The organism is Telluria sp. ZB4P34 (genome assembly GCF_059686055.1).
Genome location: NZ_JCASIF010000002.1, coordinates 112,058 through 340,520, shown reverse-complemented (window position 1 = coordinate 340,520; position 228,463 = coordinate 112,058). Strand labels below are relative to the sequence as shown.

Genomic DNA, 228,463 nt, shown 5'->3' with positions numbered 1-228,463 from the left:
AGAAATCGCGTCGCTTGCGCAAGTACATACTGGGTCGCTGCGTCGGTCGGTCAGTCAGACAACTCGCGCGTGCCGACATAGCCATTCGTATTCGCCGTAGGAGTGGCCCTTGACGTAGAGGGGCAGGGCGGCGGCCAGGCGGTCGCCGTCGTACAGCACGATGTACTGCGGCTGCCAGCCGGTGTCGGGCGCCGCGCTGCCGGATTCGTGCAGCGCGTGCAGGAAGGCGTAGGAGAGGAAGGGATTCGCGCCCATCTGTGATGCGCCTTGCGCGGCGACCAGCGCGTCCCATTCGGCCTGGGGGATCTCGGACAAGGATGAAACGATATGCGTGCGATAATTCAAGATGAAATCCCTAACGAATTGATGAGCGACGACTTCGCGAAAGTCTCACCAATGAACAAGCAATTCTTCAATCTCTATACGCACCACTTTGCCCGGGTCGCGGTCGCCATCCCGCGCTGCCGCATCGCCGACCCGGCCTTCAACGTCGGGCAGACCCTTGGCCTGGCGCGCCAGGCGGCAAGCAGCGGCGCCGTGCTGGTGGCCTTTCCCGAGCTCGGCCTGTCCGCCTACAGCTGCGACGACCTGTTCCACCAGCGCGCGCTGCTGGACGGTTGCCTGGACGGCCTGGCGCAGATCGTCGAGGCCTCGCGGGCGCTGCCGGTCGCGCTGGTCGTCGGCCTGCCGCTCAAGGTCAACCACCAGCTCTTCAATTGCGCCGCGGTCGTGGCGGGCGGCCGCGTACTGGGCGTGGTGCCCAAGAGCTTCCTGCCTAATTATGGCGAGTTTTACGAATCCCGGCAGTTCAGTGCGGCAGATTGCGCGGCGGTCGACCAGATCGATCTGTTCGGCGCCACCGTGCCTTTTGGTGCGAACCTGCTGTTCGAGATCGAGAACCTGCCGCTGTTTCGCTTCCACGTCGAGATCTGCGAAGACGTCTGGGTGCCGATCCCGCCGTCCTCGTTCGCGGCGATGGCCGGCGCCACCGTACTGGTCAACCTGTCGGCCTCGAACGTCGTGGTGGGCAAGAGCGGCTACCGCCACCAGCTGGTGAGCCAGCAGTCGGCGCGCTGCCTCGCGGCCTACCTGTACACCTCGGCCGGCCGCGGCGAGTCGACCAACGACATGGCCTGGGACGGCCAGTCGCTCATCTACGAGAAGGGCGAATTGCTGGCCGAGTCGGAGCGCTTCAGCGACGATTCGCACCTGATCTTCGCCGACGTCGACCTCGACCGCCTGTCGAACGAGCGCATGCATGCGACCACCTTCGCGCAGTCGGTGCGCCGCCATGCGGAGGAAGTCGCGAAGTTCCGCCTGGTGCAGTTCGGGCTCGAACTGCCCCTGGAGCGCGAGCTGCCGCTGGCGCGCACCGTGGAGCGCTTCCCCTATGTGCCGGCGGACGCGGCGCGGCGCGACGAGCGCTGCACCGAGGTCTACAACATCCAGGTGCAGGCGCTGGTCCAGCGCCTGTCGAGCACGGGCATCAAGAAGGTCGTGATCGGCGTCTCCGGAGGGCTCGACTCGACCCATGCGCTGCTGGTCTGCGCCAGGGTGATGGACCGCCTCGGCCTGCCGCGCACCAACATCCTGGCCTACACGATGCCGGGTTTCGCCACCAGCGAACGCACACTCCGGCAGGCCAACGCGCTGATGGCGGCGGTGGGCTGCAGCGCCCAGCTGATCGACATCCGCCCGAGCTGCATCCAGATGCTCAAGGACATTGGCCACCCCTACGTGGAGGGCAAGGCGGAATACGACATCACGTTTGAAAACGTACAGGCCGGCGAGCGCACCAGCCACCTGTTCCGCCTGGCGAACTTCCACGACGCGATCGTGATCGGGACCGGCGACCTGTCCGAGCTGGCGCTGGGCTGGTGCACCTACGGCGTGGGCGACCACATGTCGCACTACAACGTCAACGCCAGCGTGCCGAAGACCCTGATTTCCTACCTGGTGCGCTGGGTGGCCGAGACGGGCGCGGTGGTGCCGAACGGCGCCGAGGTGCTGCTCAGGATCCTCGACACCGAGATCAGCCCCGAGCTCGTACCCGGCGGCACTCAGGCAGACCCGGACGGCAAGCCGGCCCAGAAGACCGAGGACACCATCGGCCCGTACGAGCTGCAGGACTTCAACCTGTACTACACGCTCCGCTACGGCTTCAAGCCGAGCAAGGTGGCCTATCTATCCTGGTGCGCCTGGCACGACCGCGAGGGGGGGCGGTGGCCGAGCGCGGCCAACGTGCGCAACCAGTACGAGCTCGCTGCGATCAAGAAGAACCTCGGCATCTTCCTGTGGCGCTTCTTCAAGACCAGCCAGTTCAAGCGCACCTGCGTGCCGAACGGGCCGAAGGTCGGCAACGGCGGCTCGCTGTCCCCGCGCGGCGACTGGCGCGCACCGTCCGATTCGGAAGCCACCGTGTGGCTGGACGACCTCAAGAATATTCCTGATTGATTCTTGTTTTTTAGAGAGAGAAAAAAATGAAACAGATTACCTGCGTGATCAAACCGTTCAAGCTCGACGAAGTGCGCGAGGCGCTGGCCGACGTGAACGTCACCGGCCTGACGGTGACGGAAGTGAAGGGCTTCGGCCGCCAGAAGGGCCACACGGAACTGTACCGCGGCGCCGAATACGTAGTGGATTTCCTGCCGAAGGTAAAGATCGAGGTGGTGGTGGACGACGCCATGGCGGACGGGGTGGTCGACGCCATCATCAAGGCGGCGCGCACCGGCAAGATCGGCGACGGCAAGATTTTTGTCCAGAACGTGGAGCAGGTGATCCGCATCCGTACCGGCGAGACCGGCGCGGACGCGGTCTGAGCTTTTCGTAGGGGCGGCATCAACGGAGCGGGATGCGCTCTACCGTCCCATGCGCAAATCGAACTTCCAGGTAACCAGGCGCAGCCCGCTGATGAACAGCGCGCTCGACCACAGCGCGAAGTCGGGTTCCACGCCGTAGTGCCGCATCAGGAGGAACAGCCAGTTCCCCAGGAACGCGCAGATCGCGTAGGGCTTCCCGTCGCGGAACACCATCGGCACCTCGTTGCAGACGATGTCGCGCAGCACGCCGCCGAAGATCCCCGTGATCACCCCCATCATCGAGGCGATGAAGATCGGCATATCGGCCGCCAGCGCGGCCGAGACGCCCGCCACCGAGAACAGTCCCAGGCCGACGGCGTCGGCGATCACGATCAGGCGTTCCGAGACGATCTGGCGCAGGGTGCGGATCAGGGGCGAGGCCACCAGGGCCAGCACGAAGATCAGGATCGCGTATTCCTGGTGGATCACCCAGAACAGCGGGCGGCGGTCGAGCAGGATGTCGCGCAGGGTGCCGCCGCCGAACGCGGTGATGAAGGCCACCGTGAACACGCCCACCAGGTCCATGCGTTTGCGGCGCGCTTCGATGAAGCCGGAGAAGGCGCCGACCAGGATCGCCATGATTTCGATGAACTTGATGAGGGTCATGCGGTAAGGAAGAGCGGGTGGTGTTGCTAGACTACCATGCCGCGCGGCATTTACGGAACGGGTCCATATTGGCGCTGCTTTGTTCATTCGTAGGGTGGTCGGCTCTGCCGACCGCGCGTTCAGCTCCGGCATGATCTGCCACGGCGCATCCGGAAGTTGAACGCGCGCACGGCGAAGCGTGATCTGGTCCACTGGACCAGATCACCCCTACGGAGTTCGGCGCTGATCGAGCAGCGGCAGCCGCACCGAGAAGATCACCTCGTTCCCATCATGGCGATACGCGATCTCGCCATGGTGCTCGCGCACGATCTGCTGGGCGATGTACAGGCCGAGGCCCATGCCCGTGCGGTTGCGCGGGTTATTCAGTGAAGCGCGCTTGAACGGATTGAACAGCGTCGCCACCAGCTCAGGCGGGATCGGCTCACCGGCATTGCTGACGTCCACGACCGCCTCGCGGCCCTGGACGGAAACGCACACCCGCACCGGCTTGCCGGCTTCGCCGTGTTGGCGCGCATTGCTCAGCAGGTTGGACAACACCTGGGCCAGGCGCCCGCCGTCGGCATTCACCATGGCCGGCTCGTCGCAGGCCAGCTGGAAGTGAATGGTCGGGTAGGCCAGGTGCGCCTCGTCCATCAGGTCTTCCACCAGCGCGGTCAGGTCGACCGGCTCGAGCGTCACGCCCAGGCCCAGGCCGCCGTCGATGCGGCTCATGTCCAGCACCTGCGTGATCATGCGCTGCATGCGGCTGGTGGAGGACTGGATGCGCTTGCCCAGGGTCGGCTGGCTGTTCCCCTTCTCGAGCACCATGCCGGCCATGTTGATCGAATGGAGCGGGTCGCGCAGGTCATGCCCGAGCATGGCCAGCAACTGGGCGCGCGTGGCTTCGGTCTGGGCGCGGCGCGCGGTCATCACGCGCACCAGTTCGGCGAGCGTCAGGCGGGAGTTGGCGAGAATGGTGGCTTCCCACGGATGCGCATGACCGCGCACCGTCTCGTACCAGGCATCGAAGGAGCCGCGCGGCGTCAGGCGCTCGCCCAGCGGGCCGAAGGTGCTTGTCTTCTCCGGGCGGCCGCCCCAGGCGACCTGTTCGATCTGTTCAACGCGCAGCAGCAGGTTCCAGCCGTTCGCTTGCAGATCGAAGGGCAGGGCCAGCAGGCCGACCCACTTGCCGAGCCGGTCGCGGACCGGTTCCGGCCAGTCGTCCAGCTTCTGGCGCACCACCAGGCCGCGTGCGTCGTCGGGGAGGGAAGCGACGATCGCTTCGGCCAGGTCCTGCGGGAGCTCGCCGTGCACGCGCACCTTGCCGTAGTAGCAGGTGACCTGGGCCTGGGCCTGGGTGGCGGCCAGGACCGCATCGGCGAAGCGGGCGAAGGTCTCGAGCGGATCGTCCTCGATCAGCAGGTCCTCGACCAGCTTCGTGCGCATCGAGGCCGAGCGCTCGATCATCTGGGTGTCCAGCTGCGACTCGATGCTGTGGATGGTCGAGGCCATCACCTGGGCCAGCACGTCGGCCGCCATCCGGATCGAGTAGGGCACCAGCTTGCGCGACATGTGGTGGCAGGCGATCAGGCCCCACAGCCTGCCGTTGATGACGATCGACACGCTCATCGAGGCGCCGACGCCCATATTCTTGAGGTATTCGATGTGGACCGGCGACACGCTGCGCAGCACGGCGTGGCTCATGTCGAGCGGCAGCGCGCCGGCAGGGCCGAGCAGCGGCACCATGGTGTCATTGACATCGACGATCGAGCGCAGCGTGTTCAGCACGTACAGGCGGCGCGCCTGGGCCGGGATGTCCGAGGCCGGGTAGCGCTGGCCGAGGTAGGGCGTGAGACCATCGCGCCGGGCTTCGGCAATGACGTCGCCGCTGTCGTCGGGGCGGAAACGGTAGGCCATCACGCGGTCGAAGCCGGTAAAGGCGCGGATCTGGTCGACGGCGATGGACAGCAGGCCTTCGATGGTCTTCTGGCGGCGCAGGCGGTCGATCGAGGCGTGCGCCTTCAGCGCGAACTGCGCCACCTCGTCGGCGCTCGCTTCGCGCCGTTCGAATTCGACGACCACCCGGCCGAAGGCGGCATGCACGACGCAATCGAAGTCCGTTCCGCCGATGGAGACCGGCACCATGGAGGGCGTCACTTCGGGCTCGCCCGGGCCGACGTAGTCGATCAGGAGCTCGAGCGTGGCCGGCGGCAGCGCCAGGGAGGCATACGGTATGCCGAGTTCGGGCGCGATGCCGAGCAGTGCCGGGACGTTGGCACTCCAGCCTTCGAGCGCGCCTTCAGCAGTGAAAAAGAGGAGAGCGCCGTGCGGCTGGATCGAGCCGGGGACGTGGATCGGCTCGTCGGCGCAATTGAGCAGGTCGACCTGGTGGCCATGCGCCATGGGGATCACGGAAGTACCCTTCAATTCGCCACCAATCCCTTCTCGTCAAATCCGGTAAATACCGGGCGAGCACATTTTACAGGTAATACATATTTAGACACACTTTACCCTTGTGTCAATGATGTATTCCGTGCGTGTGTTCACTCAGACAAGGCGGGGCGAAGCAGGACGATCAGGGCGCCATGGCCGCCATCTTTCTTGCCGGCGACGCAAAACGCGACCACATCGCCCATCTGCACCAGCCAGCTGTGCACGATGCCGCGCAATACCGGCTCACCCTTGGGCGAGCCGTAGCCGATGCCGTGCACGATGCGCACGCAGCGCACGCCGCGGCGGTTGGCGCGGTGGAGGAAGTCGGTGACGGCGTCGCGCGCCCCGTCGCGGGTCAAGCCGTGCAGGTCGAGCTCATCCTGGACGGGCCAGTGGCGCTTGCGCAGTTTCTTGACGACGTCCGGGCCGACGCCGGGCTGGGCATAACTCAGGGAGGGGTCTTCGTCGAGCAGGCCCTCGACATCGAACAGGTCGGACAGCGACTCGCGCAGCACGGCCTGGATTTCCTCTTCCTCGGTCAGGGGCATGCCCGGCTTGCGGTCCTGGAAGCTGCGCTCGGAGGCCACGTACACCGGGCGGTAGACGTAGCGGTCGGATTCAGGCAATTTTTTCACGTCCTGCATCGCGCCGCGGAACTCGACGGCGCGTTCCTTCGCGATGCGCTCGCGCTTCTCGCGCTCGGCCTGCTCGATGGCGCGCAGGCGCTCGTCTTCCTTGAGCTTGTCACGCAGGCCCTTCAGTTCAGCGAAATCTTTCATGCCCGCCATCGTACTGCGGCTCCTTATTTCGGGTCGTCCTCCAGCGCTTCCAGGTAGCGCTGGGCGTCGAGCGCAGCCATGCAGCCGGTGCCCGAGCTGGTGATCGCCTGGCGGTACACGTGGTCCTGCACGTCGCCGGCCGCGAACACGCCGGGAATATTGGTGGCGGTGGCCATGCCTTCCAGGCCCGAACGGGTGCGGATGTAGCCGTTCTGCATCTCAAGCTGGCCTTCAAAGATACCGGTATTCGGCTTGTGGCCGATTGCCACGAACAGGCCGTGCACGGCCAGGTCGCGGGTTTCGCCGGTAGCGGTGGACTTGATGCGCAGGCCGGTCACGCCGCTGTTGTCGCCCAGCACCTCGTCCAGGGTGTGGTTCAGTTCCAACACAATCTTGCCTTCCTGGACCTTGTGCATCAGGCGGTCGACCAGGATCGGTTCGGCGCGGAACTTGTCGCGGCGGTGGATCACGGTGACCTTGGAGGCGATGCCGGCCAGGTACAGGGCTTCCTCGACCGCGGTGTTGCCGCCGCCGATGACCGCGACTTCCTGGTTGCGGTAGAAGAAACCGTCGCAGGTGGCGCAGGCCGACACGCCCTTGCCCATGAAGGCCTGTTCCGAGGGCAGGCCAAGGTACTGGGCCGAGGCGCCGGTGGCGATGATCAGGGCGTCGCAGGTGAATTCGTGCGAGTCGCCCACCAGGCGGATCGGTTTCTCGTTCAGGTAGGTCGTGTGGATATGGTCGAACACGATCTCGGTGTTGAAGCGCTCCGCATGCTGCAGCAGGCGCTGCATCAGTTCCGGACCCTGCACGCCCAGCGGGTCGCCCGGCCAGTTCTCGACATCGGTCGTGGTCATCAGCTGGCCGCCCTGCTCGACGCCGGTCACCAGCATCGGCTTGAGGTTGGCGCGCGCGGCATAGACGGCCGCGCTGTAGCCGGCAGGACCGGAACCGAGAATCAGGACTTTGGCGTGTTTGGAAGTAGTCATGGAAGGCTTCGTATAGATATGAACAAGCGGAAACTGGGGGCGGCCTGCACGAGAATCAAGGGCGCGAATGAGACTGCGCGCGGAGACGGCGTGCGACATGCGTGCAACACGCGATTATAGTCGATGATGCAGGCGAGCATGAATCACGGGCCAGCTCAGCTGCATTTAGCTTAAAATGATCGCTTCCAGTTGGCGGCTCCCCGATAGCGCCCACTCATCGGACTCATTTATCGGCCGAACATTTCAGCAGTACCATGAGCAAGAATAGCCAAGCCAGCACCTCAGGATATACCCGCACCGCGAATACCGCCCGCCGGCCCTTGCCGGGGCGGCTGTCGCGCCTTCTGTCGGAAGCGCGCTGGATGGCCATGGCCGTCGCCTTCCTGTATTTCGTGCTGATCCTGCTCAGTTATAACAAGGGCGACCCGGGCTGGTCGCACGCCAATGCCGTCCCCAGGATCGCCAACCTGGGCGGCCAGGCCGGCGCCTGGCTATCCGACCTGCTGCTGTTCATCTTCGGTTTCTCCGCCTGGTGGTGGAGCGTGATCTTCCTGCGCGGCGTCTGGAAGGGCTGGCGCCGCCTCACCGACAAGCTGGCCGAGCCCGAGGAGCCGCCGCATTCCGGCGAGATGCTGGTGCGCTGGGCCGGCTTTGCCATCATGCTGGCCGGCAGCCTGGGCCTGGAATACCTGCGCATGTGGTCGTGGAACCTGGAGCTGCCGCGCGCCGCCGGCGGCGTGCTGGGCCAGCTGATCGGGCACTCGGCCCACGTCGCCTTCGGCTTTACCGGCGCGACCCTGCTGCTCCTGCTGCTGTTCGGCCTGGGCTTTTCGCTGTTCTTCCAGGTGTCCTGGCTGGCCGTGGCCGAGCGCATCGGCGAATCGGTCGAGAACACGATGGACTGGTTCCGCATGCGCATGGAAGACATCGAGGACCGCAGGCAGGGTGAAGCCGCAGCCGTCAAGCGCGACGAAGTGGTGGTGAACGAACGCCAGAAATACACCGAGAAGCACCCGACCCCGCCGCCGATCGTGAAGGCCGAGCCGGTGTTCGAGCTGGCGCATCCGCAAGCCGAACCGAGCGTGCTGCCGCCGTCGACGCCGGCCTCGCTGGCCATGCCCGCCGTGCCGACGTCGAACGCTGCCGCGCCGCCATCGGCGCAGGCCCCGGTACCGTCGATCAAGATCGAGCCGCAGATGGTCAGCGTGCCGAAGTCGGAACGCGCACAGAAGGAAATGCAGACCCCGTTGTTCCACGAGCTGGCCGGCGAATCCGGCCTTCCGCCGCTGGCGCTGCTGGACGAGGCGCCGCCGGCCCAGGAAACGGTGGCCGTGGAAACCCTGGAATTCACCAGCCGCCTGATCGAGAAGAAGCTGTCCGACTTCGGCGTCGAAGCCAAGGTCGTGGCCGCCTATCCGGGCCCGGTCGTCACCCGCTACGAGATCGAGCCGGCCACCGGCGTCAAGGGCAGCCAGATCGTCAACCTGGCGCGCGACCTGGCGCGTTCGCTGTCGCTCACCTCGATCCGCGTGGTCGAGACCATCCCGGGCAAGAACTACATGGCGCTCGAGCTGCCGAACCCGAAGCGCCAGATCGTGCGCCTGTCGGAGATCGTCGGTTCCAAGGTGTATGGCGACAGCGCCTCCGCGCTGACCGTCGCGCTGGGCAAGGACATTGCCGGCAAGCCGGTCTGCGCCGACCTGGCCAAGATGCCGCACCTGCTGGTGGCGGGTACCACCGGCTCGGGTAAATCGGTGGGCATCAACGCCACCATCCTGTCGCTGCTGTACAAATCCGACCCGGCGGACGTGCGCCTGATCCTGATCGACCCGAAGATGCTGGAGATGTCGGTGTACGAGGGCATTCCGCACCTGCTGGCGCCGGTGGTGACGGACATGCGCCAGGCCGGCCACGCCCTGAACTGGGCGGTGAACGAGATGGAGCGCCGCTACAAATTGATGTCCAAGCTGGGCGTGCGTAATCTGGCGGGCTACAACGGCAAGATCATGGAGGCGGCCAAGCGCGAGGAGCATATCCCGAACCCGTTCTCGATCATGCCGGACAATCCCGAGCCGCTGGAAAAGCTGCCGACCATCGTCATCATCATCGACGAACTGGCCGACCTGATGATGGTCGTGGGTAAAAAGGTGGAAGAGCTGATCGCCCGCATCGCCCAGAAGGCGCGTGCGGCCGGCATCCACCTGATCCTGGCGACCCAGCGCCCGTCGGTGGACGTGATCACCGGCCTGATCAAGGCGAACATCCCGACCCGCATCGCCTTCCAGGTCTCGTCCAAGATCGACTCGCGCACGATTCTCGACCAGATGGGCGCGGAAACCCTGCTGGGCATGGGCGACATGCTGTACATGCCCCCGGGGACCGGCCTGCCGATCCGCGTGCACGGCGCCTTCGTCTCGGACGACGAAGTGCATCGAGTTGTAAAACATCTGCAGTCGCTGGGTGAACCGAACTATATTGAAGGCATCCTGGAAGGCGGCACGCTGGAAGAGGGCAATGCCGAGGGCGTCCCGGCGGGCGAGGGCGGCGGCGAATCCGACGCGCTCTACGACCAGGCCGTGGCCGTGGTGCTCAAGAACCGCAAGGCCTCGATCTCGCTGGTGCAGCGCCACCTGCGCATCGGCTACAACCGGGCGGCGCGCCTGATCGAGCAGATGGAGCAGAGCGGCCTGGTGTCGCCGATGCAGTCGAACGGCAACCGCGACATCCTCGTGCCCGCCACGACCGCCGAATAACCCGTCGCCCACCCGCTGCGTAGCGCTTTTCGTAGGGTGGGCGGGTCTCCCGCCCACGCGTTCAACGCACGGTGGCGGACCACAACAAGAGGAATTCACATGAAATTCACGACTTACCGATTTGCTGCACTCATCGCAACCGCCGCGCTGGCCGCTTCCGGCGCCGCGAGCGCCGCCGCCCTCGACCAGTTCAAGACTTTTGTGGCCACCACCAAGTCCGCCAAGGGCGAATTCACCCAGCAGCAGCTTGGCAAGTCGAAGAACGGCAAGGTGGCCCCGGTCTCGAGCGGCAGCTTCGTGTTCGCCCGTCCGGGCAAGTTCATCTGGACCTACCAGAAACCCTACGAGCAGCTGCTGCAGGCCGACGGCGAGACCCTGTACATCTACGACAAGGACCTGAACCAGGTCACCACCCGCAAGCTGGGCAACGCGCTGGGCTCCTCGCCGGCCGCCATCCTGTTCGGCAGCAACGAGCTGGAAAAGAACTTCACCCTCACGGAGGCGGGCGAGCGCGACGGCGCCGAATGGCTGACCGCCGTGCCCAAGACCAAGGACACCAGCTTCGCGCAGATCGGCATCGGCCTGAAGGGCGGGGTGCCGGTGGCGATGGAACTGAAGGACGGGTTCGGCCAGGTATCGGTCCTGAAATTCACCAACTTCCAGCGCAATCCGGCCCTCGGCGCCCAGCAGTTCAAGTTCGACGTGCCGAAGGGCGCCGACGTGGTCAGCCAGTAAGCCGTCGGCTGCGGGGCGCGCGTTTGCGCGCAGCCCTGCAGCGCCTCCCGCCGGCGCGCCCATCGTTTACACTTGGCGCATGGACGACCTTTTCAAAACCGAACCTTCGCCACCGCTGGCCGAAGCGCTGCGCCCGCGCACCATCGACGATGTCATCGGCCAGAGCCACCTGCTGGGGCCCGGCAAGCCGCTGAACCTGGTGTTCAAGTCGGGCAAGCCGCACTCGATGATCCTGTGGGGGCCGCCCGGCGTGGGCAAGACCACGCTGGCGCGCCTGACCGCCTATGCCTTCGACTGCGAGTTCATCGCGCTGTCGGCGGTGCTCTCGGGCGTGAAGGACATCCGCGCCGCCGTCGAACAGGCCGAGCACTACCTGCAGCAGGGCAAGCACACGATCCTGTTCATCGACGAGATCCACCGCTTCAACAAGTCGCAGCAGGATGCCTTGCTGCCCTTCGTGGAGTCGGGCCTGGTGACCCTGATCGGCGCCACCACCGAGAATCCTTCCTTCGAGGTCAACTCGGCGCTCCTGTCGCGCTCGCAGGTCTACGTACTCAAGGCGCTCTCCGACGACGAGATGCGCCAGTTGTTGAAACGCGCGCAGGAGCGGGTGCTGCAGCAGCTGACGTTTGACGAGGTCGCGGTCGACACCCTGGTGGGCTATGCGGACGGCGATGCGCGCCGCTTCCTCAACCTGCTGGAGCAGACCAAGACGTCCGCCGAGACCTCGGGCGTCACGACCATCACCAAGGAATTTGTCGAGAACGCGCTGACCCTCAACGCGCGCCGTTTCGACAAGGGCGGCGATAATTTCTACGACCAGATCTCGGCCCTGCACAAGTCGGTGCGCGGCTCGCATCCGGACGCCGCGCTGTACTGGCTGTGCCGCATGCTGGACGGCGGCGCCGACGCCAAGTACCTGTCGCGCCGGATCGTGCGCATGGCCTGGGAAGACATCGGCCTGGCCGACCCGCGCGCGCTGCAGATCGCCAACGACGCCGCGACCACCTATGAACGCCTCGGTTCGCCCGAAGGCGAGCTGGCGCTGGGCCAGGCGGTCGTCTACCTGGCGATCGCGGCCAAGAGCAATGCCGGCTACAACGCCTTCAACGCAGCGATGGCTTTTGTCAAGAAGGACAAGTCGCGCGAGGTCCCGGTCCACCTGCGCAATGCGCCGACCAGGCTGATGAAGGAACTCGGCTACGGCCACGCCTATCGCTATGCCCACGACGAGCCGCATGCGTATGCGGCGGGCGAAACCTATCTGCCGGACGGGATGCCTGAGCCGGGCTGGTACCAGCCGGTGCCGCGCGGGGTGGAATCGAAGATTGCGGAAAAGCTGGCCTTCCTGCGCGGCCTCGACATTGATGCCAACGGGAACGAGGCCTAGAGCGTCCGAGAAAACCTCCATGGCAAGGAGTGCCGTCGAAGACAGTACGCCTGTACGGCGAGACGGTACGACGCAGCCATGGAGGTTTTATTGGGCGTTCTCAGCCTTCCTTTGCGGCCTTGAGCATCAGGCCGGACAGCTCATCGAAATAGGCGAGCGCCGCCGGCGTCAGGTCGACCTGCTTGCGGCGGTTGTCCTCGGTATCTGCCAGCACCAGCCAGCCCTTGCTGCGCATCGACTTGATGCGGGTGTGGATGGTTGCAGGCGCGCCCAGCTTCTCCTGGGACATCAGGTCGCGCACGGACAGGCGCTCCTCCGACTGCCGGGCGCGGCCCACCACGGCCAGGATCCGTTCCTCGAGCGGGTCGAGCGGCGGCAGTGCAGGCAGGGCGCGCAACGCATCCACCAGGTTCAGGAAGCGCAGGTAGAGGTCCGCGGGGCGGGTCGGTTTACCCATGTGCGGCCTCCAAAGAGGCGGGCAGGGACCTAAGTTGTTCGAGGTATAACATACGCTGATATAATATTTCGCTACAGAAGCAAAGCTTAACCTACCTCGCGCCTCAGGTCATGTCCGATAAGCAGTTAAAGTTCGCCATGGGCGCAGGGACCGCGGTCCTGTTTCTCGCCGCGATTGGTCTCAACGAACTCCTGTTCGCCCGTTTCGAGTTCGCCCGGGGCATCAGCTGGGTCTACCTGCCGGCCGGCGTGCGCCTGCTGTGCACGCTGTTGTTCGCCGAAGCGGGCGCGCTGGGCATCCTGTTCGCGTCCTGGCTGATCAGCTTCTGCTACTTCTTCCCCGACGACCCGATCCGTGCCTTCGCCGGCGGCATCGTCGCGGCGCTTGCGCCCTACCTGACCTACCGCATCCTGGTCGCCGGACGCATCGGCAGTTCGCTGGCCGGACTCGGCCCGTGGCGCCTGCTCGGCTGCGCCCTTGCGTTCTCGATCGCCAGCCCGGCGCTGCACCACATCTGGTTCGCGCTGCAGGGCCAGCGCGAGGGCCTGCTGGAAGGCTTCCTGGTGATGGCCAGCGGGGATTTCGTCGGCACCTGCATCGTGCTGTACAGCGCGAAGCTGGCGCTGTCGCTGCGCCGGCGCTGAGGCTGCTGCTTCCTTCGTCGCCCAATCCCCGGCCAACTGCCGGCTTCGTGCGGCCGGTCCGCACTTTGCGCATTCTGTCCCGTGTTTCGTGCGCTTCATCGCAAGTCGATGGCGATGGCGCGGTGCGATCGGTAAAGTTCAATCATACCGAATCACATCGAACCCCAAGGAGCACACCATGAACATCCGTAAAAACTTCGAAGCCGTCTTCCTCGCCGCCGCCGCACTGGGCCTGATCGCGAGCTATTCCACCGCCGGCGCCCGTCCGGTCGAGGTGGCGCAGCAGGAGACCGCCACCCTGATCGATTCGACCGTCCACGTCGTGGTCGTCAAGGCCCCGCGCCTGAGCGTTGCCGAAAAAGCCGGCCTGAAGTAATGCAGGGAAGAGCCGGCGAGACGCCCCGGTGGACGGTGATTGATCCCGTTGCCGAAACTCGCTGAGAATGTCCTTCGGCTTGGTACAATTGTGTTTTCGACACACGCAAGCCCAACCCGACATGATTGACATCCAATTTCTCCGCAAAGACATCGACACCGTCGCCGCGCGCCTGGCGACCCGCAAGTTCCAGCTCGACGTGGCCGGCTTCAACGCCCTCGAAGCGGAGCGCAAGGCGATCCAGACGCGCACCGAGGAACTGCAGGGCAAGCGCAATTCGCTGTCCAAACAGATCGGCATGATGAAGGGCAAGGGTGAAGACACCTCCAGCGTGATGGCGGAAGTGGCCGGCCTGGGCGACGAGCTGAAAGCCAACGAAGGGCTTCTCGCCGACGTGCAGGCGAAGATGGCGCGCTTCATGGAAGCGGTGCCGAACCTGCCGCACGACAGCACCCCGCAAGGCGCCGACGAATCGGGCAACGTCGAAGTGCGCAAGGTGGGGGCGCCGCGCAGCTTCGAATTCGCCGTGAAGGATCACGTCGACATCGGCGAACAGCTGGGCCTGGACTTCGACACCGCCACCAAGCTGACCGGTTCGCGCTTCTCGATGATGAAGGGCGGCATGGCGCGCCTGCACCGTGCGCTGGCCCAGTACATGCTCGACACCCACACGGCAAAGCACGGCTATACCGAGTGCTACACCCCGTACATGGTCAACGCCGACTCGCTGCGCGGCACCGGCCAGCTGCCGAAGTTCGAAGCCGACCTGTTCTCGGTGAAGAAGGGCGGCGCGGAAGGCGAGGGCGAGCACTTCTACCTGATCCCGACCTCGGAAGTCTCGCTCACCAACGTGGTGCGCGACGAGATCGTGGCGCTGGACCAGCTGCCGCTCAAGATGACCGCGCACACCCCGTGCTTCCGCTCGGAAGCCGGCAGCTACGGCCGCGACACCCGCGGCATGATCCGCCAGCACCAGTTCGACAAGGTAGAGCTGGTCCAGGTGGTGCACCCGGAACAGTCGTATGCGGCGCTGGAAGAGATGGTCGGCCAGGCCGAATTCATCCTGACCTCGCTGGGCCTGCCGTACCGCGTCATGTCCCTGTGTACCGGCGACATGGGTTTCTCGGCCGCCAAGACCTACGACCTGGAGGTGTGGCTGCCGGCGCAGAACACCTACCGCGAGATCTCGTCGCTGTCGAACTGCGAAGCCTTCCAGGCCCGCCGCATGGGCGCCCGCTTCCGCAACGCCGCCGGCAAGCCGGAACTGCTGCACACCCTGAACGGCTCCGGCCTGGCCGTGGGCCGCACCCTGGTGGCCGTGCTGGAGAACTACCAGCAGGCGGACGGCAGCGTGATCATTCCGGAAGTGCTGCGCCCCTACATGGGTGGGCTGGAGCGCCTGGTTCCGGCTGCCTGAAGACGGCCCGGGCAAGTTTTTCGTTTCAGCTGAATTTGCTCTTCCGTTTTTGCAAGAGCGTGGCTATAATGCGTGCTCTCGCTTACGAGCGACCGCAGCACCGATTCAGGAGAGGTGGCAGAGTGGTCGAATGTACCTGACTCGAAATCAGGCGTACGGGTGACCGTACCGTGGGTTCGAATCCCACCCTCTCCGCCAAGAAATTGAAAAGGGCCCCACTGGGGCCCTTTTCAATTTCTTGGCGGAGAGGAGCAAGGCCCCTGCGGGCCTTGCGCGTGGGATTCGAAGCCTCGCGCGTACTCGCGCGAGGGCGGCCCGCCGCAGGTGGGCGAATCCCACCCGCGAACAGGGCCCCTCGAAGGGGCCCTGTTCGCAACTGCATGCGCTAACACTGCTCTTGCAGCACCCACCGCACGACTCTTGCAATACTCCACCGCACTGCTCCTGCAATACCCACGAGCGCAGCTGTCAAAAAAATATTTTGCCAAACCTGCATCCAAACCCCTGCGTCCTGCGTAGAGCCTGTATCCGCTTCGTTTCAGCAACCCAAGCCGGAACCCTGCAACCCGGATGCAATCTCCATTCACCACTCGAAAGGACGCGACCATGAACGACCGTACCCCCACCAGGCTCCTCCTCACCCTCGCCCTCGGCGCCGCCCTTGCCGCCTGCGGCAGCAGCGGCGACAATACGACACTGCCCCCGCCGAGCACCACCCCGCCACCTACCCCCGTGAGCGCCGGCGACCTGGTCGTCCTCACCTCCGCCAACCGCCTCGTATCCTTCAACCGCGCCACGCCCGGAAGCGCCCGCACCTCGGTGGCCGTCACCGGCCTGCAGGCAAACGAGCAGCTGGTCGGCATCGATTACCGCCCCGCCGACGGCCAGCTGTACGGCGTCGGCAGCAGCGGCCGCATCTACACCCTGAATCCGGAAACCGGCGCCGCCACGCTCAAGGCGACCCTCGCCGCCGACGCCACCGACACCACCATGCCTTACACCGCCCTGAGCGGCGCCGACTTCGGCGTCGACTTCAACCCGGCGGCCGACCGCCTGCGCGTGGTGAGCAATACCGGCCAGAGCCTGCGTATCAACGTCGACACCGGCGCCACCACCACCGACGGCGCCATCAACGGCGGCGCCGCCAATACGGCGGTCACCGGGTCGGCCTACACCAATTCCTTCACCGGCACGGGCAGCACCACCCTGTATGCGCTGGACAGTGCCACCGACACCCTGTACGTGCAGAACCCGCCCAACAACGGCACCCTGGCCACGCCGGTGGCGCTGGGCGTCGACGTCGGTGCGGTGAACGGTTTCGACATCGACGCCAACACCAACCTGGGCTACGCCGTCGCCAGCGCGGGCGGCGTGCGCACCCTGTACACGATCAGCCTGTCCGCCACCGCGAGCGCGGCCACCTCGGCCGGAGCGCTGGCGCTGAGCGAGGACGTGCGCGGCCTGGCGGTGCGCACGTCGCCGACGCCGGTGGTGTTCGGCCTGACCGACGCCAACCGCATCGTGGCCTTCCGTCCCACTACCCCGAACGTGCTGACCGCCGACGTGGCGCTGGTCGGACTGAACGCCAACGAGACCCTGGTGGGCATCGACCTGCGTCCACGCGACGGCATGCTGTACGGCCTGAGCTCGACCGGGCGCATCCTGACCATCGACGCCGTCAGCGGCATCGTCACGCCCAAGGCCACCCTGGCCGCGGATCCGGCAGACACCACCCAGCCCTACGCCGGCATGGCGGGCACCATGTTCGCGGTGGACTTCAACCCGCTGGCGGACCGCCTGCGCGTGATCAGCAACACCGGCCAGAGCCTGCGGATCAACGTCGATACCGGCGCCACCACAACCGACGGCAGCATCAACCGCGCCGGCGCCATGCCGATGGTCACGGCGGCCGCCTACACCAACAGCATCCCGAACGCGGCCAGCACCCAGCTGTTCGACATCGATGTCGAGAGCGACAGCCTGGCGCTGCAGAATCCGCCGAACGACGGCGTGCTGGCCAATGTGGGACCGTTGGGCGTGGCCGCGGCGGGCGACGTCGGCTTCGACATCGGCGGCGGGGCCAACGGCATCGCCATGGCCGCGCTGCGCACCACGGCTGGCGGTCCGTCCTCGCTGTACCGGGTCGACCTGGCGACCGGCGCGGCGACCCTGGCCGGCGGCACCGCCAACCCGGCGCTGTCGGTGGCCGGCAGCGGACTCGGCCTGCGCGACATCGCGATCTCGCTGCGCTAAGGGGGGAAGGCCGTTCCGGCGCGGGCCGGAACGGCGTCAGATGCGGACGGCCCGTCCGATGAAGAGGATCGGGCCGGTCGGACGGCCGATCGGCGAGCCGGCCGGCGGCTCGAGGGTGATCTCGAACAGCTGGTTCGGCTGCAGCGGCGGCAGGCCGCGCAGCGGCACGTCGACCGCCTTGCCCGGCTCGACCAGGCCGAGCGAGACCGGGCCGGTCCAGCCGTCGGCCTTGGTCCACAGTTGCAGCGCGCGCGCCGGGGGCAGCTCGGTGGCGCGCAGGGGCACCAGGCGCAGCCTGCCGTCCTGTTCCGACTGCAGCACCCAGCCGGGCGACATGGTCTGCGGCGCCGCCAGCACGACCGTGTAGCGCGGCGCCGGCGCCTGCGGTTGCAGCGTGATGACGGCCATCGCGAAGGCGGACGCGAAGCCGGCCGCGGCCAGGCCGCGCCACAGGCCGAGCCGGTCCCACCAGCCCGGCTGCGCAGGGGCAGGGCGGACGCGGGCCGCCAGCGAGGCTTCGATCCGGGGCCACAACCGCGGCGAAGGGGCTTCCGGTTCGACCAGTGCCGTGAGCGGCAGCAAGCGCGCTTCCCATGCGGCGACGGCGTCGCGCAGGGCCGGGTCATCGGCCAGGGCGCCTTCCAGCGCGCGGCGCTCGGCATACGGCAGCGTACCGAGCACGTATTCGCCGGCCAGTTCGTGCGGATCGCGGGGTGATGGCGCCGTCATCCCATGCACTCCCGCAAGGCGCTCAGGCCGCGCTTGATCCAGGCCTTCACGGTGCCGAGGGGGGATTGCAGGCGCTGCGCGATCTCGCTGTGCGAGCAGCCGTCGATGTAGGCGTACAGGATGCTGGTGCGCTTGGCGGCGTCGAGTCCAACCAGGCAGTCGTGCAGGCGGCCGATGTCCTGGCGCAGGGCAAAGGCGTCGTCGGCGCCCGCGAGCTGCGCATTGCCGTCGGCTAGTTCATCCAGCAGATCGCCGTCGACGGCGAGTTCGCGCTCCCCGCTGCGCACCAGGCTGAGCGCCTGGTTGCGCACCACGCTGTAGATCCACCCGCGTCCTGCGCCGCGCGCCGGATCGAAGCTGGCGGCGCGGGTCCAGATGTTCAGGAAGGCGTCGTGCAGCACGTCTTCCGCCAGCTGGCGATGGCGCACGATGCGCAGCGCCAGGCCCAGCAGCCGGCTGCCGTCCAGGTCATAGATACGGCGCAGCGCCGCCTGCTCGCCGCGTGCGCAGGCGGCCAATGCCGCTTCGTAGTCGAATTCGCTGGCCGCAGTCATGCGGGATGCCATGTGGTCATCGCTTAGTCTGTTTGTATTGTTGCTTCAATAATAAGGCATAAGCGGCGTGATCGAGCGCGCGTTCTTGAATGGCGGCGGGCCGATGCGTTGCAGAGGCGGGTCGCGCTGGCAGCATCACACCGTGTCCTGGGGCAGGGTGCGTGAAATATTATTCCCTTTTGACTGCTATTGTGAAATTTAATTTCACTGCAATAAGTGTCGGTGGGGTGCGGATCGGTAACTGGACAGTTTGAGCTTCCACAAGTGCCACACAGCCGCTATAATGCGGCCTCGCTTACGCGACCACGCAGCACCGATTCAGGAGAGGTGGCAGAGTGGTCGAATGTACCTGACTCGAAATCAGGCGTACGGGTGACCGTACCGTGGGTTCGAATCCCACCCTCTCCGCCAAGAAATTGAAAAGGGCCCCACCGGGGCCCTTTTCAATTTCTTGGGGGAGAGGAGCAAGGCCCTGAGGGCCTTGCGCGTGGGATTCGAAGCCTCGCGCGTACTCGCGCGAGGGCGGCCCGCCGCAGGTGGGCGAATCCCACCGCGAACAGGGCCCCTCGAAGGGGCCCTGTTCGCAACTACCCGCGTCACCACTGCTCCTGCCGAAGCTCCCGTCCGGGATGCGAATCCTCGCGCGTACTCGCGCGAGGGGTGGGCGCACCGCGCCCACGCCGGAGGTGGGCGAATCCCACCGCGAACAGGGCCCTCGACCGGGCCTTGCTCGTAGCTGCCCACGTCTCCACTCCAGCCGCCACCCCTCCGTCATCCTTTGACACCCCCAAAACCCCGATGTTATATTGCCCAACTACCATTGGTAACGTTTCCAACCCGATTTCCACGGAGAACACATGAGAACGAGACGACAAGCCCTCCAGTTGCTGTGCGCCGCCGGCCTGGCGCCGGCCCTGATGGGACACGGCGCACGGGCCGCCGGCGGATGGCAGGTCGTGACCACCGCCAAGGGAGGGACCACGCCTTTCGCCGCGCAGGCGCTGCCGGAACCGGCCCCATCCGGCCAGCCGCTGGAGACCGAGACCGCCGTGTTCGTCGACAGCCGGCAGCGCTACCAGGAGGTGTTCGGGTTCGGAGGCGCCATCACCGACGCCGTGGCCGAGGTCTACGTGAAGCTGAAGCCGGCTGCGCAAAAGGAATTCCTGTCCGCCTATTTCGACCCGCGCCAGGGCCTGGGCTACACCGTGGTCCGCACCACGATCCACAGCTCCGACTTCAGCAGCGGCAGCTATACCTACGTGCGGGACGGCGACCGCACACTGGACTCGTTCAGCATCGAACACGACATGCAATACCGCGTGCCTCTGCTGCGCCAGGCGCTGGCGGCGAGCAAGGCCGGCGGCGCCCGGTTGCGCGTGTTCGCCAGTCCCTGGAGTGCCCCGGCCTGGATGAAGACCAACAACAACATGCTACGCGGCGGCAGCCTGAATCCGGGCGACCGTGCGCTGTGGGCGCAGTACTACGTGAAATTCGTGCAGGCGTATGAAAAGGCGGGTATCCCGATCTGGGGCCTGTCGGTGCAGAACGAACCGATGGCGACCCAGCGCTGGGAATCGATGATCTACAGCGCCGAGGAAGAAACCCGCTTCCTGGGGGACTTCCTCGGCCCCGCCTTGAAGAAGGCCGGCCTGGGCGACAAGAAGATCGTGGTCTGGGACCACAACCGCGATCTGCTGCCCCAGCGGGCGGCCCATATCCTGTCGGACCCGAAGGCACGTCCCTACGTCTGGGGCGTGGGCTTCCACTGGTACGAGACCTGGACCAAGGGCGCACCGATGCACGCCAACGTGGCGGCCGTCCACCAGGCCTTTCCGGACGTGAACCTGCTCCTCACCGAGGCCACGGTCGAAAAATTCGACCCGGCCCGGCTGCAGCACTGGGCCAACGGGGAACGCTACGGCGGCGAGATCATCGCCGACCTGAACGCCGGTGCGGTCGGCTGGATCGACTGGAACATGCTGCTCGACAGCCGCGGTGGCCCGAACCACGTGGGCAACTTCTGCTTCGCGCCGCTGCACGCGAGCGACGAGGGCGAGCTGGTTTACACGCCGAGCTTCGCCTACCTGGGCCACTTCACGCGCTACATCAGGCCGGGCGCACGTCGCATCAGCGCGGCGAGCAGCCGCAGCAGTCTCGCAACGACCGCCTTCCGCAATACCGATGGCAGCCTGGCGATCGTGGTGATGAACCAGACCGGCCAGGCGCAGAAGTACCGCCTGATCGTGGACCGCAAGGAAGTCACGGTCGACATCCCGGCGCATGCGATCCAGACCGTTTTGTGCTAGCAGGCCTGCCGGTCGCGCTGCGAAAAAAAAGGAATGAGCCCCGGCGGCAATGCTGTTCAGTTAGCGTAAAAATGTAGGGTGGTCGGCTCTGCCGACCGCGCGTTCAGCTTACAGATGCTCTGTGGCGGAGCATATTTGAGTTGAACGCGCGGCCGGGAAACCCGGCCACCCTACCTTTATCTGAACGGCATGAGAGCCCCGGCGGGGCTCTTTTGTTTTCGATGCCGCGGCCGCGCCGGCGGTGTCGCCTTGCGTGGGGGCGAAGACTAGAAGGCTTCCCACTCCTGCGCCGCATCCGCCTCGGCAGGCTGCTTTGCCGGCGGCGTTTTCCGTTTCGCGGAGCCGGCTGCGGGCTGCGGACGTACGGGCGCGGCGACCGCAAGGCGTACGCCGCCTGCAGCCTGCCTGGCCGGAACGCGGGCAGGCGTTTCCGTCAGCCGGAACACGCTGACCACCTGCGCCAGGTGCGCCGACTGCTCCTGCATCGATTGCGAGGCCGCCGCGGCTTCCTCGACCAGCGCCGCATTCTGCTGGGTCACCTGGTCCATCTGGCTGACCGCTTCGTTGATCTGCTCGATACCTGCGGTCTGCTCCTGCGCCGCAGACATGATCTCGGCCATGATGTCGGTCACGCGCTGGACGCTGTCGACGATCTCGTTCATCGTGGCGCCTGCCTGGCCGACCAGCTTGCCGCCGGCCTCCACCTTCCCGACCGAATCGCCGATCAGCACCTTGATCTCTTTCGCTGCCGCCGCCGAGCGCTGCGCCAGGTTGCGCACTTCGGATGCGACCACCGCGAAGCCGCGTCCCTGTTCGCCCGCACGCGCCGCTTCCACGGCGGCGTTGAGCGCAAGGATGTTGGTCTGGAAGGCGATGCCGTCGATGACGCCGATGATGTCGGCAATCTTCTTCGACGAATCGTTGATCGCCCCCATCGTGTCCACCACCTGCGCGACCACCGCGCCGCCGCGGCTGGCCACTTCGGAGGCCGACACGGCCAGCGAGTTGGCCTGGCGCGCATTGTCCGCGCTTTGCTTGACGGTCGAGGTCAGTTCTTCCATCGACGACGCCGTCTCTTCGAGCGCGCTGGCCTGCTCTTCGGTACGCTGGGACAGGTCGAGATTGCCGCTTGCGATCTGGCTGGACGCCGTCGCGATCGTGTCGGTGCCGGTACGCACTTCGGCGACGATCTGGGCCAGGCTGTCGCGCATGCGCCTGATCGCAGCCATCATGCTGGTCTCATCGCCGGCGCGCAGCGCGATATCGACGCTCAGGTCGCCGGCGGCAATGCGCCCGGCGACCGCCATGGCGACATCCGGTTCGCCGCCCAACTGCCTGACCAGGGAGCGGGCGATGTATACCGCCAGGGCCAGCCCGAGTGCGACCGCTGCCAGCATCAGGCCGATGATCGCCGTGCGCGCGCTGTCGAAGAGTGCGTCCCCGTTCTTGCTGGCGGCGACGCCGCCAGCCTCGTTCAGGTCGCTCAGCTTGACCAGGTCGGCGCTCGCTTCATTGAACAGCTTCTGGGCTTCGCCACGCACCAGGGCTTTCGCTTCATCGTTCTGGCTGGCGCGCGACAGGGCGACCACTTTCTTGTGCTCGGCAAGGTAGGCCGTCCAGTGCGACTTGAAGCGGTCGAAGGCCTGCTGCTCCTCCGGCGACGCGACCAGCCTGGCGTAAACCGCGACGCCTTGGTCGATCGCGCTGCCGAGCTTGGCAAGTTCCTTTTCGTATTTCACCATCTCGGCTTCGTCGACCGACAGCACGTGCTGCAGCTCGGCCCCGCGGTAGTCGGAGGTCGCCGTGTTCAGGTCGCCGGCGGCGCGGGTGCTCGGCAACCAGTTGGTTTCCAGCTCGGTAGAGATCCCGTTGACCCGGTCGAGCTGCACGACCGAAAAGATGCCGAGTGCGCCCATGAGCGCCAGCACCATGCCGAATGCGACGACCAGCCTGGTCGCCACCTTGAGCTTGTTAATCCATTGCATGTTTGCTCCTGTATTCCCGTTGAGTATGCCCGCGTAAGCCTTGCAAGGCGTCAAATGTCGTCGCTTACAGGCCCTGTTTCCAGGGCCGGATGTCGCTCTATGCCCAGCATACTGCAGAGTAGGATTGCTCCTACAGAAAGTTAATTTCCTCACCACAATTTATTCACAACTGTTGTCTTCGCCCTACATTGGGTTCCAGCGCAGCTGGCATGACTGCTTTCAGCTGATGCTTTTTGCGTTTCGACGCCTGTGCTTGGTGGCCAATCCGTTGAGTTCCTTCCCCAAATTTGACCGCCCGCAAACCAGCTGCGCTTCGTTGGTTTTTCCTTTCCAGCCAAACTCATCTGTCAGTCATTCGTCAGATGCGCGGCCGAGGATCGATCTGTCATCCACGCACCGTCTCGGTGAATTTTGGCAATCCATCCAGGAGGAAACATGAGTACCCGCTCCCTGCGCAGTCCGCGCCTCCCTTGCCCCCCTCACTGCAGCGCTCTGGCACTGGCCATCGGCGCCGCCCTGCTGTCCGCATGCCAGTGGGCGGGCGGCGGCCGTGTCGACGAGCTCAACAACTTGCGCGGCCCGACCCGCGACCTCACGGTCGAACTGCGCGAAGGCACCAACATGGCGGCGGCGCCGTCGCCCGACGGCAGGCAGGTCGTGTTTTCCGCCCAGGGCGCCCTGTGGATCATCCCGCGCGAGGGCGGGGAGGCCCGGCGCATCACCGACTGGCGGGTCGAGCCGACCCATCCCGTGTGGTCACCCGACGGCAGGCGCATCGCCTTCCAGAACTACGCACCGGAAGGGAACTTCCATATCTGGACGATCCGGCCGGACGGGCGCGACCTGCGCGAGCACACCACCGGCCCCTACGACGACCGCGAACCGGCCTGGCTGCCCGACGGCAGCGGCCTGGTGTTCTCGTCCGACCGCAGCAACGACGGCCAGTACAAGATCTGGCGCGTGGCGCTCGGCGGCGGCGCACCGGTGCAGCTCACCACCGGCCCGGGGGCCGAGAGCCACCCGGTGGTATCGCCGGACGGGGCCCGCCTGGCCTATGTCGATGGCGCCAACGTGGTGACCGCGCCGCTCGCGGGCGGCGCGCCGACGGTGGTGGCGTCCGGCGCCGCCCCGGCCTGGCTGCCTGACGGCAGCGCGCTGGTGTACCAGAACGCGGCGCGCCAGCTGGTCGTGGGGGGAACGGTGGTCACCAGCAACGAAGACATCTTCCCGTTCCCCGTCCGTTTCCTTCCGGACGGGCGCTTCCTGTACACCGCCGACGGCCGCATCCGCGTGCGCGACGCGGCCGGCGCGAACCCGGCCGACATCGGGTTCCGCGCCCAGCTCGGATTGCGCCGGCCGGCGATCCGCGAAGGGAAAGACCGCGAGTTCGACAACGTCAAGCCGCGCCGGGTGCTGGGCATCAGCGCCCCGGCCCTGTCGCCGGACGGGCGCAGCATCGCCTTCGTGGCCCTGAACGACGTCTGGACCATGCGCATCGGCGACGATCCCGTGCGCCTGACGAACGATCCCGACCGCGACCTCAACCCGCAGTGGACCGCGGACGGGCGCGCGGTGTACTTCTCGTCCGAGCGCAACAACGCCGGGCAGCTGGCGGTGGACCAGGTCGAGCTTGGGACCGGCGCCCGCACCCGGCTGGCCGCCATTCCCGGCCGCTCGATGGCCACGCCCAGGCTGTCGCCGGACGGCGGCCGCATCGCCTACACCACGCTGTCGGGCCAGCTCGAGATCTGGAACCGGGCCGCCGGCAGCTTCGAGCTGATCCTGCCTTCGCTCAGCACCCAGGTCAGCACGCCGCAATGGACGCCGGACGGCCAGCGCATCCTGCTGGTCGATAACGAGCGGATCAACAACCGCTTCCGCGAGGGCTACAACAAGCTGCGCGTGATCGACCTGGCCACGCGCACCGGCGCCTTCCATGCCGTGGCCCCGGCGCCGCGCCAGATCTCCGAGCGCGACGAAGGCGCCGCCGTGCTTTCTCCGGACGGCACGAAAGTGGCGTTCATCATGGACTCGCGCCTGCACGTGATTCCCGTCGACGCCGCCGGCGCGCCTACCGGCCCGGCGCGCCAGGTGAACGAGGACGTCGCCGACCTGCCGTCCTGGGGCGGCGACTCGCAGACCATCCTGTACAAATCGGCCGAGCGGGTGCGCACCGTGCGCGTGGACGGCGGCGCCAGGCGCGACATTCCCATCAGGCTGCACTGGCGCCAGGCGGTGCCCGAGGGCCGCACCGTGATCCACGCCGGCAGGCTGTGGGACGGCGTCGGCGCCAGCCTGCGCCACGACGTCGACATCGTCGTCGAGGGCAACCGGATCGTGTCGGTGGCGCCGCACACCGGGCATGCCGCCGGCGCGCGCGTGGTCGACGCCAGCGGGCTGACCGTGATGCCTGGGCTGATCGAAACCCACCTGCACCCGCTGACGCTGTACCAGGGCGGCCAGTTCGGCCAGATCGCCCAGCTGATGCTGTCCTACGGGATCACCACGGCGCAGTCGGTGGGCGGACCGCTGCACCAGAGCGTCGAGCTGCGCGAGGCGCTCGAGGCCGGCAAGCTGCTCGGGCCGCGCCTGTTCGTGTCGCCCCCGCTATGGGAGGGCAACCGCCAGTTCTACAGCTTCGCGCGCAGCCTGCGCACCCCGGGCATCGCCGAGCTCGAGATCGCCAAGGCCAAGCGTTTCGACGTCGACTTCCTGAAGAGCTACGTGCGGGCGCCGATCCCGGTCATGGCGCGCATCGCACAGGGAGCGCTCGACCTGCGCATCCCGAGCGGCACCCACATGGTGCAGCCGGGCGCGGCGACCGGCCTGGGTGGGACCACCCACCTGTCCGCCACCCAGCGCATGGGCTACGGCTGGTCGAAGTCCTTCGTGCGCGCGATCACCTACCAGGACGCGGCCGACGTGTACGGCAAGGGCGACTTCCACCTGATCGACACCCTGTTCTCGGCCGGCGCGCTGGCCGGGCTGGACCCGGACATCGTGAGCGACCCGCGTTTCGTGCTGGTGCCGCCCAACTTCGTGCCGGGACTGCAGAACGCGCAGCCGCCTACCGCCACCCAGTTGGCCTCGATCATCAACGACGCCACCCAGCAGGCCAAGGTGCGCGCGGCCGGCGCGCTGGTGGCCAACGGCACCGATTCGCCCCTGGTGGTGCCCGGCATCTCGCTGCACCTGAACATGCGCGGCGCGGCGCTGGTGCAGGGCAATCTGGCGGCGCTGTATTCCGTCACGCGCGACGCGGCGCGCGTCGCCCTGGTCGGCAAGGACCTGGGCACGGTCGAGCAGGGCAAGCTGGCCGACCTGATCGCCGTGGGCGGCGACCCGCTGCTCGACCTGCGCGCCGCGGCCGATGTGCGCTTCGTGGTCAGGAACGGCCGGGTGATCACGCAGGACGAGATCCTGGCGCCGGCGCGCACGCCGCGACAACTGGCGGCGCGGGAGGAGGCGCTGGCGGCCTGGAAGGCGCAGTGCCGCGCGCAGCCGCACGCATGCGAAGGGGGCGGCGGTCACGCGCACTGAGCCATCGGGCTCAGCCGGCCTCAGCCGGCCTTGTTGCGGTGTTCGCGGCGAGGCCGGCAGGACTCCCGTTCGGCCGGGTCAGCTCGGCGGCGCCGCATTTTTTGTGCATGCTAAGATGCAATACCATGGCCAACCCACGAATGGAATGAAACACCGCCTGTTCCTCTTCGACCTGGACGACACCCTGCTCGACTTCAAGGCCTCCGAACGGCTGTCCTTCGTGCGCACCATGCGCGCACTCGGCCTGCAGGGCGACCTGGATGCGCTGTTCCTGCACTACCAGGCGATCAACCTGGCGCTCTGGCGCAGCTTCGAAGCAGGGGAGGTGGCGAAGGAAGTGCTGAAGGTCGAGCGCTTCCGGCGCACTTTCCGGAACCATGGCCTCGTCCTCGATGCGGAGGCGGCCAGCAGCCTGTATCTCGATTCGCTGTCCGAGACGGTGGTGCTGGTCGCCGGCGCGCGGCAGCTGTGCCAGACCCTGGCCGGCATCGGCGAGGTCGGCATCATCACCAACGGCGTGCACCACATCCAGCACCGGCGCATCGCCAGCTCGGGGCTGGGCGGCTTCATCTCGTTCGTTGCGACCTCGGAAGCCTGCGGCCATGCCAAGCCGGACAGCCGTTTCTTCGACTACGCCGCCGCCATGGCGCGCCGCTTTGCCAAACCCGAGACCGTCATCGTCGGCGACCGCCTGGATGCCGACATCCTCGGCGCCAACCGCTTCGGCATCGACAGCTGCTGGTTCAATCCGGGCCGCCTGCCGAACGACACGGCGGCCCTGCCGAGTTGCGAAGCGGCCAGCCTGGACGAGGTCGTCCCCGCGCTGGCTGCGCTCGCGCCCGCCCCTGCGGCTGCCAGCTAGGCGTCGCCGCGTCCTAGCGCTTGATCGCGTGCAGCCACACGGCTGCGATCCGCTCCACGTCCTCGTAGCCCGGTTCGCCCAGCTGGCCGCCGAAGATATCCGGGTCGAGCTCCTCGTAGCTCCAGTGGTCGCACTGGGCGTCGAGCTCGGGGCGTACGCTTTCCAGGAAGTCGTCAGTCGGGCCGGCGATCGCCACGCCCGTGTACAGCATCAGGTTGCCGCCCTTGCGCAGCCGTCCCAGGCTCTCCCGGACGATCCGCACCGACAGCTCGGCGCCGCGCATGCCGCCGCCGTGGCGATAGGGCAGTTCGCTCGGGTCGAGCACGTAGGGCGGGTTCGACACGATCAGGTCGAAGTCGCCCTCGAGGCTGTCGAACAGGTTGCTGTGGCAGGCGGCCAGGTTGTCCAGCCCGGCCAGGCGGGCGTTCACCATGGTGAGCGCCAGCGCACGCGTGTTGATGTCGGCGCCGATCACCTCCGCATGCGGAAAGTGGCGGGCGATCGCCAGTGCGCCGGCGCCGCCGCCGCAGCCGATGTCGAGCGCCCGGGTCGGGCCCGCGCCCAGCCAGGAGAAGGCGCGCCCCATCGTGCCGACGAAGCGGTAGGTGTCGGGTCCGAAGAACACCGAATCGTCATCAATGGTCGGGTAGGCCGAGTGGAACACCAGCGATTCGCCCAGCGTCGAGACGCGCAGCGTCGACCGCAGCAGGCCGCCGTCCTGCTCGACGATGCCGGCCTCGCGCATCAGGGCCAGCAGTTCCGGCGCCACGTCGTCGGGCGCGAAGGGCCGGCTCCAGCCGAAGATGCCGCGCAGGTCGCCGGCGCGCTCGTTGCCCGGGCGGCGGTTGATGCGGCGATGGGTGGACGGGGTCACCGTGATGAAGCGGTAGGCCTGGTCGCGGAGGTAGCGGCCGACGGCGAGCAGGGCATTGGCATGGGGGCTTGTCATGCTGTAAGCGTCGCACGCCGCGGACGGCGATGCTGTGCGCCACCTAACGCAGATCCACAGCTTGGCTACTGGAAACTGCCATCGCTATGTGAATACCCGAACAGTCCGGTGCGCACGGGACCGCCATACTCGGTCGCAGGCAAATGAACGACGGTGCTGGTTCAATTGGGGGAACGCAATGGCAGACAGGGGCAAGGAGGGGCCGGCCGGCCGGCTGGAACGCGAAATCGCACGCGAGCGCCACGAGCGCGCGCAGCATGACGAGGCGCGCGCCGGCCTCGGCGCGCTGGACGAGGAATTCCGCCTGAAGGACGCGCGCGAGCGTGTCGATGCCGGCACGCCCAGGCGCCCGCCCGGGCGCTGAGCCGCCGCAACGTATAAGGAGACGCACGATGAAATGGGAAGGTGAACGCCAGAGTACGAATGTGGAAGACCGCCGCGGCGGCGGTGGCAGGGGCTTCGGGCTGGGCGGCAAGACCGTGGGTATCGGGACCCTGGTCATCGCCCTGATCGGCAGCGCGCTGTTCGGCATCGATCCGAGCGTGTTCCTCGGCGGCGGACCGGTGGCGGTGCAGCAGGGGCCGCAGGCGCCCCAGGGCGCGCCCGCGAACGACCGCGAAACCCAGTTCGTGCGTGCGACCCTGGGCTCGACCGAGGATGCCTGGGCCAAGCTGTTCGCGGCCCAGGGGTCCCAATACCAGCCGGCGCGGCTGGTCCTGTTCGAGAACGCCACCCCCACCGCCTGCGGCACCGGGAGCAGCGCCACCGGCCCCTTCTATTGCCCGGCCGACCGCCAGGTCTACATCGACCTGGGATTCTTCCGTCTGATGGAGCAGCGCTTCCAGGTGGCCGGCGAGTTCGCGCAGGCCTATGTCATCGCGCACGAGGTCGGCCACCACGTGCAGACCCTGCTCGGCATCTCGGAACAGGTTCGCAACGCACAGCGCGGCATGTCCGAAACCGAGGGCAACCGCCTGTCGGTGCGGCTCGAGCTGCAGGCCGACTGTTTTGCCGGCGTGTGGGCCAACCAGCGCAAGCAGGTGATCGAGGCGGGCGACGTCGAGGCGGCCCTGGCCGCGGCTGCCGCCATCGGCGACGACGCGCTGCAACGCAAGTCGCAGGGCACGGTGGTGCCCGATTCGTTTACCCACGGAACCTCGGCGCAACGGGCGCGCTGGTTCACGCGCGGTCTCGACACCGGCAGCGTCGAGCAGTGCAATACCTTCGAGGCGCGCCAGCTGTAAAGGTCCGTTGTAGGACAATTCCCCGCGGGCAGGCTGCAAGGCCGCCCGGCGGGGAAATAGGGACCGTTCGTTTCCGTGCGCGTATCGCAATCCTTAGCGTTTTGACATAACGTGTTCCACATTGCCCGTCCAGCGGACGGGCGTCGTGAACACTGTCGTGACCTTTACCGAGGAGGAGTTATGCTGGCAATGAACTACCGCGGACCCTACCGCGTCCGCGCCGACCACAAGCCCGACCCCGTCATCGAACACCCGGGCGACGCCATCGTGCGCGTCACCCGTTCCTGCATCTGCGGTTCGGACCTGCACCTGTACCATGGCCTGGTGCCCGACACCCGCGTCGGCCACACCTTCGGCCACGAGTTCATCGGCGTGGTGGAAGAGGTCGGCTCCGGGGTCCAGAACCTGAAGGTCGGCGACAAGGTGCTGGTGCCGTTCAACGTGTTCTGCGGGTCCTGCTTCTTCTGCGACCGCGAACTGTACGGCAATTGCCACAACATGAATGCGGAGTCCACCGCCGTCGGGTCCATCTATGGCTACTCGCATACCGCGGGCGGCTACGACGGCGGCCAGGCCGAGCTGGTGCGCGTGCCGATGGCCGATGTCGGCCCGATGATCATCCCCGACGACATCCACGACGACGACGCCGTGCTGCTCACCGACGCGGTGCCGACCGGCTACCAGGCGGCGGAAATGGGGGACATCGCGGAAGGCGACACGGTGGTCGTGTTCGGCGCCGGCCCGGTCGGCATCTTCGCGGCCAAGTCGGCCTGGCTGATGGGGGCGGGGCGCGTGATCGTGGTCGACCACGTCGAATACCGTCTCGAATTCGTCAAGCGCTATGCCCAGTGCGAGGTGGTCAACTTCAAGGAAGTGCGCGACATGGCCGAGCACATCAAGAAGATGACCGACTGGATGGGCGCCGACGTCTGCATCGACGCGGTCGGGTGCGAGGCCTCCGGCAATGCCATGCAGTCGCTGACCGGCCGCTACCTGATGGTGCAGGCGGGCTCGGCCACGGCGCTGCACTGGTGCATCAACTCGGTGCGCAAGGGCGGCAACGTGTCGATCGTCGGCGTGTATGGCCCGACCTTCAACGCGGTCCCGATCGGCAATGCGCTGAACAAGGGCCTGACCATGCGCATGAACCAGGCCAGCGTGCGGCGCCACCTGCCGCGCCTGATCGAGCACATCCGCGAAGGGCGGCTGAATCCGAAGGAGATCATCACCCACCGCGTGCCCCTGGAAGAAGTGTCGGATGCGTATCACATCTTCTCGGGCAAGCTCGACAACTGCATCAAGACCATCCTGATCCCGCCGAACGCCAACCAGGTCAAGGCGGTGTCGGCCAGCGCACTGCATTGAGGAGCCACCATGGAATCACGTAGCGACATCAAACAACACGAGCACCACGGTCACGGCCACGACCACGGACATGGCCACCTGCAGCAGCACCCGAGCCAGGGCCACATTGCGCCGCGCCGTCCTTCGCGCCAGGAACTGCAGCACATCCAGGGCTGGGGCGCCGACCTCGACCACAAGAACCGTCCCGGCGTGCCGATGGAACGCACGCCGCCGCGCTTCATCCACCGGCCCGACGGCGATCCGCAGCAACAGGAGGAAAAGGTGGAGGTGCTGGTGTCGAGCGAACGGCCGGGCATCACGCAGGTCTTCGGCACCGTGCAGCCGCCCTCGGGCCTGTCCGGCATGATCCGGCGAATGGCCTTCAAGGCCAGCGAGAACGACCTGCGCCACTGGCTGCTCCTGCTGCTGGCAGACCGCGTCAACATGGTCGAAGGCATTGCCGACGACCTGGCCCATGGGCGCGTCCCGAACGTGCTGGGCGAGATGGGCATCAAGGCCGAGCTGAAGCACAACCCGGCGGGACTGGCGAAGAAGGCCCTGATCACGACGGCTGTCGTCGGGGCCGCCTGGTACCTGCTCAAGAACCGCGACCGCGACGAGGGTCGCGATGCGGGCGGCCGCTACGACAGCGACCGCTACGGCAAGCGCCATTACCGCTGAGCCGCTACGCGGCGCCCTTCAAGCGCTACGCGGCGGCGATCAAGCGCTACGCGGCGGTGATCAACCGTAGCGTGATTCGTTCAGGACCGGGGCTGCGCCGGTCTCCGCCAGGCCCGGTCCGGGGCGAGCCGTCGCCGGACCGGCCGGCGCCTTGCGCCTGGCCGGCTTGCGGCGGAACTTGATCCACACCACCAGGCCGGTGATGAAGAACAGCAGGGGCGTCAGGCCCACGACGCTGACGAGGATGCGACCGGCCGTGCCGAAGGCTTCGCCGGTATGCAGCGGATACAGGGTGCTGACGAACCAGTCGCCGCCCCGCGCCGCCAGCGGATCGATGACGCGCAGCACCGCGCCGCTGCCGGCATCGACGCTGATCCGCGTGGCGCCCGGACCATGGCGCAGCTCGCCCGGCTGGCGCACCCGTACCTCGAAAGGCTGTTCCGGCTTGGCCGGGATGCCGATGCGCGATACCCGGCCTTCGGGGAAGCGCGCCTGCGCGGCAAGCATTGCCGCGCCCGCGTCGATACGCGGCGCCGCCGATGGGCTGGCGTTCACCGCTTTCTCGTTCTTGGCCAGAGGCGCGACGGCGCGGATGCCTGGTGTCACCCAGTCCGGCGCATTGAAATAGATCCCCGAAAAGGCCAGCACCAGCAACACGGGCGCCGTGTAGAAGCCGGCCGCGCGGTGCAGCTGGAAGTTGAACTTCGGCCAGTTGCTGCCGCGCCGCACCGAGATCGCATGCCAGAAGGCGGACAGGGTCATGGTCGGCCACCACACCACGATGCCGGTCAGGCACAGCAGCAGCAGCGCCACGCCCTGCACGGCAATCACGGTCTTGCCCGCATCCCCCGCCATCAGGTAGCGGTGCAGGTGGAACAGGGTGGGCATCAGGAGCGGCCGCGACAGGCCCGCTTCGCCCCAGTTGCGCTCGCCCAGCACGGCCAGGTTGGCCGGGTCCACCATGACCTGGCGCGTCACCCCCTGCGTCCAGCTCGATGCCGGCTTCTCCGGCCGGTACCAGGCGACATACACGTCCCCGTGCACTTCCGGCAGGAACAGGGTGTCGGGACGCCCGTAGGCCGGGTCCTTCGCCAGCCTGGCCGCCACTTCCGCTACCTGGGCCGGGGAAGGACGCGCCGCGGCGCCGGGGAGCGCGCCAGCGGGCGGCGCCACCTGCAGCAGGCCCGGATTGAGCCAGGCGTCGAGTTCGTGGCGCCAGCCGATGACGGTGCCGGTGAGGCCCTGCAAGACCAGGATCGTGCCGAAGACCAGGCCGGCCCAGAGGTGAACGGTGCGGATGAACGGTTTCATGCCCGGAATGATAACCGAAATGAGAATGATTCTCGATCTTGCGTGATCATATGATAACGATTATCATTTCGGTTATTCCTGCTGAGTAAGCGTATTTTATTTCTATGAATAACAATAATCTGATCAAGTCTCTGAAACCCCTCTCCGCCGCGGTCGCCGGCGCCTGCCTCCTGATGACGATGCCCCATGCCGCCGCCCAGGATGAAGCGCAGCAGAAAGAGGAGGAACTGGCATCGGTGGTCGTGACCGCCACCCGTACCGCCAAGGCCGTGGACAAGATTCCCGGCGCCGTCTCCGTGATCACCCAGCAGGAGCTCGCGACCCAGTACCTGATCGCCGACGACCCCTCGCAGGCCCTCGCGACCTATGTGCCGGGCTATGCGCCGAGCCGCCAGAAGATGACCTCCACCGGCGAATCGCTGCGCGGCCGCCAGCCGCTGATCCTGTTCGACGGCATTCCGCAATCGAACCCGCTGCGCGCCGGCATGCGCGAAGGCTACTTTGCCGACAGCGCCATCATCGAACGCATCGAGGTCATCAACGGCGCCTCGGCCATGCAGGGCATGGGCGCCACCGGCGGCATCATCAACTACATCACCAAGACCCCGCGCAAGGAAGGCACGGGCTACAGCATCAACACGCGCCTGGCAAGCCAGTTCGAGTCTGACAGCCTGGACTGGAAGACCGGCCTGACGGTCAGCCACAAGGCGGGCGGCTTCGACCTGCTGGCCTATGCCAGCGTGCAGCGCCGCGGCATGGCCTACGACGGCAGCGGCCGCCGCCTGGGCATCGACGCAGTGCAGGGCGATACCATGGATTCGCACGGCAACGACCTGTTCCTCAAGATGGGCAAGAGCTTCGGCGACCAGCGCCTGCAGCTGAGCCTGAACCGCTTCGACCTGGCCGGCGACGGCGACTACCGCAGCGTGCCGGGCAATGTAGCGCAGCGCATCCCGACCAGCTCGGAACCCGGCACCCCGATCGGCATGCCGCCGCGTAACAAGGTGCGCAGCGCCAGCCTCGACTACCGCCACATGGACCTGGCGGGCGGCAGCCTGGCCGTGCAGCTGTTCGGCCACGAGTTCTCCGCGCTGTACGGCGCCACCAACACCGCCACCTTCCAGGACGTGGCGATCGCCCCCAGGGGCACCCTGTGGGACCAGTCGCAGGTCGTCACCGACAAGCGCGGCGCGCGCATCACCTGGGTGCGCCCGGACCTGCTGGTAGCGGGCCTGGAGCTGACGGCCGGCCTCGACTGGCTGAAGGACAATCCCCAGCAGCGCCTGGCCGGCACGGGCCGCACCTGGGTGCCGGAGCTGAAATTCCGCTCGCTGGCGCCTTTCGCCCAGCTCGAGTACGAACTCGGCCCGGTGACCCTGCGCGGCGGCGTGCGCTACGAGGACGCCAAACTCGACGTCGACACCTACACCACCCTGGCCGCCTATGGCAGCCGCCGGGTGGAAGGCGGCTCCGCCGAATTCTCGAAAGCGGTCAGGAACGTCGGCGCGGTCTGGCGTTTCGCGCCGGGATGGTCGGCGTTCGCCGGCAGCTCGGAGGGCTTCGGCCTGCCCGACGCCGGCCTGGTGCTGCGCGCCGTGGCGGTGCCGAACCAGTCGGTCTCCAGCCTGATCAGCCTGCAGCCCATCGTCACCCGCAACAACGAGGTCGGCATCAACTGGCGCGGCGCCAGCGGCCAGTTCGGCCTGTCGCGCTACGACTCGCGCTCGAAGCTCGGCAGCGTGATCCGCATCACCGCCGCCGGCATCGGCATCGTCGAGCGCGTGCCGACCACGGTCAAGGGTTGGGAAGCGAATGCCGAATGGCGCCCCAGCAAGGTTTGGACCGTGTTCGGCACCTGGGCCACCCTCGATGGCAAGACCGCGGCCACGCAAGGCGCCCCGATGGACCTCGACCTGGGCGCACGCTCGCAGGGACCGGACAAGGCCGTGCTGGGCGCGAACTGGGGTTTCCGCCCGCAGGCGCAGCTGCGGCTGCAGGCCACCCACCTGCGCGACCGCGATATCAACATCGGCCGCCGCGTCGGCACCAGCAACTTGGAAGAACATTTCAAGGGCTACACCCTGGTCGACGGCGCCGTCACCTGGGACAGCGCATACGGGCGCTTTGGCCTGAGCGTCGAAAACCTGTTCGACAAGCAGTACGTCGGTTACTACTCGCAGTCGGCGTCCAGCGTGGACCCGACCGCCACCTACGCCGGCCGCGGCCGTACCTTCGCGCTGAGCTGGAACCGCAGTTTCTAGCAAGGCATGCGCAGGCAGGCCCGCCGGCCTCCTGCGCAACTATTGCGCTCAAGCAAAACCTTCCTGCTGAGCTCGTCCACACTGCTTGATGCGCGGTCGACCCGAGAGCCGCGTTTCCACGGATGGAGACGAGATGAACCCGCATACCACCTTCCCGGCAGCGCTGCTCGGCGCTGTCCTGCTGCTCGCGCAGCTGTCGCAGCCGCTGCATGCGGCGCCGATGATGAGCCCGCCCGTGACGCTGAGCGCGAAGGCGAAGGCCGACGTGCTGGCCCAGCTGGCGGCCCAGCGCCAGGCCAAGGGCCTCGATGCGGACCACCATGTCCGTTTCACGGCCCAGCATCCGGGGGCGGGCGGCACCCAGATCCTGCGCGCCGCCCATACCTGGAAAGGCCTGCGGGTGTTCGGCTCGGATTCGGTGGTGGTGCTCGACAGGTCGGCCAAGGTGTTGTCGGAATCGGCCTCGGAGCGCCGCCTGCATCTGGGCGTGGGCAGCGCCAACCGCCTGGGCGCGCTGACCGCCAGCTTCAGCGTCCAGCCCCGGCTCAACGCGAAGGCGGCGCTCGCGGCCGCGCTGGCCTCGCTTTCGCCCAGCGTGGGACCCACCGCCGTGCATGTCGTCAAGCCGACTACCGAGCTGCTGATCTACCCGATCATGCGCATGCAGCGCGTGGTCGGCGCCGGCGCCAGGGAAGAAGCCGAGCTGAACGCCCTCGAGGTACAGGACGTGGTCGAGCGCTACGAGCTGGCGTATCTGGTGCGCACCCGCATGCGCCAGGGCGACCAGCCGATCTATTACGACACGATCGTCAGCGCGGTTGATGCGGCCGTGCTGGACCAATGGAGCATGCTGCAGACGGTGGCCGGCGTGGGAAAAAGCCAGTACAACGGCGAGGTCCCGCTCAGCACCACGCTTGCCAATGGCCTCTACCAGATGCGCGACCCCGAGCGCGGCAAGGGCGGCGCGTTCGGCGCGATGGCGATCACCAACGCCAACAACGGCAGCAGCGCCGGCAAGGTCTACACCAATGGGACCAACGTCTGGGGCGACGGCAAGCAGTTCGTGGAAGGCGGCAGCACCACGGGACCGAACGGCCAGACGGCGGCGGTCAACGCCATGTGGGGCCTGATGAACACCTACGACGCGCACAAGAACGTGCTGGGCTGGCTGTCGCTGGACGGGCGCGACACCGCGACCACCATCGCCGTGCATGTGAATCGGGGCTACGACAACGCCTACTACAGCGATACCTGCAAGTGCATGTTCATCGGCGACGGCAGCTATTTCACCAGCCTGGGCGCGATCGACGTGGTGGGCCACGAGATGGGGCACGGCATCACCGCCGCCACCTCGGACCTGATCTACAGCGGTGAGTCGGGTGGGCTGAACGAGTCGAGCTCGGACATTGCCGGCGAAGCGGTCGAAGCCTATGCGCGCGCCGGCGGCAAGGGCGACAGGTTCCCGGAAGAGGGAAACGACTGGCAGCTGGGCACGGAGATCAGCCGCAACGGCACCCCGCTGCGCTGGATGTTCCGGCCCAGCAAGGACGGCAATAGCCCGGATGCCTGGAGCACCTCGCTGCGCCGCCTCGACGTGCATTACAGCAGCGGGCCGAACAACCGCATGTTCTACTTCCTGTCGCGCGGCTCGCGCGCAGAGAGTGCGGGCGACTACTCCAGCAAGTACCTGGTGAAGCAGCCGCGCGCGATGACCGGCATCGGCCTCCATAAGGCCTTCCGCATCTGGTTCCACGCGAACACGACCAAGTTCACCTCGAGCACCAACTATGCCGACGCGCGCTCGAAGATGATCGAGGCCGCCGAAGGGTTGTACGGCAAGGAGAGCCGCGAGTCGGTGGCCGTGCAGCGCGCCTATGCCGCCATCAACGTGGGGCCGGACGTGGACGAACCGGGCGCCGTCGCGACGCCCTGAGCCTGATGTGCCTACGGCGCGCCCTGGGCAGTCCTGGCGCCGCCCTGTGCATTGTCGGTCAACAACGGGTACGGATTCAGGGGCGTCCCTTTCCACCACTGCTTCTCGGGGGTGAGCTCGAACACGGCGAAGTGCAGGTGCGGCGCGTTCGGGTCGGAATTACCGGTCACGCCCACATAGCCGATCACATCGCCGCGCTTGACCTCCATGCCTTCCTTGACGCCGTTGGCATAGCGGTCCAGGTGCGCGTAGTAATACGCGTACTTCTCGTTCGGGTCGAACTGGTACAGGGTAGTGCCGCCCGGCTTGCTGGTGAACAGCTTGGCCACCTTGCCGTCGGTCGCCGCCAGCACCGGTGTGCCTTTCGGGGCCATGATGTCCAGCGCCTCATGCTGGCGCTGGTTGCCGCGCGGCTGGTCGTAAGTGTTGCTGAGCTTGGCAACCTGCACGCCTTGTACCGGAACGACCAGCTTGCCATGCACGGCGGCGACGACCGCGTCCGCCGGAGCTTGCGGCGTCGTTGCGTCGCCCGATGAAGGCCGCACCGGCAGGTCGATGTCGCTGAGGTCGGCCTGCACGGTCGGTGGGCCCGGCAACTGCGGCTCGATGTGCGAGGCCGGCACGCCGGCGGGCTGCGGCGGGGCCGCGGCCACGGCCGGAGCCGCAGTTGAAGACGATTCGTCCGGCATGGCGCGCAACAGAACGAACAGGCCACCGGCGCCGACCAGCACGCCGAGCAGGAAGGTCATCAGCCATCTCATGTCATCCTCCGTCGGGAAACGCTCCAGTTCAGTTTTCCAGCACGACTTCCAGGCCTGCGCCCACGGCGCCCGCCACCTCGGCGGCGCTCCAGTTGGTCAGGCGGATGCAGCCGTGCGATTCGGTCTTGCCCACGTTGCCCGGCACCGGGGTGCCGTGGATGCCGTAGTGCTCCTTGGACAGGTCGATCCAGACCACGCCGACCGGGTTGTTCGGCCCTGGCGCGACCTTGGCTTTCTTGTCGCCCGGTTCGGCGTCCCAGAACAGCTTCGGGTTGTAGTGATACGTCGGGTTGGCATGCACGCCGTTGATCTTCCAGGTGCCGATCGGCAGCGGGTCGTTGGCGCTGCCGGTCGATACCGGGTACTGGGCGAGCAGGGCGCCGGCGCCGTCGAACAGCTGCAGGACCTTCGAGCTGTCCTTGACCACGACCTTGGTCGCCTTCGGCAGCGGGGTCTTGCCATGGACGTTCGGCACCATGATCTGCTCGCCTGCACGATTCAAGTTCTTGCCCGGGTTCAGGCGCTCGATCAGGGCCGGGCTGGCGTGGAACTTCTCGCCCAGGCCTTCGGTCACGCTGGCGTAGCCGAGCTCGGGCAGCTTGGCCTTTTCCATCATGTCGTCCGGTACCGGGCGGAAGGGGCCGCCCACGTCGGCTTCCACCAGCGTGTAGCTGACCAGGTGGGGGGTGTTATCGGCGTTCAGGGCGTTCCAGGTGGCGTCGTCGAGCTTGCCGGTGACCGGCAGCTTGCGCATGGCCTGGAAGGCGCTCAGCGCCTGGCGCGTGTTGGAACCATCGGCGCCGTCGATCTCGCCCGGCGACAGGTTGGCGCGGTCCAGCAGGACCTGGGCGCGCAGGGTGCGTTGGAATTGGGCTTGTTTGGCGGACACCGGATCGGCTGCCGCGCCGGCCTGGGACGCAACTGGTGCTGCGGCCGCGGGAGCCTGCAGTTGCTGCGCCGGGGCCAGGGTGGATTGCTGCGCCTGGGCCGCGGGAAGCGCGCCCAGCAGGGCAGCGGCAAGGAAGGAGAGTGCGTGCGATTTGCTCATGGTGGTTTCCTGCAATGCTTGCTTTTGGAAACCTCAGGGTAGGCCGGCGTGCAGGCCGGGTCTGTGCGTGAACGAACTCAAGCAGGCCGCGCTACAATCGGGTCCATGACCCGTCATACGATCCTGCTGCAACCCTCCGGCATCGTCTTCCAGGCGGACCCGGCAACCAGCCTGCTGGCCGCCGCCGAAGCGGCCGGCATCGCGCTGCCCAGCTCCTGCCGCAACGGCACCTGCCGCACCTGCATCTGCCGCGTGCGCAGCGGCGCGGCGGCCCACGTGATCGAGTGGCCGGGCCTGTCCTTCGACGAGAAGCGCGAAGGCTGGATCCTGCCCTGCGTGGCGGTGGCGCGCGGCGAGCTCGAGATCGAGGCGCCGCTGGCGCGCCGCGTCGCCTGGGGCGAATAGGACTACTGGCGGCCCAGGGCCCGTTCGATCACCTGCAACACCAGCGGCCAGGAACGGGAAGTGGCCGCCACTTCGTCATAGTGGCTGGCGCCAGGCAGGATCACCACCTCGGCGGCGTCGCCCGCCTTGCGCGCCCGCGCCGCGTAGTCGCGCGCCACGCGCGGCGGCGAGATCGTGTCCAGCTCGCCGGTGACGAGCCAGGTGCGCACCCCCGTGGGCAGCAGTTCGGCCGCATTCGTATCCGCGAACACGTCCGGCCGGCCGGGACCCGGCACGCCCGCCAGTTCGGCCGTATCGCGTCCGCAGCTGGCCTTGATCAGGGCCGCCTCGTTGCGCAGGTCGGCCAGGCCGCCCAGGCTGACGACCGCGGGCACGGGGACGGGTTTGGCGCGGAACAAAGGGCTGCTCGCCGGGATGCGGGCGCGTCCGGCCATCCACTGCACCAGCTGGCCGCCGGCCGAGTGGCCCACCGCCACCAGCCGCCCCAGGTCGAGCGGATAGCGCCCGGCCTGGGCCGCCAGCAGATCGAGCGCAGCGTGCATGTCCTGGTAGGTGCCGGGGTAGCCGCCGCCCGCTTCGTCGGTGCGCCGGTACTCCACGTTCCACACCGCGATCCCGCGCCCGGCCAGCGCGCCGGCCATGTTGCGCAACTGGGTGATGCCGCCGAACTTGCTGGTCCAGCAACCGCCGTGCACCAGCACGGCCACCGGGAAGGGGCCGCTGCCGGCCGGCAGGAACAGCTCGGCATACTGCGATGGGGCGCTGCCGTAGGGCAGGCGCGCGGTCGGCTCGGGGCCGTTCAGGGCGAGGTAGTCGGCAAGCTTCATGGGCGTGGCGGCGTGGGCGGCGTGGATGCCGCCCACGAACAAGGCTGCGAGCAGGAGAGGGCGGAGGATCATGGTCTGCGATGATTTGGTTGAACGCTCACTATAGCCGAGGACGCCGATGTCCGGCCAGCCCCGCCGGGTGTGGGCGCACGCACGATTGAAAACCCGGCATTGGCATCCATGCTAGGCTCCATCCAACGCCAACCATGTCAACAGGAGGAGTGTCATGAGCCAATCGAAATCAGGCGGCAGCCAGACCAACAAGCAGTCGGACAACCTGTCCGAGGAAGACCTGGCCAAGCAGCGCGCCGGCCAGAATACGGAGAAGAGCAGCCACGATCACATGTCGAACGTGAAGGCAGGCAAGGGCGAGGGCGCCGGCGGCGGGGCGAAGCAGAAACACCACCGTTGATACAAGCCGCGGCGGATTCCGTCCGCCGCATTCGCGATGATACCCATGGGTATCATCGCCCCAACCGAGAGGTGACCATGACCATGCTTGCACAAGAAAACAAGCTGCACGGATCATCCCCCGTGCATGCCCACAGTACGCCCGAGCCCGACGTACCGGACCCGAGACCGACGCCGGACCCGCGGCCGCCGGTGCCGGACGACGTCCCGGATCCCGTCAATGCGCCGGTCGAAGAGCCGCGCTTTCCCGAGCCGCCGATCCTGGCGGCGATGTAGCGGGCGGGCGGCGCGGCCGCTGCCAGCGCGGCAAGAACACCTGCGCGCCGCTCATCCACCCGGCGCCTCGTCGCCGCCGTCTTCATGCCCGTCGACCGTCGACCGCCGCCCTCTGCTCATCGGTGAGCTGGAGCTGGCGGCCGGCCCCGCGCCGAGTTTCGTCACGCTAAGTTTGAGGGTCCTCGTCATCGAAGCGCGCCACTGCGTGCGGCATGCGCAGTGGCGCGGTCTGGGGAATCAGGAAGGGTTGCTGAAGGTGGGGAAGTCAGCTTCCGGATTTATCCGGGGCCGCGGGCGCGCCCTGGCCGGACTGGCCGCCCGACGGCAGCGGAGGAATCTCGCGGATCATTTCTTCGGTTTCCAGCTCGCCAGGCGATTTCTCGCCGCTGCCGATATCTGCTTCGTGATACACGTTCGGGCCTTTCGAGGCCGGATCGACAGTGCGGGTCGGGTCATTCATGGTGCGCTCCGGTGGATTGATCGATAGGCCGATCCTAACAGGGCCACCCGGGCCTCGGCGCGCGGCAGCGCCCTGGGCCGCACATCCCGGCGCCCCGATCCAGGTCATGGCCCGCTTGCTCGCACCGGGCCTGCTGGCGTGGCGGGCCCTGCGTTGACGCTTGCCCTCGGCCGGCGCGCCGGGTACCATGACCGCCCTGAACGAGATAAAGCAGAATGAAGAACGAACAACTGACGACGGACGAATACGATGCGCTGGAACTGGTACGCCGCGGCGTCAAGCGCGACACGGCGGGCGCCTGCGTGGGGCGCAATGCCAAGCGCCTGTCCGGGCTGAAAATGATGGAGACCACCCGCGACGGGCGTATCGTGCTGACGGAAAAAGGGCAGCAGGTGCTGTTCCTGCGCCGCTGTGTGCAGTCCCTGGCCGGGTTGGCGGATGATCCGCAGGCGCCGGTGGACGCCGACGTGGTCCGTTTCCTCAGCCTCAAGTCGCACATCGCGCCGCGCGAGGGCGGCGGCTACGCCCTGACCGACAAGGGCCGCGAATCGCTGGACGACATCACGCGCCAGCAACAGCAAGTACGCCGCTAGGCGCCGCGCCCCGCGACCGGCCGCTTCGACCTAATTGGCGCGGCGGCGGTTCGGATACACCAGCACCCGCACGGCCACTTCCGCAGGCACATTCATCGTCGCCAGGAATTCGGCTGCGCGCTGCAATCCGAGGGTGGGGACCGAGGCCACGGCCTGGTTGACCAGGTCGCGGGTGCGGATGTCGGTGCGCTGGCGGCGCACGTCCCGCCTGTCGGCGACCGGAGTCGCTTCAACGGTGTCGTTGATCATCATGATATCCGTATGTCTGGGCTGCACGAGGCTGGGTTGCTAAAGAGACATTTCTATTTTATATGTAACAACATTTAATGGCTACAAATAAATAGAACAGCCGCCCTAAGGCGGCTGCGGAAGCGACTGGAACTGCCGTTTGGCCTAAACCAACGCCGGGTCCGCCACGATGTCCGGCTTGCCCGCGCGTTCCTGCCCCGGCTCCGGCTCCGGCTCCGGCTCCGGCTCGGCCATGCATGGCGGCGGCAATGCGCGGCCCTGCACCAGCAACTGCTCGAACTCGTCGGCCGCCAGCGGCTTGCTGAAGAAATAGCCCTGCATCTCGTCGCAGCCGTGGCTGCGCAGGTAGTCGAGCTGCTCCAGGGTCTCGACACCTTCCGCGATCACGTTCAGCTTCAGGTTGTGGGCCAGCGCGATGATCGAGGTGACGATGGCCGCATCGTTGGCGTCGTGGGTGATGTCGGCAACGAAGGAGCGGTCGATCTTCAGCACGTCGATCGGGAAGCGCGACAGGTAGGACAGGCTCGAGTAACCGGTGCCGAAATCGTCGATCGACAGGCTCACGCCCAGCGACTTCATGCGGTGCAGCAGTTCCACCGCCGGTGTCACGTCGCTCATGAACAGGCTCTCGGTCAGCTCGATCTCGAGGCAGTCCGGTTCCAGCATGGTGTCCGCCAGCACCGATTCCAGGCTGGCGATCAGGTCGGCCGCGCCGAACTGGCGCGGCGACAGGTTCACCGCCACCCGCAGGCGTCCCAGGCCGGCATCCTGCCAGGCCTTGTTCTGGGCGCAGGCGGTGCGCATCACCCAGGCGCCGATCTGGACGATCAGCCCGGTCTCCTCGGCAATGCCGATGAAGCGGCCGGGCGGCACCATGCCCAGTTCCGGATGCTTCCAGCGGATCAGGGCCTCCATGCCGACGATCTTGCCCGACTTCAGATCGACCTGCGGCTGGTAGTGCAGCACGAATTCATTGCGGTCGAGGGCGTTGCGCAGTGCGCTCTCGATGCGCACGCGTTCCAGCGACTCCTCGTTCATGGCCGGGGTATAGAACTGGAAGTTGTTGCGCCCCATTTTCTTGGCGCTGTACATCGCGATGTCCGCATGCTCGATCAGGCTGTCCGCCGGCGTGCCCTCGCTCGGATAGACGGCCACGCCGATCGAGCAGGTGACGAAGAATTCCTTGGTGCCGAGGATGACCGGCTGGGCCACCGAATCCATCACGCGCTGCACGATGTCCCGGCTCAGGGGCTCGTCCTGTTCCGACAGGATCACGACGAACTCGTCGCCCGACAGGCGCGCCACGGTGTCGGTGTCGCGCAGCGAGCCCGTCAGGCGCGCCGCCACCGTCATCAGGAGCACGTCGCCGGCCTTGTGGCCCATCGAGTCGTTGACGAACTTGAAGCGGTCGAGGTCGATCAGCATCACCCACATCGGCCGGCCGCTGCGGTTGGCGTAGGCGATCGCCTGGCCGAGGCGGTCCTGCAGCAGCGAGCGGTTCGGCAGGCCGGTCAGCACGTCGTGCTGGGCCACGTGGTGCACGCGCTGCTCGGTGAGCTTGCGCTCGGTGATGTCGCTGCCGGTGCCGCGGTAGCCCAGCAGCGCACCATCCTCGTCGAACACCGGCTGGCCGTTGACGCAGAACCAGCGGGTGTCGCCGTGCGCGTCGACCACCTGGTACTCCAGGTTGGCGAAGGGTTCGTGGGCCTTGACCTGGGCGATGTGGGCGCGTCCGGCCTCGGTCTCGAGCAGCGCCGGTGCGTGTTCCCAGCGCGTCTTGCCCAGCACGGCCTCGATCGAGACGCCGGCCTTTTCGGCGAAGCCGCCGGTGACCATGGTGAAGCGCAGCTCGCTGTCCTGTTCCCAGTACCAGTCCGAGGACATCGACACCAGCTGGCGGAAGCGTTGCTCGCTCTGCTGCAGGGCGCGCTCGGCGCGCTCGCGCGCGGCCATGTCCTCGAGCAGGCGGCGGTTGATGCGGCGCAAGTCCGCGGTGCGCTGGCGCACCAGTTGCTGGACCTTGCGCGCGCGCTGGCCGGAGGCCTGCACGAAGGCCGTGCCCAGCAATGTCATCAGGACGCCGCCGACCAGCAGGGCGGTCGAAGCCATGTGGTCGTGCAGGAAGGGGCGCGGCGCGCTGGCGACTTCGACGCGCCAGGGCTTGCCGGCGATCTGGAGGGTCCTGCCGCTGTGGCCGGACTGGTCAGGAGACAGCAAACCGCCCAGCCAAGGATTGGCGGGCCGCCCGGTGTCGCCGTTGGAGAACAGCAGTTTGGCCGGGGTCGGGCGTCCGCCCGCATACACCGACACGAAGATGTCGCGCGAGTCGAGCAGGCCGGGGCCCGCCAGCGAGGCGCGCACCAGTTCGGGGCCGCGGATCACCACCGCGGTGTCGCCGATCATCGCGCCCTGGCGGTCCAGTACCGGCATGATCAGCTCGAAGGCCGGCTGTTGCAGCTCGTCCTGCGCCAGCTGGAACAGGTCGGTGGCGGCGGCGCGGCCTTCGGCGCGCGCGATCGCGAGCGCACTCATGACCTGCATGTTCTCGGTGATGTTCAGGCCGAAGGCGCGCTCGTTGCCGGCCATCGGCTCGATGTAGTCGACGATGTGGTAGCCCGAGCGCTGGGGCGCCGTCACCAGGCCCTTGGCCTGCAGTTCGGTGAACACGGTGCCCGGACGGACCTGCTGCAGCGCGCGTTCCACCTCGGCGCGGTCTTCGCCCGCCACCGCGCGGTGGAAATTGAAGGCCTGGATGTAGCGGTGGCGCTCCAGCAGGGCCGCCGTGAAGTGGTGGAAGTGTTCGCGGCTGACGGATTCGCCGCGTGCGAACAGCTGGTTGGTCACGGTCAGCACTTCGACCGCCTGCTCGATTCCCTGGCGCACTGCCGCTACGCGCTCGTCCGCGCGCTGGGCGAACTCGAGCGCCTTGTTGTCATACTCGAGGTGGCTCACGCCCAGGAACAGGGCGCCGGATGCGGCAAGGCCGCCCCCGAGCGTGAGGGCTGCCGCAAGAGTCAGCGACAGGGGAAGGCGACGCGGCATGAAGGTTCTAGGTTTCTATAAAGAAGGCTTGCCAGCAGGCATCAATACATGAAGTGTGTCACATCCGGGCCGTGTTCGGCAAACGAAATGTCTCGCGTTCGCACGCTCGTGTGTCCGCTCAGCGCTGCCGTCGTGACAGCCAGGCAAGTACCAGATGCGCCAGCAGGCGGTTCGGCAGGGCGCCTCCCAATCCCCGGTTGCGCAGCGTGTCGCGCAGCAGGCCCATGACCCGCCCGGGTGTGGCGTCGGGGCGCCGGGGGCGCTGGGCAAACAGGATCTGGTTGTTGCCGGCAATACCGGAGAGCCAACAGAGCTGGCCATCGAAGGCTGTGCGGAGGCGTTGCAGCGCGGCAACGAAATCCGGATCGTAGTTGAAGATGTTTGCCACCAGCACGCCGCCTGGACGCAGGGCGCGCCGGCAGTCAGCATAGAACGACGCGCTGCTCAGCGCAGGGGGCAGGCCGGCGGCGTCAAAGCCGTCCACCATCAGCACGTCGGCGCGGGCGGCGTGTCCCGCCTGCGCCAGCCAGGCGGCCGCATCGCAGTGCAGCACGCGCAGCCGGGCGTCATCGGGCGGGACCTGGAACTGCTGGCGCAGTGCAATGACGTCGAGGCGCACTTCCAGCACCGTCAGGCGCGTATGCGGGAAATAGCGGTGGCAAAACTTCACCAGGGAGCCCCCGCCCAGCCCGACCATCACGATGTGGCGTGGGCGCGGCAGCAGCAGGGTGAAGCACATCATCGCGCGTGCATACGACAGCACCAGGGCGCAGGGGCGCGACAGCCGCATCTCGCTCTGGATCTCGCCGGGCGTGAATTCGAGCGTGCGGCGGTCGCCCCGGGTGGACACGATCGGGGCGGACGACAAGGGGGCAGGCGTGGACGGGTCGGGCGGCGCGCGCATGGCGCCAGTATAAAGTAGCCGCCCTGGAGGCGCACCGTAGCGTCCGGGTCTATTGGAAGAGGCAGCGGCGGCTTGTTGTAAGGCATCCCTTTCTGATAAGCTGCCCATTCGAATAACCGGAAATGCCCCCATGTTCCTCGATCATCCTTCCATCACCGCGACCAACGCACAGACTGAGCCCGACCGCCTCGAGCGCCTGCAGCGCGTCTACGGCTACGCGATGGCCCTGGCCGACAGCGCAGGCAATCCCGGCTTCGTCGACAAGCTGACCCAGCTGCATGACCACAAGGGCACGCTGATCGTGTTCTGGCATACGCCGCCGTCTCCCGAAGAACGCGACTATTTCAGCCGCGCCTGGGCCAGCAGGGTCGGCGACGGCACCACCCTGGTCGAACACGAGTTCTGAGCGCCCGGCAGCGGACCCTGAAATGAGCAGCGAGTAGCGAGAGATGACGAACCTGGACGCGACCACGATGGTGCTGGTGCTGGCCCTGGGCAACCTGGCCCTGTGCGCACTGCTGACCTTCTTCGACCATGGCCCGGTGCGCCCGGCGGCGCTGGGCGCCTGGGCGCTGTCGAAACAGGTGCAGGCCGGCGCCTGGACCCTGCTGGCGCTGGGCGCCGCCGGAGTCGTGCCGGAGTCGCTGGCGCTGCCGGGCGGTTATGCGCTGCTGTTCGCCGGCGTCGCCATCGAAGGGGGCGCCGCCTGGGAAGAGGCCGGCCGCGACGGCTGGCGCCGTCCCACGCTGCTGGCGGGCGGGCTGGCGATCCTGGTCTTCCTGGTTTGCTACACGATCGACGAGCAGGGGCTGCGCAGCGTCGCCGCCTCGCTGCTGCTGGGCGCCCTGTACCTGAACGTGGCCGCCGCGCTGGGCGCCTCCTGGAGCCGGGCCAGCCTGCTGCAGCGCTTCCTGGCCCTGGTCGTCGCTGTGCTGGCGCTGGTGGTGGCGGCGCGCGGCCTGTCGGTGCTGCTGCTGCCGGGCGGCTGGCGCTGGCTCTCGAGCGAGCTGCTGCGCCAGCTCTCCAGCGCCGCCCTCTACCTCCTGATGCTGGCCAACGGCTTCGGTGTGCTGCTGCTGGCGCGCGAGCGCGGTGCGCGCGAACTGGCGCGCCTCGAGGTAGTCGACCCGCTCACCGACGTGCCGAACCGGCGCGGCTTCTTCAATGTGCTGGCGCCGTGGATGGCGCTGGCGCGCCGCCCGGGCTTGCCGACCGCCCTGGTGGTGCTCGACCTCGACCAGTTCAAGCGCGTCAACGACGCCTACGGCCATCCGGCCGGCGACACCGTGCTGCGCCACGTGGTGGAGCTGTGCAAGCGCCAGTTGCGTGACTCCGACCTGGTGGGGCGCATGGTGGGCGTCGAGTTCGCGATCCTGCTGCCGCGCACCAGCCTGGACGAGGCCCTTCTCGTGGCCGAGCGCATCCGCGCCGCCATCGCCGGCTCGCCGGTCAAGAGCGAGCGCGCGATGATCGCCATGACGGCCAGCTTCGGGGTCACCGTCATCCGCCCGGAAGACAGCACCGTCACCCTGTTCCAGCGCGCCGACGATGCGCTGCGCGCGGCCAAGGACGCGGGGCGCAACCGCGTCAGCCAGGCCGTCGTCGCCGCGGTCGAGGCCTGAATCGCGGGGCGGCGCGCGCCGCTGCCTTCCGATAGCGTCGTCACATCGCGGTCACATCGCTGTCACATCGCGGGCCTATCCTGCGGCATTGCCGCCGCCGGACCGCCCACGATGCATTCGCTACCCGACTCCCCCCGCTATGCCGCCGTCGAACTCGGCTCCGAGAGCTTCCGCCTGCACATCGGCCGCATCCAGCATGGCGAACTGGTGCTGGAGGAGACGCTGTGCGAGCGGGTGGCGCTGGCCTCCTCGTTCGAGGAGGACGGCAGTCCCTGCGCGGCCGCCATGCGGCGCGCACTGGCCTGCCTGCGCGCCTTCGCCGACACCCTCGACGCCTGGCGCCCGCAGGCGGTGCGGGTGGTGGCCACCGCGGCGCTCGGACTGGCCCGCCCGACGGCGCCGGGCGCCGCCGTGTTCCTGCAGGCCGCCGAAGCGGCGCTGCGCCGCCCGATCGAAGCGATCGCCGGCGACGAGGCCGGGCGCCTGGTTTACCTGGGCGTGGCCAGTACGCTGGGCGCGCAGAGCGCAAGCGGGCCGCGCCTGGTGCTCGACGTCGGCGCCGCTTCGACCGAGCTGGTGCTGGGCCGCGGCGCCGCCATCGAGCGCATCGATACCTTCGCCGTGGGCGCAGTGCGCCAGAGCCTGAGCTTCTTCGCCGGCGGCCTGATCGACGCCGTTGGCTTCGATGCCGCCGTTCGCTCGGGGCGCAGCCGCTTCGCCGAGAGCGCGCCCGCGGGGCGCGGCTGGGAAGTCGCCTACGGCGCCTGCGGCACGGTGCGCGCGCTGGCCGAGATCGCGCGCGAGGATGGCCTGGCGGACGGCCGCCTGACACCTGCCTGCCTGGAGGCTTTGCGCGAGCGCTTCCTGCGCGCCGGGCACGTCGCGCGGGTGCGCCTGGCCTGGCCGGCGGCCGCGCGCGCGCCGCACCTGGCCGGCGGGCTGGCCTTGCTGCTGGCGCTGGTGGAGGAGTGCGGCATCGCCGAGGTGCTGCCGGTGCATGCCGGCCTGCGCGTGGGGGCGCTGTGGGACCTGCACCGCCGCGCCGCGCCGCCGGCGGACACGGCGCGGCTGCCACCCGCGGCGTCGGCCGCCGGCGGCCGGCCCTGACTGTCGTATTCCGCGCCAATCCCCCGTTTTTCCTGTTGTTTGGAAACGTCTGGTGGCATACTTCCGTTGTTTGAACAACCATGTCCGCCACCCGTTTTCCATGCGCCGCTTCCTCTTCTTCGCGTTGGCCGCAACATGCGCGCTGGCCCAGGCCGCTCCGGGTGAGCGCATCACCCTGTGCTTCGAACGCCAGGAAGTGCGTCCCTGGCGCACGCTGGACGGCGGCGGCCTGAATTTCGAGCTGCTCGCCGAAGTCGCCCGGCGCAGCGGCGTCACCTTCGATTACCAGAGCATGCCGTGGAAGCGCTGCCTCGAGCAGCTCAAGGCGAACCAGGTCGGCGGCGCCTTCGCGGTCAGCTTCAACCGCGACCGCATGGCGCTGGGCGCCTATCCGGGCGTGGTCCCGGGCGCGCCGGACCCCCATGCCGACCCGGACAAGCGCATGCATGTCGACACCTACATGCTGGTGCGCCGCCGCGGCAGCCGCCTCGACTGGGACGGCAAATCCTTCCGCAACCTCGACGGGCGCATCGGTTTCCAGCTCGGCTACTCGGTGGGCGACTTCCTGCGCGGCCAGGGCGTGGCGGTCGACGAGGGCAGCCAGCGCTCGGACGAACTGGCCCAGAAGCTGGTGGCCGGCCGCCTGGCCGGCGCCGCGCTGGGCGGCGGCGACGCGGCGCGCCTGATGCGCGGTCCGTTCGGCGCGCGGCTGGAGATGCTGCCGCTGCCGCTGGTTGAAAAGCCGTATTACCTGGTCCTGTCGAACGCCCTGTACGCAAGCCGGCCGGAGCTGGCGCAGCGCCTGTGGAGTGCGGTCGAGCAGGTGCGCAACAGTCCCGCCTATCGCCAGCGCGAGCAGCAGGCGCTTGGTGGACGCCCTGGTGGACGCCCTGGAGGACGCCGTGGAGGAAACCATTAAGCGCCGCCGGTCGAGGATGGGCGGGGTGCCGCGCCGCCTGGTCGACAACTGGCGCCAGAACATCGTGTTCCGCCTCGGGGCCGGGATCGTGCTCGCCGTCGCCCTGTCGACCGGCGTGTTCACCACTTATACGCTGCATACGCTGCGCCAGGACGCCGACACGCGCCTGCAGGAGCGCATCGAGCGCCAGGCCAAGGTGCTGCAGCAGGCGCTGGCGCGTCCGCTGTTCGACATCAACAGCGCCGCCGTGGACTCGGTGGTCGACGCGCTCGGCGCCACGCCGGAGGTCCAGACCCTGCGCGTGCTGTCGCCGGACGGTCTCCTGATCGCGGCGCTCGGGAATTCCGCCGACGACGGCAAGGCGGCCCTGCGCGTGCGCCGCCGCATCACCTACAACGACGGCACCCGAACCTACTCGGTCGGCGCCATCGAACTGGCCTTCTCGCGCGAGCAGCTCGACCAGGACCTGCGCAGCCAGATCGTGCACACGGCCGCCGCCAACGTCCTGCTCACCCTGGCCATCGTCGGCTGCGTGTTCGTGGTGGGCCGGCGCATGTCGCAGCCCTTCGCCGACATCCAGGACGCGCTCGAGAAGCTGGCGCGCGGCGAGACCGACATCCGCCTGTCCGGCATCGGCCGGCGCGACCAGGTCGGTCGGCTGTCCTCGGCGGTACGCAGTTTCCGCGACACGTTGAACCGGCTGCGCCAGGCCGAACAGGTCACCAACGGTCTGCTGCGCGAAAAAAGCCGCATTGAGCAGCAGCTGCGCGAGCTGAACGAAGACCTGGAGCAGAAGATCGCCGCCCGCACCGAGGAACTGACGCAGTCGAACCTGCGTGCGGAAGCGGCCAACGTGGCCAAGTCGGAATTCCTGGCCAACATGAGCCACGAGATCCGCACCCCGATGAGCGCGATCATCGGCATGGCCTACCTGGCCCTGCGCACCGATCTCAATCCCAAGCAGCAGGACTACGTCGGCAAGATCCACCGCGCGGCGCTGTCGCTGCTCGGGATCATCAACGACATCCTCGACTTCTCCAAGATCGAGGCCGGCAAGCTCGACGTCGAGCAGGTGCCGTTCTGCCTGGACGAGGTGCTCGGCAACGTGGCCAGCGTGACCAGCCAGCGCGCCGCCGACAAGCGCCTGGAATACCTGTTCCACGTGCCGCACGCGGTGCCGCGCAAGCTCGTGGGCGACCCGCTGCGCCTCGGCCAGGTCCTGATCAACCTGGTCAACAACGCGGTCAAGTTCACCCCCGCGGGCGAGCTGCAGCTGTCCTGCATCCCGCTCAACGGAGCCGAGCCGGGGCGGGTCAAGCTGCGCTTCGCCGTGCGCGACACCGGTATCGGCATCGGCGAGGAGCAGCAGGCCAAGCTGTTCCGCGCCTTCAGCCAGGCCAACGGCTCGACCACGCGCGAGTACGGCGGCACCGGCCTGGGCCTGTCGATCTCGCAGCAGCTGGTGGGCCTGATGGGCGGGCGCATCGCGGTCGACAGCGCACCCGGGGCCGGATCGACCTTCCACTTCGACCTCGACTTCGCGCTCTCGGGCGAGCCCGAATCGACGCTGGTGGCGCCGGCCGAACTCATCGGCGCACGGGTGCTGGTGGTGGACGACAGCGCGCTGGCGCGCGCGATCCTGCGCGAGGCGCTGTCGGCGCTGCCGCTGCGGGTGGAGTGCGCCTCCGATGCGCGCCATGCCGAAGGCGCGATCATCGCGGCGGACGCCGCCGGCATGCCCTACCGCCTGGTGCTGACCGATTGCACCATGCCGCGCATCGACGGCATCGAGCTGGTGCGCCGCGTCACCTCCAACGCGGAGCTGGGCGCGCCGCCGCTCACCGTACTGGTCACGGCCTTCGGGCGCGAGGACGTGCAGGCCAGCGCCGAGGAAGCGGGCGTCAACGGTTTCCTGTTCAAGCCCTTCGTGCAGTCGGCGCTGTCGGACACCCTGGCCGGCCTGTTCACGGCCGCCCCGGCGGGCGCCGTCCGTCCGGGTGTCGTCCGCGCCAACCAGCATGGCGCGCGCGTGCTGGTGGTGGAAGACAACCTGGTCAACCAGCAGATCGCGCGCGAGCTGCTCGAGGCCCAAGGCATCGACGTCGACGTCGCCTCTACCGGCAACCAGGCCCTCGACAAGCTGCGCCAGGCTGGCCCGAGCGGCTATCGCCTGGTGCTGATGGACCTCGAGATGCCCCAGCTCGACGGCCATGCCGCGACCGTGGAACTGCGCAAGGACCCGCGCTTCGACGACCTGCCGGTGATCGCCATGACCGCGCACGCGCTGGCGGAGATCCGCGAGCGCTGCCTGCGCGAAGGCATGCAGGACTACATCACCAAGCCGGTCGACCCGGAAAAGCTGTACGCCACGCTGGCGCGCTGGATGGGCAAGGCGATGCCGGCGCGCGCCGCGCTGGCGGCCCAGGAATTCGCCCACGAGCTGGCGCCGCTGCCGGGCCTGGCCGGCATCGATTCGAGCTTCGGCCTGCGCAACGTGGGGGGCAACAGCGCCCTCTACGTGGAGCTGCTGGACCGCTTCCGCGCCTCGCACCGCGACGCCGGCTGCAACATCCGCAGCGACCTCGATGCCGGACGCCTGCGCGAGATGGCCAGCCGCGCGCACTCGCTGCGCGGCGTGGCCGGCAACATCGGGGCGCGCGAGCTGCAGTCGCTGTCGCAGGAGATCGAGGAGCAGGCCGACAGGCCCGCGCCGGACGTCCCGGCGCTGCACCGCAGCGTTGCCGCGCTGGAGCGCGCCATGGCCGACCTCATGGATTCGCTCGACTGTTATTTTGCCAACGCGCAGGAAGTGCCGGCGGCGGGGCCGGCCGCGGACGCCCCCGACGACGGGCATGACGCGGCCGAGGCCGCGGCCCAGCTGGAGAAGCTGCTGGCCGAATTCTCGGGCGAAGCCACCGATTACTTCGACGTCATGCGCGCGCCGCTGGCCCGCCTGCTCGGTCCGGGCGCGCTGGCCCGTCTCGAGGCGCACCTGTCGCGTTACGAATTCGAGGAGGCGCGCCTGGTGCTGGCCCAGGCCAACGGCGCCTCTCCCTCCATCGCGGAACACATATGAACCCAGCACCGAAGGACCAGCAGGTGATGGACAAGCAGTACCGGCCGACGATCCTGATCGTCGACGACACGCCGGACAACATCATGCTGCTGTCGCGCCTGCTGAAAGACAAGTACCACACCAAGGTGGCCACCAACGGCAGCACCGCGCTGCAGGTCGCCGCCGCCACGCCGGACCTCGACCTGATCCTGCTCGACGTCATGATGCCGGGGATGGACGGCTACGAAACATGCCGTGCGCTCAAGGCCAATCCGGCCACCGCGGACATCCCGGTGATCTTCCTGACCTCCAAGAACCAGATCGAGGACGAGGCGATGGGCCTGTCGGTGGGCGCGGTGGACTACCTCGGCAAGCCGATCAGCCCACCGATCCTGTTCGCGCGCGTGTCGACCCACCTGACCCTGCGGGCGGCGCGCAAGCTGCTGCAGGAGCACAACCAGAACCTGGAACGCATGGTCCAGCAGCGTACCGCCCAGCTCCTCCTGATGCAGGAAGCGCTGATCCTGGCGATGGCCTCGATGGCCGAGTACCGCAGCGGCGCGCCGGACAAGCATATCCGCCGCACCCAGCACTACGTGCGTGCGCTGGCGTTCAAGCTGCGCAGCCATCCGCGCTTCGCCGCCAGCCTGAGCGACGAGAACATCGAGCTGATGGTCAAGTCGGCGCCGCTGCACGACATCGGTAAGGTCGCGATTCCCGACCGCATCCTGCAAAAGCGCGGCAAGCTCGATGCCGAGGAATTCGAAGTGATGAAACTGCACGCGGCCTACGGGCGCGACACCATCATGCTGGCCGAGAAGCACGTGGGGGGCAGCAACAGCTTCCTGATGTTCGCACGCCAGATCGCCCACTCGCACCAGGAGAAGTGGGACGGCAGCGGCTATCCGGAAAACCTGAGCGGCGAGGAGATCCCGGTGTCGGCGCGCCTGATGGCGGTGGCCGACGTGTACGACGCGCTGATGTCGCGCCGCGTGTACAAGCCGCCGTTCACCCACGCACAGTCGCTCGAGATCATGCGCCATGGACGCGGTTCCCATTTCGACCCGGACGTGCTGGACGCCTTCTTTTCGCTGGAAGCCGAATTCCTGCGCATCGCCCAGGAGTTCGCCGATGCCGATGATGAATCGGAAGGGCAGGAAGGCGCGGACTGAAGCCACCTCGACGAGATTGATACCTGTAGGGTGGTCGGCTCTGCCGACCGCGCGTCCAACATCCGGACGCGCAGTGGTAGCTCATCAGAAATTTGGACGCGCGGTCGGCGAAGCCGACCACCCTACGAAGCAACACGTTTCATGCCGCCCGTTCGTTTGACGCACGCCTTGGCAGTTCTCAGCTAAATCGACTATATTGTTTGGCTTGTTGAATGATGGAGTCGGTAATGCCCAGCAAGTCAGCTGCCGTCACGGCGGCAGCAAAGGGTGGTGCACGCACCAAGGCCGTGCCTGCGAAGAGCGCAAAGCCGGCGGCCAAGGCCGCGGCGCCGGCCCGGTTCACAGTGGCGAAAGCCGCCAAGGCGAAGCCTGCCCAGTCCAAGTCTGTACAACCCAAGTCTGTACAACCCGGAACTGCCCGGTCCAGGTCTTCCGGCGCCAGCGTCAAGACGGCCGTGAAGGCGGCGGCGAAGTCACTGGCGGCGCCGGCCGTGAAGGGCGCTGCGCGCAAGCCCGCCGCGGCGCCGCGCGGGAGCGCGCCGGCGGCGCCGGACGCGCGCCCCGTGCTGGTGCGCGACAGCTTCACCATGCCCGAGCATGAATACGCGGTGCTTGCCGAGGTCAAGCAGGCCTGCCTGCGCGCCGGCATCGAGGTCAAGAAGAGCGAACTGTTGCGCATCGGCGTGGCCCTGCTGGGGCAGGTCGACATCGCCACCCTCAAGTCCGTGCTGGCGGCACTGCCCCAGCTCAAGACAGGACGGCCTCCGGCTGCCCCGTAACGCGTCGTGCGCTGCCGGTCCGCCGGGCCGCCTGGTCCTGGCAGGAGCCGGTCTAATGGACCGAGGCGCTGGTGAGTTCCTTCAGCTCGCGGATCGGGATATTCGATTTTTCATGCATGCGCAGCAGGATCGTGGCGCCGACGTTCAGCTTGCGGTGGCGGATCTTGCTGATGATCGGCGGCTGCACTTCGAGCACGCGGCACAGTTCCGCGTCGTTCTTCAGCTGCATGCGCTCGATCAGGGTGTCGAGCAGCTTGTTGGGCACGAAACTCGAGGGCTCCAGGGCGCGGGCCCGCTGCATCGCTTCGAGCATTTCCTGTTTTTTCTGTCGTACGCTCATGTTGCTTCTCCGAATATAAGCACGATTATTCGGGACAGATCGACTTGTTCTGGAAATAGCCCTGCCTGTTGTGATCAGGTATTGGTGGCGGGTCGTTGTGATATTACTACGATTGCGTCATGCGCGATTCACGAACTGAACGTAACAGACGGTAACTGAATTCTTTCTTCGTGGAATTTACGCTAATTTCAATCCGGAACGTGTTAGAAGCAGCACCTGGTCGGCCATGGCGGCCGCGGCGTGCGAGTGGGTGACCATGATGGCGCCGGCGCCGCTGGCGCGGATCTCGCGGCGCAGCAGGTCGAGGATGCCGGCCGCCGTCTCGGGGTCGAGGTTGCCGGTCGGTTCGTCGGCCAGCAGCAGGGCGGGGCGGTGCACCAGTGCGCGGGCGATCGCCACCCGCTGCAGTTCGCCGCCGGAGAGCTGGCGCGGGAAGTCCTCGCCGCGCCCGGCCAGGCCGACCGCCGCCAGCATCTCGTCGGCGCGGCCGGCAGCCAGCCGGTTGAGCAGCAGCGGCAGCGCCACGTTCTGGCGCAGCGTCAGGTGCGGCAGCACGTGGAAGGCCTGGAACACGAAGCCCATGCGGGTGCGGCGCAGGCGGGTGGCGGCCGTGTCGTCGAGCGCCGACATCGGCGTGCCGTCCACGATCACCTGGCCGGCGCTTGGTGTATCGAGGCCGGCGACGAGGTTCAGCAGGGTCGACTTGCCGACCCCTGATTCGCCCATGATGGCCACAAAATGGCCGGCGCGAAACACATGCGACAAATCGGACAGCACGGTGCGCCCGCCATAGGATTTGGTCAGCTTGTCGAGCACGAGCATGGCGTTCCGATCTGTCGGTGTTAGCGGGTCAGGATGCGGCGCAGCGCGAAGCTGAGGGCGTCCACGCCGGCCACCAGCAGCAGCATCGCGATCACCACCGTGGCCGCGCTCTGCATCTGGAACAGCGACAGGTGGTACTTCAGCATCTGGCCCAGGCCGCCGGCGCCGACCACGCCCAGCACCGCGGCAGCGCGGATGATGTTCTCCCAGCGGTACAGCGTGTAAGACAGCATCTGCGGCAGGGCCTGCGGCAGTGTAGCGTACAGGAAGGCGGCCAGGGGTGCGGCGCCGTTGGTGCGCAGGCTCGCTTCCGGCAGCGGCTCGACGTTCTCGAGGGCGTCGGCGAACAGGCGCCCCAGCACGCCGCTGGTGTGCGCCGCCAGCGCCAGCGTGCCGGCGAAGGGGCCGAGGCCGGCCGCGACCAGCAGCAGCGCCGCCCAGACCAGTTCCGGGATCGAGCGCAGGATGTTCAGCAGCACCCGGGTAAGGCCGCGCAGGGCCTGGCCGAGGCGGCCGGCCGCGGGCAGGGCCAGCAGCATGCCGCCGATCAGCGCCAGCAGGGTGCCCACCAGGGACATGGCCAGCGTTTCCCAGAGCGCCGCTGCGGTCTTCACGAGGAAGGCCCGGCTGGTCTCCGGCGGCGTGAAGCCGGCCAGGAATTCCGCGCCCGATGCGATCGCCTCCGGCGTGAAGAAGGCGGACCATTGCAGCGGCAGCGAGGCGAAGCTGGCCGCGACCAGGGCGGCCAGCGCCAGCAGCAGCAAGGGCGTGCCGTAGCTGCGCGGCGGCGGCGGCGGCAACTGCGGCGTCAACCCAGCCTCCGGCGCAGCATTTTAGACACCAGGTCGGCCAGCGCCACCAGCAGCACGAACATGATCAGCATGGTGGACACTTCGCCGCCGGCCATCATCTTGGTCGACTCTTCCATGCGCTGGCCCAGGCCGCCCGCGCCGACGAAGCCCATCACCGCCGAGCCGCGGATCGCGCATTCCCAGCGGTAGACGGTGTAGGAAACCAGTTCCGCGCTCGATTCCGGCAGTGCGCCGTACAGCAGGGCCGGCAGCCGCCCGCTGCCGTTGGCCAGCAGGATGTCGGTCGCGTGGGCGCTCGATGATTCGAGGATCTCGGCATACACCTTGGCCAGCATGCCGGAATAGGTGAGGGCGATGGCCAGCACCCCTGCGGTGGGGCCGAGGCCGACGATGCGCACGAACAGCAGGGCCCAGACCAGCTCCGGCACGCTGCGCAGCAGCACCAGCACCCAGCGCAGCAGCTGGCGCAGCAGGGCGGCGGCCGGATGCATGCGCCCGGTGCCGAGGCGGGAAATCGACAGGCGCTCGCTGATCACCAGGGTGGCGGGGATTGCGCCCAGCAGGGCCAGGCTCAGGCCGGCGGTAGCGATGGCGATCGTCTGCCAGGTCTCGCGCAGCACCAGCGCCAGGAACTCGCCATTCGTTTCCGGGCGCAGGAAGTCGGAGAGGAAGTGCCAGGCCGCGGCCAGGCTCTGCGGGTCGAACAGCAGCCAGGGCTTGAACTCGCTGGCCGCCAGCATCGGCCACAGCAGCAGCAGGCAGGCAAGCGTGACGGTGACGCGGCCGCGCCAGGCGGGGTCGGGGTGGACCACCTTCATCAGAAGCAGGCGCCGACGGCGATCCGGTCGGGCGACTCGTGCGGGTGCGGCGGCTGCGGCGCGACGGCGTCGTTGTCGTACAGGGCGGCGATCATGGCGTCGCTCACCGCATCGGCGCGGGCGTCGAACACGATGCGGCCGGCGCGCAGGCCGACCAGGCGCGGAAAGTGGGCGCGCGCCATGTCGACCTGGTGCAGGCTGCAGACCAGCGTGGCCTTGCGCGTCGAGGCTTCCTGCTGCAGCGTGGCCAGCGTGTGGCGGGCCAGCGCCGGATCGAGCGCGGAAATCGGCTCGTCGACCAGCAAGGTTTCGGCGCTGGAGAGCAGCAGGCGCGCCAGGCCGCAGCGCTGGCGCTCGCCGCCGGACAGGCGGTCGACGCGCGCGTACAGCTTGTCGCCCAGGCCGAAACGCGCCAGCGCGGCATGGGCGGCGTCCGGGTCGCCCGGACGCGCCAGGGAGACGAATGCCTGCCACAGGCTCATGTGGGGCAGGCGCGCCGCCAGCACCGCGGTCACCACGCGCTGGCGCGGCGGCAGCGGCGGCGTCTGCGGCGCCAGGAACAGGCGCGCGCGCAGCCGGTGGCGCGCGGAGTGCGACAGGGCCCATGGGTCCTGTCCGAATAGCGAGAAAGCACCTTGGGCCGGCCGGTGCGCGCAGGCGAGGGTGGCGAGCAGGGTGGTCTTGCCGGCGCCGGAAGGGCCGATCAGCGCCAGCTGCTCGCCGGGTGCGATATCCAGGTCGAGCTCATGGAGGGCCGCCGGCGCCGTGGCCGCTCCCGCCAGGTGGCGTACCGTGAGTTTCTCGAGCCGGAAAGTCATCGTGGCCTTGGTGCCTCGGTTGGCGCCCTGATTACTTCAGCAGGCCGGCGTTGCGGGCAGCCGCTTCGATCGCGCCGTAGTTCGAGGCCCTGGTCGGGATGAACCTGGTGGCGCGCTGCAGTTCCAGGATCTGCTTGCCTTCCGGGGTCGAGGCGTCGAGGGCCAGGAAGGCGTCCGTGATCTTCTTCTGCAGAGCCGGGCTCATGTCGCTGCGCACGGTCCAGTTGTAGTCGTAGTAGCCCGGGGTGGTGTAGAACACGCGCACGGCCTTCGGGTCGACCTTGCCGGTTTCGACCAGCTTGTCCCACACCGAGATGTTCAGGGCGCCGGCGTCGACCTTGCCGCCCGCGACCGCGGCCACGGTGGCGTCGTGCGCACCGGAGAATGCGACGCGCTTCAGGTCGGTGTCCGGGTTGACTTTCGCGCCCAGGAGGAAGGAGCGCGGCATCAGGTGGCCCGAGGTCGAGGATTCCGAACCGAAGGCCAGGGTCTTGCCCTTCAGGTCTTCCAGCTTGTTGATGTCCGCCTTGGTGGTGACGAAGACCGAGCGGAACTTTTCATCTTCGACGCGCTGCACCAGCGGAACCACCTGTCCCTTGCTGCGCACATTGGCCTGCACGAAGGTGAAGCCGCCAAACCAGACCATGTCGATCTTGCGGTTGATCAGGCCCTCGACCGACGCGGCATAGTCGGTCACCGGGGTGAACTCGACCTTCAGGCCGGTCGCCTTGGCCAGGTAGTCGCCCAGCGGCTTGAACTTGCGCTGCAGTTCGGTCGGCGCTTCGTCGGGAATCGCCGAGACGCGCAGCACGCCTGGGGTGTTCTGGGCGGAGGCGCCGCCGGCGGCCAGCAGCAGGCCAGCCGTGGCTGTTGCGGTGAACATGGTTTTCAGGACACGCAAGGGCGAAAAGGACGTCATCGTTGGCTTTCTTTTTGGATGTTGGTATCGAGTCTGGAAACGCGTGAACCGGGTCTGTCATGCCTGCACGGCAATGGGGTGCGGCCAAACGCCGGATTCCGCTATCATGGCCAAAACGGCAACGCCGGTTCGGCAATCCCTATGCCATGACGCATGGTGCGGTGTGGCGGCACGAATGATAACGCTTATGCACATCTCCTGCACGGAAGACCGCCCGCGCGCCGCCAACGCCCACGTGGCCGACGAGCTCCACGCCGGACTCGCGGCCCCGAAGGCCTGGATCGCGCCCAAGTTCCTCTACGACGCACTCGGTTCGAAGCTGTTCGAAGCCATCTGCGAACTGCCCGAGTACTACCCGACGCGCACGGAAGCGGCGATCCTGTCCCGCCACGGCGCCGAGATCGCGCGCGTGGCCGGCAGCGGCGCCACCCTGGTCGACCTTGGGGCCGGCAACTGTGCCAAGGCAGCGTCGCTGTTTCCGCTGCTGGCGCCGGCGCAGTATGCCGCCGTCGACATCTCGGCCGAATTCCTGTGCGACGCCCTGGCGCGCCTGCGCCAGCGCTTCCCGCACATCGACATGCACGGCATCGGCATGGATTTCTCGAGCCGGTTCGAGCTGCCGCCGCAGGTCGCGCAAGAACGCCGCCTGTTCTTCTATCCCGGTTCGTCGATCGGCAATTTTACCCCTGCCGAAGCACATGCCTTCCTGCGCCGCCTGCGCCTGCAGTGCGGCAGCGACGGCGGGGTGCTGCTGGGCGTCGACCTGGCCAAGGACAAGCCGACGCTCGATGCGGCCTACGATGATGCGCTCGGCGTCACCGCCGCATTCAACCTGAACCTGCTGCGCCACGTGAACCGGCTGATCGAGGCCGATTTCGACATCCGCGCCTGGCGCCACCGCGGCTTCTACAATCCGGCCGAGGGCCGCGTCGAGATGCATCTCGAGGCGCTGCGCCGCCAGGAGGTACGCTGGCGCGGCGGGGCACGCAGCTTCGAAGCGGGCGACACCATCCACACCGAGAACAGCTACAAGTACCAGCAGGCCGATGCGATCGCCCTGCTGGAGCGCTCCGGCTTCGAGGCCACCCGCGTGTGGACCGATCCGCAGCGCTGGTTCGCGGTCATCCACGCGCAGGCGGTCCACTGATGGGCATCGGGCAGGGCGAAGACATCCGGCACGCATTCGCGCGGGTGCGCGCGCGTTCGCTCGAGATTGCCGCGCCGCTCTCCGGCGAGGATTGCTGCGCCCAGTCGATGCCGGACGCCAGCCCGGCCAAGTGGCACCTGGCGCATACCACCTGGTTCTTCGAGACCTTCATCCTGGAAGCGCACGAAGCGGGCTTCGCCCCTTTCCACCCGGCCTTCCGGATGCTGTTCAATTCCTATTACAACGGCATCGGCGCCAGGCATCCGCGCGCCCGCCGCGGCCTGCTCACGCGCCCCTCGCTGGACGAAGTGTGCGCCTACCGCGAGGATGTCGACGCACGCATCGCCAGGCTGCTCGCCGGGACGTCGAATACCCGGCTCGCGAGCCTGGTCGAACTGGGCCTGCAGCACGAGCAGCAGCACCAGGAGCTGATGCTGACCGACCTCAAGCACCTGCTGGCCCAGAACCCGCTGTACCCGGGCTATACGGCGCAGCGGATGGAGGCCGGGGCGCCGCCGGCGCCGATCGCCTGGATCGGCTTCGACGGCGGCATGGCCGAGATCGGCCATGGCTCAAGCGGCTTCTGCTTCGACAACGAGCTGCCGCGCCACCGGACCTACGTCGCTCCCTTCGCACTGGCCTCGCGGCTGGTCACCAATGGCGAGTACCTGGCTTTCATCGAGGCCGGCGGCTACCGCGACCCGGCCCTGTGGCTGGCGGAGGGCTGGGACCGCGTCTGCAGCGGCGAGATGACCCATCCGCTGTACTGGATTCCGGGCGAGGACGGCGCATGGTGCGAGTTCACGCTGCATGGCCTCCAGCCGCTCGACCCGGCGCGCCCGGTCACCCATGTTTCGCTGTACGAAGCCGACGCCTACGCCCGCTGGCGCGCGATGCACGAGCCCGGCCTGCGCCTGCCGACCGAGGCGGAATGGGAATTCGCGGCGCGCCAGGCCTCGCTCGGCGGCGGCGCCCTGCACCCGGAGGCGGCGCAGGGCGCCGGCCTGGTGCAGATGTTCGGCGCCTGCTGGCAGTGGACCAGCAGCAGCTATGCGCCGTATCCCGGCTATGCCCCGGCGCCGGGCGCCATCGGCGAGTACAACGGCAAATTCATGGTCAACCAGTATGTGCTGCGCGGCTCGTCCTGCGCCACGCCCGACGGCCATGCGCGCGCCAGCTACCGCAACTTCTTCCCGGCCGGGGCGCGCTGGCAGTTCAGCGGGATCAGGCTGGCGCGATGAGCCGTCGCAGGAGCTGGCGCGAACGCCTGCTGGACCAGCGCGCCAATGCCTGGATCCTGTCCCACCCCTTCAACTTCGCCCGGCAGGTCATCCGGGGTTTCCGCGCCAACCAGGGCCTGCTGCTGGCCGGCGCGGTTGCCTATTACGCGCTGCTGTCGATCGTGCCCTTCCTGATGCTGGCGGTGGTGGCGCTGTCGCACTTCATCGACCAGGCCGAGCTGCTCGATACCCTGCAGCGCTACCTGGGCATGCTGGTGCCGGGGCAGTCGCAGCCGATCGTGGACGAAGTGGCGCACTTCCTCCAGAACCGCGACCTGATCACCTGGGTGCTGGCGGTCACCATGCTGTTCTTCAGTTCGCTCGCCTTCACGGTGCTCGAGAACGCGATGAGCGTGATCTTCATCCACCGGGTGGCGTCCAGGCGGCGCCATTTCATGGTGTCCGCCGTACTCCCTTACTGCTACATCCTGGCGCTCGGCTTCGGCGTCATGATCGTCACGCTGGTCGCCGGCGCACTGGAAGTGATGGGCAAGGAGAGGGTCTGGCTGTTCGGCGTCGAGTGGTCGCTGGACGGCGTATCCGGCGCGCTCCTCTACCTGCTCGGGCTGTTCGGCGAAATCCTGGTGCTGACCTCGATCTACCTGGTGATGCCGGTCGGGCGCCTGTCGGTCTGGCACGCGCTGGTCGGCGGCATCACCGCGACCCTGCTGTGGGAAGTCGCGCGCCGCATCCTGGTCTGGTATTTCTCCACGCTGTCGCAGGTGAACGTCGTGTACGGATCGATGACGACGGCGATCGTCGTCATGTTCAGCCTCGAGATCGCGGCCACGCTCCTGCTGCTCGGCGCGCAGGTGATCGCCGAATACGAACGCGTCGGACACGGCCTGGTCGACCGGCCGCCGGAGCCCATGCGCACGGAACCGCCGGCCTGAGCCTTTCGAGCGATGGCCCCGGGGCTGCACTGTGATCCAGGCGCTGCCGAAGCACATTGCGCTGGACCGCGCCAGCGTCGAGGTCGAGCGGGATACCGGCAATCCTGACCGCGATCCGGGCCTGTTCCAGCCGGCCTGACGCTATTCCCGGCCACGCTGGGCTACACTGCCGGGCATGGCTCATTTCATTCTTTGCTGGGAACTCGGCGGCGGCCTGGGGCATGCCGGGCGCCTCAAGTCGATCGCCCTGCCGCTGCGCGCCCGCGGCCACGAGCTCAGCTTCGTGCTGCGCGACCTGGTGCTGACGCGCCGCATGCTGGCGGACGCCAGGCTGGGCCAGGGCATCGCCAGCTTCCAGGCGCCGGTCTGGCTGCACCGTACGGCTGGCCTGCCGCCCGAGCAGGCCAGCCTGGCCGAAATCCTGCTTGCCTGCGGCTACCTCGATGCGGACGCGCTGGCCGGCCTGTGCGAAGGCTGGCGCGCACTGTTCCGGCAGGGGCGTCCCAGCCTCGTCATCGCCGACTATGCACCCACCGCCATCCTGGCCGCGCGCAGCCTTGGATTGCCCAGCGCGGCGCTCGGGCCGGGTTTCACGATGCCGCCGGCAGGCCGGCCGCTGCCCCCGCTGCGCGACTGGGAGGCGCCCCAGCCGTCCCGCTTGCGTACCACCGAGGCGCCTGCTGGACAGCGCCAACCGGGTGCTGGCGCTGCACGGCGCCGCGCCACTGGCGCACGGCGCCGACCTGCTGCTGGGCGACCATGCGCTGCTGTGCACCTGGCCGGAGCTCGACCATCTCGGACGGCACGGCGGCGGACCCTGGCTGGGACCGAACCTGCCGCCGCCGGCCGCCGGCAGCGCCATATGGCCGGACGGCGCGGGGCCGCGCGTGTTCGCCTACCTGCGCCGCGGCGTGCCGGAATCAGGCGAGGTGCTGGCGGCGCTGGTGCGGCAGGGTTGCCGCGTGCTGTGCTACATGCCGGACGTCGCGGGCGGGGCGCCGCCGCCGGTGGACAGCCCGCTGCTCGCCTATGCCCCGGCGCCGGTGGCGCTGCCCCCGGCGCTGGCGCAATGCGAACTGGTGGTGAGCCACGCAGGCGAAGCGCTGGTGGCGCAGGCCCTGCTGGCCGGACGGCCGCTCCTGATGCTGCCGCATGCGACGGAAAGCTTCCTGATGGCGCGCCGGGTGGCGCAACTGGGAGCGGGGATCAATGCGATGCAGGAGCCGCGCCCGCGCGACTGGGACGCGATGCTGCGGGCGCTGCTGGAGAAGGCAGCCTACGGCGAGGCCGCGGCTGCCTTTGCGCAGCGTTACGCGCACTTCGATCCGGCGCAGCAGGCCGAGGACCTGGCAGACCGTTTCGAGGCGATGGCGGCGCGGCGCTGACGGTCGCGCGGGCAGGCGTCAAAGCGCCTCAGGCGACCGTGACGCGCGCGGCGCCGTCGCCCATGCGGCCGATCACGACGGCGTCGCCGAAGCCTTCGCGGGCGAACAGGGCCAGCACCTCGTCCACGCTGCCCGGGTCACAGGACACCAGCAGGCCGCCCGAGGTTTGCGGGTCGGTCAGCAGCGCGCGCTGGGCCGGCGTGACGGTATCGGCCAGCTCCACGTCCTTGCCGTAGGCGTCCCAGTTGCGCCCGGAGGCCCCGGTGAAGAAACCGTCCTGCGCCAGCTGCAGCACGCCCGGCAGCAGCGGCACCTTGTCCATCTCGAGCGTGGCCGACAATCTGGCCCCGCGCGCCAGTTCCAGCAGGTGGCCCAAGAGGCCAAAGCCGGTGACGTCGGTCATTGCGTGCACGCCGGGCATGTCGGCCAGCAGGCGGCCTGGCTTGTTCAGCTTGGTGGTGTTGGCGATCATCGCCGCATAGCCATCGGGGCCCAGCGCATCCTTCTTCAGCGCCGCCGACAGCACGCCCACGCCTAGCGGCTTGCCGAGCACCAGCACGTCGCCGGCCCTGGCGTCGGCATTGCGCTTGACCTTGGACGGGTGCACCAGGCCCAGCACAACCAGGCCGTAGATCGGTTCGACCGAGTCGATGGTGTGGCCGCCCGCGATCGGGATGCCGGCATCGGCGCACACGGACTCGCCGCCGCGGATGATCTGGCCGATGGTGTCGAGCGGCAGCTTGTTGACCGGCATGCCGACCAGGGCCAGCGCCATGATCGGCGTGCCGCCCATCGCGTACACGTCCGAGATCGCGTTGGTGGCGGCGATGCGGCCGAAGTCGAAGGGATCGTCGACGATCGGCATGAAGAAGTCGGTGGTGGCGATCAGGGCCTGCTCGTTATTGAGCTTGTAGACGGCGGCGTCGTCGGCGGTCTCGATGCCGACCATCAGCTCCTTCGGCACCGGGAAGCCGGCCGATCTGCTCAGGATCTCGGACAGCACGCCGGGCGCGATCTTGCAGCCGCAGCCGCCGCCGTGCGAGAAGGAGGTGAGTTTGATGGGTTGCTCGGTGGTCGTGCTCATCGTTATTCCATATCCAGGGTTGCGCTTGGGGCGCGAAGTAAAAGATTATCCACCAAGTCGCGCAGCGCCGCTTGCTCGGCGGCGGGGGCGAACAGGGTGGCGCGGGCTGCGCACTGGCGGCGCAACAGGGCGTCGAAGGCAGGATCGCCCAGGAGACGGTCGATCAGCCGCGCCAGTGCGGCCGCGTCGCCGGGCGCGAAATAGCCGGCGTAATCTTCGCCCAGCATGCCGCGGTTGCCGTTGATGTCGGAAGCCAGCACCGGCACGCCGCTGGTGACGGCCTCGATGATGACGTTCGCCCCGCCCTCCATCCGCGAAGCGATCACCATGGCCCGGCAGCGCTTGATGCGCCGGCGCGCCATGGCATGGGGCAGGGCGCCGAGCCAGCGATAGCGTGGATGGGCCGCCTGCGCCGCTTCGGCCGCGCGGCGCAGCACCGGGTCGAGCGCGCCGCCGATGTGCAGCAGGCGCGCCGCCGGATGCCCTACCAGGCCGGCGGCGCGCATGAAGGTCAAGGGATCCTTTTCCTCGCGCAGATGACCCACCATGCAGACATCGGCATGGCGTGGCGCCGTCGCGGGGACATGGGGGCGCAGGGTCGGGGCCGACTGGTAGATGACGCGTGCCCTGGCGTGCAGGTGCGGCGGCAGCAGGACAAGGCCTGCCGGCTGCAGCAGCACGAGGGAGGTGGCGCGTTCGAGCGAAGCGCGGGCGCGGGAATCGGTGGCGATGTCGCGGTAGAGATCGGTTCCCGTCAGGACCAGCACCGAGGGGCGGCCCGGGAAGGCCGCACCGAACGCGGCCAGCGCGCTTGCCGATCGGCGCGCATGGAGGGCGATCATCAGGTGCGGCGCCGGGTCTCCTGCTGCCCACCCGCCCGCAATGCCGACCTCGTGCGCGCCGCGCAGGAAGCGCGCCCAGCGGCTGGCAGTCTGCCAGTTGCCGTTGTTCTCGCGGGCGCTTGCGGGACTGACGATGAGGATGCGCTTGCGCACTGCCGGATTCTCCAAAGGCGAGATCGCGATTATACGCCGCGCCTGCCGGGCAAATGGATCGTCGGGTAGTATATTGCTCACTGTGACATAGTGGAGCATTCATGAACGCCAGAGACGTGGTAGGGCTGCTGCTCATCGTCACCGGACTGTCGCTGGAGATCGTGGCTTGGAGCCTGCGCGAAATGTGGTGGGGTCTCACTGGAGCGATGCTGTTCGCAGGCGGCTTTTGGCTCATCTGCACGCGGGGACGCGGGAACAGGGTTTCCAAAGCCATGGCAAATGCGCACCAGGAAACACCACCTGCCTGGCGCCTCGGTAGAAGGCGGAATGACGGTGAGGACGATACTAGCGGCGACGGCGGATTGTTTGACGCTGACGGAGACTGAGCAAGCGCGTTGCGCCGTCGAGGTGAAAAAAATGGCTGCCCCAAGGCAGCCATTTTTCATGAAGCATTCAGCGATCAGTATTCGCCGAAAGTACGGCGGGCGCCGTCGCCCGAGCGCGGGTGCGCCGGCTTGGCAAAGCCTTCACGGCGTGCGCCTTCCGGACGGTTGCCACGGTAGCCGCCTTCGCGCGGCGCCGTGCTAGGCGCGCCTTCGCGCGGGGCCGCGTCACGGCGGTAACCGCCTTCGCGTTGCGGACGGTCGCCGAAGCCGGCGGTGCGCGGTGCACCGAAGCCTTCACGCGGACCGCGGTCGGCGTAACGGCTGTCGGCAGGACGGCTGTCCGCCGGACGGGCAAAACCGCCTTCACGTGGAGCGCGATCACCATAGCCCGGCTTGGCGAAGCTGCGCTGGCCCGGCTTGGCGGCATTGCGGCCGTCGCCCGGCTTCCAGCCCGGACGCGAACCCGAGCGGGCCGGCGCCGAACGCTTCGGCTCGAAGCCTTCCACGACATCGACCGGGATCAGCTGCTTGGTGAAGCGTTCGATGCGCTTCACGTTCATGCCTTCGGCATGGTTCACCAGCGAGATCGCCAGGCCGTTGCGGCCGGCACGGCCGGTACGGCCGATGCGGTGCACGTAGTCCTCGGGGAATTTCGGCAGGTCGTAGTTCACCACGTGCGTGATGGTCGGCACGTCGATGCCGCGGGCGGCGACGTCGGTCGCCACCAGCACGCGCACCTGGCCGCGGCGCATGCTGTCCAGGGTGCGGTTGCGCGCGCCCTGGTGCATGTCGCCGTGCAGTGCGGCGGCCGCGAAACCAGCGATGTTCAGGCGGTCGGCGATCATGTCGGCGTCGCGCTTGGTGGCGGTGAACACCACCGCCTGGTCCATCGATTCGTCACGCAGCAGGTGGTCGAGCAGGCGGTTCTTGTGCGACAGGTCGTCGACGAAGTGCACTTTCTGCGAGATGTTCTCGTGGCGGTTGGCCGCGCTCATGATCTGGATCGTCTGCGGATCCTTGGTGATGCGGCGCGCCATGTTGCCCACCACGCCGTCCAGCGTGGCCGAGAACAGCATCGTCTGGCGGCTGGCCGGGGTTGCGGCGACGATCTTTTCGATGTCGTCGATGAAACCCATGTCCAGCATGCGGTCGGCTTCGTCCAGCACGAGGATCTCGAGCTGCGAGAAATCGATCTTGCCCGATTCCATGTGGTCGATCAGGCGGCCCGGGGTCGCCACCAGGATTTCCGGGTTCTTCGACAGCAGCTGCATCTGCTTCGGATACGGCATGCCGCCCAGGATCGACACGGCGCGGATGCGGCGCATGTCAGTCGTATATTGTTCGGTCGCGGTGGTCACCTGCAGTGCCAGTTCGCGGGTAGGGGTCAGGACCAGCATCTTCGGCTGGGCTGGGGTGAAACGGACGCGTTCGCCGCGGGCGCGCGCCGACTGCGCGTTCTGCGCAGGGGTACGGCTGGCTGCGGTCGGCTCGGCGTTAGCCAGCTTGTTCAGCGCCGGCAGCATGAATGCTGCGGTCTTGCCTGAACCGGTCTGCGACGAGACCAGCAGGTCGCGGCCGGCGATGGCGGCCGGGATGGCCTGCTCCTGCACCGGGGTCGGCTTGGTGTAGCCGGCTTCAGCAACTGCTTTGACGAGCGACGCGTGTAAACCTAGGGCTTCAAAACTCATGTGTACTTTTACTTTCGGAATAAATCATGATCGCGCGTGTCGAAATGACGAGCGCAAAATAGCAACGCGAACCAACACTACGAAATGACTCAGAAATGAAAGCAATTTCGGCACAAAAGCTTTGCGCCGGGACGGTGTCTGGGATGCTGACACACAGGGCGGGAGGGCTTTTAAGAAGGGCGAACGTTTGTCGCCAAGGCTTGCGATGCTGCTTATGTACTACTGTGCCTATCTGCTGCGTCCTGTCTGTTTGAACATGTTATTGCAGCGCACAAACGACACTATACAGGACTTTGGAAAAGTCTGCACGCGGCCGCCTGGCGTGCGGCCGAGGGAAGTGGGGCTTTAAGGCCGATTTAAGGTCGGCCTTGATTTGAATCAACGCTTCTTGCGCTTGGACGAGGTGTTGCGCGCAATACGTTTCTTCGACGGGGCGCCGGCTTTGGCCTTGTAGCGGGAAGCCTTGCTTGAAGCCTTCATGCGCGGACTGCGTTCGGCTTCGAACGCCACCACGGCATTGTCGATGATGTTCTCGGCGATGTCGCCGGCCTGCGAAGCCGACACCTTCGGCACCAGGATGGTCGAGCCGGCCTTGACGGTCGACTTGGCCGGGATGTTGTTGGCCTGGCGGATGACTTCCGGGGTGGTGCCGAACTTCGATGCCAGCGCGGCGATGCTGGTGCGGGCGTTGGTGATCTTGTGCGTGGTCCAGCTCGACAGCTCGCGGCCCCACTGGGCCAGGTTCAGGTTGAACTTCTCGGCGTTTTCCTTCGGCAGCAGGATCTTGGTCTTGTCGCCGCCGGTGATGACCGGCTTCTTGAACTGCGGATTGAGTGCGCGGAACTCGTCGAGCGACATCTCGGCCAGCTGGGCCGCGACGGCGACGTCGATGTCGCTGGTCTTGTCGATGGCGGTGAAATAGGGCTGGTTGTCGATCGCCGGCAGGGCGACGTTGTATTGCAGCGGGTTGCCGACGATGTTCTTGACTGCCTGCAGCTTCGGCACGTAGTTGCGGGTTTCAAGCGGCATCAGCTCGGCCAGGCTCTCGAAGTCGGTGCCCTTGCCGAGCGCCTGGTTCTTCTTGATGGCGCGCTGGACGTTGCCTTCGCCCCAGTTATAAGCGGCGAGCGCCAGGTGCCAGTCGCCGAACATCGTGTACAGGCGCTGCAGGTAGCTCAGGGCCGCATCGGTCGAGGCCAGCACGCCGCGGCGCTCGTCCTTGAACATGTTCTGCTGCAGGTTGTAGTCCTTGCCGGTGCCCGGCACGAACTGCCACAGGCCGGCAGCGGCGGCAGTGGACAGGGCCTGCGGATTGAAAGCCGATTCGATCACGGGCAGCAGGGCCAGTTCGGTCGGCATGCCGCGCTTTTCCAGTTCCTGGACGATGTGATAGAGGTAGGGCGAGGCGCGGCCCGAGATGCGCTTGAGGCTGTCCGGACGGGCGCTGTAGGCCTGGGTATGGCGGGCCACCAGGCTGTTGTCGAGGTCGGGGATCGCGTAGCCGCTGCGGATGCGGCCCCACACGTCGGTTTCCTTGTACTCGTCGACCTTCAGTAGGCCGGGCGCAAGCGGCAGGGCGGGGCGGACGGCGGCGTTGCCGGCCGACGGCGCGTTGTCCATCGCGTGGGCGACTTGCGAGCAAATCGGGGAGGTGGCCAACAGTGCCAGCGCGGCAGTCGCTACAGTCTTGCGGATCATGTCGTGCATCGCTTTCCAATGTTGCGTCCAGGAACGGACGTACTGGTCAAGAGGGCAGTGTACGTAGTCGAGCTTGGATCAGTCAAGAATTATGTCCAGCTCGTTACAATTTTGTCTGCGCGATGAATTCGTGCGAATTGACATCATGAAAACCGCAGTTGCCGTGAAATGGCTTCCTGATCGCAGCAGGAGGCTGCGGCTGCCCGGGGCGGGAAAGCATCCGTTTCCTCATTCGTTACCCCTTAGCCTAGCCCCGCGCAGCTGTCGATCTATGAGCACACGCAAAGAGTGCGTACAATCCAGCTTTCGCCTCCCTAGCATTGATACCTTGCCATCCATGAGTACCGCACACCCGCATGCCGACGACGACGCGATCGTCGCGGCCACCCGCCGCTGGCTGGAACGGGCCGTCATCGGCCTGAACCTGTGCCCCTTCGCCAAATCGGTCTATGTGAAGGAGCAGGTGCGCTATGTCGTCTCCGGTGCGACCTCGCCGGAAGCGCTGCTCGAGCAGCTCATGGACGAGCTGCAGCACCTGTCGGATACACCGGCCGAGGAGGTCGACACGACCCTGCTGATCCACCCCTTCGTGCTGGACGATTTCGAGGACTACAACGAATTCCTGGACGTGGCCGACGCGGCGGTCGAGGACATGGCGCTCGACGGCGAGCTGCAGGTGGCCAGTTTTCATCCGCAATACCAGTTCGCGGATACCGACGCGAACGACATCTCGAACTACACCAACCGGGCCCCCTACCCGATCCTGCACCTGCTGCGCGAGGACAGCATCGACCGCGCGGTCGAGGCCTTCCCGGAGGCCGCGGAGATCTTCGAGAAGAACATCGACACCATGGAACAGCTCGGCCACGAAGGCTGGGATAAGCTCGACGTCGGGCCCGCACGCGATGCCGGACAATAAGGCCGACGCGGCGGCCAGCGGGCCGGTGCGGGCGGACACCCCCTGTGTCGCCGTATGCTCGACCACCTTCGACGACGTGTGCCGCGGTTGCGGGCGCACGGTGGCCGAGGTGGCGAACTGGGTGTCGATGAACGCCGAGGAAAAGGAGCGCGTCTGGGTGCGCATCCTGGCGCAGGGCTACCCGCGCCGCAACACCTGAGGCTTACAGGCCCAGGAAGTCGCGCTTCCCGATCGGCACCCCGTTGTGGCGCAGGATCGCGTAGGCGGTGCTCGCGTGGAAGTAGAAGTTCGGGAGCACGAAACCGAGCAGGTAGTCGTCGCCGCGCTCGAAGTGGCGCGCGCGCTCGCCCGCGCCATGCGTGACCGGGCGTTCGCCGGCGCCCTCGAACGCCGCCTGCGGCAGGCTGTCGAGGTAGCCGAGCGTCCTGGTGATACGCTGCTGCAGTTCGGCGAAGCTCTGTTCACTGTCCTCGTAGCGCGGCACCTCCGCGCCGGCGAGGCGCGCGCTCGCACCCTTGGCGAAGTCGGTCGCGACCTGCACCTGGCGCAGCAGCGGGAACATGTCGGGGAACAGGCGCGCCTGGAGCAGCGCGGCCGGCTCGATCTTGTGCTGCTGGGCGTGGGCTTCGGCTTTCTCCAGCAGCGCGGCAAGGGCGCCCAGCATGTTCCTGAACACGGGAACCGAGGCGGAATACATCGACAGGCTCATCTGTTTCTCCTCTGAAAGATTCAATCATAACAAGTCTTGTCGCATCCTGCCGACACCTGGGCCGCCAGCCCCAGTGTACATAGTGCAATTTACTGACGTATGGCAACGTCCGATGCATAATGGGATCGATCTCATACCATTTCGATAATCCCTGCCGGGCGGCGGGGCACAGGCCACTACCCGATGTCCCTGCCACGCTTTCAACTGCGCGACGCCGTCGCCGGATTCTTCGCCAGGCTGCGCAAGCTGTATGGCCGCTCGCTGTATGGCGCGCTGCTGCTGGTGGTGTTCGGCGGAATGGCCGTACCGGCCGTGGTCGGGGGCTACTTCCTGATCGGCGTGCAGGAGCGCGAATCGACCGCCCGCACGCTCAACGACGCACTGCAGCGCAATGCCGACCTGCTGGCGCTGGCCATCCAGCAGCCATTATGGGACATGAACCCGGAAGCGGCGCGCGCCCTGGTCGATTCCTTCATGCGCGACCCCGCCGTGGTGCACGTCGAAGTGCGCGACCCGTCCCGGGCCGAATTCATCAACCGGCGCGCGGCGCTGGCGCCGGGCGCGCGCGCCTATCGCGCGGAACGCAGGATCGTGATGCGCGGCCAGACCATCGGCCACGTCGCGATCGAGATGGGCGACCATGATTTCCACCAGGAGCTGCGGGCCAAGCAGCGCAACTATGCACTGGTGCTGGCGGTCCAGCTGGCGGTGTCGCTGCTCCTGATCGCGCTGCTGCTCAAGCGCCGCCTGCTGTCGCCCCTGCGCCTCCTGACCGGGTTCTCCGACCGGCTCGCGCGCGGCGACTTCGATACCCCGCTGGCCCTGCAGGCGCAGGATGAACTGGGCCGCCTGGGCAGCCAGATGGAGCGCATGCGCGTGGCGATCGGCGAGCTGTTCGCCGACATCGGCCGGCGCGAGGAACAGTTCCGCACCATCGTCACCCAGGTGCCCGGCGCCGTGTTCCGCGCCCGCCCGGGCGGGCACATCGACTTCGTCAGCGACGCCATCGAGGACATCTCGGGCTATCCCGCCGAGCGCTTCATGCTGGCCACCACCGACGACTGGGCCAGCATCATCCACCCCGAGGACCGGCGCATGCACCGCCGCGTCGCCGGCGACGCGCTGGCGTCCGGCGGCCCCTACGAAGTCGAGTACCGCATCATCGACGCCGGCGGCATCGAGCGCTGGGTGCTGGAAAGCGGCGCGCCGCAGGGCGGGTGGGGCAGCGAGGATTTCCGCATCGACGGCATCATCTACGACATCAGCGAACGCAAGCACGACGAAATGCGCATCGAGGCCCTGCTCACCGAGCAGGGGGCGATCCTGGACAACGTCATGTTCGGGGTGGTGTTCGTGCGCGAGCGCCGCATCGTCTCGGCCAACCGCCGCGCCGAAACCCTGTTCGGCTATGCCGAAGGCGGCATGGACGGCTGCTCGACCGCGATCCTGTTCCCCGGCCGCGCCGAGTTCGAGCGCAAGTGGCAGGAGAAGGCGCCGACCATCGCGGGCGGCCTCGACGCCGGCGAGGAACTGCAGTTCCGCCGCCGCGACGGCAGCGTGTTCTGGCTCCTGGTCAGCGGCTGTGCGCTCGACGCGGCGCGCCCGGACGAGGGCAGCATCTGGGTGTTTGCCGACATCACCGAACGCAAGCTGGCCGAAGAGAAGCTGCGCCTGGCCGCCACCGTGCTCGAACACATCGCCGACGGCGTGATGGTGCTCGACGCGGGCGGGCGCGTGGCCGCCACCAATCCGGCCTTCACCCAGATCACCGGGTATACCGAACGCGAGGCGCTCGGCCAGCAGTCGAACCTGGCGCTGTCCACGCGCCACGACGAAGCCTTCTACCAGGGCTTGTGGCGCGACCTCGACGACACCGGCTTCTGGCGCGGCGAACTGTGGGAGACGCGCAAGAACGGCGACGCCTACCTCGAGTCGCTCACCGTCTCGGCGGTGCGCAACGACGCCGACGTGCTCACCCACTATGTCTGCGTGTTCAGCGACATCACCAGGGCCAAGGAGTCGCAGGACAAGCTCGACCACCTGGCCCATCACGATCCGTTGACGGCCTTGCCGAACCGCTTGCTGTTCCACGACCGCCTGCAGCACGCGATGGCGCGCGCCGCGCGCGAGGGCGAGCAGCTGGCCGTGCTGTTCATCGACCTGGACCGCTTCAAGAACGTCAACGACACGCTTGGCCACCACGTGGGCGACGAGCTGCTCAAGCAGGTGGCCATCGCGCTCACCCGCTGCCTGCGCGATGGCGACACGCTGGCGCGCCTGGGCGGCGACGAATTCATCGTGCTGCTCGAAGACGTGGACGGCGCTTTTGCCGCGGGCCACGTGGCCGAGAAGCTGATGTCGCTGTTCGAGCAGCCCTTCACCGTGTCGGGCCACGAGCTGTTCGTCACCGGCAGCGTCGGCATCAGCCTGTTCCCACAGGACGGCGCCGACCTGAATATCCTGGTGCGCAACGCCGACGTGGCGATGTACCAGGCCAAGGCGCGCGGCCGCAATGGCTACCAGTTCTATGCGGCCTCGATGAGCGGCGAGGGCGCCCTGCGGCTGCGCCTGGAGTCGCTGCTGCGCCGTGCGATCGACAAGGGGGAGATCTTCCTCCATTACCAGCCGCAGGTCGAGATCGATACCGGCCGCCTGGTCGGGGTCGAGGCCCTGGTGCGCTGGGAAAACCCGGAACTGGGCTCCGTGCCCCCGGTGCGCTTCATCCCCGTCGCCGAGGACACCGGCTTCATCAACCAGCTGGGACAGTGGGTGCTGGCCGAGTCCTGCCGCCAGATGGTCGCCTGGGACCGGGCCGGCCTGCGGGTGCCGAAGATCGCCGTCAACGTGTCGGTGCGCCAGTTCGAGCGCGGCGGCATCGCCCCGACGGTGGCGGCGGTCCTGCGCGACACCGGGCTGGAGGCCGAACGCCTGCAGCTGGAGGTGACGGAATCCGTCATCATGCAGTCCGGCGACGCGCTGGAATGCATCAGGGACCTGCGTGCGGTCGGCGTGGGGCTGGCCATCGACGACTTCGGCACCGGCTATTCGTCGCTGGCCTACCTGAGGCAGCTGCCGGTCCAGACCCTCAAGATCGACCGCAGCTTCATCCAGGACATCTCGACCGATCCCAACGACGAGGCGATCGCGGTTGCCGTGATCCAGCTCGGCAAGAGCCTGAACCTGTCGGTGGTGGCGGAGGGCGTGGAGAACGAGGCGCAGGCGGCATTCCTGCTGCGCCACGGCTGCCGCCATGCGCAGGGCTACCTCTACAGCCGGCCGGTCGCCCCCGGCGATATACTGGCGCGCTGGGCGCATGGACAAGAACAACAACACGGACAGGAACACGGTGACGACGAATCGGACGAGGCAGGTGCATCCGCCGCAAGCAGCACCTGAGGGCGCGCCGGGCGGGCATCGCACACGGGGCGCGGCGCGGCGCCGCTTCCTGCTGGGCGGCCTGCTGGCCGGCGGTGCGCTGCTGGTGGGCTGGGGCGTGCAGCCGCCGCGCCAGCGCCTGCATACGGCGAATCCGCTGCCGGTGGATGGTGATGCCGTGGCGCTGAACGGCTGGATCGCCATCGCCCGGGACGGCACGGTCTCGGTGGTGGTGCCGCGTAGCGAGATGGGGCAGGGCGTGCATACCGCGCTGCCGATGCTGGTGGCCGAGGAGCTGGACCTGCCGATGTCCGCCGTGCGCATCGCTCCCGCTCCCATCGACAAGATCTTCGCCAACCTCACGGTGCTGCGCGAAAACCTGCCCTTCCACCCGGACGACGCGGGCCGCACGCGCCAGGGCGCGCAGTGGCTGATGGCCAAGCTGGGCCGCGAACTGGGCATCATGTTTACCGGCGGTTCCACCAGCGTGAAGGACGCCTGGACGCCGATGCGCGAGGCCGGCGCGGTGGCGCGCGCCATGCTGCTCGAGGCCGCGGCCGAACAGTGGAAGCTTCCGGCGGCGCGCCTGCGCACGGAAGACGGTTTCGTGCTGCATCCCGACGGCCGCCGCGCCGGTTATGGCGCGTTGGCCGCGCATGCGGCCCGGGCCGGGGCTGGCATCCAGGCCGGCGACGTGCGCCTGAAGGAAGCGCGCGACTTTCGCCTGATCGGCAAGCCGCTGGCGCGACTGGACAGCCGCGCCAAGGTCAACGGGACCGCGCGCTTCGGCATCGACGCGCGCGTGCCCGGCATGGTGTACGCGGCGGTGAAGATGTCGCCGGTGGTGGGCGGCACATTGGCCGCCTTCGAGCGCGCGGCGGTGGCGTCGATGCCGGGCGTGCTGGCGGTGGTGCCGGTGCCCGGCGCTCCCGGCGAGCGCAACGGCGCCGGCGCCGGCGTGGCGGTGGTTGCCGCCGGCTGGTGGCAGGCGCGCCAGGCCGCGCAGGCGCTGCCGGTCACCTGGAACGAGGGAGAATCGGCGCGTCTCGACAGCGCGGCGCTGTTCGCCGGGTTCGCGCGCGCCCTCGACGAGGAGGGCGGCTACGTGTACCACGAAACCGGCGTCCAGGACGTGAAAGGCGCGGCACTGACGGTGTCGGCCGAATACCGCGCGCCCTATCTTGCGCATGCGGCGATGGAGCCGATCAACTGCACCGCCCAGGTGGCGGACGGCCGTGTGCGCCTGTGGGCCTCGACCCAGGTGCCGAGCGTGGCGGTGGACGTGGCCGCCCGTGTGGCCGGCGTCGACCGCGCGGCGGTATCGATCGAGGTGATGCTGCTGGGTGGCGGTTTCGGCCGCCGGCTGGAAGCCGACATGGTGGCGCAGGCGGTGACGGTGGCGCTGGCGACCGGCGGCAAGCCGGTGCAGCTGATCTGGTCGCGCGAGGACGACACCACTCACGACGTATACCGTCCGGCCGCGCTGGCGCGCCTGCGCGCCCACCTCGATGCGGAGGGCAACATCCTGGCCTGGGACAGCAAATCGGCCGGCGGCGCCATCGGCCACCAGTATTTTCCGCGCAACCTCGGCCTGCCGGGCGTGGGGCCGGACAAGACCACGGCCGAAGGCGCCTACGACATGCAGTACGCGATCGCCAACCAGCGCATCGCCCACGTGACCGTGGACAGCCCGGTGCCGATCGGCTACTGGCGCTCGGTGGGCCATTCGCACAATGCATTCTTCAAGGAGGCCTTCCTCGACGAGGTGGCGCATGCGGCCAGGCGCGACGCCGTGGCGCTGCGGCGCACGCTGCTGCGCGGCCATCCGCGCGCGCTGGCCGTGCTGGACGCGGCGGTGGCCAGGGCCGGGCGGCCGGCGCAAGGACGCGCCCATGGCGTCGCCCTGCACCGCTCGTTCGGCAGCACGGTGGCCCAGGTGGCCGAAGTATCGGTGGACGGCAGGCAGATTCGCGTGCACCGGGTGGTGTGCGCGATCGACTGCGGCCTGGCGGTCAATCCCAACATCGTGGCGCAGCAGGTGGAGTCGGGGGTGCTGTTCGGACTGTCGGCCGCGCTCTACGGCGAGATCAGCCTGAAGGACGGACGGGTACAGCAGTCGAACTTCGGCGACTACCCGGTGCTGCGCCTGAATGAGGCGCCGCTGGTGGAAACCATCGTGATGCCCAGCAGCGCGCACCCGGAAGGCGTGGGCGAGCCGGCCGTGCCGCCGGTGGCGCCGGCGGTGGCGTCGGCCGTATTCCGGCTCACCGGGCAGCGGCTGCGCAGCCTGCCGCTGCGCCTGGACTGAAGCGTATCGACTGACGCTTCCGGCCGGGCCTTTAGCCGGCCAGCAGCATCCGCAGGTTGCAGTCGCGCTGCCAGCCGCGCCGCTCTTCGCTGGAGGCGGCCAGGCGCGCCAGCTCGTCCGGCGTGGCGTCGAACTGGGCCTGCACCAGGCGCTCGGCCACCGCGCCGTCGGGCACGACGGTGCCGAAAAAGGCAACCGTGTCGCCGCGCTGCACCAGCAGGGTCGGGAAGTTTTCCACGTCGAGCTCGCCTACCACGTCGGCCTGGTCTTCGATGTCGATCCAGACGAAGGTCTTGTCGGGGTGGCGCTGCGCCAGTTCTTCGAAGGTGGCGCGGTAGGTCGAACAGGTGCCGCACCACGCGGCGCACAGGCAGGCGACCGTCAGGGCGTCGCCGCGCATCGCGGCCGCGACGGCCGCGCGGTTGTCGGAATCCAGGGTCAGGCTTTGCATGAGGCGGATTGTACCGCGTGCCGCGGCCCTGTGTTGCATCAGGGAAGTCCGCCGTGGCCAGCGGAGCCGGCGAGCGGGTAAAATACCGGCATGCCCACGATTCTCGCCATCGAAACCTCGTCCGAGCTCGCCTCTTGCGCGCTGCTGGCCGGGGACCACGTCCATGCCCGCGCCACCAGCGGCGTGCGCACCCATTCGCAATCCGTCCTGCCGATGGTGCAGGAACTGCTGCGCGAGGCCGGCCTGCGGCTGGCCGATTGCGACGCCGTCGCGTTCGGGGCCGGTCCCGGCTCCTTCACCGGCGTGCGCACCGCCTGCGGCGTGGCCCAGGGCCTGGCCTTCGGCGCCGGCCTGCCGGTGCTGCCCCTGGTGACGCTGGAGGCGATGGCCGAGAGCTGCCGCGCCCGTAGCGGCGCGACCGAGGTGCTGGCCGTGCTGGACGCGCGCATGGGCGAGGTGTACTGGGCGCAGTACCGCCACGACGCCGCCCGCGGCGCCTGGATCGAGGTGGCCGCGCCGGCCCTGTGCGCGCCGCACGACCTGGAACCCGTGCCGGCCGCAAACCTGGCCGCCTGCGGCAACGGCTTTTCCGCCTATCCGGACGCCTTTGCGGGCAAGCCGTTCGCAGCCGGGGCGCTGGACGACATCTTGCCGCATGCGCGCGAGATGGCGCGGCTGGCGGCCGTGAAGCTTGCCGACGGGCTGGCGCTGCCTGCCGCCCAGGCCCAGCCGCTCTACCTGCGCAACAAGGTGGCCTTCACCAGCGCCGAGCGCCAGGCCATCAATGCGGCAAAGGCCGGGGCATGACGGCCGTGCACGAGCATCCGGCCGTCGTGAACCCTGCAGGCCTGGTATTTGCCCCGATGACGGCGGCCGACGTGGACGAGGTGCACGCCCTTGAATGCAGCGTGTTCCCGCATCCGTGGAGCCGCGCCAATTTTACCGATTCGCTGGCCAGCGGCTACGATGCCTGGACCGCGCGCGACGCGGGCGGCGGGCTGGCCGGCTATTACCTCCTGATGTATGCGGTCGACGAAGCGCACCTGCTCGACGTGGCGCTGGCCGCCGGCTTGCAGGGCCGGGGCCTGGGGCGCCGCCTGCTCGACCGCATTGGTGCGCGCGCCAGGGAGCAGGGCATGGCCTCGGTGCTGCTGGAAGTGCGCCCGTCCAACGAGCGCGCGCTGACGGTGTATCGCCGCTATGGCTACCGCGAGATCGGCCGCCGCAAGGGCTACTACCCGGCGCACGGCGGGCAGCGTGAGGACGCCATCGTGATGAGGATCGACCTGTGAGGATGAACCGGTGAACCGCCTGAGCGAACGCGACGCGGCCTTCCTGGCCGAGATGGGCATCGGCCCGCTGTGGAGCCTGCGCAGCGCGCCGGGCGACGCTGCGGCTGCCGAACCCGAAGCCGTGGCGCAGGCCGTGCCGCTTGCGGCAGCCGCCGCGCCCGTGCAGGCGGCGCCGGCCCAGGCACCGGCCCGGCCTCAGCCGCTGGCTCCGCCACCGATGCCGCGCCAGGTTGCCGAAGCGCCTGTGCGGCCGGCCTGGACCCCGCCCGCGGCCGCCGACAGCGCCTGGGGCGAGGCGGCCGAGCCGGCACGGCCGGACCTGTCCGGCATGGACTGGCCCTCCCTGCGCCAGGCCATCGCGGGCTGCCGCCATTGCAGCGCCTGCAGCGAAGGCCGCAAGCCCGTCTCCGGCAGCGGCGCGCGCCAGGCGCGCTGGCTGGTCGCCGCCGGCACCGCCAGCGCGGCCGACGAAAAGGCCGGGCAGCCGCTCACCGGCGAGGCCGGCAAGCTGCTCGACAACATGCTGCTCGCGGTCGGCATGTCGCGCGCCGAGGATGTCTACGTCACCACCCTGGTCAAGTGCCGCCCCGCCAACGCCAGTGGCGGCGACCGTGCGCCCAGCGCCGAGGAAGTGGCGGCCTGCCGCCCCTTCCTGGAGCGCGAACGGGAACTCTGCGGCGCGGCCACCGTGCTGACGCTGGGCCAGGTAGCCGCCAACGGCCTGCTCGGCAAGCCGCTGTCGGAGCCGCTGGCCGGTTCGCGCGGCGCCGTCCACCGCCTGGGCGAGGCTGCGCTGGTGGCCACCCTGCATCCTGGCGAGCTGCTGCGCCGGGGCGCCGACAAGGCGCTGGCCTGGGCCGACCTGTGCCAGGCCAGGCATGCGGGCGAACGCGCCGATGGACGCGCCGGCTGACACCTACCAGCAGGGTTTCCACCGCCGCTGGGGCCACCTGCGGCACGCGCGGGTGCGGGCGCTGGCCTGGCTGCTCGACGCGCCCGACCTGCTCGACGCCGACGATCCGCTGTGGGCCGGCCGCATCGCCACCCTGGACGAGCCGGGTCCGGCGCTGGCCGACTGGCTGGCGCGGCTCGACCGCGATCCTTCCCCGCTCGACGACGCCCTCGGCGCCAGGGTCTACACACGCCTCGGCCTGTACGCAGAAAAGCTGATGGCCTTCTATTTCGAACAGCAGGGCCGCCTGGTCGCGCACGGCCTGCAGGTGCGTGCCAGCCGCAACGACACGGTGGGCGAATTCGACTTCCTGCTGGACGACGGCCCGGAGGCGGTCGAGCACATCGAGTTCGCCACCAAGTTCTATTTGCTGGACGGGGAGGGCGGGCAGGAACAGGGGTGGCAACTGAGTGCCCTCGTCGGCCCCAACCTGGCCGACAGCCTCGGCCACAAGATGCGCAAGGTGTTCGAGCGCCAGCTCAGCCTGGGCGCGCATCCGGCCGCGCAGGCCTTGCTGCCGCGCCCCGTGGCCAGGGCGCGGGCGCTGGTCAAGGGCTGGCTGTTCTACCCCGCAGGCAGCTGGCCGCGAATGCGCGGCATCGCCGCCGGCCACTGCCGCGGCTTCTGGTGCGCCGTCGGCGAGATCGAGGGCCTGGACGGCGACGCGTTCGTGATCCTGCCGCGCCTGCAGTGGCTGGCGCCCCTGCGCGCCGCCGCGGACACCCCGACCCTGAACCGCGCCCAGCTGCACGCCGAACTGTCGGCGCAGTTCGAGACATCGTCCACGCCGGTGCTGGTGGCGCGGGTGCGGCATGTGCCCGGCCTGGTGGCCGCCAGCGTGGAGGAGGTCGAGCGCGGCTTCATCGTCCCGGACGACTGGCGCGAGCGCGCTGCGGCCAGAAGAATGGTGAAAGCAGTGTAGGGTGGTCGGCGCTGCCGACCGCGCGTCCAGCTCGGGCATGGGCAGCGACACGGCTTCCGCTAGTTGAGCGCGCGGTCGGCGAAGCGTGATACGCCAAACATTCGGATTTAGCCTCTGTGATACGTCTGGCGTATCAGTGTTTTCCTTCGCCGATCAGCGCCAGCGAATCGTGCTCGCGCTGGTTGGCGGCGTGGCGGCGCCCGATCAGGTACATGATGCCGGCCACCGACATCCCGAACATCAGGATGATGATGTCCAGGTCAAGGTTCAGCGTGATCATGATGGCGTACAGGGCCAGCATGGTCAGGATCGACAGGTTCTCGTTGAAATTCTGGACCGCGATCGAGTGGCCCGCGCTCATGAGCACGTGGCCGCGGTGCTGCAGCAGTGCGTTCATCGGCACCACGAAGAAGCCCGACAGGAAGCCGATCAGGGCCAGCAGCGGGTAGGCCAGGCTGACCGTGGTCACGAAGACCATGCTGCACACGACCAGGCCCATGATGATCCCGAGCGGGATCACGGTGAGCGACTTGCGCAGCGGGATCATGCGCGCCGCCATCGCCGCGCCCAGGGCCACGCCGATCGCGACCACGCCGATCAGGTTGGTGGCTTTCTCGAGCGGCATGTGCAGCGAGCGCTCGGCCCACTTCAGCACGATGAACTGCAAGGTTGCGCCCGCGCCCCAGAACAGGGTGGTGACGGCCAGCGAGATCTGGCCCAGCTTGTCGCGCCACAGGGTGGCCGAGCAGTTGGCGAAGTCGGCGATCAGCTTGGCCGGGTTGCGCTCCTGGTGCTCGTAGCGGGCGCCGGTATCGGGGATGCGCAGGTTGAACAGGGCAGCCAGTATATAGATGCCCACCACCACCGCCATCGCCGCTTCGGCCGCGGTGTCGATGCCGGTGTTCATGCCGGGGAAGTCAAAGCCGAGCAGCCAGGCGCTGGCGCGCTCGCCCACCAGGGCGCCGCCCATCACGGTGCCCAGGATGATCGACATCACCGTCAGGCCCTCGATCCAGCCGTTGGCGGGCACCAGCTTCTCGGGCGGCAGCAGCTCGGTCAGGATGCCGTACTTGGCGGGGGAGTAGACGGCCGCGCCGAAGCCGACGACGGCATAGGCCAGCAGCGGGTGCACCGCGAAATACATCAGCGCGCAGCCGGAAATCTTGATGAGGTTCGCGATGAACATCACGCGGCCCTTGGGCAGCGAATCGGCGAAGGCGCCCACGAAGGCGGCCAGCAGCACGTAGAAGAGGACGAATGACAGCTTCAGCAGCGGGGTCAGCGAAGCCGGGGCGTTCATCGACGTCAGCAGACTGATCGCAACAAAGAGAAGCGCATTGTCTGCCAGCGACGAGAAGAACTGCGCCGCCATGATGGTATAAAAACCACGGTTCATTCGAAAAGAGTAAAAACTGGTCCGAGTTGCTTTATACCATGAATGGTCTCCGCACTTAAAGAAAACGCGCCTTGTCAGCAGCAGGCTTTTGCCCGGTCCGGTAAAATGGAGGGCTCCCCAGACGATCGCCGCGATGCCGGTCCTTGACGATGCCCCGCCCGCTCTCCGCCACCATCCACCTCGATTCGATGCAGCACAACCTGTCGCGGGTGCGCTCGTGCGCGCCGCTGGCCCGGGTGTGGGCCGTCGTCAAGGCCAACGCCTACGGCCATGGCCTGGAACGCGGCATGCGCGGCTTTGCCCAGGCCGACGGCCTGGCCCTGGTCGAGACCGAAGGCGCGCTGCAGTTGCGCGAGGCGGGCTGGGTCAAGCCGATCCTGCTGCTCGAGGGGATTTTCGACGCCGCCGACCTGCCCCTGCTGGCCGAGCACAATATCAACAGCACAGTGCACAATATCGAGCAGGTCAAGATGCTGGAATATACCCGGCACTTCCGCCCGATCGACGTGCACCTGAAGATGAACACGGGGATGAACCGCCTGGGTTTCCGCCCGGACGAGTACGCGGCCGCCTACAAGCGCCTGCGCGCCATTCCCGACGTGCGCCACATCACCCACATGACCCATTTCGCCAATGCGGACGAACTGGAGCATCCGCGCCTGACCATGGCCGAGCAGGTGCGCCGCTTCCAGTTCGGCGCGGACGGGCTGCCGGGCGAGCGCAGCCTGTCGAACTCCGGCGGGGTGCTGCACGGGGCCGAGCTGGGCGGGCTGCTGTCGAACGACTGGGTGCGCCCGGGCATCATGCTGTACGGCGGCACGCCGGGCGGGCGCAGCGCGCTCGACCATGACTTGCGCCCGACCATGACGCTGCGCTCCGAGATCATCGGCATCCAGCACATCGGGCCGGGAGACACGGTGGGCTACGGCAGCCGCTTCGAGGCGGCCGGGCCGATGACGGTGGGCGTGGTGGCCTGCGGCTATGCCGACGGCTACCCGCGCCACGCGCCGCACGGCACGCCAGTGATCGTCGAAGGCAGGCGGACCACCCTGGTGGGCCGTGTGTCGATGGACATGATGACCGTGGACCTGACCCCGATCGCCAATGCGCGCGTGGGCAGCAAGGTCACGCTGTGGGGCGACGGCCTGCCGATCGACGAGGTGGCCCAGGCCGCCGGCACCATCGGCTATGAACTGATGTGCGCACTCGCCCCGCGGGTGCGCGTGAACGAAGGAAGAATGGGAAGCGATGGCTAAGTCACGTACCTCTTTTGTGTGCAGCGAGTGCGGCGCGAGCGCCGCCCGCTGGTCCGGCCAGTGCCCGGACTGCAAGGCCTGGAACACGATGGTCGAAACCGTGGCGGACGCCCCCGGCGTCAACCGCATGTCCCAAAGCCAGCACAAGGCGCTGGCGCAGACGGCGCCGGTCTTGTCCCTGAAGGATATCGACGCGCTCGACGTGCCGCGCTTCGGCACCGGCATCGAGGAATTCGACCGCGTGCTGGGCGGCGGCCTGGTGGCCGGCGGCGTGGTGCTGATCGGCGGCGACCCGGGCATCGGCAAGTCGACCCTGCTGCTGCAGGCGCTGGCCAACCTGGCCGCTACCCGCAACACCTTGTATGTCAGCGGCGAGGAGTCGGGCGCCCAGATCGCGCTGCGCGCGCGCCGCCTGTCGGTGGATTCGTCCGAGCTCAACTTCCAAGCCGAGATTCAGCTGGAAAAGATCCTCGGCACCCTGGCGGACCTGAAGCCCGAAGTGGCCGTGATCGATTCGATCCAGACCCTGTACTCGGACGCGCTCACCTCGGCCCCGGGCTCGGTGGCCCAGGTGCGCGAATGCGCGGCCCAGCTCACCCGGGTGGCCAAGCAGACCGGCGTGACCATCATCCTGGTCGGCCACGTGACGAAAGAGGGCGCGCTGGCCGGCCCGCGCGTGCTCGAGCACATCGTCGACACCGTGCTGTACTTCGAGGGCGACACCCAGAGCAGCTTCCGCCTGGTGCGCGCCATCAAGAACCGCTTCGGCGCCGTCAACGAGCTGGGCGTGTTCGCCATGACCGAGAAAGGGCTGAAGGGCGTGTCGAACCCCTCGGCGCTGTTCCTGTCGCAGCACGACAGCCAGGTGCCGGGTTCCTGCGTGATGGTGACCCAGGAGGGCACGCGTCCGCTGCTGGTCGAGATCCAGGCGCTGGTCGACGCCAGCCACCTGCCGAATGCGCGCCGCCTGTCGGTCGGCCTGGAGCAGAACCGGCTGGCCATGCTGCTGGCGGTGCTGCACCGCCACGCCGGCATCGCGGCCTTCGACCAGGACGTGTTCATCAACGCGGTCGGCGGCGTGAAGATCACCGAACCGGCGGCCGACCTGGCCGTGCTGCTGGCGATTAACTCGTCGATGCGCAACAAGCCGCTGCCGCGCGGCCTGGTGGTGTTCGGCGAAGTCGGCCTGGCCGGCGAGATCCGTCCCGCGCCGCGCGGCCAGGAACGCCTGCGGGAGGCGGCCAAGCTGGGATTCTCGATTGCCGTGATCCCGAAAGCCAATGTGCCCAAGCAAAAAATCGAGGGCATGACTATCATCGCCGTCGAGCGGATCGACGAAGCCTTCACCAAGCTGCGCGAATTGGACTGAGCGCTCGCCAGATCCTATAATGCCGTCTGGCTCATCAGTCCACGAAGTGGTGTAACGTGTTTGCAGAACAGAGGAAATCCGAACGCAAGGTGTTGCGCACGCGTGCGCGCGTGCTCATGGAAGGCGCCCCGCCCACCAGCGGGCGTACCAGCGATCTCGGCGCCAACGGGGTCAGCATCAACCTGCCGGACCCGGTGCTCGTCGGGCAGACCGGCCAGCTCAACTTCGACCTGCTGGTCGACGGCAAGATCGTTCCGATCAGCGCCCGCGCCAAGACACTGTATTGCATTTTCAGCAATGGCGAATTCAAGGTCGGCTTCCAGTTCCTGAACCCGGACCTGGCGGTGACGACGACAGTGGCGCGCTTCCTGCGCTAACCGGGCCGTCGACGGCAGAGCGCCGGCGTCACAATACGAAGCGGCGAGCGCCCATCGGGCCTCGCCGCTTGTTCGTTCCATGACATGACCCGGCGATCCGGGTCGGCACTATTCGTGATAGTGATCGTGCAACTTTTCCGAGCTCCCACGGACCTCTTGCCAGATCTCGAAGGCTACCAGCCCGGCCAGGCCGCTGAGTATTCCATATATCATCATACTGAACATACACGCTAACGCCTTTCAGCATCCCCTCCCTATGAAAAACACGCTTTCAGCTTAGCAGAAGCTTCGGTATTTACAAGGGCGGCGGGCCCGCGGCGTGACTATATTTGTATCGTCCGGGTCCGTCTCGCTGCATGGCACGCCCAGGGGCAGGGAGTATGTGACAGGCCGGCGAAAACCGGGCACACTACGCGCGCCCGACGGATTATTACATCTGTCATGAACTTGTCATATTCGGCCAGTAGACTTCGCAGCGTCAATGAACGGGGTCTTCCCCGAGTCTTTCTAAAAGGATCCATCATGCGCATGAAGCACCTGTTTGTCTCCATCGCCCTCGCTGCCTCGACCATCGCTGCCAGCGCCCAGGCCGCCAACATCACCGGCGCCGGCGCCACCTTCCCTTATCCGATCTATGCGAAATGGGCCGAGCTGTACCAGAAGGCATCGGGCAACGGCCTGAACTACCAATCGGTCGGTTCGGGGGCGGGCATCAAGCAGATCAAGGCCAAGACCGTCGACTTCGGCGCGTCGGACATGCCGCTGCCGGCCGCCGAGCTGAACGCATCGGGCCTGTTCCAGTTCCCCGCCATCATGGGCGGCGTGGTGCCGGTCGTGAACCTGCCGGGCGCCGCCCCGGGCCAGTTGAAGCTGACTGGCGCCGTGCTGGCCGACATCTACCTGGGCAAGATCACCAAGTGGAATGCGCCGCAGATCGCCGCCCTGAACCCGGGCGTCAAGCTCCCTGGCGACGACATCACCGTGGTGCGCCGCGCCGACAGCTCGGGCACCTCCTTCCTGTTCACCGACTACCTGGCCCAGACCAGCCCGGAATGGAAAGCGAAGATCGGCTCCGGCACCGCGGTGAAGTGGGCGGTGGGCGTGGGCGGCAAGGGCAACGAAGGCGTGGCCGCCAACGTGCAGCGCATCAAGGGCGCGATCGGCTACGTCGAATGGGCCTACGCCAAGAAGAACCGCATGCAGCACACCCAGCTCCAGAACAAGGACGGCGTATTCCTGCAGCCGGACGATGAAGCCTTCAAGGCGGCCGCAGCCGGCGCCAACTGGACCGGCACCCCGGGCTTCGCCGTCGTGCTGACCAACCAGCCGGGCAAGCAGAGCTGGCCGATCACCGGCGTGTCCTACATCCTGGTGCACAAGAACCAGCCTGACGCCAACCGCGCCAAGGAAGTGCTGAAGTTCTTCGACTGGGCCTACAAGAACGGCGACGCATCTGCGGTCGAGCTGGATTACGTACCAATGCCGGACAGCGTTGCCAAGCTGGTGCGGGATGCCTGGCGCGCCAACCTGAAGGATGCTTCGGGCAAGGCAGTCTGGTAAACACCCCATTCGTGACGTGCCGGGGAAGGGCTGGTCGAACCAGCCCTTCCGCTTGCCAGAAAGATTGACAAAATAGCTATGAGCGTACAACCATCCGTCGCGCTGAAGGACTTGGCTGATCCGGCAGCGGTCGATGCAGCCCACCAATCCACCGCCCTGCGCAAGACCATGCGCAAGCAGCGGATGCAGGACTTCTTCTTCCACAAGATCACGCTGCTGTTCGCCGCGTCGGTCCTGTTGGTGCTGGTCGGCATCATCGTCTCGCTCGCGATCGGCGCGGCGCCGGCCTTCCGCGAATTCGGCCCCGGCTTCATCACGCGCGTCGAATGGGATCCGGTCGGCGACCAGTACGGCGCGCTGATCGCGATCTGGGGCACGCTTGCCACCTCGATCATCGCGCTGGCGGTGGCCTTCCCGATCAGCTTCGGCATCGCGCTCTTCCTCACCGAGATCTGCCCGGTGTGGCTGCGCCGCCCGCTCGGCACCGCGGTCGAACTGCTGGCCGGCGTGCCGTCGATTATCTACGGCATGTGGGGCTTCTTCGTGTTCGCGCCGCTGTTCGCCGACCACGTCCAGCCGCTGCTGAAATCCACCATCGGCCAGCTGCCGGTGATCGGCCTGCTGTTCCAGGGCCCGATCATGGGCATCGGCATCCTGACCGCCGGCCTGATCCTGGCCATCATGATCATTCCCTTCATCGCCTCGGTGATGCGCGACGTGTTCGAGATCGTGCCGACCGTGCTCAAGGAGTCCGCATACGGCCTCGGCTGCACCAAATGGGAAGTCGTGCGCAAGATCGTGCTGCCTTATACCCGCAACGGCGTGGTCGGCGGCGTGATGCTGGGCCTGGGCCGCGCCCTGGGCGAGACCATGGCGGTGACCTTCCTGATCGGTAACGCCCACGACCTGTCCTGGTCGCTGTTCTCGGCGGGCAATTCGATTTCCTCGACCCTGGCCAACGAATTCAACGAAGCCACGACGCCGCTGCACCAGTCCTCGCTGTTCGCGCTGGGCCTGATCCTGTTCGCCATCACCTTCATCGTGCTGTCGGCAGCCAAACTGATGCTGGTCGGGATGTCGCGCAAGGAAGGTACGAAATAATGAACACGACCGCAAAAAACCCCGTCTACCGCAAGCGCCTGCTGGCGCACCGCATCGGCATCATGCTGTCCGTGCTCGCCATGGGCATCGGGCTGGCCTTCCTGGCCTGGATCCTGGCGACGCTCCTGATCAACGGCTTTGGCGGGCTGTCGCTCAGCCTGTTCACGGCCGACACGCCGGCGCCCGGCAGCCCCGGCGGCCTGCGCAATGCCATCGTGGGCAGCCTGATGATGGTCGGCCTGTCTACCCTGGTCAGCACACCGATCGGCATCCTGGCCGGCATCTACCTGGCCGAGTACGGCGAGAACAACCGGTTCGCCCAGGTGACGCGTTTTGTTACCGACATCATGCTGTCGGCGCCGTCGATCGTGATCGGCGTGTTCGTCTACGCCCTGTATGTGGCCAAGGTCGGCAATTTCGCCGGCTATGCAGGCTCCATCGCGCTGTCCCTGATCGCGGTGCCGGTGGTGGTGCGCACCACCGACAATATGCTGCGCCTGGTGCCGACCAGCCTGCTCGAAGCGGCCTACGCCCTGGGCGCGCCGCACTGGAAGGTCGCGATGACGGTGCGCCTGCGCGCGGTCAAGGCCGGCGTGATCACCGGCGTGCTGCTGGCGGTGGCGCGCGTCGCCGGCGAAACCGCGCCGCTGCTGTTCACCGCCCTGAACAACCAGTTCTTCAGCACCGACATGAGCCAGCCGATGGCCAACCTGCCTGTGGTGATCTACACCTATGCGATGAGCCCCTATGACGACTGGCGCTCGCTGGCCTGGGGTGGGGCGCTGCTGGTGACCTTTACCGTGTTGATGCTGAACATCCTGTCGCGGACCATGTTCAGCCAAAAAACTCCGCGTTAATCTACCTACTGACCCGTGATGAACCAAGCTATGCAAAACCAGGCGCCGGCCGCTGCCAGAGCCAAGACGATCGAAATCCAGGGCCTGAACTTCTTCTACGGTAAAACGCAGAGCCTGAAGAACGTTTCGCTCGACATCCACGACAGGCAGGTAACAGCCTTCATCGGCCCGTCGGGCTGCGGCAAGTCGACCTTGCTGCGCACCCTGAACCGCATGTACGACCTGTATCCGGGGCAGCGCGCCGAGGGCTCGATCATGTACCGCGGCCGCAACATCCTGGAACCGGGCGTCGACGTCAACATGCTGCGCGCGAAAGTGGGCATGGTGTTCCAGAAGCCGACGCCGTTCCCGATGTCGATCTACGACAACATCGCCTTCGGCGTGCGCCTGTACGAGAACCTGTCGAAAGGCGAGATGGACGAGCGGGTCGAATGGGCGCTCAAGAAGGCCGCCCTGTGGGAAGAGGCGAAGGACAAGCTGAACAAGAGCGGCCTGTCCCTGTCCGGCGGCCAGCAGCAGCGCCTGTGCATCGCGCGCGGCGTGGCGGTCAAGCCCGACGTCCTGCTGCTGGACGAACCGACCTCGGCGCTGGACCCGATCTCGACCGCCAAGATCGAGGAACTGATCAGCGAGCTGAAGCAGGATTACACGATCACCATCGTGACCCACAACATGCAGCAGGCGGCGCGCTGTTCCGATTACACCGCCTACATGTATCTTGGCGAGCTGGTCGAATTCGGTGAAACCGACCAGATCTTCATGAACCCGGCGCGTAAAGAAACCCAGGATTACATCACGGGTCGTTTCGGCTGATGGGCCAGAGCCCTGTGACGATAACAATATAATCGTATTAGGAGATTTACATGACGGGCGAGCATTCATCCAAACAGTACGATCAGGAACTGGAAGCGATTCGTTCCAAGGTCCTGCTGATGGGCGGCATGGTGGAAACCGCGTTCGACGAAGCGCTGGAGTGCTTCCGCGTGGGCGATGCGGCCCGCGCCGAGCGCGTGATTGCCGAGGACCAGGCCGTCAACCAGCTCGAAGTGCAGCTGGACGACGCCTGCAGCCACCTGATCGTACGCCGCCAGCCGACCGCGAACGACCTGCGCACCGTGATGGCGACCATCAAGGTCATCACCGATCTCGAACGCATCGGCGACGAAGCCTCGAAGATCGCGCGCACGGCCAGGAGCCTGCACGAGCGCGGCGGCACCCCGTTCGCCCATTACGACATGGTGCGCACCATCGCCAAGGCCACTTCGAGCCTGCTGCACGACTCGCTGGACGCCTTTGCCCGCCTGGACGGCAGGCAGGCGCTGGAGCTGATCGCGGCCGATGAAGTGGTCGACCACGAGTTCCGCACCATCCTGCGCAACCTGATCACCTTCATGATGGAAGACCCGCGCACGATCTCGTCGGCGCTGGATACCCTGTGGGTGGCCAAGGCCATCGAGCGCATCGGCGATCATGCCAAGAACATCGCCGAATACGTGATCTACGTGGTCGAGGGCCGCGACATCCGCCACAGCAAGCCGGTGGTGATCGAACAACCTGCAGGCTGACGGCATGGCGGACAACACGCGCGTGCTGGTGGTCGAAGACGAACCCGCGATCGTCGAACTGGTGAAGTATTCGCTGCGCGAGGCAGGCTGGGACATCGGCACTGCCGACACCGTCGGCAGTGCATGGGACAGCATCAAGGGGCGCAGGCCGGACCTGGTGCTGCTCGACTGGATGCTGCCCGACCAGAGCGGCCTGCGCCTGCTGTCGCGCCTGCGTGGCGACCGTGACTTCCAGGACATCCCGGTCATCATGCTGACCGCGAAAAGCATGGAAGAAGACAAGATCGCCGGCCTCAACACGGGCGCGGACGACTATGTCACCAAGCCGTTCTCGCCGCGCGAGCTGCTGGCGCGCTCGCGCGCCCTGTTGCGGCGCAAGAGCCCGCACCTGGCCGAGGCGCCGCTGCGCGCAGGCAGCGTGGTGCTCGACCCGAACAGCTGCACCGTGACGGTCGAGAACGGGCAGATCGAGATCGGCAATGCCGAGTACAAGCTGCTCAAGTTCCTGATGGCGCACCGCGAGCGCGTTTTCTCGCGCGCCCAGCTGCTCGACAAGGTGTGGGGCGACCACGCCGTGATCGAGGAACGCACCGTCGACGTGCATGTGCTGCGGCTGCGCAAGGCCCTCAAGAGCGCCGACGGCCTGATCCGCACCGTGCGCAGCGTCGGCTACATGTTGTCCGAGAAGTGAGCGACGCATTGGCCAGGGAGCCCGCCGTGCGCTCGATGAATCCCAAGCTGCTGTTCTGGGTGCCGGCCGTCCTGCGCCTGGGCCTGGTGTTCGCCGCCGCCGGCATCGTCTGGTGGATGTCGGGGGTGGTCGAAGCACTGGCCTTTGCATTGACGGCGGTCGTCATCGCCCTGTTCGTCCAGTTGCGCTACCTGCACGAGCTGGGCGAATGGCTGAACAACCCGCACTCGAGCCGCCTGCCGGACGGCTGGGGCGCCTGGACCGACGTGTTCGCGCGCCTGTACCGCCTGCGGCGCGAGGACGAACGCCACCAGGCCGAGATGGCCGAATGGCTGGCGCGCTTCCGCCAGGCGATGCAGCTGCTGCCGGAAGGCGTGGCGATCATGGACGACGTGCTGTTCCTCGAATGGTGCAACGAGGCGGCCGAGCGCCACCTGGGTCTCACCATGGCGCGCGACAAGGGCCTGCGCGTGACCAACCTGGTGCGCCATCCCGAATTCATCGACTACGTGATCCTGGGCCGCTACGAGCAGCCCCTGACACTGTCCTTCCGCGGCCGCAAGCTCGAATGCCGCATCATCCCGTTCGAGAACCGGCGCCAGATCCTGGTGACGCACGACGCCACCGATACCGAGCGGATCGAGGCGATGCGGCGCGACTTCATCGCCAATGCCTCGCATGAACTGCGCACGCCGCTCACCGTGATCGTCGGCTTCCTCGAGATCGCCATGTCCGATCCGGGCCTGGACGTGGCGACCCGCACCGCCCACCTGAACCTGATGACGGAACAGGCCCACCGCATGCAGCGCCTGATCGGCGACATGCTGACCCTGTCGCGCCTGGAATCGGACGAATTCCCGCTCAGGCGCGAACGGGTCGACATGAAGGCCATGGTGGAGTCGGTGGCGCTGGAGGCGCGCGCCCTGTCGGGCGGGCGGCACCAGGTCGCCGTCGACATGGACGGGCCGGACGTGATGGGCAGCCTGGAAGAGCTACGCAGCGCCTTCGCCAACCTGGCCTCGAACGCGGTGCGGTATTCGCCGGACGGCGGCACCATCCGCCTGGCCTGGACGCGCGGCTCCGACGATTTGCGCTTCTCCGTGACGGACTGCGGCATCGGCATCGAGCCGATCCATATTTCCCGGCTCACCGAGCGCTTCTACCGGGTAGACAAGAGCCGCTCGCGCGAGACCCAGGGTACGGGCCTCGGACTGGCGATCGTCAAGCACGTCCTGATCCGCCACGGAGGGCGTCTCCTGATCAGCTCGGTGCCGGGGCAGGGGAGCACGTTTACGGCGGTGCTGCCGAATACCTCGCTGCCGGGCTAGGTGCGGGGCGGGCCGGCCCTCCGGGGTCAGGGCCCTCTGGGGTCAGAGTCAGATAATTCGGAAAGATTGTAAATTTTGCGGGTAATTGGACTCGACCGTCGGACCTGCTTACGTGCTGAAATTGCCCAACAATTAGGGTCAGAGTTGAATTGTTGAGAAACTTTGCAAAGTTGCTCGGTAATTCGACTCTGACCCTAATTGTTTTGTCGCGGTACAATCGTGCCTCGTTCTTTCCGGCACCGCATATGTATCCTCGTCGTCGTTCCTTCATCGCCTGCGCCGCGCTGCTGCTCTCCGCATGCGGCAGCACCCCGACTCAGCCTCCCGCAACGCCCGTCGCCCAGCAGGTCACCCCGCCCGCGCCGCCGCGTAAAGTGAAAATCGGCCTTGCCCTCGGCGGCGGCGCCGCCCGCGGTTTCGCCCACATCGGTGTCATCAAGGCACTGGAAGCCCAGGGCATCGTGCCCGAGATCGTGGTCGGCACCAGCGCCGGCTCGGTGGTCGGCTCGCTGTACGCCTCCGGCATGAACGGTTTCACCTTGCAAAAGACCGCGCTGGCCATGGACGAGGCCACGATTTCGGACTGGGCGCTGCCTTTGTTCGGCAAGTCCACCGGTGTATTGAAAGGCGAAGCACTGCAGAATTACGTAAACAAGGCAATCGGCGGCGTGCCGATGGAACGCCTGAAGATCCGTTTCGGCGCCGTCGCCACCGACCTCAAGACCGGCAAGCCGATCCTGTTCAACAAGGGCAATACCGGCATGGCCGTGCGCGCATCCTCGGCCGTGCCGAGCGTGTTCCAGCCGGTGAAGATCGGCGCCAATACCTATGTCGACGGCGGCCTGGTGGCGCCGGTGCCGGTGAAGTTCGTCAAGGACATGGGCGCCGACTTCATTATCGCGGTGAACATCTCGAGCGCCACGGACGGGGCGGCCACGGCCAGCTCGCTCGACGTCCTGATGCAAACCTTCAGCATCATGGGCCAGCGCCTGAACCACTTCGAGTTGAAGGAGGCCGACATCGTCATCACGCCGAACCTCGGCAACATGGGCAGCGCCGACTTCAGCAACCGCAACCTGGCGATCCTCGCCGGCGAGCAGGCGGCCGCAGCCGTCATGCCCCAGATCAAGGCCAAGCTCAAGGCCAAGCAGCAAGCACAATAAAAGGATCTCATATGAAAACCAAGCCCTATCTCACCCTCGAAGACGTCAAGAAGATCGCTGGAGGAGCCGAAGCCGAGGCGCTGCGCAACAACTGGGCGGTGGCGTTTGCAATCGTCGACGACGGCGGTCACCTGCTGTGGTTCCAGCGTCTCGACGGTGTACCGCCGGTATCCTCGCATCTTGCGCCGGCGAAGGCGCGGACGGCAGCGCTCGGCCGCCGCGAGTCGAGGATCTACGAAGAGATCATCAACAATGGCCGCGTGTCCTTCCTGTCCGCCCCGGAACTCGAAGGCATGCTCGAAGGCGGCGTGCCGGTGGTCGTCGACGGCCATGTGGTTGGCGCAGTCGGGGTGTCGGGCGTGAAGTCGACCGAAGATGCGCAGATCGCCAAGGCCGGCATTGCCGCGCTTACGGGTGAATAAGGGCTGAGCCTGTCTCTGCGAGCTCATGGAGGCACCTGCGGGTGCCTTTTGTTTTATTTCGCAAAAGCAGCAAAATGAGCGTTTGCGCGCCACTTTCGCGCGGGTTTAGGCAAAATCAGCGCCACTTTTGTAGAATTGCTGCATTGCCGAATAGGCCTGTTCCGCGCTATAATTCGGAAGTTTAACCATTCACACCTTTGCCGTAGCGACTACCCACCATCCCTCATTCAACTAGATATCCAGCTACCGGCACAGGCACCTCCGCCCGGGTTTGTTGGATGTCGGTCTGACGTGGCGCAGCTACGGTAACTTTATTGGGAGTTACCCTTGCCGCCATTTTTTTCTGGCCCAGCCGTCCCGGCCATCCTGGCCCTCGCAGACGGAACGATCTTCAAAGGCTATTCCATTGGTGCCGCCGGCCACACGACCGGTGAAGTGGTGTTCAACACCGCAATGACCGGCTACCAGGAAATCCTCACCGACCCCAGCTATTCGCGTCAGATCGTCACCCTGACCTACCCGCACATCGGCAACTACGGCGTCAACGCGGCCGACGTCGAGGCTTCCCGCGTCCACGCCGCCGGCCTGATCATCCGCGACCTGCCGCTGCTGGCATCGAATTTCCGTTCCACCCAGTCGTTGTCCGACTACCTGAAGCAGGAAAACGTGGTCGCCATTGCCGGCATCGACACCCGCAAGCTGACCCGTATCCTGCGCGAGAAGGGCGCGCAGGCCGGCGGCATTCTCACTGGAATCCAGGGCAAGGAGCCGCTGGAAGCGCAAGCGCTGGAACTGGCGCGTTCCTTCCCGGGCCTGGCGGGCATGGACCTGGCCAAGGTCGTCTCCAGCAAGGAGCCCTACGTCTTTACCGAAACCGAGTGGAAGCTCGGCGAAGGCTTCGGCAAGCAGGACAACCCGCAGTACCATGTGGTCGCTTTTGACTACGGCGTCAAGCGCAACATCCTGCGCATGCTGGCCGAGCGCGGCTGCAAGGTAACCGTGCTGCCGGCACAGGCGACCGCCGCCGACGCGCTGGCCCTGAACCCGGACGGCATCTTCCTGGCCAACGGCCCGGGCGACCCGGAACCCTGCGACTACGCCATCAAGGCAAGCGCTGAGTTGATCGAGAAGGGCATCCCGACCTTTGGCATCTGCCTCGGTCACCAGATCATGGCGCTGGCCTCCGGCGCCAAGACCATGAAGATGAAGTTCGGCCACCACGGCGCGAATCACCCGGTGCAGGACCTCGATTCGAAGAAGGTCCTGATCACCTCGCAGAACCACGGTTTCGCCGTCGACCCGGAGACCCTCCCGGCCAACTGCCGCGTTACCCACGTGTCGCTGTTCGACGGCTCCCTGCAGGGCTTCGAGCGTCTGGATAAGCCAGCCTTCTGCTTCCAGGGCCACCCGGAAGCCTCGCCCGGTCCGACCGACGTCGCCTACCTGTTCGACCGCTTCATCGGCCTGATGCAAAAGAGCGGAGAAAAAATACATGCAGAAGGAAAAGTAAATGCCTAAGCGTAGTGATATCAAAAGCATCCTGATCATCGGCGCGGGCCCGATCGTCATCGGCCAGGCGGTCGAGTTCGACTATTCGGGCGCCCAGGCCTGCAAGGCCCTGCGCGAAGAAGGCTACAAGGTCATCCTGGTCAATTCGAACCCGGCGACCATCATGACCGACCCGGAAACGGCGGACGTCACCTACATCGAGCCGATCACCTGGAAGGTCGTCGAGACCATCATCGCCAAGGAGCGCCCGGACGCGATCCTGCCGACCATGGGCGGCCAGACCGCGTTGAACTGCGCGCTCGACCTGCACCACAACGGTGTACTGGAAAAGTACAAGGTCGAGCTGATCGGCGCGACCCCGGAAGCCATCGACAAGGCCGAGGACCGTTCCAAGTTCAAGGATGCGATGACCAAGATCGGCCTCGGTTCGGCGCGCTCGGGCGTGGCGCACTCGATGGACGAAGCGCGCGAGGTGCAGCGCGAACTCGGCTTCCCGACCATCATCCGTCCGTCGTTCACGATGGGCGGCAGCGGCGGCGGCATTGCCTACAACGAGGAAGAGTTCGAGCAGATCTGCAAGCGCGGCCTCGAGGCTTCGCCGACCAACGAACTATTGATTGAAGAGTCCCTCCTCGGCTGGAAAGAGTACGAGATGGAAGTCGTCCGCGACAAGAAGGACAACTGCATCATCATCTGCTCGATCGAAAACCTGGATCCGATGGGCGTGCACACCGGCGACTCGATCACCGTCGCACCGGCGCAGACGCTGACCGACAAGGAATACCAGATCATGCGCAACGCGTCGATCAACGTGCTGCGCGAGATCGGCGTCGACACCGGCGGCTCGAACGTGCAGTTCGCGATCAACCCGAAGGACGGCCGCATGATCGTCATCGAGATGAATCCGCGCGTGTCGCGTTCGTCGGCGCTGGCATCGAAAGCCACCGGCTTCCCGATCGCCAAGGTCGCTGCCAAGCTGGCGGTTGGTTTTACCCTTGATGAGCTGCGTAACGAGATCACCGGCGGCGCCACCCCGGCATCCTTCGAGCCGTCGATCGACTACGTCGTCACCAAGATCCCGCGCTTCACGTTTGAAAAATTCCCGACCGCGGACAAGCACCTGACCACCCAGATGAAATCGGTGGGCGAGGTGATGGCCATGGGCCGCACCTTCCAGGAGTCCTTCCAGAAGGCCCTGCGCGGCCTGGAAGTGGGCGTGGACGGCCTGAACGAGAAGACCCGCGACCGCGAGAAGATCGAAGAGGAACTCGGCGAGCCGGGCCCGGAGCGCATCTGGTACGTGGGCGACGCCTTTGCCCAGGGCTTCACCCTGGACGAAGTGCACAACCTGACCAAGATCGATCCGTGGTTCCTGGTGCAGATCAAGGAGATCGTCGACATCGAACTGTGGCTGGATCACCAGAAGCTCGAGAACCTCGACAAGCCGCTTCTCTACAAGCTCAAGCAGAAGGGCTTCTCTGACCGCCGCCTGGCCTTCCTGATGCAGACCACGCCGCAGGCCGTGCGCGAGCGCCGCCACGCGCTGGGCATCCGCCCGGTGTACAAGCGCGTCGACACCTGCGCCGCCGAGTTCGCGACGAATACCGCCTACATGTACTCGACCTACGACGAGGAGTGCGAGTCCAACCCGACCGACAGGAAGAAGATCATGGTGCTGGGCGGTGGCCCGAACCGCATCGGCCAGGGCATCGAGTTCGACTACTGCTGCGTGCACGCGGCCCTCGCGATGCGCGAGGACGGCTACGAGACCATCATGGTCAACTGCAACCCCGAGACCGTGTCGACCGACTACGATACCTCGGACCGCCTGTACTTCGAGTCGCTGACCCTGGAAGACGTGCTGGAAATCGTCGACCTGGAGAAGCCGGAAGGCGTGATCGTGCAGTACGGCGGCCAAACTCCACTAAAACTCGCGCTCGATTTGGAAGCCAACGGCGTGCCGATCATCGGCACCTCGCCCGACATGATCGACGCGGCCGAAGACCGCGAGCGCTTCCAGCAGCTGCTGCAAAAGCTCGGCCTGCGCCAGCCGCCGAACCGCACCGCGCGCACCGAAGCGGACGCACTCGAACTGGCCCAGGAGATCGGCTACCCGCTGGTGGTGCGCCCGTCCTACGTGCTCGGTGGCCGCGCGATGGAGATCGTCCACGAGCAGCGCGACCTGGAGCGCTACATGCGCGAAGCGGTCAAGGTCTCGCACGATTCCCCGGTGCTGCTGGACCGCTTCCTGAACGACGCCATCGAAGTCGACGTCGACTGCATCTCGGACGGCGAAGCCACCTTCATCGGCGGCGTGATGGAACACATCGAACAGGCCGGCGTGCACTCGGGCGACTCGGCCTGCTCGCTGCCGCCGTACTCGCTGTCCCAAGAGACCATCGCTGAGCTGAAGCACCAGACCTCGCTGATGGCCAAGGCCCTGAACGTGGTCGGCCTGATGAACGTGCAGTTCGCCATCCAGCAGTCGGAAGTCGACGGCAAGACGGTCGATACCGTGTTCGTGCTGGAAGTGAATCCGCGTGCCTCGCGCACCGTGCCCTTCGTCTCGAAAGCGACCGGGCTGCAGCTGGCCAAGATCGCCGCGCGCTGCATGGTGGGCCAGAGCCTGGCCCGGCAGGGCATCACGCACGAGGTGACGCCGCCGTTCTACAGCGTCAAGGAAGTCGTGTTCCCGTTCGTGAAGTTCCCGGGCGTCGACACCATTCTCGGACCGGAGATGAAGTCGACCGGCGAGGTGATGGGCGTGGGCATGACCTTCGGCGAAGCCTTCGTGAAGTCGCAGCTGGCGGCCGGCATCATCCTGCCGACCAAGGGCACGGTGTTCCTGTCGGTGAAGGGCACGGACAAGCCGCGCACCGTCGCCGTGGCGCGCGAACTGGTGGCGCTGGGCTTCTCGCTGGTGGCCACCAAGGGCACCGCCGCCGTCATCGAAGCGGCCGGCATCCCGGTGCGCCAGGTGAACAAGGTGCTGGAAGGCCGTCCGCACGTGGTCGACATGATCAAGAACCGCGAGATCGTCATGGTGGTCAACACCGTCGAGGAAAAGCGTTCGGCGATCAACGACTCGCGTACGATCCGCACCTCGGCCCTGCAGTCGCGCGTGGTCACCTACACGACCATTGCCGGCGCGGAAGCCGCGATCGAGGGTATGCGCCACCTGGACGACCTGCGTGTCTACGATTTACAAGGTCTGCATAAAACCTTAAACTAAGCGTCAGTGTAAGAACTGAGTAGTACCTCTGAACCACAGAGCTCGCGTGGCCTGCGCCGCGCGCCTCTGTGGTTTTCACTTGGTGCGTCTAATCACGAACAGATCAAAAGCGACATGAACACTACCGTACCACTGACCAAATACGGCGCCGAACTCCTGAAGGAAGAGCTGCACCAGCTCAAGACCAAGGAGCGCCGTATCGTGATCGACGCGATCGCCGAAGCGCGCTCGCACGGCGACCTGTCCGAAAATGCCGAATACGATGCCGCGAAAGAGCGCCAGGCCTTCGTCGAAGGCCGCATCGCTGAGCTGGAAAGCAAGCTGAGCGCCGCGCAGATCATCGATCCTGCCACGCTGGATGCGGAGGGCCGCGTCGTGTTCGCCTCGACCGTCGACCTGGAAGACCTGGAAAGCGGCCAGAAGGTCAGCTACCAGATCGTCGGCATCGACGAAGCCGACATCAAATTGAACAAGGTATCGGTGACCTCGCCGATCGCCCGCGCCCTGATCGGCAAGTATGCCGGCGACGTGGTGGAAGTGCAGGCCCCGTCCGGTCCGCGCGAATACGAAATCCTCGAAGTCCGCTACGTCTGATGCCGGACACCCGGGCCGCCGGCCTTCCGCCTTCCGCGCCCCCAGCCGGGAAGCGCTTGGCAGCCGCCCGGCTGCTGGTGGCGGTGCTGTGGGCGGGCGCGCTGTGGGCGCTCGGCTATATTGCGGCGCCGGCCGTGTTTGCGGCGGTGCCGAGCACGGTGGCGGGCGATGTCGTGGCCGTGCTCCTGCACCGCCTGGGCTGGGTCTCGATTGGGTGCGCGGCGCTGGTGCTGGTGCTGGTGCGGCTGTCAGTCGATCTCGATGCGCGGCGCCGGCGCTCCCTGAACCTGCTGGTGCTGGCGATGCTGGCCTGTGCGCTGGTGATGTGGGCCGGGCTGCAGCCGGCCATGGCGCAGATGCGCGAGCTGGCCGGGCCAGGCGGGGTGAGGGCGTCGCCGTACTGGACGCAGTTCGCCGTGATGCACGGGGTGTCGCAGCTGTTCCACGTGATCGAGAGCGTGCTGGCGGCGCTGCTGGTCCTCAAGAGCCGCTGATCGTTTGTCGTAGGGTGGTCGGCCATGCCGACCGCGCGTCCAGGCGGTCTATGCGTATCCGGATCCGTTTTCCTCGATGCACATCAGAGTCGAACGCGCGGTCGGGGACCCGACCACCCTACGTAAACGCGGAACCCCGGCGCAGGCGAAAAAAAACCGGGTCACCCCGGTTTCGTCTTGCGCGGCCCGGATCACTTGTTCAGTGCATGCTTCTTGGTACTGGCCTGGCGCGGCTTGGCCCGCTTGATGTTGCCGCCCGCGGTGACACGTTCGTTCCCCTTCAGCATGACCTTGGTGACGCTCGGCTTCTTGGTGCCGCTGGCGCTGGCCTTGACGATGGTAACTTCGCGCATGCCCTTGCCGGTCTTGCTGCTGCGTTCCTTGACGGCTTCCTTCTTCGGGCGGTAGAGCACCAGCAGCTTGCCGATGTGCTGGACCGGCGCCGCGTCGAGCTCCTGGCAGATCTGCTCGTACATGGCGATGCGGGCTTCACGGTCGTCGCCGAACACGCGCACCTTGATCAGGCCGTGCGCATCGAGGCTGGCTGCGACTTCCTTCATGACCGATTCGGTCAGGCCGGATTCGCCGATCATGACGACAGGGTTGAGTCCGTGGGCTTCGGCGCGCAGTGCGCTGCGCTCGGCCGGAGTGAGTTTAAGCATAATAATTTTTTGAGATACCTTTAAAAGCAGTATTCTACGCGAATGGCCAAGAACAAATTAAACAAAAACTGGTTGCACGACCATATTAACGACCCCTACGTCAAACTGGCCCAGAAAGAGGGCTATCGCGCCCGCGCAGCCTACAAGCTCAAGGAAATCGACGAAAGCGAGAAGTTGATCAAGCCGGGCCAGGTCATCGTCGACCTCGGCTGCACCCCCGGCAGCTGGGCACAATATACCCGGCGCAAGCTGGCCGGCGTGGATGGCGGCGGCATCCACGGCACCATTATCGGGCTCGACATGCTGCCGATGGAGCCGATCGCTGATGTTCAGTATATCCAGGGCGACTTCCGTGAAGAGGAAGTGCTGGGCCAGCTCAACGGATTGCTGCAGGGCCGCAAGGCCGACCTGGTGCTGTCGGACATGGCGCCCAATTTATCGGGCATTCCCACCGCCGATGCGGCGCGAATGGAACACCTGATAGACCTGGCAATTGAGTTTTCGCAAATTCATATGAAACCGGGTGGCGCCTTGCTAGTAAAGTGCTTTAAAGATATGGGATTTACCCAGATACTGGAAAAGTTTCGTACCGAATTCAAGACGGTCAAGCAGGTCAAACCCAAGGCCAGCCGGGACAAGTCGTCCGAAATCTTCCTGCTCGGCCGCGGTCTGAAGAATCCGACGGCTTGAAACCGCGATCAAATCCGGCGTTGGCGGCAATTTGCCCTTGATATTCGGCGAGGCAGCCGCACATCAGCCGCGTGAGACAGGTTGCGCACACGCTGTTGTAGCCAGTTTGGCATGAAAAAATGGCATTTAAGCACTATTGGCTTAGCTTGCGTGGCAGCGTCGGCTTATTGCGGTTAAAATCGACATACTGAAATCGGTAGAGATGCAATCCGCATCGGAGGAGTTTTCGTGAATAATATGTTTTCCAAATCCGCCATCTGGGTGGTCGTTGCGCTGCTGTTGTTCATGCTGTTCAAGCAGTTCGACAACCACAGCGTCGCCGGCGGCAGCAAGACCATCGCTTATTCCGTGCTTCTCGATGAGGTAAAGGCGCGTCAGATCAAGGACGTCGTGATCGAGGGTTCCAATATCACCGCGACCCGCCAGGACGACACCAAGGTGCGCGCCACCGCCACCATCCTCGACCGCGGCCTGATCGGCGACCTGCGCGAAAACGGCGTGCGCTTCGACGTGAAGCCGCCGGAGGAGCCGTCGTTCCTGCAACAGGTGTTCATCTCGTGGTTCCCGATGCTCTTGCTGATCGGCGTGTGGGTATTCTTCATGCGCCAGATGCAGGGCGGCGGCAAGGGCGGTGCGTTCTCCTTCGGCAAGTCGAAGGCGCGCATGCTCGATGAAACCAACAATACCGTCACCTTCGCCGACGTCGCCGGTTGCGACGAAGCGAAGGAAGAAGTCTCGGAAATCGTCGACTTCCTGAAAGACCCGACCAAGTTCCAGAAGCTGGGCGGCCGCATCCCGCGCGGCGTGCTGATGGTGGGTCCTCCGGGTACGGGTAAAACCCTGCTGGCGCGCGCCATCGCCGGCGAAGCCAAGGTCCCGTTCTTCTCGATCTCCGGTTCGGACTTCGTCGAGATGTTCGTCGGTGTCGGCGCATCGCGCGTCCGCGACATGTTCGAGAACGCCAAGAAGCATTCGCCTTGCATCATCTTCATCGACGAGATCGACGCGGTCGGCCGTCACCGCGGCGCCGGCATGGGCGGCGGTAACGACGAGCGCGAACAGACCCTGAACCAGCTGCTGGTCGAGATGGACGGCTTCGAAGCCTCGTCGGGCGTGATCGTCATCGCCGCGACCAACCGCGCCGACGTGCTCGACAAGGCGCTGCTGCGTCCGGGCCGTTTCGACCGCCAGGTGATGGTGGGCCTGCCGGACATCCGCGGCCGCGAACAGATCCTGAACGTCCACATGCGCAAGGTGCCGATCGGTACCGACGTCAAGGCCGACATCCTGGCACGCGGCACCCCGGGCTTTTCGGGCGCCGACCTGGCCAACCTGGTCAACGAGGCGGCGCTGTTCGCGGCGCGCCGCAGCAAGCGCCTGGTCGAGATGATCGACTTCGAAGACGCCAAGGACAAGATCTACATGGGCCCGGAGCGCAAGTCGATGGTCATGCGCGAGGAAGAGCGCCGCAACACGGCTTACCACGAGTCGGGCCATGCGGTCATCGCCAAGCTGCTGCCGAAGGCGGACCCCGTGCACAAGGTCACGATCATGCCGCGCGGCTATGCGCTCGGCCTGACCTGGCAGTTGCCGGAGCATGATGCGCTGTCCGGCTACAAGGACAAGATGCTCGAAGAAATCTCGATCCTGTTCGGCGGCCGTATCGCCGAAGAGATCTTCGTAGGCCAGATGTCCACCGGCGCCTCGAACGACTTCGCCCGCGCAACCAAGCTGGCGCGTTCGATGGTGACCCGCTTCGGCATGTCCGAGAGCATGGGCGTGATGGTCTACGAAGACAGCGAAAACGAAGGCTTCTTCGGCGGCGCCACCAAGACCATTTCGGAGGCGACGCAGCAAAAGGTCGACGCCGAGATCCGTAACATTCTCGACACGCAGTACGCCCTGGCGCGCCGCCTGCTGGAGGAAAACCGCGAAAAGGTCGAGATGATGACGAAGGCGCTGCTCGAATGGGAAACCATCGACGCCGACCAGATCAACGACATCATGGCCGGCCGTGAGCCGCGCCAGTCGAAGACCAGCATCCTGACCAAGCGTAATCCGCCGGGCGACAGCGGCGGCGTGGCGCCGAACGCCACCGCACCGGCGTAAGTCGCGACTTGAATCGCGCCTCACTTCGCTGCTTGATCGCCTGTCACAGCTAGGCAAAAGGCATCCATCCGGATGCCTTTTGCGCGTTAACACCTCCCCATAGCCATGCCCAAGAATTTGCAATGCGGCCAGTACAGCTTCGCGCTGGAAGGCCCGGCCTCCAGCATTCCCGTCGTGATGGGCATCCTGAACGTCACCCCCGATTCCTTCTCGGACGGGGGGCGCTACCAGGGCCTCGAATTCGCGATGTCGCACGCGGAAGAAATGATCCGTGACGGCGCCACCATGATCGACATCGGCGGCGAGTCGACCCGCCCGGGTTCGCCGGGCGTCCCGCTGGCCGAAGAACTGGCGCGCGTGATGCCTGCCCTGTATGCGCTGCGTACCCTCGATTGCGCACTGTCGGTCGACACCTGCAAGCCGGAAGTCATGCGCGAGGCCATCATCGCCGGCGCCGACATGATCAACGACATCCAGGGCTTCCGTGCGCCCGGCGCCATCGAGGCCGTCCGCGACAGCGACTGCGGGCTGTGCGTGATGCACATGCAGGCCACGCCGCAGACCATGCAGCAGGCGCCCGCCTACGTCGACGTGGTGCAGGAGGTGATCGGCTTCCTCACGGCACGGGTCGAGGACATGGTGCGCGCCGGGATCGCGCGCGAGCGTATCTGCATCGACCCGGGCTTTGGCTTCGGAAAGACGGTCGAGCATAATTACGCGCTATTGCGCGCGCTGGGCCGGATCGGGAGGGAAACCGGCCTGCCGGTGCTGGCCGGGTTGTCGCGCAAGTCAATGGTCGGCGCCGTCACCGGCAAGCCGGTCGAGGGCCGTGTGGCCGGCAGTATCGGCGGGGCATTGGCTGCGGTAGCGCATGGCGCTAGAATCCTGCGTGTGCATGATGTAGCAGAAACGGTCGATGCGCTAAAGGTATGGCGCGCAGGCACTCAAGATGACAGTCACGATTAATTCGGGAAAGAGAACAAGAATGGCACGGAAATATTTCGGTACGGATGGTATTCGCGGCCTGGTAGGCGAAGCGCCGATTACCCCGGACTTCGTCATGCGCCTCGGCTATGCGGCCGGCAGGGTATTGGCCAAGGGCGGCAAGTCGAGCAGCGGCCGTCCGGTCGTCCTGATCGGCAAGGACACCCGCATTTCGGGTTACATGCTGGAAGCCGCGCTGGAAGCGGGCTTTTCGGCCGCCGGCGTCGACGTGATGCTGGCCGGCCCGATGCCGACCCCGGCCATCGCCTACCTGACCCGCGCCCTGCGCCTGCAGGCCGGCGTCGTGATCTCGGCCTCGCACAATCCTTTCCAGGACAACGGCATCAAGTTCTTCTCGGAGCACGGCACCAAGCTGCCGGATGCCGTGGAGAAGGAAATCGAAGACGCGATCGACCAGCCGATGGGCTGCGTGCCTTCGGACAAGCTGGGCCGCGCGAGCCGCCTGCGCGACGCCCAGGGCCGCTATATCGAATTCTGCAAGAGCACCTTCCCGAACGAACTCGACCTGCGCGGCCTGAAGATTGTCGTCGACAGCGCCAACGGCGCGGCCTACAACATCGCGCCGCACGTGTTCCATGAACTCGGCGCCGAGGTCGTCTCGATCGGCGCCCACCCTGACGGTTTCAACATCAACGCCGGCGTGGGTGCGACCGCGCCAAAGGCCCTGTCGGAAGCCGTGGTGGCCAACAAGGCCGACCTCGGTATCGCACTGGATGGCGACGCCGACCGCCTGATCATGGTCGACGCCAGCGGTCGCGTCTACAACGGCGACGAACTGCTGTACCTGATGGTGCGCGACCGCATGTCGACCGGCCCGGTGGCCGGCGCCGTCGGCACCCTGATGACCAATATGGCGCTGGAAGTGGCATTCAAGCAAATGGGCGTCGGTTTTGCACGCGCCAAGGTCGGTGACCGCTACGTGCTGGAAGTGATGCAGGAACGCGGCTGGCTGTTCGGCGGCGAGAGCTCGGGCCACCTGCTGGCCCTGGACAAGCACAGCACCGGCGACGGCATCGTATCGGCACTGCAGGTGCTGTCGGCGCTCAAGCGCAGCGGCAAGTCGCTTGCCGAGTGCTGCAGCGAACTCAAGCTGTATCCGCAGACCCTGATCAACAAGCGTGTGGCCCCGGGCTTCGATTGGACCACAGACCAGGCCCTGGTGGCCGAGAAGGAAGCGGTCGAGCGCGAACTGGGCGATGCGGGCCGCGTCTTGATCCGCGCCTCGGGCACCGAACCCTTGATCCGCGTCATGGTCGAGGCGAAGGAAGCCGCCTTGGCCGAAAGCATGGCACGCCGTATCGCGGACAAGCTGGCTGCCTGACAGGGCGCGCCACGGGGGCGCGATTTGACGCGCCTTCGCTGCGGGAGTATCATCGGCCCCACATCGGAGTGTAGCGCAGCCCGGTAGCGCACCTGGTTTGGGACCAGGGGGTCCAAGGTTCGAATCCTTGTACTCCGACCAAAGCTTCCTCCGCGGGCTGTCGTTCGACAGCCCGTTTCATTTCCGGCGCGCCGATTGGCGCGCTGTCCGATCTGCCCATAGCTCAGTTGGATAGAGCATCAGCCTTCTAAGCTGAGGGTCGCTGGTTCGAACCCAGCTGGGCAGGCCAAATTCTTCAGAATGGCGTTGTAGTTCGCGGTTGCTTCTTGTCTCTAGATACGCAAGCAAACGATAGACAGCACGACTGCGTTATGCAGCACCTTGCAGGTGATTGAGACCTCAGATCACACTGGTACTTACGTATTGCTTAGCCTGATAAGTGCGTTCCGGCCAGCTTCGGTAACCCACATTAGTACTCTGTTATTGCTGCAGAACACGTATTCATGCTTTTCAGCCTGATCGAGAGCGAAATCGAAGAACAATTTCGACTTTTGCATTTCCTCTCGTACCCATGCGACCCGAAGCCCACCGGTCTCGTCTGACCGATCGTAGATTTTAGCTAGAGCTTCCATGAACTGTGTTACAGGGGTCGGTGTGGACGGCTGAGCAGTTCCTGTTACCACTTTAAATGGATCTGTTCCCAGCGGCGGTTTGATGAAAAGTGGAGCACTGAGGAGTTCTCTCAGCAGTTGATCAATGCCCGACTCGAACAACTCTTTGGTTGAGAGATCAATATACATTTTCGTGCCAAGAAATGTTGGCAGCCGGACTGACCCTGTCTGACGAACGATAGGGATGATACGGTTAGAACCAATCCTGCCGAGCAGATCGGCAGTGACAATCATCTTCTCATACCCAACCCCACCAACCCCTCCATTCGCTTTTTCTACATACCGTTCAGTACAGATCATCAGAACGCGGCCAGCGCGAGCAAGGTTCTGCTCCATAAACTGAGGTAGATCGCTTCCTGGCCCTAGTTCCCATTGGTCGAGTATTGCATCGATACCGCTCGACCGCAGGCGGGTTGCAAGGTCGAGAACCCATTGCTTATGTTCTTGCGAGTCGTGTGAATAAGAAATAAATACAACGGGTGGGGTCACGTTTCCTCCGAGGGCTGGCGATCCTATATGATAATGGATCTCATGCTTAAGGCAGCAGACAGTCTCGGCAGTCTCCGCATTTCGCGATTTTGGTCTGGTGCAGTAAGATCACGGTCCCAGATTGGCGCTGCTCGCCATCCCTTCCCAATAGACGTCGATCCCATGCTTTTGCTGAATGTTCCCTATGCCGAGAAGGACGAAGCCAAGGCGCTCGGCGCCCGCTGGAACCCCACCAAGCGCCGCTGGTACGTTCCCGACGGGGTCGCCACCGAGGCCTTTGCCAAATGGGCCGGGCAGGGCGGTGACGCCGCCGCCCCCGTGTCAGGCGGACGCGTCGACAGCTACCAGGGCAAGACCGTGGTCGGAACAAATTACGTCGCGCTGGAACACGACTGCAATCCCTTCGAAGCCTGCACCCAATGTACGGACCAGCTCGCCGGTAGCGCATGGCAGAAGGCGCGCCAGCACCTGGCCGGTCTCGTTTACGGACGCTAGTTCCCTGCGCGCCTGACGTACCCCGTCCGGGCAAGCGAACGGCGCCCCCGGCGCGGCCGTGTTAGCGTTTCGGCATCGCGCACCGCTCCGGGTGCGCGCACTGCCGGAGACCGCCCATGTCCGTCGCACGCCTGTTCCAGACCTGTATCCAGCTCTCCGTCCTGCTCGCCGCATTGTGCGGCACGGCCGGCAGCGCCCGGTCAGCAGATGCACCCGCCTCGCCGGCCCGGGGCGAGACCTTCACGCTGCAGCTGGCGGCGGACGGCGCCCCGGCCCAGGATGCGAACACGGGCACGGTACAGTTCATCGGCACGGCCACGGTGATCATCCGCTTCCAGGGTTTCACCATCCTTACCGACCCCAACTTCCTGCACAAGGGCGAGCACGTGCACCTGGGCTATGGCCTGACGTCCGAGCGCATGACCAACCCGGCCATCAGGTTCGAAGAGCTGCCGCCGATCGACCTGGTCGTGCTGTCGCACTACCATGGCGACCACTTCGACCAGAAGGTGCAGGAGCGGCTCAACCGCGCCACGCCGATCGTCACCACCAAGGAGGGCAGCGAGCGGCTCAAGCGCCTCGGATTCACCCGTACCATCGGCCTGAGCACCTGGGACCGGCTCGACGTGAGCAAGGGCGGGGCGCGCCTGGGCATCACCGCGGCGCCGGGCCGCCATGGTCCGGCGGGCGTGGCCGTGCTGCTGCCCAAGGTGATGGGCACGGTGCTCGACTTCGGCGCCAATGCCGCCGCACCCGACTACCGCATGTACATCAGCGGCGATACCCTGGTGGTCGACGACATCCGCGCCATTCCGCAGCGCTTTCCGAATATCGACCTGGCCCTGCTGCACCTGGGCGGCACGCGTATCCTCGGCGTGGTGAAGGTCACCATGGACGGCAAGGATGGCGTGCGCATGATGCAGGTAGTGCGTCCGAAGAAAACCGTGCCCATCCACTACAACGACTACGACGTGTTCAAGTCGCCGCTGGAGGACTTCGCGCGCGAGGTCAAGGCGGCCGGCCTGGATAAGGACGTTGTCTACCTCGCACACGGCGAAACCTATACTTTCACCCGAACGCAGCGCTAGCAGGGAGGAATAACCGGCCGCAAGGGCGGTCAATCGTGTGCGCCTCGCCATATTGCAGAGTAAACGCTAAGATGCCAGCTTGACAATAATAGTTTCCAGCCGAAGGCATGCCGCGAGCGTACGAAACCAGCCCGAACGATTCCCTGGCCCGGCGCGACCGACGGCTCATCGCCGGCGTGGCAGTGTCGGCCCTGCTGCACGGCCTGTTGCTGTCGCTGCAGTTCGGCGTGCCCGGATTCGATGCCGGCCCGGGCGGGCCGATCCAGGTCACGCTGGCGCCGACACCGACACCGACACCGACGCCGACGCCGACACCGACGCTGCCGGCGCCCATGGCTTTGCCGGCGCCTGTCATCACTCCACCGCTCCAGCCTCCGGCAACGCCCCCGGCGCTCCCTGCGCCGCCATCGCCGATTCCGCCCACGCCACCCCTGGCTGCCGCCAGCCCCACCGAAGGACTACGCCTGGTCGATCCGCGCCCACTGGCGCAGCCGGTGCTGCTTGCACTAGCGACAGCGCCGAAGCCTGCGCTCAAGCGGGCCGGCAAGCCTGCCCGGCGCAAGCTGCCGCGGCTGCGTGCGCGGCAGGCGCCGCTGATCGCCTCTACCCGGGAAGACGCCGCCTTCGCGCTTGCGTCACCGCTGGCCGAGATCGAACCGGACGTATTGCCGGGCGCGGAGAGCGGCGAACCCGACGCGAAACCCCAGCCCGACGACATGGCGATCGCAGCGCGCGCGGACGAGGAGGCAGCGGAACAAGCCGGGCGCGAGGCCGAGGCGGAGGCTGCCCGTCTTGCGGCCGCCGACGAGCGGCAGCGCCTGGAGGCGGAGGCCGAACGCCTGCTGCGGGAAGAGCAGGAGCGGCTCGCGGCCCAGCGCGAAGCCATGCAGGCGGAGGAAGAGCGGCAAGCGGAACACCGGCTGGCGGAACAGCAGCTGGCCGACCGCAGGCTGGTGGACCAGCTGGCGGCCCGGCAACGCGAGGCGGAACAGCTGGCCGCTGAACAGCGCCAGGCGGAACAACTGGCGGCCGAACAAGTGCATACTGCCCAGCAACAGCAGGAAGAACGCCGGCGTGCGGAGGCCGAACAGCAGCGCCTGGCGGACCAGCAGCGAGCGGCCGAACAGCAGCGGATTGCAGAACAGCAGCGGATGGCCGAGCGCCTGGCCGCCGAGCGCCTGGCGGCCGAGCGCCGCGCCGCCGAGGAGCTTGAACGCCTGCAGGTCCAGGCGCGCGAGCGCCAGCGTGCCGAAGAAATCGCGCAGCGCCAGGCAGCCGAAGACGAGGCGCGCCGCCTCGCGGAAGGGTTGGCCCGCGAACGGGCGGAAGAGGCCGGAGGCCGCGTCGCCGCGGAGCCGCTGCCGGCCGGAACGCTGCCCGGCAGCGGCAGCCCCGGGCCCGGCGGGCCGGGGCGCGGCAGCGCCGGTGGCGAGGGAGCCCGCGCCGGCGGCGGCGTCCCGGCCGGCGCCATGGCAAGCCGGGCGCGCGAGCTGCTGCGCGGCCTGACGATTCCGAACGTGGCGCCTCCGCCCGCCCGGCCGCCAGGCGACGCCGCCGGATCGCGCCGCGCGCTGGCGGACGGCGCCGAACGCGACGTGCCGCTGCGCCTGTATGTCGACAGCGTGCGCCAGAAACTGGAACGCACCGCCGTCCTCGGCGGCTCGCGCTTCGCGCTGCGCGACGTGCGGATCGATCCGCTTGTCAGCCTGTCGCTGCGCAGCGACGGCAGCGTCGACGACGTGACCATCGTGCGCTCGAGCGGCCGCGCCGACATGGACGACGCGGTGCGGCGCTTCGTCCAGCTCAACGCCCGCTATGCGGCATTCCCTCCGAACGTGGCCGCACGCTTCGATGTCATCGAGATCCGCCGCATCTGGCGCGTTGCCGACGGACTCAAATTGCTGGAGGAAATGCGCTGAGCAGTTCCATGGCAGCTGTTTGATCGGCTGCAAAGCCAAGCCTGATGGACGCCGTACGCTGGACTGAACCGTTCCAATAACACGTCTATTTTTGATAGGCAACAATCATGGCTTGGATTTGTTCAGTCGCAATACCGGGTGGCCGGCTGCTCCTGCTGGCCGTGGCCCTCTCCACCGTGCTCGGGGGCTGCTCGACCGGCATGCAATTCGCCGGCAGCGGCAAGGAGGGCGGCGATGCGCCACCCACCGAGATCATCACCGAGCAGCTGATCGAAAGCGAGCGGCGGGCGCTGGCCGAGCAGTCCCGGCAAGACCTGTCGCCGCTCATCGTACCCAACCCCGCCCCGTACACGATCGGCCAGGGCGACGTCCTGTCGATCGTGGTGTGGGACCACCCCGAGCTGGCCGGCGGCGGCATGACCGCCGCCACCGCCGCCGCCGACAGCGGCACGGCGCCGCCGAACGCGCTGCCGCCGGGCTTCGCGGTCGACCACCAGGGGCGCATCCAGTTTCCGCTCATCGGCCTGCTGCACGTCGAGGGCCAGACCGAGGAACAGGCCAGGAGCCTGCTGACCAGGAAGCTGGCGCGCTACATCGCCCAGCCGAGCGTCACGCTGCGCGTGCAGTCCTATCGCAGCAAGCGGGTCTACATCGACGGCGAGGTCAAGGCGCCCGGCCTGCAGGCGATCAACGACATTCCCATGACCCTGGTCGAGGCGCTCAACCGCGCAGGCGGCATGCTGCCCAGCGCCGACCAGAGCCGCATCGTGGTCGAACGTGGGCCGGGCCGCTACATGATCAACCTGCGCGACCTGGTGCAGAAGGGCGTGAACCCGGGCACCGTGCTGCTCAGGCATGGCGACGTGGTGCGCGTACACTCGCGCGACGAAAGCAAGGTGTTCGTGTCCGGCGAAGTGGTCACGCCGAAGGCCCTCACCATGCACAACGGCCGCCTGACGCTGAACGAGGCCCTGGGCGAGAGCGGCGGCGTCAGTCCCCTGAGCGGCGACGCGCGCCAGATCTACGTGGTGCGCAAGACACCCGAGCGCACGCGCGTGTTCCAGCTCGACGCGCGCGTGAGCGGCGCGCTGGCGATGGCCGAATCCTTCGAGCTGCGCCCGAAGGACGTGGTGTACGTCGCCGCATCGCCGCTGGCCAACTGGAACCGCCACTTGAGCTTGCTGTTCCCTGGCGCGTTGACCTCCGCGGTCGGCGTGACCACCCGTCCTTGAGCACCGTCCTGAGCGCCGTCCCGAGCGAGGTCCGCCACCATGAGCAATCCTGCCGACGCCCACCCGCTGACCCACATCTCGCACAGCCCGCCCGTGCTGTCGGTGCCCTTCGACCCACTTCCTCCGGAGCCGCTGCCCGAAGAGCCGACGGTCGACCTGAAAGGCTATTTCAACACCCTTTAGCCGAGGCCGACAATGCCGATGACGGCGGTGCGGTCCTGCAGCCTTGCCAGCAGCTGCTCCAGGTGAGGGGAGGTATTCTCGTCGCGCATGTGTTTCCTCGTCGGTGGGTGACAGTGGGGTAAAGGTTCAGATCCGGAACGGCACGAATTTCTTGATCAGGCTCGCGCCCTGGGTGTCGGCGACCAGCGGCGGCGGCGCCACCGGCGTGGTCGGCACGTACTCGGCGACGATGGCCTTGACCATCGATTCGATCGTGCCGCGCTCATGGGTCTCGCAGGCCATCATCAGGCAGGTGATGCAGGTTTCCAGCACGCTGGGGCGCAGCGCGCTTTCTTTCATCCGCATGATGCGCGGGTGCTCGCTGGGAAAGACGGTGCCGTCGGTCAGCAATTCCTCGTGCAGCTTTTCGCCGGGGAACAGGCCGACGAACTGGATCTCGATGTCGCCGCGTGGGTTCTGCGGCGTGCGCTCGGTGAGCCCGGACATGGCGATCATGGTGCGGGCCAGGTCGACGATCTTGACCGGCTCGCCCATGTCGAGCACGAACACGTCGCCGCCCTTGGCCATGGCGCCGGCCTGGATGACGAGCTGGGCCGCCTCGGCGATCAGCATGAAGTAGCGCGACACCTCCGGATGGGTAATGGTGAGGGGGCCGCCGCGGGCGATCTGGCGCTGGAACAGCGGGATCACCGAGCCGGACGAGCCCAGCACGTTGCCGAAGCGGACCATGCAGAAGGTGGTATGGGCGCCGTGGCGCACCGCGGCGGCCTGGAAGATCAGCTCGGCGATGCGCTTGCTGGCGCCCATGATGTTGGTCGGCCGCACCGCCTTGTCGCTCGAGATCAGCACGCAGGTCTCGACCTGGTGCCGGGCGGCGGCGCTGGCGACGACCTGGGCGCCGAGGACGTTGTTGCGCAGCCCCTCGACGATGTTGGCCTCGACCAGCGGCACGTGCTTGTAGGCGGCGGCGTGGTAGATCGTGTGGACCTTGCCGTCGCCCAGGATGCGTTCGACCAGGTCGTGGTTGCAGACCGAACCCAGGTGGGCATGGATGCTCAGGCGGGGGAAGCGTGCGGTCAGCTCCTGGCGCACGGTGTAGAGCGCGTATTCGGAGTGGTCGAGCAGGTGCAGCTCGTGCGGCGTGAGGGTCACGATCTGGCGACACAGTTCGCTGCCGATCGACCCGCCGGCGCCCGTGACTAGCACGCTCTTGCCGCGCACGCAGCGGGCGAACAGGTCGAGCCGTGGCGGCACCGGCGGGCGGCCCAACAGGTCTTCGAACTTGAGTTCGCGGATCGAATCGCGTGCCGGCGGGCGGTCGTCGGCCAGGTCGACCAGGCGGCTCAGGATCTTGACGGGCAGCCCGGCCTGGCCCAGCCGCTGCATGATGTCGCGCAGGCGCTCCGGCGACACCGAGGGCAGGGCGATGACGATGGTGCGGATGCCCTGGGCCGCCGCCAGTTCGACCAGCCGCGTGGTATTGAACACCCGTAGGCCGGCGATGGTGCGCTCGTTCAGGGCGCGTTTGTCATCGAAGAAGCACACCGGACGGTATTCGTCGCTGTGCCGCATCGCCTGCACCAGGCGCGCACCTGCCTCGCCGGCGCCGTAGACGGCGACCGCATCCGAACTGGGCGCGCGCCGTCCGTAATGGGCGCGCAACAGGTTGCGCAGGCCGATCCGGGAAGTGACGACATAGGAGAAAACGACGAACCAGTAAATGGCCAGCGCACTGCGCGGAAAGCGCGGTTCATTCATGATGATTAATACGACATATACGCACAATATGGCGAATGCGAGGGCCGCTCCGGTAAAACTCAATAAGCGCTGGTCGATAAAGCGGATGACCGCCCGGTATAAATCGGAAACGGAAAAAGCGGCAATGGTGACTACCGCAACCAATGCATAGGAAGCGGGGCCGAAATTCTTCGCGAGCTGTAAATCGCCGCCACGCAAAATCATCGCGATCAGGAAACAGGCCGGCAATGCCAGCAGATCGGCCCCCACCATCAGGGCGATCTTGCTGGTGCGGCTCATCGACACCATTCGTGCGCAAAGCTGGCTGAAACGATCGGGGCTGAAATTGGGCATGGCAATCCGCTGCTGGTTAGGAATGAATGAGAAAGCCTTAATGGCAGATTCGAGCGCGGTAATGCATAAGAAGAGAAGCTGGCGGTTATATGGAAATGGCGGAAGAAGTTTTGTAAATTTATTATCTGGCGACCACTGCTAATGGTGTTTGACTTGACTCAACGGCGGCCAGTGAATTAATTGGAAAATGCCGAAAAATGAGATTGGGAAATGGTATTAGGAAATAAATCGCATATTTATTTCCATAGATTATTGTGTGATGAGCGAGGCCGGCCTGCCGCGCCAGTACCGAAGCGCCATGCCGGAAAAGAAAACGCGCCGTCGAAGCGGCGCGTTGCGGTAGGGTGACAGCCGCCGGCGACCCGGCAGCTGGAGAGGGGATACGGCGCGGGTCAGGCGTTCGGACGGCCCGGGCGTGGCTGCGGCGCCATCGGCGGCACCGCGATCGTCTCGTTCAGGCGCAGGAACTTGAAGCCGGCCAGCACCTGGCCCGGTTTCCCGGACGCGGCGTTGCCCGCTTCGCGCTCGGCGGCGCGAGCGATGAAGGAGTCGAAGCTCTCTTCGCGCACCTGGGGCGCCTGAGAATGCAGGAAGCGCCGCTCTCCGTTCGGGCCCAGCACCACCAGGCCGACGTGCGAGGCCCAGTATTCGCCGTTGCGGGTCGAGATCACGTTCACGAAGTCGCCTTCCTGCAGCTGGCCGGCCACGGCCGCGACCTGCTCCTTGGGCACATAGGCCTGGCGGCTGCTTTCGACCGGGATGTCGCGGACGGTCTGGTGGCGGGTGCGCAGGAAGCGCGCGCGGTCCACCGTCATCGCATAGGAGGGACCGCCAGGTCCGGCCAGATCGGCGCTGACGTCGGTGACGAGCCAGCGGTTGGCCACGTTCCAGTCCATCTCCGTGTAATGGTTGCGGGTGGCGACGCCGATCACGCCGTCGCGGTAGCGGATCCGCTGCAGCATCCAGAAGAACTCTTCCCATGACTGCGACAGCGCCATCGCATAGGTGTGCTCCGCGAACACGACGCAGTCGCTTTCCTTCAGGCTGAACAGTGGCAGCTCATCGTGTATTTCGTACGGAAACTCGCCGAGCAGGTGCAAGGAATACGGCTGGCCCAGGTTCTTGCGTCCGATCGCGGCGATGCGCTTGCGCAGGTCGGGTTCGGCCGTGTGGACGTGCGCGATGTAGCGGCCCGCTTCCTGCGGCGTCATCTGGTAGATCTGCTTCTGCAGCACGGTGGCGAGCGGCGCGTCGGCCGCGGGCAGGGCGGACGTGCCGCGTGGCGCGCCGGCGCAGCCGGCGAGGGTCGCGCTGGCGAGCAGCAGGCAGCAGAGGCGAGTGACGGTGGTCATGATCGAAACGGGCAGTGATGGTAGCTGCACGCTACTCCCGCGCGGGCAGTTCTGGTAATGAAATTTTGTTCGCTGCGTATAACTTTTGCAATGCCAGTATATGCACATTCCAGGAAGTTATATAGACGCGAAAACAAGTGATTTTCAATCAGAGTTCAATTCGTCAATACTTCGAAAATGGCAAGGATGCGCCAGCCATTGCCGACTCAAGCAGCTCATTCAAGCAGCTCACTAAAGCTACAACACCAGGAGAGACACCATGTTCAAACAGAAGCCGCTCGCAGCGGCCGTATCGATGGCCGTATGGAGCCTGGCCGCCCTGCCGGCCATGGCGCAGGATGCGCCTGCGGGCCAGATCCAGACCGTCGAAGTCACCGGTATCCGCGCCTCGATGGCCAAGTCGCTGGCGGTCAAGCGCGATGCGGGCGCCAACGTGGAAGTAATTACCGCCGAAGACGTCGGCAAGATGCCTGACAAGAACCTGGCCGATTCGCTGCAGCGCCTGTCCGGCGTGGCCGTCCGCACCGACTACGACGAAGCCGAGAAGGTCGCGATGCGCGGCTCCAACCCGGATCACACCCTGGTCCTGTTCAATGGCCACACCGTCTCCGGCGGCGACTGGTATGTCGCGGACCAGCTTTCCAGCAGTCGCTCGACCAGTCTGAACCTGCTGCCGTCCTCGGTGCTGAACCAGGCCATCGTTTACAAGACCTCGCAAGCCAACATCGTCGATGGCGGCATGGCCGGCACCATCAACGTCAGCACCCGCAAGCCCCTGGCCCAGAAGGAGCGCCTGACGGGCGTCGTCAACCTCGGCGCCGTGTATTCGGAACTTCCGGGCAAGGCCGCGCACGACACCAACGCCTCGATAAACTGGAAGAACGAGTCGAATACCTTCGGCTTCATCCTGCAAGGCTTCGCCGAGAAGCGCCATGTGCGCCGCGATTCGGCCTCGCGTTTCGCGTATTCGGGCGGTAGCGGCTGGGACGTGATCAATACCACCACCATGCAGGGCATTACCGACGCTTCGCTGGCCGGTACCGGCTACAAGGCGTCCGACCTGAACGGCGTGCGCATCCCGGGTTCGATGAGTACGGAATTCGTCGAGAGCGTGCGCGACCGCAAAGGCGGCATGTTCTCGGCCCAGTTCAAGCCGAACGCCGACCTGGACATGACCATGACAGGCTTCCATTCGGAGATGAAGGCCAACAATTTCGGCCGCCTCAATGCCGGCGCCATGTTCAGCATGCTGCGCGGCCTCGGCGGCGTGCAAGGCGGCGCCGCGCCGACCAATTCGAACGGCCAGCGTGTCTACGCGCAGATCAAGAACCCGGTCATCGTTACCGAGCGCACCATCTACGGCCACGAGCTGAAGGTACTGAAATCGGCCGACATCGTCTACCCGACCGGTACCACCCCGCAGTACATCGGCGAAACCGAGGGCGCCTACCGTGACGGCGCCAAGGCGACCAGCGCCTTCCTCGACCTCGACGCCAAGTACCGCGTCAGCCCGGACCTGATCGTCAAGGGTCTGTTTTCCACCACCAGGGGCCTCGGCCAGACCGGCCTCGACCAGGGCCTGACCTACACCCGTTACGGCACCGGCGTGCGCTATGCGCTGGGCGACCTGCATGACGCGCCGTTCGTCCAGTACATTGGCACCGGCCCGAATGTCCCTGGCCGCAATGCCGACGGCAGCGGTTACGTCCTGAGCGGCCGCGCCGCTTCGGGCGTGAAGACCACCGACAAGGAAACCAGCCTCAACCTCGACGCCGAGTACCTGCTCGACCATTCGCTGGTGAAGCAGCTCAGCTTCGGCGCGCGCCATGCCGACCACCGCCGCAAGAGCGCACGCCGCTTCCCCCAGTTGCGCACCGGCGCCCTGTCGGCGAACGAGCCGGTCGCGGGATCGAACTTCATTCCGTATCCGAAGGATTTCGGCGCCGACCTGGACGGACCGGCGGGCTGGGATAACACTAGCTGGACCCTGACTCCGGAAGCGTTGAAGGCCTATTTCGCCGCCAATTACAAGCCGACCAACGCCGAGTGGGAACGCCGCGTCTCGAGCGAACTGGACATGCGTGAGCGCCAAAGCGCAGCCTATGTCATGGCGAACCTGGAAGGCGAGCGCTGGTCCGGCGACGTTGGCCTGCGCTATGTCCGCACCAAGATCAATGCCCAGGTGCCGTCGCCGATTCCGGCGGGCCTGTGCCCACGCACGGAACCAGGCAAGCCGGTGACGACCTGCGCCGCCGTACCGGGCGCGATCACTACCGCCAGCGATGGCGTGCAGTACTACGATGGCGTGCCTTTCGTGATCAATTCGGGCGTGATGTACTTCAAGGAGGCGAAGGAAAGTACCTTCAACAACCTGCTGCCCAGCATGAATGTACGTTACGAGCTGACCAAGGACCAGATCCTGCGCTTCGGCGCCAGCAAGACGATCGCGCGCCAGAACTACAACCTGCTCGGCGCCGGCTACGGCACGCCCGCCTGTACCGACGGTATCTGCCAGGTTACCGGGCCAAACCCGAACCTGGAGCCGCTGTTCTCGAAGAACATCGACCTGTCCTATTCGTGGTACTTCGCGCCGCGCTCGATGTTCGGCTTCAACCTGTTCGCATCGAACATCACCGGGTATCCGAAGACCGGCATCGCCGGCCAGGACACGGTGCAGCTGCTCGATCCGCGTGATTCGCAGATCAAGAACTTCGCGGTCAATTCGGCATCGCAGCAGGGCGCCCGCATTCGCGGCATCGAAGTCATGTACGAGCAGCCGTTCGGCAGTACCGGCTTCGGCTTCACCTCGAACGCCAGCAAGTCGCGCACCCGCGTCGACGACGGTCGTCCGATGGTGGGCGCGTCGGAATACACGGCCAACCTCGGTGTGTATTTCGAGAACGACAAGCTGTCGGCCCGCCTGGTCGCCAACTACCGCAGCGAGTACATCAACACCTCGACCGCGCCGGCGCCGAACGCCAACAGCCAGGGCCTCTCGACCATCAACGGCATCCTGATGCCGGTGGCGCCGACCATGGCCGCGCCGGTGACCACGCTGGCCTTCAACGCCAGCTACAACCTGACGTCGAACCTGCAGCTGTTGTTCCAGGCGACCAACCTGACCAACGTGAAGCGCGCCTATTATCGCTACAGCGAGGAAGAGCAGCAGAAACTGGATGTCACCGGCCGCATCTACTATGCGTACCTGAAGTACCGCTTCTGATTCGGGGCGTGTTCGATCGTAAGGGGAGCTCCGGCTCCCCTTTTTTCTTCCGGCGCCCTGCGCTTCCCTGCGCGCCCGCGGCTCTGTAGGAGACCGCCTATCGAGCAATGTGCGGCACCTAACGGTGGCCTGCAGAGCCGATTGTTAAGATGGATACGTCTGAGTGAGGAAGCTGTGCGACAAACGCGCGGCGCCGACAGCTCAACAGGTTAGCCGGTCGCCTCGAGGACCGGCACCAATTCGGGCCGGCGCGGCATGCGGCGGCCCCCAACGGAAGCGGAGGTCGCCATGTCCGAGATCAAGCATCCACCCAAGCACCTGGTACGCGAATACCTCGAGCGCCGCGCGCGCGACACCGCACCGCCGCCGACGCCAGAGGAGATCCGCCGCCAGCTCGGCTGGGGCATGCTGATGCCGTCCGATCTCAAGATGGGCACCAACCGCTCCTAAGCACCCGCGCCAGGACGGCGCGGCCTCACCGCGAGAGCGGTGCCAACCAGGAGACGTTCATGACCAAGAGTATCGGCAACAAACACGAGGCACAACACCGCGGCAAGAAGGAGCGCCTCGAGATCCGCCGCACCAACATCGCGCGCGAAGCCGTCAAGATGGCCGAGGCCCGCGCCAAGTACCGCAACCAGCCCAAAGGCCGTCCGCAGATGGACCTGTCCGAATCGGCCTGAGTACCGCTTGCCGGTAACGCTGCCCACTGGCCCGCCTCCATGGCGGGTTTTTTTCGTCCATCCTTCGCCGGCTCGGCGCCGTCCGCCGAATTCTTCTCCATTCACCGCTCCCGCGCGGCCATTCGCCGATCGGCGCTTTCCCCCAGCCTTGCCGTTCCGGTATCGTGTGTCCATACATTCACACACGAGAGGCAGGCACCATGCATACCGAAGAAGCGTACCACTGGCGCAAGCAGGCAGTCTGGGGACTGCTCATGATCCTGGTCGGCAGTGTCATCCTGCTCGACCGCCTTGGCCACGTCGACGCGGGCGACTACTGGCGTTATGCACCGCTGCTGCTGGTGGTGGTTGGCATCAACCAGGCCATCGGCTATCCGAGCCCGCGCGAATTCGGCAACGGCTTGTGGACGGCCTTTATCGGCCTGTGGCTGTTCGCCTGCTTCGAACACCTGTTCGGCCTGAGCTTCCGCAACAGCTGGCCGCTGTTCATCCTGGCCTGGGGCGTCAAGCTCGTGTTCCAGCCGCTGTTCAACCGCCGCTTCGCCCAGCAGACTGCCAACAAGCAAATGGAGAACAAATATGAAGGATAATTTCCAGTCAAAGGGCGTGACCAGCCAGATCGTGCTCGGCCTGCTCGTGATCTTCATGGGCCTGATGTTCCTGCTCGATAACCTGGACATCGTCGACTTCCACCGCGCCATCTCGTTCTGGCCAATGGTGTTCATCATCGCCGGCACCGTCAAGCTGCGCGACACCCAGACCCGTGGCGGCCAGTTGATGGGCGCCGGCCTGGCTGGCCTGGGCGTCCTGATGATCCTGGACCGCATGGACATCATCGATTTCAACGTCCGCACCCTGTGGCCGCTGTTCCTGATCGGCGCCGGCGGCTTCCTGCTGTACAGGGCGCTGACCGGGCGGCGCATGATGCAGGCAGATTCGCTCAAGGACGACCTCGGCTCGGGCAGCGACGTGGTGGACATCGCCGCCATCCTGGGCGGTTTCGAACGACGCGTGGGCACCCAGGACTTCCGCGGCGGCGAGGTCACGGCCGTGATGGGCGGCTGCTCGCTCGACATGCGCACGGCTTCGATCCAGGGCGAAGCGGTGCTCAACGTGTTCGCGTTCTGGGGCGGCGTGACGATCAAGTGCCCGCCCGACTGGACCGTCGTCCTGCAGGGTACGCCGATCATGGGCGGCTTCGAGGAAAAGACCGCGACGCCCCCGGACAACAGCAAGCGCCTGGTCATCCGCGGCTATGCGATCATGGGCGGCGTCGAGGTGAGGAACTGATGCCTCGTCACGCGCAGCAGCCGGCGGTGCGCGCTTGAGCGGCGGTTTCTCGACGCGCCGCGGCGTCGCTCTCTACCTGCTGGCCTGGCTGATGCTGGGCGTGCTGCTGGCCGGGCTGATCGCGGCGACCCTTGGTGCCGGCCCGGCCGCCAGCCTGCTGTTCGCGCTGCCGCTGACGCTGTGCTATGCCTGCGCATGCGGCTTTTCCGCCTATTACCTGTGCCGCGCGTATCCGCTGGCGCAGCGCAGTCTCGCTGCGGTGCTATCGGTGTTCCTGTTCAGCGGCCTGAGCGCGGCCGTGCTGTGGTGCGCCGCCGGCAGCGCCTGGGCCGCCTTGTGCGGCCTGGTCCTTGGCGAGGGCGACACGGTGGCCGTGACCCGCCCCTTCGTCGCGGTGATGCTGGGGATCGGGGTGCTGCTGTACTGGATGACGGCGGTGGCGCACTACCTGGCCCTGGAGTTCGGCCGGGCGCGCCGCGCCGAGACGCGCGAGCTGGAGTCGCGCCTGCTGGCGCAGGACGCGGAGCTGCGCATGCTGCGCACACAGATCGACCCGCACTTCCTGTTCAACAGCCTGAATTCGATCAGCGCCCTGACCGCGATCGACGGGACGCGCGCACGCGAGATGACCTTGCTGCTGGCCGGGTTCTTTCGCCAGACGCTGGGAATGGAAGCGCACCGCAAAGTGGCATTGCGCGAAGAGATCAGCCTGGTCGAGCGCTTCCTGGCGATCGAGGAGGTGCGCTTCGGTCCTCGCCTGGCCTTCGAGCAGCGGGTCGGTGAGGACGCGAGCGGCTGCTTGTTGCCGCCGATGATCCTCCAGCCGCTGGTGGAGAATGCGGTCAAGCACGGCATCGGCGGTTTGCTGGAGGGCGGTAGCATACGGCTGGCCGCGCAGCGGTGCGGTTCGCTGCTGCGTATCTCTGTGGAGAACGACGCCGATCCGGACGAGGCGGGCACGCCGAAGGCCGGCAACGGAATTGGCCTGGTGAACGTACGCCAGCGCCTGGCAGCAGCCTATGGCAGGGAAGGCAGCGTGCACTGGACACGCGACAAAGAGACATTCCGTGTGGAGCTGCTGCTGCCCGCGGAGACAAAGGAGAAATAGGCGATGCGAGTACTGGTCGTGGACGACGAACACCTGGCGCGCGCGCTGCTGCGCGAGCTCCTGGCGCAGCACCCCGACATGGAGATCGTGGGCGAGTGCGCGAACGGCTTCGAGGCCGTGAAGGCGATCGGCGAGCTGGATCCGGAGCTGGTCTTCCTCGACATCCAGATGCCCAAGCTGGACGGTTTCGAAGTGGTGGAACTGGCCGGCAGCAAGCCCCACTACATTTTCGCCACCGCCTACGACCAGTACGCACTGAAGGCCTTCGAGGTGCATGCGATCGACTACCTGCTCAAGCCTTTCGGGCGCGAGCGGCTGGCGCAGGCGCTGGACCATGCGCGCAGCCGCCGGCCGCAGCCTGACGGGGCGGCGCAGCTGGACGCCGTGGTGCGCGATGCCGCCCAGCGGCGCGGCTACCTCGAACGCGTCCTGATCAAGGACGGCGCGCGGGTGCATGTGGTCCCAAGCGGCAGTATCGACTACATCGAGGCGCAGGACGACTACGTGCAGGTGACGGCGGCCGGCAAGGCCTGGCTGAAGAACCAGCGCATGTCCGAGCTCGAAGCCCAGCTCGACCCGCAGGTGTTCATCCGCATCCACCGTTCCTACATCGCCAACGTGGGGTCGATCGCGCGCATCGAGCCGGCCAGCAAGGACAATTACTGTGCGGTGCTGAAGGACGGGACCAGGCTGCCGATCAGCCGCAGCGGCTACCAGAAGGTGCGCGAGCTGATGCGCTAGGAGCGGCTGTCCACGTCCCACCAGCGGGGCAGCAGGGCGCGCACCTCGGAGCGTGCGAAGCGATCGTCGATCAGCCATACCACGCCCCGGTCCTGCTCGGTGCGGATCACCCGCCCGGCTGCCTGCACCACCTTCTGCATGCCGGGATACAGGTAGGTGTAGTCATAGCCGGCGCCGAACATGGCCCCCATCCGCTCGCGCAGCTGTTCGTTCACCGGATTCACCTGCGGCAGGCCGAGCGTCGCAACGAACGCGCCGATCAGGCGCTCGCCCGGCAGGTCGATGCCTTCCCCGAACGAGCCGCCCAGCACCGCGAAGCCGATGCCGCGCCCGCCCGGTGCGAAGCGCGCCAGGAAAGCCGCCCGTTCCGGCTCGCTCATGCGCCGCTCCTGGCGCCAGGCGGGCACTTCCGGATGATGCTGTTCCAGCCGCGCCAGCACCTGTTCCAGGTAGTCGAAGCTGCTGAAGAAGGCCAGGTAGTTGCCGGGGCGCGCCGCGTACTGGCGTGCGATCAGGTCGGCGATCGGCCCCAGCGACGCGGCGCGCTGCTGGTAGCGTGTCGAGATGCCGTGGGCGACGTGGACCTCGAGCTGGCTGGCGCTGAAGGGTGAGGCGACGTCGGCCCAGGCGGTGCCGGGGGGCATGCCGAGCAGATCGCAGAAATAATGCCAGGGACTCAGAGTAGCCGAGAACAGCGTCACCGAACGGGCCAGCGCGAAGCGTGGGGCAAGGAAGGGCGCCGGCACCACATTGCGGATGCTGATGGTCGAGTCCTTGACGCCTGCGCGGGTCAGGTCGCACAGCGAATGCTCGCCGAAGGTGTCGGCCAGGCGCAGGAAACCCAGGGCGTCGAAATGGAAGCGCTGCAGCTCCGGGTCGAGCGGGCCGGGGAATTCCACCAGGAAGTCGTTGACGGTACTGGTGGCGTGCTGCAGCGCGTCCAGCAGCTTGCCCGGCAGCTCCGGCAAGACCTGGTAGGGAGCAGCCGGCAGCGGCGCCTCCCTGTCGGCGCCGCTCCAGGCGCGTCCGACCCGCTCCAGGGCTTTCTTGACGGGCGCAGGCGCATTGGCGCGGGCGGCGCGCAGCTGGCCGCGTTCCAGCTCCGCGCTGTACATCGAACGCGCGCGCGAGACCATGTTGTGGGCCTCGTCGACCAGCACGCTGGTCTTCCAGCCCCGTTCCAGCGCCAGCGCATACAGCATGGCGCTGCCGTCGAAATAGTAGTTGTAGTCGCCGACCACCATGTCGGCCCAGCGCGCCATTTCGCTGCCGAGGTAGTAGGGGCAGACATCGTGGGCGAGTCCGACGTCGCGCAGGGCGTCGCGATCCAGCAGGGCCACCTGGCTGGCTGCGGCGCGGGCGGCCGGCAGGCGGTCATAGAAGCCCTTTGCAAGCGGGCAGGCGTCGCCCTGGCAGGCCTTGTCAGGATGTTCGCAGACCTTGTCGCGCGCGGTCAGCTCGAGCACGCGCAGCGGGACCGTGCGGCCGGCGCCGAGGCTGGCGGCGGCATCCAGCGCGAGCCGGCGGCCCGGCGTCTTGGCGGCCAGGAAGAAGACCTTGTCGAGGCCTTCGCCCGGCATCGCCCTCAGGACGGGGAACAGGCTGCCGACGGACTTGCCGATGCCGGTCGGCGCCTGCGCCAGCAGGCAGCGTCCGCTGCTATTGGCGCGATAGATGTTTTCCGCGAGTTCGCGCTGGCCCGGACGGAAATGCGCGTGCGGAAAGCGCAGTGTGCCCAGGGCGAGGTCGCGCGCGGCGCGGTGCGCTGCTTCCTGCGCCGCCCAGCTGGAAAAGCGCTCGCACAATTCGGCGAACAGGGCCGCAAGCGCCGCGGCATCCCGGGTTTCGCGCAGCACGGTTTCCTCGCCGCTGCCGATGTTGTAATAGACCAGGGCCAGGTTCACCTGCTCCAGTCCGAGCTGGCTGCACAGCAGGTGGCCATAGACCCGCACCTGGGCCCAGTGCAGGTGCCGGTGGTTGTCGGGGATCGATGAAAACATGCCGCGGTGGGTCTTGATCTCTTCGATCAGGTTCTGGTCCGGGTCGTAGCCGTCGGCGCGCCCGCGCACCTGCAGCTCGCCCCAGCTGCCGTCCAGCGACACCTCGGTGCGGTAATTGGGACCGCGCCGGCCGGTCACCACCGCGTGACCGGCAATGCCTTCCTGGGCGGTGGGCGAGGGCGTGAATCGCATGTCGAGGTCGCCCTCTTTGGCGGTGAACTCGCACAGTGCGCGCACCGCGACCGTGTAGGCCGGAGCCACGGTCAAGCAGCCTGCTCCCACTGCAGGTAGCACACCGACACCGGCATCCCATGCGCCGCGCAGTACTCGATCCAGCGCAGCTGGTTGTCTTGCAGGCGGTCGCCCGGTCCCTTCACCTCGATCATGGTATAGCGCCCCTCGGCCGGCCAGAACTGGATCAGGTCGGGAAAGCCCGTGTGGTTGGCCTGCACGTCCGCCATGATCCGTTCGCACCACTTGCGCAGGTGTTGCGGCGGGATGCAGGCCAGCGCCAGCTCCAGCAGCTCCTCGCTCAGGGCGCCCCAGTAGACGAAGGGAGAGGAGATGCCCGCTTTCTCGCGGTAGTGGGTACGGATGGTGTCGCGGTAGCTGCCGTCGTCGAGCTGCGCCAGGCAGGCATCGAACTCGGCCTTGCGGCGCAGGTGGAAGTCCGGGCTGTGCAGGTCGGCCGGGCCGCGGTGGAAGGGGTGGAAGAAGGCGCCGGGAATCGCCGCGAAGACGGCGCGCCAGCACAGCAGGCCGAACAGGGAATTCGCCAGCGCGTTCTCGACGTAGAACACGGGCGCGTCTTCGCTGGCCAGGTGGTCGCGCACCACGCCCTCGACCCAGCGGTCCGTGCCCGACATCGGCATCGGGAGCGCCAGGTCGAGGCGCGCCACCTGCGGCTTGCGGGCCGCCAGCCTGGCGTGGCCGAGACGGCGCGCCAGGCGCGGCCCGATGCGCGTCAAATGCTGGCGCTCGGCCTCGCTCTCGGGCGCGGCCTGGGCTTCCAGAAACAGGGCGTACGCTTGATCGAAGCGTTCATGCTTCTCCATCACCCTGATGGCGCGCCCGCGCGCGCCGGGATAGCGGCAGCGCGCATAGACGGCATGGGCATTGTCCCAGTCCTTCAGCTTCTCGAAGCCCTGGCCGATCCGGAACAGCAGCTTCTCGCGCCGGCCGGCCAGCCAGTCGTTGTCGAAGACGTGGGCGGGCAGGTCGCGCAGCACTTCGTCGAGCGGCTCGCCGGCGTAGAAGCGTTCCTTGCAGCCGTGCAGGAGGATGTAGTGCTCGACATCGGCGCGCGAACGAAAACCGCGCGAGGCCTGCGAGATCTCGACCTGCTCGAAGCGGAACATGCCGAGGTCGGACAGCACGAATTCGGTCCAGTCCTGGGCCAGGTTGCCGAAGAAGATCAGGCGCAGGCGGTCGCACAGCGGCTTGACGCCGATGCGCAGGGCCAGGTCGCCGCAATCGCGGTACCAGTGTGAGAAGGGGCGGCTGTCGGCGAACCCTGCGCGCAGCGCTTCCAGCTGCTCGGCCTTGCGCGCGTTCTTTTGCTGTAGCAGGTGCGGGCCGAAGGCCGCGGCGATCTCGGGCTTGGACAGCAGGTCGAACAGCTCGTCGAGGCAGATCACCGGGTCGGTTTCGATCCAGCCGGTAGCGAGCAGGTGGCGCGAGGCCTCGCGCGGACAGCCGATTTCCCCGTACACCAGCTTGCTGGCGCGGAACAGCTTCCCCTTGCGCATGACCATGCGGACGAACAGCGCGCGTGCATTCTGCGGCAGCGTGGGGAAGGTGGCCAGGAAAGCCAGCTCCTCATCGACGAGCAGGTCGCGATAGCGTTCGCCGATCCAATCGAGGACACGCTGAAAGTTGTCCAGATAATAAAACTCGTTTTCCAGAACCCTGATCATGTGCTGAGGCCTTACTGTGCTTATGTACAGTATAGCCGCACGACCGATCAATGGCCCAGCAGTATCCCGAATTTTCGCGGGCCTGCGGACTTTTCGCCACGCTACTTGCGGTCCGGACGCGCCCGGCACGAATCGTTCGGACACAGCAGCTCGGTCATCTGCGAGCCTTCCGGCGCGTGGCCGTTGGCATGCACGATGACGGCAGAGATGAGGGCCACGTCGGCGTCGACCGGCGCTTCGGCGCCCCTGGCCGGGGTGACCCCGCGCTGGGCCTTCGGCTGGAGCGGCCGGACGGCGCTCTTCGCGGCCAGCGCCGGCTTCGGCCGGGCCGGCGTGATGGCCTGGCGGGGGGCGGGCTTCACCGGAACGGCCGCCGCCCGCGTTGGCGGCTCGGCCCTGGCCGGCGACCGCGCCGGGGCCTGGGCCGCAGGCACGGGGACCCGCACCGGGGGCAGCGGCTTCGCCGCGGCCTGGGCCGGCTTGCGCGCCGGCTCCAGCATGCGCAGCGGCGGCACGCCCTCGCTTGCGGACGGCTGGTCGACGATGACGGCGGCGCTGGCGTGCCCGGGCTCCAGCGTTTCGGGCGAGGCGGCCAGCGCGACCTGCCACAGCGGGGCTTGCGCGCCGGATGCGGCCAGCGCGGGCTGGGCGGAGGCCTGCTGCTGCGCCGGCTTGCCGGCCTGCGCCAGCACCATGTCCTGCCCGTCGGTGCGCCGGCCGTCGTTGTTGGCCGCCAGCCAGGCCAGCGCGCCGGTGAGCGCCAGTGCGACCACGCCGCCCGCGCCGTACCAGGCCCGCCTGGCGCTTGATGCGCCGCCCTTGCGCTTGCGGGTGGGCTCGCGCTCGAGCATCGCCAGGATGCTGTCCTCGCCGCTGGTCGTGGGCCGGCGCGGCGACATCAGGTTCGGACGCATGGACGTGGATTGATTTTCATCTGTAGGCCGCACGGCATACCTCCTAAGATTGGTTCTCCTGCTTCTGATTAGAAACAATCTTGGAGGAAGCGATGCTGATTTTCCAGGTGTTCGACAAGGGCGTGCTGGACGACGCGGAAGGGCGCCAGATCGACTTCCGCAACACGATCATCATCCTGACCTCGAACGTCGGCTCGAGCCAGATGATGGGCGCCTGCCTGAACAAGCCGCTGGGCGAGGTGCCGACGCCGGACCAGCTGGCCGAGCTGATCCGCCCGCAGCTCATGAAGCACTTCAAGCCGGCCTTCCTCGGGCGCCTGGCGGTGGTGCCGTTCTACCCGATCCGCGACGAGGTGCTCGTCAATATCATCCGGCTCAAGCTGGATCGCATCAAGGCGCGCGTGATGGACAACCACCGCGCCCGCTTCGAGTACGACGACGCGCTGGTGTCGGCGGTGCTGAGCCGCTGCACCGAAGTCGATTCCGGTGCGCGCAACGTCGACAACATCCTGAACGGCACGCTGCTGCCCGAGATCGCCGACAGCATACTGGCGCGGATGGCCGAGGGCGGGGCGATTCAACGGGTGAAGGTCGGCGCCACCAAGGCCGGCAAGTTCAAGTATGCGATCGAGTAAGGAGGCTTCGATGCTGGATCTCGATAAACTGCTCGCGCCGGTGAATAGCGCGCAGCCCTGCGGCGAGGATCTCGCGTTCTCGCCAGACGTCGACGCCATCAACCGCGCGCGCCAGGCCGACGACCCGTCGATCGAGCAGGGCGCCTGGGTGACGACGCTGAAGGAAGCGGACTGGAAGTTCGTCACCAGGCGCTGCGCCGAGCTGATGGAAACGCGCAGCAAGGACCTGCAGCTGGCCGTCTGGCTGGTCGAAAGCGCGACCAGGACCGGCGGCCTGGCCGGGCTGGCCGACAGCCTGCGCCTGCTGGCCGGGCTGTGCGAGCGCTATTGGATCGAGGTGCATCCGCTGCCGGACGAGGATGGCCACGACCGCCGCATCGGCAACCTCGCCTGGATCGCCGCGCGCATCGCGCCGCTGGTCAAGGACGTGCCGATCGCCGAAGGCGTGAGCTTGATGGCGTGGGAAGCGGCGCGCATGCGCGGCCCCGAGGCGATGGCCGAACTGGAAGCGGCGCGCGCCAGATCGACGCCGGCGGCGCGCGAGGCATTGGCGACGGGCGCCGAAGACTGCCTGGCCGCGCTGGCGGAGCTGGAGTGCGTCGTGGACGAGCGGCTCGGCGCCGACGGGCCCAGCTTCGGCGCCGCACGCGCGGCGTTGCGCGACCTTGCCGACATGGTCGCGCCGCCGGGGTCGACGTCGATGACTGCCACCGCGGCGGGTGCAGGGATGGCGGTCGCGCCGGCATCCGGCCAGGTGAGCACGGTGGCGATGGCGTTCGGGGGCCCGCTGCACAGCCGCGAGCAGGCCCTGGCCCAGCTGCGCAGCGTGGCCGAGTTCTTCCGGCGTACCGAGCCGCACAGCCCGGTCGCCTACCTGGCCGAGAAGGCGGCGCGCTGGGGCGAGCAGCCGCTGCACGCTTGGCTGCGCTCGGTGATCAAGGACGACGTCTCGCTGGCGCGGCTGGAAGATCTGCTGGGAATCGAAGCGGGAGGAGGATAGAGGGAAGGGTGAAAGAAAATTTCATGTGCAGCCTGCAATGAAATTTTCTTTCGTGGACCGGCTGGCTGACCCAGCCGGTCGAACCGGTCCAGCCTTTATTCGGCCGGCTTCTGCATGCCCGGCTGTACCATCGAGCTGGCTTTCGCGATCTGCGCTTCCACCGTCTGCACGGCCTGGCGGGTGGCCTGGGTCACCTGCTCATAGCCCTTGAAGGCATTGTCGATCGCGGTCTTGATGATCTCGACGGCGTTCTCGGAACCCGGCTTGACGTTCTGCGTCACGTCGTAGATCAGGGCCGACAGCGTGCTCTTGGCTTCGGCCACGTGGGTGTCGGCGGCCTGGCGGAACTCCTGGTGCATCTCGTCGATGATCGACTTGAGCTGCTCGCGGTATTCCGCGGCGCCAGCGGCGCCGGGCTGCATGCGTGCATGCAGGGCGGCGATGGCTGCCTTGGGGTCGCCTCCACCGCCCATGCCCCTGGCCATTTCCTGGCCGGCGGCGATCGTGCCCTCCATCGAGCTCTTCGCTGCGCTCATGTTCAGCGCCATCACCTGTTCCACGCCTTTCACGGTTTTGTCCGCAAGCGTGTTGAAGGTCTGCATCTGCAGGTCGAACAGGGTCTTGGTGGCGTTGGCAAACTGCTCCGGACTCGTAAACATCGGTGTCTCCTCAGTATTGGAATAGATCGGATGGGCTGCGCCTACCACCCCATTATTTAGCAACAATGAGTTTTTCGCAACGCGCGTCCCGGTAGGGGCCGGCGAATTGTTCCCAGCCCGGTCCGAGCGGGGTCTGCGAACAGGCGAGGGCGCCGTTGAGTTTGCTGCGCCATTGGTACCAGGGCGCCGGCCCGCCGAGGGCCGCCTGCGCGGTCAGGACGAGCGTGAAGAGGAGAAGGATCGGTTTCATGGCCAGCCGAGCTTAGCGCGATGCGCCGCGAAGTCAAGCGCCGCCTTGAGTTGGCCTCAGTGGGAAGGTGTATGCTGCACCGGGAAACAACAGGAGACCGCACTGGAGACCAAGATGCAGCTCAACATCGGCGACGCCGCCAGGGCGTCTGGCGTTTCGGCCAAGATGATCCGCCATTACGAATCGATCGGCCTGCTCAGGCAAGCGCAGCGCAGCGAAGCAGGCTACCGTGTGTACGGCGAAGACGACGTGCGCGTGCTGCAGTTCGTGCACCGGGGACGGGCCCTCGGGTTTTCGCTCGAGCAGATCGGCCAGCTCCTGAACCTGTGGCAGGACCAGGGCCGCGCCAGCGCCGACGTACGCGCGCTGGCGCGCGCCCATATCGAGGAACTCGACCGCAAGATCGCCGGGATGGAAGCGATGCGCCGCACCCTGCAGTCGCTGGCCGCGTCCTGCCATGGAGACGCCCGTTCGGATTGCCCGATCCTCGACGACCTGGCCGCGCACTAGGGAGGCTGAAACGCAAAACGCCGTAAGCCTTTTTCAAAGCTTACGGCGTTTTGCGGGACAGGGATCATGAAACTGTCCTGGTAGAGTTTGGTGCCCACGGAGGGACTCGAACCCCCACACCTCGCGGCACATGGACCTGAACCATGCGCGTCTACCAATTCCGCCACGTGGGCACTGATACTGCTACAACATCAAAACATGTACGACAATCTGCGGATTCACATCCGGTAGATGGTGCCCACGGAGGGACTCGAACCCCCACACCTCGCGGCACATGGACCTGAACCATGCGCGTCTACCAATTCCGCCACGTGGGCATTAAAACTGCTATTGCTATGCTGCCTTCCGCACCGGCGGCAAAGCCACCGGGCCTACGATACTGCATCCTGCTGCGGAGTACTACCAGTAGAGTGGTGCCCACGGAGGGACTCGAACCCCCACACCTCGCGGCACATGGACCTGAACCATGCGCGTCTACCAATTCCGCCACGTGGGCACTGAACTGCTAACTCTGCTACAATAGCAGGCTTTGTCATTTTTCGCTAGATCAACTTTCGTTCGATCGCTGCGCCAAAGGCTCTTCCCGCTACTGCTTTCTCTCCTGCTGCAACGTGCTGCCTTGCTGAAGAGACCGAGATTATAGCGGAAGGATCTCAAAAGTCAAAGACCTCGCGCGGCGCTTCCCCTGGGAAGCGCGCGGAGCACGCTTCAGCGCGCACGTTAGGCGAATCGCTCGCCTCTCCGTTACACTACGCCTGTCAAGGTGTCAATAAATCCCGGCTGCGTTGGCAGCTTCCAACCATCAAGAGAAACAAGAACGCGATTTGAAGCAACCTACTCATACCATTCCAAGCCGCGAGGAAATCCTCGCCATGTTCCGTAATGCCAAGGGTCCGCTCGATGCGGCCGAACTGGCGCGCGCGCTGAAGGTGAAGCCCGCCGCGCAGGAAGTGCTCGGACGCCGATTGAACGCGATGGAGCGCGACGGCCAGATCCGCGCCGATGTCGCCGGCGCCTATATGCTGGCCGACCAGTCCGGGTTCGTCACCGGCCGCGTCAGCGCACACCGCGACGGTTACGGCTTCGTCGTTTCGGACGAGGGCCTCGGCGACCTGTTCCTGAACGACAAGGAAATGAACAAGGTGCTGCACGGCGACCGCGTGCGTGCACGCGTCACCGGCACCGACCGCCGCGGCCGCCAGGAAGGCACGATCGTCGAAGTGGTCGAACGCGCCAACACCCACGTCATCGGCCGCCTGATGAACGAGGGCGGCGTCTGGATCGTCGCGCCGGAAGACAACCGCATGAGCCAGGACATCCTGGTGGCGGGCGGACCGGGCAAGGCCAAGGCCGGTCAGGTGGTCAGCGTCGAACTGATCGAGCAGCCCTCGCGCTTCCAGCAGCCCACCGGCCGGGTGGCCGAGGTGCTGGGCGAGCTGGACGACCCCGGCATGGAAATCGAAATCGCCGTGCGCAAGTTCGGCGTGCCGCACGTGTTCTCCGCCGCCGCGCTCAAGCAGGCCAACCGCCTGCCGAACGAAGTGGTCGATGCCGACCTGCGCGACCGTGTCGACCTGCGCGACGTGCCGCTGGTGACCATCGACGGCGCCGACGCGCGCGACTTCGACGACGCGGTCTACTGCGAACCGGTCAAGATCGGCCGTACCAGGGGCTACCGCCTGCTGGTGGCGATCGCCGACGTCAGCCACTATGTGAAACCGAACGACGCACTCGATGCGGACGCCATCGAGCGCAGCACCTCGGTGTACTTCCCGCGCCGCGTGATCCCGATGCTGCCCGAGAAGCTGTCCAACGGCCTGTGTTCGCTGAACCCGGCGGTGGACCGCTGCACCCTGGTGTGCGACATGGTCGTCACCGAAGACGGCGAAGTCACGGCCTACCAGTTCTACCCGGCCGTGATGCACTCGGCCGCGCGCCTGACCTACGACGAGGTGGCCACCATTCTCGGCAACACGGGCGGCCCGGAAGCCCAGCGCCGTCCCGGCATCGTGCCGCACCTGCTGCACCTGAATGAGGTGTTCCGCGCGCTGCTCAAGGCGCGCCAGGAACGGGGCGCGATCGACTTCGAGACCACCGAGACCTACATCGTCTGCAACGCCGTCGGCAAGATCGAGAAGATCATCCCGCGCACCCGCAACGATGCGCACCGCCTCATCGAAGAGTGCATGCTGGCCGCGAACGTGTGCGCGGCCGACCTCCTGATCCGCCACAAGCACCCGGGCACCTTCCGCATCCACGGTACCCCGACCGAGGAAAAGCTGCTGCAGCTGCGCACCTTCCTGAAGCTGGTCGGCCTGAACCTGGGCGGCGGCGCCAAGCCGACCGCACGCGACTACGCCGAGGTAATGCAGAAGATCAAGGAGCGTCCGGATGCCGCGCTGCTGCAGACCATGCTGCTGCGCTCGATGCAGCAAGCCGTCTACAGCCCCGACAACGTCGGCCACTTCGGCCTGGCCTACGAGGCCTACGCCCACTTCACCAGCCCGATCCGCCGCTATCCGGACCTGCTGACCCACCGCGCGATCAAGGCCATCCTGCAAGGGAAGAAGTACGAGCCGAAGGACATCGAGTTGGGCAAGCTGAACACGACCATCTCCAATTCGGCGCGCAAGCAGGCCGCCAAGGACAAGGCCGCAGGCACCCAGAAGAAAGAGCAGGACCTGACCGTCTGGGACGCGCTGGGCGTGCACTGCTCGGCCAACGAACGCCGCGCCGACGAAGCCTCGCGCGACGTCGAGAACTGGCTCAAGTGCTACTTCATGCAGGACAAGCTGGGCGAGGACTTCACCGGCACCGTGTCCGGCGTCACGCCGTTCGGCATCTTCGTCACGCTCGACCAGCTCTACGTCGAGGGCCTGGTGCACATCAGCGGCCTCGGCACCGACTACTTCCAGTACGATGAAGCGCGCCACGAACTGCGCGGCGAACGCGGCGGCCAGACCTTCAAGCTGACCGACAAGGTCAACGTCAAGGTGGCGCGCGTCGACCTGGAGTCGCGCAAGATCGACCTGGTGCTGGCTGAAAGCCAGGAAAGCATCCCGGCGCCGCTCGAACGTGCGCGCCAGGCGGCCGTCGAGGCGCTCGAACCCAAGCCGCCGCGCGAGCGCAAGGGCAAGGCCGCGCCGGCCGCTGCGGAGCCCGCGCGCTTCGCCGGCGCCGACGCCGATGAGGAAGAAGACGACGAAGACGTGGTCTTCGTCCCGCCGCCTGCTCCACGTGCTCCGCGCAAGCCGTCCGGGAAGACGGCGGCCAGCAAGACCGCGTCCAAGACGCCCACGAAGCGCACCGCAACGTCCGGTGCGCCAAAAACCAATGCGGTGGCCAAGACCTCCGCTGCCAAAACTAGCAGGAAGAAAAAGTAATACATGAAAAACAAAATGCTTTTCGGTTTCCACGCGGTGACCTCGCGGCTGCGCCACGAGGCCCAATCGGTGGAAGAGATCTTCGTCGACGCGTCGCGCCAGGACCGCCGCATGCAGGACCTGATCGCCAATGCCAAGGCGGCCGGCGTGCGCGTGATGCCGGTCGACGCTGCCCGTCTCGACAAGATCACCGGCACCCGCCGCCACCAGGGCGTGATCGCCTTCGCCAGTCAGCTGGCGCTGGCGCGCAACCTCGATGAGCTGCTCGACGCGGTCGAGGGCCCGCCGCTGCTGCTCATCCTCGACGGCATCACCGACCCGCACAACCTGGGCGCCTGCCTGCGCGTGGCCGACGGCGCCGGCGCGCACGCCGTCATCGTGCCGAAGGACCGTGCAGTGGGCCTGAACGCGACCGCCGCCAAGGTGGCCAGCGGCGCGGCCGAAAGCGTCCCCTACATCACGGTGACGAACCTGGCGCGCACCATGCGCGACCTGAAAGACCGCGGCATCTGGCTGATCGGCACCTCCGACGACGCCGGCAAGGGCCTGTACGAAGCCGACTTCAGCGGCCCGGCCGCGCTGGTGATGGGCTCGGAAGGCGAGGGCATGCGCCGCCTGACGCGCGAGACCTGCGACCTGCTGGTCAGCATTCCGATGTTCGGCTCGGTCGAGAGCCTGAACGTGTCGGTGGCCTCGGGCGTGTGCCTGTATGAGGCGCGCCGGCAGCGGGTCGTGCGCGAAGGCTAGACAGCTTCCTGCGAGATTGGGCGGGACAGTGCCGGCGGCATTGTCCCGCCCATTTTTATTGGGCGGCGAACGGCGCAGGCATTCCCGCACCACCCAAGCAAACCTGATGAACATACGCTACCATCATCCCTGGTTTGCAATCATCCTTATTATGCTTTCCCACTTACGCGACGATATCCGGAACATCATCCAGCGCGACCCCGCCGCCCGCAACGGCTGGGAAGTCCTGACCTGCTATCCCGGCCTGCACGCCGTGATCATGCACCGTTGGGCGCACGCCTGCTGGAAGCTGAACCTCAAGTGGATCGGCCGCTTCATCTCCTACCTCGCCCGCATCATCACCGGCATCGAGATCCACCCGGGCGCGACCATCGGCCGCCGGGTCTTCATCGACCACGGCTTCGGCGTGGTCATCGGTGAAACCGCCGTGGTCGGCGACGACTGCACCATCTACCAGGGCGTGACGCTGGGTGGCACGACGCTGGTGGCCGGCACCAAGCGCCACCCGACCCTCGAGCGCGGCGTCATCGTCGGCGCCGGCGCCCAGGTGCTGGGCGCCTTTACGGTCGGCGAGTACGCCAAGGTCGGCTCCAACGCCGTGGTCATCAAGCCGGTCCCGAGCGGCGCCACCGCGGTCGGCAACCCTGCCCATATCATCCGCAAGGAAGACCAATCGCGCAGCGCCCACCTGTTCGCGGCCTATGGCGTCACGGCCAGCGGCGACGATCCGCTCTCGAAGGCCCTGCGCGCCCTGGTCGACCACGTGGCGCGCCAGGACGAGCAGATCGAACGCCTCACCAATACCATGCGCGAGGCGGGGCTATGCTGTCCGAAGGTGCCCGAGGGTGATAAACTCGACCAGGAACAACTGAACCGACTGGTCGACTGAGGATCCGCATGACGAACGAAGTGACGGGCGCGCCCGACGCATCTGCAAGCCCGGCTGCCAACGCAGCAGTACTAGACCCCATGGAAATCCGCGTGCTCGCGGTACTGGCCGAAAAAGAGGCGCTCACGCCCGACAACTACCCGATGTCGGTGAACGCGATCGTCAACGGCTGCAACCAGCTGTCGAGCCGCGACCCGATCATGCAGCTGACCGACGAAACGGTGCAGGACATCCTGCAGCGCCTGATCGACAAAAAGCTCGTCAGCGCCATCTCGCAGGCCGGGGCCCGGGTGGTGAAGTACGAGCACCGCATGCGCATCAAGTGGACGCTGGAGCAGGACAAGGTGGCCGTGCTCAGCATCCTGATGCTGCGCGGCCTGCAGACCGCCGGCGAGATCCGCACCCGTACCGGCCGCCTGTTCGAGTTCAAGAGCGTGCCGGACGTCGAAGCCGTGCTGCAGTTCCTGATCGATAAATATCCGCCGCTGGTGGCCAAGCTGGACCGCGCGCCGGGCACCAAGGAGGCGCGCTACGGCCACCTGCTGGGCGGCGAGCTGGCGGCATATGAGCCGCCCGCTGCCGGCGCCGGCCTCGGTGGAGGCGCAGGTGGAGCCAACTCAAGCCGCGTCGGCCAGCTGGAACAGGAAGTCGCCGCACTGCGCGGCGAACTCGAGGAACTCAAGGCGCAGTTCGAGGCGTTCCGCCAGCAGTTCCAGTAAGCTTGGCCGCCGGCCCCGCCGGGTTGGCATAGCTCAGCTCGACCACGGCATCGTCGCTCCAGCTGGCGTCCCCGATCGGCACGTTAAAACTCGCGCCCTTGACCTCCAGTTTCGCCGACCGGCTCCCCTCGACCAACACTGCCCCCGCAAGTGGCTGCTCGCTCCGGTAGGGGAAATGCGCTTCCTTGCTCACGCCTTCCCACCGGAAGTCCTCGCGGTCGCCGAAGAAGCCGCACCAGTCGGTCCGCAACATGATCGTATTAATGGTCATGACCCAGAAGGCCGGAATCTCTTCCTTGGCCATTGCCACCGTCACCTTGCATTCGAGCCGCAGGTCACCCAGGCGTCGCTGGCTGGCGCTCAAGCCCGGCGTGCGGACATCGGGGGCGATGCGGTAGGCGTTCTTCCTGCGGTTCAGTTCCAGCTCGCTCTGCGCGTCCGCCGCCGCCTCGCTGCGCGGCACCACGATGCGGCCGCCGGCATCGACCGCGAGCGGCAGCTTGAAGCCGCTATCGCCGGCCAGGCGCACGGCCAGCGGCTGCGTGTGCTCGTCCTTCGTGCGCGCCGTCAGCAGGAAGTGCAGCCGCTCGGCCGCCGGAGCCAGTTGCCGGTGCCGGTCGAAGGCGTCCAGACCCGCCAGGATGACCTTGTACTTGCGGACTTCCGGATTGCGCATGGCGTTCACATGCACGGGATCCAGTTCGCGGACCGGCTTGTCCTCTGCGGCGGCAGCGCCGCCGCAGAGGAGCAGGGTCCCGAGCGCGATTGCGGTCAGGGCGCGCATCGGGGCATCAACCTTCATCGCGCCAGCGGCGCAGGCGCATCGCGGCGTAGATCATCGCGGCGCCGATGGCGGCGGCGATCCAGGTGCTCGGGTGAGCCAGGGTCGAGTACGACAGGCTGAGCAGGGTGGCCGGGTTCAGGCCGTACTGCTGGTTGATGATCTCGATGTGCCCCTGCGACAGCCACATGCCAGGTACCAGGCCGGTGAGGGCGCGCGCCACGACTTCACCCAGGAACCAGTCGACGTCGAACACATTGTTCGATACTTGGCCGACAATGAAATTGAACCACTTCATGACCAGGGCCACGACCAGCGGGATGCCGACCGCCCACAGGAAGACCTTTGAACGCGCCCAGCTCGACACCATCAGCAGCCAGCCGACAGTCGGCAGCGCCCAGATCGCGTACAGCGGCAGGAACGCCAGCAGGTACAGCGGGCCCAGATACAGGTTCGGCTCCGTCAGCACCGGGGCGAACAGGTTCACGCCCTTGCCGGCGGCGCTGATCAGGCCCAGCGCCAGCAGCGCAAGACCGGTCAGCACGCCGATTGCGATCGTGATGAGGGGCAGCACGAACAGTGCGGTAAGGACCTTCGACAGCACGGTGTCGCGGTCCGACAGGGGCAGCGACTTCCAGAACAGGATGCTGCGGTCGCGGCGGTCGTCGTGGAGCGCGGACAGGCAGTAGAAGAAGGCCACCACGGCCAGCACGATGAACAGCGGCGCCGCCAGGCCCAGGTAGCCGGAAGCGGCCGCATACGCCAGCTTGGAGCGCAGCGCCGGCGGTATGCCCTGGATCTGGATCACGCTGTGGCCGTTGAAACTGATGGTGTCGTGGCTGCCGGAAGCCATGGCGTACATGAAGCCGCCGCCCATCAACAGGACCATGGCGGCGGCGACCGCCACCGGCGTCCAGAAAAATGCTCCCTTGTGCTCCCAGAATTCGCGTCGGAGCAACCATTTCATCGTCTTCATGCGTAGGTTCCTTTCATGGTTGCCACGAACAGGTCGGCAACGCTGGGATTGCGGGTCTCGCCGAGCTGGGCGAGCTGGGCGCGCGATGCGCCGCCCGGTGCGCTTGAGTCGAACAGCATCACCGACTTGCCGAACACGGTGCGCTTGTCGATCGGCGCCAGGGCGCTGGCAGCGCTGAGCTTGTCGGCCGGGACCATCACCTCGGTATAGCGTTCGCCGATCTCTTCCATCGACGCGGCCAGCACGATCTTGCCTTCGCGGATGAACATCAGGTCGGTCAGGATGTGCTCGACCTCTTCCACCTGGTGGGTGGTGATGACGATGGTCTTCTGCTCGTCAAAATAGTCTTCCAGCAGGTTCTGGTAGAACTGCTTGCGGTACATGATGTCGAGGCCCAAGGTCGGCTCGTCGAGCACCAGTAGCTTGGCGTCGATGGCCATCACCAGCGCCAGGTGCAGCTGGACGATCATGCCCTTCGACATTTCCTTGACCTTCATGGCCGGCTTCAGCTTGGTGTTGGCGATATAGCGCTCGGCCTTCTCGCGGTTGAAGCGCGGGTGCACGCCGGCCACGAAATCGATCGCATCCTGGACGCGCAGCCAGCGCGGCAGGATCGCCACGTCGGCGATGAAGCACACTTCCTTCATCAGGTCGTCGCGCTGGGTGCGCGGGTCGTAGCCCAGCACGCTCAGCTGGCCCTCGAAGGGAATCAGGCCGAGGGCGGCCTTGAGCGTGGTGGTCTTGCCCGAGCCGTTGGGGCCGATCAGGCCGACGATGCGGCCGGCGGAGATGTCGAAATCGATGCCGTCGACGGCGGTACGCTTGCCGTAACGCTTGGTCAGGCCGCGCGCTTCGATGACGGCACTCATGCTGAACCTCCCGGAGCGAGGTTGGGGCCCTGAGCAGCGGCAGCCTGCAGCAGCTGCTCGACGTTCAGGCCGAGACGGCGGATGCGCTCGACCATGGCAGGCCATTCCTCGCGAATGAAACGCTCGCGCTCGGTGGCCAGGAGTTTTTCGCTTGCGCCTTCGGTTACGTACATGCCAATTCCCCTTCGTTTTTCCACGAGGTTCTCGTCGACCAGTTCCTGGTAGGCTTTCGAGACCGTAATCGGATTCAGTTGATACTCGGCCGCGATCTGGCGAACCGAGGGCAGGGCGTCGCCGGCTTTCAATACGCCGTCGAGCATCATGCCGACCACCCGCTCCTTGAGCTGGCGGTAAATGGGTGTGTTGTCATTCCAGCCGACTGTCATGTCCCGTTCTCCTGTGTGGTGCTGCGTTGTTCATCGTGGTCTCCCTGTTTGCTGTCTTGGTGATGCGTTGAGGTGGTGTTGTAGTGAAGTACAACAGCGGATTACCGAATGTAAACAACTTTGTCGAACAAATCGTCCGGGCGCGCCCCTGGATCGCGCTTTGGTAGGATGGGGGACGGTCATCGAAGGAGGATGCAATGCTGAAGTGCCCGAACTGTGGCGTCTCGCCACTCGCGCATGCGATCAGGGAAATGCATGTCACCTACAAGGGGCAAAGCACGACGATTCCCGACGTCGTCGTCGAGCACTGTGCGGGGTGCAAGGAAGTGCTGTTCGCGCAGGGCGAGCACGACCATTATGGGGAGTTGGTCACGGCCTTCCGCCGGCAGGTGGATATGGATGAACGCAAGACGATCGGCGCCATGCGCAAGGCATTGGGATTAACCCGGCACAGGGCGGATGAGTTGTTCGGAGACGGGGCAGGGGACTTCGCGCGCTACGAGTCGGGCGAAGCGCACGCGCCGGTAGCGCTGCTCAAGCTGTTGCGCTTGCTGGGCAAGCACCCTGAGCTGCTGGAAACGGTGCGGTAGGGGGCGGTCGGCTCTGCCGACCGCGCGTCCGACCAGCCTATGAACATGCACTACGTCTGCGCATCCTGTGTTTGAACGCGCGGTCGGCGTAGCCGACCACCCTACAATACATCGTGGCGCGTCAGCGTCCCGTCCTGGGCCAGCTCGATCCAGCCGCCGCGCCGCGGCTCGGCATCGAGTTCCCAGTCCGGCAGCACATAGCGCAGCCTGCCGTTGGTCTCATGCAGCGCCGGCCGGTGCGTATGCCCGTGGATGATCACCGTGGCATCCGCCGCGTCGAACAGCGCTTCCACGCTGGAGGGCGCCACATCCATGATCTCGTAGGACTTGCCCGCCTGGGCCTCGCGGCTGCCTTCGCGCAGGCCGGCGATGATCGCCTTGCGCTGCGCCAGCGGCATGCCGAGGAATTGCTGCTGCCAGGCGCGATCGCGCACCTGGGCGCGGAATGCCATGTACTTGAGGTCGGCCGTGCATTGGGCGTCGCCATGGACCAGCGCGATACGCTTGCCGCCCATGTCGATCACATGGGGCTCTTCCAGCAGGCTCAGGCCCGCCGCTTCGGCAAAGCCCGGTCCGACGAGGAAGTCGCGGTTGCCGGCAAGCCAATACACGGCCGTGCCGGCATCGCTGACGGCGCGGATGGCGGCAATCACTTGCTGGTGGAAAGGCTCGGCAAGGTCGTCGTCGCCGGCCCAGTATTCGAAGATGTCGCCGAGCAGGTAAAGCCGCTCGGCATGAACCGCGCGCTCGGCCAGGAAGCGGAAGAAGGCTTCGGCCGTGCGCGGATGCGCGGCCTGCAGGTGCAGGTCCGAAATGAACAGGGCGTGCGTGCGCCCGGGCGTGGTCATTGCATTGACGGGTAGTGCATGCCCCGGCGCACGTGCTTCATCAGATGACTTCGACCTTCTCGATGATGACCGGGTCGACCGGCACGTCCGAGTGCATGCCGCTGCGGCTGGTCTGCACGCCGTTGATCCCGTCGACCACGTCCTGGCCTTCGGTGACCTTGCCGAACACGGCATAGCCCCAGCCGTCCTGGCCTGGATAGTTCAGGAAGGCGTTGTCCTTGGTATTGATGAAGAACTGGGCCGAGGCCGAGTGCGGCGCCGAGGTGCGGGCCATGGCGATGGTGTACTTGTCGTTCTTCAGGCCGTTCTTGCCTTCGTTCTCGACGGTCGCGTCGGTCGCCTTTTGCTTCATGCCCGGTTCGAAGCCGCCACCCTGGATCATGAAGTCCTTGATCACGCGGTGGAAGATGGTGTTGGTGAAATGACCCTTGTTAACGTAGTCAATGAAGTTGGCAACGGTCTTCGGCGCCTTCTCGGCGTCCAGTTCGACGGTGATGTTGCCCTTGTTGGTGGTCATGCGAACGCTGGTCATCTGATGTCCTCTTCGTTGGTATTGTTGGAAATGCGTTTGAACAATTCGAGATTGCACATCCGCTATTTTACAAGCTTGTCGCCCTTGAGGACGGTCACGGACCGAATGAAGATCGGCGTCACCGGCACATTCTGCATGCCGCGCACGTCGTCCACCAACACGCCCTTGATCTTGTCGACCACTTCCTGGCCCTTCACCACATGGCCGAATACGGTATAGCCCGAGCCCTTGTAGAACGGGTAGTCGATGCCCGAATTGTCGGCGACGTTGATGAAGAACTGGGAGGTGGCCGAGTCCGGGTGGTCTTCGCGCGCCATGGCAATGGTGTACGGCTTGTTCGACAGGCCGTTGTTCGATTCGTTCTTGACCGGCTTGTTGGTCTTGCGGCCCTCGAACTTCTCGTTCATGCCGCCGGCCTGGATCATGAAGCCGTCGATCACGCGGTGGAAAATCGTACCCTTGTAGAAGCCCTGTTTCACGTACTGCATGAAGTTGGCGACCGTCTTCGGCGCCCGTTCCTCGTCGAGCTGGACGACGATCTCGCCCTGGGTGGTCTTGATCGACACCTGCGGGCCCTTCGTGAGCGGCGCGGCCGGGGCGGCATCGGCGGGCGTGGCGGCGGCGGTTTCTTGCGGCGCGCCCAGTGCGGCGCCGGACAGGAGCAGGGCGCCGGCGCCCAGGGCGAGGCCCTTGAGCAGGGTGCGGCGGAAGGCGGTGGTCATTGTCGTGGCTCTCCTCTGGTGGACCTCGCGCAAAGTGCTGTCAAGTCTTTTCCCGAAAAATAAAGCTGAACCATATGCGGCCAGACGGGATTTTAACAATGCTATACTTTGCGCAGAACGTCCCATTCTATCAAAGAAGAATAACACCCGAGGGTACAGACGATCTCGACGCATTCCCGCCGTGCCTGCAGTGCCAGCGCCGCCGTTTCCGTCCCGATCCTCCCCTCACCAGACCACACCCATGAGCCAACTGAAGATTTACAACACGCTCGCGCGTGACAAGCAGGTATTTGTCCCGATGGAAGCCGGCAAGGTCGGCATGTACGTGTGCGGCATGACCGTCTACGACTTCTGCCACATCGGGCACGCGCGGATGATGATGGCCTTCGACCTCATCTACCGTTGGCTCATGGCCTCGGGCTACGAAGTCAAGTACGTCCGCAACATCACCGACATCGACGACAAGATCATCCGGCGTGCGGTCGAGAACGGCGAGACGATTGGCCAGCTGGTGGAGCGCAACCTGCGCTACCAGATCGAAGACATCTCCGCACTCAACATCCTGCCGCCGACCGACGAGCCGCGCGCCACCGGCTACGTGCCGCAGATGCTGTCGATCATCGAGCAGCTCGAATCGAAAGGCCTGGCATACCGGAGCGAGGATGGGGACGTGAACTACGCCGTGCGCGGCTTCGACGGCTACGGCAAGCTGTCCGGCAAGTCGCTCGACGACCTGCGCGCCGGCGAGCGCGTCGACGTCAACAGCGGCAAGCGCGATCCGCTCGATTTCGTGCTGTGGAAGGCCGCCAAGGAATCCGAGCCGCTCGAGGCCAAGTGGGACTCGAAATGGGGCAAGGGCCGTCCCGGCTGGCACATCGAGTGTTCGGCCATGTCCTGCGCCACCCTGGGCCAGCATTTCGACATCCACGGCGGCGGCATGGACCTGCAGTTCCCGCACCACGAGAACGAGATCGCGCAATCGGAAGGCGCGTTCGGCGGCAAGATGGTCAACTACTGGATCCATAACGGCTTCGTGCGCGTGGACAACGAGAAGATGTCCAAGTCGCTGGGTAATTTCTTCACCATTCGCGACGTGCTCAAGAAGTACGATGCCGAAGTCATCCGCTTCTTCATCCTGCGCGCCCATTACCGCAGCCCGCTGAACTATTCGGACGCCCACATCGACGACGCCAAGGGCGCCCTGAGCCGCCTGTACACCGCGCTGTCGACCGTCGACATCGATAATGAAACCCCTGCGGTGGACTGGGAAGAAGCCCACGCCCTGCGCTTCCGCGAAGCGATGGACGACGATTTCAATACGCCGCTCGCCGTGGCCGAGCTGTTCGACCTGGCCAGTGAAGTGAACCGCAGCAAGTCGGTCGCTGCTGCGCGCCAGCTGAAAGCCCTGGCCGGCCTGCTGGGCCTGCTGGAGCGTGCCCCGCAGGCTTACCTGCAAGGTGGCGATGCCGGTGGCGACGCCGGCATCGAGGACGCGATCGCCCGCCGCGCGGCCGCCAAGAAGGCCCGCAATTTTGCCGAAGCGGATGCCATCCGCGCCGAACTGACTGCCGCCGGGATCATCCTGGAAGACAAGCCGGACGGAACGACGACCTGGCGCCGCGCATAATGGCCGCCGACAAGGACAAGTCCGTGGCGGCGCCGGAGCCGCAGGGTGAGCTGTCTGTGCCCGCCTACTGGGCCGAAGCCAAGGCCGCGCTGATGGGGCGCGACCGCATCATGGCCAAGCTGATCCCGCAATTCGGCGACCTGCACCTGCGCGGCCACCCCGACCCGTTTACGACGCTGGCGCGCTCGATCGTGGGCCAGCAGGTGACCCCAAAAGCCGCCGATGCGGCCTGGGCGAAGCTGTTGGCGATCTGCCCGAAGCTGGCGCCCAGCCAGGTGATCAAGGCCGGCGCCCTCGAGCTGGCCGGCTGCGGACTGTCCAAGCGCAAGACCGAATACATCCTCGACCTGGCCGACCATTTCAAGGCCAAGCGGGTGCATGCCGACCTGTGGTCGGAAATGGATGACGAAGCCGTGATCGCGGAGCTGGTCCAGATCCGCGGCATCAGCCGCTGGACAGCTGAGATGTTTTTGATATTTAATCTGCTCCGGCCGAACGTGCTGCCGCTCGACGATCCCGGCCTGATCCAGGGAATCAGCCAGAATTACTTTTCCGGCGAACCTGTGTCGCGCAGCGATGCGCGCGAGGTGGCCGCCAACTGGGAGCCATGGCGGACGGTGGCGACCTGGTACGTATGGCGCAGCCTCGATCCACAAAACTGAGCACGCAATGGCGCTATCCCGGGCGGCGGTTTTGAGCCGATACCCGCTCCGGGTACGTTAGAATAGCGGCCAACAGGCCAGAGCGGTCGCGCATTGGTATATAAAGTTAAACAGAATCAGCGCTGCGGCCACGAAATAATCCGGAGGTAAAATGACTAAAACAACTTTCCTCAATTTTGAGCAGCCGGTCGCCGAGCTGGAGTCCAAGATTGAAGAGCTGCGCTTCGTGCAGGACGACTCGGCCGTGGACATCTCCGAGGAGATCGACCGCCTTGCCAAGAAGAGCCAGCAGCTCACCAAGGACATCTATGCCAAGCTGACCCCGTGGCAGGTCTCGCAGATCGCGCGCCATCCGCAGCGTCCGTACACGATGGACTACGTGAACGCGATCTTCACCGACTTCCACGAACTGCACGGCGATCGTACATTTGCCGACGACCAGTCGATCATGGGCGGGCTGGCCCGCTTCAACGGCCAGGCCTGCATGGTCATCGGCCACCAGAAGGGCCGCGACACGAAGGAACGCGCCATGCGCAACTTCGGCATGCCGCGTCCGGAAGGCTACCGCAAGGCCATGCGCCTGATGAAGCTGGCGGAAAAATTCGGTCTGCCGATCTTCACCTTCGTGGACACCCCGGGCGCCTTCCCGGGCATCGACGCCGAAGAGCGCGGCCAGTCGGAAGCGATCGGCCACAACCTGTACGTCATGGCCGAACTGAAAGTGCCCCTGATCGCCACCATCATCGGCGAAGGCGGCTCGGGCGGCGCGCTGGCGATCGCCGTGGGCGACGCGGTGCTGATGCTGCAGTACTCGACCTATTCGGTGATCTCGCCCGAAGGCTGCGCCTCGATCCTGTGGAAGACCTCGGAGCGTGCCAGCGACGCCGCCGATGCACTCGGCCTGACCGCGCACCGCCTGAAGGCAATGGGCCTGATCGACAAGATCGTCAACGAGCCGCTGGGCGGCGCCCATCGCGATCCGAAGCAGATGGCGCAACTGCTCAAGCGCGCGCTGGCCGACACCCTGCGCCAGTTCCAGGGCATGAAGACCAAGGACCTGCTCGAAGCCCGTCACGCGAAACTGATGAGCTACGGCAAGTTCAAGGAAACGCTGCCGTCCGACGAGTGAGTGCTTCCCGTGCCGGAGCGGCCGCCAGGCCGGACCCTTCGGCAATCTTCGAGCAGGCCATGCGCGGCCTGCTCGAAGCGTATTCCCCGGCCTCGATCGCCCTTGCCTGCAGCGGCGGCCTCGACTCCATGGCGCTGCTGCGCCTCGCCCACCGCTGGGCGCAGGAGCAGGGCCTGGCCCTGCATGCCTTCCACGTCCACCACGGCCTGAGCCCGAACGCCGACGCCTGGCTGGCGCATTGCGAACAGGCCTGCGCGGCGCTCGGCATCCCGTTCGACCACCGCCGCGTGGACGTGGTGAAGGGCAAGGACGGCATCGAATCCGCCGCGCGCAAGCTGCGCTACCGCGCGCTGGGCGAACTGTGCGTGCAGCATGGCGTGCCCTTGCTGCTCACCGCCCACCACCTCGACGACCAGGCCGAAACCGTGCTGTTGCAGCTGCTGCGCGGCGCCGGCCCGGCCGGCCTGTCCGGCATGGACGCCGCCAACCGCGCGCCCGGCCTGCTGGGCGACGAGCATCTGGTCATGGCGCGTCCGCTGTTGGCGCTGTCGCGCGCGCAGCTCGAGGCCTTTGCGCTCGAACAAGGCCTGGCCTGGGTCGAGGACGAATCCAACAGCGACCCACGCCATGCGCGCAATGCGCTGCGGCACGGCGTGATGCCGGCGCTGGCGGACAGCTTCCCCGGTTACCAGCAGCGCCTGGCGCGCGGCGCCGCCCACGTGCAGGCGGCCCAGCGCATCCTCGACGAAGTGGCGGGGCAGGACCTGGCCGCCTGCCTGGACGGCGAGGCGGTCGACCTGGCGCGCATGCAGACGCTCAGCCGCGACCGGATCGACAACATGCTGCGCCACCTGTTTTCCGTGCGCGGCCTGGCGATGCCGAGCACCGCCTGGCTGGGCGAGATGGTGGCGCAGCTGTTCTCGGCGCGCGAAGACGCCCAGCTCAAGGTCACGCACCCGGCCTGCCATATCCGGCGCCACCGGGGCAAGCTGCACATCACCGCGAAACTGCCGGATTTGGCCGGCATGCGCGATCCCGACGACGACGGCGTGCTGGTCAAGGAGGGCCAGGCCTTCCGCTGGAACGGAGAAGCCGCGCTGGCTTTCCCGGCCTATGGCGGGGTGCTCCATTTCGAGCGCGCCGAGCGCGGTTTCCCTGCCGCCTGGCTGCGCGCCGAGCCGCTCACGATCGACTTCCGCAAGGGCGGCGAGCGCCTCAAGCCAGCCGCCAACCGCCCGACCCGTGGCCTGAAGGCGCATTACCAGGCACTCGGCGTGCCCGCCTGGGAACGCGAACGGGCGCCGCTGGTGTGGGCCGGGCGCGCGCTGCTGTTCGCCGCCGGCATCGGCATGGATTGCCATCACCTGGGAGAAGGGCAGGGCGAGCACATTGCGCTGCGCTGGGAGTCGACGGCAGGCTGATCCCGGATGGAGTTTCTATACGAAAAAGGTATTACTTTATTTTCTTTTCGTATAGCTTTTTCCTTTGGCTAGCTTGTGATAGTGCGCTGCAGCATGCTAGAGTAAAGGTCCCCTTTTGATCTTTCAACAAGCTGGAACCCTCCTGATATGGCTTTAATTGTCCACAAATATGGCGGGACGTCGATGGGCTCGACGGACCGTATCAAGAATGTCGCGGCCCGTGTGGCGAAGTGGCATGATGCCGGCCACCAGATCGTGGTGGTGCCGTCGGCGATGTCCGGCGAAACCAACCGCCTGATCGGCCTGGCCAAGGAAATCATGCAGCAGCCGGACCCGCGCGAACTGGACATGATCGCCTCGACCGGCGAGCAGGTATCGGTGGGCCTGCTGGCGATGGCGCTGCTGGCGACTGGCAAGGACGCGGTCTCATACACTGGCTGGCAGGCGGGCATCCGCACCGACTCCTCGTTCACCAAGGCGCGCATCCAGTCGATCGACGACACCCGCGTGCGCGGCGACCTGGAAGCGGGCAAGATCGTGATCATCACAGGGTTCCAGGGCATGGACGAAGATGGCAACATCTCGACCTTGGGCCGCGGCGGTTCCGACACCTCGGCGGTGGCGATCGCGGCCGCGCTGAAAGCCGACGAATGCCTGATCTATACCGATGTGGACGGCGTCTACACGACCGACCCGCGCGTGGTGCACGAAGCGCGCCGCCTGAGCAAGATCACCTTCGAGGAAATGCTCGAACTCGCCTCTTTGGGCTCGAAGGTGCTGCAGACCCGTTCGGTCGAGTTTGCAGGCAACTACCAGGTCCCGACGCGCGTGTTGTCGTCGCTGACCGATCCCCTGATGCCGCTGGACGAAGAAGCGAAGTCCGGCACCCTGATTTCGTTTGAGGAAGAAAGCAACATGGAACAAGCCGTCATCTCCGGTATCGCCTTTCATCGCGATGAAGCCAAGATCACCGTACTGGGCGTGCCGGACAAGCCGGGCGTCGCCTACCACATCCTGGGCCCGGTGGCCGACGCCAACATCGAAGTGGACATGATCATACAGAACCAGTCGGTGGAAGGTAAAACCGACTTCACCTTCACCGTGTCGCGCAACGACTACGTGAAAGCGATGGCCGTGCTGGAATCGCAGCGCGAGGCGCTGGGCGCGGCCAGGGTGCTGGGTGACGCCAAGGTGTCGAAGGTGTCGGCGGTGGGCGTGGGCATGCGCAGCCACGTCGGCGTGGCCTCGCAGATGTTCCGCACCCTGTCGGAAGAGGGCATCAACATCATGATGATCTCGACCTCGGAGATCAAGATTTCCGTGCTGATCGACGAGAAATACATGGAGCTGGCAGTGCGCGCGCTGCACAAGGCTTTTAACCTGGAACAAGGTTAATAAATTTCAAAATTTTTGGGCGTGCGTCCTTGACGCAACAAGCACCAGCCCTTAAGATGCCTGCACTCAGCGCTGACTGACAAGTCGGTCCTGATGGGAGACGTGGCCGAGTGGCCGAAGGCACTTCCCTGCTAAGGAAGCATACGGCTTATACCCGTATCGTGGGTTCGAATCCCACCGTCTCCGCCAAGTTTCAAAGAAGAAGCCACCGCAAGGTGGCTTTTTTCTTTTCGTTCCTCTGTAAGCTCGCTTGATCATTGTTCAGTTAAGTCCGCTAACTTCTACTACCTTCCAAGATCTGAAGGTTAATAGGATTCACTGCTGGAAACCGCATTGCCCAGGCTTGTCAAGATCCTTTCTGCACTCAAGGTCGTCAATGCCAAGCCCGGCTGGCATTGCGACGGCGACGGGTTTTGGCAAGCGGTTGGTCCGAGGCAGGCTCTGGATAAACTTGGGAATGTCGGCCGCCTCGAACGCAGGTCGATCAGTCTGCAAAGCGCGGATCTTCCAGAATGGCTTCAAGACGGTCCGGTGCGCCCAGCACCATCCGGTCAGCTACGAGGCAGTCGGCGGGCGCTCGCTCGAGCCGTAGTCAAAGAGCGGCCCAGAATAGACACTGGTCACCGAGTTCCTGATGAGCCGTCCGTAGCCGTGGCAGCTTCCCGCGACAGGGCGGCCGTCACACCGCTCGACGGGACGGCGTCCCTGCATTGCCTTTTTTGTATTAGCACATGGACTTTTGCCTGGTGCTAGCAAGGACATGCTGGCGGAAGCATGCCCGGTTTATACCCAAAAGACTCGACTGGCACAATGGTTGTCGCTCGATGAAGCGGAACACGCAGGTCGATAAGCGGCAGCAACATTTGCGCCGTCACCGCATTGCATGTCGACGTGTCCGCAGTGTCGCAGACCTGTACCTGGACGAAGCGGATGCAATTTGCAGCACGGGAATTCATCATGCAGACCCGCCTGTTTTCGCTGGCGTCGGCTGGCCAGGAAGCTTGCGGGACAACGGACAGGTCAAACGTAAGATAGCTGAGGCGGATATGTTGGTCGGTAATCGGCGGGGCAAGCATGAGTTCGCCCGGAGAGTTCCTGAATATTGCATGCTGCCTCACCGCAGCAGTCGCAGTGTCGGTCGGATAGACTTTGACCGCGGCCGCAGCGCCACGCCGGGTTACCTCCTGCAGAGTGTTATAGACAAATAGCAGGCGTGCCGTTTCGATGATGCCGAACACGAAGCTAAAAAAAATCACGGCCAGCACGGCAAACTCTACCGCAGTAGTGCCGGCCTGTTTGATCGGGGGGCGCGGGAGCCTGCGCGTGGATAGCTTAGTTGCCGGCATAGGGCATCGTATGGTTAGCAGTGATCTGAAGACCGTACCACCCGAAGTCGATCAGGCCGAGTGGATCGGACATCGAAAACAGTATCTTGACGCGGACAGTCCTGGGCAATACGCCTTGGGCTAAGTCGCCGCAAACGTCGGTGTCGCAGTAGGCTCTAGGCCCAGTGATTTCCGAGGTCGGTGCAAGTTCGGCGATCTCCCTTCGTGCAATCTCCATCGCCAAGTCCCCTGCCTCTTGGGCAAGCTGTGGCGACATCATTTCCGCCCGCGGCACGGTTGAAAGGTAGCGGGCAGCATCCTGGGCGGCTTTTTGCGCAACCGTGTAATGCCAGAGGCACTTCGAGAGGAAGATCGGGAAAAGGAGGAACACGACCAGGATCGGTAGCAGCAATGCCAGCTCGATTGCAGCAGCTCCGGTTTCACGCCTTCTCGTCAACTTGGCAAGAGTCAAAGTACACGTATTCATGGGAAAAGCTCCACTTGACCTGAAAGAGATTGTTCGGAGGCTAGTCCGGCGAATTCAGCGATGAGCTTTTCGTCCGTGGCCTGGACGGTCATGAAAAACTTTCCAATGCCGACGACCGCTGCCTGTGTGTTAGTGCCTGACGGCGCGGTCGGCAAGCATTCGAGGAGAGGGATGTTGAGGACGCGGCGGCGCGGCACTGCGAGAGACCTATTGGTGGCACTTGGCGCCAGGTAGTTGCCGGTCGAAACAGCGCTGGATTGATACGGGGTTGGCGGATTGGTGGGATAGCTCGGTGCGGTTGGCCCCAATTTGTACAGATCCAGCCAGTTGCCCGTCCCGAACGGTGCGTAGCCGTTGGCTGGCTCGGGAGCGGTCAGCGGCGAGGGCGCCTGGACTGCTTTTGCGAATGCCCAGAGCGGACCGTAATGGCCCGGAGATCCAGGCGGATTCGTTACGTCGGCGACAGTCTCGATCTTGCTGCGGCTATCCGTCCGTTCCGCAGACCGGCTCCCGGTCAACGGGCTCATCCATCTGACTGCGCCAGGGACGTCATAGCCATAGGACTTGATGTTAATGTCCGGGGGAGCGCCTCTCGCCGTGCATGTAGTGCCGCTATATTGGTCGAAACGTGTGTTAAGTGCAGCGCGCAATGATGCGAGCGGCGCTGAAGCCGCCAATTCCGAGACACGAATTTTCCTCCCTATGACCCGCGGCACCCACATCGAACCGTGGCAGACGAAAGGCTCCAGTTCTGAGACACTCAATGAACCGCCGGCTGCTCCCGACGCAGCATCCGGCTTGACTGCGAACCTGAGCGGCGCAGTGCTGCCAGGGACAGGGTTGAGATTCATGAGGTCATAGCTTACCCCTCGGCGAAAACCATGCTGCACCAGTTCTGATAGCGTGGTACCTGTCCCGGTGGTAACAGTGCGCGCCGCGGCGGCGTCGGAGGACATCGCGCAAATTCCGATCGGGGTGACGTCCACGGACGTGCGCCCCGCAACCGCGCTGTCGCTGACTTGAATTGACGAAAACTGGCCGGCCAAGACTCTCATGAAGAATGTCTTCACTTCGCCGATTTCCGGGTCGAGGCGGGTTGTATCAACCCGTGCGAAGTAGAGCCCGCTGAGTGTCGCACGTGGCGACCCTCCTGCGGATGTCGCCGGGGTCCATGTCCCATCACGGTCGGCAGAATCGCTGAAACTCAGCGCATCGTCGCTCCAGGAAACGGGGGTGCCGGTACTATAGTGCTGGTACCGAAGGGCTTCGACCGTCTCCCTTGCTGCCGTTCTAGCTGCTGCGATACCTGCCGGCGTGCCGTTGAGCTCACGGGCAGCTGCGAGTGCAGCCGCTTTCGCGATACCGTAGACGTCGACTTTGCGGTTATAGATGAGCCCAGCATCAATCGCAAGGCCACAAAAGCCAACGATCACGATCAGCAATGGGACAAACATGACCGCAAAGGCGCCGTCCTGGCGGCTGGGTCTCGCAATACGCGGCCTTCGCGTCGCCTGGGTTGTACAGGCGCCTGAAACCTCGCGCGCTGCGTATCGCCATCGTTCCATATGTTGCCTCGCTATTTCTTCGGTTGCATTCACTGCATTGTCAAAGTGACTTGGAGCGGGAGCCTTCGCGAGGCTTGCATGAATTAACGGGCTAGGTTCCCGGTGACCGAAAGTGGAGTCGACCTAGCTTTCTAACGCGGCTGGACGGCCATCAGTGTCAATACGCTTGAGCTTGGCCGCTGCCTCGCGATTGGCACGGCGTGAGTTTTCGGCCCGGAGGATCAGTCCAAGACAAGCGCATACCCAGAGTACCCAGGCAGCGAGCGGAAGAAACATCATGTCGATCGACTGGTATGCCGCGAGGATCGCACCGGCAAATCCGCAGCAGGTGGCAACGCATGGCACGGCAGGAAGGCTCTGGCTGAGTGGCAGCTTCGCCCAGGGTAAAAAGTTGAGGGCCATGCCTACTACCCCTAGCAGGAAGAAACTCCCTTTAGCGCTCAAGCTCCCAAGCGCTGCACCCATGCACAGCAAGAGCAGGGCGCCCGGTATCGCGGCCAAGCGGGATTCGCTACAGTGACTCTCTTTTCTCTCGGCGGTAATTTGCCGGCCACCTGAAAATGGAAAAGCTGACCAGAGCGTAAGGATGAGGCCTAGTATCGCAATAAAAATGCGTGCTCGAAAATTTGCGCCAATTTGTTGAATCCATAAATGGAGTAATGCCCATCCAGCAAGCGAGAAGAACAGTGGCAAGAACGGCCGGTATGGACGAGGCTTTAGTGGCTGCAAAGTGTCCGAGTCCATGAATTCGCCCTTTCGTTACATAAGCGTGCAGCTCGACGGGCCGCACAGCCGTGACTGATTGCTTAACAAGTTTGGGCTTCAGAACACCTTGCTGCAAGTAAAGTGCTTGCGAACATTGACGGGCGTCAGCGAAACAAGTCGTTGTCTGTTGTGCGAAAAATCAAAAGGCTTGAGCGTACTTCGTATAGCTAGACCGGCAAATTACTGCGATTGGCCAGCTGGAACGAGCGGCAGCAAGCTCTGATTTCCATAGCCGGACATTGCGGCCACCTTCGCCACACCGGGTCTGTCTCTATTCGAGCGCGACGGGTGGACGCGAACACGTCGGCGCGTAAATCATCCCTGGTCCGGTAGCTTTGCTCAGGCGCTCAGTCTTGAGCGTCGCGAAGAAACGCTCCATTGCAGCGTTGTCCCAGCAGTTGCCACGGCGGCTCATGCTGCAAACAGTGCCGCGGGATTCGAGCAGGCGCTGGATGTCTTCGCTCGTGCTTCGTGAGCCTTGGTCGGAATGATCCAACACAGCGCGAGGTCGGCCACGGCGGAAGCTGGCCACCAGCAAGCGTCCATGACTAGCCGTGCTGTCATTGTCGGCTGCATTGACCAGTCCATCGCGGCGGGAGTGGAGGTCCAGGACAACAGCGATAAACAGCCAGCCTTCGCCGGTCCACACGTACGTGAAGTCGGCCGCCGATTTCTGGTTCGGACCTGTCGTTATGAACTGCCTGTCCAACGGGTTGCGTTATGAATAGGTAAATTCCTTCTGGAAAATAATAGACACGGGGAGCGCTTGGCTAAGGACCTCGTTCAAGCGCTGACCGAAGCGGCCAAAATGAAGAGCGGCGCTTGCGCGCGCTCCGCGTGTCGCCAAGGAAGTAGATCCGAAGCCTTCCGCGTACGCCGCGCAAGCGCAGCTCGCGTTCGTTTCCCACTTCAGAATGCCTCCCTCGGCGGCTTGAACCAGGCGACACCGGCACCGCCAGGCATCCCCAGCGCAGCAAATTTGCGGGCCTAAGCGCACCAGGACGAGCGCAGCACATCTCACCGATCGCACCTACCGCGCAGTCAAGCCAAATTGCTTAGGACTCCTTGACATAATCGCGCACTGTGTTATCCTGCCGTTCATGGACATCCAACCCGAAACCCCGTGGGACAGCACGCCGGACATCTCGGCGCGCATCGTGACCGCCATCGGCCGCATCGCCACCGTGCTGCGCTCGGGGATGTGGGAGGTGTCGACCGCGGAAGGGCTGAACCCCGCGCAGGCAGAGATCCTGCAGCTGCTGGTGCACCGTACCCGCGGCGTGCGCCTGGGCTGGCTGGCCAGGCAGTTGTCGATCTCCGCCGCCAGCGCCAGCGATTCGGTGGCGGCGCTCGTGGCGAAAGGACTGATACGCAAGGCCCGTGCAGAGGATGACGGCCGCGCCACGGCGCTGCACCTGACGCCGCAGGGCGGGCAGGTCGCGCAGCGGCTCGCGCATGCCCTGTCGTTTGCCGATGCAGCCGCTTCCAGGCTGGTGCCGGCGCAACAGCTGCAGATGCTGACGGGTTTGTTCAAGTTGATCGCCGAACTGCAGAAGACCGACCGCTTTCCGGAATTGCGGGCCTGCCTGTCCTGCCGCCACTTCGAGCCGAACAAGTACCCGGCCCAGGAAGTGCCGCATCACTGTGCCTTGGTAAATGCGCCGCTACCGATTTCCTTCCTGCGCATCGATTGCGCCGAGCACGAGCCCACCGATCCCGTCAGCCAGCGCCGCAATTGGGAAGCATTTGCATGAGCATTTTTTTTGGCAGTAATAGTTAGGACTCCTAGTTTATGGGTGAGGCGGCCGCACCTTTTCTCGGCCGCAAACTGAAGGAGAACAGCATGTCCCGTATCGAACTCGTCAACCCGTCCAACACCCAGGGCGAAGCCGGCAAGCTGCTGGAGCAGATCCACGGCGCCTTCGGCGTCGTGCCGAACATGTTCCGCGCCGTCGCCAACTCGCCCGCCGCGCTGCAGAGCATGTGGGGCGCCTTCGGCGCCCTCGGCGGCGGCACGCTCGGTGCGCGCCTGGGCGAACAGATCGCCGTGGCGATCGCCGACCGCAACGATTGCGAGTACTGCCTCGCTGCCCATACGGCGCTGGGCCGCAAGGCCGGGGCCAGCGCGCAGGAAATGGCGGCCGCACAGGCCGGCGAGTCGGACGATCCCAGGACCGCCGCCGCGCTGAAGTTCGCGCTTGCAGTGGTGGAAAAGCGCGCCCACGTGGGCGACGCGGACGTGGCGGCCCTGCGCGCGGCCGGCTTCGCGGACGGCGAGATCGTCGAGATCATGGCGCACGTGGCCCTGAACCTGTTCACCAACTACGTGAACGTGGCCTTCGCGGTGCCGCTCGATTTCCCGGGCGTGAAGCTGCGCGCGAAATGAACGCTCCAGCCTCTCGTTCCGCTCCGGAATTCGAGGTCTCGGGATGGCTGAACGCAGCCGGCCCGGTGACCCTGGCTTCGCTGCGCGGCAGGGTCGTCGCCGTCTACGCTTTCCAGATGCTGTGCCCGGGCTGCGTCGCGCACGCGCTGCCCCAGGCCGGACAGCTGGGCCAGCAGGCCGGGGGCGACGAACTGGCGGTGCTCGGCCTGCATACCGTGTTCGAGCACCACGAGGCCATGAACGAAGGCGCACTGGCGGCTTTCCTGCACGAGTACCGGATCGCGTTCCCGGTCGGGATAGACCGTCCCGGCGAGGACGGTCCGATCCCGCGCACGATGGAGCGCTACCGGATGCGCGGTACGCCCACGCTGCTGCTGTTCGACCGCCAGGGTGTCCTGCGCCATAGCCTGTTTGGACATCTGCCCGACCTGCAGGTGGGCGTCCTGGTCGGCCGTCTGCTGGCCGAAGCGGCGCCGGACGAAGGATGCGACGACGGCGCTTGCCGCCTGCCTGCAAGGTCCTGAAAAACACAGCTCCCGTCGCCTGCGGCGCCGCGCCGGCGGGGGCAATACAGCACCGCTGCTTGATTGAATTGTCACGGTTTCCCCGGAAAACGACACATTGTTGTAAGCAGGATACTAAAATTCTTTATTGGCAATTGGGTATCTGTTACAGTTCTGGCTTGGCGGCGCCGATGCCGTCCTCCCTGACCGTTACGGACCCGTATGCCCGCTGCTCCATTGCCACCAGATGAACTTGACCGGCTGTCGATGCTGGACGCCCTCGACCTGCTCGACACCCCGCCCGAACCCGTCTTCGACCGCGTCACCCGCCTGGCCAGCCGCCTGCTGGACGTGCCGGTGGCACTGTTCTCGCTGGTCGACGCCGACCGCCAGTGGTTCAAGTCGCGCGTCGGTCTCGAGATGAGCGAGACGCCGCGCGAGCACGCCTTCTGCGCCCACGCGATCGGCATGAGCACGCCGCTGGTGATCAACGATGCGCAAGCGGATGCGCGCTTCAACGACAATCCGCTGGTCAACGGCCCTCCCAACATCCGTTTCTACGCCGGCGTGCCGATCCGCACCACGGCCGGGCTGGCGATCGGCACCTTGTGCGCGCTCGACACCCGGCCGCGCACCCTGGGCGAGGAAGAGGCGCAGGTACTGACCGACCTGGCAGCGATCCTGGCCAAGGAAGTGCAGTACCGCGAACGCCTTGCGCTGGCGCGCGACGGGCTCGCGGCATCCAGCCAGGTGCTGGGCGCGAGCGAAGCGCGCTTTCGCAGCATCTTCGAGATCGCCAGTGTCGGCATCGCACTGGTGGCGCCGGACGGCGGCTGGATCAGCGTCAACAAGACCCTGTGCGACATCGTCGGCTATGCCGAGGAAGAGCTGTGGGGCCTGAGTTTCCAGCAGATCACCCACCCGGACGATCTCGCCGCCGACACCGACCTGCTGCGCGCCATGGAGCGCGGCGAGATCGACCAGTTCCAGCTCGAGAAGCGCTACATCCGCAAGGACGGCGCCACGGTCTGGGTCAACCTGGACGTCTCGCCCAAGCGCAATGCCCAGGGTGCGGTCGAGTACTACGTATCGGTGATCAAGGACATCGGGGTGCAGAAGGCGGCGCAGCAGGAGATCGTCGGGCTCAACGTCGACCTCGAGCGCCGGGTGCAGGAACGTACCGCCGAACTGGTGAAGGCCGAAGCCGCGTTGCGCGCGCGCGAAGCGGAACTGAGCAGCGTGATCGAGAACGCCAACGACGCCTACATCGGCCTCGACGAGGAGGGCGTCGTCACTGCCTGGAACCGCCAGGCCGAGGACACTTTCGGCTGGCGCCGCGACGAAGCGCTGGGCTGCAAGCTCGAACAGCTCATCGTTCCGGAAGAACGCCGCAAGGGTAACGCCAGCGCCATGCAGCCCTTCCTGGCGACCTACATCGCGGGCGCCGTGGACCAGCGCCTGGACCTGCAGGCCATGCGGCGCGACGGCAGCAGCCTGACGGTGGAGGTGCGCGTGCGCGCGCTCGAGGTCAACGGCCGCAGCATGTACAGCGCCTTCCTGCATGACATCAGCGCGCGCAAGGCGGAGCAGGCCCAGCGCGAATACGAAAGCCGCCACGACCAGCTCACCGGCCTGTTGAACCGGCGCGCACTGGTCGAGTCGATCCCGATGGCCCAGGCGCGGGCGCGCCGCAACGGCAAGACGGTCGGGATGCTGTTCATTGACCTGGACGGCTTCAAGGCCGTCAACGACTCGCAGGGCCACGAGGCGGGCGACATGCTGCTCGGCGTCATTGCCGAACGCCTGCGCGCCGGCGTGCGCAAGACCGACAGCGTGTACCGCCTGGCGGGCGACGAATTCACCGTGCTGCTCGAAGACATGGCCGACACCTTCGACGACGCCCATACGGTGGCCGAGAAGCTGATCAACAGTATCGCCGAGCCGGTGCTCTTGCCGGGCCGGGCGGTGCGCGTGCGGGCCAGTATCGGCATTGCCCTCGACACCGGCAGCCAGGAGCGTTCGCCCGACGAACTGCTCAAGGAGGCCGACCACTACATGTACCAGGCCAAGAAGGCCGGGCGCGGGCAGGTGTGCTCGGCCCGCCGGCCCTGCTAGCCGTTCTCCCAAGGCGCCGCCCGGAGCGTTCCGGCGCGGCGCATCCCCGCTTCCCCTCAGCCCCGCTCGTTCCGGCATCGCCCAGCCACATCGGCGCACGCGACGCTTGACCTTCCCATCGTGGGAAGAAACATCCTTCGTGTATGCATAAAGGAAGCATCAGGGACACGAGAGACGCGGTGGCGGTCTCGCAGCGCACCGATGCCAGGATACGCCAGAACCTCGGCTGGGCCTTCGTCTACAACGTGGCCGGGACTCCGCTGGCGGCCTTCGGCCTGCTCGATCCCGCGCTGGCCGGCGCCGCGATGGCCTTCGGTTCCGCGTTACCAAGGCGGCGCAGGGCGTCGACGCGGCGGCGAAGCTCAGCGTGGACCTGCCGACCAAGGGGGGAGCATCGACACTAGTGCCGAGCTGGACCGGATTGTCGCGGCGATCGACGCCTCCGGCTATCCGATGAGCGCGCGCGGCTACCCGGCAGCGAAATAAGCTGCTCGACAGTCACCTTTTGAGCTATATTTTTATGTATATTAAGTAAAGGCTGGGCAACGGATAGGGCAGGTTTCTTAGAACAGCATTCCAATGGGATGACCCATGCGCTACGGTGTTTTGGCAGAACCTGCAGACCTCGCGAAACACCCACCTTCTGCTGTGCAGTTGCGCAGCGTCTTCCTTGTCCTGATGGTGCTGGCCGTACTGTTCGCGCTGCTGGCGCCGCTGGCCCGGACCCACCTGCCGGTGGCCCCCGAGTTCGTGCCGATGCACCAGTCGTTGCTGATCGGGAGTAATTTGCTCACCGGCATCCTCCTGCTGGGCCACGTGCATACGAACCGGTCCTGGTCGCTCGGCCTGTTAACAATGGGCTACCTGCTCACGGCGCTGATCGCGCTGGCGCACATGATGACCTTTCCGGGCCTGTTCCTGCCTGACGGCGTGCTGGGCGGGAACGACCAGACCAGTCCCTGGCTCTACATGTTCTGGCATGCGCTGTTCCCGCTGTTCGTGATCGGCTATGCGCGACATTACCGGCGTCCCTTGCCCCCTCACTTCCTGCGCGTGGGCGCGCTGCTGATCGCGCTGTTCGCCACGCTGCTGGTGCTGCTCTGCACGCGCGGCGCTCCCTACCTGCCCGAGCTGATGGACGGCTACCGCTTGCGCCCGGCCTACCGCTGGATGGGCGCCCTGGTGCTGGTCCTGTCGCTGGCCGCGCTGTGGCAGGTCGCGCGCAAGCGTCCGCGCGCCGTGCTCGACGTGTGGCTGACGATCGCGCTGTCGGCCTGGGTGTTCGAGGTGCTGCTGTCCTGCCTGCTCAGTGGCGAACGCTACGACCTCGGCTTCTACGCCGGGCGACTGTACGGCCTGTCCGCCTCGCTGTTCGTGCTCGGCGCGGTCGCCATCGACAACATCGCGCTGCACGGGCGGCTGCGCGACACCTTCGAAGAGATGATCGAGACGCGCGCCCGCGCCCAGTGGCAAAGCCTGCTGGGTTCGGTGCTGCGCCAGCTGCCGGACGGTGTCTTGATCGTCGACCGGGCGGGCCGCTGCGTAATGGCCAACGACCTGGCCGAGCAGATGGCGGCGCGCTTCGAACACGAGGCCGGGGCCGGGCCGGCCGCAGGACAGGGCATGCGCGGCGCGGCGGCAATGCTGGCGCTGATCGGGGACCCGGTGCGGCGGGCGCTTGCCGGCGAATCCTTCCGCGACGCGGTGCTCGAGAACCTGGGCCCGGACGGGCGCCGCGTGTACGCCGTCAGCGGGGCGCCGCTGCGCGACGGCCCGGCCGACCTGGCCGCGGCCGTGATCGTGCTGGACGACATCACGGAACGCACCGAAGCGAGCGCCGCGCTGACGCGCGCGCTGGACCAGACCCGCTACCTGATCGAGAACACCCCGCTGGCCGTGATCGAGCTCGACCGCGACTTCGTGATCCGCCTGTGGAACCTGCGCGCCGAGGAGCTGTTCGGCTGGAGCGCGCAGGAAACCATCGGCCGGCGCATCGACACGCTGCCCCTCATCCACGAAGACGATACCGGCAAGGTGGCGCAAACGATCACGCGCCTGCTCGATTCGGCCACCCGCTATGTCAAGTCGGAAAACCGCAACCGCACGCGCGACGGCCGCACGCTCAACTGCGAGTGGTACAACTCGGTGCTGCACGACGAGGAAGGCCGCATCGACCGGGTGTTCTCGCTGGTGCTCGATGTGAGCGAACGCGAGGCGGCGATGGAGGGCCTGAAAGAGGCCGACCGGCGCAAGGACGTCTACATCGCTACCCTGGCGCACGAGCTGCGCAACCCGCTGGCGCCGATCGCCAACGCCGCCTCGCTCCTGCGCGGCAAGTGCCTGCCCCAGGACCGGATCGAGTGGATCGCAGCCATGGTCGGGCGCCAGACCGCGCAGATGGCGCGCCTGCTGGACGACCTGCTCGACGTCACCCGCATCAGCCGCGGCAAGATCGCACTGCACCGCGCGCCGCTGGAACTTGGGCGCCTGCTGCGCGACACCCTGCAGACCAGCATGCCGCTCATCGAAGCGGGACGGCACGGGGTGGCGCTCGACCTGTGCGACGAGCCGGTCTGGGTCGAGGGCGACGCGCTGCGCCTGACCCAGGTGCTGGCCAACCTGATCAACAACGCCGCCAAGTACACGCCGCCGGGAGGACGGATCGCGATCCGGCTGGCCGAAGCGGACGGCTGGGCGCGGGTGGAGGTGCGCGACAACGGCATCGGCATCGAGCCCGACATGCTGGCGCGCGTGTTCGACCCCTTCGTGCAGGTGTCGAGCGCCAGCCACCTGGCCCAGGGCGGGCTGGGAATCGGCCTGTCGCTGGCCAGGGGCCTGGTGGAGCTGCACGGCGGACGGATCGAGGCCGAAAGCAGGGGTCCCGGCCAGGGTTCGCGCTTCAGCGTGGAGCTGCCCGCCATCGCCGCCGGGCCTACCGGCGAGGCGGCCGCGCAGAAGGCGCGCGCCGGCCCGCAGCTGGGCAAGCACGTGCTGGTGGCCGACGACAACGTCGACGCGGCCGAGTCGCTGGCCTGGCTGCTGCGTTCGGAGGGCGCTACGGTGGAGGTGGCGCACGACGGCGCCGCAGCGCTGCGGCTGTTCGACGCACGGCCTGCCGACGCCGCCATCCTCGACCTTGGTATGCCCGGGATGGACGGACTGGAGGTGGCGGCTGTACTGTCGCGCCGCACGCCGCGGCCCTTCCTCGTCGCGGTGACGGGACGCGGCCGCCAGGAAGACCGCGCGGCCTCGCTGGCGGCCGGCTTCGACGAGCACCTGACCAAGCCGGTGGCGCCGCAGCAGCTGATCGCGTTGCTCCAGAGCCTGTAGGGCGGTCGGCATAGCGTGGTTCAGTCCACCGGAACCCCTATGTCTATGCTTGTGGCCGGCCCGGCTTGCGCGCCTTGAGCACGGACCTCGTTTGCTTGACGCTGGATTGAATACGGGAGGGCCCGCGTGTGTGTGTATGACGGGCCGGACGGATCAGGCGAGGGTCGTACCGGGCCGGCAGCACGAACCGGAGCAGCAGGGTACGGACGAGCGTGTTTACAACGCCACTCCAGTATGGCCGGCGCGGCACGCTTGTTGATATTGCATGTATGAAAGTTGACTGTTAGTATGCATGTCACACAAGGGAGGCGCCATGCACATGCTGTTCCGCCTGTTCGGCCCACGCCGCAGGAAAAACCAGGAAGACATCGCCGGCCGCGCGGCCGAGGTGATCGTCCATGTGTTGTATGACGTCGGCCTTGACCGCTTCCTGGCCGGCACCATGCAGCTCGACGCAGAGTTCCGCCTCCATTTCTACGCGGTGACGCCGGCTTCCCGCAGCATGCTGGCCAGCGTGGCCGTGCACGAGCTGGACGAGGCGCGCGCCTTCACGGCCCATGTGCGCCAGGCCGGGATCGATGGCCCGACGCTGGCGCACCATGCCACCGTCATGGCGGACGGGATCATGCGCGAATTGCGCGCCCGGTCTCCAGACTTGCGCGCCTTGCCCGTCAGGCGCGAGCGCAGGGCCACGCTGCGGCTCGCCTGAACGGTCCGGTGCGCGCTTGCGCCGCCAGCGGCGCTATCCTTTCGCAGGGGCCGGCCACGGCCACCGCCACGAAAGGCTACCTGCATGAGCGTACGCAACCTCGAGCACCTGTTCGCCCCGCGGTCGGTCGCGCTGATCGGCGCCTCCGAACGTCCGGGCAGCCTCGGCGCGACCCTGCTGCGCAACCTGCTGGCCGGCGGCTTCAAGGGCGAAGTCTGGCCGGTCAATCCCAAGTACGCTGAACTGGCCGGACGGCGCTGCTATGCCGGCGTGGCCGAGCTGCCCGAGGCGCCGGCGCTGGCCGTGGTCTGTACCCCGCCGGCCACGGTCCCGGGCATCGTGCGCCAGCTCGGCGAACGGGGCACCCGCGCGGCGCTGATCCTCAGCAGCGCCGCGCCCGACCCGCGCGCAGCACGCGTGCCGGGTGCGCTCGGCGGCGTGGGGCGCAGCCTGCGCCAGGCGATGCTGGACGCCGCCCAGCCCTACCTGCTGCGCCTGCTGGGGCCGAATTCCGCCGGACTGCTCGCGCCCGGCATCGGCCTGAACGCCAGCGTCGCCCCCAGCGGTGCGCTGCCCGGCCGCATCGCCTTCGTGTCCCAGTCGGGCGCCCTGATGGTCGGGGTACTGGACTGGGCGCGCACGCGCGGCATCGGCTTCTCGCACTTCATCGCGCTGGGCGAGGGCGCCGACGTCGACCTGGGAGACGTGCTCGACTACCTGGCCAGCGACGGGTCGACCGGCGCCATCCTGCTCTACCTGCAAGACCTGCGCCATGCACGCAAATTCATGTCGGCGGCCCGAGCGGCGGCGCGCAGCAAGCCGGTACTGGTGCTCAAGGCCGGACGCGAGACGGATGCCGCACCCGCCGCCGCCAGCGAGAGCGGCGCGCTGGCCAGCCAGGACGAGGTGTTCGACGCCGCCATCCGGCGCGCCGGCATGCTGCGCGTGAGCACCACCGACCAGCTGTTCTCGGCCGCCGAAACCCTGGCCTATGCACGCCCGCTGCACGGCGAGCGCCTGGCCATCGTCAGCAACGGCGCCGGTCCGGGCGTGCTGGCGCGCGACGCGCTGGCCGGCGGCGGGCTGGAAGCCGCGTATTCGGAAGCGACCAGCGCGCGCCTCGACGCGCTGCTCGCGCCCGGCTTGCGGCGCGGGAACGTGGTCAACCTGCAGGGCGGGGCGCTGCCCGCGCTGTACCGCGAGACGCTCGACGTGCTGCTGCAGGATCCCGGGGTCGATGCGGTGCTCGTGATCCAGTCGCCCACCGCCACCGTGGACAGCGGCGCCGTGGCCGAGGCGATCGCGCCGCTGGTGCGCAGCGCCTCCAAGACCCTGCTCTCGTGCTGGCTGGGCGGCGCCTCGGTTCTCCATGCGCGCGCCATCGCCTCGAGCGCGCGCCTGCCGGCCTTCCGCACGCCTGAAGACGCGGTTGCCGGCTTCCTGCAGCTGGTGCACTACCGGCGCAACCAGAACCTCCTGATGGAAGTGCCGCCCTCGATGACGGGCACGGTGGCGCCGGACCGCGCTGCGGCGCGCGCGCTGGTGCGCGAAGCGATCGCGAGCGGGCGCTACCTGCTGTCCGATCCCGAGACCAAGGCCATCCTGCGCGCCTACGGCATGGCCGTGGTCGAGACGCGCCAGGCCGCCACCGTGGAGGAAGCGGTGAGCGCCGCCGGGCGCATCGGCTTTCCCGTAGCGCTCAAGATCCTCACTCCCGACGTGATGCACAAGTCGGACTTCGGCGGCGTGACGCTCGACCTCGACAGCGAAGAAGGCGTGCGCGCCGCGGCCGGCCGCATGCGCAGGCGCCTGGGCGAATTGTTCCCGCAGGCGCGCTTCGACGGCTTCTCGGTGCAGGCGATGGTGCGGCGGGCGAATGCGCACGAGCTGATCGCCGGCGCTGCGCTCGATCCCGTGTTCGGCCCGGTGATCGTGTTCGGCCAGGGCGGGGTGACGGTCGAAGTGACCGACGACCATGCGGTGGGCCTGCCGCCCCTGAACCTGGTGCTGGCGCGCGACCTGGTGGACCGGACCCGGGTGGCAAGGCTGCTGGCCGGCTACCGCAAGCGGCCGGCGGTGAACATGGAAGCGGTGCTGGCCTCGCTGGTGCAGGTCTCGCGCATGGTGGCGGACATCCCCGAGATCGTGGAGCTCGACCTGAACCCGCTGCTGGCCGACAGCCGCGGCGCGACCGTGCTCGATGCGCGCATGCGCCTGGCCCTGGCCGACCGCTCGGGCAGCACCCTCGACCGGCTGGCGATCCGGCCCTATCCGCGCGAGCTGGAAGAGACCATCGCCTGGCACGGCGCGCCGCTGCTGCTGCGGCCGATCCGCCCGGAAGACGGGCCGGCCCACCTGGCATTCTTCGATGCGCTCACGCCGGACGACGTGCGCTACCGGATGTTCGTGCGCGTGCGCGAACTGCAGCCCTCGCAGCTGGCGCGCTTCACCCAGATCGACTACGACCGCGAGATGGCCTTCATCGCGACACGGCCGGACGCACAGGGCGTGGCCGAGACGCTGGCCGTGGGCCGCGTCGTGGCCGACCCGGACAACATCAGCGCGGAATTCGCGGTGACGGTGCGCTCCGACCTGAAGGGCATGGGACTGGGGAAGATCATGATGCAGAAGCTGATCGATTATTGCCGTGCGCGCGGGACGCGCGAGATCGTGGGGGAGGCGCTGCCGCAGAATGCCCGCATCACCGGCCTGGCCAAGCGGATGGGATTCACCGTGAAGTCGACCGGCCTGGAAGGCATGCGCGAGATGCGGCTGATATTGTAGGCGTGATGTGGTCCAGTGGACCACATCACGCTTCGCCGACCGCGCGTTCAGCCAGCGATAGAACTGGCGTACCGCTGCAGTACCGTGATTTGAACGCGCGCACGGCAAAGCCGTGCACCCTACGGGAAATATTATTTCAGATGTGCCGGTTGAATGAAATAATATTTCACCTCCTGAAGCGCACATCCTCCTGCACTACCTTCACGTCCCCCTTCGGCTTCTTGGGCTTCTTCGGCTTTTTCACAATCTGCCCGCCCGCCGTGGTCTCGGGAACCCGGTGGTCCGGCTCGAAGCCGCTTTCCTCCACCCGCTCCAGCGTTTGCCGGGTGAGCGCCTCGATCGCGGCCAGGTATTCCACCTCGTCGGCCGCCACCAGCGACACCGCCTCGCCCGACGCCCCCGCGCGTCCGGTGCGGCCGGTGCGGTGCACGTAATCCTCGGCCACGATCGGCAGGTCGACGTTCACCACCACCGGCAGGTCGTCGATGTCGAGGCCGCGCGCCGCCACGTCGGTGGCCACCAGCACCTTGACTTCGCCCGCCTTGAAGCGCTCCAGCGCGCGCAACCTGGCCGGCTGCGGCTTGTCGCCGTGGATCGCGTCGGCCGGGATGCGCTTGGCGTCCAGCAGGCCGACCAGCTCGTCCACGCCCTTGCGGGTCTTGGCAAAGACCAGCACCTGGGTCCAGCCGTGTTTTTTCAGGAGGTGCAGGAACAGCTCCGGCTTGCGCTTCTTGTCGACCGGCACCAGCCACTGCCGGATGGCGGACACGGTGCTGTTGCGCGGCGTCGCCTCGATGCGTACCGGCTCGCGCAGCAGGTGGTTCGCCATGGCGCGGATGGGATCCGAGAAGGTAGCCGAGAACAACAGGGTCTGGCGCTTTTTCGGCAGGGCGGCGAATACCTGGTCGAGCTCCTTCGAGAATCCAAGGTCGAGCATGCGGTCCGCTTCGTCCAGCACCAGGGTGATCACCTCGTTGAACTTCACCGCGTTCTGGCGGTGCAGGTCGAGCAGGCGGCCCGGCGTCGCCACCAGTACGTCCACCCCTTTGCGCAGGTTCATCATCTGCGGGTTGATGCTGACACCGCCGTAGGCCACCATGGTGCGCAGGTTCAGCCCGGCGCCATAAGTGCGGAAGCTCTCGTGCACCTGCTCGGCCAGCTCCCGGGTCGGCACCAGCACCAGGGCGCGCACGGCATTGCTGCTGACCGCCTTGTCGCGCTTGAACAGGCGCTGCAGGATCGGCAGGGCGAAGCCTGCCGTCTTGCCGGTGCCGGTCTGGGCCGCGGCCATGACGTCTTTGCCGGACAGCACGGCGGGAATCGCCTGCTGCTGGACGGTGGTCGGGGTGGCGTAGTCGAGCGAAGCGAGGGTCTGGACGATCGGATCGATCAGTCCAAGGGAAGCGAAGGGCATGGGAACCTACAACTAGTAAATGTACAGGCCGTAGTGTAGCGTGCCGCGCAGCGGCATGCGAAGGGAATGCGTCAGCTCAGGCCGAGGCGGCGACGATGACGGTATCGGACAGGTCGACGATCGGCTTGGCCGGCTCGCGCTGGTCCTTGCAGCCGCCCAGCAACAGGCAGGCGAGGGCAAGCGCGACGGGAACTGCACGAGGTCGAATGAAGCGGCGCGGTGGCATGATGGCTCCTCGGGGTGAGGCTACATGTGAGGCTTCATCATACGCCAGTCCGCGCCGCCTGTGCGGTCGATTGGACGCTGAATCAGAAGCTGTAAGCGATGCCGGCGCGCAGCACCGGGTAGACCTTGAAGTCAGAGACGTCTTCGCCCAGCTTCAGTTCTTCGGCCGCCACGTCGGTGGCCAGCTTGCCGCACACGGCGTTCGAGGTGGTGCAGCCGAGCGGGATCAGGTTGACCCTAGCCTTGCCCTGGAAGATCGCGCCGATGTCGGCGTTGAAGCTCCAGCCCCGGTTCGCGGCGAGCGCGTTGCCCCAGCCGATGCCGAGGTAGGGCGCGGCGCGGCGGAAGGTAATGTCTCCCTTCAGGATGCCGATGTCGCTGGTGGAGTAGGTGTTGCCGTTGAAGGTGAAGCTGCCGCCCGCGCCGGGCACGCCCACCGCCTTGAAGCGGGTGCCGTTGTAGACCAGGCCGCCCGTCAGGCGGAAGCTGCTCTGCGGCACGGCGTACCAGTCGAACAGCACGTCGAAGGTCGCCAGCTTGCCGTCGAGCTTGTAGTCGACCAGGCCCGAGCGCTTCTCGAAGTCGTGCTTGAAGTAGTTGGCGCCGAAGCGGCCGTTCAGATTCGCTTCCATCGGGACCACCAGGTGCAGGCCGAGGCCGGTGGTGCCGGCATCCAGGGTGACGGCCGCGCCGACCTGGGCGTGGCTGGATGCGCTGGCGGCGAGGGCGGCGGCAGCGAAGACGATGTGCTTGAGAGACATGCTGTAAAACCTTTCAGTAACAAAACAGCCGAGCATTGTAACTGCTGTGCCGCCTTGCCATGCGAAAAGCGATGCCGGTGACGGCAACGCGCAACGGTTTTTTTAGGCCCGGCAGCCCCGGTTTCGTCGCCGCTATCCCGGCTCCGTCGCATAATGTCACTTGGCAATGAAGACCGGGATTAATCTGGCGCTGCCCTGACTACTGAAAGAACACCATGATCGCAAGCATTATTCATCTCGGACGGCTGCTGGTTGCCTGGCTCGGCTGCTACCTGTTCATCTGCATCCTCTTGCACGAGACCCTGTTCGACGCGCTGGAAAGCGACCCGGGCGGCTGGTATGCGCTGGGCGCGCTGCTGCTCGGCTCCTGGGTGGCCTCGGGCGTGTTCTCGCACATCCGCAGGGTGCGCCTGGTGGCCGGCAGCGTGAATGCCGGCACGCTGTCGAACCGCCAGCGCCGCCAGATCGAGATTCCCTTCGAGGCCGGCGAAGCCTTCGACCTGATCGATGCCGCGATCCGCGAACTGCCGGGCGCCGACGTGGTCGACTCGGCCCGCGACAGCCTGCAGGTACGCGCCAAGGTCACCCGCATCGATCCCTACGGCGGTCCGCCGCGCGGCCAGGCCGATGGCCAGGTGGCCAGCTGGGCGCTCGACCACTTCGGCGCGCGCCGCAACCAGATCCTGGCCACCGTCACGCCGAACGGCGACGACACCGGCAGCGTCACCCTGATCTGCGAGCCGGAAGGGGCGGCCTGGACCGACCTGTTCCTGGTCGACCACGGGACCAACCTGGAGAATGCCGAAGCGATCGTGCGGGCCATCACGCGCCGGGTGGCGGCGCGCCGCCGCGGCGAACAGGCGATGGTGGCGCAGACCGCCACCGAGAAGGAACTGACGGTGGCCAAGCTGAACCTGCTGCACGCCCAGGTCGAGCCGCACTTCCTGTACAACACCCTGGCCAGCGCCCAGGTGCTCACCCGCACCGACCCGGCGCGCGCCGACGAGATGCTCGGCAACCTGATCCAGTACCTGCGTCATTCACTGCCGCGCACCGAAGACGCGCCCTCGACCATCGGCGAAGAGCTGGAGCGGGCCCGCGCCTACCTCGACATCCTCAAGATCCGCATGGGTCCGCGCCTGCAGCTGCAGGTCGACATTCCCGATGCGCTGCGCGGCGTGCTGTTCCCGACCATGATGCTCCAGACCCTGGTCGAGAACGCGATCAAGCACGGGCTGGAGCCGAAGCCGGGCGGCGGCACCGTGTGGATCCTGGCGCGCCAGGTCGACACATCGGTGGCGGTGACGGTGGCCGACGACGGCCGTGGCTTCACCGCCGAGGGCGGCGGCACCGGGGTCGGCCTGCGCAACGTGCGCGAACGCCTGCGCCTGGCCTACGGCAGCGCCGCGAGCTTCTCGATCGTGGCCAACTTCCCGACCGGCGTGGCGGCCACCATCATGGTGCCGAATGCCGTCAACCAGGCGGCGCAGGCCGCGGGAGTCCATCATGCTTGAACCGACCCTGCACAAACCCGGCGTCAAGTGCGTCGTCGCCGAAGACGAAGCCCTGCTGCGTGAATCGCTGGTGCAGATGCTCGGCCAGGTTTGGCCGGAGCTCGAGATCGTCGCCGCCTGCGAAGATGGCGGCAGCGCGCTGGAAGCGATCGCGCAACACCGGCCCGAGGTGGCCTTCCTCGACATCCGCATGCCTGGCCTGAGCGGGATGGAGGTCGCCTCCAGCCTGCTCGACGCCGGCATCCCGACCGAAGTGGTGTTCGTCACCGCCTACGACCAGTACGCGATCGACGCCTTCGAGCGCGGCGCGGTCGACTACCTGCTCAAGCCGGTGTCGCGCGAGCGCCTGGCCGGCACCGTCGGACGGGTGCAGGGGCGCCTGCAGCGCGGCGGCCAGGACGTACAGGGCCTGCAGGCGCTGCTGCAGCAGCTGGCCGCGGTGGCGCCGCCGCAGCCTAAGGCGCCGCCGCTGGTGTGGCTGACGGCCAGCCGGGGACAGGAGACGCGCCTGATCCTGGTGGACGACGTGGCCTACTTCCAGTCCGACAGCAAGTACACGGTGGTGATGACGGCGGACGGGGAAGCGCTGCTGCGCAAGCCGATCCGCGACCTGCTCGAAGTGCTCGATCCGGGCATGTTCAAGCAGGTGCACCGCTCGACCATCGTCAACCTGCGCGCGGTGGCTGGCGTGACCCGCGACGACAGCGGACGCGGCACCCTGCGCCTGAAGAACCGGCCCGAGACGCTGGCCGTGAGCCAGCCTTTCATGACCCTGTTCCGGAACATGTAGGTGTAAGCAGATGTGAAAGGATGCACAGAGTGTAAGTGTGTGGGGTGGCGCACATCTGTGAGGGGGTTTCCGGTGATAAAGTTCGGCCATCGACGACACGTGAGAAGCCAATGAAAACCCTGATCCTCTGTGCAGCCCTGGCGGCCGCCTCCCTCCCGGCGCTGGCCCAGACCAACGTCAGCATCAGCGTCGGCCAGCCCGGCTTCTACGGGCGCATCGACATCGGCGACGGCTACAACTACGGTCCGCCGCCGGTCTACGTGCGCGAGCCCGTCATCATCGAGCGCTACGAGCGTGTGCGCGCCCAGCCGGTCTACCTGCGCGTGCCGCCGGGCCACCGCAAGAACTGGCGCAAGCACTGCCGCAAGTACGGCGCCTGCGGCCAGCCGGTGCTGTTCGTACAGGACCGCTGGTACTCCGACGTGTATGCGCCGCGCTACCGCGAAGTCCACCAGATCCGCTATGAAGAGCCGCGCCGCGTCCGCTACCAGGAAGCCCGGCCGGTGCGCGAGCGCCATCATGAGCGCCGCGACGACCGCTACGACGACCACCGCGGGCGCGACCGCGATGACGACCGCGGTCATGGCAAAGGTCACGGCAAGGGCCATGGCAATGGCCATGGCAAGGGCCATGGCAATGGCCATGGCAAGGGCCACGGCCGCGGCCACGACTGAGTTGTCTCATTGCGGCAGTGGTGCCCCGTCCGGCAGCAGTCCCTCCGCCACCAGCTCCTGCCAGAACGCCGCCGGAATCGTCACCGCCATCAGTTCCGCGTTGCGGCGCAGGTGGCGCGTGCTGCTGGCGCCGGGAATGGTGGCCACCACCACCGGATGGGCTGCCCCGAACTGCAGGGCGGCCGCGGGCAGCTCGACGCCGTGGCGCGCCGCCACCTGGCGCAGCCGTTCGCGCCGTTCGACCTGTGTCGGCGTGGCCGGCACGTAGTCGTAGTGCTCGCCCCCGGCCAAAAAGCCCGAATTGAAGGGGCCACCCAGCACGATCCCGGCGCCGCGCTCGGCGCATAGCGGGAACAGGGCCTCGAGCGGCGAGGTTTCCATCAGCGTGTAGCGCCCGGCCAGCAGGAAGATGTCGGGGTCGGAATCGCGCAGCGCGCGCATGCAGGGCTCGACCGTGTTCACGCCCAGCCCCCAGGCCTTGACAACGCCTTCCTCGCGCATGCGGACCAGTTCCCCGAAGGCGCCGCCCGGGCCGGCCGCGATGCGGTATTCGTGGTCGAACCGGTCGCCCAGGTGGTCGGGCGAGAGGTCGTGCACGTAGACGATGTCGATGCTGCCGAGCGCCATGCGCTGCAGGCTGTCCTCGACCGAACGGCGCGCGCCGGAGGCGGAGTAGTCGGTGATGCGCCGGAACGGCAGTGAGGAAACGAAGGGCGGGGCGATGTCGCCGGCCGGGTCGGGTACCAGGACGCGCCCCACCTTGGTCGACAGGGTGTAGCCAGCGCGGGGGCGCGTGCGCAGCGCCTGGCCGAAGCGGTGCTCGGACAATCCGGTGCCGTAGTGCGGCGCGGTGTCGAAATAGCGGATCCCGGCTTCCCAGGCCGCGTCGACGGTGCTGCGGGCCGCTTCGTCGCTCGTGGTGTGGTACATGTCGCCCAGCCCGGTGCCGCCGAGGCCCAGGCGCGTGACTGGCCGGTAGCGCTGCTTCATGGGATTCTCCCGTCTGAGGTGGTGGCGCCATGCTACACCGGCATCCGGCGCGCACCGTTGAACGGACCGGCCTGCTGCTTGCGACTACCTGCATGGAATGCCGGTCCCAAGCCGGCCTGGCGCTAACGTAGTAAGATTGCCACAACGCCCATGTGCTGGCATTGCCGGACGGGCGCCATGAGAGGAGCTTACTTTGCGTAGCGAATTCGTGATCGTGGGTGGCGGTGCGGGCGGCCTGGAACTGGCCTGCAAACTGGGCCGCAAGCTGGGCCCGTCGAAGGTGATGCTGGTGGACAGCCGGCTCTACCATATCTGGAAGCCGTCGCTGCACGAAGTGGCGGCCGGCACCCTGGACATCCACCAGGAAGGCCTGTCCTACCAAATGCTGGCGCACGACAACGGCTTCAGCTTTGTGTTCGGGCCGATGACGGCGCTCGACGCGGCCTCGAAAAGCCTTACCGTCGGCGCCGTGCTCTCCGCCACCGACAACGACGAAGTCCTGCCCGAACGCCGCATCCATTTCGGCTCGCTGGTGCTGGCAGTCGGCAGCACCTCCAATTACTTCGGCGTGCCGGGCGCGAAGGAGCACACGATTTCCCTGAATGCCACCGAGGACGCCGAGCGCTTCCGCCTGCGCATGCTGCGCCTGATGCTGGCCGCCGAGCAGGAGCGCGAAGAGGGAGGGGAAGCTGGCCTCGACGTAGTGATCATCGGCGGCGGCGCCACCGGCGTCGAGCTGGCGGCCGAGCTGCGCGAAGCTTCGAGCGCCTACGTCAACTACGGTTTCGACCAGCTCGACGGCAAGCGCGACGTGCGCATCACCATCCTCGAGGGCGCCCCGCGGGTGCTGGCGCCGCTGCCCGAGAAGGTTTCGCTTGCCGCCGCCGAGCTGCTGGGCAAGCGCGGCATCCGCGTGGTCACCGACTGCCGCGTGACGCAGATCGAGGCCGACGGGGTGATCGACAAGAACGGCAATGTCTATCCCGCCAAGCTGTGTGTGTGGGCGGCGGGCATCAAGGCGCCGGACCTGCTGGCCTCGCTGGGCCTGCCGACCGCCAAGGGCGGACAGGTCGAGGTGGACGCGCACCTGCGCGTCAAGGGCGTGGCCGACATCTATGCGCTGGGCGACTGCGCCGCCTGCGTGGACGGCAACGGCAATGCGGTGCCGCCGCGCGCCCAGGCCGCGCACCAGCAGGCCGACTATCTGGTCACCAGTTTCATCCGCAAGGCCAAGGGGCACCCGCCCCAGGAGCGTCCGTATGAATACCGCGACTACGGCTCGCTGGTGTCGGTGGGGCGCGACACCAGCGTGGGCAGTCTGATGGGATCGCTGCGCGGCGCGAGCTGGTTCGTGCAGGGCACGATGGCGCGCCTGATGTACACCAGCCTGCACCTGATGCACCACCGGGCGGTGCTGGGCACCATGCGCACCGGCGTGCTGGCGCTGGCGCGCTTCCTGGTGCGGCGCGCCACGCCGCTGGTGAAGCTGCATTAAGGGTAGGGTGGTCGGCGAAGCCGACCACCCTACACGGCAGGTGGATGCTTCGGCAGGGTCATGCACAGCACGGCCCCCGCCGCATCGCCCGCGCGCAGTTCCAGTGTGCCGCCCAGGAAGCGGGCCCGTTCGCGCAGCAGGCGCAGGCCGTGGCAGCTGGTCGATTCCAGCACATTGGCGTCCGCGGCGAGCCCGACGCCGTTGTCGCGCACCGTCAGCATCACCTGGTCGCCGTCGTCGTCCAGGATCACGTCGACTTCGCTGGCGCGCGCATGCGCGGCCACGTTACGCAGGCCTTCCTCGGCGCAGCGCAGCAGCACCACGCCCTGGGTACGGGTATAGGCGCCGTCGTCGTCAGGCAGGCTGGCGCGCGCCTTGACGCCGTTGGCGGCGCCGAAGGCCGGGACCAGCTCGGCCAGCGCGGCCTTCAGGCCGAGGAACTCGAGCTTGTCGTTCCACAGGTCGAGCTGCATCCTGCGATTGGTCTCGATGATGTTGGCCAGCAGCTGCTTCATCTGTGCGCTGCGGTCGCGCATCGATGCGTTCTCGGCCGGGATGTGCTGGGTGAGGAGGGCCAGGTGCATGGTCAGCGCCGTCATCGACGAGCCCAGGCTGTCGTGCAGCTGGCGCGCCAGCAGGCGGCGTTCCTCGTCCCAGCAGGCGGCGAGATAGCCCAGCATCTCGGTGAGTTCAGCGGTGCGGTCGGCACCCGGTGCGCTGGCTGTGCCAGGCGCCGGAGCAGTCTGCAGATGTGCCGGTTCGGTCATCGTAAGCTCGGTTGAATGTTTCCCAAATCATACAACAGTTGGCGCTCCGGCGGCGCGCAACGGCCGTGCGTAGCACCTGCCGGCAGCGCGGCGCAGCGTGCGCTGCCGAACGGTGGTCCCGACTGTTTCAGGCGAAGCTGGAGTCTGGCGGATGCCACTTTATTAACAACGGGGGACTACCATGACGACCGCAAGCAAACCGCAGGATGCCATCACGCTCCTGACCGCGCAGCACCGCGAAGTGCACGCCATGTTCGAGAAGTTCGAAAACATGACCGACCGCGCCAAGGTCAGCAAGAAGAAGCTGGCCGATGAGATCTGCCAGGCGCTGATCATGCACACCACCATCGAGGAAGAGATCCTGTACCCGGCCGTGCGCGAAGCCACCGAGGAAACCGAGGACATGGTGGACGAGGCCGTCGTCGAGCACGCCTCGGCCAAGGACCTGATCGCCCAGATCCAGGAAATGGACCCGGGCGACGACCTGTACGACGCCAAGGTCAAGGTGCTGGGCGAGATGGTCGACCACCACGTCGAGGAAGAAGAGAAGGAGATGTTCCCGAAAATGAAGGAACTCAAGCTCGACCTCGCGGCGCTGGGGCAGGAAATAGCCGCCCGCGCGGCCGAGCTGCAGTAGGCGACCGAGGCCAGGCGCAGGACAGTGCTTTTTCGTAGGGGTGATCCAGTCCAGTGGACTGGATCACGTTCTGCCGACCGCGCGTTCAGCTCCGGTATGCGACACGACTGCACATGTACCTGTCGGACGCGCGGTCGGCGAAGCCGACCACCCTACGATGAACTGGAGAAGGACCCGGACGTCGCCTAGGCTGCGTCGGCTGCTTGCAGGCTGGCCGGCGCAAGCGCCTCCAGCAATTGCTCGATGCTGACCGGCTTCACCAGGTGCTGGTCGAAGCCGGCTTCCAGCACGCGGCGCTGGTCTTCCGCCAGTCCGTAGCCGGTAAGTGCGATCAGGCGGATCCCGCGGGTGGCCGGGTCGCGCCGCAGGCGGCGCGCGACTTCGTAGCCGTCGATGCCGGGCAGGCCGATGTCCACCAGCGCGGCGGCCGGACGGACGGTCAGCGCGGCCGCCACGCCCTGCAGGCCATCGGCTGCCTGGGAGACCGGGAAGCCATGGGCGGCCAGCATGGTCGCCATCATCTCGCGTCCATCCTCGTTGTCTTCGATCAGCAGCACCGAGGGCTTGCCGGTATTGTCGCCATGGGTCTGCTGCGGCGCCTGGCTCGGCACCACCGGTTCGGTGCGCGGCAGGCGGATCATGAAGGTGCTGCCCTTGCCGCTGCCTTCGCTCTGGGCACTGACGCCGCCGCCGTGCAGCTCCACCAGGCGGCGCACCAGCGACAGGCCGATGCCCAGCCCCCCCTGCGAGCGGTCGATCGAGATCGCGCCCTGTACGAAGACGTCGAATACGTGCGGCAGCAGCTCGGCCGGGATGCCGACGCCGCTGTCGCGCACCGTCAGCACCACGTCGTCTTCCATCTGGGCCAGGCCGATGTCGATGTTGCCGCCGGCGGGTGTGTACTTGAGCGCGTTGTCCAGCAGGTTCGAGGTGATCTGTTCCAGGCGGGTCGGATCGCCGTCCACCCAGCCCGGGGCCAGGTCGACGCTGAAGCGGTAGCCGGCAGTGCGGCCAGTGGCGCGGAAGGTCTCCAGGCAGCCCCCCACCAGGGTGGCGAGGTCGGTGGGTTTTCGCGACAGCAGGATCTTGCCCGACATCGCACGCGACAGGTCGAGCAGGTCGTCGACGATGCGCGACAGGTGCTGGCTCTGGCGCTGGATGATCTGCTTGGCGCGGCCGACGGTCTCGCTGTTGGCGCCCGGCAGGCCGATCAGCGACGATGCGCTGCTGATCGCCGACAGCGGGTTGCGCAGCTCGTGGCCGAGCATGGCGAGGAATTCGTCTTTCGCGTGGCTCTTGCGCTCGGCGTCGCGGCGCTCTTCCATCTCGCGCACCAGGCGGCGGTTGGTCGCGGTCAGCTCGGTGGTGCGCTGCGACAGCTTTTCGGCCTGGCGCTTGAGCTGCTCGTTCTTCATCGCCAGCGCAACGAACACCGAGACCTTGGCGTGCAGGATCTGCGGGATCACGGGTGTGAACAGGAAATCGGCAGCGCCGCGCTGGTAAGCCTTCAGGCGGTCGATCTCGTCGGCCAGGAAGGCGGTGACGAAGATGATCGGGATGTCGGCCGAGCGCGCGCGCTGGTGGATCGCCTCGGCAGTCTCGAAGCCGTCCATGTCGGGCATGTTCACGTCGAGCAGGATCACGGCGAAATCGTGAAGCAGCACCTGGCGCAAGGCTTCCTGGCCCGAACGGGCCGAATGCACGCTGTAATTGCTTTCATCCGCCCACTGGTCGAGCAGGCTCGTCAGCGCTAACAGGCTGGCGGCGTCGTCGTTCACGACCAGGATCTTGGGTTTGTCAGTATGTGCCACGATGGGTTTGTAGTGCTTTCACTATGAGGTCTGCATTCACGAACGCGCAGTCCAGTAAAAAGTATTGCTTCAAAGAAAGTCACCGTAATAACACGGAATGATAGCACGCCCTATTAAATGCAAACAGGCAAAACTCAATTGTGTGCAGGGGGGCGATGTACGCTGCCGCACATACGCGACAACTGCCCTGTGCGATAGTGAAAGCGTCCAGTTCGACCGTACACGGGGAACGGGCTGTTACCATGAAAGGACATACAATGAATATCGACGCGATCATCAACCAGGAATACCACGGCAAGTCGTTCAGCGAGCTGCTCGACGCGCCGCTGTCTGCGCTGTGCGGCATCGACGAACAGCAGGCCGGCGCTTTCGCCGCGGCCGGCATCCGTACCATCGGCGACCTGGCCAACATGCAGGTGGTCGGCCAGGCCATGGCCATCAAGGCCCTGGCCGGCGGCGACAAGGGTTCCGCGAGGAATACGGCTGGGGAAAAACTGCTCGACGACGGCGTCGAGATGACCTTCCCGGCCAGCGATCCGGTCTCGGTGCAGGCCAGCATCACCCGCATCGAAGTGGCTCCGGACATGGTTGACGCCAGCCGCGACCACCAGCATGCGCAGGCGATCGAGGCGCACAGCGAGGAGGCGCTGCGTACGGCCGAAATCAACACCCGCTACCTGCAGAAGGACGAGGGCGGCGGAAACCGCTGAAGCCGCTTCTTGCTCGCATCACGGCAGGCCAGGGGCGGCGCGCGCTGCCCCTGGCCTGTTTGCCGTCCTGACCCGCCGGCGCTTCAGGCCGTGTCTGCTTTAGCCGATCATCGCAAAAAAAGGGGAACATGCCAGCGGCAATATTCCCCGTGTCGTTCGCAAGCTGAAGTCAGCGATGCGGCGTCGCCAGCTCCACCGTCTGTGCCGGCGCCGGCGCCCCCGGCATCTTGGCCGTGGACTGGCGGTTCGCCGCAGGCGAGCAGAAGCGGTTCTTGCCGGCCCGCTTGGCTTCATACAGCGCGTAGTCGGCGATGCTGATCAGGGCGTCCACCGATTCTGCGTCGTCCGGGTAGATGCTGATGCCGATCGAAGTCGACAGGCGCAGCGTCAGGTCGTTGATGAAATACGGTTCCGACAGCGCCTCGACCAGCTTGGCAGCCGGGCCCTGGGCGTCGGCCAGGCAGTGGATGTCGCCCAGCACGACCATGAACTCGTCGCCGCCGAGGCGCGCCACCGTGTCTTCCTTGCGCGAGTTGGCCAGCAGGCGCTGCGACACCATCTTCAGGATGTCGTCGCCATAGGCGTGGCCGTAGGTATCGTTGATCGCCTTGAAGCCGTCCAGGTCCAGGTACATGATCGCGGCCTTGGCATGGCTGCGGTTGGCATGTTGCAGGGCGGTTTCGATGCGGTCTTCGAGCAGGCGGCGGTTGGGCAGGCCGGTGAGGGCGTCGTGCAGGGCCAGCTCCTGCTGGGCGCGGCTGTACTGGGCCAGCTCCTTGTACAGCAGGCGCACTTCGAGCATGTTGTGGATGCGCTTGTGAACCTCAAGCAAGTCGAAGGGCTTGCTGATGAAATCGCGCGCGCCCGCTTCCAGGGCGGCAATCTTGAAGCTGGGCTGGGCGGTGAGCGCCAGCACCGGCAGGTAGCCGCCCTGTTCGATTTCCTTCAGGCCCTTCATGACCTGGAAGCCGTTCAGTCCGGGCATCTGCAGGTCGAGGAGGATCAGGTCGTAGTTGTGCTCGCGGTGCAGCGGGCACACCTGTTCCGGCAGCATCGTCGAACTGACGCAGGTATAGCCTTCCTCGCGCAATATCTCCTCCATGAGTTCGATATTGTCGGGCGAGTCGTCCACCACCAGGATCTTCGCGTTCAAAATGTCTTGTCTGCTCGGCATGCTTATTCTCTTCTATGCTGTCGGGAACATGTTCCATTTCCTTTTGGAATGGGTACATCCCATCTCTTCATAGTCTAACAAAGCTCATAAAATTTCTTGTAGGACAGCGCCGCGTGTCGTGGTAGGAGCATCAAGGACTGTTGCTGCGCGTTCCCGGAGGGTCGGCGGACCTGGCCGTGCTGGCCACCGAGGCCAGCGCGGCAATCAGTTCGCCCGGCTCGACCGGCTTCGAAATATGGGTCGAAAATCCGGCTTCCAGCGCCTTCAGGCGGTCTTCCGGACGGGCGAACGCGGTAAGGGCGATGGCCGGCACCTGGCCGCCCGCCTCGCGCGGCAGCGCCCGCACCCAGCCGATCAGCTCGAATCCGTCGACCTCCGGCATGCCGAGGTCGCTGACCAGCACGTCGGGCCGGTCGCTGCGCAGGGCGTCGAAGGCTTCGCGCGCGCTGGCGGCCACCCGTACCCGGGCATGGCAGTCGGTGAGGATGCGCGCGATCAGCTCGCGGCCGTCGCGCGCGTCGTCCACCACCAGCACCGTCAACCCGTCCAGGTCGCGCGCCGCGAGGTCCTGCCCGTCCGGCGCCGGCGTCGGAGCGGGCGTGCCGCGCAGGAGACCGCGGGCGGGCGGCGCCTCGGCGCGCGGCAGTTCGATCGTGAAGCTGGCGCCCAGGCCTTCGCCGGCGCTTTCCACGCGCACCGTGCCGCCATGCTGCTCGACCAGGTGCTTGACGATCGACAGGCCCAGGCCCAGGCCGCCGTGGCGGCGCGTCATCGAGGCGTCTTCCTGGCGGAAGCGCTCGAACACGTGGGTGATGAATTCCGGGCGGATCCCGGCGCCGTTGTCGCGCACCGTGATCGCCACCACCTTGCCGCCCTCCGACTCGCCTTCGCTCACCTCGACCGCGACCCGGCCGTCGCGCGGCGTGAACTTGATCGCGTTCGACAGCAGGTTCCAGATGACTTGCTGCAGGCGGCCGGTGTCGCCGGCCACCAGCCCACCGGAAAGGTAGTGTTTTTCGATGGCGATATGCTTGGCTTCGGCGGCCGGCCGCACGGTCTCGATGGCGGCGTCGATGAAGCTTGCCGGGCTGATGGTCTGCATGTCGAGCAGCACTTTGCCCGAGGTGATGCGGCTCATGTCGAGCAGGTCCTCGATCAGCTGGGCCTGGGCGCGGGCGTTGCGCTCGATGGTCTGCAGGCCGCGCTGCAGGTCGGCGCCGTCGCGGCTGCCGCGGCGCAGCACCTGCGACCAGCCGAGGATGGCCGACAGCGGGGTGCGCAGCTCGTGCGACAGCGTGGCCAGGAATTCGTCCTTCATCTGGCTGCTGCGTTCGGCCTCGGCGCGCGCGGCGCGCTCGTTCTCGAGCAGCAGCTTGCGCTCCTCGGCGGCGCGGGCGGTCGCCTCGTACAGGCGGGTGTTGTCGACCGCGATCGCGGCCTGGGCGGCGATGCCGCGCACGATGCGCTCGCTGCGCTCGGTGAACATGCCCGGCTCCGGGTGGCCGAAGAACATGGTGCCGAGCAGCTCGCCCGAGCGCGCCGCCACCGGCGCCGCCATGTAGCTGCGGATCGCCGGATGTCCGCCCGGAAGGCCGAAATGGGGCGCGCTGCCGGCGTAGCGCGGGTCGTCGGCGATGTCGTCCAGGCGCACCAGGCCCCGGACGCGCAGGTCGGGGCCGAACAGGTCGGCGGCGCGCGGCGCGCCCAGGCGCTGGAACTCGGCCGAGGTGGTGCCCGCCAGCGTCGCCAGCGAGAACAGCGTGCCGTCGCCATCGCCATTGCCTTCTTCGCCGTAGTGGAAGAAGGCGCCGAAGCGCGCGCCGCTCACGCCCAGGGCGGCCTCGGTCGCCGCGCGCAGCAGCGAGCGCAGGTCGCGGGTCGAGGCCAGGATGCTGCCGGTATTGTTGAGCAGCTCGAGCACGTGCGACTCTTCGCGCAGGGCCTGTTCGGCGCGCTTGACGCCGTCGACGTCCGTATTGGTGCCGAACCAGCGCACCACCCGGCCCTGCTGGTCGCGGACCGGGCTGACGCGGGTGAGGTACCAGCGATAGCTGCCGTCCGCGCCGCGCAGCGGGAATTCCATCTCGAAGGGCTCGCCGCTGCGGATGGTCCCGCGCCAGTGCGCCATCACCGCGGGCAGGACGCTCGGCTCGATCACGTCTTGCCAGCCCCAGCCGACGCTCTGCTCGAGCGTGCATCCGGTATAGGCGAACCAGCGGTCGTTGAACCAGACGATGCCGCCGTCGGTCCCCGCCATCCAGGCCAGCTGCGGGATGGTGTTGGCCAGTGCGCGCAGCAATTCCTCGCTCTGGCGCAGCGTGTCCTCGGCGCTTTTCCGGTCGGTGATGTCCTGTACCACGCCGGTCATGCCGACCGGCGCTTCCTGGCCCCGGTTCTCGGCATAGTCCGGTCGCCCGACCAGCGCCACCCAGCGCGCCGGCTCGCCGCTCTCGCCCGGGTCGACCCGGCATTCGATGTTCAGGTCGGCGCGCGCGCCGAAGGCCTGCAGCACGGCGCGCCGCACCTGGATGCGGTGCTCGGGCAGCAGGCGCGCGCGCAGCGCGGGCCATGGCAGCGGGGTGTCGGCAGGCAGGCCGAGGATGGCGGCGGCGCGGGGGCCCAGCAGCACCCGGTCGCGCGCCGCGTCCCAGCGCCAGTCGCCCAGGCGGCCGGCCTCCAGCGCTACCTGCAGGCGGGTGTTGTTTTCCACCAGGGCCTGCTGGTCCAGCTTGCGCTGGGTGATGTCCTGGAAATACAGGGTCAGGCCGTCGGGCGACGGGTGCAGGCGCATCTCGAGCCAGGACTGCAGGCGTGCGTAGTGGAAGTCGCGCACCACGGTCTCGCGCAGCTCCATCGCGCGGCGGCAGTCCTGGGCCACCGAGGTGCCGTGCAGGTCCTCGAATTCGTCCCACAGGTTCTTGCCGACCAGGCCGGCGCGGCTCTTGTCGAGCGGGGCGATCATGTCGAGCGCGCGCCCGTTGATATACGTGATGCGCCAGTCGCGGTCGACCGCGCAGAAACCGTCGGACAGGCTCTCGAGCATGTTTTCCATGCGCTCGTTGGCGCGTCGCAGCGCCTCCTGGGCCGCCAGCAGCTCCTCCTCGGCGCGCTGGCGCGCGGCCAGCACGCTCTGCGCGTTGCGCAGCGCGGCCGTGCGCATCATCTCGAGCTCGTGTTCTTCGCTCATGCGGCCCCCTGCAGGAGTGCGGCCGCCAGGCGGGTGCCCTCGACCCGCGCGCGAACCTTGGCGAAGGCGGTGGCGCGGCTGATGCTGTCGTCGTCGAAGAAGGGGGCGAAACCGGCATCGTCGGTGCTGCCGAGGCGCTGCGGCTCGAGAAAGCGCGCCGCCAGCAGCACCCGGTCGCGCACCTGCCCGGCGCTCTCGATGCGCGGGTCGAACGGGTCGGTCACGCCGACGAAGATGCGCTGCTCCGGACGCGCGTATTCGCGTGCGATGCGCAGCACGCGCTCGGGATCGGGCTGGCCGGCCATCGCGATATAGAAGCTGCCGGCACGGATCTCGAACAGGGCCGGCAGCAGGTCTGCATAGTCGACCCGGCTTGCCGCGCCCGGGATGCCGGACTGCGCGCGGGACTGCGCGCCGGGCTGCATCAGGCCGGCCGGCGACACATGGACCCCGATCAGGGCGCGCTCGGCGGCGGAGAAGCGGCCGAGCGCCATGTTGTTCAGGTGGACGAAGCTGGCCAGCAGCGCGCCGCTCGGGTCGAGCCGCATCGCCAGCGGTCCTTCCGCGAAGTCGACCTGCACCTTGTGCGCGCCGGCCTCGAGGCAGCGCCGGATCTCGGTCTCGTGTTCGCGCACCAGGTCGTCGAGAAACTGTTCGCGCGGGTAGCCGGGCAGGCCGTCGGGCGGGTAGAGCAAGGACAGCGCCGAGGGCGAGATGATGGCCTGCTTGATCGGCTGGGTGGCGTGGCGGCGCGCGGCGCGCAGGTACTGGTCGGCATAGCAGCCGAAGCGGAACGGGCCGTGGGTCAGGCGTGGCATGCGGCGGCCCGCGCCATTGGCAGCGTTCGCCACCGGGATCCGAAAGCCATCCGGGGCGGTGTTGGCGGCGCCGTGCAGGGGGTAGCTCCAGAAATTCTCGAGCTTGCCCTGTTCGCCGTCGCTGATCACGGGCGCCCCGGTGGCTTCGAAGGCGGCCACGGTGGCGCGCACCGCCTCGTCGAGCAGGAACGCGAGTTCGCGCGCCCCGGCGCCGCCGCGGATCGCAGCGACCAGTTCGGGCGGGCGGGGAATGCTGCCGATCGGTTCAGTCGGAATCATCATCGCTGGCACGGTAGGGGACTGCCGGTGCATGGGCGCGCCTGGCCCGGCACGGACCATTGTAGCCCAGCCGGGACGCGGCGGCGCGTCAACGCGAAGTTCACCTGGCGGGCGCTGGCTGGCGCGCCACTTTCGCCAGCGCGTCCTGGAGCTGGTCCAGCTCGTAGGGCTTCTGCAGCGACAGGTAGGGGAATTCCAGGTGGCGCAGCAGCGAGTCGCCGTAGCCGGAAGCGAAGATCACCTTCAGCGCCGGGTTGCCGGCCACGGCGCGCCGCGCCAGGTCTACGCCCGACATGCCGGGCAGGCTGACGTCGGAGAACAGCACGTGGTAGCGCTGCCTCGCCAGCAGCTCGAGCGCTTCGTCCGGATGGCCGACGCCGTCGGCCTCGTGGCCGAAGGCCTTGAGCATCTCGCATACCAGGTACTGGGAGTCGAGGTTGTCCTCGACCACCAGGATGCGCAGGCCCTGGTCTTCCGGCTCCGCCGCCGCGACAGGTAGAGCGGCCGGCGGCGCCAGCAGCAGATGCACGCCGCCGATGCCGCCTGCACCGTCCGGCACCGGCGTCAGGCGCAGGTCGCAGCGGTGCTCGCGCAGGCCTTCCATATGGCGGAAGTTCAGCAGGGCGCCCGCCACCACGCCAGCCTGGCCCGACCAGGCCTGCTGCAGGGCTCCGCCCGCAGCCGAAAGCGGGGGCGGCATCACCGAGGGTACCGATCCGCCAGGCAGGCGTCCGCCGGCCTGGCCGGCCAGGGCGGCATACGCTTCGTTGAAGACGAGCACCGTTTCGCGGCCCCACACGAGCAGGCCCGGCACGGGTGAATTGAGCAGCAGGTCGGCGGCAACGCGCAGCGGCAGGGGCCAACCGTCCGGGTCGCCAAGCTTGGTGCCGGACCAGTCGTAGGAGACGGCAGTGCGCGGATCGTGTTCAGGCATGGGCAAAGTGTTGTAGGAACGAAAACATGGCGGTCATCCTACACCAAATGCCGTGGCGTTGCGCTTCGAGTCGTGCGCGCGGCGCGGCCCGTCAACCGGAACGGCTTCTCAGAAGCGGACCAGGGTGAATCCCATCGGTCCACCATAATCGATGGTAAATACATTGCATGCACCACGCGTGAAATAGTGTTCGTAGAATGCCGTTTCGTCCGTACGATTCGTGACCTGCCCGCCGGCGTCGACACTCTCCATCCGGTAGTGCACGAGGAGCCTGTAGTATTTCCCGGAGCCGCTGCTTCTGGCGGGAGGCTGCAAGGTCAGCGCGCTGTTCGGATTCGAGCAGTCGGGGCGTGGCGCTCCCTTTGGCAGCTTGACGATCGGCACCCGCTGCCCATCCAGCGTCACCCCGGTAAAGATGGTGGAGTCCACCGGCAATACGACGACGGCTTTGGTCGGCGGGACGGTTTCCAGCGGGCCGCACTCACCGGACCAGCTTCCTTTTTCGTAGGGCGTCGGCAAGTAGCTTCCCAGATCGATGTATTCCCAGATGAGCCTGTCGCCTGACAGTGTCAGGCGGGTGTCAGGCATTCCGTACACCGCATCCCACTTGACGATGTCGTTGGACATCGTCCCCTTGAACAGGATCGCCTCGCTGGAACCGCGCTTTTTCTCGCATCCCCAGACGCGATTCGCAGGCTCGTTCTTGATCCCGCCGATGGCCAGCTCGGTACGGTTGCCGCTGGCCTGCACGATCCGCTGCCAAACGGTACCGGTACTGGTCGGCGTGCCCGTAGCCGGACTCAGTCTGGCAGAATAGGTACCGACTTTTTCGCGCGTGTCCGCCCGCAGCACGTCGAAGTTGAATGCGACGGCCCCAGCCGGATTGCTGCCCGCCTGGAAAGTAAACGTGAAGGCGAGCTTGTCGCCAAACCCTTCCGTCTTGCCTACAATGCGACCGTCGGAGACGGCTCCCAGGACGTAATCGACGCCGCGGCCCGGTCGGGTCTCGGACCTGAACGGATTGCTGAATGCATCGACGGCCGCGCTGTAGTCCAGGCCAGCCAGCCGGATGAGTCCACTTACTCGCTTGAGCTCGGTCGCCAGGCGATATGCCGCCATCAGCGCGCTTTCGGGCGCGTCTGCCGGAAGGGCATGGCGTTCCCTGACCGCGTACGACCGTGGCTTGCCGTGCGTGAACGAGAACCCCGCGGCCGACGCATTGGCCGCGATGTTCGCGCCGACCATGGCGTGGCCTTCGCCAGCGATCATGGCGCGTTGGACGGACATCGAGAATTCGTCGGTCAGGTCCTCGAAGTCGGTGTTCCTGCCGGTGCACGCCTCCATGAATGTGTCCCATGAATCCATCGCCTGCTGGAACTCGGCTTCTGCCTGCACCAGCAAGCCCACCGCAACGACACTGCCGAACAGCGAAGTCGGTGGACTCAAGGCGACATACGTCGCTGCAAGGAATGCGATGGGGTCGATCGCCTGCTTCGTGAAGACGGCTCCGGCGCCCAGGCAGCGTGCGCTCAGCGCGCGCCGGGCCGACATCGGCGCCGCTTTCGCAGGACCGGTCGCAGAGGCGACGACGCTGGCCAGCATGCGGGCGGCCGCAAGCGACTCCTGCTCGGACATCTGCTGGATCTTGGCCTGCTGCTCGCTGATCAGCGCACGTGTACCTGCAATCCGCTGCTGGTTACTTCCCGGAAGCGCCGCCTGGGCGTCAAGTTGCTGGCTGACGCGCGCGAAGTAAGCCGTCAAGTAGGGCTTGGGCGCCGTAACCACAGGCGCCGTATCGATAGTCAGCGGCAATTCGACCGTTTGCCCGCCAGCGGAGACCCTGACAAGCTGCTTGCCGGCGAGGTTCGCGGGCAACAACATCATCAGGCGACCTTCTGCCAGCGTCGACTTGAGTGCTTGCCCACCGATCGACACGGTCGCATCGTTCAAGGAGGGGCCGGAAAGATCCAGGACCAACAGGCCCCCGGCAACAATGCTCCGCACACTTTCATGTACTGTGGCTTTCAGCTGTGGCGCGGACGGTACCCAGATCCCGTTCTTGATCGACTCGGCCACCTGCAAGCGGTTTTCCGGGCTGTTACTGAAGTCCGCCAGGATCTGAACGGGAGACGCCGCGCCTTTGTTCATGACGTCGAGGTAGAAGTTGAATCCCGCCTGGTCGGGAGCGCGATGCAAGACGTTCTGGTAAAGGCGCAGCAGGAAATCGGAATTGCTCGGCCTGCTCCCATAGAGGCGACGGAACTCTTCCGAATCAACGAATCCTGCGGCGATGGTGTCGATCGGAGTGCCTCGGTCGGCGACTCCCAGCCAATAGGCGTAGCCTGCTGGATCGGGCTGCCTGTCGAAGGCGGCCTGGTAGAGCCGGTAGACCCTGCCGCCATTGCCCTCAAGATCGGTGACGAGCATCCCGTCCGCGAACTGCAACCGTGCCGTCGATGGCGGCAGGACGATCGAAGCCGCGCTGGACCGGCTGGTCACCCTGGTGTCGGCCGCCCCGATGGCGATGGCATAGTCGGCCCGGCTGCCAGGGAAGCGCACCGTGGGAACGCTTGGAACGGCCTCGAGCGCCCGTCGGCCTTGCTGGGTGGCTGCTGTCGGGACTTCGGCAACTGGTTCTTCGACGTTTCCGCACGCAGTCAACGCGCCAAGGAAACCCACCGCAATGAAATTTTTTTTCACGGCTTACTCCAGTTAGGGTTGGACAGCAGGTTTGAGGCCGAGCAGCACGCCAGCGCCGAGTCCGCAAGCGGCTTGTCCAGCACGTCTTACACCGAAAACGATTGCATATTGCTAATTTTTTTGAAGTATAGCCGAGTTCGACGAATAGTTACATATTCGCACTGACTTTTTGGGTGGAGCCGGGTAGTCCAGAACGACACCTGCCGTCGGCGGACGATTGCCGGGTGGGCAGGCGATTGCCGGATCCGGACGACAGGCGCCCGTTGTTGCCCGGCGAGCAGAGGGATCGGCCGATGCAGGCAAGGTGAACACAGTCGAGCACATCGATCCGCCGACAAGCTTGTCCGACTGGTGCTACAGAACAGCGCTACAGCGGATTTCCACACGCGGAGGCAACAGCGCCAAAAAAAAGCCCGCTTCAGGGAAGCGGGCTGAATCTATTTCCTTGGAGGAGAATAGAGGAGACAGGAAGGATGATGCTGCAATGCCGCAAATTAGTCCAATTTATATTTCCAATGACTGCCATAAAGAATATTGATAAGCAAATTTTGTCAACCGAGGACGTGGCGCGCCCGCGACGCCCGGTGCGCGCCAATCGTGCGGCCTTGGTGCGTGACAGAAAATGTTCTACGATGGCAACTATGTCGAAACCTTCCATGCTTGCCTGCGCCAGTGCGGCATTCCTGCTGCTGCACGCGGGCGGCAGGGGTGCGGCTGCGCAGGAGGTCGACGAAACACGCCCGGGCATCCCTCTGGAAGATTACTCGCTGGAACAGCTCTCCGACATCGTCGTCACCTCGGTGTCACGCCAGCCGGGCCGCCTGGCAAGTGCTGCGGCGTCCCTGTATGTCATCAGCGGCGCCGACATCGCCCGTTCCGGCGCCACGACGCTTCCCGAAGCCCTGCGCCTGGCGCCCAACCTGCAGGTGGCGTTTGCCAGCGCACAGGAATATGCCATCAGCGCGCGCGGATTTTCCTCGCAGCTGGCGAACAAGCTGCTGGTGCTGGTCGATGGCCGCAGTGTCTATTCGCCGCTGTTCTCGGGTGTGTATTGGGAAGCGCAAGACGTGGTGCTGGCCGATGTCGAGCGCATCGAGGTCATCAGCGGCCCCGGCGGCACCATCTGGGGCACCAATGCCGTCAACGGCGTCATCAACATCATCACGCGCAGCGCCGCCGACACCCAGGGCGGCCTGGCCGAGCTGCATGCGGGAAACCGTTATGCGGGCGCCGTAGTGCGCCACGGCAAGCGCCTCGCCAACGGCGCCTACGTGCGCGTGTATGGCAAGCGCGACGAGGCCGGCGCGGCCCCCGGCGACACGCCGGAAGGCGAGGGCGGCGGCGTGGGCCGGCGCCAGGCCGGCTTCCGGCTCGACTGGGACGGGGCCGGACAGTCGCTCACGGTCAGCGGCGACCTGCACGCCGGCGCGCTGCGCGAGAACCGCGAAGCGCGCACCAGGTTCTCGGGAGCCAACCTGGTGGCGCGCTTCGACGCCCAACTGGCCGGCGCCGGCGCCCTGCGCCTGCAGGCCGCGCTCGACAGGGGGCGGCGCGCGCAGCGCGGGGTCGGCCGGCACGAGCTCGACACCGTCGACCTCGAGGCCCAGGTCGCGACGAGCGTTGGCGAACGCCACGCGCTGACCTGGGGCGGGGGCTACCGCCAGGCGCGCGACCGTTTCGACAACGGCCCCATCCTCCAGTTCACGCCGACCCGGCGCAGCCTGCGCTGGACCAACCTGTTCGTGCAGGACGAGCTCGCCATGACGCCGGCGCTGCGCGCGACGGCGGGGCTGCGGCTGGAACGCAACGATTACAGCGGCACGGAAGTGCTCCCCAGCCTGCGCCTGGCCTGGGATGCCGCGCCGGACGCCATGCTGTGGGCGGCCGCGTCGCGCACTGTGCGCGCGCCGGCGCGCATCGACCGCGACCTGCAGCTGGTCGATCCCGCCTCGAACGGCGAGCGCTACCTGATCGCCGGGGGGGCGGACATGCAATCCGAAACGGCGCGGGTAATCGAGCTGGGCTACCGGGCCCAGCCGAGCACGGCGCTGTCCTATGCGGCGACGCTGTTCTACAGCGACTACGACCGGCTGCGCACCCTGGAGCTGCAGCCGGGCGGTGCGGTATTCCGCAACCTGGGCCACGGCCGGGCGCGCGGCGTCGAGCTGTGGGGCAGCTGGCAGCCGATGCGCGGATGGCGCCTGTCGGCCGGCGGGGTGTGGCAGGAAATCGACACCGGCGCGCACCCGCTCAGCACCGACGCCTCGGCGCGCACCGGCCTGGCGACCAATGACCCGCGCAGCTACTGGAGCCTGCGTTCGTCGCACGACCTCGCCCCCGGCCTGGTGGCCGACCTGCTGCTGCGGCGCGTTGCGCGCCTGCCGCAGCCGGCCGTGCCGGGCTATCATGAACTCGACGCACGGATCGCGTGGCAGGCACGCCCCGACGTCGAAGTGGCCCTTGCCGGCCGTAACCTGCTGCATGCCCGCCATCCGGAGTTCGGAGCGCCAGGCATGCGCCAACTGGCTGAGCGCGGTGTGTTCGTCAGTGTCTCGCTGCGTTTCTGAAGGCCCACGACAAGTATGAACAGAATCCCTCCCGACCGATCGCGACGCCGCCTGGCCTGCAGGGCGCTCGCATCAGCGCTGTTCCTGGCAGCGGGCGCCGCGACGGCGCCGCGCGCGCTGGCAGAGCGTTCCAGCGATCCGGCACCCGGCGCCCAGGCGCTCGAGCGCCGGATCAAGGCGGCCTTCCTGTACAAATTCCTCGGCTATGCCGAATTTCCGCCGCAGGCCTTTGCCGACCCGGGCGGTCCGCTGACGATCGCCGTGGTCGGCTCGGACGAGATGGCCGCTGAACTGGCGCGCATCGTCTCCGGCCGCGCGATCGCCGGCCGCGCGATCGCGGTGCGCCCCATGCGCGAGCACGACCCTGTGCCGCCGGTGCACCTGCTGTTCGTGGCCGGCAACGACAGTGAGCGAGCAGCGCGCGTACTGCGCGCCGCGCCGGGCGCCCTCCTGACCGTGACCGAATGCGATGGCGGGCTGCGTGTCGGCAGCGTGATCAATTTCCGTATCGTGGACGAACGCGTACGCTTCGACGTCTCCCTCGATGTCGCGGACAGGAAGAACGTGAAGCTCAGTTCGCGCCTGCTGACGGTCGCACACCGGGTGCAGAAGGGAGGTTCGTGATGGGCATGCACGATACCGGCTCGGTGCGCAGCAAGCTGATCATGATGGCGGTGGCGACCACCATCGTGGCGCTGCTGACCGCCGCCGTCGCCATGATCCTGGTGGACGTGCGCACCTTCCAGAATGTCTGGGTCGACGACCTTACTACCCAGGCCGACATCGTCGCCGACGTCGCCGCGCCGGCGGTTTCATTCAACGACGCCGCCGCCGCCACCCGCAGCCTGGGCGTGCTGCGGGTGCGCCCGCAGATCGTGGCCGGCGCCATCTATACCAACAGCGGACAGCGTTTCGCCACCTATGCCAAGGCGGGCGGCGAAGCGCGCTTCCCGGCGCGCCCGGAAGCGGCGGGCTATCGCATCGAGAAGGGCGAACTGGTGGTGTTCCGACCCATCGTCGAGAACGGCGAGCCGCTCGGCACCGTCTACCTGCGCTCGCGCTATGGGCTGCTGGACCGCGTGATCAGCTATGGCGCCATCCTGGGGGGCGTGATGCTGGCCGCGCTGGTGATCGCGGCCCTGGTGGCTTCGCGGCTGCAGGCCTCGATCACGCGCCCGCTCGAAGCGATGACGATGGTGGCGCGCCAGGTGATGCTGCGACGCGACTTCACCCTGCGCGTGCCGGGCAAGGAAAAGGGCGAGATCGGGGTGCTGGTCGAGGCCTTCAACGACATGCTGGCCGAGATTGGACGCCGTTCCGACGCGTTACAGGCCGCCAACCGCACGCTGGAGCACGAGATGACGGTGCGCGAACGCGCCGAGCAGGCACTGATCGTGGCCGACCGCAGGAAAGACGAATTCCTCGCGACCCTGGCGCACGAACTGCGCAACCCGCTGGCGCCGATCCGCACCGGCCTGGATATCCTGCGCATCCGCAGCGGCGACGCCCAGGCTACCCAGCGCGCTACCGACATCATGGAACGCCAGTTGCGCCAGATGGTGCGCCTGGTGGACGACCTGCTCGACGTTTCGCGCATCAATACCGGCAAGTTCACCATCAAGATGGGCCGGGTCGAACTGAAAGCGGTGGTCAACGACGCGCTGGAAGTGGTGCGCTCCTATATAGAACTGCACGGCCACGAGCTGGTGACCGACCTGCCGGACCGTCCCGTGTTCCTGCACGGCGACGCCACCCGCCTGGCCCAGGTGCTGTCCAACCTCCTGAACAATGCGGCCAAGTACACCAACCGCGGCGGGCGCGTGAGCCTGAAGGCGGCCGTGGAAGACCGGACCCTGGTGCTGGAAGTGGCCGACAACGGCATCGGCATCGCGCCGGACATGCTGGACACCGTGTTCGAGATGTTCGTGCAGGTCGATTCCACGCTCGAGCGCAGCGTGGCCGGCCTGGGCGTGGGCCTGTCGCTGGCGCGCAAGCTGGTGGAGCTGCATGGCGGGACGATCGAGGCCCGTTCGGAAGGCGTGGGCCACGGCAGCCGCTTCGTGGTGCGCCTGCCGATCGTGGTCGACCCGGAGCCGATCGCCAAGCCGACGCCGGCCGCCTTCATCAGCACCGAGTCTTACCGCATCCTGCTGGCGGACGACAACGTCGACTTCGTCAACAGCATCGGCGCGCTGCTCACGGCCATGGGGCACAGCGTGGTGATCACGCACAACGGCCCGGACGCGCTGGCCGCGGCGGGGCGCTTCTGCCCGGACTATGCCTTCCTCGACATCGGCCTGCCGCACATGTCGGGCTACGACCTGGCGCGCGGGATCCGCAAGCTGCCTTGCGGTGCGATGACGGTGCTGATCGCGGTGACCGGATGGGGACAGGAAAAGGACCGCCAGCTGGCCTTCGAGGCGGGCTTCGACCACCACATGGTCAAGCCGGTGCGCTTCGAGCAGATCGAGGAAATCCTGGGCAACCGCAGCATCATCAAGAAGCTGCGTACCTGAGATCCCACTGGAATGAGGTGGACGGGCATCGCCTCGGATGTCCGCAGCGAGGGCCAAAAAAAAACGGAAGCGCTTGCGCGCTTCCGTCGATTGCTTCGAACCGGGCTGGTATTACGCCTGCTTGGCCTTGCGGCGGCGTGCGAGGAAGCCCAGGACACCGAGGCCGCCCAGCATCATGCCGTAGGTTTCGGGTTCCGGAACCGGAGCCAGCATCACGGCGCCGCCGAACGAGCCGCCGGTGTCGGACACCAGGTTGCCGCTGACCTGCAGGTAGTAGTTACCGGCCATCAGGTTGTCGCTCGAGATGCTCCAGACGTCCATTTCACCGGTTTGCAGGCGGGTGCCGCTGGTGATCAGGGTGTTGTCCGCGCCATACAGGGCCAGGCCGGTGATGTCGAGGCCGACATCGGCGCTACGGCTGATGGACGAGATGATCGCGTCCAGGTTCATGCCCATGTCACCTTCGACGCTGAAGGTGAAACGGTCGGCGAAGGTACTGCCCTCGTTGTCGGCGTCGAAGGTGTCGCCGAAGAAGGCAGTGTTATCGATCAGGTCAAGGGCCTGGGGAGTATTGCCGACCACGTCCTGGGCCATGACGGCCGACGAACCGAACGAAGCGGAAGCCAACACAATTGCAGCAATCAGAGATTTTTTCATTTGTTTCCTCGCATTTAGAAGCAGCCGCGTCCTGCAGCCTGGGTTTCAAGTATCGGGGAACTTCATGCTATCAAAAGGATAAAAAAAAGCACATGGAAACCTGCTTGGATGCCAAATGTGTGGCCGGCATTCCAGGAATCAAGAGATTTCCAACGGGATATGCTATAGCGCCGTGTTTCATAGGAGCGCAGGTTCAATATGGGTTGTTGAGCAGAAAAAGTCTGCTGCCTTGCTGAAAATGCGTCGGCTTAGTCCTACAAGAAGAGGAGGACTGCTCCGGCGTCGAGGTCCTGCGATTTCAGCCCCGTTTAATGAATGAAGCGTAGAAGTTGAGCTGTTTTATATGGTGTTGCCGGGTTAGCCCAAGCGTGGAGAGGGCGGCGCCGGCGGCAGGACGGTATCGAAGGGTGCGGACTGCGGCGTCAACGCACCGACAGGAGCCGGAAAAGAAAAATGGCCCAGAATCGCTTCTGAGCCATTTAAAAAAAGTTGGTGCGGCTGGCAGGAATCGAACCCACGACCCCTTGGTTCGTAGCCAAGTACTCTATCCAGCTGAGCTACAGCCGCCCGAGGCACGCATTATAGCAGCACCGGCCGGATCGGCAAAGCCCTCCCGTGCACATCATGGTGTTCAGCTGGACGATCGTAGGGTGCACGGCTTCGCCGTGCGCGCGTTCAAACAGTGCGTGAAACACGTCTACTGCATCAATTTCGAGGGGCGTTGAACGCGCGGACGGGGCAACGGTCCGCGTTCCCTCCATCGACTCCGGCCAGGGCCCCCCGGCCATGCACGCCATGACGAAAAAAGGGACCAGATCTTTCGATCTGGTCCCTCATATTCTGGTGCGGCTGGCAGGAATCGAACCCACGACCCCTTGGTTCGTAGCCAAGTACTCTATCCAGCTGAGCTACAGCCGCCCGATGGACGCATTATAGCAGGGGATCGGATATTGGCAAAGCCTCATCGCGATCCGCTATGCTTCACCCCTGCGACAAGGGCGACCCGTAGGGCGCGCGTGGGCATCGCGCAACGAAAAAAGGGACCAGATCTTTCAATCTGGTCCCTGATATTCTGGTGCGGCTGGCAGGAATCGAACCCACGACCCCTTGGTTCGTAGCCAAGTACTCTATCCAGCTGAGCTACAGCCGCCCGATGCACGCATTATAGCAGCGGCTTGCTGTTTCCGGAAGTGTCATTTTTTTTCCGCAGGCAAACAAGCTCTGGTAGATTAGCCGGGTTGGATCGTGATGGGACACCTATGTTTGCCTTGAAGCCGCGCCTGCACCGCGTCCTGTGCGCCCTGATGCTGCTGTCGATCTGGGCCGGCAGCGCCCTGGCCGCACCGCGCAGCCTGCGTTTCGAGCGCCTGTCGATCGAGCAGGGCCTGTCGCAGCAGTCGGTGCTGACCATCCTTCAGGACCGGCGCGGCTTCATGTGGTTCGGCACGCAGGCGGGCCTGAACCGCTTCGACGGCTACCGTGTCACCGTCTACCGCAACGATCCGAACAACCCCGACAGCATTCCCGACAACTACGTGCTGTCTTCCCACGAGGACGAGGGAGGACGGCTGTGGTTCGGCACCAAGGGCGGCCTGGCCCGTTTCGACCAGGCCACCGGCAAGTTCGTGCGCCATGCGCCTCCGGACGTCGTCGACGGCCGGACCGGCGTACGCAGGCCCAGCAACCGGGCGGTGCAGGCGGTCCAGCCGGCGCCCGGCGCGCTCTGGCTCGCCACCGGCGACGGCCTGCTGCACCTCGACACCGCCAGCGGGCGCATGCGCAGCTACCGCAACGATCCTGCCGATCCGGCGACGCTGCGCGACAACCGCGTCAATGCCCTGGCGCTCGACGGCCGCGGCAACCTGTGGGTCGGCACCGCGACCGGCATCGACCGGCTCGCCCCCGGCGCCGAGGGTTTCGAGCACTACGACGTCGACCCCAAAGACCCGATGCGCAATACCGTGCGGGCGCTGTCGATGGGACCGCGCGACACGCTGTGGATCGGCACCGGCGCCGGACTGGAAGCCTGGCGCCTGGGCGACGGGGCCGGCGGAAAGCCGCCGCAGCGGCGGCGTATCGGCAGCGGCGACGGGATCGGCGCGCTGCGCATCAACACCCTGTACCACGACGCCGGCGGCACCCTGTGGGTAGGCACCGACATGGACGGCCTGAAGTGGCTCGATCCGGCCACCGACCGCTTCCTCAGCTACCGCAACGACCCGGCCGACCAGCATTCGCTGTCGGACAACCAGATCGGCGCTGTGCTGGTCGACCGCACCGGTACCTTGTGGGCCGGCACCTATTTCGGCGGCGCCAGCCGCACCGACCTGGCCAGCGGCGGCTTTGCGCGCTACGGCGTCAAGGACGGCCTGGGACGGGCCAAGGTGCGCGCCATCTCCGAGGACCCGCAAGGCAGGATCTGGATCGGCACCACCGGCGACGGCCTGATGCGCATGGAGCGGCCCGGCAGTCCCATCGAACGGATAGGGCGGGACAAGGCCGCGATCGACATCGTGGCCGCGCTGGCACATGCACGCGGACGCACCTGGATCGGCACCCCGAACGGCCTGCTCTGGCGCGACGCCGGCGGGCGCTTCGGCCGCATCGCGCTCGGCGCCGCGCCTGCCGCCAACATCGTGCAGGGGCTCCATGTAGGCCGCAGCGGTACCCTGTGGATCGTCACCCGCGGCGGCCTGGCTGCACTGGCGCCGGGCCAGGACAGCGTGCGCACCTGGAGGCACGATCCGGGCGATCCGGCCAGCCTGGGCGAGAACTACGGCTTCGCGGCCCTGGAAGACCGCCACGGCATCGTCTGGATCGGCACCGAGACCGGGCTCGAACGCTTCGACCCGCGGACCGGCCGCTTTACGCGCTACCGCCACGACCCGGCCGACCCGCACAGCCTGCGCCACAGCCGCATCTATTATCTGCTGGAGTCGGCGCGCGGCGAGCTGTGGGTGGGCACGGCCGGCGGCCTGCATCGCATGGAGGCGGGCGAAAGCCAGGGCAGCGTGCGCTTCCGCTTTTACCCCTTCGCCTCTGGAACCGAGGCGCTGCCGATCGGCGCCATGATCGAGGACCAGCTCGGCTACATCTGGGCCAGCACGACCGCCGGGATCACGCGCGTCGACCCGGGTACGGGCGCCACCAAGAGCTACACTGCGAAGGACGGTCTGGTAAACGGCTCCTATTTCGTCGGCGCCGGCCTGCGCGCCAGTGACGGGCAGGTCTATTTCGGCGGCATCAGCGGCCTGACGGCCTTCCGGCCGGATGCGGTGCGCGACAATCCGTATCCGCCGGAAGTCGTGCTCACCGATTTCCTGGTGCTGAACCGGTCGCGCGCCACGCCGAGCTTCCCCCAGCAGGCCGGCCTCACGCTGTCGCACGAAGATTCCGTATTCGCGCTCGAATTCGCCGCGCTGCATTACGCCGACCCGGACGGCAACCGCTATGCCTACAAGCTGGAAGGTTTCGACCGCGACTGGGTCGACACCGACGCGCGGCGCCGCTACGCCAGCTATACCAACCTCGATGCGGGCGACTACGTGTTCCGCGTACGCGCCAGCAACAAGGACGGCGTGTGGAGCGAGCAGCCGGCCCTGCTCCGGATCACGATCACGCCGCCGTACTGGAAGACCGGATGGTTCCGCGCCCTGGCGCTGCTGTTCGTGGTGGCCCTGTTCACGGCCGGCTACCGCCTGCGCATCCGGGCCCTGGTGGCGCAGAAGGGGCTGCTCGAACGCGAGGTCGGCGCGCGCACCGACGAGCTGCGACGCCAGAAGGAGTCGGCCGAACACCGCAAACAGGAGGTCGAAGAACAGAAGGAGGTAGTGGAACAGGCGCACCGCAACATCGCGCTGCTGTCGGACATCGGGCGCGCGCTGACCGCGAACCTGGACCTGGAGGCGACCATGCGTACACTGTACGAGCAGGTGCATGCGCTGATGGACGCGACCCTGTTCGCGGTGGTGCTGCGCCACCCGGAGCGCGCCAGCCTGGAATATGCCTATGCGGTGGTGAACGGCAAGCGCCGCGCGTCCTTCGAGCTGGCGGACGAACCGGAGCGGCACCTCGCCGCCTGGGCCATCGCCTGCGGACGCGAAGTCCACCTCGGCAAGCTGCCGCAAGGACTGGCGGACTACCTGCCGGCGCTGCAGCATCATCCGGAGCCCGGACGCGCCGTCGAATGGGCGCTGCCCTGCGCCTGGCGCGCCGGCATGGCGCCGCGCTCGCTGCTGGTGGTGCCGGTGATGGTGGGCGAGCGGGTACTGGGTGCGCTGACGGTGCAGAGCCCGGTCGCCCAGGCCTACGGCCAGGTTCACCTCGACATGCTGGAAACCCTGGCGGCCTACGTCGGCGTGGCGATCGACAATGCCAGCGCCTACCGCCAGCTCAAGGAGACGCAGGCCCAGCTTGCGGCCCAGGAGAAGCTGGCCTCGCTCGGCTCGCTGGTGGCGGGCGTGGCGCACGAGCTGAACACGCCGATCGGCAACAGCCTCCTGATGGCCAGCACGCTGCAGGAGAAAACCAGCGACATCGCGACCCGCTTCGATGGCGCCACGCTGCGGCGCTCGGACCTGGCCGACTACGTGGCGGCCTCGCGCGAGGCCGCCGGCCTGATCATGCGCAGCCTGCACAATGCGGCGGAACTGGTCAACAGCTTCCGCCAGGTGTCGGTGGACCAGGCCAGCGCCCAGCGCCGCCGCTTCGACCTGGCCCAGGCCTGCCAGGAGATCGCCGCCACCATCATGAACACGGTGCGCCTGGGCGGGCATGGCCTGGCGCTCCAGGTGCCGGCCGGGATCATGATGGACAGCTTCCCCGGCCCGCTGGGCCAAGTGGTGATCAATTTCGTCAACAATGCGCTGCTGCATGCCTTCGCAGGACCGGGCGGCAGCATGGTGCTGCGCGCGGAGCCCGTGGGCGCCGACGGCGTGCGCATCGAATTCCGCGACGACGGGCGCGGCATCGCGCACGAGCACCTGGCGCGCATCTTCGATCCCTTCTTTACTACGCGGATGGGGCAGGGCGGCACCGGCCTGGGCCTGAACATCAGCTGGAACATCGTCACCACCCTGCTGGGCGGGACGGTGCGGGTCGAGAGCGCGCCCGGCCAGGGCGCGGCCTTCATCCTGGAACTGCCGCTGCGCGCGCCCGAGCCGCAGGCAGCGCCCGGCGAGGCCGAAGAAGCCGACGCCGCGGCCGGCTGACCGTCAGGCGACCACGTTCTGCGGCCGTCCGGCGACCCAGGCTTCGATATTATCGACGAGCATGTCGGCCAGCGTCTGCATCGCGCCGGCGCTGGCCCAGGCCACGTGCGGCGTCAGGATGAAGTTCGGCAGGCGCAGGCGCAGCAGGGGATTGCCTGGCTCCGGCGGCTCCTTGCCCAGCACGTCGAAGCCGGCCCCGCCGATGCTGTTCGACAGCAGCGCCTCGGCCAGGGCCGCCTCGTCCACCAGGCCGCCGCGCGCGGTGTTGATCAGGAGGGCAGTCTTCTTCATGAGCCCGAGTTCGCGCCTGCCGATCAGGTGCTGCGTCTGCGTGTTCAGCGGCAGGTGCAGGCTCACCACGTCGCAGCCCGCCAGCAGCGCGTCCAGCGGCAGCTGATCGACATCCGGCTCGCCGACCGGCGAGCGCGAGTTGGCCAAGACTTCCATGCCGAAGGCGCGCCCGAGCTGCGCCACCTTGCGTCCGAGCGCGCCGTAGCCGACGATGCCGAGGCGGCTGCCCGCCAGGTCGCCGATCGGATGGTCGAGCAGGCAGAAGCGGCTCGACGCCTCCCAGCGCCCGGCCTCGACGTCGGCGCAGTAGGCGCGCAGGTTGCGGCGCAGCGCGAGCAGCAGCGCGAAGCAGTGCTCGGGCACCGATACCCTTGAATAGTTGCGGATGTTCGCCACCACGATGCCGCGCGCGCGGCAGGCCTCGAGGTCGACGTTGTCTGTGCCGGTGGCGGCCACCGCGATCATCCTGAGCTCCGGCAATTGCGCAATGGCGGTGGCGCGCAGCGGCACCTTGTTGGTGATCGCCACCGTGGCGCCGGCCAGGCGCGCCACGACCTCATCCTCGCGGGTGCCGGGATGCTCGCACCAGTCATGGGCAAACACGGGCGCGCGCAGCTGCGCCTGCAGGCTGTCGCGGTCCAGGAAGACGATTCGGTGCATGGCGTGCTCGCTGCGGGAGAAAGCTGCATTGTAGACGCCAGGGGCCGGACGTGAGGAAGGACAGGGCGAACCTGTCCTTCGGGATATGGCGGAGCCTGGGCGGCCTTGCGGGTGTCGCGCTGCCGGCCTGTCTGGCGAAGCGGGCCGTGGCGGCGATCTGTGTGCTGCTTGGGCTACAACGCGCCATGCGGCCAATCGGTTGACGGCGCCGAATCCGTGCATGCGTGCGGCGGCGAAGGCCGTCATAGTTAGCTGGCGTACAGTCGGGCTGGCCCGCCCGGTCCTACACTGTCCCTACGCCGATAGCCGGGAGGTGCCACATGCCAGACGCGCTCAAACTGTACAAGGCCAAGCGCAATTTCGACATCACGTCCGAGCCCGCCGAAGGTGGCGTTCCTGCTACGGACGCGCTGACCTTCGTGATCCAAAAGCATTGGGCGACCCGCCTGCACTACGATTTCCGCCTCGAGCTCGACGGCACCATGAAGAGCTGGGCCGTACCGAAGGGCCCCAGCTACGACACGCACGACAAGCGCATGGCCGTGCACGTCGAGGACCACCCGATTTCCTATTCCGATTTTGAGGGGACCATTCCGCCCAAGCAATATGGCGCAGGCAAGGTAATCATCTGGGACAAGGGGACCTGGGAACCGGTCGGCGACCCGCACGAGGGCTACCGCAAGGGCAACCTGAAGTTCGAGATCCACGGGCACAAGATGCACGGCCGCTGGGTGCTGGTGCGCATGAAGGGCCGTGGCGACGACAGGCAGGAGCCCTGGCTCCTGATCAAGGAAAACGACGGGTACGCCCGTCCGGCGGAAGAATTCTCGGTGGTGGACGAGATGCCGGACAGCGTCAAGGCACTGCCGATGCCGGCGCCGGCGCGCGGCAAGCTGGCCGTCCTGAAGGCTGAGGCGCAGGCGGAAGGACAGTCGGGAGACGTGCGCAAGCCGTCGCGGGCGAAGGCGGCGGCAAAGGGCGCGGCGAAAAGCGCGGCCAGGCCCGCCGCAAAACCCGCTGCAAAATCCGCTGCAAAATCCACTGCAAAACCCGCTGCAAAACCCGCTGCAAAACCCGCTGCAAAACCCGCTGCAAAACCCGCTGCAAAACCCGCTGCAAAACCCGCCGCCAAGTCCACGCGCGGCAAGAAAGTCTCCGCGCCCGGCTTGCCGGATGGCGTCGTTCGCGCCGACTTGCCCGAGGACTTCACCCCCGAGCTGGCGACCCTGGTGGACGGCGCACCGCCGGACCCCGAAAACTGGGTGTTCGAAGTCAAGTTCGACGGCTACCGGATGCTGGCGCGCGTCGAGAACGGCAAGGTGCGCCTGGTCACCCGCAACGCCAAGGACTGGACCGACAAGCTGGCGCCGCTGCAGGAGGAAATGGAGCGGATCGGGCTGCCGGACGGCTGGTACGACGGCGAAATCGTCGTGCACGACGAGCACGGCAAGCCCAACTTCGGCCTGCTGCAGCTGGCCTTCGATGGCGTGCGCACGGGCGACATCGTGTACTTCCTGTTCGACGCGCCGTATTGCAACGGCTACGACCTGCGCGAACTGCCCCTGGTCGAGCGCCGCGCCGCACTGGAACAGATCCTCAAAAAAGCGAAGTCCGACAAAGTGCGCTTTTCAGGCGAATTCGGCACCAATCCGGAAGAGCTGGTGCTGGCAGCCTGCCGCATCGGGCTGGAAGGCGTGATCGGCAAGCGCCGCGATTCGCGCTACGTGTCGCGCCGCTCGCCGGAATGGATCAAGCTCAAGTGCGGCCTGCGCCAGGAATTCGTCATCGGCGGCTACACCGATCCGAAGGGCTCGCGCAAGGGCGTCGGCTCGCTGCTGCTCGGCACCTACGACCGGGAGGGCGTGCTGCGCTATGCCGGTAACGTCGGCTCGGGCTTCAACCATGCCGCGCTCATCGACATCAGGGAACGGCTGGAAGCGCTTGCTACCTCCGAGAGCCCGTTCCCGCCGCGCGCCGTGCCGGGACGCCAGCACCACTGGGTGAAGCCGGTGCTGGTGGCCGAGGTGAGCTTCTCGGAATGGACCAGCGCCGGCGCCGTACGCCATCCTGTGTTCCAGGGCCTGCGCAAGGACAAGCCGGCGCGCGGCATCACGCGCGAGGAGCCGCGCCACATCGAGGACATCGCGGACGCCGCGCACAAACCGGCGCTGACCGACGAACCGGTGTCGCCGCCGCCTCCCGGCCTGCACCGCAATCTGCCGGAAAGCCTGCGCGTGACCAATCCGGACCGGGTGGTCGATCCGTCCACCGGCGCCACCAAGCTCGACGTGATCCGCTACTACGCCCTGGTGGGCGAGCTGATGATGGAACACCTCAAGCGCCGGCCGCTGACGCTGGTGCGCGCGCCGGCGGGGCTCGGCGCCGAACTGGTGTTCCAGAAGCATGCGGACGTGAAGAAGCTGCCGGGCGTGAAGCAGATGGACCCGGCGCTGGATCCGGACAACCCGCCGATGCTGGAGATCGCGACCCTCGAGGGCATCCTGTCGGTGGCGCAGTGGAACGCGATCGAGCTGCACACCCAGAACGCGCTGGCGAAAAGCTACGAGACCCCGGACCGGATGGTATTCGACCTCGACCCGGGCGAGGGCGTCGAGTGGAAGTCGATGCAGGAAGCGGCGCAGATCATGCGCGCCTTCCTCGACGAACTGGGGCTGCCGTCCTTTCTCAAGACCAGCGGCGGCAAGGGCCTGCACGTGGTGGTGCCGGTCAAGCCGGAATACGGCTGGGACACGGTGAAAGCCTTCTCGCAGGCCATCGTGCGCCACCTGGCGGCCACGCTGCCCGAGCGCTTCGCCTTCAAGAGCGGCCCCAGGAACCGGGTCGGCAAGATCTTCATCGACTACCTGCGCAACGGCCGCGGCGCCACCACCATCAGCGCGTGGTCGGCGCGGGCCCGGCCAGGCATGGGCATCTCGGTGCCGCTCGAGTGGGACGAGCTCATGAAGCTCAAGTCGAGCGCGCAGTGGACGGTGACCAACGTGCACACGCGGCTGGATCGGGGGAACGAGCCGTGGGCGGGGTATGGGAAGGCGGCCAAGGGGATTACCAAGGCCATGAAGATCCTGGGGTTTGACGAGTAGACGACCCCGCCCTGGCTGTGCACGCGAACTCGGGCTGCGGCCTGCGCCGGAGCCCAGGTTCGTCTATGCGCCAGGGTGCAGATCAGTCCACGTTCCGGCCAAGCACCTTGAGCGAGGCGCGCACGCCACGTCCATACCCCGGATCCGCCTTGTCGAACTGCCGCAACTGGCGCAGCAGGATATCTTCGTCCACCCGGCTGAGCGGCCCCGCCAGGTTGTCGCACAGGTTCTGGCGCTCTTGCGGCGTCATCAGGCGGAACAGCTGGCCGGCCTGGGTGTAGTCGTCTTCCATGCCGCGGAAGTCGTAGCGGCCCGCGTCGCCCGTGATCGGCAGCTCCCGCTCTCCATGGCCCATGCCCAGCGCGCCGCGGCCTTCGGCGTCGATGGTCGCATAGTTGCGCGCCGCGCCTACGTTGGCGATCGCCATCGCGCCGTCGCGCTGCTGGTTGTGAAACGGACAGCGCGGGGCGTTGACCGGCAGGTGCTGGTGGTTGGTGCCGACGCGGTACAGCTGGGCGTCGTGGTAGGCGAACAGCCGGCCCTGCAGCATCTTGTCGGGCGAATAGCCCATGCCCGGCACCACGTTGGCCGGCGAGAACGCGGCCTGCTCGACCTCGGCGTGGTAATTGTCCGGATTGCGGTTCAGTTCGAGCACGCCCACACCCAGCATCGGGAAGTCGCCGTGCGGCCAGACCTTGGTCAGGTCGAAGGGATTCCAGCCGGTGCGCTGTTCCCAGTCGTCCAGCTGCGCCTCGGTGGCCAGCTGCACCTTGACGTCCCACCGCGGAAAGTCGCCGCGGGCGATCGCCTCGAACAGGTCGCGCCCGGCATGGTCCGGATCCGTGCCGGCGATGCCGACCGCTTCGGCGGCAGTGAGGTTCCGGATGCCCTGGCGGGTCTTGAAGTGCCACTTCACATAGGTACGCTCGCCGGCCTCGTTGATCAGGCTATAGGTATGGCTGCCGAAGCCGTCCATGTGGCGGTAGCCGTCCGGGGTACCCCGATCCGAGAACAGGATGGTCACCTGGTGCAGGCTTTCCGGCGCGCGGCTCCAGAAGTCGAACATGATGTTGGGCGACTTCAGGTTGGTCTGCGGATCGCGCTTCTGGGTGTGGATGAAGTCCGGAAACTTGATCGGGTCTTTCAGGAAGAACACCGGGGTGTTGTTGCCGACCAGGTCCCAGTTGCCTTCCTCGGTATAGAAACGCAGGGCGAAGCCGCGCGGGTCGCGTTCGGTGTCGGCGCTGCCTTTCTCGCCGCCAACGGTGGAAAAGCGCAGGAACACCGGGGTCTTCTTGCCGACCTCGGAGAACAGCCTGGCCTTGGTGAACGGACGCAGGTCGTGGGTGACCGTGAAGCTGCCATACGCGCCCGAACCCTTGGCGTGGACGACGCGCTCCGGAATGCGCTCGCGGTTAAAGTGCTGCAGCTTCTCGATCAGGTGGAAGTCCTGCAGCAGCAAGGGGCCGCGCGGGCCGGCGCTGAGCGAATTCTGGTTGTCGTCGACCGGTATGCCGGAAGCGGTGGTCAGGCGGGCTTGGCTCATTCGAGAATCTCCTCGTTGTGTTAATCGATAGGAGCATTCTATGGCTGAGCTTGTAATTAATAAATTAAATTAATTCGATCACTTCGATAGCTTTTCATAATCCCGTTTTGTTTGGTGGAGCTTCATCGTCCTCGCGCTTGTCCAAACGGACCGACGGCAGGCGGTCGACCGCGATCAAGCCTTCGGCGGCCGCGTGCGAGGCGGCAAACACGCTGTCCGGGGACAGCACCAGCTGGGCGCCGGTGGCGCTGACTTCCTCGATCAGGCGGTCGAGCGCGTCGATGCGCGAGGGGTCCGGATTGACGTTGCGGATATAAATCATCTTCACGGCGCCGGGATGGCGGCGCACCACCTCGGCATAGATCTCGGGGTCCTGCTCGCCGCTGTCGCCGATCAGCACGAACTGCATGCCCGGATAGAAATCCAGGATGCGCTCGATCTGTTCCAGCTTGTGCGTGCCGTGCTCGGAGATCTTGAGCACCTGGCGCACGCTCAGTTCGCGCAGCAGCAGCGGACCGAACGGGATGTCCTGCAACTTGAGGAAGTCGAGCAGCGGCCCATACAGGTGCCACGGGCTGCTCGAGACGTAGAACAGGGGATTGTCCTCGCTGCCGCCGACGCCGTCGCGCAACGCGCGGTAGAAGCCCGCCACGCCCTTGAAGGGTTTGCGTGTATGGTGGTTGCTGCGCGCCAGCATCAGCGCCATGTTCAGCTTGTTGGTGACATTGGTCCACAGGACGGTGTCGTCGATGTCGCTGATGATGCCGAAGCGCGCCGTCGGGGCCGGAACCCGGACCTCGGCCGTCGTGCGCATCGGCCGGCCGTCAGACTGGAGCTTGTCCGGGAATTCGAGCTCGACGGCGTGCCAGCCGCCGTCCAGTCGGGCGCCCACGGCAAAGTCGAAAGAAAAATAGCCGCCGCGGTCGGTCCGGGTTTCATGGGTGCTGCCACCGAAATGGGCCAGCACCCGCGCATCCGCCACTTCGTCCGATTCGAGCCGGCGGTACAGGGCGACCAGGTTCTGCCAGCCGCTGTCGGCGCCGCCCTGTTCGCGGAATGCCGCTTCGTTGAGCAGGCGTCCCTTGAGCCAGATGCGCGCGGCATTGCCGAAGCCGAGGTAGGGCACGGGCATCAGGATCCGCCCGCCGTCGAGCGTGCGCAGCCGGCGCAGGGCCTGGCTGGCGACGGCGCCGGCGCTGCGCGCGAGGCGCTGGCGCAGCGGCGTCGCGGGCGCCAGTTCCCGGCTGGCTTCCTGCAGCCTGTCGGCGTTGTTCGCGGCCGTGGCGGCGCGCGGCGCGCCGCGTTCGACCCACGCGCTGCCGAGGGCGTTGCGAGTCAGGAGCAGCGCCTGCTGCACTTGCTGCGGCTTCATCGGGTCGACCGGCGTCGCCATCACGTGCACGGCCGAGCCCATTTCGCGCAGCCGCGCGATCTCCGTTTCCGACAGCAGGCCGGGATTGAGGAAGAGGCTGGCCTTGCCCAGTTCGACGCGGGCGGCGATGTCGTCGAAACCTGCGCGTGTCAGTACGAGGAAGGGCATGGCGCTGTGTGGCATGGTCGGAAGCAGCGTAGTCGGGATGGCTCAAGTATCGCTCACGCGCACGGATTCGAACGCACGCTATCGCCGCAGGCGCCTGCGCCGGGAGGCGTGCTCACGCCGGCTGGCCGGCAACGGGACGATCGTGGTGCGCGCTGCCGTGCACGCCCAGCTTCTCTGGCAAGCTAGACTGTCTGTCCCATTTGCCGGCCGCCGACCATGAACATCTTCTGTATCGGTGTAGACCGCGCCGCCTGCGAAGTTCGGCGGCGAGCCGGGGCGCGTGCCCACGCCGGAACAGGTAGTGGCGCTGCTCGATGGCCTGCCGCCCGGGGAACGTGCCGAAGCCGAGCGCTACGTGCGCCAGACCCCGCCGCACATCGATACGCGCTACCGGCGCATCATCGAGGCGCGGCTGGGCTGGCGCGCCGGGCGCGATGCGCACGTCACGCGGACGCGCTGAGCCCTCGCCAGGCGGCCGCCAGGGTCTATGTGACTGAATACATCGTCGTGGCAACGACATTCTTGTCATGGCGCGCAGGGTGGTCGGCTTCGCCGACCGCGCGTCCGACTCCGGCATGATCTGCCACGGCGCATCATCGGTTTGAACGCGCGGTCAGCCGAGCCGACCACCCTACCGAGTTGCCATCCCGTGCCCGGCATCAGCCAGGCGGACCCTAGGCCGATTCGTTCTTGAAGATGCCGCGCACGTTCATGGCCATCAGGGCGGCCTGCAGGACGATCAGTGCCCAGGCTTCGTCATGGATGCCCCAGACGATCCACAGCACGTTGCTCAGGATGAACATCGAAAAGCCGAACACACGGCGTTCGGCGCGTTTCGATCCTATCAGGTAGGCGGCAAACAGGGTGACAAGCATCGCCGGCCACTGGAGGAAGTCGATGAACTGATCCATGCGTCAGGCTGCCTTCCTGCGGCGCGCGGGGGCCGTCGACGGGGCGCCGGTCGACTTGGCGGCAGTCTTCCTTGCCGCCGGCTTGGCCGCGGTTTTCGCTGCGGTTTTCGCGGTGGTATTGCGCTTGGGCGCGGCGCCGCTGGCGGCGACGCGATCCGTGCCGTGCGCGGCGGCCTTGCGCGCGCGCGGCGGCGGTGCTTCATCTTCGTCATCTGCTTCGGCGGCGGGACGGCGCTTCTTCGGCGGCGGTTCGTCGTCGTCATCGTCGTCGTCATCGGCCGCCGCCTTCCCGGGCTTCTTGCCCAGGCTGGCCTGCAGCAGCGCGACCAGGTCGATCACCTTGCCGGTCTCGCGCTTCGGTTCGCCCGCCTCCGGCATGGTGATGGTCTTGGTCTGGTGCGCCTTGACCTTCTTCTCGATCAGCGCCAGCACATCCTCGCGGTAGGTGTCGTGGTACTGCTCCGGATCCCAATCCTCGGCCATGCCCTGCACGAGGGCCATGGCCATCTTGAGTTCCTTGTCGGTGATCGCCGCCTTCCTGTCGTCGGCCGCGGGAATCTTGAGCTCGCCTGCGTCGCGGATCTCGTCGGCATAGCGCAGCGTGTTCATCACGATGGTGTCGCCCACGCACACCAGCGCCGCCAGGTGCTGCTTGACCCGGATGACGACGCGGGCGATGCCGATCTTGCCGGCTTTGCGCAAGGTTTCGCGCAGCAGCGCGTAGACCTTGTCGCCGCCCTTGCCGGGGGCCAGGTAGTAAGGCTGTTCGAAATACAGGAGCGAGACGTCTTCGGCGTCCACGAAAGCGAGGATGTCGATGGTCTGGGTGGCTTCCGGGTTGGCGCGGCGCAGGTCCTCGTCGGACAGCACCACGTATTCGCCGCTGGTGTACTCGTAGCCCTTGACGATGTCGTCCCAGGACGCTTCCTTGCCGTTGCCCTTGTTGTAGCGCTTGAATCCGACCGGCGAGAAATCGCGCCGGTCGAGCATGGTCAGGTCGAGTCCCTTGTTGTCCACCGCCGCGTACATATCGACGGGGATGTGCACCAGCCCGAAGCTGATCGCACCCTTCCACATGCTGCGCGGCATAGGCCTTCTCCTGTTATTCGATGTCCGGTTTATTCGCCGACCTTGCCGGTGATCGGCAGGATCACCCCGGTGATGTAGCCCGAGCACACCGGCGAGGCCAGGAATACGTAGGCCGGCGACAGTTCCTCGGGCTGGGCGGGACGCTTGAAGGTGGTGCTGGCGCCGAACTCCGTGATGTCCTCCGGCGACTGGTCGGCCGGGTTCAGCGGCGTCCACACGGGACCGGGCGCCACGCAATTCACGCGGATGCCCTGGTCGATCACGCTGGCCGCGAGCGACATCGTGAACGCGTGGATCGCGCCCTTGGTCGCCGAATAGTCGAGCAGCTTTTTCGACCCCTTCAGGCCGGTGACGGAGCCGGTATTGATGATCGACGCACCCCGCTTCAGATGGGGCAGGGCGGCGCGCGCCATGTGGAAGTAGCCGTAGATGTTGGTGCGGAAGGTTTCGTCCAGACGCTCTTCCGTGATGTCCAGCAGCGAGCCGGCGTGTTCCTGGAAGGCCGCGTTGTTGACCAGGACGTCGAGGCGGCCGAACTCGGCGACCACCTTCTCGACCGCATCCTGGCAGAATGCTGCGTCCTTGACGTCGCCGGCGATGGTCACGCAGCGGCGGCCCTCGGCCTCGATGCAGCGCCTGGTCTCCTCGGCATCCTCGTGTTCGTTCAGGTACATCACGGCGACGTCGGCGCCTTCGCGCGCGAACAGCACGGCGACGGCGCGCCCGATGCCGGAGTCGGCGCCGGTGACGATGGCGCTCATGCCTTCCAGCTTGCCGCTGCCCTTGTAGCCCTCGGCCATGAACTTCGGCTTGACCTCCATCTCGGCTTCCAGGCCCGGCTTGGCCAGGTGCTGGGCCGGCATCGGCGGCGCCGGCTGTTCGATGCCGGTCTGCACCGCCTCGCTGTTTTCCGCCTTCTGCATGCTGCCGTCGCGCTGGTCCTGGCGGCTCTGGATCGCCTTCTGCTTGTTTGCCACCTCATCCTGGTTTGCCATGCCGTACTCCCGTGAACGTTCAATCGACTCGGAAAGTATCGGTGCGCGCCGGGCATACGACGGTGCGTTCCCGTACACTCGGCGACAATTCTTCGCTAGGTCGGCGCCCGGGTTTGTGGCAAACTTGCTATCGTCTTTTTATAGTATTTCTTGTCAGGCACAAATGGAAAGTGGGATGTCCCAGCAGCAGGGCACGGGTCCTGCGTACAGCGGCCTGTTCGTCAACCCGGTCGGGCAGCGCCGCGCGGCGTTCGCGCAGGCTTGCGGCGACTTGTTCGACGGCCTGCGCGTGGCGGACGGCGCCGACAACGCGGCGCTGCTGCTGGCGCGCGCGCCGGCCGACCTGCTCGTGCTCGACCTGGAGCGCTTCGACTTCGGCCTCGACCTGCCTGCGCTGGCAGGCCTGGTGGCGGCGCGCGCCGGCGCGCCGATCCTGGTGCTGTGCCCCTTCACGAATGCGCGCTGGCTGCCCGCCCTGATGGCCCACGGTCCGCTGCACTATGCGATCGCCCCGCTGGCGCCGGAACAGACCCGTCCCCTGATCGCGGCGCGCCTGGCCGAAGGCTTCGCCCCGCCGCCGGCGCCGGGCCCGTTCGAATCGGAACTGGCCGCACTGCTGGCCGTGCGCAGCGCGGCGCAGGGGGCGCTGGCCGAAGCCGACGACGGCATCCGCTTCGGCGAGCGCCTCTGTGCGGCCCTGCAAGGCTGGCCCGGCGTGCTGCATGCCGCGATGTTCCAGCTGCACGAAGGGGGCGACCTGCGGCTGCAGGCGCAGCACGGCATGGCTGGTCTCGACCTGGGCGCCATCCTGGGACGCGACGAGCGCCTGCTGCAGTCGCCGCTGCGCCATGCCTTCCCCGGACTGCTGGCCGCCGCCACCGGCGAGGCCGCGCTGCTCGACGCGCCCGAGAAGGCCGGCGAGCCGGAACTGGCGCGCCTGCTGCGCGCCCATGGCGTGGACATGGTGCTCGGGCTGCCGATTCCCGTTTCCGGCCCCGGCCCCGGCCGGCCGACCGCAGGCTCCCTGTGCCTGCTGTTCGACCACGCCGGCGCGTTCTCGCGCGCCCAGCTGGCGGCCTTCGACGACCTGGCGCAGCTGGCGGCCTTCGGCCTGCGCATGGCGGAACTGATGGGCGAGAGCGAGGAACTGCTGGCCCGCGTGACCCACCTGGCAACCCTGGATGCGCTCACCGGCGTGGCCAACCGCCGCCACGGCGAATACCTGCTGGAGCAGGAGATCCGGCGCGCGCGCCGCTACCGCCATCCGCTGGCGCTGATCGCTTTCGACATCGACCGCTTCCGCAACATCAACGACGCCTATGGCCACCCGGTCGGCGACGTGGCGCTGCGGTCCGTGGCCGATACCGCACGCGGCCTGCTGCGCTCGAGCGACGTGCTGGTGCGTTCAGGAGGCGAGGAATTCCAGGTGATTGCACCGCATACCAGCGCCATCGACGGCCTCAAGCTGGCCGAGAAGCTGCGCGCGGCAATCGAACAGGCCGAGATCCCGGGCTGCGACCAGGTCACGGTGAGCCTCGGTGTGGCCCAGCTTGGGGAACTGGAAAACGGCGACTCGCTGGCGTTGCGGGTGGAAGCGGCCCTGGCGCGCGCCAAGCGGGCAGGGCGCAACTGTGTCGAACTGGCGATGCAGTGATGCGATCGCACCGGGCCGTCGGCGGGCTCCGTTCGCCCGCAGCGCTGTGGTAGGCTAACGCTTTTCTCCAGGCAACACCTTATGCTTCAGTGGCTGCAGCAGTACCGGCGCGCGATGCTGCCGGGCGACATCAGCGCCGGTATCGTCGTCGCGATGATGATGATCCCGCAGGGCATGGCCTATGCGCTGGTGGCCGGCCTGCCGCCGGTGGCCGGGATCTATGCCAGCATCGTGCCGCCGCTGCTGTACGCGCTGTTCGGCACCAGCAGCACCCAGTCGGTCGGCCCGATGGCGATCGTCTCCCTGATGACGGCCTCGAGCCTCGCGCCGCTGGCCGCGCCCGGCAGCGCGCTGTACGGCGTGCTGGCGGCGCAACTGGCGCTGTTGTCGGGGCTGGTGCTGCTGGCCTGCGGCCTGTTGCGCATCGGCTTCCTCGCGAACTTCTTTTCCCGCCCCGTGATGAGCGGCTTCACCATCGGTTCGGCGCTCCTGATCGCGTGGGGCCAGCTGCGCCCCCTGCTGGGCGCCACGCCGCCCGCCATCCACTGGCCGAGCGCGGCGCTGGGCCTGGGCGCGCTGGCCGTGCTGGTCTGGGCCCGCAGCTACATGGCCGGCGCCCTGCGCCGCGCCAGGCTGTCGCCGGCGGCTGCCGACATCGGCGCCAAGCTGGCGCCGATGCTGGTGGTGATCGGCGCCCTGGCGCTGGTGCCGGCGCTCGGCCTGGAGACGCTTGGGGTGGCCACGACGGGCAGCGTGCCGGCCGGCCTGCCGGGGCTGAACCTGGCGACGTCGAACGCCCACTGGCAGGCCTTGCTCCAGCCTGCACTCCTGATCGGTTTCATGGTGTTCCTGATCAGCATGTCCGGCGCCCAGACGCTGGCGCTCAAGCGCGGCGAAAAGCTCGGCAGCAACCATGAACTGGTGGGCCTGGGCGCGGCCAACATCGGCAGCGCCCTGAGCGGCGGTTTCCCGGTGACCGGAAGCATCTCGCGCTCGGCGGTGAACTTCGCGGCCGGCGCCAACACCCAGCTGGCAGGCATCATCACGGCCGCGCTGCTGGCGCTGGCGCTGGTCGCGCCCACCGGGTGGCTGGCCCTGCTGCCGTTGCCGGTACTGGCGGCCACGATCATCGTGGCCGTGCTCGGCATGATCGACCTGTCGCTGCTGCACACGGCCTGGCGCTACGATCGGGCCGACGCCGCGGCGCTGCTCGCGACCGCCGCCGGCGTGCTGGTGCTGGGCGTGGAAGCCGGCGTGGTGGTGGGCCTGGCGCTGTCGATGGGTGCGCTGATCTGGCGCGCCAGCCGCCCGCACATCGCGGTGCTGGGCCGCATTGCCGGCAGCGAGCATTTCCGCAACGTCGACCGGTATTCCACCGAAACCGCACCCGGCCTCCTGATGCTGCGCGTGGACGCCGGCCTGTTCTTCGGGAACGTAGAAGCCGTCAACGAACGCATCGAGGACGAACTGGCGGCGCGGCCCGACACCCGTCACCTGGTGCTGGTGCTGTCCGCAGTGAATGCGATCGACACCTCGGCCCTGTTCGGGCTCGGGGAATTGAACGCCTCGCTGCGCCAGCGCGGGGTGCTGCTGCACCTGGCTGAAGTCAAGGGGCCGGTCATGGACAGGCTGCGGCACAGCAGCCTGCTGGGGGCGCTCAACGGGCGCCTGTTCCTGAGCGCGGCGATGGCCTGGAACGCGCTGTCGGACGATCCTATTGCATGAAGCCGAATGGGGTAGGTGGCAAAAAGTATCCCGGCATTCATTTGTATTGACGCTCGGTAGCCCCGACAGTAGGATGGTTTCGGCATACAACCACGATCAGTGCGACGGGCCCGACGTCAAGGGCTGGTCGGGCGACCTGCTGCTGAATGACGGCCGCAAATCGCTCAACCTGGCCCTGCACTTCGAATACCGCCAGCGCTACCTGGCGGAGCTGGGCTACCAGCCGTCGTAGGGAGGGGAGTACAACGCGGCGGCCGAACGGGATACCGCGTCGGTGGCGGTCGGCCTGCTGTTTTGAGCGGCAGGCGCCAGTTCCGTCGTCCGGCGCTTGTCCGCCGTGCGCAGGCGGCGCGGCGTCACGCGCGGCGGCGCTGCAGCTCGGACGGGTCGCGCGGCGGGGCCAGCCTGATCGGGGCGGCCTGGTCGGGATAGAGCGCCCGGCGCCCGGCATACACGGCGCCGATGGCGGCCATGTCCTGTTCGGCATCGCCGCTGAGCGTGAGCGTATCGACCACGCTCAGCACCCTGGCGCCGTAGTCGATGGAGACCAGCAGCAGCGGGACCCTGGCCGTGCTGGCCAGGTGGTAGAAGCCGCTTTTCCAGTGCGGACGGTAGCTGCGCGTGCCTTCCGGCGTGATCGCGATCCAGCACCAGGGCGAATCCAGCATGGTCTGGGCCAGCTGGCGGGTGGCGCCCATCGAGGCGCGGCGGTCGACTGCAATGCCGCCCCAATAGCGCATCACGGCGCCCATCACGCCGCGGAACAGCGAGTCCTTGGCGAGCCAGCGGAATTTCACGCCTACCGCCCACTTGCCCAGCAGGCCGATCGGGAAGTCCCAGTTCGAGGTGTGCGGATACACGACAACGATACCGTGCGGGCCCGGCAAGGGTTTGTAGTGCACGTTCCAGCCGGCCAGGTTCAGCAGGCGAAGTGCGCTGCGCTGGCTCCAGGTGGGAAGTGCTGCGGGACGCAGCAGGTAGTCACTCATCGATTCTCCGTCGCGATACGAGGCGATTTTTCGGCAGGCTTGATGTTTCTGCGAAAAAATAAGCGACGAATTCTATAGCGAGCGGCAAGTACGAACAAGCGAAAATACTGGTGCCCCTGATGGGCTGTGGTTATGATGCCGCTACTTTTTCACCAATATTGCATGCCAAACATCAGATGGATATCACGATTTACCATAATCCGCGCTGCGGCACTTCGCGCAACACCCTGGCGGCGATCCGCGACGCCGGCCACGAACCGCAGGTCGTCGACTACCTGTCCGTGCCGCCCGGGCGCGAGGAATTGCGCCGGATGATCGCCATGGCCGGCCTGACGGTACGCGATGCCGTGCGCAGCAAGGAAGCCCTGTTCGGCGAACTCGGGCTGGAGCGCCCGCATGTGGACGACGAGGCCCTGCTCGACGCGATGGCCGCGCATCCGGTCTTGATCAACCGCCCCTTTGTCGTCACGCCCAAGGGCGTGCGCCTGTGCCGGCCATTCGAGCTGGTGCGCGAGATCCTCTGACCGGCCCTTGCCTGGCCCGCCGGTTCCGGCCGCGAAGATACTGCAGCGCGGCCGGTACCGACTGTGCCTGGAGCGGCCCGTCTTCAGTGCAGCGCCGGCGAGGGCACGCCCGCCGGTTCCGACTCGGTGTAGGGCACGGCGCCGATGTCGGTCTGGCGCCGCGGCCGCAGGGCCACGGCGTCGCCGGCGCCCGCCGGCATTCCCTTGCCGATGGCCGGGGAGCCCGGCTGGAGCCGGAAGTCGGGGGTGGCGAGCGTGCGGCTGTAGTCGGCGAACAGGGGTGGTGCGCTGATCGTGCCCGTATGCCTGCGCCCGGCCGACAGCTTCCAGTCGCCGCCCGGGTTCTGGAACACCAGGTTGTTGCGGTAGCTGATGTTGTCGCCGGTCGCTCCCTGTTCCAGGATGCCGTAGCCGTTGTCGTAGACGATGTTGTTGGTGGCGTGGGTGTGGTCGTTCGGCCCCTTGCTGTGATAGAAGTCGCCGCCGCCGACCACGATGCCGGTGCCGCAGCCGGCCACCGTGTTGCCGCGGATGGTCACGTGGCTGGCGTCGTGCCACAGGTGGATACCGGCGCCGGAAGCCCGGTAGATGATGTTGTCGCGCACGCTTGCGGTGGTGCTGACGTAGATGCCGTGCATGTAGCGGCACTCGGGCGGGCCGATGTCATGCACGTGGTTGCCGGCCACCTCGGCGTCGTTGCCCTTGTAGTAGCTGTCGATGCCGATGCCGGCGCCGCCCTTGGCTTCGCAGGGCACGTCGTTGCCGATGTGGTGGATGTGGTTATCGTGGACGCCGTTGTGCGAGCCGCCGTTGTAGATGCCGCTCAGCCACTTCATGCCGCTCTGGTACTGGCTGCCGTCGATTTCGAAGCCGATGATGTCGAGGTAGTTGGCGCGGTTGTCCCAGGCCGCCGGCTGGCGCGAATCGAGCGGCGGCACCAGCCGCGCGGCGCCCCGTTCGGTGGACTCGAACACGATGCGCGCCTCTGCCGTGCCGTGCGTATTGGTGCGTACGCCGCCGAAATAGGTGCCGGGCGCCACGTGCACCGTGGTGCCCGGCGTGACCGCCTGCGCCGCGCGCGTGAGCGTGCGGAAGGGTTCGTCGCGGGTGCCGGGATTGCTGTCGGAGCCCGAGGGCGACACGTACAGGTGGGTGCGCACCAGCTCGGGAATCACGAGGTCTTCCTGCCCGGTCTCGCGCAGGCGGCAGCCGGACAGCAGGGCGGCCAGGAATGTCGCCACCAGCGCCGCCACCAGGGTGGCGGACCAGATCGGATACAGGACGGCGAACCTGCGGTAAGCGGCGGGCCGGACGGCGGTGAATGGATGGCGCATCTTCCCCTCATGGCAGCGGACGTGACCTGGCCAGTTTGACCCGGCACAAGAGAAAGCGAGGCCGGTTGCCTCAATGCTTACTTTGAGCGCCCGCAACACGAGGCGCCGCGAGGGGGCAGGCTAGGGCGATGGCGCCAGGGCCGGCATGTAGGTCTCGACGAACTCGGCGGGCATGCGGCGCGGCCGGCCGCTGCTGATCTCGATGCAGACCAGGTCCCAGCGCCCGCGCAGCACGGTGGCGCCGTCGCTGTCGCGCACCAGCTGGAAGCGGCGTTCCATCGCCAGCCTGCCGTCGCCGGCCACCAGCCAGGTCGCCAGCGTCAGCGCCTCCCCCGCGCAGGTGGGCAGCAGGTAGTCGTATTCGCCGCGCCGGATTGCCATCGCGCGGTCGAGGCGGCGGTAGTCGTCGAGCGACAGGCCGAGCCGCACGGAATGGGCCCAGCCGGCCTGTTCGCACCAGCGCACGTAGACGGCATTATTGGTGTGTTCCAGGCCGTCGATGTCGCCGGGGCCCGGCATGACGGGCAGGGTGAAGGGGTGCGGGTAGTCCCAGTCCAAGCTGTGGCCTCGTGAAGCGCGGAAAACCGCCATTGTACGGCCAGGCACCCGGCCGCGCTCAAGGCCGGGCTCACGGCGCCCAGTCGAGTTCGACCAGCAGCGCCTGGTGGTCGGACCCCTGTTCGCTGCCGTCCACCCGCACGCGGCGCAGCTGCCCGGCCAGGTCGGCGCTTGCGAACACGTAGTCGAAGGTGAAGGGCGCCGCCGCGTCCGGGTTTGGGTCGTGCAGGCCGACGGTGGGCGCGTGGCGCCGTCCGGGCTGGGCCAGCTGCCAGCAGTCGCGCCAGGGCTGGACGCCGTCGCCGAAGGGCGCCAGCAGGCGCTGGTGCTCTGGCGAGCCGGGCAGCATGTTGAAATCGCCCGCGAGCAGGGCCGGCATGGCGCGCGCCGGCGCCGCGAACGGACCGATGCCCGGCGCCGGGGGGCAGGCCGCATGCATGCTCGCTTCGCGGTGCAGTTCGCGCAGGCGCTCGACCTGCGCCATGCGCTGGCGCTGCGAAAAGTATTCGAGGTGGACGGTGGTGACGCGCAAGGGGCCGCCGGGCGCCGCCACGGTGAGTTCGAGTGCCGTGCGCGGCATGCTCATGACCTCGGGCTCGGCCGGCCAAGGCAGTGAATGGCGCAGCGCCTGCACCACCGGATGGCGCGAAAACGCCATCATGCCGAAGCGTCGGCGCGCGCCGACCGGTCCGCCTGGCGCGGCGGTGTCGCAGGAAACGGCGGAGAAGCCGGCGTAGCCGGGTAGGCGTTCGCGCAACATGGCGAACTGGTCTTCGCCACCAGGGGTATAGCCGGCTGAAACTTCTTGCACGCAAAGCATGTCAAAACTACAAAACCGGTCGAGGCATGCGATGATACGGTCGAGGTCGGCCGTGCCGTACGGGCTGCGGCCGGACTGGATATTCCAGGTAACGAGCTTGAACATGATGGTCCTTTCCGTGGACCTTCAGGCTAAGCGCCGGGCCAGGCCGGGCGTTTGAACAAGGTCAGGCGTCCAGGGGATGCGCCCGCCGGCAAGGGAGGATGGATGTTTACGATGATCCTGCTGCTCTACCTGCAGCAGCACCGCGATGTCATGCTTGAGAAGAGCCGGGTTCAGTCGCGCTTCCATTCGACATGGCTGGGGCAGCGGACCTCGCCCGCAGTGCCGCCGCCGCCCGCCACGTCGAACAGCACTTCGCCGCCACCGACGGCGCCGCCGATCTTCGGGCCGACGCTGCCGCCGGCACGGCAGCGGTACTTGCCGCCGCGCCGGAACCGGTAGATCACCTGGCCGTCGGGCGCCGTGTAGGTTTCGGTGCTGACGCCGAGGCCGCGGTCCCTGTGGGCGCCTTCGAGCGCCGTCCTGAAGCGGCCCATCGGCGTGTCGGAAACTTCCGGCACGCCCGACTTCCCCTTGCGCAGCTCGCGGTCGATGGCGAGGGCCTCGCGCCTGGCGCGCGCGGCCATCGTATCGGGAGCGGATTCCACCTGTCCGCCTGGCGCCGTGATGGCGAAGGGATCGGCACTCGCCGGGGGCAGGGCGGGTGGCGGGGGCAGGGCTTGGGGTTCATCGGCCCGGTCGAGTCTTGCCGTGCCGGCCGGCGCGGTCGAGGCTTTGGCGGCAGAGCGACGGGACGATGGCGGATCGGGTGGGCGCGGGGCGGCTGCCGGCGGAAGCGTCGGAACCAGGTCGATCACCCGTTCCCGTTCCCGTTCCAGCTCAGGCGCCGGCGGATGCGCGTTCCGCCAGCTGGAGACGATCAGCAGGTGAACGCCCAGCACGGCCAGCAGGGGCCAGCCGCCGGCGCCAGGCCGGCGGCGCGAAAAGTCCGCGTGCAAGAACGGTCAGGACTTCGGTGCGGCCAGGGCGGCCTTGATCGCCACGCAGCGCTGGTCTTCCTGCAGCGTGTCGAGCAGCGAGCGGCGGGTGCCGGCCGACAGGTCCTTCATGGTGTCGGCGGCGCGCTGCAGGCGCTGCACGCTTTGCGGCGTGCAGCTGGCCGGGATCATCGTGTTGGCATAGGCGCGCATGAAGACCGGGCCGGCCGCCTTGTCGATCGCCGCCAGCTTCGCCAGGCGCGCGGCTGCGGTCTGCTCGGCCAGCTGGCGTTGCTCGACCGGGTACATGGCCCCCATCGCGGTGCGGATGCGCGAGAACGGCAGCTTGGTCTTCAGGTCTTCCACGGTGCCCAGCCATTCGGCCTTGATCTTCGGATCCGGACGCGCGACGGTGGCGGCCAGTGCGGCGCCCTGGCCGGTGTCCGACTTGTCGCGGGCCTGCTCGGCCTCGACCAGCGCTGCTGCGCCCGGTACGTTGAAGCGGTTCAGGCGGGCGATGATCGCCCAGCGCTGGTCCTGGCCGATCTTCAGGCCCTCGAGGCCCTTCCCCTCGAGCATGCCGGCAAGGCGCGCCAGCGCTTCCGGGCTGCTCGCCACGCTCATGTAGGTGCCGAACCAGCGGCGCTGGAAGCTGTCGTTGCCCTTGTTGGCGAGGACGCCGTTCCAGGCCATGTCTTCCAGCGCCTTGGCGGTCTGCGTGGCGTACGCGCGATGCGGTCCGTCCTCCAGGCCCATGGCGTTGAGGTAGTACTTGGACATGGTGACCTTGCCCAACACGTCGCCCAGCAGGGTGTAGTCCTTTTCCTGGGGTGCGTTGGCGAGCGCCACCTGGATGAATTCGTTCAGCGGCAGCTTGGCGTCGCGCACGCCGTCCCACAGGGCCTGCCACAGCATGGCGCGCAGCAGCGGGTCTTCCACTCCGCCCAGGGTGCTGCGGGCGGTCTCGAACGAACGCTTGTCGAGGTTGACCTTCACGAAGCCCCAGTCCTGGTAGTTCGGATACACCAGGTCGGGGCAGGCGCTGCCGATCATGCCGGGGACATTGGTCTTCGCGCCCGCATAGGTGACCGGCACGTTCTTGGCCAGCACCAGCTTGCCGTTCTCCAGCCTGAAGGCGCCCACCTGCACGCGCTGCTCGCGCAGGGTCGGCAGGGTCTTGCTCGGCGCGGTCTGCGCCAGAGAAAACGCAGTGATCTTGCCGCCGTCCTTGCCGCTGCTGCAGGTGTAGCTGGCGGTGATGGTATTCACGCCGGCCTGGTACAGCCAGTCCTTGCTCCACTTGGACAGGTCGCGTCCGGCCGCCTGACCCAGGCTGCCGATGAAGTCCTCGAGCTTCGCGTTCTGCCAGGAGTACTTGACCAGGTAGTTATGCACGCCCTTGCGGAACACTTCCTCGCCCAGCATGTGGCGCAGCTGCTTCAGGGTGGATGCGCCCTTCGAATAGGTGATGGCGTCGATGTTGTCGAAGGCGTTGCCGGACGAGGGCACCGGCACCTCGATCGGGTGGGTCGACGTCTTCTGGTCCATCGTGTAGGCAGCCTGCTTGTCCTGCTGGTAGAAGGCCTGCCAGGCGTCCTTGAATTCGGTGGCTTCCGCGGTGGCCAGGGTCGCCATGAAGGAGGCGAAGCTCTCGTTCAGCCACAGGCCGTTCCACCATTTCATGGTGACCAGGTTACCGAACCACTGGTGCGCCATCTCGTGCATGATGACTTCCGCCAGGCTCATCTTCTGGGCAGGGGTCATCTCGGACTTGTGCAGGAAGCCGGCCTCGGCGAACGTGATCGCCGCCGAGTTCTCCATGGCGCCGTACAGGAAGTCCGGCACCAGCAGCTGGTCGTACTTCTCGAACTGGTAAGGAATGCCGTAGTAGTTCTCGAAGAACTCCAGGCCGTTCTTCGTGTAGCGGAACCAGTCGGCAGGCGTTACCTGCTTGGCCACCGACTGGCGCGCGAACAGGCGCATCGGGTAGCGGGCGCTGCTCTTGTCTTCCCAGACCTGGTAAGGGCCGGCGTGCAGCGAGAAGTTGTACGAGCTCAGGCTCTTGGTTTTCGGGAAAGTCCAGCGCTTGCCGCCGGCCGTATCGGCCACGCCCGTTTCGCGGGTGGCGGTCACGACGTGCCAGTCGGCCGGGGCGTTGACCGTCACGGTGTAGGTGGCGCGCAGGTCGGGCTGGTCGAATACGGCGAACATCTGGGGGGCGGCGGCCGGCTCGAAATGCGAATACGTATAGACCCGGTTGTCGACCGGGTCGACCATGCGGTGCAGGCCTTCGCCGTTGGTGCTGTGGAGGCGCTCGTAGCTGATGGTGACGGTGTTGCGGCCCTTGGCCAGGTCTTCCGGCGCCAGGGTGACGAACCAGTTGTTGTAGCGGGCCTCGACCTGCTTGCCGTTGACGGTAACCGACTTGACGGTGGCCTTGTCGAGGTCGATGGTGAGCGCCGAGTCGGTGTCCTTGAGGTCGAAGCTGACCGTGGTGGTGCCGGCGAAGCTTTCCTTGCCGGTCAGCGTGAAGTCGAGCACGTAGTCCACGTTCGACACCCGCGCCGAACGGGCCATGGCGTCGGCTTCCGACAGGTAGGCGTTCTCGGCACGGGCAGCACCTGCCACTGCGGGCGCAGCGTTGGCGGCGTTGAATGCGAAGGCGGAAGCGATGGCGAATGCCATCATGCGTGGGGCGAAGTGTTTCACGTGGTCTCCTGGGACAGCGCAGGCTCGGTGCGCATTAAAAATAATCGCGCAAGAATAGCATGAGCGGGGTGTCGCCTACACCACATACATATACGATTATGGGGTGTATGTACCGGCGGAGAAGTCTCGTAAAGTGCAAGGTAAATCGGGTTCCCGCCAAGGCGGGAACCCGATTCCGTAGCGGCCCGTCAGCTCAAGCAAGCGCCGGATAGTCGATATACCCCTCCGCCCCAGGCGCATAGAACAGTTCCGGTCGCGGCTGGTTCAGTGGCGCATCGTCCTTCAGGCGCTTCGGCAGGTCCGGATTCGCGATGAACCACACGCCGAAGGCCACCGCATCCGCCTCACCCGACTGGATCAGCTGCTCCGCGCTTTCCTTGGTCAGCTTTTCGTTGGCGATGTACACGCCGCCGAATTCCTTCTTGAGGTGCGCGCGCAGGCTGTCGTCGCCGATGGCTTCGCGGGCGCAGATGAAGGCGATGCCGCGCTTGCCGAGTTCGCGCGCGACGTAGCCGAAGGTGTCAACCGGGTGCGAGTCGCCCATGTCGTGCGAGTCGCGGCGCGGGGCCAGGTGCATGCCGACGCGGTCGGCGCCCCATACGTCGATGCAGGCGTCGGTTACTTCCAGCATCAGGCGGGCGCGGTTCTCGACCGAGCCGCCGTAGCGGTCGGTGCGCCGGTTGGTCGAATCCTGCAGGAACTGGTCGAGCAGGTAGCCGTTGGCGCCGTGGATTTCCACGCCGTCGAAGCCGGCTTTCCTGGCGTTCTCGGCGCCCTTGCGGTAGGCCGCGACGATGGAAGGGATTTCGTCGGTGTCGAGCGCGCGCGGGGTGGTGTAGTCGCGCATCGGGCGCAGCAGGCTCACGTGGCCCTTCGGCGCGATGCCCGAGGGCGCCACCGGCAGCTGGCCGTCGAGGAAGTGCGGATCGGAGATGCGGCCCACGTGCCACAACTGCAGGAAGATGCGCCCGCCGGCCTGGTGCACGGCCTCGGTGACGATCTTCCAGCCTTCCACCTGTTCGTCCGACCAGATGCCCGGGGTATCGGCATAGCCCACGCCCATCGGGGTCACTGCAGTAGCTTCCGACAGGATCAGCCCGGCCGTGGCGCGTTGCACGTAGTACTCGGCCATCATCGCGTTCGGCACCCGGCCGCCGCCGCCGGCGCGCGAGCGGGTCAGCGGCGCCATGATGATACGGTTCGGCAGTTCGAGTGCGCCTACCTTGATCGGGTCAAACATCGTCGTCATACGGGTACTCCTAAAGTCCGTCATTCAATTGGGCGAGGAAGGCCTGGACAGTCTCCTCGTTACGCTGGAAGAAGATGAACTGCCCGACGCGCCGCGTGCTCACCAGCCCGGCCTTGTGCAGGGTCGCCAGGTGAGCGGAGACCGTCGATTGCGACAGGCCGGTGCGCTGGTCGATCAGCTTGCAGCACACGCCCATGTCGAGCGGGTGCTCCTGCTCGGCGAAGTGCTGCTGCGGTTCCTTCAGCCAGTGCAGTATCTGGCGCCGCACCGGATTCGCCAGCGCCTTGTGGATCGCGTCGATGTCCATGTTCTTCCTTGTATCGGGTTCTTTCGATCCGAATATCGTTATCTTACGATATTCATGAAAATCCTGCTGGCGGCGCCGCGTTTCGGCCCGGCGCTGCCCCAGGCCATGCCCGCTTGCCGCTTATTCGCGGCCGAACGACGGATTCGGGCGGGTCAGGTAGTACCACTCGGAATTGGCGTTGGCCTTCGCATCCGGGAACAGGATGCGGCCGCCGAATTCGGCCAGCACGCGGCTGCCGTCGGCGCGTACGCCGATCTCGTCGCCTTCGTTCACCGGATCGAAGCTGGCCCAGCTGCGCGAGAACCGGTCGTCGGCGTGCAGCTTGTCGTGCACCACCACCATCGACAGCGCTTCCATCTGCTCGAACGGCACCGGCTCGGGATCGGGGGCGTCCACCAGCTTCAGGTGCGCCAGGGTGTTCATGATGGCGCGGTAGGCCACTTCCGGCGCGGCCGGGTCGAGGTGCTGGCCGCACTCCAGGGTGAGCGCATAGCCGCCGGTCGTGCGCATGTATTCGGTGGTGCCGACGCCGTAGCGCAGCACGGTCTGCAGTTCGTCCGCAGTGCGGCTGCGGCGCTTGACGCCGTCGCCGTAGGCGGCCAGCCAGCCGTCCACGAAGCGCTTTACGCCCAGGCGGCGCGCCCAGGCGCGTTCCTGCTGCGCGTGCCGGAACGGCTGCAGCGGGCCGTCGTTATCGAGCGGGCCGACCATCACGAAAGGCTCGCCGCCCACCGCGTTGAAGGAATGCAGGTCGAGCAGCACGTCGTGGCGGGCGAGCAGGGGGCACAGCCAGTTGGCGACCAGGTCCTCGAAATCCTGCGGGTCTGCTTTCGGGAACAGGTTGCGGTTCAGGTTGCGGTCGCCGTTGCGGGTGTTCTGCTCGTAGGCCTTCGGGTTCACGACCGGCACGAAGGTGACGCTGCCGGCCGCGATGTGCAGGCGGCCGCTGTCGATCTCTTCCATCACGCGGCGGATGGCGATGGTGCCGCACACTTCGTTGCCATGGGTAGCGCCCATGATGATGACGCGCGGGCCCGGCGCGATGCCGGTGTAGTTGACGGACTTGAATTGGTACTGGCTTTGGGGATTCATGCGGTGCTGATCCGGGAAGGTGACATGGGTGCCGGTATTCTATCGGCAAACGCTAGCCGGCGGACAGGCGGCGTGGCATGATCCGCACATCCCAGCCCGAGCGAACAGCATGCCCACCACCTCAACCCGCATCCACGGCCTCGACACCTTGCGTGCGCTCGCCGTCACGCTGGTGGTGCTGCACCACTACGTGCTGTTCGTCAGCGATGCGCCGACCTTCGGCTGGGTGGGCGAGGTGGGCTGGGTCGGCGTCGACCTGTTCTTCGCGCTGTCGGGCTACCTGATCGGCAACCAGATCTTCGCGGCCTTGCGCAGCCCCGGCGGCTTCTCGCTCCGGCATTTCTATGCGCGCCGCCTGCTGCGCACGCTGCCGAACTACTGGGTGGTGCTGGCCCTGTACTTCCTGTGGCCGGCCTTCCGGGGCGAGGCGCCGCTGCTGCCCTTGTGGGAGTACGCCACCTTCATCCAGAACTTCGCCCTGGAACCGGGCAGCGCCTTCTCGCATAGCTGGTCACTGGCGATCGAGGAGCAGTTCTACATGCTGCTGCCGGCGGTGGCGCTGCTGGGCGCCTTGTTCGGCGGCTCGCTGCGCCTGGCCTGGACGAGCATCGCGCTGGCCTTCGTCGCCGGCATGCTGGTCCGCGCCGGGCTGTGGCAGGAAATGGCGGACCAGGATCATCAGCTTTACTTCTATTTCAAGTACATTTATTACTCGAGCTTATGCAGGTACGACGAGCTGCTGGCCGGCGTGGCGCTGGCGCTGCTGCGCAACCACCATCCCGTGGGCTGGGCGCGCATGACCCGGCATGGCAACCTGATGGCCGGCCTGGGCCTGCTGGCCTGCGCCGTCGCGTTCTGGTTCTTCCTCGAAGATCGCTACGGCTTCGGCATTACCGTATTCGGTTTCCCCTTGATGGCGCTCGGCTTCTCGCTGCTGATCGTGTCGGCCGTGGCGGAAGGCTCCCTGCTGCGCAGCTTGCGCGTTCCCGGCGCAGGTTCCCTGGCCCTGTGGTCGTACGCGATCTACCTGCTGCACAAGCCGGTGTGCGTGATGGCTGCAAAGTGGCTGAAACCGCTCGGCTTCGGCGCCGGGCATCCGCTGACCATCGGTGCGCTGCTGGTCCTGTCGGTCCTGACCGGCTGGCTGCTCTACAGGCTGGTGGAAACGCCCTTCATGCTGCTGCGCGAGCGCTATGTGCCAACCAATTCCCGTCGACCGGCGGTGCGGCAGATCGCCCTGTAGTTGGACGCGCGGTCGGCGGAGCCGACCACCCTACGCATACTCGTAGGGTGTTCGGCTTCGCCGAACGCGCGTTCAGCCGCCATATGAATTGCCGGTAATTCTGCTCAGCCCCGCGCCTCGATGACGCCGAAGGCCGCCGGCGCATCCGCCAGGAAGGCGAGAATCGCAGTGGCCTGCACCTGCGGCTCGTAGCCGGACGTATCGCGGATCGCCTGGCGCAGGCCCGGTACGGTTTCGACGATGTGCGGGCTGCGGTAGGCCTCCACCAATAACTGGACCAGGTCGTTCGGCGCGCCCTGGGCGCGGCGCAGGCGCGCTTCGATGATGCCCAGCAGCGTGCGCTGCATGCGCGGCGTCGGATTCAGGATTTCGCCGAACAGCCCGGGGGTATTCGCGATGGCTTCGCACATCCGCGTTTCGATGGCGTCCGGCTTCAGGTCGGAAGGAATGTCGAAATAGGCCTTGTTCCAGCGCGTGCGCGCATAGGCGTGGCCGGGCGGGAAGGCGTCGGCCGTGTCGAAGCCGAGCGCGCGGCTGGCGCGCGCCAGCAGCTCAAGCACGGTGTCGATCAAGGGCATGGAAAAACGGGATGGGCTTGCGTCATCCCGTCAGTGTAGCGCATCGGCGCCTTTGCATCAGGCGGCGAACCGGCCGGCCCGGAAGTCGTCGAAAGCCTGGTACAGCTCTTCGGTACTGTTCATTACGAACGGCCCGTGCTGCGCGATCGGCTCGTTCAGCGGGCGTCCCGCCAGCAGGATCAGCCGGGTCGCTTCGAGCGCCTTGATGCGCACGCCGTCGGCGCCCGCGGCATTGTCCAGCACCGCCATGCGCGTCTTGGCGACGGCCTTGCCTTCGACCACCGCTTCGCCCCGGTACACGTAGAGAAAGGCATTGTGGCCCGGCGGGATCGGCTGCTCGAAGCTCACGCCGGCCGGGATCGCGAGGTCCAGATAGAGCGGCTGGGTATGCGCGCGCTGCACCGCGCCCGCCACGCCGTGGGTCGCGCCCGCGATGACCTGGACGGCCACGCCCGCGTCATTCGTGAAGCGCGGCACTTCCTCGGCCGGGATGTCGCGGTACCACGGGTCCGTCATCTTGTCCCTGGCTGGCAGGTTGAGCCACAGCTGGAAGCCCTCCATCAGGCCGTCGTCCTGCTCAGGCATCTCGGAGTGGATGACGCCGCGGCCCGCTGTCATCCACTGCACGCCGCCGTTGGTCACCAGGCCTTCGTTGCCGGCGCTGTCGCGATGGCGCATGCGGCCATTGAGCATGTAGGTGACGGTCTCGAAGCCGCGGTGCGGGTGCTCCGGGAAGCCGGCGATATAGTCGCCGGCCTGGTCGCTGCCGAAGGCATCGAGCATCAGGAAAGGATCGAGGCGGCGCTGCAGGGAACCGGTCAGCACCCGGTTGATCTTCACGCCCGCGCCGTCCATCACGAACTGGCCCTGGACCAGGCGTTCGACACCGCGCGATGCCTGGATCGTTGCGGAAAGGGTTTGCTCGTTCATGCTGTTCTCCATGTGTGTGAACCGGTTGCGCGCCGCCCCGGACGGCGAGATGTTACGCCAGCGCGGCTTCCACCGCTGCGTCGGCGTCCTGCTTGCCCTTGGTCGCCGCTTCCGGGCCCATGCTCATCCCCGACGAGTAGATGAAGGTATGGTCGGTCAGGCCCAGGAAGTTCAGCAGCATGCGCAGGTTCGGTACTTGCGGGTCGGCGTCGATCGGGTAGATGCCGCCGCGCGCGGTCGCCACGTAGACCTTCTTGTTCTTCAGCAGGCCTTCCGGACCGGTCTCGGTATAGCGGAACGTCACGCCGGCACGGGCGATCGCATCGAACCAGTTCTTCAGCTGCACCGGCATGCCGAAGTTGTACATGGGCGCGCCGATCACGATCACGTCGGCGGCATGGGCTTCGGCAATCAGGGCGTCATCCAGGGCGACGCGTGCCTGCTGCTCCGGGCTGCGCTGCTCGAGAGGGGTAAAGAGGGCGCCGACGGCGGCGCCGTCCAGCAGCGGATGCGGCTGGCTGCCGAAGTCGTGGCGCACCACCTTGGCGCCGGGATGGGACGACACCAGCTTGGCGACGATGAGATCGGCGACGCGGGTCGATTCGGAATCCTTGCCGCGGACGCTGGAAGTAATTTGCAGGATGTTCATGTTGGTGTCCCTTCGTTCAAGAAAGTGTTGATGGACACACTGTAAAGGTTCCAAAATCAAGTCGGAAGACCGTAGAATGGATAACATTATCCTGCTGATGGAACAATCATGGAAGTCGAACCGAATGACCTGCTGCTCTTCGCTCGCATCGTCGAGGCCGGCAGTTTCAGCCGCGCCGCCGAACGCGTGCAGCTGCCCAAATCGACCGTCTCGCGCCGCATCGCCCTACTGGAAGAAAGATTGGGTGAGCGCCTCCTGCAGCGCACCACGCGCAAGCTGATGGTGACGGAGTTCGGCGCCAGCCTGCTCGAGCATGCGCGCATGGTGGCGGAGCAGGTCGAGGCTGCCGCTGCGCTGGCCCAGCACCGCCAGGGCGCGCCGAGCGGAAAACTGCGCATGTCGGTGCCGGGTGACTTCGTCCACATCGGGCTGCACGAGGTGATTGCGCGTTACATCGCGCTGTATCCTGCGGTGTCGGTGGAAATGGACCTGTCGCCGCGCCGGGTCGACCTGATCGCCGAGAACTACGACATTGCGATCCGCATGGGCGACCTGCCGGACGACGCCTCGCTGAACGCGCGCCCGATCAACCTGGAGTATTTCGGCCTGTATGCCGCGCCCGCCTACCTTGCCCGCCATGGGCTGCCCGAGCACCCGGACGACCTGCTGCGCCACGACCTGCTATGCCTGCTGAGCCGCAGCGGCGGTGCGGTGCCCTGGGTGCTCACACGCGGCAAGCTGCGCTGGGAGCGCCAGCTGCAGGGACGCCTCACCGCCAATTCGCCCGAGCTGCTGGCGCGGCTGGCGTCCCATGGCGCCGGCATCGCGGGCAGTTCGCTGACCTTTGCCGGGCCTTACCTGCACACGGGCGAGCTGGTGCGCGTGCTGCCGGAATGGGATTTGCCGACCGCCAGCGGCTGGGCGGTATTCCCGGGCCGCCGGCTGATGCCGGCCAAGACCCGGGCCTTCCTCGACCTGATGGAGGAAACCTGCCGCATGCGGGGACACCGCGAGGGACAGCGCGGCCCAGGGCCGATCAGCGCGGGCGATTCCCCATCGTCTCTCCCAGGCGCACCGGGCCTTCCGGCGCCCACTCGCCGTTGAAGGCGATCGTGCCTTTCTTGAACAGCATGACGACGGTGGAGCCGAGCAGGAAGCGCCCCATCTCGTCGCCTTTCTTGAGCACGAGCTGCTGGTCATCGTAGTTCCACTCGCAGATGCGCGTCATGCGCGGCGGATTCACCACGCCATGCCAGGCGGTGGCCATGCTGCCGACGATGGTTGCGCCGACCAGGGTCATCACGAAGGGGCCGTGTTCCTCGGACTCGAACACGCACACGACACGTTCGTTGCGGGCGAACAGGCCCGGCACGCCGCGCGCCGTGGTCGGGTTCACCGAGAACAGCTTGCCCGGCACGTAGATCATGCGCGTCAGGCGCCCGTCGCAGGGCATGTGGATGCGGTGGTAGTCCTTCGGGCTCAGATAGAGGTTGGCGAAGTGGCCGTGCCGGAAATGCTCGGCAAGCGCAGCGTCGCCGCCGACCAGCTCGCTTGATGTGAACTTGTGCCCCTTGGCCTGGAAGATGTGGTGGTCGTCGATGTCGCCGAACTGGCTGATCGCACCGTCCACCGGGCACACGAAATCGGCCTGCGCCAGCGGACGAACGCCGTCGCGCAGGGGGCGGGTGAAGAATTCGTTGAAGCTGCCGTAGCTCTCGATGTCCGGGTTCGCCGCCTCGTCCATGTTGACGCCGTACTTGCCCACGAACCAGCGGATCAGGCGCGTGGTCATGGCGCCGCCCCTGGCGCCGGCCACGCGGCCGGCGAAGTTGGTAAGCGCCGTTTTCGGCATCACGTATTGGGGCAGGACTTTTATCCGGGACACTTTGACAGGCCTCTCCGTTTGGAATCGATGGAGCATTATAGCGACGAATACGTTGGGTAAACCATGTTTGTGCTGCGGCGTACGTAGCTGTCTTGACGTGTGGCGCAACGCGGAAAAGTTGCTACATGCATATTCGATTCTTGCAGACAGGCTGAGTTGCTTCTGGGACAATCTGCTTCCCCTTGATTCTCTCTCACTTTCGAAGTAGCCATGTCCATCCCATTCCCTTCCTTCCGCATGACCGCGCTGGCAGCCGCGCTCAGCCTGTGCCTCCCGGCCCTCACCGCATCCGCACAGGAGGCGCAGACCCCGCCAGCCGGCGCGCCCAGGGCCGACGCGCCGAAGGCGGAAGCCGGCAAGAAGATGACCCAGGTGGAGGTGAAGGGCACGGCGGACAGCTACGATCCGCGCCGCGACGATACCGCCACCAAGGTGGTCGTCAGCAGCGAAGAAATCACCAAGTACGGCGACACCAATGTGCTGGACGTGCTCAAGCGGGTGCCGGGCATTACCGTCAACTCTCCGAACGGCCGCGGCGGCGAGATCCGCATGCGCGGCCTGGGTGCGGGCTACACCCAGATCCTGATCAACGGCGAGCGTGCGCCGGCCGGCTTCTCGATGGATTCGCTGGCCCCGGATTCGATCGAACGCATCGAAGTGCTGCGCGCCGCCAGCGCCGAGTTCTCGACACAGTCGGTGGCGGGCACGATCAACATCATCCTCAAGCGTTCGGTCAAGAACCGGATGCGCGAGCTGAAGCTCGGGGGACAGCTCTCCAGCAATGGCAAGAGCCCGAACGCCAACCTGCAGATCTCGGACCGCGATGGCGCCTTCTCCTACTCGGTGTCGGCCAATGCCATGCAGGACCATTTCGAGTTCGAGTCCTCCGGCACCGAGCGGGGCGTGGCGCCGAACGGCCAGCCCACCATGCTGCGCACCATCCTGCTGCCGCAAAAAGGGCGTTTCAGCCTCGTCAACTTCAGCCCGCGCCTGAACTGGACGCTGGGACAGGACAACACGCTGACCTCGCAGAGCTTCGTCAATTCGCACCGTTTCAGGAACCGCGTCGGCACGCTGACGACCACCCTGGTCGGACCGCCGCCGCCCTATGCGGACCTGTTCAACGCCTTCGAAGCCAAGAACGACATGCTGCGCTCCGACCTGAGCTGGGCGCGCAAGTTCGAATCCGGCGCCAAGCTCGACCTGAAAGTGGGCGTGTCGAGCTTTGAGAACGTAAGCACTTCGCTGCGCACCGCATCCTCGCCGGCAGGGGTGCGGCTGCTGGACACCACCAGCGATCTCGAAGGAAGCGACCGCGGCGTCAACTCCACCGGCAAGTACAGCCGCACGATCGAGAAGGGCCATACCTTCGCCTTCGGCTGGGATGGCGGCATCGACACCCGCGACGACGAGCGCAGGGACGTCAACCGCGTGCGCCTCAGTGGCAACACCTTCGGCAACGTTCCGCTGTACGAAGTCTCGGAAGCGCGCGTCAAGCGCCTGGCCGTGTTCGCGCAGGATGAATGGAACATCACGCCGGCCTGGTCGATGTACCTGGGCGCGCGCTGGGAGGGCATCCGCACCCGTGTCACGGGGAACACCTTCGAGCGCGCAGAAGCCGGCTCCAACGTCTGGAGCCCGATCCTGCAGACGCTGTACAAGATCCCCGGCAAAAAGGGCGACCAGCTGCGCCTTGCGCTGACGCGTACCTACAAGGCGCCCGGCGTGGGCAGCCTGACCCCGCGCCGCCAGATCAGCGAGAACAACAGCTCGACCGAACCCGACTACCGCGGCAACCCGAACCTGAAGCCCGAGCTGGCCACCGGCATCGATGCCGCCTGGGAGCACTACTGGGCCGAAGGCGCGCTGCTGTCGGTGAGCGTCTCGCAGCGCCGCATCAGCGATTTCACCCGCAACCTGACCTATTTCGACGGCGAGCGCTGGATCACCACGCCGAGCAACCAGGACAGCGCCACCACCCGCTCGCTCGAGATCGAGACCAAGTTCCCGCTCAAGGCCGTGATGCAGGATGCGCCGGCGGTGGACCTGCGGGCCAGCGTCAACCGGAACTGGTCGCGGGTGGAATCAGTACCCGGTCCCTACAACCGCCTCGACCAGCAGACGCCGCTGACGCTGAACCTGGGCGTTGACTACAAGGCAGGTGCGCTGACCACGGGCGGCAGCTTCGCCTACCGCCGGGGCGGCCCGGTACGGGTATCGCTGAACCAGGGCGCCTATGTGGCCCCGCGCCGTGAGCTCGATATGTACGCGCTGTGGAAGTTCGATGCGCGGCGCCAGCTGCGTTTTGCCGTCAGCAACATGACGCAGCAAGACTTCATCAACGAAAACACCTATGAAGACCCGCGCTTCGGTTCGCAGACGCGCCGCTTCGTGTTCCCGCAAGGGGTACGGTATCGCATGACGTATGAAATGAAGTTCTGATCCTCGTCTCGTCCTGCCAAACCCGGCCACTGTGCCGGGTTTTCTTTTGAGAGGAAAAAAAGATTGCTATGGCATAGCAATAAAACGTTCTCGCTAGAGTTTACATGATGCTATTGTATGGAATATAGTTCTTCGCACAAAGTCGAATAATTATTTCTGGAGAATGGCAAATGGCATTAACCCGTCCCCGTTATCTGGCAGTCCTCATGGCCGGGCTTGGCGCCCAGGCCTTCATTCCGGCATATGCCCAGCAGTCCACGAACGCCGAGCGGATCCAGCAGGTGGAAGTGAAGGGGACCGGCTACGATGCGCGGCGCGACGACACCGCCGCCCGCATCGTCATCAAGCGCGAAGAGATCGCGCGTTACGGCGACACCGCCGTCGCCGACGTCCTCAAGCGCATTCCGGGCGTGACCGTCACGACCGGCGCCGGACGCAGTACCGAGATCAGGATGCGCGGGCTCGGCAGCGGCTACACCCAGGTCCTCGTCAACGGCGAACGCACCCCGGCCGGCTTCGCGCTCGACACGCTGTCGCCCGAGACGATCGAACGCATCGAGGTGCTGCGCGTCGCCACCGCGGAATACTCGGCGGAGTCGGTGGCCGGCACCATCAACATCGTGCTGCGCAAGAAGGCCGGCAAGCGCCAGCGCGAGGCGAAGCTGGGTTACCTGCTCTCCAGCGATTTCCGCGGTCCGAGCTTCAGCGCCGACCTGGGCGAGCAGGGCGACAAGTCGTCCTGGGCGCTCTCTGCCATCGGCAACCACGACGGCCTCGATCGCAACTGGGGCGGCTTCGAGGAGAACACCCGGCCAGATGGCGCGGTCGATATGTACCGGACCGTGGCCGCGCGCGAACAGGGACACATGAACCGCCTGAACCTGAGTCCGCGCCTCAACTGGACGCTCGACAACGGAGACACCGTGGCATGGGAAACCATTGCCAGCAGTTCCAGCTTCCGCAACGGCGCGCGTCCGATCGTCACCACCCTGATCGGCCAGCCGCCGCGCACGCCGGACCTGCAGA

At 66.7% G+C, this 228,463-nt stretch carries 196 protein-coding genes, 11 tRNA genes and 3 pseudogenes (1 of these 210 only partly in view); 120 read left to right on the top strand and 90 right to left on the bottom strand.

Translation table 11 applies throughout. From position 1 onward, the window contains the following. Positions 1–87 precede the first annotated feature (87 nt). A pseudogene (locus tag AC56KL_RS06030) lies at positions 88–345 on the bottom strand (peptidogalycan biosysnthesis protein); the annotation flags it as partial. 51 nt (positions 346–396) lie between these two features. Between AC56KL_RS06030 and AC56KL_RS06025 the strand changes: the two are divergent. After that, positions 397–2,454: an NAD(+) synthase gene (locus AC56KL_RS06025; protein ID WP_497179244.1), complete on the top strand. Its 2,058-nt coding sequence runs from the start codon at positions 397–399 to the stop codon at positions 2,452–2,454. A gap of 26 nt (positions 2,455–2,480) precedes the next feature. Next, complete coding sequence (locus AC56KL_RS06020; RefSeq protein ID WP_259212600.1) at positions 2,481–2,819, top strand: P-II family nitrogen regulator; 339 nt, start codon at positions 2,481–2,483, stop codon at positions 2,817–2,819. Positions 2,820–2,858: 39 nt separating this feature from the next. Here AC56KL_RS06020 and AC56KL_RS06015 read toward each other — a convergent pair whose 3' ends face one another. From AC56KL_RS06015 to trxB, 4 genes are all read right to left on the bottom strand, one after another. Beyond that, positions 2,859–3,464 (bottom strand): trimeric intracellular cation channel family protein, encoded by a 606-nt coding sequence (locus AC56KL_RS06015; protein ID WP_497179243.1) that lies wholly within the window; start codon positions 3,462–3,464, stop codon positions 2,859–2,861. A 207-nt stretch (positions 3,465–3,671) separates the two neighbouring features. After that, positions 3,672–5,846: an ATP-binding protein gene (locus tag AC56KL_RS06010; RefSeq protein WP_497179424.1), complete on the bottom strand. Its 2,175-nt coding sequence runs from the start codon at positions 5,844–5,846 to the stop codon at positions 3,672–3,674. Positions 5,847–5,986: 140 nt separating this feature from the next. Continuing rightward, complete coding sequence (locus AC56KL_RS06005; protein ID WP_497179242.1) at positions 5,987–6,664, bottom strand: Smr/MutS family protein; 678 nt, start codon at positions 6,662–6,664, stop codon at positions 5,987–5,989. A 14-nt stretch (positions 6,665–6,678) separates the two neighbouring features. Further along, complete coding sequence (gene trxB / locus AC56KL_RS06000) at positions 6,679–7,644, bottom strand: thioredoxin-disulfide reductase (protein ID WP_497179241.1); 966 nt, start codon at positions 7,642–7,644, stop codon at positions 6,679–6,681. Between the two features lie 254 nt (positions 7,645–7,898). Between trxB and AC56KL_RS05995 the strand changes: the two genes are divergently transcribed. From AC56KL_RS05995 to AC56KL_RS05985, 3 genes are all read left to right on the top strand, one after another. Next, positions 7,899–10,397: a DNA translocase FtsK gene (locus AC56KL_RS05995; protein WP_497179240.1), complete on the top strand. Its 2,499-nt coding sequence runs from the start codon at positions 7,899–7,901 to the stop codon at positions 10,395–10,397. A gap of 99 nt (positions 10,398–10,496) precedes the next feature. Beyond that, a complete protein-coding gene (lolA, locus tag AC56KL_RS05990) occupies positions 10,497–11,132 on the top strand; it encodes an outer membrane lipoprotein chaperone LolA (RefSeq protein WP_497179239.1) in 636 nt (211 codons plus the stop codon). 79 nt (positions 11,133–11,211) lie between these two features. After that, complete coding sequence (locus AC56KL_RS05985; protein ID WP_497179238.1) at positions 11,212–12,522, top strand: replication-associated recombination protein A; 1,311 nt, start codon at positions 11,212–11,214, stop codon at positions 12,520–12,522. Between the two features lie 100 nt (positions 12,523–12,622). Here the strand turns inward: AC56KL_RS05985 and AC56KL_RS05980 are convergent, their stop codons facing one another. Further along, positions 12,623–12,979, bottom strand: a complete 357-nt coding sequence (locus AC56KL_RS05980; protein ID WP_497179237.1) for a winged helix-turn-helix domain-containing protein — start codon at positions 12,977–12,979, stop codon at positions 12,623–12,625. 110 nt (positions 12,980–13,089) lie between these two features. Between AC56KL_RS05980 and AC56KL_RS05975 the strand changes: the two genes are divergently transcribed. The 5 genes from AC56KL_RS05975 to AC56KL_RS05955 all read left to right on the top strand — a co-directional run bounded on the left by AC56KL_RS05975 (position 13,090) and on the right by AC56KL_RS05955 (position 17,669). Further along, a complete protein-coding gene (locus tag AC56KL_RS05975) occupies positions 13,090–13,623 on the top strand; it encodes a hypothetical protein (protein WP_497179236.1) in 534 nt (177 codons plus the stop codon). A gap of 178 nt (positions 13,624–13,801) precedes the next feature. After that, entirely contained in the window at positions 13,802–13,999 is a 198-nt protein-coding gene (locus tag AC56KL_RS05970; protein WP_497179235.1) for a hypothetical protein, read from the top strand. A gap of 121 nt (positions 14,000–14,120) precedes the next feature. After that, a complete protein-coding gene (serS, locus tag AC56KL_RS05965; RefSeq protein WP_497179234.1) occupies positions 14,121–15,416 on the top strand; it encodes a serine--tRNA ligase in 1,296 nt (431 codons plus the stop codon). A 108-nt stretch (positions 15,417–15,524) separates the two neighbouring features. Further along, positions 15,525–15,614 (top strand) — tRNA-Ser (locus AC56KL_RS05960). Positions 15,615–16,022: 408 nt separating this feature from the next. Continuing rightward, entirely contained in the window at positions 16,023–17,669 is a 1,647-nt protein-coding gene (locus AC56KL_RS05955) for a DUF4394 domain-containing protein (protein WP_497179233.1), read from the top strand. 36 nt (positions 17,670–17,705) lie between these two features. On the opposite strand, the gene AC56KL_RS05950 is transcribed toward AC56KL_RS05955, so the two are convergent. Then, positions 17,706–18,398, bottom strand: coding sequence for an anti-sigma factor (locus AC56KL_RS05950; RefSeq protein WP_497179232.1), 693 nt, complete (start codon positions 18,396–18,398; stop codon positions 17,706–17,708). Further along, positions 18,395–18,964, bottom strand: a complete 570-nt coding sequence (locus tag AC56KL_RS05945) for a sigma-70 family RNA polymerase sigma factor (protein ID WP_497179231.1) — start codon at positions 18,962–18,964, stop codon at positions 18,395–18,397. Before AC56KL_RS05945 ends, AC56KL_RS05950 begins: the two co-directional genes overlap by 4 nt. Positions 18,965–19,273: 309 nt before the next feature. Between AC56KL_RS05945 and AC56KL_RS05940 the strand changes: the two genes are divergently transcribed. Then, positions 19,274–19,363, top strand: a tRNA-Ser gene (locus tag AC56KL_RS05940). 446 nt (positions 19,364–19,809) lie between these two features. Beyond that, the gene (locus tag AC56KL_RS05935) at positions 19,810–21,258 is read left to right on the top strand and encodes a glycoside hydrolase family 30 protein (RefSeq protein ID WP_497179230.1); all 1,449 of its coding nucleotides are present in this window, start codon (positions 19,810–19,812) and stop codon (positions 21,256–21,258) included. A 266-nt stretch (positions 21,259–21,524) separates the two neighbouring features. Here AC56KL_RS05935 and AC56KL_RS05930 read toward each other — a convergent pair whose 3' ends face one another. After that, positions 21,525–23,243: a methyl-accepting chemotaxis protein gene (locus tag AC56KL_RS05930; RefSeq protein WP_497179229.1), complete on the bottom strand. Its 1,719-nt coding sequence runs from the start codon at positions 23,241–23,243 to the stop codon at positions 21,525–21,527. A gap of 435 nt (positions 23,244–23,678) precedes the next feature. Between AC56KL_RS05930 and AC56KL_RS05925 the strand changes: the two genes are divergently transcribed. Both AC56KL_RS05925 and AC56KL_RS05920 read left to right on the top strand, forming a co-directional pair. Next, positions 23,679–26,783: a hypothetical protein gene (locus AC56KL_RS05925; protein ID WP_497179228.1), complete on the top strand. Its 3,105-nt coding sequence runs from the start codon at positions 23,679–23,681 to the stop codon at positions 26,781–26,783. Positions 26,784–26,928: 145 nt separating this feature from the next. Then, positions 26,929–27,645 (top strand): YjjG family noncanonical pyrimidine nucleotidase, encoded by a 717-nt coding sequence (locus AC56KL_RS05920; protein ID WP_497179227.1) that lies wholly within the window; start codon positions 26,929–26,931, stop codon positions 27,643–27,645. Between the two features lie 13 nt (positions 27,646–27,658). Here the strand turns inward: AC56KL_RS05920 and AC56KL_RS05915 are convergent, their stop codons facing one another. Beyond that, positions 27,659–28,594, bottom strand: a complete 936-nt coding sequence (locus AC56KL_RS05915) for a methyltransferase (RefSeq protein WP_497179226.1) — start codon at positions 28,592–28,594, stop codon at positions 27,659–27,661. Positions 28,595–28,772: 178 nt separating this feature from the next. Between AC56KL_RS05915 and AC56KL_RS05910 the strand changes: the two genes are divergently transcribed. From AC56KL_RS05910 to AC56KL_RS05895, 4 genes are all read left to right on the top strand, one after another. Further along, a complete protein-coding gene (locus AC56KL_RS05910; protein WP_497179225.1) occupies positions 28,773–28,958 on the top strand; it encodes a hypothetical protein in 186 nt (61 codons plus the stop codon). Positions 28,959–28,986: 28 nt separating this feature from the next. Then, positions 28,987–29,838 (top strand): KPN_02809 family neutral zinc metallopeptidase, encoded by an 852-nt coding sequence (gene ypfJ / locus AC56KL_RS05905; protein ID WP_497179224.1) that lies wholly within the window; start codon positions 28,987–28,989, stop codon positions 29,836–29,838. Between the two features lie 180 nt (positions 29,839–30,018). Continuing rightward, positions 30,019–31,203, top strand: coding sequence for a zinc-dependent alcohol dehydrogenase (locus tag AC56KL_RS05900; RefSeq protein WP_497179223.1), 1,185 nt, complete (start codon positions 30,019–30,021; stop codon positions 31,201–31,203). Positions 31,204–31,212: 9 nt separating this feature from the next. Continuing rightward, positions 31,213–31,863: a hypothetical protein gene (locus tag AC56KL_RS05895; RefSeq protein WP_497179222.1), complete on the top strand. Its 651-nt coding sequence runs from the start codon at positions 31,213–31,215 to the stop codon at positions 31,861–31,863. 60 nt (positions 31,864–31,923) lie between these two features. Here AC56KL_RS05895 and AC56KL_RS05890 read toward each other — a convergent pair whose 3' ends face one another. Further along, positions 31,924–33,174, bottom strand: a complete 1,251-nt coding sequence (locus AC56KL_RS05890) for a PepSY-associated TM helix domain-containing protein (protein ID WP_497179221.1) — start codon at positions 33,172–33,174, stop codon at positions 31,924–31,926. Between the two features lie 104 nt (positions 33,175–33,278). On the opposite strand from AC56KL_RS05890, the gene AC56KL_RS05885 reads away from it, so the two are divergent. Continuing rightward, positions 33,279–35,435, top strand: coding sequence for a TonB-dependent receptor (locus AC56KL_RS05885; protein WP_497179220.1), 2,157 nt, complete (start codon positions 33,279–33,281; stop codon positions 35,433–35,435). Positions 35,436–35,568: 133 nt separating this feature from the next. Continuing rightward, positions 35,569–37,368, top strand: a complete 1,800-nt coding sequence (locus tag AC56KL_RS05880) for a M4 family metallopeptidase (RefSeq protein WP_497179219.1) — start codon at positions 35,569–35,571, stop codon at positions 37,366–37,368. 11 nt (positions 37,369–37,379) lie between these two features. Here the strand turns inward: AC56KL_RS05880 and AC56KL_RS05875 are convergent, their stop codons facing one another. Both AC56KL_RS05875 and AC56KL_RS05870 read right to left on the bottom strand, forming a co-directional pair. Further along, on the bottom strand, positions 37,380–38,129 hold the full coding sequence (locus AC56KL_RS05875) for a M23 family metallopeptidase (protein ID WP_497179218.1): 750 nt from the start codon (positions 38,127–38,129) through the stop codon (positions 37,380–37,382). A 28-nt stretch (positions 38,130–38,157) separates the two neighbouring features. Beyond that, positions 38,158–39,177, bottom strand: a complete 1,020-nt coding sequence (locus AC56KL_RS05870; RefSeq protein WP_497179217.1) for a L,D-transpeptidase family protein — start codon at positions 39,175–39,177, stop codon at positions 38,158–38,160. Positions 39,178–39,282: 105 nt separating this feature from the next. On the opposite strand from AC56KL_RS05870, the gene AC56KL_RS05865 reads away from it, so the two are divergent. Further along, positions 39,283–39,582, top strand: coding sequence for a 2Fe-2S iron-sulfur cluster-binding protein (locus AC56KL_RS05865; RefSeq protein WP_497179216.1), 300 nt, complete (start codon positions 39,283–39,285; stop codon positions 39,580–39,582). 2 nt (positions 39,583–39,584) lie between these two features. Here AC56KL_RS05865 and AC56KL_RS05860 read toward each other — a convergent pair whose 3' ends face one another. Then, positions 39,585–40,481 carry an alpha/beta hydrolase gene (locus AC56KL_RS05860; protein WP_497179215.1) on the bottom strand — a complete coding sequence of 299 codons (897 nt, stop codon included), beginning with the start codon at positions 40,479–40,481 and terminating at the stop codon, positions 39,585–39,587. Positions 40,482–40,635: 154 nt separating this feature from the next. On the opposite strand from AC56KL_RS05860, the gene AC56KL_RS05855 reads away from it, so the two are divergent. Continuing rightward, positions 40,636–40,821, top strand: a complete 186-nt coding sequence (locus AC56KL_RS05855) for a hypothetical protein (protein ID WP_497179214.1) — start codon at positions 40,636–40,638, stop codon at positions 40,819–40,821. An 83-nt stretch (positions 40,822–40,904) separates the two neighbouring features. After that, positions 40,905–41,096, top strand: coding sequence for a hypothetical protein (locus AC56KL_RS05850; RefSeq protein WP_497179213.1), 192 nt, complete (start codon positions 40,905–40,907; stop codon positions 41,094–41,096). A 265-nt stretch (positions 41,097–41,361) separates the two neighbouring features. On the opposite strand, the gene AC56KL_RS05845 is transcribed toward AC56KL_RS05850, so the two are convergent. Next, positions 41,362–41,556, bottom strand: a complete 195-nt coding sequence (locus AC56KL_RS05845; protein ID WP_497179212.1) for a hypothetical protein — start codon at positions 41,554–41,556, stop codon at positions 41,362–41,364. Between the two features lie 215 nt (positions 41,557–41,771). On the opposite strand from AC56KL_RS05845, the gene AC56KL_RS05840 reads away from it, so the two are divergent. After that, positions 41,772–42,149 (top strand): hypothetical protein, encoded by a 378-nt coding sequence (locus AC56KL_RS05840; RefSeq protein ID WP_497179211.1) that lies wholly within the window; start codon positions 41,772–41,774, stop codon positions 42,147–42,149. Positions 42,150–42,179: 30 nt separating this feature from the next. On the opposite strand, the gene AC56KL_RS05835 is transcribed toward AC56KL_RS05840, so the two are convergent. The 3 genes from AC56KL_RS05835 to AC56KL_RS05825 form a co-directional block, all read right to left on the bottom strand. Then, complete coding sequence (locus tag AC56KL_RS05835) at positions 42,180–42,401, bottom strand: hypothetical protein (protein WP_497179210.1); 222 nt, start codon at positions 42,399–42,401, stop codon at positions 42,180–42,182. 141 nt (positions 42,402–42,542) lie between these two features. Next, positions 42,543–45,440: a bifunctional diguanylate cyclase/phosphodiesterase gene (locus AC56KL_RS05830; RefSeq protein ID WP_497179209.1), complete on the bottom strand. Its 2,898-nt coding sequence runs from the start codon at positions 45,438–45,440 to the stop codon at positions 42,543–42,545. A gap of 118 nt (positions 45,441–45,558) precedes the next feature. Beyond that, positions 45,559–46,344 (bottom strand): spermine/spermidine synthase domain-containing protein, encoded by a 786-nt coding sequence (locus AC56KL_RS05825; RefSeq protein ID WP_497179208.1) that lies wholly within the window; start codon positions 46,342–46,344, stop codon positions 45,559–45,561. A 130-nt stretch (positions 46,345–46,474) separates the two neighbouring features. Here AC56KL_RS05825 and AC56KL_RS05820 point away from each other — a divergent pair, with 130 nt between their 5' ends. The 7 genes from AC56KL_RS05820 to AC56KL_RS05790 all read left to right on the top strand — a co-directional run bounded on the left by AC56KL_RS05820 (position 46,475) and on the right by AC56KL_RS05790 (position 54,998). Next, positions 46,475–46,750: a hypothetical protein gene (locus tag AC56KL_RS05820; protein WP_497179207.1), complete on the top strand. Its 276-nt coding sequence runs from the start codon at positions 46,475–46,477 to the stop codon at positions 46,748–46,750. Between the two features lie 43 nt (positions 46,751–46,793). Then, entirely contained in the window at positions 46,794–47,966 is a 1,173-nt protein-coding gene (locus tag AC56KL_RS05815) for a GGDEF domain-containing protein (RefSeq protein WP_497179206.1), read from the top strand. Between the two features lie 111 nt (positions 47,967–48,077). Beyond that, a complete protein-coding gene (locus AC56KL_RS05810; RefSeq protein WP_497179205.1) occupies positions 48,078–49,073 on the top strand; it encodes a Ppx/GppA phosphatase family protein in 996 nt (331 codons plus the stop codon). 100 nt (positions 49,074–49,173) lie between these two features. Further along, on the top strand, positions 49,174–49,992 hold the full coding sequence (locus AC56KL_RS05805) for a substrate-binding periplasmic protein (RefSeq protein WP_497179204.1): 819 nt from the start codon (positions 49,174–49,176) through the stop codon (positions 49,990–49,992). Then, on the top strand, positions 49,943–53,068 hold the full coding sequence (locus tag AC56KL_RS05800) for a response regulator (RefSeq protein ID WP_497179203.1): 3,126 nt from the start codon (positions 49,943–49,945) through the stop codon (positions 53,066–53,068). Before AC56KL_RS05805 ends, AC56KL_RS05800 begins: the two co-directional genes overlap by 50 nt. Next, entirely contained in the window at positions 53,065–54,219 is a 1,155-nt protein-coding gene (locus AC56KL_RS05795; RefSeq protein WP_497179202.1) for a response regulator, read from the top strand. The genes AC56KL_RS05800 and AC56KL_RS05795 overlap by 4 nt, the downstream gene beginning before the upstream one ends. 227 nt (positions 54,220–54,446) lie before the next feature. Next, positions 54,447–54,998, top strand: a complete 552-nt coding sequence (locus AC56KL_RS05790) for a hypothetical protein (protein WP_497179201.1) — start codon at positions 54,447–54,449, stop codon at positions 54,996–54,998. 52 nt (positions 54,999–55,050) lie between these two features. Here AC56KL_RS05790 and AC56KL_RS05785 read toward each other — a convergent pair whose 3' ends face one another. From AC56KL_RS05785 to AC56KL_RS05760, 6 genes are all read right to left on the bottom strand, one after another. Then, positions 55,051–55,338: a hypothetical protein gene (locus AC56KL_RS05785; protein WP_497179200.1), complete on the bottom strand. Its 288-nt coding sequence runs from the start codon at positions 55,336–55,338 to the stop codon at positions 55,051–55,053. 177 nt (positions 55,339–55,515) lie between these two features. Then, positions 55,516–56,160: an ABC transporter ATP-binding protein gene (locus tag AC56KL_RS05780; RefSeq protein WP_497179199.1), complete on the bottom strand. Its 645-nt coding sequence runs from the start codon at positions 56,158–56,160 to the stop codon at positions 55,516–55,518. 20 nt (positions 56,161–56,180) lie between these two features. Continuing rightward, complete coding sequence (gene phnE / locus AC56KL_RS05775; RefSeq protein ID WP_497179198.1) at positions 56,181–56,972, bottom strand: phosphonate ABC transporter, permease protein PhnE; 792 nt, start codon at positions 56,970–56,972, stop codon at positions 56,181–56,183. Then, a complete protein-coding gene (locus tag AC56KL_RS05770; RefSeq protein WP_497179197.1) occupies positions 56,969–57,790 on the bottom strand; it encodes a PhnE/PtxC family ABC transporter permease in 822 nt (273 codons plus the stop codon). The genes phnE and AC56KL_RS05770 overlap by 4 nt, the downstream gene beginning before the upstream one ends. After that, positions 57,790–58,608, bottom strand: coding sequence for a phosphonate ABC transporter ATP-binding protein (locus tag AC56KL_RS05765; RefSeq protein WP_497179196.1), 819 nt, complete (start codon positions 58,606–58,608; stop codon positions 57,790–57,792). The genes AC56KL_RS05770 and AC56KL_RS05765 overlap by 1 nt, the downstream gene beginning before the upstream one ends. A gap of 31 nt (positions 58,609–58,639) precedes the next feature. Further along, positions 58,640–59,527: a putative selenate ABC transporter substrate-binding protein gene (locus AC56KL_RS05760; protein WP_497179195.1), complete on the bottom strand. Its 888-nt coding sequence runs from the start codon at positions 59,525–59,527 to the stop codon at positions 58,640–58,642. Between the two features lie 187 nt (positions 59,528–59,714). On the opposite strand from AC56KL_RS05760, the gene egtD reads away from it, so the two are divergent. Genes egtD through AC56KL_RS05745 form a run of 3 tightly spaced genes read left to right on the top strand, consistent with a single transcriptional unit; the run spans position 59,715 to position 62,847 of the window. Further along, complete coding sequence (egtD, locus tag AC56KL_RS05755; protein WP_497179194.1) at positions 59,715–60,674, top strand: L-histidine N(alpha)-methyltransferase; 960 nt, start codon at positions 59,715–59,717, stop codon at positions 60,672–60,674. Next, positions 60,674–61,915 (top strand): ergothioneine biosynthesis protein EgtB, encoded by a 1,242-nt coding sequence (egtB, locus tag AC56KL_RS05750; protein WP_497179193.1) that lies wholly within the window; start codon positions 60,674–60,676, stop codon positions 61,913–61,915. The genes egtD and egtB overlap by 1 nt, the downstream gene beginning before the upstream one ends. Continuing rightward, positions 61,912–62,847 carry a YihY/virulence factor BrkB family protein gene (locus AC56KL_RS05745; RefSeq protein ID WP_497179192.1) on the top strand — a complete coding sequence of 312 codons (936 nt, stop codon included), beginning with the start codon at positions 61,912–61,914 and terminating at the stop codon, positions 62,845–62,847. The genes egtB and AC56KL_RS05745 overlap by 4 nt, the downstream gene beginning before the upstream one ends. 522 nt (positions 62,848–63,369) lie before the next feature. Here the strand turns inward: AC56KL_RS05745 and AC56KL_RS05740 are convergent. Beyond that, positions 63,370–63,516, bottom strand: a complete 147-nt coding sequence (locus AC56KL_RS05740; RefSeq protein ID WP_497179191.1) for a hypothetical protein — start codon at positions 63,514–63,516, stop codon at positions 63,370–63,372. A gap of 29 nt (positions 63,517–63,545) precedes the next feature. Between AC56KL_RS05740 and AC56KL_RS05735 the strand changes: the two genes are divergently transcribed. Beyond that, a complete protein-coding gene (locus tag AC56KL_RS05735; RefSeq protein ID WP_497179190.1) occupies positions 63,546–64,232 on the top strand; it encodes a glycosyltransferase in 687 nt (228 codons plus the stop codon). 28 nt (positions 64,233–64,260) lie between these two features. Here AC56KL_RS05735 and selD read toward each other — a convergent pair whose 3' ends face one another. After that, positions 64,261–65,316, bottom strand: a complete 1,056-nt coding sequence (selD, locus tag AC56KL_RS05730; protein WP_497179189.1) for a selenide, water dikinase SelD — start codon at positions 65,314–65,316, stop codon at positions 64,261–64,263. Between the two features lie 2 nt (positions 65,317–65,318). Next, positions 65,319–66,326, bottom strand: coding sequence for a selenoneine biosynthesis selenosugar synthase SenB (gene senB, locus AC56KL_RS05725; protein WP_497179188.1), 1,008 nt, complete (start codon positions 66,324–66,326; stop codon positions 65,319–65,321). An 86-nt stretch (positions 66,327–66,412) separates the two neighbouring features. Between senB and AC56KL_RS05720 the strand changes: the two genes are divergently transcribed. Continuing rightward, complete coding sequence (locus tag AC56KL_RS05720) at positions 66,413–66,697, top strand: hypothetical protein (protein ID WP_497179187.1); 285 nt, start codon at positions 66,413–66,415, stop codon at positions 66,695–66,697. A 74-nt stretch (positions 66,698–66,771) separates the two neighbouring features. On the opposite strand, the gene AC56KL_RS05715 is transcribed toward AC56KL_RS05720, so the two are convergent. After that, complete coding sequence (locus tag AC56KL_RS05715; RefSeq protein WP_497179186.1) at positions 66,772–68,385, bottom strand: DEAD/DEAH box helicase; 1,614 nt, start codon at positions 68,383–68,385, stop codon at positions 66,772–66,774. A gap of 378 nt (positions 68,386–68,763) precedes the next feature. Further along, complete coding sequence (locus AC56KL_RS05710) at positions 68,764–70,092, bottom strand: transglycosylase SLT domain-containing protein (protein WP_497179185.1); 1,329 nt, start codon at positions 70,090–70,092, stop codon at positions 68,764–68,766. Between the two features lie 328 nt (positions 70,093–70,420). Between AC56KL_RS05710 and AC56KL_RS05705 the strand changes: the two genes are divergently transcribed. Further along, positions 70,421–71,002 (top strand): DUF1415 domain-containing protein, encoded by a 582-nt coding sequence (locus AC56KL_RS05705; RefSeq protein WP_497179184.1) that lies wholly within the window; start codon positions 70,421–70,423, stop codon positions 71,000–71,002. Beyond that, positions 70,989–71,201 carry a DUF1289 domain-containing protein gene (locus AC56KL_RS05700; RefSeq protein ID WP_497179183.1) on the top strand — a complete coding sequence of 71 codons (213 nt, stop codon included), beginning with the start codon at positions 70,989–70,991 and terminating at the stop codon, positions 71,199–71,201. Before AC56KL_RS05705 ends, AC56KL_RS05700 begins: the two co-directional genes overlap by 14 nt. A gap of 3 nt (positions 71,202–71,204) precedes the next feature. On the opposite strand, the gene AC56KL_RS05695 is transcribed toward AC56KL_RS05700, so the two are convergent. After that, complete coding sequence (locus AC56KL_RS05695) at positions 71,205–71,711, bottom strand: DUF1993 domain-containing protein (protein ID WP_497179182.1); 507 nt, start codon at positions 71,709–71,711, stop codon at positions 71,205–71,207. Positions 71,712–71,894: 183 nt separating this feature from the next. On the opposite strand from AC56KL_RS05695, the gene AC56KL_RS05690 reads away from it, so the two are divergent. Both AC56KL_RS05690 and AC56KL_RS05685 read left to right on the top strand, forming a co-directional pair. After that, positions 71,895–75,107, top strand: a complete 3,213-nt coding sequence (locus AC56KL_RS05690; RefSeq protein ID WP_497179181.1) for a bifunctional diguanylate cyclase/phosphodiesterase — start codon at positions 71,895–71,897, stop codon at positions 75,105–75,107. Between the two features lie 61 nt (positions 75,108–75,168). Continuing rightward, entirely contained in the window at positions 75,169–77,394 is a 2,226-nt protein-coding gene (locus AC56KL_RS05685) for a xanthine dehydrogenase family protein molybdopterin-binding subunit (protein ID WP_497179423.1), read from the top strand. 31 nt (positions 77,395–77,425) lie between these two features. Here the strand turns inward: AC56KL_RS05685 and AC56KL_RS05680 are convergent, their stop codons facing one another. Next, entirely contained in the window at positions 77,426–77,845 is a 420-nt protein-coding gene (locus AC56KL_RS05680; RefSeq protein WP_497179180.1) for a thioredoxin family protein, read from the bottom strand. A gap of 90 nt (positions 77,846–77,935) precedes the next feature. On the opposite strand from AC56KL_RS05680, the gene tsaB reads away from it, so the two are divergent. The 4 genes from tsaB to AC56KL_RS05660 are packed head-to-tail and all read left to right on the top strand — an operon-like array spanning position 77,936 to position 81,011. Then, positions 77,936–78,652, top strand: a complete 717-nt coding sequence (gene tsaB, locus AC56KL_RS05675) for a tRNA (adenosine(37)-N6)-threonylcarbamoyltransferase complex dimerization subunit type 1 TsaB (protein WP_497179179.1) — start codon at positions 77,936–77,938, stop codon at positions 78,650–78,652. Beyond that, a complete protein-coding gene (gene rimI, locus AC56KL_RS05670) occupies positions 78,649–79,137 on the top strand; it encodes a ribosomal protein S18-alanine N-acetyltransferase (protein WP_497179178.1) in 489 nt (162 codons plus the stop codon). Before tsaB ends, rimI begins: the two co-directional genes overlap by 4 nt. 10 nt (positions 79,138–79,147) lie before the next feature. Next, positions 79,148–80,050 carry a uracil-DNA glycosylase gene (locus AC56KL_RS05665; protein ID WP_497179177.1) on the top strand — a complete coding sequence of 301 codons (903 nt, stop codon included), beginning with the start codon at positions 79,148–79,150 and terminating at the stop codon, positions 80,048–80,050. Continuing rightward, positions 80,034–81,011: a DUF1853 family protein gene (locus AC56KL_RS05660; RefSeq protein ID WP_497179176.1), complete on the top strand. Its 978-nt coding sequence runs from the start codon at positions 80,034–80,036 to the stop codon at positions 81,009–81,011. The genes AC56KL_RS05665 and AC56KL_RS05660 overlap by 17 nt, the downstream gene beginning before the upstream one ends. Positions 81,012–81,144: 133 nt before the next feature. Here the strand turns inward: AC56KL_RS05660 and lplT are convergent, their stop codons facing one another. Beyond that, the gene (gene lplT / locus AC56KL_RS05655; RefSeq protein WP_497179175.1) at positions 81,145–82,407 is read right to left on the bottom strand and encodes a lysophospholipid transporter LplT; all 1,263 of its coding nucleotides are present in this window, start codon (positions 82,405–82,407) and stop codon (positions 81,145–81,147) included. 149 nt (positions 82,408–82,556) lie between these two features. Here lplT and alr point away from each other — a divergent pair, with 149 nt between their 5' ends. The 16 genes from alr (at position 82,557) to AC56KL_RS05575 (ending at position 99,925) form a co-directional block, all read left to right on the top strand. Further along, complete coding sequence (gene alr, locus AC56KL_RS05650) at positions 82,557–83,663, top strand: alanine racemase (RefSeq protein ID WP_497179174.1); 1,107 nt, start codon at positions 82,557–82,559, stop codon at positions 83,661–83,663. Beyond that, complete coding sequence (radA, locus tag AC56KL_RS05645; protein WP_497179173.1) at positions 83,656–85,032, top strand: DNA repair protein RadA; 1,377 nt, start codon at positions 83,656–83,658, stop codon at positions 85,030–85,032. Before alr ends, radA begins: the two co-directional genes overlap by 8 nt. Before the next feature lie 56 nt (positions 85,033–85,088). Continuing rightward, positions 85,089–85,409, top strand: coding sequence for a PilZ domain-containing protein (locus tag AC56KL_RS05640; RefSeq protein ID WP_497179172.1), 321 nt, complete (start codon positions 85,089–85,091; stop codon positions 85,407–85,409). 522 nt (positions 85,410–85,931) lie between these two features. Next, positions 85,932–86,969 carry a phosphate ABC transporter substrate-binding protein PstS gene (gene pstS, locus AC56KL_RS05635; RefSeq protein ID WP_497179171.1) on the top strand — a complete coding sequence of 346 codons (1,038 nt, stop codon included), beginning with the start codon at positions 85,932–85,934 and terminating at the stop codon, positions 86,967–86,969. A 168-nt stretch (positions 86,970–87,137) separates the two neighbouring features. Then, positions 87,138–88,070 carry a phosphate ABC transporter permease subunit PstC gene (gene pstC / locus AC56KL_RS05630; RefSeq protein WP_497179422.1) on the top strand — a complete coding sequence of 311 codons (933 nt, stop codon included), beginning with the start codon at positions 87,138–87,140 and terminating at the stop codon, positions 88,068–88,070. Further along, complete coding sequence (pstA, locus tag AC56KL_RS05625) at positions 88,070–88,927, top strand: phosphate ABC transporter permease PstA (protein ID WP_497179170.1); 858 nt, start codon at positions 88,070–88,072, stop codon at positions 88,925–88,927. The genes pstC and pstA overlap by 1 nt, the downstream gene beginning before the upstream one ends. Positions 88,928–88,945: 18 nt before the next feature. Next, the gene (pstB, locus tag AC56KL_RS05620; protein ID WP_497179169.1) at positions 88,946–89,740 is read left to right on the top strand and encodes a phosphate ABC transporter ATP-binding protein PstB; all 795 of its coding nucleotides are present in this window, start codon (positions 88,946–88,948) and stop codon (positions 89,738–89,740) included. A gap of 50 nt (positions 89,741–89,790) precedes the next feature. After that, positions 89,791–90,492, top strand: coding sequence for a phosphate signaling complex protein PhoU (phoU, locus tag AC56KL_RS05615; protein WP_497179168.1), 702 nt, complete (start codon positions 89,791–89,793; stop codon positions 90,490–90,492). Positions 90,493–90,496: 4 nt separating this feature from the next. After that, positions 90,497–91,183 carry a response regulator gene (locus tag AC56KL_RS05610; RefSeq protein WP_497179167.1) on the top strand — a complete coding sequence of 229 codons (687 nt, stop codon included), beginning with the start codon at positions 90,497–90,499 and terminating at the stop codon, positions 91,181–91,183. 35 nt (positions 91,184–91,218) lie between these two features. Next, the gene (phoR, locus tag AC56KL_RS05605; protein ID WP_497179421.1) at positions 91,219–92,511 is read left to right on the top strand and encodes a phosphate regulon sensor histidine kinase PhoR; all 1,293 of its coding nucleotides are present in this window, start codon (positions 91,219–91,221) and stop codon (positions 92,509–92,511) included. Between the two features lie 245 nt (positions 92,512–92,756). Beyond that, the gene (locus AC56KL_RS05600) at positions 92,757–93,674 is read left to right on the top strand and encodes a patatin-like phospholipase family protein (protein ID WP_497179166.1); all 918 of its coding nucleotides are present in this window, start codon (positions 92,757–92,759) and stop codon (positions 93,672–93,674) included. Positions 93,675–93,685: 11 nt separating this feature from the next. Further along, positions 93,686–94,096 carry a GlcG/HbpS family heme-binding protein gene (locus tag AC56KL_RS05595; RefSeq protein WP_497179165.1) on the top strand — a complete coding sequence of 137 codons (411 nt, stop codon included), beginning with the start codon at positions 93,686–93,688 and terminating at the stop codon, positions 94,094–94,096. 327 nt (positions 94,097–94,423) lie between these two features. Continuing rightward, positions 94,424–95,614 carry a glutamine-hydrolyzing carbamoyl-phosphate synthase small subunit gene (carA, locus tag AC56KL_RS05590; protein WP_497179164.1) on the top strand — a complete coding sequence of 397 codons (1,191 nt, stop codon included), beginning with the start codon at positions 94,424–94,426 and terminating at the stop codon, positions 95,612–95,614. Then, complete coding sequence (gene carB, locus AC56KL_RS05585) at positions 95,607–98,837, top strand: carbamoyl-phosphate synthase large subunit (RefSeq protein ID WP_497179163.1); 3,231 nt, start codon at positions 95,607–95,609, stop codon at positions 98,835–98,837. The genes carA and carB overlap by 8 nt, the downstream gene beginning before the upstream one ends. Positions 98,838–98,951: 114 nt before the next feature. Beyond that, on the top strand, positions 98,952–99,431 hold the full coding sequence (greA, locus tag AC56KL_RS05580) for a transcription elongation factor GreA (RefSeq protein ID WP_497179162.1): 480 nt from the start codon (positions 98,952–98,954) through the stop codon (positions 99,429–99,431). Between the two features lie 56 nt (positions 99,432–99,487). Next, entirely contained in the window at positions 99,488–99,925 is a 438-nt protein-coding gene (locus tag AC56KL_RS05575; protein WP_497179161.1) for a DUF4149 domain-containing protein, read from the top strand. A 191-nt stretch (positions 99,926–100,116) separates the two neighbouring features. On the opposite strand, the gene yhbY is transcribed toward AC56KL_RS05575, so the two are convergent. After that, the gene (gene yhbY / locus AC56KL_RS05570; protein WP_497179160.1) at positions 100,117–100,587 is read right to left on the bottom strand and encodes a ribosome assembly RNA-binding protein YhbY; all 471 of its coding nucleotides are present in this window, start codon (positions 100,585–100,587) and stop codon (positions 100,117–100,119) included. Positions 100,588–100,629: 42 nt separating this feature from the next. Here yhbY and AC56KL_RS05565 point away from each other — a divergent pair, with 42 nt between their 5' ends. From AC56KL_RS05565 to AC56KL_RS05540, 6 genes are all read left to right on the top strand, one after another. Continuing rightward, the gene (locus AC56KL_RS05565) at positions 100,630–101,277 is read left to right on the top strand and encodes an RlmE family RNA methyltransferase (protein ID WP_497179159.1); all 648 of its coding nucleotides are present in this window, start codon (positions 100,630–100,632) and stop codon (positions 101,275–101,277) included. Positions 101,278–101,505: 228 nt separating this feature from the next. Beyond that, complete coding sequence (gene ftsH / locus AC56KL_RS05560; RefSeq protein ID WP_497179158.1) at positions 101,506–103,386, top strand: ATP-dependent zinc metalloprotease FtsH; 1,881 nt, start codon at positions 101,506–101,508, stop codon at positions 103,384–103,386. Positions 103,387–103,491: 105 nt separating this feature from the next. After that, on the top strand, positions 103,492–104,352 hold the full coding sequence (gene folP / locus AC56KL_RS05555) for a dihydropteroate synthase (protein WP_497179157.1): 861 nt from the start codon (positions 103,492–103,494) through the stop codon (positions 104,350–104,352). A gap of 19 nt (positions 104,353–104,371) precedes the next feature. Beyond that, positions 104,372–105,712, top strand: a complete 1,341-nt coding sequence (glmM, locus tag AC56KL_RS05550; RefSeq protein WP_497179156.1) for a phosphoglucosamine mutase — start codon at positions 104,372–104,374, stop codon at positions 105,710–105,712. A 64-nt stretch (positions 105,713–105,776) separates the two neighbouring features. Beyond that, a tRNA-Pro gene (locus AC56KL_RS05545) sits at positions 105,777–105,853 on the top strand. A 71-nt stretch (positions 105,854–105,924) separates the two neighbouring features. Next, positions 105,925–106,001: transfer RNA gene (locus AC56KL_RS05540), tRNA-Arg, on the top strand. Between the two features lie 127 nt (positions 106,002–106,128). Here AC56KL_RS05540 and AC56KL_RS05535 read toward each other — a convergent pair. Beyond that, positions 106,129–106,872: a toll/interleukin-1 receptor domain-containing protein gene (locus AC56KL_RS05535; RefSeq protein ID WP_497179155.1), complete on the bottom strand. Its 744-nt coding sequence runs from the start codon at positions 106,870–106,872 to the stop codon at positions 106,129–106,131. A gap of 162 nt (positions 106,873–107,034) precedes the next feature. Between AC56KL_RS05535 and AC56KL_RS05530 the strand changes: the two genes are divergently transcribed. The 5 genes from AC56KL_RS05530 to AC56KL_RS05510 all read left to right on the top strand — a co-directional run bounded on the left by AC56KL_RS05530 (position 107,035) and on the right by AC56KL_RS05510 (position 111,789). Then, positions 107,035–107,367, top strand: coding sequence for a DUF5710 domain-containing protein (locus tag AC56KL_RS05530; RefSeq protein WP_497179154.1), 333 nt, complete (start codon positions 107,035–107,037; stop codon positions 107,365–107,367). A gap of 116 nt (positions 107,368–107,483) precedes the next feature. Continuing rightward, entirely contained in the window at positions 107,484–108,455 is a 972-nt protein-coding gene (locus AC56KL_RS05525) for an MBL fold metallo-hydrolase (RefSeq protein WP_497179153.1), read from the top strand. 107 nt (positions 108,456–108,562) lie between these two features. Then, complete coding sequence (locus AC56KL_RS05520; RefSeq protein ID WP_497179152.1) at positions 108,563–110,374, top strand: energy transducer TonB; 1,812 nt, start codon at positions 108,563–108,565, stop codon at positions 110,372–110,374. A gap of 107 nt (positions 110,375–110,481) precedes the next feature. Next, positions 110,482–111,606, top strand: coding sequence for a polysaccharide biosynthesis/export family protein (locus AC56KL_RS05515; protein WP_497179151.1), 1,125 nt, complete (start codon positions 110,482–110,484; stop codon positions 111,604–111,606). Between the two features lie 39 nt (positions 111,607–111,645). Next, positions 111,646–111,789 carry a hypothetical protein gene (locus tag AC56KL_RS05510; RefSeq protein ID WP_497179150.1) on the top strand — a complete coding sequence of 48 codons (144 nt, stop codon included), beginning with the start codon at positions 111,646–111,648 and terminating at the stop codon, positions 111,787–111,789. A gap of 126 nt (positions 111,790–111,915) precedes the next feature. On the opposite strand, the gene AC56KL_RS05505 is transcribed toward AC56KL_RS05510, so the two are convergent. Together AC56KL_RS05505 and AC56KL_RS05500 are read right to left on the bottom strand one after the other, a co-directional pair. Then, positions 111,916–113,835, bottom strand: a complete 1,920-nt coding sequence (locus AC56KL_RS05505; RefSeq protein WP_497179420.1) for a polysaccharide biosynthesis protein — start codon at positions 113,833–113,835, stop codon at positions 111,916–111,918. A gap of 437 nt (positions 113,836–114,272) precedes the next feature. Further along, entirely contained in the window at positions 114,273–115,232 is a 960-nt protein-coding gene (locus AC56KL_RS05500; RefSeq protein ID WP_497179149.1) for an N-acetylmuramoyl-L-alanine amidase-like domain-containing protein, read from the bottom strand. A 259-nt stretch (positions 115,233–115,491) separates the two neighbouring features. On the opposite strand from AC56KL_RS05500, the gene AC56KL_RS05495 reads away from it, so the two are divergent. The 7 genes from AC56KL_RS05495 (at position 115,492) to AC56KL_RS05465 (ending at position 122,277) form a co-directional block, all read left to right on the top strand. Continuing rightward, positions 115,492–118,455, top strand: coding sequence for a TonB-dependent receptor (locus AC56KL_RS05495; protein ID WP_497179148.1), 2,964 nt, complete (start codon positions 115,492–115,494; stop codon positions 118,453–118,455). A gap of 288 nt (positions 118,456–118,743) precedes the next feature. Beyond that, positions 118,744–118,905, top strand: coding sequence for a hypothetical protein (locus AC56KL_RS05490; protein WP_497179147.1), 162 nt, complete (start codon positions 118,744–118,746; stop codon positions 118,903–118,905). 59 nt (positions 118,906–118,964) lie between these two features. Then, positions 118,965–119,138: a hypothetical protein gene (locus AC56KL_RS05485; RefSeq protein WP_497179146.1), complete on the top strand. Its 174-nt coding sequence runs from the start codon at positions 118,965–118,967 to the stop codon at positions 119,136–119,138. 200 nt (positions 119,139–119,338) lie between these two features. Next, the gene (locus tag AC56KL_RS05480; RefSeq protein WP_497179145.1) at positions 119,339–119,728 is read left to right on the top strand and encodes a LiaF transmembrane domain-containing protein; all 390 of its coding nucleotides are present in this window, start codon (positions 119,339–119,341) and stop codon (positions 119,726–119,728) included. After that, a complete protein-coding gene (locus tag AC56KL_RS05475) occupies positions 119,718–120,428 on the top strand; it encodes a LiaI-LiaF-like domain-containing protein (RefSeq protein WP_497179144.1) in 711 nt (236 codons plus the stop codon). The genes AC56KL_RS05480 and AC56KL_RS05475 overlap by 11 nt, the downstream gene beginning before the upstream one ends. Before the next feature lie 34 nt (positions 120,429–120,462). Beyond that, entirely contained in the window at positions 120,463–121,536 is a 1,074-nt protein-coding gene (locus tag AC56KL_RS05470) for a sensor histidine kinase (protein WP_497179143.1), read from the top strand. Positions 121,537–121,539: 3 nt separating this feature from the next. Further along, positions 121,540–122,277 (top strand): LytR/AlgR family response regulator transcription factor, encoded by a 738-nt coding sequence (locus AC56KL_RS05465; protein WP_497179142.1) that lies wholly within the window; start codon positions 121,540–121,542, stop codon positions 122,275–122,277. Here AC56KL_RS05465 and AC56KL_RS05460 read toward each other — a convergent pair. The 3 genes from AC56KL_RS05460 to AC56KL_RS05450 all read right to left on the bottom strand — a co-directional run bounded on the left by AC56KL_RS05460 (position 122,274) and on the right by AC56KL_RS05450 (position 127,107). Next, positions 122,274–124,469: an ATP-dependent DNA helicase gene (locus AC56KL_RS05460; RefSeq protein WP_497179419.1), complete on the bottom strand. Its 2,196-nt coding sequence runs from the start codon at positions 124,467–124,469 to the stop codon at positions 122,274–122,276. The two genes, AC56KL_RS05465 and AC56KL_RS05460, sit on opposite strands and share 4 nt — an antisense overlap. Positions 124,470–124,540: 71 nt before the next feature. Continuing rightward, on the bottom strand, positions 124,541–126,193 hold the full coding sequence (locus tag AC56KL_RS05455; protein ID WP_497179141.1) for a VRR-NUC domain-containing protein: 1,653 nt from the start codon (positions 126,191–126,193) through the stop codon (positions 124,541–124,543). A gap of 101 nt (positions 126,194–126,294) precedes the next feature. Next, the gene (locus tag AC56KL_RS05450; protein ID WP_497179140.1) at positions 126,295–127,107 is read right to left on the bottom strand and encodes a hypothetical protein; all 813 of its coding nucleotides are present in this window, start codon (positions 127,105–127,107) and stop codon (positions 126,295–126,297) included. Positions 127,108–127,202: 95 nt separating this feature from the next. Here AC56KL_RS05450 and AC56KL_RS05445 point away from each other — a divergent pair. Next, positions 127,203–127,742: pseudogene (locus AC56KL_RS05445) on the top strand (AAA family ATPase); the annotation flags it as partial. Positions 127,743–127,752: 10 nt separating this feature from the next. Next, positions 127,753–128,742, top strand: a complete 990-nt coding sequence (gene tssA / locus AC56KL_RS05440; protein WP_497179139.1) for a type VI secretion system protein TssA — start codon at positions 127,753–127,755, stop codon at positions 128,740–128,742. 95 nt (positions 128,743–128,837) lie between these two features. On the opposite strand, the gene phaP is transcribed toward tssA, so the two are convergent. Further along, positions 128,838–129,401, bottom strand: coding sequence for a TIGR01841 family phasin (gene phaP, locus AC56KL_RS05435; RefSeq protein ID WP_497179138.1), 564 nt, complete (start codon positions 129,399–129,401; stop codon positions 128,838–128,840). 52 nt (positions 129,402–129,453) lie between these two features. After that, positions 129,454–129,651: a hypothetical protein gene (locus AC56KL_RS05430; RefSeq protein ID WP_497179137.1), complete on the bottom strand. Its 198-nt coding sequence runs from the start codon at positions 129,649–129,651 to the stop codon at positions 129,454–129,456. 114 nt (positions 129,652–129,765) lie between these two features. Here AC56KL_RS05430 and cueR point away from each other — a divergent pair, with 114 nt between their 5' ends. Continuing rightward, positions 129,766–130,161 carry a Cu(I)-responsive transcriptional regulator gene (gene cueR, locus AC56KL_RS05425; protein ID WP_497179136.1) on the top strand — a complete coding sequence of 132 codons (396 nt, stop codon included), beginning with the start codon at positions 129,766–129,768 and terminating at the stop codon, positions 130,159–130,161. Between the two features lie 88 nt (positions 130,162–130,249). On the opposite strand, the gene AC56KL_RS05420 is transcribed toward cueR, so the two are convergent. The 3 genes from AC56KL_RS05420 to AC56KL_RS05410 all read right to left on the bottom strand — a co-directional run bounded on the left by AC56KL_RS05420 (position 130,250) and on the right by AC56KL_RS05410 (position 130,657). Then, a tRNA-Leu gene (locus AC56KL_RS05420) sits at positions 130,250–130,334 on the bottom strand. A 59-nt stretch (positions 130,335–130,393) separates the two neighbouring features. Beyond that, positions 130,394–130,478, bottom strand: a tRNA-Leu gene (locus AC56KL_RS05415). 94 nt (positions 130,479–130,572) lie between these two features. Then, positions 130,573–130,657, bottom strand: a tRNA-Leu gene (locus AC56KL_RS05410). 328 nt (positions 130,658–130,985) lie between these two features. Between AC56KL_RS05410 and rnr the strand changes: the two genes are divergently transcribed. From rnr to AC56KL_RS05390, 4 genes are all read left to right on the top strand, one after another. Continuing rightward, positions 130,986–133,544, top strand: coding sequence for a ribonuclease R (rnr, locus tag AC56KL_RS05405; RefSeq protein ID WP_497179135.1), 2,559 nt, complete (start codon positions 130,986–130,988; stop codon positions 133,542–133,544). Positions 133,545–133,547: 3 nt separating this feature from the next. Continuing rightward, positions 133,548–134,291, top strand: coding sequence for a 23S rRNA (guanosine(2251)-2'-O)-methyltransferase RlmB (gene rlmB / locus AC56KL_RS05400; protein ID WP_497179134.1), 744 nt, complete (start codon positions 133,548–133,550; stop codon positions 134,289–134,291). A gap of 151 nt (positions 134,292–134,442) precedes the next feature. Beyond that, positions 134,443–135,180 (top strand): serine O-acetyltransferase, encoded by a 738-nt coding sequence (gene cysE, locus AC56KL_RS05395; RefSeq protein WP_497179133.1) that lies wholly within the window; start codon positions 134,443–134,445, stop codon positions 135,178–135,180. Between the two features lie 8 nt (positions 135,181–135,188). After that, entirely contained in the window at positions 135,189–135,899 is a 711-nt protein-coding gene (locus AC56KL_RS05390; RefSeq protein WP_497179132.1) for a YceH family protein, read from the top strand. On the opposite strand, the gene AC56KL_RS05385 is transcribed toward AC56KL_RS05390, so the two are convergent. Genes AC56KL_RS05385 through AC56KL_RS05370 form a run of 4 tightly spaced genes read right to left on the bottom strand, consistent with a single transcriptional unit; the run spans position 135,859 to position 138,911 of the window. Further along, complete coding sequence (locus AC56KL_RS05385) at positions 135,859–136,683, bottom strand: hypothetical protein (RefSeq protein WP_497179131.1); 825 nt, start codon at positions 136,681–136,683, stop codon at positions 135,859–135,861. The genes AC56KL_RS05390 and AC56KL_RS05385 overlap by 41 nt on opposite strands. Before the next feature lie 7 nt (positions 136,684–136,690). After that, positions 136,691–137,656 carry a hypothetical protein gene (locus tag AC56KL_RS05380; RefSeq protein WP_497179130.1) on the bottom strand — a complete coding sequence of 322 codons (966 nt, stop codon included), beginning with the start codon at positions 137,654–137,656 and terminating at the stop codon, positions 136,691–136,693. Beyond that, positions 137,653–138,525: an ABC transporter ATP-binding protein gene (locus AC56KL_RS05375; RefSeq protein WP_497179129.1), complete on the bottom strand. Its 873-nt coding sequence runs from the start codon at positions 138,523–138,525 to the stop codon at positions 137,653–137,655. Before AC56KL_RS05375 ends, AC56KL_RS05380 begins: the two co-directional genes overlap by 4 nt. Next, complete coding sequence (locus tag AC56KL_RS05370; protein WP_497179128.1) at positions 138,522–138,911, bottom strand: GntR family transcriptional regulator; 390 nt, start codon at positions 138,909–138,911, stop codon at positions 138,522–138,524. The genes AC56KL_RS05375 and AC56KL_RS05370 overlap by 4 nt, the downstream gene beginning before the upstream one ends. A gap of 197 nt (positions 138,912–139,108) precedes the next feature. Here AC56KL_RS05370 and AC56KL_RS05365 point away from each other — a divergent pair, with 197 nt between their 5' ends. Further along, positions 139,109–139,501, top strand: coding sequence for a type II TA system antitoxin MqsA family protein (locus tag AC56KL_RS05365; protein ID WP_497179127.1), 393 nt, complete (start codon positions 139,109–139,111; stop codon positions 139,499–139,501). Between the two features lie 101 nt (positions 139,502–139,602). Here the strand turns inward: AC56KL_RS05365 and AC56KL_RS05360 are convergent, their stop codons facing one another. The 3 genes from AC56KL_RS05360 to AC56KL_RS05350 form a co-directional block, all read right to left on the bottom strand. Continuing rightward, the gene (locus tag AC56KL_RS05360; protein WP_497179126.1) at positions 139,603–140,349 is read right to left on the bottom strand and encodes a UDP-2,3-diacylglucosamine diphosphatase; all 747 of its coding nucleotides are present in this window, start codon (positions 140,347–140,349) and stop codon (positions 139,603–139,605) included. A 40-nt stretch (positions 140,350–140,389) separates the two neighbouring features. Beyond that, complete coding sequence (locus AC56KL_RS05355; protein WP_497179125.1) at positions 140,390–140,881, bottom strand: peptidylprolyl isomerase; 492 nt, start codon at positions 140,879–140,881, stop codon at positions 140,390–140,392. A 62-nt stretch (positions 140,882–140,943) separates the two neighbouring features. Then, positions 140,944–141,603 (bottom strand): peptidylprolyl isomerase, encoded by a 660-nt coding sequence (locus AC56KL_RS05350; RefSeq protein WP_497179124.1) that lies wholly within the window; start codon positions 141,601–141,603, stop codon positions 140,944–140,946. 241 nt (positions 141,604–141,844) lie between these two features. On the opposite strand from AC56KL_RS05350, the gene cysS reads away from it, so the two are divergent. The 6 genes from cysS (at position 141,845) to AC56KL_RS05320 (ending at position 148,026) form a co-directional block, all read left to right on the top strand. Then, a complete protein-coding gene (cysS, locus tag AC56KL_RS05345) occupies positions 141,845–143,230 on the top strand; it encodes a cysteine--tRNA ligase (RefSeq protein WP_497179123.1) in 1,386 nt (461 codons plus the stop codon). Then, positions 143,230–143,892: a DNA-3-methyladenine glycosylase family protein gene (locus tag AC56KL_RS05340; RefSeq protein ID WP_497179122.1), complete on the top strand. Its 663-nt coding sequence runs from the start codon at positions 143,230–143,232 to the stop codon at positions 143,890–143,892. Before cysS ends, AC56KL_RS05340 begins: the two co-directional genes overlap by 1 nt. 151 nt (positions 143,893–144,043) lie before the next feature. After that, positions 144,044–145,021, top strand: coding sequence for an acetyl-CoA carboxylase carboxyltransferase subunit alpha (locus AC56KL_RS05335; protein WP_497179121.1), 978 nt, complete (start codon positions 144,044–144,046; stop codon positions 145,019–145,021). A gap of 59 nt (positions 145,022–145,080) precedes the next feature. Further along, entirely contained in the window at positions 145,081–146,442 is a 1,362-nt protein-coding gene (tilS, locus tag AC56KL_RS05330; protein WP_497179418.1) for a tRNA lysidine(34) synthetase TilS, read from the top strand. Between the two features lie 147 nt (positions 146,443–146,589). Beyond that, complete coding sequence (locus tag AC56KL_RS05325) at positions 146,590–147,837, top strand: aspartate kinase (protein WP_497179120.1); 1,248 nt, start codon at positions 146,590–146,592, stop codon at positions 147,835–147,837. Between the two features lie 96 nt (positions 147,838–147,933). Next, positions 147,934–148,026 (top strand) — tRNA-Ser (locus AC56KL_RS05320). Positions 148,027–148,586: 560 nt separating this feature from the next. Here AC56KL_RS05320 and AC56KL_RS05315 read toward each other — a convergent pair. The 5 genes from AC56KL_RS05315 to AC56KL_RS05295 form a co-directional block, all read right to left on the bottom strand. Continuing rightward, positions 148,587–149,183: a TadE/TadG family type IV pilus assembly protein gene (locus AC56KL_RS05315; RefSeq protein ID WP_497179119.1), complete on the bottom strand. Its 597-nt coding sequence runs from the start codon at positions 149,181–149,183 to the stop codon at positions 148,587–148,589. Beyond that, positions 149,170–149,649, bottom strand: a complete 480-nt coding sequence (locus tag AC56KL_RS05310; RefSeq protein ID WP_497179118.1) for a TadE/TadG family type IV pilus assembly protein — start codon at positions 149,647–149,649, stop codon at positions 149,170–149,172. The genes AC56KL_RS05315 and AC56KL_RS05310 overlap by 14 nt, the downstream gene beginning before the upstream one ends. Continuing rightward, the gene (locus tag AC56KL_RS05305) at positions 149,646–151,091 is read right to left on the bottom strand and encodes a pilus assembly protein TadG-related protein (RefSeq protein WP_497179117.1); all 1,446 of its coding nucleotides are present in this window, start codon (positions 151,089–151,091) and stop codon (positions 149,646–149,648) included. The genes AC56KL_RS05310 and AC56KL_RS05305 overlap by 4 nt, the downstream gene beginning before the upstream one ends. A 246-nt stretch (positions 151,092–151,337) precedes the next feature. Further along, positions 151,338–151,958 carry a hypothetical protein gene (locus AC56KL_RS05300; protein WP_497179116.1) on the bottom strand — a complete coding sequence of 207 codons (621 nt, stop codon included), beginning with the start codon at positions 151,956–151,958 and terminating at the stop codon, positions 151,338–151,340. A 292-nt stretch (positions 151,959–152,250) separates the two neighbouring features. Then, positions 152,251–152,688 (bottom strand): DDE-type integrase/transposase/recombinase, encoded by a 438-nt coding sequence (locus tag AC56KL_RS05295; protein ID WP_497179115.1) that lies wholly within the window; start codon positions 152,686–152,688, stop codon positions 152,251–152,253. Positions 152,689–153,079: 391 nt separating this feature from the next. Between AC56KL_RS05295 and AC56KL_RS05290 the strand changes: the two genes are divergently transcribed. The 8 genes and pseudogenes from AC56KL_RS05290 to AC56KL_RS05255 all read left to right on the top strand — a co-directional run bounded on the left by AC56KL_RS05290 (position 153,080) and on the right by AC56KL_RS05255 (position 163,806). Next, on the top strand, positions 153,080–153,733 hold the full coding sequence (locus tag AC56KL_RS05290; protein ID WP_497179114.1) for a MarR family winged helix-turn-helix transcriptional regulator: 654 nt from the start codon (positions 153,080–153,082) through the stop codon (positions 153,731–153,733). Between the two features lie 89 nt (positions 153,734–153,822). Beyond that, a complete protein-coding gene (locus AC56KL_RS05285; protein WP_497179113.1) occupies positions 153,823–154,365 on the top strand; it encodes a carboxymuconolactone decarboxylase family protein in 543 nt (180 codons plus the stop codon). Next, positions 154,362–154,889: a redoxin domain-containing protein gene (locus AC56KL_RS05280; RefSeq protein ID WP_497179112.1), complete on the top strand. Its 528-nt coding sequence runs from the start codon at positions 154,362–154,364 to the stop codon at positions 154,887–154,889. Before AC56KL_RS05285 ends, AC56KL_RS05280 begins: the two co-directional genes overlap by 4 nt. A gap of 246 nt (positions 154,890–155,135) precedes the next feature. Continuing rightward, a complete protein-coding gene (locus AC56KL_RS05275; RefSeq protein WP_497179111.1) occupies positions 155,136–156,983 on the top strand; it encodes a PAS domain S-box protein in 1,848 nt (615 codons plus the stop codon). A gap of 173 nt (positions 156,984–157,156) precedes the next feature. Continuing rightward, positions 157,157–157,387: pseudogene (locus AC56KL_RS05270) on the top strand (hypothetical protein); the annotation flags it as partial. Positions 157,388–157,631: 244 nt separating this feature from the next. After that, complete coding sequence (locus AC56KL_RS05265) at positions 157,632–160,313, top strand: ATP-binding protein (RefSeq protein WP_497179110.1); 2,682 nt, start codon at positions 157,632–157,634, stop codon at positions 160,311–160,313. Positions 160,314–160,626: 313 nt separating this feature from the next. Next, positions 160,627–161,022 (top strand): hypothetical protein, encoded by a 396-nt coding sequence (locus tag AC56KL_RS05260; protein ID WP_497179109.1) that lies wholly within the window; start codon positions 160,627–160,629, stop codon positions 161,020–161,022. 84 nt (positions 161,023–161,106) lie between these two features. Then, on the top strand, positions 161,107–163,806 hold the full coding sequence (locus tag AC56KL_RS05255) for a bifunctional acetate--CoA ligase family protein/GNAT family N-acetyltransferase (protein WP_497179108.1): 2,700 nt from the start codon (positions 161,107–161,109) through the stop codon (positions 163,804–163,806). Between the two features lie 166 nt (positions 163,807–163,972). Here the strand turns inward: AC56KL_RS05255 and AC56KL_RS05250 are convergent, their stop codons facing one another. From AC56KL_RS05250 to AC56KL_RS05240, 3 genes are all read right to left on the bottom strand, one after another. Continuing rightward, entirely contained in the window at positions 163,973–165,220 is a 1,248-nt protein-coding gene (locus tag AC56KL_RS05250; RefSeq protein WP_497179107.1) for a DEAD/DEAH box helicase, read from the bottom strand. Between the two features lie 76 nt (positions 165,221–165,296). Next, positions 165,297–165,446, bottom strand: a complete 150-nt coding sequence (locus AC56KL_RS05245) for a hypothetical protein (protein ID WP_497179106.1) — start codon at positions 165,444–165,446, stop codon at positions 165,297–165,299. A gap of 82 nt (positions 165,447–165,528) precedes the next feature. Beyond that, positions 165,529–166,206: a hypothetical protein gene (locus tag AC56KL_RS05240; RefSeq protein ID WP_497179105.1), complete on the bottom strand. Its 678-nt coding sequence runs from the start codon at positions 166,204–166,206 to the stop codon at positions 165,529–165,531. Positions 166,207–166,421: 215 nt separating this feature from the next. Between AC56KL_RS05240 and AC56KL_RS05235 the strand changes: the two genes are divergently transcribed. The 3 genes from AC56KL_RS05235 (at position 166,422) to AC56KL_RS05225 (ending at position 169,184) form a co-directional block, all read left to right on the top strand. Continuing rightward, on the top strand, positions 166,422–167,720 hold the full coding sequence (locus AC56KL_RS05235; RefSeq protein WP_497179104.1) for a sensor histidine kinase: 1,299 nt from the start codon (positions 166,422–166,424) through the stop codon (positions 167,718–167,720). Continuing rightward, on the top strand, positions 167,713–168,510 hold the full coding sequence (locus AC56KL_RS05230; protein ID WP_497179103.1) for a LytR/AlgR family response regulator transcription factor: 798 nt from the start codon (positions 167,713–167,715) through the stop codon (positions 168,508–168,510). The genes AC56KL_RS05235 and AC56KL_RS05230 overlap by 8 nt, the downstream gene beginning before the upstream one ends. 110 nt (positions 168,511–168,620) lie before the next feature. Then, on the top strand, positions 168,621–169,184 hold the full coding sequence (locus tag AC56KL_RS05225; RefSeq protein ID WP_497179102.1) for a hypothetical protein: 564 nt from the start codon (positions 168,621–168,623) through the stop codon (positions 169,182–169,184). Positions 169,185–169,190: 6 nt separating this feature from the next. Here the strand turns inward: AC56KL_RS05225 and AC56KL_RS05220 are convergent, their stop codons facing one another. Next, entirely contained in the window at positions 169,191–170,174 is a 984-nt protein-coding gene (locus AC56KL_RS05220) for an aldo/keto reductase (protein ID WP_497179101.1), read from the bottom strand. Between the two features lie 193 nt (positions 170,175–170,367). Between AC56KL_RS05220 and AC56KL_RS05215 the strand changes: the two genes are divergently transcribed. Next, a complete protein-coding gene (locus tag AC56KL_RS05215) occupies positions 170,368–171,669 on the top strand; it encodes an NAD(P)/FAD-dependent oxidoreductase (protein WP_497179100.1) in 1,302 nt (433 codons plus the stop codon). Positions 171,670–171,698: 29 nt separating this feature from the next. Here AC56KL_RS05215 and AC56KL_RS05210 read toward each other — a convergent pair whose 3' ends face one another. Next, entirely contained in the window at positions 171,699–172,436 is a 738-nt protein-coding gene (locus AC56KL_RS05210; RefSeq protein ID WP_497179099.1) for a sensor histidine kinase, read from the bottom strand. Positions 172,437–172,617: 181 nt separating this feature from the next. Between AC56KL_RS05210 and AC56KL_RS05205 the strand changes: the two genes are divergently transcribed. Beyond that, positions 172,618–173,073, top strand: a complete 456-nt coding sequence (locus AC56KL_RS05205; protein WP_497179098.1) for a hemerythrin domain-containing protein — start codon at positions 172,618–172,620, stop codon at positions 173,071–173,073. Between the two features lie 185 nt (positions 173,074–173,258). On the opposite strand, the gene AC56KL_RS05200 is transcribed toward AC56KL_RS05205, so the two are convergent. Next, a complete protein-coding gene (locus AC56KL_RS05200; RefSeq protein WP_497179097.1) occupies positions 173,259–174,884 on the bottom strand; it encodes a response regulator in 1,626 nt (541 codons plus the stop codon). A gap of 257 nt (positions 174,885–175,141) precedes the next feature. Here AC56KL_RS05200 and AC56KL_RS05195 point away from each other — a divergent pair, with 257 nt between their 5' ends. Further along, positions 175,142–175,594: a hypothetical protein gene (locus tag AC56KL_RS05195; RefSeq protein WP_497179096.1), complete on the top strand. Its 453-nt coding sequence runs from the start codon at positions 175,142–175,144 to the stop codon at positions 175,592–175,594. Between the two features lie 169 nt (positions 175,595–175,763). Here AC56KL_RS05195 and AC56KL_RS05190 read toward each other — a convergent pair whose 3' ends face one another. The 5 genes from AC56KL_RS05190 to AC56KL_RS05170 all read right to left on the bottom strand — a co-directional run bounded on the left by AC56KL_RS05190 (position 175,764) and on the right by AC56KL_RS05170 (position 184,686). Then, positions 175,764–176,768, bottom strand: coding sequence for a response regulator (locus AC56KL_RS05190; RefSeq protein ID WP_497179095.1), 1,005 nt, complete (start codon positions 176,766–176,768; stop codon positions 175,764–175,766). A gap of 130 nt (positions 176,769–176,898) precedes the next feature. Then, positions 176,899–179,955, bottom strand: coding sequence for an ATP-binding protein (locus AC56KL_RS05185; RefSeq protein WP_497179094.1), 3,057 nt, complete (start codon positions 179,953–179,955; stop codon positions 176,899–176,901). Next, positions 179,952–181,055 carry a uroporphyrinogen decarboxylase/cobalamine-independent methonine synthase family protein gene (locus AC56KL_RS05180; protein WP_497179093.1) on the bottom strand — a complete coding sequence of 368 codons (1,104 nt, stop codon included), beginning with the start codon at positions 181,053–181,055 and terminating at the stop codon, positions 179,952–179,954. Before AC56KL_RS05180 ends, AC56KL_RS05185 begins: the two co-directional genes overlap by 4 nt. 97 nt (positions 181,056–181,152) lie before the next feature. Beyond that, entirely contained in the window at positions 181,153–181,986 is an 834-nt protein-coding gene (locus AC56KL_RS05175; protein WP_497179092.1) for a response regulator, read from the bottom strand. A 108-nt stretch (positions 181,987–182,094) separates the two neighbouring features. Further along, on the bottom strand, positions 182,095–184,686 hold the full coding sequence (locus AC56KL_RS05170; protein WP_497179091.1) for a DUF4214 domain-containing protein: 2,592 nt from the start codon (positions 184,684–184,686) through the stop codon (positions 182,095–182,097). Between the two features lie 641 nt (positions 184,687–185,327). Here AC56KL_RS05170 and AC56KL_RS05165 point away from each other — a divergent pair. From AC56KL_RS05165 to AC56KL_RS05155, 3 genes are read left to right on the top strand one after another with little or no spacing between them, the layout of a single operon-like run. Then, positions 185,328–187,253, top strand: coding sequence for a TOL_0244 family TonB-dependent receptor (locus tag AC56KL_RS05165; protein WP_497179090.1), 1,926 nt, complete (start codon positions 185,328–185,330; stop codon positions 187,251–187,253). A 15-nt stretch (positions 187,254–187,268) separates the two neighbouring features. Continuing rightward, a complete protein-coding gene (locus AC56KL_RS05160) occupies positions 187,269–187,877 on the top strand; it encodes a TOL_0243 family YfiR-like periplasmic protein (RefSeq protein ID WP_497179089.1) in 609 nt (202 codons plus the stop codon). Continuing rightward, a complete protein-coding gene (locus AC56KL_RS05155; protein ID WP_497179088.1) occupies positions 187,877–189,769 on the top strand; it encodes a sensor histidine kinase, YfiR-like protein-associated in 1,893 nt (630 codons plus the stop codon). Before AC56KL_RS05160 ends, AC56KL_RS05155 begins: the two co-directional genes overlap by 1 nt. A 111-nt stretch (positions 189,770–189,880) precedes the next feature. Here the strand turns inward: AC56KL_RS05155 and AC56KL_RS05150 are convergent, their stop codons facing one another. The 4 genes from AC56KL_RS05150 to AC56KL_RS05135 all read right to left on the bottom strand — a co-directional run bounded on the left by AC56KL_RS05150 (position 189,881) and on the right by AC56KL_RS05135 (position 191,576). Beyond that, a complete protein-coding gene (locus tag AC56KL_RS05150) occupies positions 189,881–190,426 on the bottom strand; it encodes an FxDxF family PEP-CTERM protein (RefSeq protein WP_497179087.1) in 546 nt (181 codons plus the stop codon). Positions 190,427–190,916: 490 nt separating this feature from the next. Beyond that, a tRNA-Arg gene (locus AC56KL_RS05145) sits at positions 190,917–190,993 on the bottom strand. A gap of 274 nt (positions 190,994–191,267) precedes the next feature. Then, positions 191,268–191,344 (bottom strand) — tRNA-Arg (locus tag AC56KL_RS05140). A gap of 155 nt (positions 191,345–191,499) precedes the next feature. Further along, positions 191,500–191,576, bottom strand: a tRNA-Arg gene (locus AC56KL_RS05135). Between the two features lie 109 nt (positions 191,577–191,685). Here AC56KL_RS05135 and AC56KL_RS05130 point away from each other — a divergent pair. Further along, positions 191,686–195,636 (top strand): sensor histidine kinase, encoded by a 3,951-nt coding sequence (locus AC56KL_RS05130; protein WP_497179086.1) that lies wholly within the window; start codon positions 191,686–191,688, stop codon positions 195,634–195,636. Positions 195,637–195,639: 3 nt separating this feature from the next. Here the strand turns inward: AC56KL_RS05130 and AC56KL_RS05125 are convergent, their stop codons facing one another. Then, the gene (locus AC56KL_RS05125; protein WP_497179085.1) at positions 195,640–196,587 is read right to left on the bottom strand and encodes a D-2-hydroxyacid dehydrogenase; all 948 of its coding nucleotides are present in this window, start codon (positions 196,585–196,587) and stop codon (positions 195,640–195,642) included. A gap of 320 nt (positions 196,588–196,907) precedes the next feature. Between AC56KL_RS05125 and ligD the strand changes: the two genes are divergently transcribed. Next, positions 196,908–199,688 (top strand): DNA ligase D, encoded by a 2,781-nt coding sequence (gene ligD, locus AC56KL_RS05120; protein WP_497179084.1) that lies wholly within the window; start codon positions 196,908–196,910, stop codon positions 199,686–199,688. A gap of 82 nt (positions 199,689–199,770) precedes the next feature. Here ligD and AC56KL_RS05115 read toward each other — a convergent pair whose 3' ends face one another. Both AC56KL_RS05115 and AC56KL_RS05110 read right to left on the bottom strand, forming a co-directional pair. Then, positions 199,771–201,234 (bottom strand): catalase, encoded by a 1,464-nt coding sequence (locus AC56KL_RS05115; protein WP_497179083.1) that lies wholly within the window; start codon positions 201,232–201,234, stop codon positions 199,771–199,773. Between the two features lie 94 nt (positions 201,235–201,328). Further along, on the bottom strand, positions 201,329–202,774 hold the full coding sequence (locus AC56KL_RS05110; protein WP_497179082.1) for an App1 family protein phosphatidate phosphatase: 1,446 nt from the start codon (positions 202,772–202,774) through the stop codon (positions 201,329–201,331). A gap of 280 nt (positions 202,775–203,054) precedes the next feature. On the opposite strand from AC56KL_RS05110, the gene AC56KL_RS05105 reads away from it, so the two are divergent. Beyond that, entirely contained in the window at positions 203,055–203,234 is a 180-nt protein-coding gene (locus AC56KL_RS05105; protein ID WP_497179081.1) for a hypothetical protein, read from the top strand. Between the two features lie 214 nt (positions 203,235–203,448). Here AC56KL_RS05105 and AC56KL_RS05100 read toward each other — a convergent pair whose 3' ends face one another. From AC56KL_RS05100 to AC56KL_RS05090, 3 genes are read right to left on the bottom strand one after another with little or no spacing between them, the layout of a single operon-like run. Continuing rightward, the gene (locus AC56KL_RS05100) at positions 203,449–203,685 is read right to left on the bottom strand and encodes a hypothetical protein (protein WP_497179080.1); all 237 of its coding nucleotides are present in this window, start codon (positions 203,683–203,685) and stop codon (positions 203,449–203,451) included. 3 nt (positions 203,686–203,688) lie between these two features. Then, entirely contained in the window at positions 203,689–204,774 is a 1,086-nt protein-coding gene (gene ku / locus AC56KL_RS05095) for a non-homologous end joining protein Ku (RefSeq protein WP_497179079.1), read from the bottom strand. 29 nt (positions 204,775–204,803) lie between these two features. After that, positions 204,804–205,769: an SDR family oxidoreductase gene (locus tag AC56KL_RS05090; protein WP_497179078.1), complete on the bottom strand. Its 966-nt coding sequence runs from the start codon at positions 205,767–205,769 to the stop codon at positions 204,804–204,806. A gap of 175 nt (positions 205,770–205,944) precedes the next feature. Here AC56KL_RS05090 and AC56KL_RS05085 point away from each other — a divergent pair, with 175 nt between their 5' ends. From AC56KL_RS05085 to AC56KL_RS05075, 3 genes are all read left to right on the top strand, one after another. Further along, entirely contained in the window at positions 205,945–207,423 is a 1,479-nt protein-coding gene (locus AC56KL_RS05085) for a GGDEF domain-containing protein (protein ID WP_497179077.1), read from the top strand. An 81-nt stretch (positions 207,424–207,504) separates the two neighbouring features. Next, on the top strand, positions 207,505–209,148 hold the full coding sequence (locus tag AC56KL_RS05080; protein ID WP_497179076.1) for a SulP family inorganic anion transporter: 1,644 nt from the start codon (positions 207,505–207,507) through the stop codon (positions 209,146–209,148). Positions 209,149–209,221: 73 nt separating this feature from the next. Then, positions 209,222–209,380, top strand: coding sequence for a hypothetical protein (locus AC56KL_RS05075; protein ID WP_497179075.1), 159 nt, complete (start codon positions 209,222–209,224; stop codon positions 209,378–209,380). Positions 209,381–209,504: 124 nt separating this feature from the next. Here AC56KL_RS05075 and AC56KL_RS05070 read toward each other — a convergent pair whose 3' ends face one another. After that, entirely contained in the window at positions 209,505–210,137 is a 633-nt protein-coding gene (locus AC56KL_RS05070) for a 1-acyl-sn-glycerol-3-phosphate acyltransferase (protein ID WP_497179074.1), read from the bottom strand. 176 nt (positions 210,138–210,313) lie between these two features. Here AC56KL_RS05070 and arsC point away from each other — a divergent pair, with 176 nt between their 5' ends. After that, the gene (gene arsC, locus AC56KL_RS05065; RefSeq protein ID WP_497179073.1) at positions 210,314–210,661 is read left to right on the top strand and encodes an arsenate reductase (glutaredoxin); all 348 of its coding nucleotides are present in this window, start codon (positions 210,314–210,316) and stop codon (positions 210,659–210,661) included. Positions 210,662–210,744: 83 nt separating this feature from the next. Here the strand turns inward: arsC and AC56KL_RS05060 are convergent, their stop codons facing one another. The 8 genes from AC56KL_RS05060 to AC56KL_RS05025 all read right to left on the bottom strand — a co-directional run bounded on the left by AC56KL_RS05060 (position 210,745) and on the right by AC56KL_RS05025 (position 219,710). Beyond that, positions 210,745–211,995: a right-handed parallel beta-helix repeat-containing protein gene (locus tag AC56KL_RS05060; RefSeq protein ID WP_497179072.1), complete on the bottom strand. Its 1,251-nt coding sequence runs from the start codon at positions 211,993–211,995 to the stop codon at positions 210,745–210,747. A 120-nt stretch (positions 211,996–212,115) separates the two neighbouring features. Next, the gene (locus tag AC56KL_RS05055) at positions 212,116–212,553 is read right to left on the bottom strand and encodes an acyl-CoA thioesterase (RefSeq protein ID WP_497179071.1); all 438 of its coding nucleotides are present in this window, start codon (positions 212,551–212,553) and stop codon (positions 212,116–212,118) included. 70 nt (positions 212,554–212,623) lie between these two features. Continuing rightward, a complete protein-coding gene (locus AC56KL_RS05050) occupies positions 212,624–213,478 on the bottom strand; it encodes an endonuclease/exonuclease/phosphatase family protein (protein WP_497179070.1) in 855 nt (284 codons plus the stop codon). Positions 213,479–213,648: 170 nt separating this feature from the next. Further along, positions 213,649–214,374 carry a hypothetical protein gene (locus AC56KL_RS05045; RefSeq protein ID WP_497179069.1) on the bottom strand — a complete coding sequence of 242 codons (726 nt, stop codon included), beginning with the start codon at positions 214,372–214,374 and terminating at the stop codon, positions 213,649–213,651. 6 nt (positions 214,375–214,380) lie between these two features. Next, a complete protein-coding gene (pepN, locus tag AC56KL_RS05040; protein ID WP_497179068.1) occupies positions 214,381–217,062 on the bottom strand; it encodes an aminopeptidase N in 2,682 nt (893 codons plus the stop codon). 193 nt (positions 217,063–217,255) lie between these two features. Beyond that, positions 217,256–218,311, bottom strand: coding sequence for an alkene reductase (locus AC56KL_RS05035; protein WP_497179067.1), 1,056 nt, complete (start codon positions 218,309–218,311; stop codon positions 217,256–217,258). A gap of 10 nt (positions 218,312–218,321) precedes the next feature. Beyond that, the gene (locus AC56KL_RS05030; protein WP_497179066.1) at positions 218,322–218,618 is read right to left on the bottom strand and encodes an ArsR/SmtB family transcription factor; all 297 of its coding nucleotides are present in this window, start codon (positions 218,616–218,618) and stop codon (positions 218,322–218,324) included. A gap of 120 nt (positions 218,619–218,738) precedes the next feature. Further along, the gene (locus tag AC56KL_RS05025; protein WP_497179065.1) at positions 218,739–219,710 is read right to left on the bottom strand and encodes a succinylglutamate desuccinylase/aspartoacylase family protein; all 972 of its coding nucleotides are present in this window, start codon (positions 219,708–219,710) and stop codon (positions 218,739–218,741) included. A 109-nt stretch (positions 219,711–219,819) separates the two neighbouring features. On the opposite strand from AC56KL_RS05025, the gene AC56KL_RS05020 reads away from it, so the two are divergent. Beyond that, positions 219,820–220,953: an acyltransferase family protein gene (locus AC56KL_RS05020; protein WP_497179064.1), complete on the top strand. Its 1,134-nt coding sequence runs from the start codon at positions 219,820–219,822 to the stop codon at positions 220,951–220,953. Positions 220,954–221,057: 104 nt separating this feature from the next. Here AC56KL_RS05020 and AC56KL_RS05015 read toward each other — a convergent pair whose 3' ends face one another. The 3 genes from AC56KL_RS05015 to AC56KL_RS05005 are packed head-to-tail and all read right to left on the bottom strand — an operon-like array spanning position 221,058 to position 223,110. Beyond that, positions 221,058–221,531: a hypothetical protein gene (locus AC56KL_RS05015; protein ID WP_497179063.1), complete on the bottom strand. Its 474-nt coding sequence runs from the start codon at positions 221,529–221,531 to the stop codon at positions 221,058–221,060. Between the two features lie 57 nt (positions 221,532–221,588). After that, positions 221,589–222,461, bottom strand: coding sequence for a pirin family protein (locus tag AC56KL_RS05010; protein ID WP_497179062.1), 873 nt, complete (start codon positions 222,459–222,461; stop codon positions 221,589–221,591). Between the two features lie 52 nt (positions 222,462–222,513). Next, a complete protein-coding gene (locus tag AC56KL_RS05005; RefSeq protein WP_497179061.1) occupies positions 222,514–223,110 on the bottom strand; it encodes an FMN-dependent NADH-azoreductase in 597 nt (198 codons plus the stop codon). 108 nt (positions 223,111–223,218) lie between these two features. Between AC56KL_RS05005 and AC56KL_RS05000 the strand changes: the two genes are divergently transcribed. Then, positions 223,219–224,214 (top strand): LysR family transcriptional regulator, encoded by a 996-nt coding sequence (locus tag AC56KL_RS05000; RefSeq protein WP_497179060.1) that lies wholly within the window; start codon positions 223,219–223,221, stop codon positions 224,212–224,214. Here AC56KL_RS05000 and asd read toward each other — a convergent pair. Then, a complete protein-coding gene (asd, locus tag AC56KL_RS04995) occupies positions 224,147–225,031 on the bottom strand; it encodes an archaetidylserine decarboxylase (RefSeq protein WP_497179059.1) in 885 nt (294 codons plus the stop codon). The genes AC56KL_RS05000 and asd overlap by 68 nt on opposite strands. A gap of 174 nt (positions 225,032–225,205) precedes the next feature. Here asd and AC56KL_RS04990 point away from each other — a divergent pair, with 174 nt between their 5' ends. Both AC56KL_RS04990 and AC56KL_RS04985 read left to right on the top strand, forming a co-directional pair. Then, on the top strand, positions 225,206–227,437 hold the full coding sequence (locus AC56KL_RS04990) for a TonB-dependent receptor plug domain-containing protein (protein WP_497179058.1): 2,232 nt from the start codon (positions 225,206–225,208) through the stop codon (positions 227,435–227,437). 170 nt (positions 227,438–227,607) lie between these two features. Next, positions 227,608–228,463 carry the 5' portion of a TonB-dependent receptor plug domain-containing protein gene (locus AC56KL_RS04985; RefSeq protein ID WP_497179057.1) on the top strand. The gene runs 1,319 nt beyond the window's last position, so the window shows 856 of its 2,175 coding nt (coding positions 1–856); it begins with the start codon at positions 227,608–227,610; the stop codon falls past the right edge of the window.

Bases quoted from the DNA above. Each gene is read 5' to 3' on its own strand.
- AC56KL_RS06025 (WP_497179244.1), top strand. From the start codon at position 397: ATGAACAAGCAATTCTTCAATCTCTATACGCACCACTTTGCCCGGGTC.
- AC56KL_RS06020 (WP_259212600.1), top strand. From the start codon at position 2,481: ATGAAACAGATTACCTGCGTGATCAAACCGTTCAAGCTCGACGAAGTG.
- AC56KL_RS06015 (WP_497179243.1), bottom strand. From the start codon at position 3,464: ATGACCCTCATCAAGTTCATCGAAATCATGGCGATCCTGGTCGGCGCC.
- AC56KL_RS06010 (WP_497179424.1), bottom strand. From the start codon at position 5,846: ATGGCGCATGGCCACCAGGTCGACCTGCTCAATTGCGCCGACGAGCCG.
- AC56KL_RS06005 (WP_497179242.1), bottom strand. From the start codon at position 6,664: ATGGCGGGCATGAAAGATTTCGCTGAACTGAAGGGCCTGCGTGACAAG.
- trxB (WP_497179241.1), bottom strand. From the start codon at position 7,644: ATGACTACTTCCAAACACGCCAAAGTCCTGATTCTCGGTTCCGGTCCT.
- AC56KL_RS05995 (WP_497179240.1), top strand. From the start codon at position 7,899: ATGAGCAAGAATAGCCAAGCCAGCACCTCAGGATATACCCGCACCGCG.
- lolA (WP_497179239.1), top strand. From the start codon at position 10,497: ATGAAATTCACGACTTACCGATTTGCTGCACTCATCGCAACCGCCGCG.
- AC56KL_RS05985 (WP_497179238.1), top strand. From the start codon at position 11,212: ATGGACGACCTTTTCAAAACCGAACCTTCGCCACCGCTGGCCGAAGCG.
- AC56KL_RS05980 (WP_497179237.1), bottom strand. From the start codon at position 12,979: ATGGGTAAACCGACCCGCCCCGCGGACCTCTACCTGCGCTTCCTGAAC.
- AC56KL_RS05975 (WP_497179236.1), top strand. From the start codon at position 13,090: ATGTCCGATAAGCAGTTAAAGTTCGCCATGGGCGCAGGGACCGCGGTC.
- AC56KL_RS05970 (WP_497179235.1), top strand. From the start codon at position 13,802: ATGAACATCCGTAAAAACTTCGAAGCCGTCTTCCTCGCCGCCGCCGCA.
- serS (WP_497179234.1), top strand. From the start codon at position 14,121: ATGATTGACATCCAATTTCTCCGCAAAGACATCGACACCGTCGCCGCG.
- AC56KL_RS05955 (WP_497179233.1), top strand. From the start codon at position 16,023: ATGAACGACCGTACCCCCACCAGGCTCCTCCTCACCCTCGCCCTCGGC.
- AC56KL_RS05950 (WP_497179232.1), bottom strand. From the start codon at position 18,398: ATGACGGCGCCATCACCCCGCGATCCGCACGAACTGGCCGGCGAATAC.
- AC56KL_RS05945 (WP_497179231.1), bottom strand. From the start codon at position 18,964: ATGGCATCCCGCATGACTGCGGCCAGCGAATTCGACTACGAAGCGGCA.
- AC56KL_RS05935 (WP_497179230.1), top strand. From the start codon at position 19,810: ATGAGAACGAGACGACAAGCCCTCCAGTTGCTGTGCGCCGCCGGCCTG.
- AC56KL_RS05930 (WP_497179229.1), bottom strand. From the start codon at position 23,243: ATGCAATGGATTAACAAGCTCAAGGTGGCGACCAGGCTGGTCGTCGCA.
- AC56KL_RS05925 (WP_497179228.1), top strand. From the start codon at position 23,679: ATGAGTACCCGCTCCCTGCGCAGTCCGCGCCTCCCTTGCCCCCCTCAC.
- AC56KL_RS05920 (WP_497179227.1), top strand. From the start codon at position 26,929: ATGAAACACCGCCTGTTCCTCTTCGACCTGGACGACACCCTGCTCGAC.
- AC56KL_RS05915 (WP_497179226.1), bottom strand. From the start codon at position 28,594: ATGACAAGCCCCCATGCCAATGCCCTGCTCGCCGTCGGCCGCTACCTC.
- AC56KL_RS05910 (WP_497179225.1), top strand. From the start codon at position 28,773: ATGGCAGACAGGGGCAAGGAGGGGCCGGCCGGCCGGCTGGAACGCGAA.
- ypfJ (WP_497179224.1), top strand. From the start codon at position 28,987: ATGAAATGGGAAGGTGAACGCCAGAGTACGAATGTGGAAGACCGCCGC.
- AC56KL_RS05900 (WP_497179223.1), top strand. From the start codon at position 30,019: ATGCTGGCAATGAACTACCGCGGACCCTACCGCGTCCGCGCCGACCAC.
- AC56KL_RS05895 (WP_497179222.1), top strand. From the start codon at position 31,213: ATGGAATCACGTAGCGACATCAAACAACACGAGCACCACGGTCACGGC.
- AC56KL_RS05890 (WP_497179221.1), bottom strand. From the start codon at position 33,174: ATGAAACCGTTCATCCGCACCGTTCACCTCTGGGCCGGCCTGGTCTTC.
- AC56KL_RS05885 (WP_497179220.1), top strand. From the start codon at position 33,279: ATGAATAACAATAATCTGATCAAGTCTCTGAAACCCCTCTCCGCCGCG.
- AC56KL_RS05880 (WP_497179219.1), top strand. From the start codon at position 35,569: ATGAACCCGCATACCACCTTCCCGGCAGCGCTGCTCGGCGCTGTCCTG.
- AC56KL_RS05875 (WP_497179218.1), bottom strand. From the start codon at position 38,129: ATGAGATGGCTGATGACCTTCCTGCTCGGCGTGCTGGTCGGCGCCGGT.
- AC56KL_RS05870 (WP_497179217.1), bottom strand. From the start codon at position 39,177: ATGAGCAAATCGCACGCACTCTCCTTCCTTGCCGCTGCCCTGCTGGGC.
- AC56KL_RS05865 (WP_497179216.1), top strand. From the start codon at position 39,283: ATGACCCGTCATACGATCCTGCTGCAACCCTCCGGCATCGTCTTCCAG.
- AC56KL_RS05860 (WP_497179215.1), bottom strand. From the start codon at position 40,481: ATGATCCTCCGCCCTCTCCTGCTCGCAGCCTTGTTCGTGGGCGGCATC.
- AC56KL_RS05855 (WP_497179214.1), top strand. From the start codon at position 40,636: ATGAGCCAATCGAAATCAGGCGGCAGCCAGACCAACAAGCAGTCGGAC.
- AC56KL_RS05850 (WP_497179213.1), top strand. From the start codon at position 40,905: ATGCTTGCACAAGAAAACAAGCTGCACGGATCATCCCCCGTGCATGCC.
- AC56KL_RS05845 (WP_497179212.1), bottom strand. From the start codon at position 41,556: ATGAATGACCCGACCCGCACTGTCGATCCGGCCTCGAAAGGCCCGAAC.
- AC56KL_RS05840 (WP_497179211.1), top strand. From the start codon at position 41,772: ATGAAGAACGAACAACTGACGACGGACGAATACGATGCGCTGGAACTG.
- AC56KL_RS05835 (WP_497179210.1), bottom strand. From the start codon at position 42,401: ATGATGATCAACGACACCGTTGAAGCGACTCCGGTCGCCGACAGGCGG.
- AC56KL_RS05830 (WP_497179209.1), bottom strand. From the start codon at position 45,440: ATGCCGCGTCGCCTTCCCCTGTCGCTGACTCTTGCGGCAGCCCTCACG.
- AC56KL_RS05825 (WP_497179208.1), bottom strand. From the start codon at position 46,344: ATGCGCGCGCCGCCCGACCCGTCCACGCCTGCCCCCTTGTCGTCCGCC.
- AC56KL_RS05820 (WP_497179207.1), top strand. From the start codon at position 46,475: ATGTTCCTCGATCATCCTTCCATCACCGCGACCAACGCACAGACTGAG.
- AC56KL_RS05815 (WP_497179206.1), top strand. From the start codon at position 46,794: ATGACGAACCTGGACGCGACCACGATGGTGCTGGTGCTGGCCCTGGGC.
- AC56KL_RS05810 (WP_497179205.1), top strand. From the start codon at position 48,078: ATGCATTCGCTACCCGACTCCCCCCGCTATGCCGCCGTCGAACTCGGC.
- AC56KL_RS05805 (WP_497179204.1), top strand. From the start codon at position 49,174: ATGCGCCGCTTCCTCTTCTTCGCGTTGGCCGCAACATGCGCGCTGGCC.
- AC56KL_RS05795 (WP_497179202.1), top strand. From the start codon at position 53,065: ATGAACCCAGCACCGAAGGACCAGCAGGTGATGGACAAGCAGTACCGG.
- AC56KL_RS05790 (WP_497179201.1), top strand. From the start codon at position 54,447: ATGCCCAGCAAGTCAGCTGCCGTCACGGCGGCAGCAAAGGGTGGTGCA.
- AC56KL_RS05785 (WP_497179200.1), bottom strand. From the start codon at position 55,338: ATGAGCGTACGACAGAAAAAACAGGAAATGCTCGAAGCGATGCAGCGG.
- AC56KL_RS05780 (WP_497179199.1), bottom strand. From the start codon at position 56,160: ATGCTCGTGCTCGACAAGCTGACCAAATCCTATGGCGGGCGCACCGTG.
- AC56KL_RS05770 (WP_497179197.1), bottom strand. From the start codon at position 57,790: ATGAAGGTGGTCCACCCCGACCCCGCCTGGCGCGGCCGCGTCACCGTC.
- AC56KL_RS05765 (WP_497179196.1), bottom strand. From the start codon at position 58,608: ATGACTTTCCGGCTCGAGAAACTCACGGTACGCCACCTGGCGGGAGCG.
- AC56KL_RS05760 (WP_497179195.1), bottom strand. From the start codon at position 59,527: ATGACGTCCTTTTCGCCCTTGCGTGTCCTGAAAACCATGTTCACCGCA.
- egtD (WP_497179194.1), top strand. From the start codon at position 59,715: ATGCACATCTCCTGCACGGAAGACCGCCCGCGCGCCGCCAACGCCCAC.
- egtB (WP_497179193.1), top strand. From the start codon at position 60,674: ATGGGCATCGGGCAGGGCGAAGACATCCGGCACGCATTCGCGCGGGTG.
- AC56KL_RS05745 (WP_497179192.1), top strand. From the start codon at position 61,912: ATGAGCCGTCGCAGGAGCTGGCGCGAACGCCTGCTGGACCAGCGCGCC.
- selD (WP_497179189.1), bottom strand. From the start codon at position 65,316: ATGAGCACGACCACCGAGCAACCCATCAAACTCACCTCCTTCTCGCAC.
- AC56KL_RS05720 (WP_497179187.1), top strand. From the start codon at position 66,413: ATGAACGCCAGAGACGTGGTAGGGCTGCTGCTCATCGTCACCGGACTG.
- AC56KL_RS05715 (WP_497179186.1), bottom strand. From the start codon at position 68,385: ATGAGTTTTGAAGCCCTAGGTTTACACGCGTCGCTCGTCAAAGCAGTT.
- AC56KL_RS05710 (WP_497179185.1), bottom strand. From the start codon at position 70,092: ATGCACGACATGATCCGCAAGACTGTAGCGACTGCCGCGCTGGCACTG.
- AC56KL_RS05705 (WP_497179184.1), top strand. From the start codon at position 70,421: ATGAGTACCGCACACCCGCATGCCGACGACGACGCGATCGTCGCGGCC.
- AC56KL_RS05700 (WP_497179183.1), top strand. From the start codon at position 70,989: ATGCCGGACAATAAGGCCGACGCGGCGGCCAGCGGGCCGGTGCGGGCG.
- AC56KL_RS05695 (WP_497179182.1), bottom strand. From the start codon at position 71,711: ATGAGCCTGTCGATGTATTCCGCCTCGGTTCCCGTGTTCAGGAACATG.
- AC56KL_RS05690 (WP_497179181.1), top strand. From the start codon at position 71,895: ATGTCCCTGCCACGCTTTCAACTGCGCGACGCCGTCGCCGGATTCTTC.
- AC56KL_RS05680 (WP_497179180.1), bottom strand. From the start codon at position 77,845: ATGCAAAGCCTGACCCTGGATTCCGACAACCGCGCGGCCGTCGCGGCC.
- tsaB (WP_497179179.1), top strand. From the start codon at position 77,936: ATGCCCACGATTCTCGCCATCGAAACCTCGTCCGAGCTCGCCTCTTGC.
- rimI (WP_497179178.1), top strand. From the start codon at position 78,649: ATGACGGCCGTGCACGAGCATCCGGCCGTCGTGAACCCTGCAGGCCTG.
- AC56KL_RS05660 (WP_497179176.1), top strand. From the start codon at position 80,034: ATGGACGCGCCGGCTGACACCTACCAGCAGGGTTTCCACCGCCGCTGG.
- lplT (WP_497179175.1), bottom strand. From the start codon at position 82,407: ATGAACCGTGGTTTTTATACCATCATGGCGGCGCAGTTCTTCTCGTCG.
- alr (WP_497179174.1), top strand. From the start codon at position 82,557: ATGCCCCGCCCGCTCTCCGCCACCATCCACCTCGATTCGATGCAGCAC.
- radA (WP_497179173.1), top strand. From the start codon at position 83,656: ATGGCTAAGTCACGTACCTCTTTTGTGTGCAGCGAGTGCGGCGCGAGC.
- pstS (WP_497179171.1), top strand. From the start codon at position 85,932: ATGCGCATGAAGCACCTGTTTGTCTCCATCGCCCTCGCTGCCTCGACC.
- pstC (WP_497179422.1), top strand. From the start codon at position 87,138: ATGCGCAAGCAGCGGATGCAGGACTTCTTCTTCCACAAGATCACGCTG.
- pstA (WP_497179170.1), top strand. From the start codon at position 88,070: ATGAACACGACCGCAAAAAACCCCGTCTACCGCAAGCGCCTGCTGGCG.
- pstB (WP_497179169.1), top strand. From the start codon at position 88,946: ATGAACCAAGCTATGCAAAACCAGGCGCCGGCCGCTGCCAGAGCCAAG.
- phoU (WP_497179168.1), top strand. From the start codon at position 89,791: ATGACGGGCGAGCATTCATCCAAACAGTACGATCAGGAACTGGAAGCG.
- AC56KL_RS05610 (WP_497179167.1), top strand. From the start codon at position 90,497: ATGGCGGACAACACGCGCGTGCTGGTGGTCGAAGACGAACCCGCGATC.
- phoR (WP_497179421.1), top strand. From the start codon at position 91,219: ATGAATCCCAAGCTGCTGTTCTGGGTGCCGGCCGTCCTGCGCCTGGGC.
- AC56KL_RS05600 (WP_497179166.1), top strand. From the start codon at position 92,757: ATGTATCCTCGTCGTCGTTCCTTCATCGCCTGCGCCGCGCTGCTGCTC.
- AC56KL_RS05595 (WP_497179165.1), top strand. From the start codon at position 93,686: ATGAAAACCAAGCCCTATCTCACCCTCGAAGACGTCAAGAAGATCGCT.
- carB (WP_497179163.1), top strand. From the start codon at position 95,607: ATGCCTAAGCGTAGTGATATCAAAAGCATCCTGATCATCGGCGCGGGC.
- greA (WP_497179162.1), top strand. From the start codon at position 98,952: ATGAACACTACCGTACCACTGACCAAATACGGCGCCGAACTCCTGAAG.
- yhbY (WP_497179160.1), bottom strand. From the start codon at position 100,587: ATGCTTAAACTCACTCCGGCCGAGCGCAGCGCACTGCGCGCCGAAGCC.
- AC56KL_RS05565 (WP_497179159.1), top strand. From the start codon at position 100,630: ATGGCCAAGAACAAATTAAACAAAAACTGGTTGCACGACCATATTAAC.
- folP (WP_497179157.1), top strand. From the start codon at position 103,492: ATGCCCAAGAATTTGCAATGCGGCCAGTACAGCTTCGCGCTGGAAGGC.
- glmM (WP_497179156.1), top strand. From the start codon at position 104,372: ATGGCACGGAAATATTTCGGTACGGATGGTATTCGCGGCCTGGTAGGC.
- AC56KL_RS05530 (WP_497179154.1), top strand. From the start codon at position 107,035: ATGCTTTTGCTGAATGTTCCCTATGCCGAGAAGGACGAAGCCAAGGCG.
- AC56KL_RS05525 (WP_497179153.1), top strand. From the start codon at position 107,484: ATGTCCGTCGCACGCCTGTTCCAGACCTGTATCCAGCTCTCCGTCCTG.
- AC56KL_RS05520 (WP_497179152.1), top strand. From the start codon at position 108,563: ATGCCGCGAGCGTACGAAACCAGCCCGAACGATTCCCTGGCCCGGCGC.
- AC56KL_RS05515 (WP_497179151.1), top strand. From the start codon at position 110,482: ATGGCTTGGATTTGTTCAGTCGCAATACCGGGTGGCCGGCTGCTCCTG.
- AC56KL_RS05510 (WP_497179150.1), top strand. From the start codon at position 111,646: ATGAGCAATCCTGCCGACGCCCACCCGCTGACCCACATCTCGCACAGC.
- AC56KL_RS05505 (WP_497179420.1), bottom strand. From the start codon at position 113,835: ATGGTGTCGATGAGCCGCACCAGCAAGATCGCCCTGATGGTGGGGGCC.
- AC56KL_RS05500 (WP_497179149.1), bottom strand. From the start codon at position 115,232: ATGACCACCGTCACTCGCCTCTGCTGCCTGCTGCTCGCCAGCGCGACC.
- AC56KL_RS05495 (WP_497179148.1), top strand. From the start codon at position 115,492: ATGTTCAAACAGAAGCCGCTCGCAGCGGCCGTATCGATGGCCGTATGG.
- AC56KL_RS05490 (WP_497179147.1), top strand. From the start codon at position 118,744: ATGTCCGAGATCAAGCATCCACCCAAGCACCTGGTACGCGAATACCTC.
- AC56KL_RS05485 (WP_497179146.1), top strand. From the start codon at position 118,965: ATGACCAAGAGTATCGGCAACAAACACGAGGCACAACACCGCGGCAAG.
- AC56KL_RS05480 (WP_497179145.1), top strand. From the start codon at position 119,339: ATGCATACCGAAGAAGCGTACCACTGGCGCAAGCAGGCAGTCTGGGGA.
- AC56KL_RS05475 (WP_497179144.1), top strand. From the start codon at position 119,718: ATGAAGGATAATTTCCAGTCAAAGGGCGTGACCAGCCAGATCGTGCTC.
- AC56KL_RS05465 (WP_497179142.1), top strand. From the start codon at position 121,540: ATGCGAGTACTGGTCGTGGACGACGAACACCTGGCGCGCGCGCTGCTG.
- AC56KL_RS05460 (WP_497179419.1), bottom strand. From the start codon at position 124,469: ATGCGATTCACGCCCTCGCCCACCGCCCAGGAAGGCATTGCCGGTCAC.
- AC56KL_RS05455 (WP_497179141.1), bottom strand. From the start codon at position 126,193: ATGATCAGGGTTCTGGAAAACGAGTTTTATTATCTGGACAACTTTCAG.
- AC56KL_RS05450 (WP_497179140.1), bottom strand. From the start codon at position 127,107: ATGCGTCCGAACCTGATGTCGCCGCGCCGGCCCACGACCAGCGGCGAG.
- tssA (WP_497179139.1), top strand. From the start codon at position 127,753: ATGCTGGATCTCGATAAACTGCTCGCGCCGGTGAATAGCGCGCAGCCC.
- phaP (WP_497179138.1), bottom strand. From the start codon at position 129,401: ATGTTTACGAGTCCGGAGCAGTTTGCCAACGCCACCAAGACCCTGTTC.
- AC56KL_RS05430 (WP_497179137.1), bottom strand. From the start codon at position 129,651: ATGAAACCGATCCTTCTCCTCTTCACGCTCGTCCTGACCGCGCAGGCG.
- cueR (WP_497179136.1), top strand. From the start codon at position 129,766: ATGCAGCTCAACATCGGCGACGCCGCCAGGGCGTCTGGCGTTTCGGCC.
- rlmB (WP_497179134.1), top strand. From the start codon at position 133,548: ATGAAAAACAAAATGCTTTTCGGTTTCCACGCGGTGACCTCGCGGCTG.
- cysE (WP_497179133.1), top strand. From the start codon at position 134,443: ATGCTTTCCCACTTACGCGACGATATCCGGAACATCATCCAGCGCGAC.
- AC56KL_RS05390 (WP_497179132.1), top strand. From the start codon at position 135,189: ATGACGAACGAAGTGACGGGCGCGCCCGACGCATCTGCAAGCCCGGCT.
- AC56KL_RS05385 (WP_497179131.1), bottom strand. From the start codon at position 136,683: ATGCGCGCCCTGACCGCAATCGCGCTCGGGACCCTGCTCCTCTGCGGC.
- AC56KL_RS05380 (WP_497179130.1), bottom strand. From the start codon at position 137,656: ATGAAGACGATGAAATGGTTGCTCCGACGCGAATTCTGGGAGCACAAG.
- AC56KL_RS05375 (WP_497179129.1), bottom strand. From the start codon at position 138,525: ATGAGTGCCGTCATCGAAGCGCGCGGCCTGACCAAGCGTTACGGCAAG.
- AC56KL_RS05370 (WP_497179128.1), bottom strand. From the start codon at position 138,911: ATGACAGTCGGCTGGAATGACAACACACCCATTTACCGCCAGCTCAAG.
- AC56KL_RS05365 (WP_497179127.1), top strand. From the start codon at position 139,109: ATGCTGAAGTGCCCGAACTGTGGCGTCTCGCCACTCGCGCATGCGATC.
- AC56KL_RS05360 (WP_497179126.1), bottom strand. From the start codon at position 140,349: ATGACCACGCCCGGGCGCACGCACGCCCTGTTCATTTCGGACCTGCAC.
- AC56KL_RS05355 (WP_497179125.1), bottom strand. From the start codon at position 140,881: ATGACCAGCGTTCGCATGACCACCAACAAGGGCAACATCACCGTCGAA.
- AC56KL_RS05350 (WP_497179124.1), bottom strand. From the start codon at position 141,603: ATGACCACCGCCTTCCGCCGCACCCTGCTCAAGGGCCTCGCCCTGGGC.
- cysS (WP_497179123.1), top strand. From the start codon at position 141,845: ATGAGCCAACTGAAGATTTACAACACGCTCGCGCGTGACAAGCAGGTA.
- AC56KL_RS05340 (WP_497179122.1), top strand. From the start codon at position 143,230: ATGGCCGCCGACAAGGACAAGTCCGTGGCGGCGCCGGAGCCGCAGGGT.
- AC56KL_RS05335 (WP_497179121.1), top strand. From the start codon at position 144,044: ATGACTAAAACAACTTTCCTCAATTTTGAGCAGCCGGTCGCCGAGCTG.
- tilS (WP_497179418.1), top strand. From the start codon at position 145,081: ATGCGCGGCCTGCTCGAAGCGTATTCCCCGGCCTCGATCGCCCTTGCC.
- AC56KL_RS05325 (WP_497179120.1), top strand. From the start codon at position 146,590: ATGGCTTTAATTGTCCACAAATATGGCGGGACGTCGATGGGCTCGACG.
- AC56KL_RS05315 (WP_497179119.1), bottom strand. From the start codon at position 149,183: ATGCCGGCAACTAAGCTATCCACGCGCAGGCTCCCGCGCCCCCCGATC.
- AC56KL_RS05310 (WP_497179118.1), bottom strand. From the start codon at position 149,649: ATGAATACGTGTACTTTGACTCTTGCCAAGTTGACGAGAAGGCGTGAA.
- AC56KL_RS05300 (WP_497179116.1), bottom strand. From the start codon at position 151,958: ATGGACTCGGACACTTTGCAGCCACTAAAGCCTCGTCCATACCGGCCG.
- AC56KL_RS05290 (WP_497179114.1), top strand. From the start codon at position 153,080: ATGGACATCCAACCCGAAACCCCGTGGGACAGCACGCCGGACATCTCG.
- AC56KL_RS05285 (WP_497179113.1), top strand. From the start codon at position 153,823: ATGTCCCGTATCGAACTCGTCAACCCGTCCAACACCCAGGGCGAAGCC.
- AC56KL_RS05280 (WP_497179112.1), top strand. From the start codon at position 154,362: ATGAACGCTCCAGCCTCTCGTTCCGCTCCGGAATTCGAGGTCTCGGGA.
- AC56KL_RS05275 (WP_497179111.1), top strand. From the start codon at position 155,136: ATGCTGGACGCCCTCGACCTGCTCGACACCCCGCCCGAACCCGTCTTC.
- AC56KL_RS05260 (WP_497179109.1), top strand. From the start codon at position 160,627: ATGCACATGCTGTTCCGCCTGTTCGGCCCACGCCGCAGGAAAAACCAG.
- AC56KL_RS05255 (WP_497179108.1), top strand. From the start codon at position 161,107: ATGAGCGTACGCAACCTCGAGCACCTGTTCGCCCCGCGGTCGGTCGCG.
- AC56KL_RS05250 (WP_497179107.1), bottom strand. From the start codon at position 165,220: ATGCCCTTCGCTTCCCTTGGACTGATCGATCCGATCGTCCAGACCCTC.
- AC56KL_RS05245 (WP_497179106.1), bottom strand. From the start codon at position 165,446: ATGCCACCGCGCCGCTTCATTCGACCTCGTGCAGTTCCCGTCGCGCTT.
- AC56KL_RS05240 (WP_497179105.1), bottom strand. From the start codon at position 166,206: ATGTCTCTCAAGCACATCGTCTTCGCTGCCGCCGCCCTCGCCGCCAGC.
- AC56KL_RS05235 (WP_497179104.1), top strand. From the start codon at position 166,422: ATGATCGCAAGCATTATTCATCTCGGACGGCTGCTGGTTGCCTGGCTC.
- AC56KL_RS05230 (WP_497179103.1), top strand. From the start codon at position 167,713: ATGCTTGAACCGACCCTGCACAAACCCGGCGTCAAGTGCGTCGTCGCC.
- AC56KL_RS05225 (WP_497179102.1), top strand. From the start codon at position 168,621: ATGAAAACCCTGATCCTCTGTGCAGCCCTGGCGGCCGCCTCCCTCCCG.
- AC56KL_RS05220 (WP_497179101.1), bottom strand. From the start codon at position 170,174: ATGAAGCAGCGCTACCGGCCAGTCACGCGCCTGGGCCTCGGCGGCACC.
- AC56KL_RS05210 (WP_497179099.1), bottom strand. From the start codon at position 172,436: ATGACCGAACCGGCACATCTGCAGACTGCTCCGGCGCCTGGCACAGCC.
- AC56KL_RS05205 (WP_497179098.1), top strand. From the start codon at position 172,618: ATGACGACCGCAAGCAAACCGCAGGATGCCATCACGCTCCTGACCGCG.
- AC56KL_RS05195 (WP_497179096.1), top strand. From the start codon at position 175,142: ATGAATATCGACGCGATCATCAACCAGGAATACCACGGCAAGTCGTTC.
- AC56KL_RS05190 (WP_497179095.1), bottom strand. From the start codon at position 176,768: ATGCCGAGCAGACAAGACATTTTGAACGCGAAGATCCTGGTGGTGGAC.
- AC56KL_RS05185 (WP_497179094.1), bottom strand. From the start codon at position 179,955: ATGAGCGAAGAACACGAGCTCGAGATGATGCGCACGGCCGCGCTGCGC.
- AC56KL_RS05180 (WP_497179093.1), bottom strand. From the start codon at position 181,055: ATGATGATTCCGACTGAACCGATCGGCAGCATTCCCCGCCCGCCCGAA.
- AC56KL_RS05175 (WP_497179092.1), bottom strand. From the start codon at position 181,986: ATGCCTGAACACGATCCGCGCACTGCCGTCTCCTACGACTGGTCCGGC.
- AC56KL_RS05165 (WP_497179090.1), top strand. From the start codon at position 185,328: ATGTCGAAACCTTCCATGCTTGCCTGCGCCAGTGCGGCATTCCTGCTG.
- AC56KL_RS05160 (WP_497179089.1), top strand. From the start codon at position 187,269: ATGAACAGAATCCCTCCCGACCGATCGCGACGCCGCCTGGCCTGCAGG.
- AC56KL_RS05155 (WP_497179088.1), top strand. From the start codon at position 187,877: ATGGGCATGCACGATACCGGCTCGGTGCGCAGCAAGCTGATCATGATG.
- AC56KL_RS05150 (WP_497179087.1), bottom strand. From the start codon at position 190,426: ATGAAAAAATCTCTGATTGCTGCAATTGTGTTGGCTTCCGCTTCGTTC.
- AC56KL_RS05130 (WP_497179086.1), top strand. From the start codon at position 191,686: ATGTTTGCCTTGAAGCCGCGCCTGCACCGCGTCCTGTGCGCCCTGATG.
- AC56KL_RS05125 (WP_497179085.1), bottom strand. From the start codon at position 196,587: ATGCACCGAATCGTCTTCCTGGACCGCGACAGCCTGCAGGCGCAGCTG.
- ligD (WP_497179084.1), top strand. From the start codon at position 196,908: ATGCCAGACGCGCTCAAACTGTACAAGGCCAAGCGCAATTTCGACATC.
- AC56KL_RS05115 (WP_497179083.1), bottom strand. From the start codon at position 201,234: ATGAGCCAAGCCCGCCTGACCACCGCTTCCGGCATACCGGTCGACGAC.
- AC56KL_RS05110 (WP_497179082.1), bottom strand. From the start codon at position 202,774: ATGCCCTTCCTCGTACTGACACGCGCAGGTTTCGACGACATCGCCGCC.
- AC56KL_RS05100 (WP_497179080.1), bottom strand. From the start codon at position 203,685: ATGGATCAGTTCATCGACTTCCTCCAGTGGCCGGCGATGCTTGTCACC.
- ku (WP_497179079.1), bottom strand. From the start codon at position 204,774: ATGCCGCGCAGCATGTGGAAGGGTGCGATCAGCTTCGGGCTGGTGCAC.
- AC56KL_RS05090 (WP_497179078.1), bottom strand. From the start codon at position 205,769: ATGGCAAACCAGGATGAGGTGGCAAACAAGCAGAAGGCGATCCAGAGC.
- AC56KL_RS05085 (WP_497179077.1), top strand. From the start codon at position 205,945: ATGTCCCAGCAGCAGGGCACGGGTCCTGCGTACAGCGGCCTGTTCGTC.
- AC56KL_RS05080 (WP_497179076.1), top strand. From the start codon at position 207,505: ATGCTTCAGTGGCTGCAGCAGTACCGGCGCGCGATGCTGCCGGGCGAC.
- AC56KL_RS05075 (WP_497179075.1), top strand. From the start codon at position 209,222: ATGGTTTCGGCATACAACCACGATCAGTGCGACGGGCCCGACGTCAAG.
- AC56KL_RS05070 (WP_497179074.1), bottom strand. From the start codon at position 210,137: ATGAGTGACTACCTGCTGCGTCCCGCAGCACTTCCCACCTGGAGCCAG.
- arsC (WP_497179073.1), top strand. From the start codon at position 210,314: ATGGATATCACGATTTACCATAATCCGCGCTGCGGCACTTCGCGCAAC.
- AC56KL_RS05060 (WP_497179072.1), bottom strand. From the start codon at position 211,995: ATGCGCCATCCATTCACCGCCGTCCGGCCCGCCGCTTACCGCAGGTTC.
- AC56KL_RS05050 (WP_497179070.1), bottom strand. From the start codon at position 213,478: ATGTTCAAGCTCGTTACCTGGAATATCCAGTCCGGCCGCAGCCCGTAC.
- AC56KL_RS05035 (WP_497179067.1), bottom strand. From the start codon at position 218,311: ATGACGACGATGTTTGACCCGATCAAGGTAGGCGCACTCGAACTGCCG.
- AC56KL_RS05030 (WP_497179066.1), bottom strand. From the start codon at position 218,618: ATGGACATCGACGCGATCCACAAGGCGCTGGCGAATCCGGTGCGGCGC.
- AC56KL_RS05025 (WP_497179065.1), bottom strand. From the start codon at position 219,710: ATGAATCCCCAAAGCCAGTACCAATTCAAGTCCGTCAACTACACCGGC.
- AC56KL_RS05020 (WP_497179064.1), top strand. From the start codon at position 219,820: ATGCCCACCACCTCAACCCGCATCCACGGCCTCGACACCTTGCGTGCG.
- AC56KL_RS05015 (WP_497179063.1), bottom strand. From the start codon at position 221,531: ATGCCCTTGATCGACACCGTGCTTGAGCTGCTGGCGCGCGCCAGCCGC.
- AC56KL_RS05010 (WP_497179062.1), bottom strand. From the start codon at position 222,461: ATGAACGAGCAAACCCTTTCCGCAACGATCCAGGCATCGCGCGGTGTC.
- AC56KL_RS05005 (WP_497179061.1), bottom strand. From the start codon at position 223,110: ATGAACATCCTGCAAATTACTTCCAGCGTCCGCGGCAAGGATTCCGAA.
- AC56KL_RS05000 (WP_497179060.1), top strand. From the start codon at position 223,219: ATGGAAGTCGAACCGAATGACCTGCTGCTCTTCGCTCGCATCGTCGAG.
- asd (WP_497179059.1), bottom strand. From the start codon at position 225,031: ATGCTCCATCGATTCCAAACGGAGAGGCCTGTCAAAGTGTCCCGGATA.
- AC56KL_RS04990 (WP_497179058.1), top strand. From the start codon at position 225,206: ATGTCCATCCCATTCCCTTCCTTCCGCATGACCGCGCTGGCAGCCGCG.